The organism is Trinickia camelliae, assembly GCF_053525655.1.
The window spans coordinates 56,474-243,801 of sequence record NZ_JBCHAA010000013.1; the positions used below are offsets into that span (position 1 = coordinate 56,474).

The 187,328-nt window shown below is 64.2% G+C and carries 167 protein-coding genes, 1 tRNA gene, 1 pseudogene and 1 riboswitch (1 of these 170 cut by a window edge); of the genes and pseudogenes, 77 read left to right on the plus strand and 92 right to left on the minus strand.

Annotated elements, in window-relative coordinates; all coding sequences use genetic code 11:
* The 4 genes from AAHK20_RS21140 to AAHK20_RS21155 all read right to left on the minus strand — a co-directional run.
* Window positions 1–31, minus strand: partial view of an OsmC family protein gene (locus AAHK20_RS21140; protein WP_449183463.1) — the 5' end (the start) only. It extends 392 nt beyond the left edge of the window; 31 of the gene's 423 nt are visible here — the first part of the coding sequence; it begins with the start codon at window positions 29–31; its stop codon lies beyond the left edge, outside the window.
* A gap of 542 nt (window positions 32–573) precedes the next feature.
* Complete coding sequence (locus tag AAHK20_RS21145) at window positions 574–1,134, minus strand: DUF1090 domain-containing protein (RefSeq protein WP_449183464.1); 561 nt, start codon at window positions 1,132–1,134, stop codon at window positions 574–576.
* An 82-nt stretch (window positions 1,135–1,216) separates the two neighbouring features.
* Entirely contained in the window at window positions 1,217–1,648 is a 432-nt protein-coding gene (locus AAHK20_RS21150) for a DUF1090 domain-containing protein (protein WP_449183465.1), read from the minus strand.
* Window positions 1,649–1,827: 179 nt separating this feature from the next.
* Complete coding sequence (locus AAHK20_RS21155) at window positions 1,828–2,259, minus strand: DUF1090 family protein (RefSeq protein ID WP_449183466.1); 432 nt, start codon at window positions 2,257–2,259, stop codon at window positions 1,828–1,830.
* Window positions 2,260–2,688: 429 nt separating this feature from the next.
* Between AAHK20_RS21155 and rplM the strand changes: the two genes are divergently transcribed.
* From rplM to erpA, 3 genes are all read left to right on the plus strand, one after another.
* Window positions 2,689–3,117, plus strand: a complete 429-nt coding sequence (rplM, locus tag AAHK20_RS21160) for a 50S ribosomal protein L13 (RefSeq protein ID WP_137333817.1) — start codon at window positions 2,689–2,691, stop codon at window positions 3,115–3,117.
* A gap of 11 nt (window positions 3,118–3,128) precedes the next feature.
* Complete coding sequence (gene rpsI / locus AAHK20_RS21165) at window positions 3,129–3,521, plus strand: 30S ribosomal protein S9 (protein WP_449183467.1); 393 nt, start codon at window positions 3,129–3,131, stop codon at window positions 3,519–3,521.
* 189 nt (window positions 3,522–3,710) lie between these two features.
* Window positions 3,711–4,076, plus strand: coding sequence for an iron-sulfur cluster insertion protein ErpA (gene erpA / locus AAHK20_RS21170; protein WP_137333815.1), 366 nt, complete (start codon window positions 3,711–3,713; stop codon window positions 4,074–4,076).
* Between the two features lie 86 nt (window positions 4,077–4,162).
* On the opposite strand, the gene AAHK20_RS21175 is transcribed toward erpA, so the two are convergent.
* On the minus strand, window positions 4,163–5,323 hold the full coding sequence (locus tag AAHK20_RS21175) for an anhydro-N-acetylmuramic acid kinase (protein ID WP_449183468.1): 1,161 nt from the start codon (window positions 5,321–5,323) through the stop codon (window positions 4,163–4,165).
* Between the two features lie 190 nt (window positions 5,324–5,513).
* Between AAHK20_RS21175 and tyrS the strand changes: the two genes are divergently transcribed.
* Genes tyrS through AAHK20_RS21190 form a run of 3 tightly spaced genes read left to right on the plus strand, consistent with a single transcriptional unit; the run spans window position 5,514 to window position 7,982 of the window.
* Window positions 5,514–6,764: a tyrosine--tRNA ligase gene (gene tyrS / locus AAHK20_RS21180; protein WP_449183469.1), complete on the plus strand. Its 1,251-nt coding sequence runs from the start codon at window positions 5,514–5,516 to the stop codon at window positions 6,762–6,764.
* A gap of 58 nt (window positions 6,765–6,822) precedes the next feature.
* Window positions 6,823–7,281 (plus strand): D-aminoacyl-tRNA deacylase, encoded by a 459-nt coding sequence (gene dtd / locus AAHK20_RS21185; protein ID WP_449183470.1) that lies wholly within the window; start codon window positions 6,823–6,825, stop codon window positions 7,279–7,281.
* A gap of 29 nt (window positions 7,282–7,310) precedes the next feature.
* Window positions 7,311–7,982 (plus strand): histidine phosphatase family protein, encoded by a 672-nt coding sequence (locus tag AAHK20_RS21190; protein ID WP_449183471.1) that lies wholly within the window; start codon window positions 7,311–7,313, stop codon window positions 7,980–7,982.
* 55 nt (window positions 7,983–8,037) lie between these two features.
* On the opposite strand, the gene AAHK20_RS21195 is transcribed toward AAHK20_RS21190, so the two are convergent.
* The 9 genes from AAHK20_RS21195 to AAHK20_RS21235 all read right to left on the minus strand — a co-directional run bounded on the left by AAHK20_RS21195 (window position 8,038) and on the right by AAHK20_RS21235 (window position 17,489).
* On the minus strand, window positions 8,038–8,973 hold the full coding sequence (locus AAHK20_RS21195; RefSeq protein ID WP_449183472.1) for an oxygenase MpaB family protein: 936 nt from the start codon (window positions 8,971–8,973) through the stop codon (window positions 8,038–8,040).
* 28 nt (window positions 8,974–9,001) lie between these two features.
* Window positions 9,002–10,066 (minus strand): Holliday junction branch migration DNA helicase RuvB, encoded by a 1,065-nt coding sequence (ruvB, locus tag AAHK20_RS21200; protein WP_449183473.1) that lies wholly within the window; start codon window positions 10,064–10,066, stop codon window positions 9,002–9,004.
* 185 nt (window positions 10,067–10,251) lie between these two features.
* The gene (gene ruvA / locus AAHK20_RS21205; protein WP_449183474.1) at window positions 10,252–10,833 is read right to left on the minus strand and encodes a Holliday junction branch migration protein RuvA; all 582 of its coding nucleotides are present in this window, start codon (window positions 10,831–10,833) and stop codon (window positions 10,252–10,254) included.
* A gap of 63 nt (window positions 10,834–10,896) precedes the next feature.
* On the minus strand, window positions 10,897–11,439 hold the full coding sequence (gene ruvC / locus AAHK20_RS21210; RefSeq protein ID WP_449183475.1) for a crossover junction endodeoxyribonuclease RuvC: 543 nt from the start codon (window positions 11,437–11,439) through the stop codon (window positions 10,897–10,899).
* 177 nt (window positions 11,440–11,616) lie between these two features.
* Window positions 11,617–13,182 carry a bifunctional phosphoribosylaminoimidazolecarboxamide formyltransferase/IMP cyclohydrolase gene (gene purH / locus AAHK20_RS21215; RefSeq protein WP_449183476.1) on the minus strand — a complete coding sequence of 522 codons (1,566 nt, stop codon included), beginning with the start codon at window positions 13,180–13,182 and terminating at the stop codon, window positions 11,617–11,619.
* Window positions 13,183–13,221: 39 nt separating this feature from the next.
* The gene (locus tag AAHK20_RS21220; protein ID WP_137333806.1) at window positions 13,222–13,455 is read right to left on the minus strand and encodes a Fis family transcriptional regulator; all 234 of its coding nucleotides are present in this window, start codon (window positions 13,453–13,455) and stop codon (window positions 13,222–13,224) included.
* On the minus strand, window positions 13,452–14,507 hold the full coding sequence (dusB, locus tag AAHK20_RS21225; RefSeq protein ID WP_449183477.1) for a tRNA dihydrouridine synthase DusB: 1,056 nt from the start codon (window positions 14,505–14,507) through the stop codon (window positions 13,452–13,454). The genes AAHK20_RS21220 and dusB overlap by 4 nt, the downstream gene beginning before the upstream one ends.
* Before the next feature lie 255 nt (window positions 14,508–14,762).
* The gene (locus AAHK20_RS21230; protein WP_449183478.1) at window positions 14,763–16,025 is read right to left on the minus strand and encodes a UbiH/UbiF/VisC/COQ6 family ubiquinone biosynthesis hydroxylase; all 1,263 of its coding nucleotides are present in this window, start codon (window positions 16,023–16,025) and stop codon (window positions 14,763–14,765) included.
* Between the two features lie 33 nt (window positions 16,026–16,058).
* Window positions 16,059–17,489: an aminopeptidase P N-terminal domain-containing protein gene (locus AAHK20_RS21235; protein ID WP_449183479.1), complete on the minus strand. Its 1,431-nt coding sequence runs from the start codon at window positions 17,487–17,489 to the stop codon at window positions 16,059–16,061.
* A gap of 216 nt (window positions 17,490–17,705) precedes the next feature.
* Here AAHK20_RS21235 and AAHK20_RS21240 point away from each other — a divergent pair, with 216 nt between their 5' ends.
* Both AAHK20_RS21240 and AAHK20_RS21245 read left to right on the plus strand, forming a co-directional pair.
* On the plus strand, window positions 17,706–18,317 hold the full coding sequence (locus AAHK20_RS21240) for a glutathione S-transferase N-terminal domain-containing protein (protein WP_449183480.1): 612 nt from the start codon (window positions 17,706–17,708) through the stop codon (window positions 18,315–18,317).
* A 172-nt stretch (window positions 18,318–18,489) separates the two neighbouring features.
* On the plus strand, window positions 18,490–19,344 hold the full coding sequence (locus AAHK20_RS21245) for an ABC transporter permease (protein WP_449183481.1): 855 nt from the start codon (window positions 18,490–18,492) through the stop codon (window positions 19,342–19,344).
* Between the two features lie 22 nt (window positions 19,345–19,366).
* Here the strand turns inward: AAHK20_RS21245 and AAHK20_RS21250 are convergent, their stop codons facing one another.
* The 3 genes from AAHK20_RS21250 to AAHK20_RS21260 all read right to left on the minus strand — a co-directional run bounded on the left by AAHK20_RS21250 (window position 19,367) and on the right by AAHK20_RS21260 (window position 22,799).
* Window positions 19,367–20,980, minus strand: coding sequence for an FMN-binding glutamate synthase family protein (locus AAHK20_RS21250; protein ID WP_449183482.1), 1,614 nt, complete (start codon window positions 20,978–20,980; stop codon window positions 19,367–19,369).
* Window positions 20,981–21,142: 162 nt separating this feature from the next.
* Entirely contained in the window at window positions 21,143–22,306 is a 1,164-nt protein-coding gene (mnmA, locus tag AAHK20_RS21255; RefSeq protein ID WP_449183483.1) for a tRNA 2-thiouridine(34) synthase MnmA, read from the minus strand.
* A 7-nt stretch (window positions 22,307–22,313) separates the two neighbouring features.
* The gene (locus AAHK20_RS21260; RefSeq protein ID WP_449183484.1) at window positions 22,314–22,799 is read right to left on the minus strand and encodes an NUDIX hydrolase; all 486 of its coding nucleotides are present in this window, start codon (window positions 22,797–22,799) and stop codon (window positions 22,314–22,316) included.
* Window positions 22,800–23,009: 210 nt separating this feature from the next.
* On the opposite strand from AAHK20_RS21260, the gene AAHK20_RS21265 reads away from it, so the two are divergent.
* The 3 genes from AAHK20_RS21265 to AAHK20_RS21275 are packed head-to-tail and all read left to right on the plus strand — an operon-like array spanning window position 23,010 to window position 25,946.
* Window positions 23,010–24,152 carry a Re/Si-specific NAD(P)(+) transhydrogenase subunit alpha gene (locus tag AAHK20_RS21265; RefSeq protein WP_449183485.1) on the plus strand — a complete coding sequence of 381 codons (1,143 nt, stop codon included), beginning with the start codon at window positions 23,010–23,012 and terminating at the stop codon, window positions 24,150–24,152.
* Window positions 24,153–24,161: 9 nt separating this feature from the next.
* Entirely contained in the window at window positions 24,162–24,491 is a 330-nt protein-coding gene (locus AAHK20_RS21270) for an NAD(P) transhydrogenase subunit alpha part 2 (RefSeq protein ID WP_137333797.1), read from the plus strand.
* Window positions 24,492–25,946: an NAD(P)(+) transhydrogenase (Re/Si-specific) subunit beta gene (locus tag AAHK20_RS21275; protein WP_449183486.1), complete on the plus strand. Its 1,455-nt coding sequence runs from the start codon at window positions 24,492–24,494 to the stop codon at window positions 25,944–25,946.
* 36 nt (window positions 25,947–25,982) lie between these two features.
* Here AAHK20_RS21275 and AAHK20_RS21280 read toward each other — a convergent pair.
* From AAHK20_RS21280 to AAHK20_RS21315, 8 genes and pseudogenes are all read right to left on the minus strand, one after another.
* Window positions 25,983–26,684: pseudogene (locus AAHK20_RS21280) on the minus strand (helix-turn-helix transcriptional regulator); the annotation flags it as partial.
* A gap of 79 nt (window positions 26,685–26,763) precedes the next feature.
* Window positions 26,764–27,162 carry a VOC family protein gene (locus AAHK20_RS21285; protein ID WP_449183487.1) on the minus strand — a complete coding sequence of 133 codons (399 nt, stop codon included), beginning with the start codon at window positions 27,160–27,162 and terminating at the stop codon, window positions 26,764–26,766.
* A 150-nt stretch (window positions 27,163–27,312) separates the two neighbouring features.
* The gene (locus tag AAHK20_RS21290; RefSeq protein WP_449183488.1) at window positions 27,313–28,605 is read right to left on the minus strand and encodes a THUMP domain-containing class I SAM-dependent RNA methyltransferase; all 1,293 of its coding nucleotides are present in this window, start codon (window positions 28,603–28,605) and stop codon (window positions 27,313–27,315) included.
* Between the two features lie 52 nt (window positions 28,606–28,657).
* Window positions 28,658–30,796 (minus strand): site-specific recombinase, encoded by a 2,139-nt coding sequence (locus tag AAHK20_RS21295; RefSeq protein ID WP_449183489.1) that lies wholly within the window; start codon window positions 30,794–30,796, stop codon window positions 28,658–28,660.
* A 147-nt stretch (window positions 30,797–30,943) separates the two neighbouring features.
* Window positions 30,944–31,738 (minus strand): PqiC family protein, encoded by a 795-nt coding sequence (locus AAHK20_RS21300; protein WP_449183490.1) that lies wholly within the window; start codon window positions 31,736–31,738, stop codon window positions 30,944–30,946.
* Window positions 31,735–33,405, minus strand: coding sequence for a PqiB family protein (locus AAHK20_RS21305; RefSeq protein ID WP_449183491.1), 1,671 nt, complete (start codon window positions 33,403–33,405; stop codon window positions 31,735–31,737). The genes AAHK20_RS21300 and AAHK20_RS21305 overlap by 4 nt, the downstream gene beginning before the upstream one ends.
* Window positions 33,398–34,066 (minus strand): paraquat-inducible protein A, encoded by a 669-nt coding sequence (locus AAHK20_RS21310; RefSeq protein ID WP_449183492.1) that lies wholly within the window; start codon window positions 34,064–34,066, stop codon window positions 33,398–33,400. Before AAHK20_RS21310 ends, AAHK20_RS21305 begins: the two co-directional genes overlap by 8 nt.
* 8 nt (window positions 34,067–34,074) lie before the next feature.
* Entirely contained in the window at window positions 34,075–34,719 is a 645-nt protein-coding gene (locus tag AAHK20_RS21315) for a paraquat-inducible protein A (RefSeq protein WP_449183493.1), read from the minus strand.
* Window positions 34,720–35,038: 319 nt separating this feature from the next.
* On the opposite strand from AAHK20_RS21315, the gene AAHK20_RS21320 reads away from it, so the two are divergent.
* From AAHK20_RS21320 to AAHK20_RS21335, 4 genes are all read left to right on the plus strand, one after another.
* On the plus strand, window positions 35,039–35,596 hold the full coding sequence (locus tag AAHK20_RS21320; protein WP_449183494.1) for a cytochrome b: 558 nt from the start codon (window positions 35,039–35,041) through the stop codon (window positions 35,594–35,596).
* A gap of 8 nt (window positions 35,597–35,604) precedes the next feature.
* A complete protein-coding gene (locus tag AAHK20_RS21325; protein WP_449183495.1) occupies window positions 35,605–36,168 on the plus strand; it encodes a YceI family protein in 564 nt (187 codons plus the stop codon).
* Window positions 36,169–36,228: 60 nt separating this feature from the next.
* Complete coding sequence (locus AAHK20_RS21330) at window positions 36,229–36,807, plus strand: YceI family protein (protein WP_449183496.1); 579 nt, start codon at window positions 36,229–36,231, stop codon at window positions 36,805–36,807.
* Between the two features lie 128 nt (window positions 36,808–36,935).
* A complete protein-coding gene (locus AAHK20_RS21335; protein ID WP_449183497.1) occupies window positions 36,936–38,213 on the plus strand; it encodes an MFS transporter in 1,278 nt (425 codons plus the stop codon).
* A 126-nt stretch (window positions 38,214–38,339) separates the two neighbouring features.
* Here the strand turns inward: AAHK20_RS21335 and secF are convergent, their stop codons facing one another.
* The 5 genes from secF to queA all read right to left on the minus strand — a co-directional run bounded on the left by secF (window position 38,340) and on the right by queA (window position 44,422).
* Window positions 38,340–39,290: a protein translocase subunit SecF gene (gene secF / locus AAHK20_RS21340; protein WP_449183498.1), complete on the minus strand. Its 951-nt coding sequence runs from the start codon at window positions 39,288–39,290 to the stop codon at window positions 38,340–38,342.
* Between the two features lie 15 nt (window positions 39,291–39,305).
* A complete protein-coding gene (gene secD / locus AAHK20_RS21345; RefSeq protein WP_449183499.1) occupies window positions 39,306–41,351 on the minus strand; it encodes a protein translocase subunit SecD in 2,046 nt (681 codons plus the stop codon).
* A 108-nt stretch (window positions 41,352–41,459) separates the two neighbouring features.
* Window positions 41,460–41,786 carry a preprotein translocase subunit YajC gene (yajC, locus tag AAHK20_RS21350; RefSeq protein WP_137333783.1) on the minus strand — a complete coding sequence of 109 codons (327 nt, stop codon included), beginning with the start codon at window positions 41,784–41,786 and terminating at the stop codon, window positions 41,460–41,462.
* 250 nt (window positions 41,787–42,036) lie between these two features.
* A complete protein-coding gene (tgt, locus tag AAHK20_RS21355) occupies window positions 42,037–43,257 on the minus strand; it encodes a tRNA guanosine(34) transglycosylase Tgt (protein ID WP_449183500.1) in 1,221 nt (406 codons plus the stop codon).
* 109 nt (window positions 43,258–43,366) lie between these two features.
* A complete protein-coding gene (gene queA / locus AAHK20_RS21360) occupies window positions 43,367–44,422 on the minus strand; it encodes a tRNA preQ1(34) S-adenosylmethionine ribosyltransferase-isomerase QueA (RefSeq protein WP_449183501.1) in 1,056 nt (351 codons plus the stop codon).
* 197 nt (window positions 44,423–44,619) lie between these two features.
* Here queA and recG point away from each other — a divergent pair, with 197 nt between their 5' ends.
* The 7 genes from recG to ubiA all read left to right on the plus strand — a co-directional run bounded on the left by recG (window position 44,620) and on the right by ubiA (window position 51,574).
* Entirely contained in the window at window positions 44,620–46,809 is a 2,190-nt protein-coding gene (recG, locus tag AAHK20_RS21365) for an ATP-dependent DNA helicase RecG (protein WP_449183502.1), read from the plus strand.
* Window positions 46,810–46,940: 131 nt separating this feature from the next.
* On the plus strand, window positions 46,941–47,900 hold the full coding sequence (locus AAHK20_RS21370; protein WP_449183503.1) for a hydrogen peroxide-inducible genes activator: 960 nt from the start codon (window positions 46,941–46,943) through the stop codon (window positions 47,898–47,900).
* Window positions 47,901–48,042: 142 nt separating this feature from the next.
* On the plus strand, window positions 48,043–48,195 hold the full coding sequence (locus AAHK20_RS21375; protein WP_449183504.1) for a hypothetical protein: 153 nt from the start codon (window positions 48,043–48,045) through the stop codon (window positions 48,193–48,195).
* A gap of 61 nt (window positions 48,196–48,256) precedes the next feature.
* Window positions 48,257–49,711 (plus strand): catalase, encoded by a 1,455-nt coding sequence (locus tag AAHK20_RS21380; RefSeq protein WP_449183505.1) that lies wholly within the window; start codon window positions 48,257–48,259, stop codon window positions 49,709–49,711.
* Window positions 49,712–49,787: 76 nt separating this feature from the next.
* The gene (locus AAHK20_RS21385; protein ID WP_449183506.1) at window positions 49,788–49,949 is read left to right on the plus strand and encodes a hypothetical protein; all 162 of its coding nucleotides are present in this window, start codon (window positions 49,788–49,790) and stop codon (window positions 49,947–49,949) included.
* A 135-nt stretch (window positions 49,950–50,084) separates the two neighbouring features.
* A complete protein-coding gene (locus AAHK20_RS21390) occupies window positions 50,085–50,576 on the plus strand; it encodes a Dps family protein (protein WP_449183507.1) in 492 nt (163 codons plus the stop codon).
* Window positions 50,577–50,710: 134 nt separating this feature from the next.
* On the plus strand, window positions 50,711–51,574 hold the full coding sequence (gene ubiA / locus AAHK20_RS21395; protein WP_449183508.1) for a 4-hydroxybenzoate octaprenyltransferase: 864 nt from the start codon (window positions 50,711–50,713) through the stop codon (window positions 51,572–51,574).
* 5 nt (window positions 51,575–51,579) lie between these two features.
* Here ubiA and proC read toward each other — a convergent pair whose 3' ends face one another.
* From proC to AAHK20_RS21425, 6 genes are all read right to left on the minus strand, one after another.
* The gene (proC, locus tag AAHK20_RS21400) at window positions 51,580–52,392 is read right to left on the minus strand and encodes a pyrroline-5-carboxylate reductase (RefSeq protein WP_449183509.1); all 813 of its coding nucleotides are present in this window, start codon (window positions 52,390–52,392) and stop codon (window positions 51,580–51,582) included.
* A 65-nt stretch (window positions 52,393–52,457) separates the two neighbouring features.
* Window positions 52,458–53,156, minus strand: a complete 699-nt coding sequence (locus AAHK20_RS21405; protein WP_449183510.1) for a YggS family pyridoxal phosphate-dependent enzyme — start codon at window positions 53,154–53,156, stop codon at window positions 52,458–52,460.
* A gap of 26 nt (window positions 53,157–53,182) precedes the next feature.
* Window positions 53,183–54,409, minus strand: a complete 1,227-nt coding sequence (glcF, locus tag AAHK20_RS21410; RefSeq protein WP_449183511.1) for a glycolate oxidase subunit GlcF — start codon at window positions 54,407–54,409, stop codon at window positions 53,183–53,185.
* Window positions 54,410–54,417: 8 nt separating this feature from the next.
* The gene (gene glcE / locus AAHK20_RS21415; RefSeq protein ID WP_449183512.1) at window positions 54,418–55,506 is read right to left on the minus strand and encodes a glycolate oxidase subunit GlcE; all 1,089 of its coding nucleotides are present in this window, start codon (window positions 55,504–55,506) and stop codon (window positions 54,418–54,420) included.
* Window positions 55,507–55,721: 215 nt separating this feature from the next.
* A complete protein-coding gene (locus tag AAHK20_RS21420) occupies window positions 55,722–57,230 on the minus strand; it encodes an FAD-linked oxidase C-terminal domain-containing protein (RefSeq protein WP_449183513.1) in 1,509 nt (502 codons plus the stop codon).
* 85 nt (window positions 57,231–57,315) lie between these two features.
* The gene (locus AAHK20_RS21425) at window positions 57,316–58,731 is read right to left on the minus strand and encodes an FAD-binding oxidoreductase (protein ID WP_449183514.1); all 1,416 of its coding nucleotides are present in this window, start codon (window positions 58,729–58,731) and stop codon (window positions 57,316–57,318) included.
* Between the two features lie 196 nt (window positions 58,732–58,927).
* On the opposite strand from AAHK20_RS21425, the gene AAHK20_RS21430 reads away from it, so the two are divergent.
* Entirely contained in the window at window positions 58,928–59,479 is a 552-nt protein-coding gene (locus AAHK20_RS21430; protein WP_449183515.1) for a cob(I)yrinic acid a,c-diamide adenosyltransferase, read from the plus strand.
* Between the two features lie 19 nt (window positions 59,480–59,498).
* Here AAHK20_RS21430 and aroG read toward each other — a convergent pair whose 3' ends face one another.
* The 4 genes from aroG to AAHK20_RS21450 all read right to left on the minus strand — a co-directional run bounded on the left by aroG (window position 59,499) and on the right by AAHK20_RS21450 (window position 67,739).
* Window positions 59,499–60,572, minus strand: coding sequence for a 3-deoxy-7-phosphoheptulonate synthase AroG (gene aroG, locus AAHK20_RS21435; protein WP_449183516.1), 1,074 nt, complete (start codon window positions 60,570–60,572; stop codon window positions 59,499–59,501).
* A gap of 436 nt (window positions 60,573–61,008) precedes the next feature.
* Window positions 61,009–62,475 (minus strand): metalloprotease TldD, encoded by a 1,467-nt coding sequence (tldD, locus tag AAHK20_RS21440; protein ID WP_449183517.1) that lies wholly within the window; start codon window positions 62,473–62,475, stop codon window positions 61,009–61,011.
* 93 nt (window positions 62,476–62,568) lie between these two features.
* Window positions 62,569–63,396, minus strand: coding sequence for a carbon-nitrogen hydrolase family protein (locus tag AAHK20_RS21445; RefSeq protein WP_449183518.1), 828 nt, complete (start codon window positions 63,394–63,396; stop codon window positions 62,569–62,571).
* A 101-nt stretch (window positions 63,397–63,497) separates the two neighbouring features.
* Window positions 63,498–67,739 carry a YhdP family protein gene (locus AAHK20_RS21450; protein WP_449183519.1) on the minus strand — a complete coding sequence of 1,414 codons (4,242 nt, stop codon included), beginning with the start codon at window positions 67,737–67,739 and terminating at the stop codon, window positions 63,498–63,500.
* Window positions 67,740–67,958: 219 nt separating this feature from the next.
* Here AAHK20_RS21450 and glnE point away from each other — a divergent pair, with 219 nt between their 5' ends.
* Window positions 67,959–70,751 carry a bifunctional [glutamate--ammonia ligase]-adenylyl-L-tyrosine phosphorylase/[glutamate--ammonia-ligase] adenylyltransferase gene (gene glnE / locus AAHK20_RS21455; protein WP_449183520.1) on the plus strand — a complete coding sequence of 931 codons (2,793 nt, stop codon included), beginning with the start codon at window positions 67,959–67,961 and terminating at the stop codon, window positions 70,749–70,751.
* 46 nt (window positions 70,752–70,797) lie between these two features.
* Here glnE and recN read toward each other — a convergent pair whose 3' ends face one another.
* Both recN and AAHK20_RS21465 read right to left on the minus strand, forming a co-directional pair.
* Complete coding sequence (gene recN / locus AAHK20_RS21460; protein WP_449183521.1) at window positions 70,798–72,462, minus strand: DNA repair protein RecN; 1,665 nt, start codon at window positions 72,460–72,462, stop codon at window positions 70,798–70,800.
* A 14-nt stretch (window positions 72,463–72,476) separates the two neighbouring features.
* Window positions 72,477–73,379, minus strand: coding sequence for an NAD kinase (locus AAHK20_RS21465; protein ID WP_449183522.1), 903 nt, complete (start codon window positions 73,377–73,379; stop codon window positions 72,477–72,479).
* 204 nt (window positions 73,380–73,583) lie between these two features.
* On the opposite strand from AAHK20_RS21465, the gene hrcA reads away from it, so the two are divergent.
* From hrcA to AAHK20_RS21480, 3 genes are all read left to right on the plus strand, one after another.
* A complete protein-coding gene (gene hrcA / locus AAHK20_RS21470; RefSeq protein WP_449183523.1) occupies window positions 73,584–74,603 on the plus strand; it encodes a heat-inducible transcriptional repressor HrcA in 1,020 nt (339 codons plus the stop codon).
* Window positions 74,604–74,742: 139 nt separating this feature from the next.
* Window positions 74,743–75,810 (plus strand): ferrochelatase, encoded by a 1,068-nt coding sequence (hemH, locus tag AAHK20_RS21475; RefSeq protein WP_449183524.1) that lies wholly within the window; start codon window positions 74,743–74,745, stop codon window positions 75,808–75,810.
* Between the two features lie 116 nt (window positions 75,811–75,926).
* Window positions 75,927–76,334 carry an RNA-binding S4 domain-containing protein gene (locus AAHK20_RS21480; RefSeq protein ID WP_449183617.1) on the plus strand — a complete coding sequence of 136 codons (408 nt, stop codon included), beginning with the start codon at window positions 75,927–75,929 and terminating at the stop codon, window positions 76,332–76,334.
* On the opposite strand, the gene AAHK20_RS21485 is transcribed toward AAHK20_RS21480, so the two are convergent.
* Window positions 76,306–76,467, minus strand: coding sequence for a hypothetical protein (locus AAHK20_RS21485; protein WP_449183525.1), 162 nt, complete (start codon window positions 76,465–76,467; stop codon window positions 76,306–76,308). The genes AAHK20_RS21480 and AAHK20_RS21485 overlap by 29 nt on opposite strands.
* Window positions 76,468–76,829: 362 nt before the next feature.
* On the opposite strand from AAHK20_RS21485, the gene grpE reads away from it, so the two are divergent.
* From grpE to pabB, 4 genes are all read left to right on the plus strand, one after another.
* A complete protein-coding gene (grpE, locus tag AAHK20_RS21490) occupies window positions 76,830–77,405 on the plus strand; it encodes a nucleotide exchange factor GrpE (RefSeq protein ID WP_449183526.1) in 576 nt (191 codons plus the stop codon).
* Between the two features lie 250 nt (window positions 77,406–77,655).
* Window positions 77,656–79,617, plus strand: a complete 1,962-nt coding sequence (dnaK, locus tag AAHK20_RS21495) for a molecular chaperone DnaK (RefSeq protein WP_449183527.1) — start codon at window positions 77,656–77,658, stop codon at window positions 79,615–79,617.
* Window positions 79,618–79,839: 222 nt separating this feature from the next.
* Complete coding sequence (gene dnaJ, locus AAHK20_RS21500; RefSeq protein ID WP_449183528.1) at window positions 79,840–80,976, plus strand: molecular chaperone DnaJ; 1,137 nt, start codon at window positions 79,840–79,842, stop codon at window positions 80,974–80,976.
* Between the two features lie 53 nt (window positions 80,977–81,029).
* Window positions 81,030–82,940 (plus strand): aminodeoxychorismate synthase component I, encoded by a 1,911-nt coding sequence (gene pabB / locus AAHK20_RS21505; RefSeq protein WP_449183529.1) that lies wholly within the window; start codon window positions 81,030–81,032, stop codon window positions 82,938–82,940.
* Between the two features lie 379 nt (window positions 82,941–83,319).
* On the opposite strand, the gene panB is transcribed toward pabB, so the two are convergent.
* From panB to AAHK20_RS21540, 7 genes are read right to left on the minus strand one after another with little or no spacing between them, the layout of a single operon-like run.
* Window positions 83,320–84,135, minus strand: coding sequence for a 3-methyl-2-oxobutanoate hydroxymethyltransferase (gene panB / locus AAHK20_RS21510; protein ID WP_449183530.1), 816 nt, complete (start codon window positions 84,133–84,135; stop codon window positions 83,320–83,322).
* Between the two features lie 43 nt (window positions 84,136–84,178).
* Entirely contained in the window at window positions 84,179–84,862 is a 684-nt protein-coding gene (locus AAHK20_RS21515) for a deoxynucleoside kinase (RefSeq protein ID WP_449183531.1), read from the minus strand.
* Entirely contained in the window at window positions 84,859–85,416 is a 558-nt protein-coding gene (gene folK / locus AAHK20_RS21520) for a 2-amino-4-hydroxy-6-hydroxymethyldihydropteridine diphosphokinase (protein ID WP_449183532.1), read from the minus strand. Before folK ends, AAHK20_RS21515 begins: the two co-directional genes overlap by 4 nt.
* Window positions 85,417–85,464: 48 nt before the next feature.
* The gene (gene pcnB, locus AAHK20_RS21525; protein WP_449183533.1) at window positions 85,465–87,105 is read right to left on the minus strand and encodes a polynucleotide adenylyltransferase PcnB; all 1,641 of its coding nucleotides are present in this window, start codon (window positions 87,103–87,105) and stop codon (window positions 85,465–85,467) included.
* Window positions 87,102–87,788, minus strand: coding sequence for a histidinol-phosphatase (locus AAHK20_RS21530; RefSeq protein WP_449183534.1), 687 nt, complete (start codon window positions 87,786–87,788; stop codon window positions 87,102–87,104). The genes pcnB and AAHK20_RS21530 overlap by 4 nt, the downstream gene beginning before the upstream one ends.
* 25 nt (window positions 87,789–87,813) lie before the next feature.
* Window positions 87,814–88,581, minus strand: a complete 768-nt coding sequence (gene hda / locus AAHK20_RS21535) for a DnaA regulatory inactivator Hda (protein ID WP_449183535.1) — start codon at window positions 88,579–88,581, stop codon at window positions 87,814–87,816.
* A 12-nt stretch (window positions 88,582–88,593) separates the two neighbouring features.
* The gene (locus AAHK20_RS21540) at window positions 88,594–89,670 is read right to left on the minus strand and encodes an AI-2E family transporter (protein WP_449183536.1); all 1,077 of its coding nucleotides are present in this window, start codon (window positions 89,668–89,670) and stop codon (window positions 88,594–88,596) included.
* Between the two features lie 228 nt (window positions 89,671–89,898).
* On the opposite strand from AAHK20_RS21540, the gene purM reads away from it, so the two are divergent.
* Window positions 89,899–90,960 (plus strand): phosphoribosylformylglycinamidine cyclo-ligase, encoded by a 1,062-nt coding sequence (gene purM / locus AAHK20_RS21545; protein WP_449183537.1) that lies wholly within the window; start codon window positions 89,899–89,901, stop codon window positions 90,958–90,960.
* Between the two features lie 121 nt (window positions 90,961–91,081).
* On the opposite strand, the gene miaA is transcribed toward purM, so the two are convergent.
* Window positions 91,082–92,047 carry a tRNA (adenosine(37)-N6)-dimethylallyltransferase MiaA gene (gene miaA / locus AAHK20_RS21550; RefSeq protein ID WP_449183618.1) on the minus strand — a complete coding sequence of 322 codons (966 nt, stop codon included), beginning with the start codon at window positions 92,045–92,047 and terminating at the stop codon, window positions 91,082–91,084.
* Between the two features lie 25 nt (window positions 92,048–92,072).
* Window positions 92,073–94,184: a DNA mismatch repair endonuclease MutL gene (gene mutL / locus AAHK20_RS21555; protein WP_449183538.1), complete on the minus strand. Its 2,112-nt coding sequence runs from the start codon at window positions 94,182–94,184 to the stop codon at window positions 92,073–92,075.
* Between the two features lie 206 nt (window positions 94,185–94,390).
* On the opposite strand from mutL, the gene AAHK20_RS21560 reads away from it, so the two are divergent.
* The 3 genes from AAHK20_RS21560 (at window position 94,391) to AAHK20_RS21570 (ending at window position 96,360) form a co-directional block, all read left to right on the plus strand.
* Window positions 94,391–95,080 (plus strand): VTT domain-containing protein, encoded by a 690-nt coding sequence (locus tag AAHK20_RS21560; protein WP_449183539.1) that lies wholly within the window; start codon window positions 94,391–94,393, stop codon window positions 95,078–95,080.
* A 25-nt stretch (window positions 95,081–95,105) separates the two neighbouring features.
* On the plus strand, window positions 95,106–95,729 hold the full coding sequence (locus AAHK20_RS21565; RefSeq protein WP_449183540.1) for a ParB-like protein: 624 nt from the start codon (window positions 95,106–95,108) through the stop codon (window positions 95,727–95,729).
* Window positions 95,730–95,829: 100 nt separating this feature from the next.
* Window positions 95,830–96,360, plus strand: coding sequence for a cytochrome b (locus tag AAHK20_RS21570; protein WP_449183541.1), 531 nt, complete (start codon window positions 95,830–95,832; stop codon window positions 96,358–96,360).
* Here the strand turns inward: AAHK20_RS21570 and AAHK20_RS21575 are convergent, their stop codons facing one another.
* From AAHK20_RS21575 to xylA, 5 genes are all read right to left on the minus strand, one after another.
* On the minus strand, window positions 96,361–97,560 hold the full coding sequence (locus AAHK20_RS21575) for a sugar ABC transporter permease (RefSeq protein ID WP_449183542.1): 1,200 nt from the start codon (window positions 97,558–97,560) through the stop codon (window positions 96,361–96,363). It abuts the gene before it with no gap.
* A complete protein-coding gene (gene xylG / locus AAHK20_RS21580; RefSeq protein WP_449183543.1) occupies window positions 97,557–99,113 on the minus strand; it encodes a D-xylose ABC transporter ATP-binding protein in 1,557 nt (518 codons plus the stop codon). The genes AAHK20_RS21575 and xylG overlap by 4 nt, the downstream gene beginning before the upstream one ends.
* A gap of 87 nt (window positions 99,114–99,200) precedes the next feature.
* Complete coding sequence (gene xylF / locus AAHK20_RS21585) at window positions 99,201–100,229, minus strand: D-xylose ABC transporter substrate-binding protein (protein WP_449183619.1); 1,029 nt, start codon at window positions 100,227–100,229, stop codon at window positions 99,201–99,203.
* Window positions 100,230–100,385: 156 nt separating this feature from the next.
* Window positions 100,386–101,867, minus strand: coding sequence for a xylulokinase (gene xylB / locus AAHK20_RS21590; RefSeq protein WP_449183544.1), 1,482 nt, complete (start codon window positions 101,865–101,867; stop codon window positions 100,386–100,388).
* 83 nt (window positions 101,868–101,950) lie between these two features.
* Window positions 101,951–103,273 (minus strand): xylose isomerase, encoded by a 1,323-nt coding sequence (gene xylA / locus AAHK20_RS21595; RefSeq protein WP_449183545.1) that lies wholly within the window; start codon window positions 103,271–103,273, stop codon window positions 101,951–101,953.
* A 254-nt stretch (window positions 103,274–103,527) separates the two neighbouring features.
* Between xylA and AAHK20_RS21600 the strand changes: the two genes are divergently transcribed.
* Together AAHK20_RS21600 and AAHK20_RS21605 are read left to right on the plus strand one after the other, a co-directional pair.
* A complete protein-coding gene (locus AAHK20_RS21600) occupies window positions 103,528–104,733 on the plus strand; it encodes a XylR family transcriptional regulator (protein WP_449183546.1) in 1,206 nt (401 codons plus the stop codon).
* Between the two features lie 34 nt (window positions 104,734–104,767).
* Window positions 104,768–105,856, plus strand: coding sequence for an aldose epimerase family protein (locus AAHK20_RS21605; protein ID WP_449183547.1), 1,089 nt, complete (start codon window positions 104,768–104,770; stop codon window positions 105,854–105,856).
* Window positions 105,857–105,920: 64 nt separating this feature from the next.
* On the opposite strand, the gene AAHK20_RS21610 is transcribed toward AAHK20_RS21605, so the two are convergent.
* Window positions 105,921–106,235: a hypothetical protein gene (locus AAHK20_RS21610; protein WP_449183548.1), complete on the minus strand. Its 315-nt coding sequence runs from the start codon at window positions 106,233–106,235 to the stop codon at window positions 105,921–105,923.
* Window positions 106,236–106,587: 352 nt separating this feature from the next.
* Here AAHK20_RS21610 and cqsA point away from each other — a divergent pair, with 352 nt between their 5' ends.
* Window positions 106,588–108,147, plus strand: a complete 1,560-nt coding sequence (cqsA, locus tag AAHK20_RS21615; RefSeq protein WP_449183549.1) for an alpha-hydroxyketone-type quorum-sensing autoinducer synthase — start codon at window positions 106,588–106,590, stop codon at window positions 108,145–108,147.
* A 27-nt stretch (window positions 108,148–108,174) separates the two neighbouring features.
* Here cqsA and AAHK20_RS21620 read toward each other — a convergent pair whose 3' ends face one another.
* From AAHK20_RS21620 to ydfG, 11 genes are all read right to left on the minus strand, one after another.
* The gene (locus AAHK20_RS21620) at window positions 108,175–109,260 is read right to left on the minus strand and encodes a response regulator (RefSeq protein WP_449183550.1); all 1,086 of its coding nucleotides are present in this window, start codon (window positions 109,258–109,260) and stop codon (window positions 108,175–108,177) included.
* Window positions 109,203–110,657 (minus strand): sensor histidine kinase, encoded by a 1,455-nt coding sequence (locus AAHK20_RS21625; RefSeq protein WP_449183551.1) that lies wholly within the window; start codon window positions 110,655–110,657, stop codon window positions 109,203–109,205. Before AAHK20_RS21625 ends, AAHK20_RS21620 begins: the two co-directional genes overlap by 58 nt.
* A gap of 17 nt (window positions 110,658–110,674) precedes the next feature.
* Window positions 110,675–110,750 (minus strand) — tRNA-Lys (locus AAHK20_RS21630).
* Window positions 110,751–110,911: 161 nt separating this feature from the next.
* The gene (gene ybgF / locus AAHK20_RS21635) at window positions 110,912–111,661 is read right to left on the minus strand and encodes a tol-pal system protein YbgF (protein ID WP_449183552.1); all 750 of its coding nucleotides are present in this window, start codon (window positions 111,659–111,661) and stop codon (window positions 110,912–110,914) included.
* Window positions 111,662–111,676: 15 nt separating this feature from the next.
* Window positions 111,677–112,180, minus strand: coding sequence for a peptidoglycan-associated lipoprotein Pal (pal, locus tag AAHK20_RS21640; RefSeq protein WP_449183553.1), 504 nt, complete (start codon window positions 112,178–112,180; stop codon window positions 111,677–111,679).
* 19 nt (window positions 112,181–112,199) lie between these two features.
* Entirely contained in the window at window positions 112,200–113,492 is a 1,293-nt protein-coding gene (tolB, locus tag AAHK20_RS21645; RefSeq protein WP_449183554.1) for a Tol-Pal system beta propeller repeat protein TolB, read from the minus strand.
* 117 nt (window positions 113,493–113,609) lie between these two features.
* Entirely contained in the window at window positions 113,610–114,623 is a 1,014-nt protein-coding gene (gene tolA / locus AAHK20_RS21650) for a cell envelope integrity protein TolA (protein WP_449183555.1), read from the minus strand.
* Complete coding sequence (gene tolR / locus AAHK20_RS21655; protein WP_449183556.1) at window positions 114,620–115,069, minus strand: protein TolR; 450 nt, start codon at window positions 115,067–115,069, stop codon at window positions 114,620–114,622. The genes tolA and tolR overlap by 4 nt, the downstream gene beginning before the upstream one ends.
* A gap of 10 nt (window positions 115,070–115,079) precedes the next feature.
* The gene (gene tolQ / locus AAHK20_RS21660; RefSeq protein WP_449183557.1) at window positions 115,080–115,757 is read right to left on the minus strand and encodes a protein TolQ; all 678 of its coding nucleotides are present in this window, start codon (window positions 115,755–115,757) and stop codon (window positions 115,080–115,082) included.
* A gap of 153 nt (window positions 115,758–115,910) precedes the next feature.
* The gene (gene ybgC / locus AAHK20_RS21665) at window positions 115,911–116,381 is read right to left on the minus strand and encodes a tol-pal system-associated acyl-CoA thioesterase (protein ID WP_449183558.1); all 471 of its coding nucleotides are present in this window, start codon (window positions 116,379–116,381) and stop codon (window positions 115,911–115,913) included.
* Between the two features lie 68 nt (window positions 116,382–116,449).
* A complete protein-coding gene (gene ydfG, locus AAHK20_RS21670; RefSeq protein ID WP_449183559.1) occupies window positions 116,450–117,196 on the minus strand; it encodes a bifunctional NADP-dependent 3-hydroxy acid dehydrogenase/3-hydroxypropionate dehydrogenase YdfG in 747 nt (248 codons plus the stop codon).
* Between the two features lie 331 nt (window positions 117,197–117,527).
* A riboswitch (ZMP/ZTP riboswitch) is annotated at window positions 117,528–117,628 on the plus strand.
* A 167-nt stretch (window positions 117,629–117,795) separates the two neighbouring features.
* On the opposite strand from ydfG, the gene glyA reads away from it, so the two are divergent.
* The 7 genes from glyA (at window position 117,796) to AAHK20_RS21705 (ending at window position 122,456) form a co-directional block, all read left to right on the plus strand.
* Entirely contained in the window at window positions 117,796–119,043 is a 1,248-nt protein-coding gene (gene glyA / locus AAHK20_RS21675) for a serine hydroxymethyltransferase (RefSeq protein ID WP_449183560.1), read from the plus strand.
* Window positions 119,044–119,049: 6 nt separating this feature from the next.
* Entirely contained in the window at window positions 119,050–119,532 is a 483-nt protein-coding gene (gene nrdR, locus AAHK20_RS21680; protein ID WP_137333725.1) for a transcriptional regulator NrdR, read from the plus strand.
* A 160-nt stretch (window positions 119,533–119,692) separates the two neighbouring features.
* Window positions 119,693–120,268, plus strand: coding sequence for a GspH/FimT family pseudopilin (locus tag AAHK20_RS21685; protein WP_449183561.1), 576 nt, complete (start codon window positions 119,693–119,695; stop codon window positions 120,266–120,268).
* Window positions 120,265–120,690: a type IV pilus modification PilV family protein gene (locus AAHK20_RS21690; RefSeq protein ID WP_449183562.1), complete on the plus strand. Its 426-nt coding sequence runs from the start codon at window positions 120,265–120,267 to the stop codon at window positions 120,688–120,690. The genes AAHK20_RS21685 and AAHK20_RS21690 overlap by 4 nt, the downstream gene beginning before the upstream one ends.
* A 7-nt stretch (window positions 120,691–120,697) precedes the next feature.
* A complete protein-coding gene (locus tag AAHK20_RS21695) occupies window positions 120,698–121,540 on the plus strand; it encodes a PilW family protein (protein WP_449183563.1) in 843 nt (280 codons plus the stop codon).
* Window positions 121,537–122,016 (plus strand): pilus assembly PilX family protein, encoded by a 480-nt coding sequence (locus AAHK20_RS21700; protein WP_449183564.1) that lies wholly within the window; start codon window positions 121,537–121,539, stop codon window positions 122,014–122,016. Before AAHK20_RS21695 ends, AAHK20_RS21700 begins: the two co-directional genes overlap by 4 nt.
* A complete protein-coding gene (locus AAHK20_RS21705) occupies window positions 122,013–122,456 on the plus strand; it encodes a type IV pilin protein (protein ID WP_449183565.1) in 444 nt (147 codons plus the stop codon). The genes AAHK20_RS21700 and AAHK20_RS21705 overlap by 4 nt, the downstream gene beginning before the upstream one ends.
* A gap of 37 nt (window positions 122,457–122,493) precedes the next feature.
* Here AAHK20_RS21705 and AAHK20_RS21710 read toward each other — a convergent pair whose 3' ends face one another.
* The 3 genes from AAHK20_RS21710 to AAHK20_RS21720 form a co-directional block, all read right to left on the minus strand.
* On the minus strand, window positions 122,494–122,955 hold the full coding sequence (locus AAHK20_RS21710; RefSeq protein WP_449183566.1) for a DUF3318 domain-containing protein: 462 nt from the start codon (window positions 122,953–122,955) through the stop codon (window positions 122,494–122,496).
* Between the two features lie 40 nt (window positions 122,956–122,995).
* Window positions 122,996–123,385 carry a phage holin family protein gene (locus AAHK20_RS21715; RefSeq protein WP_449183567.1) on the minus strand — a complete coding sequence of 130 codons (390 nt, stop codon included), beginning with the start codon at window positions 123,383–123,385 and terminating at the stop codon, window positions 122,996–122,998.
* A gap of 140 nt (window positions 123,386–123,525) precedes the next feature.
* Window positions 123,526–123,828 (minus strand): ElaB/YgaM/YqjD family protein, encoded by a 303-nt coding sequence (locus AAHK20_RS21720; protein ID WP_091996233.1) that lies wholly within the window; start codon window positions 123,826–123,828, stop codon window positions 123,526–123,528.
* Window positions 123,829–124,147: 319 nt separating this feature from the next.
* Between AAHK20_RS21720 and AAHK20_RS21725 the strand changes: the two genes are divergently transcribed.
* Window positions 124,148–124,786, plus strand: a complete 639-nt coding sequence (locus AAHK20_RS21725) for a peroxiredoxin (protein ID WP_449183568.1) — start codon at window positions 124,148–124,150, stop codon at window positions 124,784–124,786.
* A gap of 67 nt (window positions 124,787–124,853) precedes the next feature.
* Here AAHK20_RS21725 and AAHK20_RS21730 read toward each other — a convergent pair whose 3' ends face one another.
* Window positions 124,854–126,044 (minus strand): acyl-CoA dehydrogenase, encoded by a 1,191-nt coding sequence (locus AAHK20_RS21730; RefSeq protein ID WP_449183569.1) that lies wholly within the window; start codon window positions 126,042–126,044, stop codon window positions 124,854–124,856.
* An 86-nt stretch (window positions 126,045–126,130) separates the two neighbouring features.
* On the opposite strand from AAHK20_RS21730, the gene AAHK20_RS21735 reads away from it, so the two are divergent.
* A complete protein-coding gene (locus tag AAHK20_RS21735; RefSeq protein ID WP_449183570.1) occupies window positions 126,131–126,931 on the plus strand; it encodes an IclR family transcriptional regulator in 801 nt (266 codons plus the stop codon).
* A gap of 41 nt (window positions 126,932–126,972) precedes the next feature.
* Here the strand turns inward: AAHK20_RS21735 and AAHK20_RS21740 are convergent, their stop codons facing one another.
* On the minus strand, window positions 126,973–127,791 hold the full coding sequence (locus AAHK20_RS21740) for an EAL domain-containing protein (RefSeq protein ID WP_449183571.1): 819 nt from the start codon (window positions 127,789–127,791) through the stop codon (window positions 126,973–126,975).
* A gap of 247 nt (window positions 127,792–128,038) precedes the next feature.
* Between AAHK20_RS21740 and hmgA the strand changes: the two genes are divergently transcribed.
* Complete coding sequence (gene hmgA, locus AAHK20_RS21745; protein WP_449183572.1) at window positions 128,039–129,361, plus strand: homogentisate 1,2-dioxygenase; 1,323 nt, start codon at window positions 128,039–128,041, stop codon at window positions 129,359–129,361.
* Window positions 129,358–130,674, plus strand: a complete 1,317-nt coding sequence (gene fahA / locus AAHK20_RS21750; RefSeq protein ID WP_449183573.1) for a fumarylacetoacetase — start codon at window positions 129,358–129,360, stop codon at window positions 130,672–130,674. Before hmgA ends, fahA begins: the two co-directional genes overlap by 4 nt.
* A 24-nt stretch (window positions 130,675–130,698) precedes the next feature.
* Here fahA and AAHK20_RS21755 read toward each other — a convergent pair whose 3' ends face one another.
* The 4 genes from AAHK20_RS21755 to AAHK20_RS21770 form a co-directional block, all read right to left on the minus strand.
* Window positions 130,699–132,396: a PQQ-binding-like beta-propeller repeat protein gene (locus AAHK20_RS21755; protein WP_449183574.1), complete on the minus strand. Its 1,698-nt coding sequence runs from the start codon at window positions 132,394–132,396 to the stop codon at window positions 130,699–130,701.
* A gap of 145 nt (window positions 132,397–132,541) precedes the next feature.
* Window positions 132,542–133,738, minus strand: coding sequence for an MFS transporter (locus AAHK20_RS21760; protein WP_449183575.1), 1,197 nt, complete (start codon window positions 133,736–133,738; stop codon window positions 132,542–132,544).
* A 76-nt stretch (window positions 133,739–133,814) separates the two neighbouring features.
* Entirely contained in the window at window positions 133,815–134,987 is a 1,173-nt protein-coding gene (locus tag AAHK20_RS21765) for an MFS transporter (RefSeq protein ID WP_449183576.1), read from the minus strand.
* Between the two features lie 130 nt (window positions 134,988–135,117).
* A complete protein-coding gene (locus AAHK20_RS21770; RefSeq protein WP_449183577.1) occupies window positions 135,118–135,927 on the minus strand; it encodes a crotonase/enoyl-CoA hydratase family protein in 810 nt (269 codons plus the stop codon).
* A gap of 133 nt (window positions 135,928–136,060) precedes the next feature.
* Between AAHK20_RS21770 and AAHK20_RS21775 the strand changes: the two genes are divergently transcribed.
* Window positions 136,061–136,537, plus strand: coding sequence for a plasmid fertility inhibition factor family protein (locus AAHK20_RS21775; RefSeq protein WP_449183578.1), 477 nt, complete (start codon window positions 136,061–136,063; stop codon window positions 136,535–136,537).
* Between the two features lie 4 nt (window positions 136,538–136,541).
* Here AAHK20_RS21775 and AAHK20_RS21780 read toward each other — a convergent pair whose 3' ends face one another.
* Window positions 136,542–137,537: a 2-hydroxyacid dehydrogenase gene (locus AAHK20_RS21780; RefSeq protein WP_449183579.1), complete on the minus strand. Its 996-nt coding sequence runs from the start codon at window positions 137,535–137,537 to the stop codon at window positions 136,542–136,544.
* A gap of 33 nt (window positions 137,538–137,570) precedes the next feature.
* The gene (locus AAHK20_RS21785) at window positions 137,571–138,545 is read right to left on the minus strand and encodes a LysR family transcriptional regulator (RefSeq protein ID WP_449183580.1); all 975 of its coding nucleotides are present in this window, start codon (window positions 138,543–138,545) and stop codon (window positions 137,571–137,573) included.
* Window positions 138,546–138,996: 451 nt separating this feature from the next.
* On the opposite strand from AAHK20_RS21785, the gene aspT (AAHK20_RS21790) reads away from it, so the two are divergent.
* The 3 genes from aspT (AAHK20_RS21790) (at window position 138,997) to AAHK20_RS21800 (ending at window position 144,190) form a co-directional block, all read left to right on the plus strand.
* Window positions 138,997–140,691, plus strand: a complete 1,695-nt coding sequence (gene aspT / locus AAHK20_RS21790) for an aspartate-alanine antiporter (protein WP_449183581.1) — start codon at window positions 138,997–138,999, stop codon at window positions 140,689–140,691.
* Between the two features lie 65 nt (window positions 140,692–140,756).
* Entirely contained in the window at window positions 140,757–142,439 is a 1,683-nt protein-coding gene (aspT, locus tag AAHK20_RS21795; protein WP_449183582.1) for an aspartate-alanine antiporter, read from the plus strand.
* Window positions 142,440–142,531: 92 nt separating this feature from the next.
* A complete protein-coding gene (locus AAHK20_RS21800; RefSeq protein ID WP_449183583.1) occupies window positions 142,532–144,190 on the plus strand; it encodes a bifunctional aspartate transaminase/aspartate 4-decarboxylase in 1,659 nt (552 codons plus the stop codon).
* Between the two features lie 52 nt (window positions 144,191–144,242).
* On the opposite strand, the gene AAHK20_RS21805 is transcribed toward AAHK20_RS21800, so the two are convergent.
* Window positions 144,243–144,467, minus strand: a complete 225-nt coding sequence (locus AAHK20_RS21805; RefSeq protein ID WP_449183584.1) for a hypothetical protein — start codon at window positions 144,465–144,467, stop codon at window positions 144,243–144,245.
* Here AAHK20_RS21805 and AAHK20_RS21810 point away from each other — a divergent pair.
* The 4 genes from AAHK20_RS21810 to AAHK20_RS21825 all read left to right on the plus strand — a co-directional run bounded on the left by AAHK20_RS21810 (window position 144,460) and on the right by AAHK20_RS21825 (window position 146,936).
* A complete protein-coding gene (locus tag AAHK20_RS21810; protein WP_449183585.1) occupies window positions 144,460–145,683 on the plus strand; it encodes a pyridoxal-phosphate-dependent aminotransferase family protein in 1,224 nt (407 codons plus the stop codon). The two genes, AAHK20_RS21805 and AAHK20_RS21810, sit on opposite strands and share 8 nt — an antisense overlap.
* 111 nt (window positions 145,684–145,794) lie before the next feature.
* Entirely contained in the window at window positions 145,795–146,265 is a 471-nt protein-coding gene (locus AAHK20_RS21815) for an antitoxin PaaA2 family protein (protein WP_449183586.1), read from the plus strand.
* Window positions 146,262–146,555 (plus strand): type II toxin-antitoxin system RelE/ParE family toxin, encoded by a 294-nt coding sequence (locus AAHK20_RS21820; protein ID WP_449183587.1) that lies wholly within the window; start codon window positions 146,262–146,264, stop codon window positions 146,553–146,555. The genes AAHK20_RS21815 and AAHK20_RS21820 overlap by 4 nt, the downstream gene beginning before the upstream one ends.
* 45 nt (window positions 146,556–146,600) lie before the next feature.
* Window positions 146,601–146,936: a cupin domain-containing protein gene (locus AAHK20_RS21825; RefSeq protein WP_449183588.1), complete on the plus strand. Its 336-nt coding sequence runs from the start codon at window positions 146,601–146,603 to the stop codon at window positions 146,934–146,936.
* Window positions 146,937–146,949: 13 nt separating this feature from the next.
* Here the strand turns inward: AAHK20_RS21825 and AAHK20_RS21830 are convergent, their stop codons facing one another.
* Entirely contained in the window at window positions 146,950–148,161 is a 1,212-nt protein-coding gene (locus tag AAHK20_RS21830; RefSeq protein WP_449183589.1) for an MFS transporter, read from the minus strand.
* A gap of 397 nt (window positions 148,162–148,558) precedes the next feature.
* On the opposite strand from AAHK20_RS21830, the gene xdhA reads away from it, so the two are divergent.
* Genes xdhA through xdhC form a run of 3 tightly spaced genes read left to right on the plus strand, consistent with a single transcriptional unit; the run spans window position 148,559 to window position 153,050 of the window.
* Window positions 148,559–150,082, plus strand: coding sequence for a xanthine dehydrogenase small subunit (gene xdhA, locus AAHK20_RS21835; protein WP_449183590.1), 1,524 nt, complete (start codon window positions 148,559–148,561; stop codon window positions 150,080–150,082).
* 26 nt (window positions 150,083–150,108) lie between these two features.
* Window positions 150,109–152,469, plus strand: a complete 2,361-nt coding sequence (xdhB, locus tag AAHK20_RS21840; RefSeq protein WP_449183591.1) for a xanthine dehydrogenase molybdopterin binding subunit — start codon at window positions 150,109–150,111, stop codon at window positions 152,467–152,469.
* Window positions 152,469–153,050 carry a xanthine dehydrogenase accessory protein XdhC gene (gene xdhC, locus AAHK20_RS21845; protein ID WP_449183620.1) on the plus strand — a complete coding sequence of 194 codons (582 nt, stop codon included), beginning with the start codon at window positions 152,469–152,471 and terminating at the stop codon, window positions 153,048–153,050. The genes xdhB and xdhC overlap by 1 nt, the downstream gene beginning before the upstream one ends.
* A 140-nt stretch (window positions 153,051–153,190) precedes the next feature.
* Here xdhC and AAHK20_RS21850 read toward each other — a convergent pair whose 3' ends face one another.
* Window positions 153,191–153,550 (minus strand): BON domain-containing protein, encoded by a 360-nt coding sequence (locus AAHK20_RS21850; protein WP_449183592.1) that lies wholly within the window; start codon window positions 153,548–153,550, stop codon window positions 153,191–153,193.
* 551 nt (window positions 153,551–154,101) lie between these two features.
* On the opposite strand from AAHK20_RS21850, the gene AAHK20_RS21855 reads away from it, so the two are divergent.
* From AAHK20_RS21855 to AAHK20_RS21865, 3 genes are all read left to right on the plus strand, one after another.
* Window positions 154,102–155,580 (plus strand): TAXI family TRAP transporter solute-binding subunit, encoded by a 1,479-nt coding sequence (locus AAHK20_RS21855; RefSeq protein ID WP_449183593.1) that lies wholly within the window; start codon window positions 154,102–154,104, stop codon window positions 155,578–155,580.
* A gap of 44 nt (window positions 155,581–155,624) precedes the next feature.
* A complete protein-coding gene (locus AAHK20_RS21860) occupies window positions 155,625–156,266 on the plus strand; it encodes a 2-hydroxychromene-2-carboxylate isomerase (protein WP_449183594.1) in 642 nt (213 codons plus the stop codon).
* 126 nt (window positions 156,267–156,392) lie between these two features.
* On the plus strand, window positions 156,393–157,352 hold the full coding sequence (locus AAHK20_RS21865; RefSeq protein ID WP_449183595.1) for a LysR substrate-binding domain-containing protein: 960 nt from the start codon (window positions 156,393–156,395) through the stop codon (window positions 157,350–157,352).
* Here the strand turns inward: AAHK20_RS21865 and AAHK20_RS21870 are convergent.
* Entirely contained in the window at window positions 157,338–158,327 is a 990-nt protein-coding gene (locus AAHK20_RS21870) for a GlxA family transcriptional regulator (RefSeq protein WP_449183596.1), read from the minus strand. The genes AAHK20_RS21865 and AAHK20_RS21870 overlap by 15 nt on opposite strands.
* Before the next feature lie 291 nt (window positions 158,328–158,618).
* On the opposite strand from AAHK20_RS21870, the gene galU reads away from it, so the two are divergent.
* On the plus strand, window positions 158,619–159,527 hold the full coding sequence (gene galU / locus AAHK20_RS21875) for a UTP--glucose-1-phosphate uridylyltransferase GalU (RefSeq protein ID WP_449183597.1): 909 nt from the start codon (window positions 158,619–158,621) through the stop codon (window positions 159,525–159,527).
* A 268-nt stretch (window positions 159,528–159,795) separates the two neighbouring features.
* Here the strand turns inward: galU and AAHK20_RS21880 are convergent, their stop codons facing one another.
* Together AAHK20_RS21880 and AAHK20_RS21885 are read right to left on the minus strand one after the other, a co-directional pair.
* The gene (locus AAHK20_RS21880) at window positions 159,796–160,251 is read right to left on the minus strand and encodes a GDP-mannose mannosyl hydrolase (RefSeq protein ID WP_449183598.1); all 456 of its coding nucleotides are present in this window, start codon (window positions 160,249–160,251) and stop codon (window positions 159,796–159,798) included.
* A 146-nt stretch (window positions 160,252–160,397) separates the two neighbouring features.
* Window positions 160,398–162,413: a hypothetical protein gene (locus tag AAHK20_RS21885; protein WP_449183599.1), complete on the minus strand. Its 2,016-nt coding sequence runs from the start codon at window positions 162,411–162,413 to the stop codon at window positions 160,398–160,400.
* A 217-nt stretch (window positions 162,414–162,630) separates the two neighbouring features.
* On the opposite strand from AAHK20_RS21885, the gene AAHK20_RS21890 reads away from it, so the two are divergent.
* Complete coding sequence (locus tag AAHK20_RS21890; protein WP_449183600.1) at window positions 162,631–163,833, plus strand: Fic family protein; 1,203 nt, start codon at window positions 162,631–162,633, stop codon at window positions 163,831–163,833.
* Between the two features lie 115 nt (window positions 163,834–163,948).
* Here AAHK20_RS21890 and AAHK20_RS21895 read toward each other — a convergent pair whose 3' ends face one another.
* Window positions 163,949–165,991: a hypothetical protein gene (locus AAHK20_RS21895; RefSeq protein WP_449183601.1), complete on the minus strand. Its 2,043-nt coding sequence runs from the start codon at window positions 165,989–165,991 to the stop codon at window positions 163,949–163,951.
* A gap of 1,562 nt (window positions 165,992–167,553) precedes the next feature.
* Between AAHK20_RS21895 and AAHK20_RS21900 the strand changes: the two genes are divergently transcribed.
* From AAHK20_RS21900 to AAHK20_RS21940, 9 genes are all read left to right on the plus strand, one after another.
* A complete protein-coding gene (locus tag AAHK20_RS21900) occupies window positions 167,554–168,552 on the plus strand; it encodes a GlxA family transcriptional regulator (RefSeq protein ID WP_449183602.1) in 999 nt (332 codons plus the stop codon).
* A 287-nt stretch (window positions 168,553–168,839) separates the two neighbouring features.
* Complete coding sequence (locus AAHK20_RS21905) at window positions 168,840–170,327, plus strand: mannose-1-phosphate guanylyltransferase/mannose-6-phosphate isomerase (RefSeq protein ID WP_449183621.1); 1,488 nt, start codon at window positions 168,840–168,842, stop codon at window positions 170,325–170,327.
* 140 nt (window positions 170,328–170,467) lie between these two features.
* Window positions 170,468–171,853 carry an undecaprenyl-phosphate glucose phosphotransferase gene (locus AAHK20_RS21910; protein ID WP_449183603.1) on the plus strand — a complete coding sequence of 462 codons (1,386 nt, stop codon included), beginning with the start codon at window positions 170,468–170,470 and terminating at the stop codon, window positions 171,851–171,853.
* A 56-nt stretch (window positions 171,854–171,909) separates the two neighbouring features.
* Complete coding sequence (locus tag AAHK20_RS21915) at window positions 171,910–173,052, plus strand: polysaccharide biosynthesis/export family protein (protein WP_449183604.1); 1,143 nt, start codon at window positions 171,910–171,912, stop codon at window positions 173,050–173,052.
* Window positions 173,053–173,124: 72 nt separating this feature from the next.
* Window positions 173,125–175,368: a polysaccharide biosynthesis tyrosine autokinase gene (locus tag AAHK20_RS21920; RefSeq protein ID WP_449183605.1), complete on the plus strand. Its 2,244-nt coding sequence runs from the start codon at window positions 173,125–173,127 to the stop codon at window positions 175,366–175,368.
* Window positions 175,369–175,459: 91 nt separating this feature from the next.
* On the plus strand, window positions 175,460–176,578 hold the full coding sequence (gene gmd, locus AAHK20_RS21925; RefSeq protein ID WP_449183606.1) for a GDP-mannose 4,6-dehydratase: 1,119 nt from the start codon (window positions 175,460–175,462) through the stop codon (window positions 176,576–176,578).
* Between the two features lie 5 nt (window positions 176,579–176,583).
* Window positions 176,584–177,552 (plus strand): GDP-L-fucose synthase family protein, encoded by a 969-nt coding sequence (locus AAHK20_RS21930; RefSeq protein WP_449183607.1) that lies wholly within the window; start codon window positions 176,584–176,586, stop codon window positions 177,550–177,552.
* 39 nt (window positions 177,553–177,591) lie between these two features.
* Window positions 177,592–178,734, plus strand: coding sequence for a glycosyltransferase family 4 protein (locus tag AAHK20_RS21935; RefSeq protein WP_449183608.1), 1,143 nt, complete (start codon window positions 177,592–177,594; stop codon window positions 178,732–178,734).
* A gap of 16 nt (window positions 178,735–178,750) precedes the next feature.
* On the plus strand, window positions 178,751–179,998 hold the full coding sequence (locus AAHK20_RS21940) for a glycosyltransferase WbuB (protein ID WP_449183609.1): 1,248 nt from the start codon (window positions 178,751–178,753) through the stop codon (window positions 179,996–179,998).
* Here AAHK20_RS21940 and AAHK20_RS21945 read toward each other — a convergent pair.
* Window positions 179,955–180,503 carry a hypothetical protein gene (locus tag AAHK20_RS21945; RefSeq protein ID WP_449183610.1) on the minus strand — a complete coding sequence of 183 codons (549 nt, stop codon included), beginning with the start codon at window positions 180,501–180,503 and terminating at the stop codon, window positions 179,955–179,957. The genes AAHK20_RS21940 and AAHK20_RS21945 overlap by 44 nt on opposite strands.
* 288 nt (window positions 180,504–180,791) lie before the next feature.
* Here AAHK20_RS21945 and AAHK20_RS21950 point away from each other — a divergent pair, with 288 nt between their 5' ends.
* The 3 genes from AAHK20_RS21950 to AAHK20_RS21960 all read left to right on the plus strand — a co-directional run bounded on the left by AAHK20_RS21950 (window position 180,792) and on the right by AAHK20_RS21960 (window position 184,142).
* The gene (locus AAHK20_RS21950; RefSeq protein ID WP_449183622.1) at window positions 180,792–181,352 is read left to right on the plus strand and encodes an LbetaH domain-containing protein; all 561 of its coding nucleotides are present in this window, start codon (window positions 180,792–180,794) and stop codon (window positions 181,350–181,352) included.
* A gap of 269 nt (window positions 181,353–181,621) precedes the next feature.
* Window positions 181,622–183,367 (plus strand): GMC oxidoreductase, encoded by a 1,746-nt coding sequence (locus tag AAHK20_RS21955; protein WP_449183611.1) that lies wholly within the window; start codon window positions 181,622–181,624, stop codon window positions 183,365–183,367.
* A gap of 550 nt (window positions 183,368–183,917) precedes the next feature.
* Window positions 183,918–184,142, plus strand: a complete 225-nt coding sequence (locus tag AAHK20_RS21960) for a SymE family type I addiction module toxin (RefSeq protein WP_449183612.1) — start codon at window positions 183,918–183,920, stop codon at window positions 184,140–184,142.
* A 63-nt stretch (window positions 184,143–184,205) separates the two neighbouring features.
* Here AAHK20_RS21960 and AAHK20_RS21965 read toward each other — a convergent pair.
* The 4 genes from AAHK20_RS21965 to AAHK20_RS21980 all read right to left on the minus strand — a co-directional run bounded on the left by AAHK20_RS21965 (window position 184,206) and on the right by AAHK20_RS21980 (window position 186,835).
* A protein-coding gene (locus AAHK20_RS21965; protein ID WP_449183613.1) for an IS3 family transposase occupies window positions 184,206–185,575 on the minus strand; the annotation gives its coding sequence in 2 pieces (ribosomal slippage) (window positions 184,206–185,107 and window positions 185,107–185,575; 1,371 coding nt in all).
* A gap of 113 nt (window positions 185,576–185,688) precedes the next feature.
* Window positions 185,689–186,069 (minus strand): hypothetical protein, encoded by a 381-nt coding sequence (locus AAHK20_RS21970; RefSeq protein ID WP_449183614.1) that lies wholly within the window; start codon window positions 186,067–186,069, stop codon window positions 185,689–185,691.
* 10 nt (window positions 186,070–186,079) lie between these two features.
* Entirely contained in the window at window positions 186,080–186,493 is a 414-nt protein-coding gene (locus AAHK20_RS21975) for a DsrE/DsrF/TusD sulfur relay family protein (protein ID WP_449183615.1), read from the minus strand.
* 15 nt (window positions 186,494–186,508) lie between these two features.
* Window positions 186,509–186,835, minus strand: coding sequence for a sulfur reduction protein DsrE (locus tag AAHK20_RS21980; RefSeq protein ID WP_449183616.1), 327 nt, complete (start codon window positions 186,833–186,835; stop codon window positions 186,509–186,511).
* Window positions 186,836–187,328: the final 493 nt, after the last annotated feature.

Here is a 187,328-nt window from a genome sequence, read left to right on the forward strand (position 1 = left end):
CCTGTCCCATCCAGCTAACTTTGCATTCCATGCTTGTGCTCCACAGCAAATCGCGAATTCGAGACGGGCATTGTAGCCCGCTGGCATGCGGTTCGCCGGGCGCGATCGAACTGGACGTCGCAGTCTTGACGGCGGATGCCGATGTTGCTCGGCAGCATGAGCCGATTCTTTAGGGATATCCCGCTGTTTTTAGGGGTTTTACTCTAGTGCGAGGGGTGCCGTGAAGTTCGAGTCTGGAGGCTTGTTATTGATTTATAAGGAAATTTCTAAGATGGCGTTCCGCTTCTTGTATTTCATAATGCGGTGTCATGTTTCGCAATATAAATCTTCTTGCCCTGCAAAAACTCCGTTCGTATAATGCGACTCATTGGTTGTCGCTGTTCGACAATCTCCGCATGTCTCCTCCACCCTCCTCCTTAGGTGGATTAAGCCCGAACTCAAGCGTTCGGGCTTTTTTTCGTCTGCTTGGCCCCGTTTCCCGTTCCGAAATGCAGCCGGAGAGGGAACGATGAGCGCGTCAGACCTTCAGCGCTTCCCACTCGCGGCTTGCGCGTCGGGCAGTCTTTGCTGTGCTTAGTGCACTTCCGTTTGCGCTGGGCTTGCGTCCGCTTGCTTATCGCCTGCTTTGGCGCCGACGGGCGCCGTGTCGTCGGTGCCCGTGCAGAGCGCTTTCGCTTGCGCGAGCAACTGCTCGAGCGTTTGCTGCATCCCCGTGAACTTGCCGATGCTGCCGCTGTGTTCCTTTATCGTTGCGATTTGCGCTTCGATGTCTTTGAGTTGGGCCGCGCAATTTGGCGTGGCTTGCGTGGCGGAGAAAGCCGGTGAGGTGCCGAGCAGTGCGAACGGAATAAGGGCTGCGATCAGAGTTTTGTTCATGGTTGAGACTTCCATTGCATCGGCCAACGAAGGCGGCCGTGAAGGGCTGCTCCGCGCGGACTGGCTGATGAACTTGCCACGCGGATTTTTCCATTGAAATGAGGGTGAAAGGTTGGAATCTACCCCAAAGCTTTTCGACCGCATCGCAAAAACAGGCGGGGCCTCTGCATCGGCCAGGGCCGCCGCAGGCGTAAAAGAAAGCGTGGTACAAACGTGAAAAAGCGATCGCCTGTGCACTGCTGAATTCTCGAGATGCAATTGCTGTTTCGAACGGACAAAGCAAAGCGGGGACATGCGCCCCCGCTTTGATATACAGCCGGAGAGAGAACGATGAAGAGTCTTAAGCCTTCAGCGCTTTCAAATCGGCTTGCGCTTCGTGCAGGTCTTCCATCTTCTCGCGCAGCTTGTCTTGCTTGTCGCGCAGCTTGTCCTGCGCCTTGGCGATCTTCTTGGCGTCACCTCGCGCTTGCGCTTCGCGCAGCGATTCTTCCGCTTGGCGGACTTCTTCCTGCACTTTGCCCACGTCCGCTTGCTTGTCGCGCACCTTGGCTTCGGCGCGCGTCAGCTGGTTGGCGTTCGTGCAGTTGGCCTTCGTTTGCGCGAGCGCTTGCTGCAGCCCCGCAACCCTGTTGGAGTTGCCGTACGCCTTCGCCGCCGAGAGCTGCGCCTCGAGAGCGCTGATCTTGGCCGCGCAACCCTGCGTGGAGGCGAATGCCGACGAGGTGCCAAGCAGTGCGAACGGAATGATGGCTGCGATCAGAGTCTTTTTCATGGTCGAGTTCCTTTGCTTCGAGGTTGATGAGATGCGGTGAATGCTGCTGACCCGTACTTTGCCAAGACCGGGTGGTCGTCTGCCAAGCCAATCAGGCGCAGGGTCATAGTTGAAATGCGGGTAAATGCGTCGACTTGATTCAGATCCGCCGGGTCGGGCCGCTGGTTGCGGTGCCGGCGTCAGCCCTTCAGCCGGTCCAGATCGGCCCGTGCCTTACTCAGATCCTCAGTCTTTTCGCGCAGTTTCTTCTGCTTCTCGGCTACCTTCTTCTGCGCTTGGCTGATGTGCTCGGCGTCGCTCGCGGCTTGCGCGGCGCGGAGTTCGTCGTCGGCTTTGTTGAGCTCGTCCTGCGCCTGGAGCACGTCCTTCTCGCTGTTGCGAACCTTGCGTCCAGCGCGCAAATGGCGGGCTTCAAGCGTGCATTTGGCCTTTGTTTTCGTCAGCGTGCTTTGCAGGCCGGCAAGCTTGCTGCTGTTGCCGGCCTGACTGGCCGCGTTGATTTGCGCTTGAAGCGCGCTGATCCGGGCGGTGCAGCTCGGCGAGTAGGCGTACGCGGTCTGGGCGGTCAACAGGACGAGCGAGACGAGGGCGGCGGCCGGGACTTTTTTCATGGTTGGGACTTTCCATGCATGGGCCAACAAGGGCGGCGCGAGTGATTGCGCCGCGCGTGGCCGCCCGGGAGCCGGCCGCGTCGTTTGCCGCTGAAATGAGGATGAAAGGTTGGACTCTACTCCAATGCCGGCTGGCCCCGTCTCAAAATCGGGGGGCAATTCCGTTCTCGGCGGTCCCGAACCGATGCGCCGGTTCCCGCGAGAGGCCTTCAGTCAGAGGCTCGGGTTGTGCGATTTCCCGCCCGCCGCGGGATGGCGCGGCGCAATGCAGGGAGTTTTTGACGAGCGAGCGGAATTTCGTTTATAATTCAAGGCTTTTCCGCATCAATGCCCGCGGAAGAAGAACAGGGAGAGCCTGCACGGACGCCTCGACGCGCCAACTCAAGCAGGAAAAAACACAGGGCACAGCATTTTTTTCTTGGATCGATCATGAAGACGTTTTCCGCAAAAGCCCATGAGGTGACGCGCGAATGGTACGTGATTGACGCGACGGATAAGGTTCTCGGCCGTGTCGCCAGCGAAGTGGCACGCCGTCTTCGCGGCAAGCATAAGCCTGAGTTCACCCCGCACGTCGACACCGGTGATTTCATCATCGTTATCAACGCCGGCAAGCTGAAGGTCACGGGCAACAAGACCTTGGATAAGAAGTACTACCGTCACTCGGGCTACCCGGGCGGTATCTATGAAACGACGTTCGGCAAGATGCAAGAACGCTTCCCGGGCCGCGCGCTCGAGAAGGCGGTCAAGGGCATGCTGCCGAAGGGCCCTCTCGGCTACGCAATGATCAAGAAGCTGAAGGTCTACGCAGAAGCCACGCATCCGCACTCGGCTCAACAGCCGAAGGCGCTCGAGATCTAAGGGGAGCCCACATGATCGGTAATTGGAACTACGGTACGGGCCGCCGCAAAAGCGCAGTCGCTCGTGTCTTCATCAAGGCAGGCAAGGGCGACATCGTCGTCAACGGCAAGCCCATCGCTGATTATTTCTCGCGCGAAACGTCGCTGATGATCGTGCGCCAGCCGCTGGAACTCACGAACCACGCTACGACGTTCGACATCAAAGTCAACGTGACGGGCGGCGGTGAAACGGGTCAGGCCGGTGCGGTTCGCCACGGCATCACCCGCGCGCTGATGGACTACGACGCCACGCTCAAGCCGACGCTGTCGAACGCCGGCTTCGTGACGCGCGATGCACGTGAAGTCGAGCGTAAGAAGGTCGGCTTCCACAAGGCACGCCGCAGGAAGCAGTTCTCGAAGCGTTAATCGCTTTGGCGTTGCGCCGGCTCGACTGGTGCAACGGCAGGTCAAAAAGCCGCCAGCGCGTATGCGCATGGCGGCTTTTTTCATTCTCGGGTGCATGCTGGCGCGAAGAACCTATTGATTTTATGGACTTCGGCACGATATCGAGATCAGCCCTACAATAGCGGGAAGATGCTTTTTTGGAGAGTTCGAATGAACGCTGTCACCGACACCCCCGTGACCGAGATGCCGAGTCCCTTCGTCTTTACCGACGCTGCGGCCGATAAGGTGAAGCAACTGATCGACGAGGAAGGCAATCCCGACCTGAAACTGCGCGTGTTCGTGCAGGGTGGCGGCTGCTCCGGCTTTCAATATGGCTTCACCTTCGACGAGGCGATCAACGAAGACGACACCGTGATGAACAAGGGCGGCGTCCAGTTGCTGATCGATTCGATGAGCTATCAGTACCTGGTTGGCGCCGAGATCGACTATAAGGACGACATCAACGGCGCGCAGTTCGTCATCAAGAATCCGAACGCGACCACCACTTGCGGTTGCGGTTCGTCGTTCTCGGTCTGATAGACCGGAAAGTCTGCTTGCCGGCTTGAGCCGGAAGTCGATCAAGAAAACGGGGCGGCAAGCCCCGTTTTTCTTTGCCGGCGCGTCTAGCGCGGGTAGATCGCGCCGAGCACGCGGTCGCCGGAGGCGCCCGTGACCGTCGGCAGATTGCCCGGCGCACGGTCCACGCAGCGCATCGCCAGCCACGCGAACGCGAGCGATTCCACACGATGCGGCGGCACGCCGAGCGCATCCGTCGTTTTGACCGGCACGCCGCAGACACCGGTTTGCGTGAGGGCCGTTTCGAGCGCCTTCATCAGTTCGGGATTGCGCGCGCCACCTCCACACACGTAGACCGCCCGACAGTCCGACACATGGCGTTCGATTTCGCGTGCGACCGTCGTCGCGGTGAGCGCCGCGAGCGTGGCCTGGACGTCGGCCGTGCTGACTGACTGAAAGCCGCTTAGCTTGGCGTCTAGCCACTGCGCGTTGAACAGGTCGCGGCCGGTGCTTTTCGGCGGTGCGGCTTCAAAGAAAGGTTCGTCCAGAAGCGCGTTCAAGAGCGGTTGATTCACCTGCCCGCTTGCCGCCAGCCGCCCGCCTTCGTCGAAGGACGTGCCTAGATGCCGATGCGCCCATTCGTCGAGCAGCACGTTGGCCGGACCGCAGTCGAATCCCCGCACGTTGACTTCGGCGCCCTGGCCGCTGCCGGCCGGGAGGATCGTGATGTTGCTGATGCCGCCGAGATTGCAGACGACCCGCGTTTCGTCCGCTGCTCCGAAGATGGTCGCGTGGAACGCCGGCACGAGCGGTGCGCCCTGGCCACCGGCGGCGACGTCGCGGCTGCGGAAGTCGGCGACGACATCGACATGCGTCATCTCCGCAAGCAGCGATGGGTTGTTGATCTGGCGCGTGTAGCCTTTTTCCGGCCGATGGCGAACTGTCTGCCCATGTGCGCCGATCGCGCGCACCTGCTGTGGCGAGAGATGCGCCGTGCGCAGCAACTCGTGACAGCAGACCGCGTAGCGCGTAGCCAGCGCCGATGCGGCAAGCGCCTCGCGTTCGATCTCGTTCTCGCCCGGTTGCTGGAGCGCGAAGAGCGCGTCGCGCAGCCCCGCGGCGAAGCCAACGAACGCTTCCGCCAGCACGACTGGCGGCTTGCCTGCCTCGAATTGGACCGCGACGCCGTCCACGCCATCCATGCTGGTGCCGGACATCAGCCCGAAATACACGCCGTCCGCGGGGTTCTTGACCGTGCTGTGCGCCACGTTTCGCTCCTGTCTGTCGTTGTCGGGGCGGCCGAAGCAGACAGCGCGTAACCGTCCGCTGCCACCGTCCGCCGTTGGCTTGCGTCAGATTATCCTTGTTAGCGCGGCAATCGTTAAGCGTAGACAAAGGGGCTAGCCGCGAGATATGGGACAATCTTGGTTTTTGCAACGCCCCATTACCTGTTCAAAGATGAGCACCGAGTCCACCTCCGCCAAGCCTGCCTCGCCATTTCCGATCACCGACGAGGTCCGTCACGCGCTGGCCGTCACCAAGCGCGGCGTCGATGAACTGCTGATCGAAGAAGAGTTTGCGCAGAAGCTCGCGAAGAGCGCCGCGACCGGCACGCCGCTGCGTATCAAGCTCGGGCTCGATCCGACTGCGCCCGATATCCACATCGGCCACACCGTTGTGCTGAACAAGATGCGTCAACTGCAGGACCTCGGGCACACGGTGATCTTCCTGATCGGCGATTTCACGTCGCTGATCGGCGATCCGTCGGGCCGCAACGCGACGCGTCCGCCGCTCACGCGCGAGCAGATCGAGTCGAATGCGAAGACCTACTTCGAGCAGGCGGCTCTCGTGCTCGATCGCGAGAAGACCGAGATCCGCTACAACAGCGAGTGGTCGATGCCGCTCGGCGCCGACGGCATGATCAAGCTCGCGTCGCGCTACACCGTTGCGCGGATTCTCGAGCGAGAGGATTTCACGAAGCGTTTCCAGGGCGGCGTGCCGATCTCGATCCACGAATTCCTCTACCCGCTGATGCAGGGCTACGATTCGGTCGCGCTCAATGCCGACCTCGAACTCGGCGGCACCGACCAGAAGTTCAACCTGCTCGTTGGCCGCGAACTCCAGAAGCAGTACGGGCAGGAGCAGCAGTGCATCTTGACGATGCCGCTGCTCGAAGGGCTCGACGGCGTCGAGAAGATGTCGAAGTCGAAGAACAACTACGTCGGCATCAGCGAGAAGCCTACCGATATGTTCGGCAAGCTCATGAGCATTTCGGACGTGCTGATGTGGCGCTACTTCGAGCTGCTGTCCTTCCGTCCGATGGACGAGATCGCGCAATTCAAGCGTGAAACTGACGAAGGGCGCAATCCGCGCGACTTCAAGGTGCTGCTCGCGCAGGAGATCGTCGCGCGCTTCCATTCGCAAGCCGATGCCGAGCGCGCGCTCGAAGACTTCAACCACCGCGCGAAGGGCGGCGTGCCGGACGATATCCCGTCGGTGACGCTTACCGGCGCGCCGCTCGCCATTGGGCAGTTGCTCAAGCAAGCGGGGCTTGTGCCGTCGACGAGCGAAGCGCTGCGCAACATCGAGCAGGGCGGCGTGAAGATCGATGGCGCGACCATCTCCGACAAGGGGATCAAGGTTGAAGCCGGCGAATACGTCGTCCAGGTCGGCAAGCGCCGGTTTGCGCGCGTGACGTTGTCGGCGTGACGATGATCGCGCACGTCTTGCCCGTTGCGCTGTCACGCCGCCGCAGCCGGAGTCGCGCATGATCGCGCTGATTCAGCGCGTGAAGCGCGCCGAAGTGCGTGTCGGCCAACGCGTGACGGGTGCGATCGACGCGGGCTTGCTCGCGCTCGTCTGCGCCGAGCGCGGCGACACCGACGCAAGCGCGGAGAAGCTCCTCGCCAAAGTGCTCGGCTATCGCGTCTTCAGCGATGCAGCGGGAAAGATGAACTTGCCGGTGACGAACATCGACGGCGAAGGCCGCGCTGGCGGCCTGCTGCTCGTCTCGCAGTTCACGCTTGCCGCCGACACCAACAGCGGCTTGCGACCCAGTTTCACGCCCGCCGCGCCGCCCGACGAAGGTAAGCGCTTGTTCGACTATTTCGTCGCGGCGGCGAAAGCCAAACATCCGGTCGTCGAGACTGGCGAATTCGGCGCCGACATGCAGGTCTCGCTCGTCAACGACGGCCCCGTTACGTTCTGGTTGCAAACGCGCGGCTAGGGCCTGTTACTCACTCTCACCCTAGCCCCATGCCTACCCAAGTCCTCTTCATCCGACACGGCGAGACCGACTGGAATCGCATCAAGCGCATCCAAGGCCATATCGACATTCCGCTTGCGCAAAGCGGCCTCGCCCAAGCGCAGCAACTCGCGGCACGCCTTGCGCGCGAGGCGCAATCGGGCGCCAAGCTCGATGCGATTTATTCGAGCGATCTGCAGCGCGCGCAGCAAACCGCGCAACCTGCCGCCGCTGTGCTTGGCTTGCCGCTGCAATTGAAGCCCGGCTTGCGCGAGCGTGCATACGGTGTCTTTCAAGGTCACGATAGCGGCGAGATCGAGGCGCGCTTTCCGGATGCGTACGCGGTCTGGCAGACGCGCGATCCGGGTTTCGCCCCGGAGGGCGGCGAGTCGTCCCGCGTGTTCTATCACCGCGTCGTGCACGCCGTGGAGTCGATCATCGCCGAACATCCGGAAGGGCGTATCGCTTGCGTTGCGCACGGTGGCGTGCTCGATTGCGTCTATCGCTTCGTCAACGGTCTTCCGCTCGATGCGCCGCGTAATTACGCGCTGCTCAACACGAGCATCAATACGGTGGAGTTCGAAGGCGGTCGAGCGCGAGTGCTGGCCTGGGCCGATATCGACCACCTCGCCAGCGGTAGCGACGACGACGGGTTCGTCAAAGATCCGGAGTTGTTTCGCTGATTACCCGCTGCTCTGTGTTTGACTTGGCGGGTTTGCGGCGCAGAGGGCTCGAATGCTAGGACGAGCGAGCCGCGGCGCGGCGCCGTGCGCGCTTCGAAACGCCGTTCACGAGCGCCCACCGCATCACCGGGGCGATCGCGTGCACGCCGGGCCGCACCAATAGGCGACGCGCGCCGGCAAATTGCTCGAACCCGAGCATCCGTTGGGCCCAGTCCGGCAGAAGGTCCACGCCGGCGTTCAGCATGAGCCTGCCTGCAGGCCGCATTGCCGCGCTAGGCGGAGATGCATTCATTAGAATTTTCACAACCTCATGCGTGCGCGGTCCCGCTTCGAGTTCGGATTGCATCGAGCTGAAGTACGCGTCGATTTCGACCTTTGAGCTTGGCACTTGCGTCGCGCCGAGCATCCGCGCGATGCGCGCTGTTTCCGCGTAATACTGATCCTGCGCCGCGACCGAAAGCGCCGGATTCACGTAGCGCAGATGGGCAGCGAGAAAACTCGATACCTCGGCGACATGCACCCAGGTCAACAGCGCCGGGTCGCTTGCTTGATACGGCCTATCGTCCGGTGCCGTGCCGGTGACCCCGAGGTGAATCTGCTTCACGCGCTCGATCAGCGCCAGCGCATCGCTGCGGCTGCCGTAGGTGGTGCCGGAGATGAAGGTCGCGGTGCGGCGCAGGCGCCCGAGGATATCGGTGCGAAACGACGAGTGATCCCAGACCCCTGCGAGGGCGAGCGGATGTAGCGCTTGGAGCATCAAGGCGCTGATGCCGCCGACCATCATCGACGTGAAATCGGCATGAACTCTCCAGCAGACGGCGTCCGGCCCGAAGAGGCCGGGGTCTCCTGGCGGCGAAGCATAGTCGAGCTTCGGGCCGCTGCCGGTCGTCAGATGCGTGATGCCTTGTGCGAGTTTCGAGCGCAGCCGCTGGAGGAGCCGAGGGCCGCCACTCGCGTGTTCGTCGTGGGGACTGCCCGCGTGATCGGACATTGTTGAAGGTCTCCGCGCCGTGGGCCGATCAGGTGTTTCCCGCGTCCCAGACATTGCGTACCGGGCTCGACGAATCCGGCGCGGCGAGACCGAAGTGCCGGTAGGTCAAGAGCGTCGCCACGCGGCCGCGCGGCGTGCGCTGCAGGAAGCCTTGCTGAATCAGGTATGGCTCCAGCACGTCTTCGATGGTGTCACGCTCTTCGCCGATGGCGGCCGCCAGGTTGTCGACGCCGACCGGGCCGCCGTCGAACTTATGCAGGATCGCTTCGAGCAGCTTACGGTCCATCAGATCGAAGCCGACCGGGTCGACATCGAGCATCGCGAGCGCGGCGTCGGCGACTTTGGCAGTAATGTTGCCGTCGGCCTTGACCTCGGCAAAATCGCGCACGCGACGCAGCAGGCGGTTTGCAATCCGCGGCGTGCCGCGTGAGCGTTTCGCGATTTCGAGCGCGCCGTCGGGATGGATCTGCGCGCCCATTAGCGTTGCCGAGCGGCGCACGATGCGCGACAGCTGCTCGGCGTCGTAGAACTCAAGACGCGCAACGATGCCGAAGCGGTCGCGCAGGGGATTGGTCAGCATGCCGGCGCGCGTCGTCGCACCGACCAGCGTGAACGGCTGCAGGTCGAGCTTGACGCTGCGCGCCGCCGGACCCTCGCCGATCATGATGTCGATTTGATAATCCTCGAGCGCGGGATACAGAATTTCCTCGACGACCGGCGAGAGCCGATGGATTTCGTCGATGAAGAGGACGTCGTTCGCTTCGAGGTTCGTCAGAAGCGCGGCGAGGTCGCCGGCGCGCTCCAGCACGGGCCCCGAAGTTTGCCGCAAATTCACGCCCATTTCACGCGCGATGATGTGCGCGAGCGTGGTCTTTCCGAGCCCTGGCGGGCCGAACAGCAGCACGTGATCGAGCGCTTCGGAACGGCGTTTGGCCGCCTCGATGAAAATTTCCAGTTGACCGCGCACCTTTTCCTGCCCGACGTATTCGTCGAGCTGACGGGGGCGCAACGCGCGCTCGAACGCCTCTTCGTGCGACGACGCGGGCGTGGCGGCAATGATGCGTTCGGCGGCGAGTTTGTCGGTTTCGATCATGCAGGCATTGTACCGCGCAGGGCGTGTTCCGAAAGCCGGCCGAACGGCCTAGGACGATCGGTGTGAAAACGCCCTAGGCCGAATGGCCGAGTCGCGGGGCAAGTCGTGGCGTGCGAAGCTCGGTTCGTTGGCGCAGATGCCGTGCGCTGCGGTTCAAGCGAATACCGCAGCGCAGTCGATGCGCTTTACGCCTTCGACAGCGCCTTCAGCGACAGCTTGATGCCTTCGGACACACCCGTGCCCGCGGGCACGTTCTTGATGGCCGCCAGCGCCTCTTTTTCGGAGTAACCCAATGCGAGCAGTGCGTTCAGGATATCGGTCGCGTGGTCGGATGCCGACGCCGCAGCGGCCATCGGGCCGAGGTCGGCGCCCAGTTTGCCCTTCAGTTCGAGGAGCAGCCGTTCCGCCGTTTTCTTGCCGATGCCGGGCACGCGTGTCAGGCGAGCCGCATCCTGCAGCGTGACCGCCTGGGACAGTTCATGCACGCTCATGCCCGACAGTACCGCGAGCGCCATTCGTGCGCCGATGCCCGTGATTTTCAGCAGCTCGCGGAACGTCGAGCGCTCCTGCGCGGAGCCGAAGCCGTACAGGAGGTGCGCGTCCTCGCGCACGATCAACTGCGTGAGCAGCACTACTTTTTCGCCGGTCGAGGGCAGGTTGTAGAACGTGCTCATCGGCACATCGACTTCGTAGCCGACGCCGTTGCAATCGACGAGCAGATGAGGCGGATTTTTTTCCAGCAGGACGCCGGCAATGCGACCGATCATGGCGAGTTCAATCGTGAGGGAAGCGGTGAGGGAATGCGCGAGTGTAGCGCAGCGCTAGCGCGATTAACCGATGAGCCGTCCGCGCCGCACTCGCAAGCCTTTTTTCGCGAGCGCGGGCGCGATGCCGCCCAGCGTGTTGAGCGTATCGCCGCCGTGGGCGTGGCAGATCGCCATGCCGAGGGCGTCGGCGGCGTCGGTGCTGGGCACGCCGGAGAGTTTCAGCAAGCGCACGACCATCTGCTGCATTTGCTCTTTCGTTGCGCGGCCATAGCCGACCACCGCTTGCTTCAATTGCAGCGCGGTGTATTCGGCGACCGGCACGCCGCCCGCGACGAGCCCGCAAATCGCGGCGCCCCGCGCCTGGCCAAGCAACAAGGTGGACTGTGGGTTGACGTTGACGAACACCTTTTCGATGGCCGACTGATCGGGCCGGTGCTCGCGGATCAGCGTCGAGATCCCCTCGAAAATCGTGCCCAGGCGCTCGGGCAGCGCGGCATCCGCGGTCTTGATCACGCCGCTTGTCACGTAGGTGAGCTGATGGCCGCTTTGGTCGATTACGCCGAAGCCGGTCACACGCAAGCCGGGGTCGATGCCGAGGATTCTCATGTAAAGCGAGGGGAGGAAAGTGCTTGCGATACTACAACGAATAGGGCGGCCGCTGACAGGCATTGGAGAGCGACGGCGAGCGCGGCGCCGGAAAAGACACTGAAAATCGCGGCAACAAAAAACCCGGCTGCCGCAAAGCCGCCGGGTTTCTCAGTGGGCGCCAGGAGCGCGCTGGGCTTAGTGGCGGAAGTGCCGCACGCCCGTTACCACCATCGCGATGTTGTGCTCATCGGCGGCGGCGATCACTTCGTCGTCGCGCATCGAGCCGCCCGGCTGGATCACGCAGGTCGCGCCTGCCGCCACGACGACGTCGAGGCCGTCGCGGAACGGGAAGAACGCATCCGACGCCACCGCCGAGCTGTTCAGCGAGAGACCCGCGTTCTGCGCCTTGATGCTCGCGATGCGCGCCGAATCAACACGGCTCATCTGGCCTGCGCCGACGCCGAGCGTCATGCCCTTGCCGCAGAACACAATCGCATTCGACTTCACGAACTTTGCGACGCGCCATGCGAACAGCAGGTCGTCCATTTCTTGCGGCGTCGGGTGACGCTTCGTGACGACACGCAGTTCGTGCGGCTGGACATTCTTCGCATCAAGCGATTGCACCAGCAGACCGCCGCCGACGCGTTTCAAGTCGAACGCGTTATGGCCTTCGCCCAAGGCGATTTCGAGCAGACGCACGTTCAGCTTCGCGGCGAACACTTGCTTGGCAGCATCCGAGAACGACGGCGCGATCAGCACCTCGACGAACTGTTTCGCGACGGCCTGCGCCGTTGCTTCATCGACTTCGCGGTTGAACGCGATGATGCCGCCGAACGCCGAGGTCGGATCCGTCTGGAACGCCTTCGCATAAGCTTCGCCAGCGTTTGCGCCGATCGCCACACCGCACGGATTGGCGTGCTTGATGATTACGCAAGCCGGTGCGTCGAAGGTCTTCACGCATTCCCACGCGGCGTCGGAGTCGGCGATGTTGTTGTACGAGAGTTCCTTGCCTTGCAGCTGGCGGTAGTTCGCGAGCGCGCCCGCCGGCACTTCGATGTCGCGGTAGAACGCCGCGCTTTGGTGCGGGTTCTCGCCGTAACGCAGGTCCTGCACCTTCTCGAATGCGAGGTTGAACGTGGCCGGATACGTGTTGCGCTCTTTGTGCGACAGCTCTTCGGTCAGGCTCGTCAGGTAGTTCGTGATCGCGCCGTCGTATTGCGCCGTGTGCGCATACACCTTCGTCGCGAGGCGGAAGTTCGTCTTGTAGCCGACCTTATTGCCGTTGGCGCGCATTTCATCGAGCACGATAGCGTAGTCGGCTGGGTCGACGACCACGGTTACGTCGCGATGATTTTTTGCGGCGGAGCGCAGCATCGTCGGGCCGCCGATGTCGATGTTCTCGATCGCGTCTTCCAGCGTGCACTCGTCTTTCGACACCGTCGCGACGAACGGATACAGGTTCACGACGAGCAGATCGATCGTCGGGATGTTGTGCTTTTCAAGCGCCGCCATGTGCTCGGGCAGGTCGCGGCGCGCGAGGATGCCGCCGTGCACCTTCGGATGCAGGGTTTTCACGCGCCCGTCCAGCATTTCCGGAAAGCCGGTGTAGTCGGCGACTTCGGTGACGGAAAGGCCCGCGTCCGCGAGCAGTTTCGCGGTGCCGCCGGTCGACAGGATCTTGACGCCGAGCTCCGACAGCGATTTGGCGAAGTCGACGATGCCGGACTTGTCGGAAACGGAGATGAGCGCTTGCTTGATCATGATGAAAAGGCCGAGGAGGGACAGGAGCGGCGCGCGAAGTTACAGCAAGCCGTGCTGCTGCAGCTTCTTGCGCAACGTGTTGCGGTTGATGCCGAGATACTCGGCCGCGAGCGACTGATTGCCGCCCGCTTGCTCGAGCACCACCTCGAGCATCGGTTTTTCGACGCACGACATCACCATTTCATAGACGTCGTGCGGATTCGAGCCGTCGAGGTCCTGGAAGTACATGCCCAGGCTGTCGCGGACGCATTGTTCGATATTGTGCTTGCTCATGCTGCTAATCGGTCGGTTTTGTCCGGCTCGCCGGTTTCGTCGTCGACGTACACGAGACGATCGGAGAGCGTTTTCTGCTCGTCGAAGAATGCATTGACGGCGAGCAGTTGTTCGCGTGTCGTATCGAGCGTGTTCATCCGGTGACGGAATGCGTTGGCGCCCGAAAGGCCGCGAGTGTACCAGCCGATGTGTTTGCGCGCAGTACGCACGCCGGTAAATTCACCATAGAACGCGTAGTGATCTTCCAGATGCTCGTTCATGACCTGCTGGATTTCGTCGATGCGCGGCGGCGGCAGCAGTTCGCCGGTTTGCAGGAAATGCTCGATTTCACGGAACAGCCACGGCCGTCCCTGGGCCGCGCGGCCGATCATGATCGCGTCGGCCCCAGTGGCGGCCAGCACGGCCTTGGCTTTTTGCGGCGACGTGATGTCGCCGTTCGCGACGACCGGGATGCGCACCGCGGCCTTCACTGCGGCGATCGTTTCGTACTCGGCTTCGCCGTGATAGAGATCGGCGCGCGTGCGGCCGTGCACGGTCAGCATCGAAATGCCAGCGTTTTCGGCGAGCTGCGCCACCTTGATGGCGTTCTTGTTGTCGCGGTTCCAGCCGGTGCGGATCTTCAGTGTGACGGGCACGGCGTCCGGCCCGACGCCGACCGCCGCGACCACCGCCTCAACGATCTGCACGACGAGCGGCTCGTTTTGCAACAGCGCCGAGCCGGCTGCGACGTTGCAGACCTTCTTGGCCGGGCAGCCCATGTTGATGTCGATGATCTGCGCGCCGTTCGCCACGTTGTAGCGCGCGGCTTCGGCCATCATCGCCGGGTCCGCTCCCGCTATTTGAACCGCGATGGGTTCGACCTCACCGGCGTGGTTCGCGCGGCGCATCGTCTTTTCGCTCTTCCAGAGCTGCGCGTTCGACGCGACCATCTCGGACACCGCGTACCCCGCCCCGAGCCGCTTGCACAATTGGCGGAACGGCCGATCCGTCACGCCGGCCATCGGGGCGACGAACAGGTTGTTGCGCAGATTGTGGGAACCGAGCGTAGGCATGGCTGAATGGGCTTGCGCGCCTTTGGGGCGCGAGTGCGAGGTGCGACGGGAAACGCGTATTTTAGCGTTAACACGCGTTCGCAACGACCGTTGCGAACCCTGCGGGCTGGCGAGTGGCGCGAAATGGCGGATTCGGCTGGTATCGATTTCGCCCGCGCTGGGCAGTTGCGCCGCGTGGATCAGCTAAGCCGTCGCGCGCTAAGCACGTGTGCGCGGCAAAACCGCGCGTACCACCCATTGCCTCATTGCCGTGTATCAGCGCCGCTGGCCGAACATCATCTGCCGCGCGAGCGCCGTTTTCGCCGCGGGCATCAGTTCGAGCCCCGCCAGCGCCAGCCCGCGCAGCGTCGCGAGCGGGGCGAAGTCGATCGTGAAGAGGCGGGCGAGCGTATCGGTGGCGCCGATCGTCAGGCGCCGATCAAGCGAGCGGCGCTCGGCGAACGACGCGAGCGCAAGCGGCGTCGCGCCGAATTCGGAAAGCGCGTCGGCGAGCGCGTGCGCATCGCGCAAACCGAGGTTCAATCCCTGGCCGGCGACGGGGTGCAGCGTTTGCGCCGCATTGCCGATCGCGACGACGCGCCCTTTGACGAGCGTATCGACCGCGTTCAGGCCGAGCGGGAACGACGCCCGGCCGGCGATCGCTTCGAAGCGCCCCATACGTGAGCCGAACACCGTGCCGAGCTCGGCGAGGAACTCGGCGTCCGATAGCTGCGCGCGGCGCGCGGCTTCGTCGGGCGCCGAGCACCAGACGAGCGAGTAGTCCGCGTTGCGCGCGCCGCCCATCGGCAACAGCGCGATTGGCCCTTCGGACGTGAAGCGCTCCCACGCGACATGCGGCTGGGGCGCTGACACGGTGACGGTGCCGACGAGCGCGGTCTGCTTGTAGTCGCGCGAGCTGCCTGCCGTGCGGTCGCCGTCGCCGGCGCACTCGAGGCTCGACCCGGTGCGGCGCTGGTCCTGATACAGACCGCCTTCGGCGTTCACGAGAAGCCGCGTGCGCAGGCTGCGGGCGCCCTGCGCGTTTTCGATCGGCAGCGTGACGCCGTCGTGTTCGCGAAGCGGGGGCAGGGCCGAGGTCGACGTGAACCAGTGGACTTGCGTGCCGCGCACGGCCCGCGCAAGTGTCGTGACGATCGATCCATAGCGCGCGACGTAGCCGAGCGCAGGCAGTTCATGCTCGTCGTGCTCGATCAGCGTGCGTCCGAAGTGGCCGCGCTGCGATACGTGAATGCGTTCGATCGCGGTCGCGTCCGCGGGCCATGCCGCAAGCGGTTCGAGCAGCATGCGGCTGCCTTGCGAGACCGCGATCGCGCGCGGGTCGCTGGTCGCGCTTTCGGGCTCGCGCGCGTCGATGAGCGCGATCGACAGCGCTTGCGTCGCGCTGCGCCGGGCCAGCCAGGCGGCGAGCGCGAGGCCGACCGGCCCGGCGCCAACGATCGTCACGTCGAAATCGAATGGCCGCTCTGAAGCGGCGGTGGAAGCCGGTTGCGCGTGGGCAGCGGCGGGGGCGTCTTTCATCGTACGGAAACGGTTTCGATGTTCATTCGCGCTTCATTGGCGAGGCGCGGCAGCTTGCGTTTCGCGCATCAGCGCTTCGATTTCGTCGGCCTTCACCGGCACGTCGCGCGTCATCAGCTCGCAGCCGTCGGCGGTGACGATCGCGTCGTCTTCGATGCGAATGCCGATGTTCCAATAGCGCTCCGGCACGCTTTCGCTCGCGCGCACGTAGAGGCCGGGCTCGATCGTGAGCGTCATCGACGGCTTCAGGATGCGCGACGGCGGTGCGCCCGTTTCGTCGGGCGCGGCATTGCGCTCCCGGTAGTCGCCGCAGTCGTGCACGTCCATGCCGATCCAGTGGCCCGTGCGGTGCATGTAGAACGGCGCGTAGGCGCGCTCGGCGATGACGTCGTCGACCGACGCGAAGTGCTGGCGGTCGATGATGCCGGTATCGAGAAGCCCTTGCGACAGCACGCGCACGGCGGCTTGGTGCGGCGTGTCGAAGTGCGCGCCGGCACGGGTCGCGTCGATGGCGGCTTGCTGGGCGGCGAGCACGATGTCGTACAGCTCCCGCTGCGCCGGCGAGAAACGGCCGTTGGCCGGGAAGGTGCGGGTGATGTCGGATGCGTAGCCGTCGAGTTCGCAGGCGGCGTCGATCAGGATCAGGTCCCCGTCTTTCGCGACCGCGTTGCCGGCCGGGTAGTGCAGCACGCACGCGTTGGCGCCGGCGGCGACGATCGAGCCGTAGGCCGGCGCCTGGGCGCCGCGGCGGCGGAACGTGTACAGCAGTTCCGCCTCGAGTTCGTATTCGCGTACGCCGGGGCGGCACGCCTGCATCGCGCGGCGGTGGGCCTCGGCGGAAATGCGGGCGGCGCGGCGCATGATCGCGAGCTCGTGCTCGTCTTTGATGAGCCGCATCTCGTCGAGCACCGGCAGCAGGTCGTGCAGCACGGCGGGCGCCGTCACGCCGCTGCGGCTCTTGGCGCGCACCGCGTCGAGCCAGCGGCGCACCTGTTCGTCCAGCTCCGCCGACATCCCGAACCCGTAGTGCAGCGCGGGGGCATCGGCGATCAGGCGCGGCAGCTCGGTATCGAGTGCGTCGATCGGAAACGCGGCGTCGACGCCGAACGCTTCGCGCGCACCTTCCGGACCAAAACGGAAGCCTTCCCAGGTCTCCCGCGCCGGATCTTTCTCGCGGCAGAAGAGGATCGACGCCGGCTCGCCCGGTTCCGCACCGGTGTCGAGCACGAGCACGGCCTCCGGTTCGGTGAAGCCGGTCAGGTAGTAAAAGTAGCTGTCGTGGCGGTAGGGGTAGTCGGCGTCGCGGTTGCGCAGCGCTTCGCGCGCAGTCGGGACGATGGCGAGTCCGCCGCCCGCGGCGCGCAGCGCGGCGAGCACGCGTTCGCGGCGGCCAAGGTAGACGTCCCCGAGGGGGATTCCCTGCGCGGCGCCGGCGGCGCTGGAGAGTTCGGTCGACTTATTCATCGTGCGATTGTAGCGCTCAATTCATAAACACTTTTAAGTCGGGCAGCGCCGGTCATCCGGAGGGCGCTGTGCCGCGTTGTCGTTTGAGGGGCGCCCCTCCAGCCGCGCTGTTGCATTCCATCCACATGCCCGAAACGGCCGATATGATGGCGTCTGACGACCGCCGGTATGATCGTCGGCAACGTATACTCTTCCTCTCAATTTTGAGAAAAGCAGATGATGAAATTAATCGGTTCGCTCGCGAGCCCATTTACCCGCAAGGCGCGGGTTGTGCTCGCTGAAAAGAAAATCGACTACCAACTGGTGCTCGAGGATGTCTGGGCGCCCGACACGGGTATTCACCAGTTCAATCCGCTCGGGAAGGTGCCGTGCCTGGTGATGGAAGACGGGGAAGCGGTGTTCGATTCGCGCGTGATCTGTGAGTACGTCGATACGCTGTCGCCGGTCGGCAAGCTGATTCCGCAGGCGGGGCGCGAGCGCATCGAAGTGCGCTGCTGGGAGGCGCTCGCCGACGGCATTCTCGACGCGGGCGTGCTGATTCGCGTGGAGGGCACGCAGCGTCCGGAGGAGCATCGCGTCGAATCGTGGATCGCGCGCCAGCAGCGCAAGATCGACGAAGGGCTCGTTGCGACGTCGCAGGGGCTCGGCGGCAACGCCTGGTGTACCGGCAATCACTACTCGCTCGCCGATATCGCGCTTGGGTGCGCACTCGGTTACCTTGATTTCCGCTTCCCGGAATTGAACTGGCGCGACAAGCATCCGAATCTCGACAAGCACTACGCGAAGCTGTCGCAACGGCAGTCGTTCATCGATACCGTTCCCGCTTGAGCCGGGACGCTGCGCGGCGCCGGAAAATATTGCCGCGCAGCCGCTGAAGGTCTGATCGTACGGTCGTCCGCTAGTCATTTGCCGCGCCGGCAAGCCACTGTTCGTGCCCGCACGGTACACGTGCAGGCTGACGTGTACGGTGTTTCCACCAGCTCAGTCAAGGCGGACGGCGATGAACCAACCGATGTCTCACGGCGCGCCGTCTCGCATCGCGGATGCGGGACCCGGTCGGGCCGAACTCACTTCAAGTAAGCCGCAACGCTCGCGGCGCAAGCTCGTGATCGGCTTGCGCATCGTGCTCGCGCTGCTGGTGGCGATCGGTTGGGAATTGGCCGCGCGACGCAATTGGATCGATCCGTTCTTCTATTCGATGCCTTCGTCGATCGCGCGGCAGCTCTTCTATTGGTTTCGCGAGGGGACTGCGCAAGGGCCGCTCATCGCGCAGCTGCAGATCACATTCGAAGAGGCTTTGCTGGGACTTGTCGTGGGAGCGATCGCGGGCGCGGGGTGCGCGGTCGTGCTCGTTCGCAACACGCTATTGGCCGACGTGTTCGGCTTTTACATCAAGATCGCCAACGCGTTGCCGCTGATCGTGCTCGGCGCGATCTTCGTGTTTGCGCTGGGGTCGGGGATGACGTCGAAGATTGCGCTTGCTGTCGTGATGGCGTTCTTCATCGTGTTCGGGAATGCGTATCAGCGCGCGTCCGCGGTTGATGGCAATACGCGTGGCGATGGTTCGACATCCGAAGCGCGGCACTCGACCGTCACTGAGACGGTTTCCGCAGCGCTGCGCGGGACGCTCGAAAACCTGCGCCTGGCCTTCGCGTTGGCGCTCGCAGGAACGCTCGCCGCTGAGTTTCTCGGCGCGACGCAGGGGATCGGGTGCGTGATCGCGGCCTCGTTGCGCGAGTTCAATGCGAGCGGCGTGTGGGCTGCGATGCTCGCGTTGGGCGTCGTGGCGTGGATCGCCGATTATTTGCTGACGACGCTGCAACGTTGGTTGCTGCCGCGCTGGGTGCAAACCTGAGCGCACGCGTCGTCGGCTGAGCTCAAGCAGCTATCGCGCCTTCATTCTTCAAAGCAAACGAATCGCTGCGCGCGAGCGGCCACCATTTCTCATACAGCCAGAAGCGGTAGTTGCCGTTCAAGAGATCGTTCGGTTCGAGATAGCACAGCAACTGCGACATCAACTTCACCTCATGCGACGACACGCGCCGCACGATGTGATGCGCGCGCAAGTCGCCGGGATGCTCGAGACCCGCCGCCTGAATAATCTCCTGCAGCGCATGCAGCGTGTTGTGGTGGAAGTTGAAGACGCGATCGGCCTTGTCCGGCACGACGATCGCGCGTTGGCGCACCGGGTCTTGCGTCGCCACGCCGGTCGGGCAGCGGCCGGTGTGGCAGGTCTGCGCCTGGATGCAGCCGACCGCGAACATGAAGCCGCGCGCGGCGTTCACCCAGTCGGCGCCGATCGCGAGCGTCCTCGCGATATCGAACGCGGTGATCATCTTGCCGCTCGCGCCGATGCGAATCTTGTCGCGCAAGCCGATGCCGACGAGCGTGTTGTGCACGAGGAGCAAGCCTTCTTGCAGCGGCACGCCCACGTGGTCGGTGAATTCGAGCGGCGCCGCGCCCGTGCCGCCTTCCGCGCCGTCGACGACGATGAAGTCCGGCGTGATCCCCGTCTCGAGCATCGCCTTCGCAATGCCGAAGAACTCCCACGGATGGCCGACGCAGAGCTTGAAGCCGGTCGGCTTTCCGCCCGAGAGGTTGCGCAGACGGTCGACGAATTCGAGCAGCCCGCGCGGCGTCGAGAATTCGGAGTGCGTCGCGGGCGAGATGCAGTCTCGGCCCATCGGCACGCCGCGCGTCTCGGCGATCTCCGGCGTGATCTTCGCGGCCGGCAGCACGCCGCCGTGGCCGGGCTTCGCGCCTTGCGAGAGCTTCACTTCGATCATCTTCACCTGCGGCTCTTGCGCCTGCTTCGCGAACTTGTCGGGGTTGAACGTGCCGTCGTCGTTGCGGCAGCCGAAATAGCCCGAGGCGACCTCCCAGATGATGTCGCCGCCGTGCTCGCGGTGATATTTCGACATCGAGCCTTCGCCGGTGTCGTGTGCGAAGTTGCCTTTCTTGGCGCCGAGGTTCAGCGCGCGGATCGCGTTCGCCGACAGCGAGCCGAAGCTCATCGCCGAGACGTTGAAGATCGACATCGAATACGGCTGCGCGCGATCGGCGCCGACCGTGATGCGGAAGTCGTGGCTCGCGAGCTTGGTCGGCGCGAGCGAGTGGCTGATCCATTCGTGCGCGACCGCTTTGACGTCGAGCTCGGTGCCGTACGGGCGGCTGTCGACTTCGTTTTTCGAGCGCTGGTAGACGATGCTGCGCTGGGCGCGCGAGAACGGCTTCTCGTCGGTATCGTCCTCGACGAAGTACTGACGGATCTCCGGCCGGATGAACTCGAACATGAAGCGCAAGTGACCCCACAGCGGGTAGTTGCGCAGGATGCTGTGACGTTCCTGATTGAGGTCGAACAGACCGAGCGCGACGAGCGCAAGCGGGATCACGACCCACAGCCACGCGATCGAATGCCGCGCGGCGAGGATGGCGACGGCCACGAGAAGCAGCACGGCGCACCACATCGCAAGATAGCGTCGAGAGAACATGAGGGCTCCAAAGCGATAACGGATCACCGCAACGGACGGACCGCCGCACCGGGCCGTCTTCATGCGGGGCGCGGGCAGCCTCGGTTGCGGGTGGGGGATCTCGCCGGTGCGGCTCTCGTGCCGCCGTCACCGGGCGAGCGCCAAGTCTACCCGCAATAGGTTTCAGCGTGCTGCGAGAAGCGCCGCGTCGGGGCGGCGCGCGGCCGGCTGGGCCGTGGCGGCGTGCTCGATGATGCCGCCGCCGAGGCAGATATCGCCGTCGTAGAGCACCGCGGACTGGCCGGGCGTGACGGCCCACTGCGCGTGCTCGAACGCCAGTTCGAAATGCTCGCCAACGGCCGCGTTGGAGCCGTCAAAGGCACTGGCTTGCGCGAATGTGCAGGCCGCATCGGCCTGCCGGTAGCGGGTCTTCGCGCCGCAACGCTTGCCCGGCTCGGGCGCCTGGCCCGCGACCCAGCTCGTGTTGCCCGCGACGAGCGTTTCCGACAGCAGCCACGGATGGTCGTGCCCCTGTACGACGTAGAGCGTGTTGGAAGGAATGTCCTTGCCCGCGACGAACCACGGCTCGCCGCTGCCCGTCTTGCTGCCGCCGAGCCCGATCCCCTTCCTCTGGCCGAACGTGTAGAACGCGAGCCCGATGTGCTCGCCGACGGTCTTGCCGTCCGGCGTCTTCATCGGCCCCGGCTTGGTCGGCAGGTAGCGGTTCAGGAAATCGCGGAACGGTCGTTCGCCGATGAAGCAGATGCCAGTCGAATCCTTCTTCTTCGCGTTCGGCAGGCCGATTTGCGCGGCGATCTCGCGGACTTTCGTCTTCGGGATTTCGCCGAGCGGGAAGAGCGTCTTCGAGAGCTGCGCCTGGTTGAGACGGTGCAGGAAATACGACTGGTCCTTGGTATGGTCGAGCGCCTTCAAGAGCTCGAAGCGACCGTCGACTTCGCGCACGCGCGCGTAGTGGCCGGTGGCGATGGTCTCGCCACCCAGCGACATCGCATGATCGAGAAACGCCTTGAACTTGATCTCGGCGTTGCAGAGCACGTCCGGATTCGGCGTGCGGCCGGCGGAGTACTCGCGCAGGAACTCCGCGAACACGCGGTCCTTGTATTCGGCGGCGAAATTGACCGCTTCGACGTCTATGCCGATCAGATCGGCGACCGAGACGACGTCGATCCAGTCCTGCCGCGTCGAGCAGTACTCGCTGTCGTCGTCGTCTTCCCAGTTCTTCATGAAGAGGCCGACGACTTCGTAGCCCTGTTCTTTGAGGAGCCATGCCGTCACCGACGAATCGACGCCGCCCGACATGCCCACTACCACCCGTTGCTTGCTCATGGATTCACTAAATGTCTAGCTTGGGCCCGACTGAATGCGTATGCACGAAGTCGAGCGGGAAACGCCGGCCCGCGAGGTAATCGTCGACGCATTGCATGACGAGCGGCGTGCGGTGGCGCTGGCTCGCGGCGCGCAGCTCGTCGGCGGTGAGCCACAGCGTGCGAACGATGTCGGCATCGAGCGCGCGATCCGTCAGCACCTCGCCCGTCGTTCCGCAGAACGTGAAGCGCAAATACGTGGTGCCGTAGCTGTCTGGCCTTCCGAAGTGCGTCATGTACATGCCGACCAGCGCTTCTGGTGCGAACGGATGCGCCGTTTCCTCCAGCGTTTCGCGCACGACTGCCTCGACAAGCGTTTCACCGGCCTCCAGATGACCGGCCGGTTGGTTAATGCGCAAGCCGTCGGCGGTGTGCTCCTCGACCACGAGAAAACGCCCGTCGCGCTCGACGATCGCCGCCACCGTCACGTGCGGGACCCAGGTTTCCGGTTTCATAGACGCGCATTTTACCGTTTGCCCGCCCGGGCTGCCGGAGCGGCGCAGATCTGCCACCTATCGGGGTTGGACCAAATTTCGGCGCTCGCGCACTTTCGGGTTAAAGTGACGCGGTGAATCCGTCGCAATAATTAGCCGTAGCTATGAGGGCCGGCGTGCTTCGCTGGCTCATCTTCGCTTGACAACAAGAAGGCAGAGGAGGAATCCACGATGCACATCGGAGTGCCAGCCGAGACGCGTGCCAACGAAACGCGCGTCGCCGCGACGCCCGAGACGGTCAAGAAGTACGTCGCTCAAGGTCATCGCGTCACGATCCAGAAAGGCGCCGGCACCGCGGCGAGCTTCACCGACGAAGCGTTTGCCGACGCGGGCGCGGAGCTTGTCGATGCGGCGGCCGCGTTCAATGCCGATCTCGTTCTCAAAGTCCAATCCCCAACCGCTGATGAGCTGCCGCTGATGAAACGCGGCGCCGTGCTCGTCGGCATGCTCGATCCGTTCAACGCCGATAACGCCGCACAGTTGGCGAGCGCCGGGGTGACCGCGTTCTCGCTCGAAGCCGCGCCGCGCACGACGCGTGCGCAAAGCCTCGACGTGCTCTCGTCGCAGGCCAACATCGCCGGCTACAAGGCGGTGCTCGTCGCCGCCGAACGCTATCCGCGCTTTCTGCCGATGTTGATGACCGCTGCAGGCACCGTAAAGGCGGCGCGCGTGCTGGTGTTGGGCGCGGGCGTCGCGGGCCTGCAGGCGATCGCGACGGCCAAGCGCCTGGGCGCGGTGATCGAAGCGTCCGACGTGCGTCCCGCGGTGAAAGAGCAGATCGAATCGCTCGGCGGGAAGTTCATCGACGTGCCTTACGAAACGCAAGAAGAGCGCGAAGCGGCGGAAGGCGTCGGCGGCTATGCGCGGCCGATGCCGCCGAGCTGGCTCGCGCGGCAGGCCGTGGCGGTGCACGAGCGCGCGAAGCAGGCCGACATCATCATCTCGACCGCGCTGATTCCGGGGCGCCCCGCGCCGACGCTGATCTCCGTCGACACCGTGAGGGCGATGAAACCCGGCTCGGTGATCGTCGATCTCGCGGCGGGTCGCGGCCCCGAGTTCGAAGGCCGGCACGGCGGTAATTGTCCGCTCACCGAAGCGGATCAGGTGGTGGTGAAGCACGGCGTGACGATCGTCGGCTTCACGAACCTCGCGGCGATGGTCGCGGCCGACGCGTCCTCGCTCTACGCGCGCAACCTGCTCGACTTCCTGAAGCTGATCGTCACGAAGGAAGGCACGCTCAACATCGATCTCGCGGACGACATCGTCGCGGCCACGCTTTTGGCCCGCGACGGCGAAGTCACGCGCAAGGCTTAGGGGACGGCAATGGAAGTCATCAATCATACGGTCATTAATCTGATCATCTTCGTGCTGGCGGTGTACGTCGGCTACCACGTCGTCTGGAACGTGACGCCCGCGCTGCACACGCCGCTGATGGCGGTCACCAACGCGATCTCGGCGATCGTGATCGTCGGCGCGATGCTCGCGGCGGGCTTGACGGTCGGTCCCGGCAAGTTCTTCGGCACGGTCGCGGTCGCGCTCGCTGCGGTCAACGTGTTCGGCGGGTTCCTCGTCACCAGGCGAATGCTCGAGATGTTCAAGAAGAAAGAGCCCAAGAAGATCGCGGGTCCCGCTGGTTCGAAGGAGGGCGCGTAAATGAGCATCAACGTCGTTACGCTGTTGTACCTCGTGGCGTCGGTGTGCTTCATCCAGGCGCTCAAGGGGCTGTCGAATCCGAAGAGCGCGCGCGCCGGCAATGTGTTCGGGATGGTCGGGATGGCGATCGCGATTGGCACCACGGTCACGCTGATCATGAAGCAGGCGTACGTGCTGGGCTCGAATCTGGGGCTCGGGCTCGGTCTGGTGTTTGCCGCGCTGGTGGTGGGCGGCGCGGTCGGCGCGTATGTCGCCGCGCGCGTCGAGATGACGAAGATGCCGGAGCTCGTCGCGGCGATGCACTCGCTGATCGGTCTGGCGGCGGTGTGCATCGCGTATGCGGTGGTGTCGGAGCCGGCGGCCTTCGGTCTTGTCGATCCGAACAATCCGGTGCCGGGCTTCCTGCCGTACGGCAACCGCATCGAGCTCTTCATCGGCACGTTCGTCGGCGCGATCACGTTCTCCGGTTCGGTGATCGCGTTCGGCAAGCTCTCGGGCAAGTACAAGTTCCGCTTGTTCCAGGGCGCGCCCGTGGTCTACCCCGGACAGCACTTGATCAACCTGATGCTCGCGCTCGGCATGATCGGCTTTGGCGTGATCTTCTTTCTCACGCAATCTTGGCTGCCGTTCATCATCATGACGCTGATCGCGTTCGCACTCGGCGTGCTGATCATCATCCCGATCGGCGGGGCGGACATGCCGGTCGTCGTGTCGATGCTCAACTCGTACTCGGGATGGGCGGCGGCGGGCATCGGCTTCTCGCTGAACAACGCGATGCTGATCATTGCCGGGTCGCTCGTGGGGTCGTCGGGTGCGATTCTGTCGTACATCATGTGCAAGGCCATGAACCGCTCGTTCTTCAACGTGATTCTCGGTGGCTTCGGCGCGGAAGCGGGGGCGGCGACAGCAGGCGGCTCCGCGGAGCAGCGGCCGGTGAAGTCGGGCTCGGCCGAGGATGCGTCGTTCATGCTCGGCAACGCGGAGACGGTCGTGATCGTGCCGGGCTACGGGCTCGCCGTGGCGCGCGCGCAGCATGCGTTGAAGGAGCTGACCGACAAGCTCGTCGAGAAGGGCGTCGACGTGAAGTACGCGATTCACCCGGTCGCGGGACGGATGCCGGGCCATATGAACGTGCTGCTCGCGGAAGCGGAAGTGCCGTACGAGATCGTCCATGAAATGGAGGACATCAACGGCGAGTTCGGCCAAGTCGACGTGGTGCTCGTGCTCGGCGCGAACGATGTGGTGAACCCAGCGGCGAAGAACGATCCGAAGTCGCCGATCGCGGGCATGCCGATCATCGAGGCGTACAAGGCGCGCACGGTGATCGTCAATAAACGCTCGATGGCGGCGGGGTATGCCGGGCTCGACAACGATCTCTTCTACATGGACAAGACGATGATGGTCTTTGGCGATGCGAAGAAGGTCATCGAGGATATGGTGAAGTCGGTCGATTGAAGCAACGCGCCCGAACACCGGGCGCGTTCGCTTGCATCAGTTGGAAGGCGCATTGACGCGCCGCAGATAATCCGCGAGCCGTCTTCCCTCCATGTCGGGAAACGGCTCGTGCGGCTCGACGCTCGTCATCCGCGCGATGTCGAAGTTGCGGAAATCCGAGCGCAGTTCGCACCACGCGCCGATCGTCCAGCGTCCGCCCCAGTAGATCAGACTGAGCGGCCACACGCGCCGCTCGGTTTCCTGTCCGACCCGGTCGCGGTACGCGAAGCTCACCACGTGTTTCGTATCGACGGCCCGGTGCAGCGCATCCACCTTCACCGAAAACTCCCGATCGATATGAAACGACGGCGCGAATACCGCGAGGCGTTCGAGCGTCGCGCGCTTGTCGGCGGGCATCGCGGAGGCGATCTTCGCGAGCGCGCTGCGCGCACCGCCCGCGAGCCCAGCGCCGCCCCACGTCTCGATCATCCGCGCTCCTGCGGCGAGCGCGGCCAACTCGTCGGCGGTGAACGTGAGCGGCGGCAGGCTCGCGGAACGGGAGAGCCGGTAGCCGATCCCCGCTTCGCCTTCGATCGGCACGCCTGACAGCTGTAGATCGCGCACGTCGCGATACACGGTGCGCGGCGACACGGACAGCCATTCCGCGAGCTGTTGCGCGGTCGTGAGACGCCGGCCGCGCAACAGCTCGGCGATCTGGAACAGGCGGTCGGCGCGGCGAGTCATGGCAGACGTAGATGACGTGGAGGACGGCAGTCAGCCGGACAGCGGCAATCCAATGATGATAGCGCCGCGCTCCAACCACCGCCGACCACGCGCATCACGCGAGCTTCAGCGAATGCAGGCCGACGCGGTTGCCTTCGCTATCGGTGAAGAACGCGATGTAACCGATGTTGTTGGGTAGCTCGATCGCCGGGCCGTGCTTCTTGCCGCCGGCGCGTTCGACACGCGCGAGTGCGTCGGTGACGGTCGGCGACGCGTCGAGATACACGAGCACGCCGTCGGCGGCCGGCTTCGTCTGCTGCGGGTTGAAGACGATCGCGCCGCCCGTGGCGCCTTCCTCATGTGCGAAGACGGCGATCGGCACGCCGCCGAAGACTTCGCGTTGGAGCGGCACGTCGAGCGCGGCTTCGTAGAAGCGCACGGCGCGGTCGAAATCCATCGCCGGAATTTCGAACCAGGACAGCACGCGGGTGGATGCGAGAGTGGCAGCAGTCATGACAGTCTCCGAGAAGAGTGGCGGTAAGCCGGACAAAGCGCCGGATGGCGCATGAGTGGAGTCTGCGACTGCCCTGCTGACAGCGTTCTGTCAGCAGCTTGGCAAGAGTTGAAGCGCGGGCTCGAGAAGGAGTCCGCGCCGACGGACGGATCAGTCCGGCGTATCGCCCGCCGGACGCTGCTTGACGCTGCCCGTCACCAGATCGAAGCGGAACAGGCGGCATTCGAGCGCGCCGTTGAAAAGCGGCGTCTTCGTCGATTCGCGCAGGCGCAATTGGCCCGGCAGCTTGCGGTCGGACGTGAGGATGAACGCGCGCCAGCCCGAGAAGCGCTGCTTGAGTGCGTCGCCGAGCGATTGGAAAAACTCGCTGTCGGGCGCATCGGTATGCACGCGGCGGAAGCCTTCGTTGTCGTCGCCGCGCCGGGTTTCGCGGACTTCGCCGCGCGGACCGCGGCCGCGCACTTCGATCCGCTCGCCGTACGGGGGATTCGCGACCAGGATGCCCGGCGCCGCGACCGGCGGCGTCATGCCGCGCGCGTCGACCTGCTTGAGCACGATCGATCCCAAGCCGGCGCGTTCGAAGTTCGCGCGCGCCTTCTCGAGCATGTCGCCGGAGATATCGCTGCCGAAGATCCCCAGATCCGCACGCGACGCGCGGGCGGCGCGCTTGGCATCCAGCGCTTCGACCTTGAGCGCTTGCCACGCGCTGACGTCGTACTGCTTGAGCTTTTCGAAGCCGAAGCGGCGCTCGACGCCCGGCGCGATGTTCAGCGCGACCTGCGCCGCTTCTGCGAGGAACGTGCCGCTGCCGCACATCGGGTCATAGAGGGGCGTGCCCGCAGTCCAGCCGGTGAGGCGCAGGATGCCTGCCGCGAGGTTCTCGCGCAGCGGCGCCGCGCCCTTGTCGAGCCGCCAGCCGCGCTTGAAGAGCGGCTCGCCCGAGGTGTCGAGGTAGAGCGTGCAATCGGTCGCCGTCAGGAACGCGAAGATGCGCACGTCGGGTTGTGCGGTATCGATGCTCGGGCGCGCGCCGCTGACTTCACGCAGGCGGTCGCAGACAGCGTCCTTCACGCGCAACGTCGCGAATTCGAGGCTGCGCAGCGGCGATTTGATCGCGGTGATGTCGACGCGCAGCGTTTCGTTCGCCGAGAACCACTGCTCCCAGCGCTGCTCGGCGGCGAGTGCATAGATGTCCTGCTCGTTGCGATACGGACGATGCGCGATTTTCAGAAGCACGCGGCTCGCGATCCGCGAATGCAGGTTCGCTGCCATGCCGGCTTTCCAGCCGCCGCGAAAATGCACGCCGCCCGGCACTTGCGCGCCTGCTTCGAACTGCGCCGCGCCGGCGTGGCGCGCGGCGATCTCCGCGAGCTCGGCGGCAAGCGCGGCTTCGAGGCCGCGCGGGCAGGGAAGGAAAAAATCGAAGAGAGCAGGGGAGGACATGGGGCGGCGCCGATCAATGCAAAGTACGCCATTGTACGCGGCGCCGCCGGCCTCAATCCGTCTTGAGCCCGCCGACCGGTTCGCCCTTGGCCTTCATCGGCCACACGAGTTGCAGCGGATTGCGCAACACCGCGTTGCGCACCGCGCCGATCAGCGTGCGCACGGCCGTGGACCGCAGGCTGCGCGAGCGCACGGCCATGTAGAACGCGAACGCGAAGCTGACCGCGACGTTCAGGATCGCCATGCTGCCCGTGCCGGCCACGGCCCACCAGAACTCGCCGGTGTGCAGGATGCCCGTGCCGAGCACGCCCGCCGCGATGGCGATTGAGCCCGAGGAGAGCGTCACGTGGCGCACTTCGAAGGTGAACGCGAACGCGGTCAGGATGGCGGGCACGAGGCCGAGCATCAGGCCGAGCCCGACATTGCCCATCACACCCGAGATGTTCGAGCGGCAGAACTTCGCGAGCTTAGCGGCGCCGGCCGCGCCGAGCGTCATCCGGATGCGGCGGTTGTAGGCGAGCGCATCGCCGACGCGATGCAGTACGAACCAATTGTCCGCCCATCCCGCGAGGAGACTCGACGACCACAGCAGCACGCCCGTCAGCGCGGCGTAGAACGGCGTCGGCCCGAGCAGCGAGAACGATTGCAGCGTGTGGTGCGCTTTCTCGTGCGAGATCAGGTCGGTGTGCAGCACTGTGCGGAACAGGACCTGGACGAGCAGGCAGAACGGCACCACGAGCATGAGGTTGCCGAAGATCGCCGCCGACTGCGTGCGGATCAGCGCGATCACCGATGAGACGAACGCATCGACGCCTTGCGGCGTGCCCGTGCCGTCGAGCTCGCGCGCGATGGTGGGGGCCGTCATCGCGGGCTGCTTGGTCGCCAGCGTGAAATGCAGGAAGTGCATCAGCGTGAAGCTCGCCGCGTAGTTGATGCCGGCGAACAGGCCTTCGATCATCGATTGCAGATGCGCGCCCGTGATCCAGAACTTGACGCAGACCGTCACGACCGTCACGAGGCCACCGCCCGCGGCCATGCGCAGCATCGTCAGGTACTCGCGGCGGTCGCGGGCGATGTAGTGCTCGCCGACGTCCGCGCTCGTCTCGACCACCTTGCGCGCGAGCAGCGCGAAGTTGCTGCGGAAAAGGTGCGCCACGCTCTGACTCGCCTGGTTGGCTTCCACCAGCTCGCCGGCGAGGCGCGCGCCTTCGTGCAGGTCGTCGTCGGCCATCCAGGCGTCGAGCAGGTGCTCGGCGCGCAGGATGCGCATGCGCATCCGCTCAACCTGGAACACGATGTCGACGCTCACGCCGTTGCGATACAGATGCGCGAACACGCGGTCGACGGCTGAGCGGCATTCGTCGAGCAGCACGCGCAGGTAGTTCACTTCGTGCAGCAGTTGCTGCTCATCGTCGCGGCCTTCGTCGACGGCGGTGTTGGCGGCCTCCACCGCGAGCATCGCGCGCGTGAGGCGGTAGAACGGCTGCTTGTCGAGCGGCATGCGCGAGTCTTCGTCGTCGAGACGGCTGCGCACGGTCTGCGAGAGCCCTGTCGAGCTGATCTGGCAGATCAGGCTGTGCAGCGAGGTCAGCAGGTCGCCCGACAGCGCCACCGGCTTGTGCTTGCCGCTGCCCGCGACGTCGAACTCGAGCAGTGCGCGCAGTTGCGCCAGCACGTCGAGCGGCAGCGACTCGATCCATCGGGCGTCGGTTTCTTCGGGGAACATCAGCGTGACGAGCGCGCTCAGGTCGCGCTGGTTCGGCGCGGGTGGAATCAGCGATGCCTGCAGGCGCTCGAAGATCGCCCCGAAAAACCCCGACTGGACCGGCATGCCCGCGTCGCACAGCAGCGAAATGCTGTCGCTCTCGTGCAGCGTTGCCTGCAGGATGCCCGCGACGTTCGCTTTCCACTCCGGATTGCGATCGAGCACACGGAACAGGTAGCGCAACCGCGTGTGCTCGGATTTGGGGCGCGTCTCATCGCGCGGCGCGGCGTTCGGGTCGCCGCCCTCGCTCGCGGCGGGCTGCACGGTGCCTTTGCGGCGAATCCAGTGCGCGAGCTCGATGAGCCATTCATTGCGTTCGGCATAGGGCGCGTTCGCATTGGCCGTGGCCAGCAGCGCATCGAGCTGATGGCCGGCGTTACGCGAGGCTCGCCATTTCTTGACGAGCGTGGTGAGGGAACGAAACATAAACTGGTTTTGAGATCGCGCTGGGAAAGAGACCAAACGATCTCATTTCAATGGTTAGGAAAACGAAGACCTGATGGCCCTCGGAAAGTTGCATGAGTTGGCTTGCGGCTCGATGGGCGCCGGCTGAGCGGCGCCCCCTCGGTCGTTTCAGCCTGCGGCCGGTGCGGTATTGCTGGCCGCGGGCGCCGGGCCCGCGCTGGGGCATGGCACGGGCGCCGGCAGCTTGGCCGCCGTCCCCGACGCCGCGCCGTGCGCCGGGCCGCTTGCCGCGAGCGAGCGCACGCCTGCGGCGATGTCGGCCGACATCTGATCGACCGCGCGCCGGTGGCCCTCGACGAGCGCATCGATGCCGGGACCGACCTGTTCGGTGGCGCTCGTGCGGCACGTGAGCACCGCGCCCGTGCCGACCGCGCGCACGCTCCAGACTGCTTCGAGCACGGCTTGCGACCCTGGCCACGATTCGAAGCGCTGCACGTTGACGCTGATCCGGTAGACCGGCACGCCGCCCGGGTAGGGCGAGCCGAACACGTCGATGGTGTCGAGCCGCTGCGCGAGGTCGCCCGACAGTGCGCGGCGGATCTCGTCGCCCGGCAGCGACGACCAGCGCTCCTGTTCGAGCACATCGACTTGCGATGCGTTCGTGCGCACCACCAATTGATTCCTCGCGACTTGCGACGGCACGTCGACTGGCGGGACTTCGATCAGCAGCGCGGGATTGGCCGGCGCCGGAACCGCAGCAGCCTGCGGCGCCGACGCAGCGGCAGTCGCCGTTGCGCCCGTGGACGCGCCGCCTGCACCGAGCGTGTAGAAGCGGCTGGGCGGCGACGAGCACGCCGCGAGCGCGGCCGCGCCCGCGACGCAAGCGGCGAGGCGCAGCGCCGCCGTCAGCGTGGAGTGAGGGCCGCAAGCCCGCGCGGCAGAAGTAAGCCGGTCGACGATCATGGTTTATCTCCTGGTTTGCCGCGCAGCAGCGACTCGGGGTGCCGTTCCAGATAATCCGACAGCGCATTGAGCGACTGCAGCGTGCGGGTGAGCTCGGTGAGCGCCTGATGAACATCCGACTGCAGCGGCGAATCCTGCTGCAGCGTTTGCTCGGCGGCGCCGAACGTCTGCTTGGCGGCCGCCAGCGTGTCGCGAGCTTGGGGCACGACTTGCGCGTCGAGCTGCTTGAAGAGGTTGTCGGCGTTCTTCAGCGCGCTGTTCAGGTTCGAGCCGATTTGATCGAACGGCACCTGGTCGAGTTTCTTCGCGATGTCCGCGACTTGCAGCTGCAGCTCGTCGAGCGTGTTCGGCACGGTCGGCAGTTCAAGCGGGGTTTGGTTCACGTCCACCGTCGCGGTCGGCGCCTTCGGGAACATGTCGAGCGCGACATAAAGCTGGCTCGTCAGCAAGTTGCCGGTGCGCAATTGACCGCGCAGGCCGTGCGCGACGAGCGCCTTGAGCAACTCCTTGCCAGCCGCCGTGCCGCCGCTTTCGACCGATTCGCGGAAGCGTCGGCCCAGGCGATCGGGGTACAGGTTCATCGTCACGGGCATCGTGAAGTTGCGGGCCTTCGGGTCGTAGTCGACGCCGATGTTCGTCACTTCGCCAAGGACGATGCCCCGGAAATCGACTGTGGCGCCCGGCGAGAGGCCGCGCAGCGACTGGTTGAACTTCATCACGACCGTGAGCGCCGGACCGTCCGGCTCGCGCATCGCGGCGCTTTCATCGGCTGACAGCCGGAACACGGTGTTGGCAGGCGCCGGCTCGCCGACCGCCTGCCCTGGTGGCGACTGGAACGCGAGCCCGCCGACGATGACCGTCGCGAGCGATTGCGTGTTGAGCTTCAGGCCGCTCGAATCGAGGCGCAGATCGACGCCGCTCGCATGCCACCAGCGCGAGTTGGTGCCGACGTACTGATCGTAGGGGGCGTTGATGAAGACGCCGATGGCGACGCCGGTGCCGTCCTTGTCGAGCGAGAAACTCACCACCTGGCCGACTTGCACGCGCCGGTAGAACACCGGCGAGCCGATGTCGATCGAGCCGAGCGATTCGCCGCGCAGCGTGTACTGATGGCCCTTCTGATCGCCGGTCACCGCGGGCGGCGTTTCGAGTCCGGTGAAATCGGTTTGACCCTCGGTCGACTTGCCCGCGTCGACGCCGATATACGCGCCCGAGAGCAGCGTGTTGAGACCCGACACGCCGCTCGTGCCGATGCGCGGACGCACGACCCAGAAGCGCGTGTCCTTGACCGCGAAGTTCTCGGCCTCCTTGGTCAACTGCACTTCGACGTAGACGCGCGAGCGGTCCTTCGACAGCGTGATCGTCCTCACCGAGCCGATGTCGACGTCCTTGTATTTGACTTTCGTCTTGCCGCCCGGCTCGAGTCCTTCGGCGCTCGAGAAGCTGATCGTGATCGTCGGGCCGCGGTCCACCACCGCCTTGACGACGAGCGCCACGCCGATCAGCGCGGCAATGAGCGGAATCAGCCAGACGAGCGAGGGCAGCCACTTGCTTCTTGGGACTTGGACGGGATCGGGAATATCGGGCGGCAGGCCGGAGCCGCCGCCGGAATGGCCGGATTCGGGCCCGGCATGAGGGTCGCGAGTCGGTCCTTGCGGGCTATTCATCGTATTGTCCTGAGTGTTCTACGTTGTCCCAGATAAGCCGAGGGTCGAATTGCATCGAGGCGATCATCGTCAGCACGACTACCGACGCGAAGGCGAGCGCCCCCCAACCGGCGGTGATGACGGCGAGCGAGTTGAAACGCACGAGCGCGACAGTGAGCGTGATCACAAATACGTCGAGCATCGACCAGCGGCCGATGTTCTCGACGATCCGATAGAGCTTCGTGCGCTGCAGCGGCCGCCACGGCGAACGGCGCTGCGCCGTGAAGGTGAGCAGCGTCAGCACGGCGAGCTTGAGCATCGGCACGAGGATGCTCGCGATGAAGATGATGATCGCGAGCGGCCAGTCGCCCGAGGTCCAGAAGTAGACGACGCCGCTCATGATCGTGTCGTCCTGGCTGCCGACGAGCGACGACGTGTGCATGATCGGCAGCAGGTTCGCCGGGATATAGAGCAGCGCCGCGGCGATCAGCAGCGCCCAGGTGCGCGGGATGCTGTCGAAGTTGCGCTGGTGGAGCGGCGCGCCGCAGCGCGAGCAGCGCTGCGGCGGCGCGTGCTCGTGCGCGCTGCCGCCGGGATTGGCGGCAGGCAGGGCGCGCTCGTCGACGTTGCCGCACGCATGGCAGGCAAGGTAGCCGGCTTGAGCCGCGGTGATATAGGTCATTGTCGGTTTCAGCGAGTGTGGCGGGCACTCTGTTCGAGCGCGCGGCGACGGGGGAGCGTATCGGCGATGTCCCACAGCGTGCGCGGGTCGAACATCACGACGACGGCGAACATCAACGTGAGCGCGCCGAATGCGAAGAGCGAGGCTTCGGGAATGACGCGCGCGAGGCTCAGCATTTTGACGACGGTAATCAGGATGCCGAGCATGAACACTTCGATCATTCCCCAGGGCCGGACGAATTGAATCGCCCGCAAGACCCGGTTGAAGCCGGGCGGCACGAATCCCGCGCGAATCGGGATCAACACATAGAGCAGCGCGAGCAGCTCAGTCAGCGGGAAGAGGATGGTCGAGCAGAACACGACGATCGCGATGATCTCCATGTTCTCGTTCCATAGCGCGACCAGCGCGCCGATCAACGTGGTCTGCGACGTGATGCCGTTGATCTCGAGTTCGACGATGGGAAACGCCTGGGCGATAAGGAATGTAATCAGCGCGCCGAGAGTGACGGCGCAGATGCGCTCGAGATGGACCGAGCTGCTTCGGTAAAGCGTCGCGCCGCACCGCGGACAGCGTGCGCTCATCTTTTTGCTTAGACGCGGTTTGTGCAACAGTGCGTCGCATTCATGGCATGCAATCAGATCGGTTCGTTTCATAGGCACAAGTGTTCGCTTATTGAGCCGCGCGGCGGGCGACGCACATGCTATCTGGCTGGAACCCGCGCCAATGTTACCAAATGGTGTGGCGCGGGAACGTTTAGATGCGGTGGGTCAGACTTCTTTTGGGAAATTTCCTAGGGATTTCGTTCGCCATTCCTAATAGCCTGGGCGGTCCATCGAGGCGGAAATTCTTGCCGCTTGCATCTGTCGATTTTTCTTGCTTGAGTTAGGATGGCGCCCGTAGAGCCTGTCACGCACGTACGGAACAATTGCGCTGGCCGATCCGTTTACCGCTTGAGTACCTGTTGCTCCTTTCATGACACAGCCCACCTTCACCGAGTCGGATTCCTACACGCGCACCGCCATCGCGATGCACTGGCTGATCGCGCTCTTGATCGTCTGCGGCTTTGCGCTCGGCTGGGTAATGACCGACATTCCCGGCTTTACGCCCGCCAAGCTCAAATACTTCTCGTGGCACAAGTGGATCGGCTGCACGGTGTTCGCGCTTGCCGTGCTGCGCATCCTCTGGCGCGCGACCCATGTCGCGCCGCCGATGCCGCGCCGCATGCCGAACTGGCAGAAAGCGGCCGCGAACCTCGTTCATGTGCTGCTCTACGTGCTGATGATCGCGATTCCGGCGTCGGGCTATCTGTACAGCTCGGCGGCCAATATACCGGTCGTCTATCTCGGCATCGTGCCGCTGCCGCGCATCATCGCACCGAATCCGGAGCTCAAGGTCATCTTCAAGGCGATGCACATTGCGCTCAATTACAGCCTGCTCGGGCTCGTCGCGCTGCACGTCGTGGCGGCTGTCAAGCATCAGTGGGTCGACCGCGACGGGCTGCTCGCCCGCATGATCCCTTTCCTCAAATAAGGATAACCATGAAAGCCTCGTTTTTCCGCTACATGCTGGCTGTCTTCGCCGCGACGTCGCTGGCCGCCGCGGGCAGCGCCTTTGCCCAGGTCGACTTGGCCAAGAGCACGATCACCGCGACTTCGAAGCAGATGAACGTGCCCGTCGAAGGCACCTTCAAGAAGTTCTCGGCGCAGGTGAACTTCGATCCGACTAAGCCGGCGGCGGGCAGCGCGCAGATCACCGTCGACACCGGCAGCTACGATCTCGGCGACCCGAGCTACAACGACCAGGTGGCCGGCAAGGATTGGTTCGATGCGAAGACCTATCCGACCGCTACGTTCGTCTCGAGCGCGATTGCGCCGGCGGGCGGCAACAAGTTCAACGTGACCGGCAAGCTGACGATCAAGGGCAAATCGCAGACGCTCACCGTACCGGTCACGGTCACCCAGCAGGGCGCGACGCAGGCCTTCGACGGCACGCTGCCGATCAAGCGCCTGCAATTCGATATCGGCACGGGCGAGTGGAAGGATACGTCGACCGTGGCCGACGAGGTCGCGATCAAATTTCACCTCGTAACCGCCAAACGTTGATTTGGCTTATTTCGCTTTGATACTGCCGCCCGTGCGGGCGGCGCGCTTTTGGAGACTGACATGAGAAAGAACCTGTTGATCGTCGTTGGAGTGCTGGCTTCGTCGATGTCGGTCGGTGCGTTTGCCGCCGACACCTACCAGCTCGATCCGAACCATACTTACCCGAGCTTCGAGGCCGACCACATGGGCGGCGTCTCGAACTGGCGCGGGAAGTTCACGAAGTCGAGCGGCACCGTGACGCTCGATCGCCAAGCGAAGACGGGCACCGTCGACGTCACCGTCGATCCGGCGTCGGTCGATATCGGCAATACGAAGCTCGACGATCACCTGAAGAGCGATGCGTTCTTCGACGTCGCGAAGTACCCGACGGTGACCTACAAGGGCACGTCGATCAAGTTCGACGGCGACACGCCGTCCGAAGTGATCGGCTCGCTGACGATGCACGGCGTGACCAAGCCGCTGAATCTGAAGATCGAATCGTTCAAGTGCATCATGCACCCGGTGTTCAAGAAAGAAGACTGCGGCGTCGAAGCGAGCGGCGAGTTCAACCGTGCCGACTGGGGCATGGACTTCGGCAGCAAGTACGGTTTCAGCATGGTGACCAAGCTGAACATTCAGGCCGAAGGCATCAAGCAGTAAGTCTGACTGCGTGATTTTCGGCGTCCTCGCCGGGAATTCGCTGCAAAACCGCTTCGTCCGCTTTGCGACGAAGCGGTTTTTTTGTGCGTTGTACGATGGGCGCGGAGCCATCCTTCCAGGAGACCTGCATGAGTGAAACGTTGTCGGCAGCGCCCGCGGCGGCTCGCGGTGATGCGTGGCGTACGGTGGTCGCCGCGTCGATCGGCAATGCCCTGGAGTGGTTCGATCTCGTCGTGTACGGTTTTTTCGCCGTCGTCATCGCGAAGCTGTTCTTTCCGGCGGGCAACGACACGATTTCGCTGCTCCTGACCCTTGGCACGTTCGGCGTGTCGTTCTTCATGCGGCCGCTCGGCGCCGTGGTGATCGGCGCGTATGCGGACCGGGCAGGGCGCAAGGCGGCGCTCACGCTATCAATCTTCCTGATGATGCTGGGCACGCTGCTCATCGCGCTGTTGCCGACTTACGAGTCGATCGGCATCGCGGCGCCCTTGATTCTCGTGCTGGCCAGGCTGATGCAAGGCTTCTCGGCAGGCGGGGAGTTCGGCAGCGCGACCGCGTTTCTCGCCGAGCACGTTCCGGCCCGGCGCGGCTTCTTTGCGAGCTGGCAGATCGCGAGCCAAGGGCTCACGACGGTGCTCGCCGCCGTGTTCGGCGCCGTGCTGACGGGCACGCTATCGCCCGAACAGCTCTATTCCTGGGGCTGGCGCGTGCCGTTTATCTTCGGGCTGTCGCTCGGGCCCATCGCGTACTACATCCGCACGAGGCTCGACGAGACGCCCGAATTTCTCGCATCGGAAACCACGACGACGCCGCTGCGCGACACGTTCGCGAGCCAGAAAACGCGCCTCGTGATCGCAATGGGCATCGTGGTGTTGGGCACGGTGTCGACCTATCTCGTGCTATTCATGCCGACATACGGCATCAAACAGCTGGGGCTCGCGCCCTCGGTAGCCTTCGAGGCGATTGTGTTGACCGGTGTGATCCAGATGGTGGGCTCGCCGATTGTCGGGCACCTGTCGGATATCCATGGGCGTACGGGCATCATGCTCGCGTCGGCGACGCTGATCCTCGTGCTGATCTACCCGGCGTTCGTGTTTCTCGTCGCGCATCCGACCTTCGGTGCGCTGATCGCCGTGCAGATCGTGTTGGGCCTCTTGATGACCGGGTACTTCGGTGCGCTGCCGGGTTTGCTGTCGGAGATCTTCCCGGTGCAGACGCGCACGACCGGCATGTCGCTCGCCTATAACATCGCCGTGACGATCTTCGGCGGCTTCGGGCCGTTCATTATCGCGTGGCTGATTCGCGCGGCCGATACGAAGACCGCGCCGAGCTTCTACATGATCTTTGCCGCGTTGGTGAGCTTGGGCGCGTTGGTCGCGGCACGCCGCAAGCTGGGCTTCAAATAGGAGAGGGCGCATTAACGGCAGCGGCAGTCCCTATCGGGGCGACGATAAACAAAAAGGCCGGTTCATTCGAACCGGCCTTTTTTGTCGAGAACCCTTGGCGTCGCGTTCAACGCCCGGGATCAGGCATCAAACCTGCGCACCCGCGTTGGGATCGTTCGGATCGTGCTGGGTCTTCTTGTCCTTGAGCAGATCTTCGCGCTTCACGCCGAGCCACATTGCCAGCGCCGCCGCCACGAACACCGACGAGTAGATGCCGAAGCAGATGCCGACCGTCAGCGCCAGTGCGAAGTAGTGCAGCGTCGGGCCGCCGAACAGGAACATCGACAGCACCATCATCTGCGTGCAGCCGTGCGTGATGATGGTCCGCGAGATCGTGCTCGTGATCGCGTGGTTGATGACTTCCATCACCGTCATCTTGCGTTCGCGCCGGAAGGTTTCGCGAATCCGGTCGAAGATAACGACCGATTCGTTCACCGAATAGCCGAGCACCGCGAGCACGGCCGCGAGCACCGACAGCGAGAACTCCCACTGGAAGAACGCGAAGAAGCCGAGAATGATCACGACGTCGTGCAAGTTCGCGATCACGCCGGCCACCGCGTACTTCCATTCGAAGCGGAACGACAGATAGATGATGATGCCGGCCACCACGCACGCGAGCGCCATCAGGCCATCGGTGGCGAGTTCCTTGCCGACCTGCGGACCGACGAACTCGACGCGCTGCAACTGCACATCCGCGTTCTGCGCCTTCAGCCCCGTCATGACCTGATCGCTCTGCTGAGCGGACGTGAGGCCTGCCTTGAGCGGCAGGCGGATCAGCACGTCGCGCGAGGTGCCGAAGTTCTGCACGAGCGCGTCGGGGTAGCCGAGCTTGCCGAGCGTATTGCGCACCGGCTCGAGTTGAGCGGCTTGCGGATACTGCACTTCGACGACGGTGCCGCCCGTGAACTCCACCGAGAGATGCAGCCCGCGATGCAGCAGGAAAAACACAGCGGCAATGAACGTCAGAAACGAGATCGCGTTGAAGATCAACGCCCGTTTCATGAACGGGATGTCTTTGTGGATGCGGAAAAATTCCATGTTCTTCTCCGGGACTCAGCGGGACGAATCCGGCTTCTTGGGCGAAACGGTGGGTTGGCCCGGTTGCGAACGGCGGCGCAACGCCGGCTTGCCCGCGCGTGCGGGGGCCGCCGACGGCTTGCTCGCGGCCTTCACGGCGCGGCTGGTGTCGGTGGCGCTGTCGACTGCGCTGTCGGCACCGAGATAGGCGCCGGTTTCGACGGTGGCCGGCTTCCACACCTGGCCGATCGCGAGCGTCTTCAGCTTCTTCTTGCCGCCGTACCAGAGGTTCACGAGACCGCGCGAGAAGAACACGGCCGAGAACATCGACGTCAGAATGCCGATGCAGTGCACGATCGCAAAGCCGCGCACCGGGCCGGAGCCGAAGGCAAGCAGTGCGAGACCGGCGATCAGCGTCGTCACGTTCGAGTCGAGAATCGTCGCCCAGGCGTGCGCGTAGCCGTTCTGGATCGCGAGCTGCGGCGACGCGCCGTTGCGCAATTCTTCACGCACGCGCTCGTTGATCAGCACGTTCGCGTCGATCGCCATACCGAGCGCGAGCGCGATAGCGGCGATACCCGGCAGCGTCAGCGTGGCCTGCATCAGCGAGAGGATCGCGACCAGCAAGAGCAGGTTCACCGACAGGCCGATCATCGACACCAGGCCGAACAGCATGTAGTACGCGATCATGAAAACGGCGATCGCGGCAAAGCCGTAGACGACCGAATCGAAGCCCTTGTGGATGTTGTCGGCGCCGAGGCTCGGGCCGATCGTGCGTTCCTCGATGATGTCCATCGGCGCGGCGAGCGAACCGGCGCGCAGCAGCAGCGCGAGGTCGGCCGCGGCTTGCGGACTCGGCTGGCCGGTGATCTGGAAGCGGTCGCCGAGCTCGCTCTGGATCGTCGCGATGCTCACCACTTGGCCCTTGCCCTTTTCGAACAGCACCATCGCCATCGGCTTGCCGATGTTGTCGCGCGAGACCAGGCGCACCGCGCGGCCGCCCGCCGAGTTGAGGCGGATGTTGACCGACGGACGGTTGTGCTCGTCGAAGCCGGCCGACGCGTCGATGATGCTGTCGCCGGTGAAGATCACCTGCTTGCGCAGCAGCACGGTCAGGCCGTTGGCTTCCTTGAACGCCTCGTCGCCCGGGGGCACCGGATCGGTCGGGTTCGAGAGGTAGGTATTGACCGGGTCGGCGAGGCGCGATTCGAGCGTTGCCGTGCGGCCGATGATGTCCTTCGCCTTCGCGGTGTCTTGCACGCCCGGCAGCTCGACGACGATGCGGTCGGCGCCTTGCTGCTGGATCACCGGCTCCGACACGCCGAGTTCGTTGACCCGGTTGTGCAGCGTGGTGATGTTCTGCTTGACCGCCGCGTCCTGCACGGCCTTTTGCTCGGCCGGCGTGAACGTGCCGACGACCTGGAAGCCGCCGCCCGGCGCGGGCTGGGTGGCCCACTGGAGTTCGCTGATGTTCGTGGAGAGCTGCTGGCGGGCGGAATCGGCGACGTTCTGGTCGGCGAAATTGACGACCACCGTCTGGCCGACGCGGTTCACGCCGCCGTCGCGGATGTTCTTGTCGCGCAGGAAGCTGCGCGCATCCGACGCGTCGGAGTCGAGGCGCTTGTTCAGCGCGCCCGCCATGTCGACTTGCATCAGGAAGTGAACGCCGCCGCGCAAATCGAGGCCGAGGTACATCGGCAGCGCGTGGATCGCGGTCAGCCAGCGCGGCGACGCGCTTTGCAGATTCAGTGCGACGATGAACTGGGGATCGCTCGGATCGGGGTTCAGCGTCTTTTGCAGCAGGTCCTTCACGCGCAATTGCGTGTCGGGGTCCTTCACGCGCACGCGGATGTTCGCGTTGGTCTGCGAGTTGTCGAACGTGATGTCGTCAGGCTTGATGTTGTCGGCGGCAAGCGCCGATTCGACTTCGGTGAGCGTCGACGCATCGAGGCGAATGGTCGCCTTGCCGCTCAGCACCTGCACAGCCGGCGCTTCGCCGTAGAAATTGGGCAATGTGTAGAGAAGACCGATGGCAAGCGCCACGGCCATCACGACATATTTCCAGAGGGGGTAACGATTCATGGGATAGGCCGAACGGGAAAGTTGGCTCGAAAGCGTTGCGTCCGGCGCTGTGCGCGGGTTGAGGGTGATTCGACCCGGCCAGGCCGGGCCGGACGCAAGAGAGAGGCCTTACAGCGACTTGATCGTGCCTTTCGGGAGAATCGTCGTGACCGAAGCTTTCTGCACGGTGATTTCCGTGCCTTCCGCGATCTCGACGCCAACGTACGCTTCGCCGACCTTCGTCACCTTGCCGACGATGCCGCCGTTGGTCACGACTTCATCGCCCTTCGCCATTGCCGCGAGCATGTTGCGATGGTCCTTCTGGCGCTTCATTTGCGGGCGGATCATGATGAAGTACAGCACCGCGAACATCAGAATCAGCGGCAGGAAGCTCATCAAGCTCGATTCGGCACCGCCGCCTGCGCCCTGCGCGAACGCACTGGAAATGAACGACACGTTGGTCTCTCCGTTATGACGATCAAAAAGGTTAGCCGGGTATTCTACCACTGCCGGTCCCGGCCCCGGCTCGCGACGGTAGGGCAAATCGGCTTTGAGATCAAGCTTTTATCTTGTAAACCGGGGCGGCGAAATCAGATAGCGACCGTATCTCACAACGACTTAAAAACCGGCGCCCGGCCATCGATTCGACTTACGCGATACAGGTCGTTCCGGATGCGCGGCCAATCAACCCGTTGCGTCGACTGGTCTAGTCGATGCCTCTTGCCCGCTCCTCGGCGAACCGCTTCTTGAACGCGTCGAAGGTATGGGTCTCGATCGCCACGCGGATTTCCCCCATCAACTCCAAGTAATAGTGCAAGTTGTGGATGGTGTTCAACTGCGCCCCGAGAATTTCGCCGACGCGGTGCAGGTGATGCAAATATCCGCGCGTGAAGTTGCGGCACGTGTAGCAGCCGCAGGTTTCGTCGAGCGGACGCAGCGAGTTCTTGTGCGTCGCGTTGCGGATCTTGACGTCGCCGAAGCGCGTGAAGAGCCAGCCGTTGCGTGCGTTGCGAGTGGGCATCACGCAGTCGAACATGTCGATGCCGGCCGAGACGCCGGCCACCAGATCTTCCGGCGTGCCGACGCCCATCAGGTAGTGCGGCTTGTCGGCGGGGAGCTTCGGGCCGATGTGGTTCAAGACCCGCATCATGTCTTCTTTCGGTTCGCCGACCGAAAGACCGCCCACCGCGAGGCCGTGAAAGCCGATTTCAGAGAGTCCGGCGAGCGATTCGTCGCGCAGGTCTTCGAACATCCCGCCCTGGACGATGCCGAACAGCGCGTTAGGGTTGCCGAGGCGATTGAATTCGTCGATCGATCGTTTTGCCCAGCGCATCGACATGCGCATCGAATCGCCCGCTTCGTCGCGCGTGGTCGGCACGCCATTCACCGCGTACGGCGTGCATTCGTCGAACTGCATCACGATGTCCGAGTTCAGCACCTTCTGGATCTGCATCGACACTTCCGGCGACAGGAACAGCTTGTCGCCGTTGATCGGCGACGCGAACGTCACGCCGTCTTCGGTGATCTTGCGCAGGTCGCCGAGCGAGAAGACCTGGAAGCCGCCCGAATCGGTGAGGATCGGCCGCTTCCAGCCCATGAAGCCGTGTAGGCCGCCGTGCGCGGCGATCGTGTCGAGGCCGGGGCGCAGCCAGAGGTGGAACGTGTTGCCGAGGATGATCTGCGCGCGGATTTCTTCGAGCTCGCGCGGCTGGATCGCTTTCACCGTGCCGTAGGTGCCGACCGGCATGAAGATCGGCGTTTCGACGACGCCGTGGTTCAGCGTGAGGCGGCCGCGGCGCGCTTGGCCGTCGGTCGTGAGAAGGTCGAATTTGAGGCCGTTTTCGGGGGCTTCGTGCGGGATTTGCGTGCTTGTCGACGCGTGAGCGTCGCAGCACGCGTTGGTATCGTGGGTATGACCGTCGGTCATCTTTGAGGCTCCTGTGCCACCGGAAAACAGTCCGGCGCAAACAATAAGCGCCGCGAGGCAGGGCCCGGCGGCGGACGAAACTGGCAGAAACGGTGACTAAGCGCGGATGTTACGCGCCATCTTCGCGCCGCGTGAGCAGCATCGCGTCGCCATAGCTGAAGAAGCGGTAGCGCTCCTCGATCGCGTGCCGGTACGCGCTGCGGATCGTCTCGATACCCGCGAACGCGGAAACGAGCATCAGCAAGGTCGACTTCGGCAAATGGAAATTCGTCACGAGCCGGTCGACCACGCGGAAACGATAGCCCGGCGTGATGAAGATATCGGTCTCGGCGGACGTGGCGGCGAGCGGGCGGCCTTGCGCTTCGGCGTCGCGCGCCGCGGCTTCGAGCGCGCGCATCGACGTCGTGCCGACCGCGATCACGCGGCCGCCGCGGGCGCGCGTGGCGGCGATCTTGTCGACGAGCGTCTGCGGCAGCTGGTACCACTCGCTGTGCATCTTGTGTTCGGCGAGGTTCTCGACGCGCACGGGCTGGAACGTGCCCGCACCGACATGCAGCGTGAGCGTCGCGCGCTCGACGCCGCGTGCGTCGAGCCGGGCGAGCAGCGCGTCGTCGAAATGCAGGCCCGCGGTCGGTGCGGCGACCGCGCCGGGGTTCTGCGCGAAGACGGTCTGGTAGCGCGTTTCGTCGGTTGCGTCGGGGTCGTGCTCGATATAGGGCGGCAGCGGCAGCCGGCCGTATTGCTCGATCAGCGTGAGGCAGTCGTCGGGGAAGTGCAGCGTGTAGAACGGATCGACGCGCTCGCCGACCGTGACGTCGAACGCGTCGGCCAAGCGCAGCGTCGTGCCCGCGGCCGGACTCTTGCTCGCGCGGATTTGCGCGAGCGCGGTGCGCTCGCCGGTCAGGCGCTCGATCAGCACCTCGATGCGGCCGCCGCTCGCCTTTTGGCCGAGGAAGCGCGCCTTCAACACCTTGGTATCGTTGAAGATGAGCAGGTCGCCCGGTGCCACGCATTCGGGCAATTCGGAAAACTGGCGGTCGACGAGGCGCGCGGGCTCGTCCGTGCTGTCCACTTCGAGCAGGCGGCTCGCGCTGCGCTCCTTGAGCGCCGTCTGCGCGATCAGCTCGGGTGGCAGATTAAAATCGAAATCGGAAAGGGTGAACATGCTGCTGCACTGGTTTGCTGCGGGAAGGCGCCATACGGTGGTCAGGCGGCCGATGCGGCCGCTATGATGGCGTGGTTTGTCAGGCGGCGCGCCTGAACGTTGGTCAAATCGGGTATCCGCCTCGATGATGCACAAGCCGACTGGCCCGCTGATCCGCCAACCCTGTTAAAGCCGCTATTGTACTTGCGAAGAGACTCATGCCCTTGTCCGAACGCCGATTGCCCGACTCCGACGACGATGCGCCCGTGAAGCCGAAGCGGCGCGCGGCGCGGGCAGGGGCGGCGGGACAGGAGAAGCAAGAAAAAGACGACGCCCCCGCCAAGCTCCCCAAAACCGCCGACAAGCTCGCCAAACTCGGCCTGAAACACGACATCGACCTCGTGCTGCATCTGCCGATGCGCTACGAAGACGAGACGTCGCTCACGCCGATCGGCGAGCTGCTCCCGGGCGAGACGGCTCAGACCGAAGGCGTCGTCTTCGACAACGAGATCGCCTTCCGTCCGCGCCGCCAACTCGTCGTCAAGCTGCGCGACGAAGCGGGCGAAGAACTCGCGCTGCGCTTTCTGAATTTCTACGGCTCGCAGGTCAAGCAGATGGCGGTCGGCACGCGTCTGCGTGTGCGCGGCGACGTGCGCGGCGGTTTTTTCGGCATCGAGATGGTTCATCCGGCCGTGCGTCCCGTCGACGAGGACACGCCGTTGCCGCAGGCGCTCACGCCCGTGTACCCGAGCACGGCGGGGGTCTCGCAGGCGTACTTGCGCAAGGCGATCGACAACGCGCTCGCGCGCACGACGCTGCCTGAGCTCGTGCCGCCGCCGATCGCCGACGCTTACTTCCGGCCGCTGAACCTGCCGCCGCTGATGCAGGCGGTCCGCACGCTGCACCACCCGAGCGCCGACGCGGATGAAACAGCACTGATCGACGGCACGCATCCGGCGTGGTCGCGGATCAAGTTCGAGGAGCTGCTCGCACAGCAGCTTTCGCTCAAGCGCGCGCACGAAGAGCGCCGCACGCGCTCGGCGCCCGTGATGCCGCAGCGCGCGGCGCACGACCCCGAATCGCTGACGGCGCGTCTCTCTCGCGCGCTGCCGTTCGCCTTGACGCGTGCGCAACAGCGCGTCGGCGCCGAGATCGCGGCCGATTTGACCCAGCCGCACCCGATGCAGCGCCTCTTGCAGGGCGACGTCGGCGCCGGCAAGACGGTCGTCGCCGCGCTCGCGGCCGCCCAGGCCATCGATGCGGGCTACCAAGCGGCGTTGATGGCGCCGACCGAAATCCTCGCCGAGCAGCACGCGCGCAAGCTGCGGGGCTGGCTCGAACCGCTCGGCGTCACGGTCGCGTGGCTCGCGGGCAGCTTGAAGGCGAAGGAGAAACGCGCGGCCATCGAAGCGGCGGCATCTGGCGCGGCGCAGCTCGTGATCGGCACGCACGCGATCATCCAGGATGCGGTCGAGTTCGCGCGGCTTGGCTTTGTGATCGTCGACGAACAGCACCGCTTCGGCGTCGCACAACGTCTCGCGCTGCGCGCGAAGGCGCAAAACGCCGCCGATGGCGCGGCCAGCTTCCAGCCGCATCAGCTGATGATGTCCGCGACGCCGATCCCGCGCACGCTCGCGATGACCTACTACGCGGACCTCGATGTCTCGACGATCGACGAACTCCCGCCCGGCCGCACGCCGATCGTGACGAAGTTGGTCACCGATGCGCGCCGCGAAGAGGTGATCGGCCGCGTGCGCGAGGCGGCGCTGACCGGGCGGCAGGTCTATTGGGTCTGTCCCCTGATCGAAGAAAGCGAGACGCTGCAGCTCCAGACCGCCGTGGAGACTTACGAGACGCTCGCCGCCGCGCTCCCGGAGCTGCGCGTCGGCCTCGTGCACGGACGGCTCGCGCCGGCAGAGAAGGCCGCTGTGATGGACGCGTTCTCGCGCAACGAGGTGCAGCTGCTCGTCGCGACGACGGTGATCGAAGTCGGCGTCGACGTGCCGAACGCCTCGCTGATGGTGATCGAGCACGCGGAACGCTTCGGTCTCGCGCAATTGCACCAGTTGCGCGGCCGGGTGGGGCGCGGAAGTACGGCGTCGGCGTGCGTGCTGCTCTATAGCGGACCGCTCTCGCTGGCGGGGCGCGCGCGCCTGCAGACCATGCGCGAAACCACCGACGGCTTCGAAATCGCGCGCCGCGACCTCGAAATCCGTGGTCCGGGCGAATTCCTGGGTTCGCGGCAGTCGGGTGAGGCGATGCTGCGCTTCGCCGATCTGCAGCAGGACGGCTGGCTGATCGAACCCGCGCGCGAGGCGGCCACACGGCTCCTCGCCGAGTATCCCGAGGTCGTCACTCAGCATCTCGCCCGCTGGCTTGGCGCGCGCGAGCAGTACCTGAAGGCGTAGCACGGGCGGCGATCGCTTCCGTCGGCCGGATGGCATAGGGCGACGTGATAGGGACCTTTGAAGGTTGGCGAATCGCCCGCATCGGTGTATAACTTAAACCTATCGACTCCAATGTCTTGATTGGTCCCCCAATGACGCTCACAGAACTGAAATATATCGTCGCAGTGGCCCGGGAGCGCCACTTCGGGCGCGCGGCCGAGGCGTGCTTCGTCAGCCAGCCGACGCTGTCGGTTGCGATCAAGAAGCTCGAAGACGAGCTCAACGTGCAAATTTTCGAGCGCGGCACGAGCGAAGTCAGCGTGACCCCGATCGGCGAACAGATCGTCACGCAGGCGCAGCGCGTGCTTGAGCAGACGCTCGCGATCAAGGAAATCGCCAAGCAGGGCAAGGACCCGCTCGTTGGCCCGTTGCGGCTCGGCGTGATCTACACGATCGGGCCCTATCTGCTGCCCACGCTGGTCAAGCAGATGATCAAGAACGTCCCGCAGATGCCGCTGATGCTGCAGGAGAACTACACGCTCAAGCTGATCGAGCTGCTCAAGCAGGGCGAGATCGACGTCGCGATCATGGCGCTACCGTTTCCGGAGACCGGCTTGATGGTGCGTCCGCTGTACGACGAGCCGTTTGTCGTCGCGCTGCCGTCGGGGCACGCGTGGGAGTCGCGCAAGTCGATCGACGCCGGCGATCTGAAGCAGGAGACGATGCTGCTGCTCGGCAGCGGGCATTGCTTCCGCGATCATGTGCTGGGCGTTTGCCCAGAGCTGATGCGCTTTTCGCAGAACGCCGACGGGATTCAGAAGACCTTCGAAGGGTCGTCGCTCGAGACGATTCGGCACATGGTGGCGAGCGGCGTCGGCATTACTGTGCTGCCGCGCATGTCGGTGCTGGAGGTGAAGGCGCATGCGCCGGGCGTCGACGCGGGGCTTTTGAGCTATGTGCCGTTCGAGGAGCCGGTGCCGGACCGCCGGGTCGTGCTCGCGTGGCGCAAGAGCTTTACGCGGATGCCGGCCATCGAGGCGATCAGTGAGGCGATCAACTCGTGCGAACTGCCGGGGGTCAGCAAGCTCGACATGCCGGTCGTCCTCAACTGAGGCCGTAGCCTCAAAAGGGCGGCGACGAGCCGCCCTTAGCCGCCGCCTATTGAATAGATATAATTAATCAAATTTCATAATTCAATAGGCATCGGTAGACTTTGCTCCATGGATCTCGCATCCCAATCCCATGGAGGAAGTCATGAATCAGCCCTTTGTCCCGCTCACGACGAGCCCGGCTCAGTCTGCAGCCGCGCCTCAGCAATCCAGCACCGGTAGCCAGGCTCTCTCGATGTTCAGTGGAGCGCGCACTGTGGCCTTCTCGCTCCTGGTCGATCGCGCGCTGTCGGCGTAAGCCGCGCATTCCGACCCACTGCTTTCCCACTCCCCATAAAACCGCCCATTAGGAGCTCCGGATGTCCGACCGTACTCTCACCACTGCAGCAGGCGCGCCCGTCGCCGACAACCAGAACTCGATCACCGCCGGTCCGCGCGGCCCGATCGCCCTGCAAGACGTGTGGCTGCTCGAGAAGCTCGCGCATTTCGACCGTGAAGTGATTCCCGAGCGTCGTGTCCATGCGAAGGGCTCGGGCGCATTCGGCACGCTCAAGGTCACGCACGACGTCTCTCGCTACACGAAAGCGAAGCTGTTCTCGCAGGTCGGCAAGGAAACGCCGCTCTTCATCCGCTTCTCGACGGTTGCGGGCGAGCGCGGCGCCGCCGACGCCGAGCGCGACGTGCGCGGTTTCTCGATCAAGTTCTATACGGAAGAAGGCAACTGGGATGTTGTCGGCAACAACACGCCCGTGTTCTTCATCCGCGATCCGCTCAAGTTTCCGGACTTCATCCACACGCAGAAGCGCGATCCGTACACGAACATGCGCAGCAACGTCGCCGCGTGGGACTTCTGGGAGCGTCATCCGGAGTCGCTGCACCAGGTTACGATCCTGATGAGCGATCGCGGGATTCCGAAGAACTATCGCCAGCAGCACGGTTTCGGCTCGCACACGTACTCGTTCATCAACGCGAACAACGAGCGCTTCTACGTGAAGTTCCACTTCAAGTCGCTGAACGGCATCGAGAACTACAGCGACGCCGAAGCCGCGCAAGTGATCGCGGGCGACCGTGAAAGCGCGCAGCGCGACCTGATCGAGAACATCGACAAGCAGAACTTCCCGAAGTGGGCGTTCCGCATCCAGGTGATGCCGGAAGCCGAGGCGGCGAAGGTGCCGTACAACCCGTTCGACATCACGAAAGTCTGGCCGCACAAGGATTTCCCGCTGATCGACGTCGGTGTGATCGAGCTGAACCGCAATGCGCAGAACTACTTCGCGGACGTCGAACAGGCGGCATTCACGCCGGCCAACGTCGTGCCCGGCATCGGCTTCTCGCCGGACCGTCTGCTGCAAGGGCGTCTGTTCTCGTACGGCGACGCGCATCGCTATCGCTTGGGCGTGAACCATCACCAGATTCCGGTGAATGCGCCGAAGTGCCCGTTCCATCACTCGTTCCACCGCGACGGTGCGATGCGCACGGACGGCAACCTGGGCGGCAACGTGAACTACGAGCCGAACCGGTTCGGCGACTTCGCGCAGGATCGCAACGCAGCGGAGCCGCCGCTCGCGGCGGGCGTGGTCGACCGCTACGACCATCGCGAGGATGCCGACTACTACAGCCAGCCGGGCGCGCTCTTCCGGCTGTTCGATGCGGGCCAGCGCGAGCGTCTGTTCGCGAACATCGCGCGTCACATCGACGGTGTGCCGGAAGACATCGTCGCGCGTCAGATCGAGCATTTCCGCCAGGCCGATCCGGCGTACGCGGAAGGCGTGATCGCTGCGATCGCGAAGCAAAAGGCGGCGAAGGCGAAGTAAGCACGAAGGAAGAAGGGAACGCGCGTCACGTCGCGTGTTCCCTTCAGGAACCGTTGACGTTCAAGGAGAAACGATCATGACCCAGGTGATGTTGAATATCGGCGATGCGTTGTTTGCGCAACCCGCAGCGCGCAAGAACGGCATCGCACTCGCTCAAAAGGCGATCGGGCTCGCGATCGTCAGCAGCGGTTTCGCAGTGATCGTCGCGCAGGGCTTGCAGTTTGCGTTTGGCCAATGAGCCTGCGCTCGGCGTGGCACGCTGCATGCGTCGCTTCATCGTTCTACGCTACACTGTCGAGCGTTTGAGCGATCGCCTTATTGGTTGTTGGCGCATCGTTCCAGCCGGTAGAACCACACTGCTCACGGAGTCGTCATGGCGAAGAAAAGCACTGCAGCACCGCAAATCAACATCGGCATCAGCGACAAAGATCGCAAGAAAATCGCGGACGGCCTCTCGCGTCTGCTCGCCGATACGTACACGCTGTACCTGAAGACCCACAACTTCCATTGGAACGTGACGGGTCCGATGTTCAACACGCTGCATCTGATGTTCGAGACGCAATACAACGAACTGGCGCTCGCCGTCGACGCGATCGCAGAGCGCATCCGCGCGCTGGGCGTCATGGCGCCGGGCAGCTACAAGGAGTTCGCGAAGCTGTCGTCGATTCCCGAGGCAGATGGCGTGCCGGCTGCGGAAGAGATGATCCGCCAGCTCGTGGAAGGCCAGGAAGCGGTGGCGCGCACGGCGCGCGAAATCTTCCCGGCAACGGAAGCGGCCAACGACGAGCCCACCGCCGACTTGCTCACGCAACGCATGCAGACGCATGAAAAGACCGCGTGGATGCTGCGCGCGATGCTGGCTTAAGTGTTGTCGTTGGCAAGCGCGCTCCTCGCCGCTCGCCTGTAGTCCAGTAGTACGAGAAGAGCCTTCCGGACGGATTCGGAAGGCTCTTTTCATTTCGGCTCTAAAATATCGGGATTGTTTTCACTCGCCCGCCCATGTTCGCCCGACTCCCTCTCTATCTGCGCCTTGTCCGCATGGACAAGCCGATCGGCAGCCTGCTTCTGCTCTGGCCCACGCTCAACGCGCTGTGGATTGCGTCGAATGGCCGTCCGTCAGTCTCGCTGCTCGTGATTTTCGCGCTGGGTACCGTGCTGATGCGCTCGGCGGGCTGCGCGATCAACGATTACGCCGATCGCGACTTCGATAAGCACGTGAAGCGCACCGAGAATCGGCCGATTACCTCGGGCAAGATCCGGGCGTGGGAGGCGGTGGCGATCGCGGTGGGGTTGGCGATCGTCTCGTTCCTCTTGATTCTTCCCCTCAACACACTGACGAAGGAGCTGTCGGTGGCGGCGCTGTTCGTCGCGGGCTCGTATCCGTTCACGAAGCGGTTCTTCGCGATCCCGCAGGCGTACCTCGGCATCGCGTTCGGTTTCGGCATTCCGATGGCGTTCGCCGCCGTGCAGGATCATGTGCCGATGCTCGCGTGGGTGATGCTGCTCGCGAATGTGTTCTGGTCGGTGGCGTATGACACCGAATACGCGATGGTCGATCGCGACGACGACATCAAGATCGGCATCCGCACGTCGGCGCTGACGTTCGGCCGCTTCGACGTGCTCGCGATCATGATCTGCTACGCGGTGACGCTCGGCATCTATGTGTGGATCGGCATCGCGCTCGGCTTCGACGCGCTGTATTGGCTGGGCTGGGCGGCGGCGGTCGGCTGCGCGATCTACCACTACACGTTGATTCGCGGCCGCGAGCGGATGCCTTGCTTCGCGGCGTTCCGGCACAACAACTGGCTGGGCGGGGCGTTGTTCGTCGGGATTGCCGCGCATTACGCCGTGGCGGGGCTCTGACGCATTCACTGCTTGCCGAGCTCGTTTCCCATTTCCTTCGCACGCGCATCGGCGGCCAGCACGCCGCGCACGATCGCATCCTTGACGCCCTGCGCGTCGAATGATGCCAGCGCCGCGGCCGTCGTGCCGCCTTTCGACGTCACGCGCTCGCGCAGCACGCTTGCCGGTTCGCCCGACTGCGCGGCCAATTGCGCCGCGCCGGTGAATGTCGCGACTGCGAGCGCACGGCCTTGCGCTTCGTCCATGCCAAGCTGACGCGCAGCTTCCTGCATCGCCTCGATGAAATAGAACACGTAGGCCGGGCCGCTGCCGGAGATCGCGGTGACAGCATCGATCTTCGATTCATCGTCGAACCAGACCGTTTCGCCGACCGCGCCAAGCACTTGCGAGGCGAGCGAGCGGCCCGCTTCGTCGACACCGGCCAACGCCGCGAGCCCCGTCACGCCCATGCCGACGAGCGCCGGCGTGTTCGGCATGGTCCGCACGATGCGCGCATAGCCGCCGAGCCAGCGCGACAAGTCGTCCGCGCGAATGCCGGCGGCGATGCTGATGACGAGCTGTGTCGACAGATGCGGCGCAAGCGCCTCGCTCACGCTTTTCAGCACTTGCGGCTTGACCGCCAGCACGATCGCGTCGTAGCCGGCGAGGGCGGCGTCCGCTGCGGCGCCGGTCTTGATGCCGAACTGCTGGGCAGTCCGTGCGCGCGCTTCTTCACTGACGTCGATCGCGTACAGGTCGAGCGGTGCAACGCCGCGCTTGATAAGACCGCCGATCAAGGCCGCGGCCATGTTGCCGCCGCCGATGAATGCAATTTTCATGATGTGCGAGGTAAGGGAGTTAGGAGAGGAGCGCGGGCGATACGCCTGCCGCGCTCAGTACGTGTTTATTGTGCGTACTGCCGCGCGCCGAAGATGGCGGTGCCGACGCGCACGATCGTCGCGCCTTCGAGCACCGCCGCTTCGAGATCGCTGGACATGCCCATCGACAGCGTGTCGAGCTCGAGCCCCTCAGCACGCAGACGCTCGAACAATTCGCGCAGCGCCCGATGCGGCGCGCGTTGCGCTTCGACGTCGCCGGCGGGTTCCGGAATCGACATCAGGCCGCGCAGACGCAGCTTCGGCAGCGCGGTAATTTCGCGCGCGACCGACGGCACCTCGGCGAGCGCGACGCCGCTCTTCGTATCCTCGCCGCTGATGTTCACCTGCAAGCACACGTTGAGCGGCGGCAGGCCGTCGGGGCGCTGCTCGGACAGCCGCTGCGCGATCTTCAGACGGTCCACCGAATGCACCCAGTCGAAATGCTGCGCGACGGGCTTGGTCTTGTTCGATTGCAGCGGGCCGATGAAATGCCATTCGAGTTCGGCGCGCAAATCGGCGAGCGTTTCGATCTTCGCGATCGACTCTTGCACGTAGTTTTCGCCGAACGCGCGCTGGCCTGCGGCATGCGCTACGCGAACAGCGTCAGCGGGAAACGTCTTCGAGACGGCGAGCAGCGCAATCGTTGCGGGGTCGCGCCCCGCGGACTGCGCGGCGCGCTCGATGCGTTGATGCACCGAGTCGAGATTGTGAGCGAGATCGGACATGGGAAAACGGATCAAAGAGTGTGGTTTCAGCCGAACAACAAATGCTCGACGAGCTGAATCCAATGCGCGACCGGCACCGACGTACCGCTTTGCAGATGCGATATGCAGCCGACGTTCGCCGAGACGATCATCTGCGGTTCGAGCGCGTGCAGGCTATCGAGTTTCTGGTCGCGCAGCTTGTAGGACAGCGCCGGCTGCGTGAGCGAATACGTGCCTGCCGAGCCGCAGCAGAGGTGGCTGTCGGCCGGCAGCCGCACTTCGATGCCGAGCGAATTCAGCAAGTGCTCGACCTTGCCGCGAATCTGCTGTCCGTGCTGCAGCGTGCACGGCGGATGAAACGCGACCGTGTGCACGCCGCGGCGGCGCGTGAGCGCGGCGAGTTCGGTTTCGAAGTTCGGAAGGATCTCAGCGACGTCGAGCGTCAGCTCGGAAATGCGCGCCGCTTTTTCCGCGTAGGTCGGGTCGTGCCGCAGCAGGTGCCCATACTCCTTCACCGTCGCGCCGCAGCCCGAGGCGTTCATTACGATCGCTTCGGCGCCGCCTTCGACGTAAGGCCACCACGCGTCGATATTGCGGCGGATGTCGTCGAGCGCTTCGTCGTTGTAGCCGAGGTGCAGGCGGATCGCGCCGCAGCAGCCGGCCTCGGGCGCGATGACGAGTTCGATGCCGAGCGCGTCGAACACGCGCGCCGTCGCGATGTTGATATTGGGCAGCATCGACGGCTGCACGCAGCCGGCCAACAGCAGCATCTTGCGATCGTGCGTCGCGGTCGGCCATTCGAGCTGGCGCTGGCGGGCCGGTACCTTGTCGCGCAGCTTGCGCGGCAGAAGCGGCCGCACGTGCTGACCGATCCGCATCAACGGCGAAAAGAGCGCGCTGTTCGGCACGAAGCTCGCGAGGAGCCGGCGCAGAATCCGCTGCCTGGCGGGGCGCGGCACCTGTGCTTCGACATGCTTGCGGCCGATCTCGACGAGCCGCCCGTATTGCACGCCCGACGGGCACGTCGTCTCGCAGTTCCGGCACGTGAGGCAGCGGTCCAGATGCAGCTGCGTGCTGCGCGTGACGGGCGCGCCTTCGACCATCTGCTTGATCAGATAGATGCGCCCGCGCGGGCCGTCGAGTTCGTCGCCGAGCAGTTGATAGGTCGGGCAGGTGGCCGTGCAGAAGCCGCAATGCACGCACTTGCGCAGGATCGCGTCGGCCTCTTCGCCGTCGGGCGTGTTACGGATGAAGTCCGCGAGATTGGTCTGCATCGCGTCGCTCAGAAATCGGAGTAGAGGCGGCCGCGATTGAACACGCGGGCCGTATCGAATGCAGCCTTCAGGCCACGATGGATTTTCATCAGCGGTGCGGGCAGCGGTGTGAAGACGCCCGCGCTGCGGTCGTAGCCGTGGCCGGTACGGAAGATCGTCGCGTGGCCGCCGGCTTGTTTGGCGCTCATGCGCACCGTCTGCGCGTCGGTATCGGTGATCCACCAGCGCTGCGCGCCGCCCCATTCGACGAGCTGCGCACCCGGCAATTGCAGCGGCTCGGTGATCGAAGGCAGCCCGAGCCGCCACAGCGCCGCCTTGGGCGGAATCGCCGAGAAGAACGGATCAGTTTGCTCGCGCAAGCCTTCCCAGAAGCGCTCGGCCTCGACCGCGTCGACCACTTCGCCGCCGAGCGACGTGCGTGCGGCCTTCACCGCGCTTTCCGCACCGGCGAGCCGCACGACGAGCGTGCCGTTGCGCCAGGCGCTCGCGGTGATCGGGAGCGGTCTGCCGCCCCATTCGTTGAGCTTGCGCACGGCGTCGGTGCCGTTCATGTCGAATTTGACCGTGGTTTCGGAGGCGGGACGCGGCAGCACTTTCACCGACAGCTCCAGAATCAGCCCGAGCGTGCCGAGCGACCCTGCCATGAGACGCGAGACGTCATAGCCGGCGACGTTCTTCACCACTTGCCCGCCGAAATGCAACGGCTCGCCTCGGCCGTTCATCAGCACGACGCCGAGCACGAAGTCGCGCGCCGCTCCAGCGGCCACGCGCCGCGGCCCGGCGATGCCCGCTGCGATGCAGCCGCCGAAGGTGGCGCCGCGGCCGAAGTGGGGCGGCTCGAACGCGAGCATCTGGTTGTGTTCGGCGAGCGCCGCTTCGATTTCCGCAAGCGGTGTTCCGCAGCGCGCCGTAATCACGAGCTCGGCGGGATCGTACGAGAGGATGCCCCGATACGCGCGGGTGTCGAGGATCTCGCCCTCGAGCGCCTGACCGTACCAGTCTTTCGTGCCGCCGCCGCGAATGCGCAGCGGCCGTCCGTCGGCCGAGGCCGAGCGGATGCGTTCCGACCAGCCGGCGACGATGTCGTCCTCTTCCATGGCACTCCGCTTGTTTTTTGATCAGTCAGGTCAGATATGGGGTCGATTGTACCGGGCGACTCGGGGCAAGCAAGCCGGAGGCGCCCCGGGCGGGTAAATCCTTGTTGTGGCGCGGCCGTTTATTGGGGGCGTAAGCCTTGGGATAGCCGCAAGCGGATCGGCCGCTGGTGCATCGATGGCGCCGGCGGACTTGCCGTCCGCCGGCGCCGCCCCGCTCAAAAGCGCGGCAGCTCCGCATGCGGCAGCAGCCCGCCGCGCACGTGCATCTTCCCGTACTCGGCGCAACGCGAGCGCGTCGGAATGCCCTTGTCGGGATTGAGGAGCCCGAGCGGATCGAACGCGTGCTTGACGGCAAAGAACGCATCGCGCTCTTGCGGCGAAAACTGCACGCACATCGAATTGATCTTTTCTATGCCGACGCCGTGCTCGCCTGTCACCGTCCCCCCCAGCTCGACGCAGGTCTCGAGGATGTCGGAGCCGAACTCTTCGGCGCGGTGCCATTCGTCGAGATCGTTGCCGTTGAAGAGGATGAGCGGGTGCATGTTGCCGTCGCCCGCATGGAACACGTTCATGCAGCGCAGGCGGTACTTGCGCTCCATCTCCTCGATGCGCGCGAGGAGTGGCCCGATCGCACGGCGAGGCACGGTGCCGTCCATGCAGTAGTAGTCGGGCGAGATGCGCCCGGCGGCCGGAAACGCGTTCTTGCGGCCCGACCAGAACTTGAGCCGCTCGGCTTCGGAGCGCGAGATCTGGATGCGCGTCGCGCCGTGTTCGCGCAGCACGGCCGTCATGCGGACGATTTCCTCCGCGACTTCCTCGGGCGTGCCGTCCGATTCGCAGAGCAGGATCGCCGCGGCGTCGAGATCGTAGCCGGCGCCGACGAACTCCTCGACGGCGCGCGTCGCGGGCTTGTCCATCATTTCGAGGCCGGCCGGGATGATGCCCGACGCGATGATGCCGGCGACCGCATCGCCGCCTTTCACGACGTCGTCGAAGCTCGCCATGACGACTTGCGCGGTCTGCGGCTTCGGAATCAGCTTGACGGTGACTTCGGTGACGATCGCGAACATGCCTTCGCTGCCGATCATGACGGCGAGCAGGTCGAGCCCCGGCGAATCGGGCGCGAGCGAACCGAATTCGACGATGTCGCCCTCCATCGTGACAGCGCGCACGCGCAGCACGTTGTGCACGGTCAGGCCGTACTTCAGGCAGTGCACGCCGCCGGAGTTTTCGGCGACATTGCCGCCGATCGTGCAAGCGATCTGCGACGACGGATCGGGCGCGTAGTAGAGGCCGTAGGGCGCGGCGGCTTCGGAGATCGCGAGATTGCGCACGCCCGGCTGGACGATCGCGGTGCGCGCGTAGGAATCGACTTCGATGATCTTCTTGAAGCGGGCGAGCGACAGGACGATGCCGTTCTTGATCGGCATCGCGCCGCCCGAGAGCCCGGTGCCCGCGCCGCGCGGCACGATCGGCACGCCGAGGCGCCGGCAGATCTGCACGATGCGCTGCACCTGCGCTTCGGTTTCCGGCAGCGTCACCGCGAGCGGCAGCCGCCGGTACGCAGCCAGGCCGTCGCATTCATAGGGTGTGGTGTCTTCTTCGCGATACAGCAGGCAATGTGCGGGCAGCACGGCCATCAGCGCTTGCACGACTTCGCGCTGGCGCTCGGCGAGCGCTTCGGCTGAGAGCTCAGTGGCCGCCAGCTCGGTGGGGTGGTTCATGTCTCCTCCTGCATGGTCTCGGCCCGCTAGGTCGCAGGGTGTGGTTGGCCGGCGCCTTTCTCAGATGCGTCCGCCGGCCCCGACACTATGCCGTATAAGAAAAAATCTTACCCGGGTTCATCAGGTTGCGCGGATCGAGCGCGTGCTTGACGGCGCGCATCGCGTCGATCGCGTCGGCGCCGTGCTCGTCGAGCAGAAAGCCCATCTTGTGCAACCCGACGCCATGCTCGCCCGTGCAGGTGCCGTCCATGCGCAGCGCGCGTTCGACGATGCGGCGGTTCAGCCGCTCGGCTTCCTCGAATTCCTCGGGCTTGGCCGGGTCGATCAGCATCGCGACGTGGAAGTTGCCGTCGCCGACGTGGCCGACGATCGGGCACGGCAGCGGCGAGCCCTTCAAGTCCTGCTCGGTTTCGACGACGCATTCGGCGAGCCGCGAGATCGGCACGCAGACGTCGGTCGTGACCGCGCGGCAGCCCGGCTTCAACTGCAGCATCGCGAAGTAGGCGCTGTGCCGCGCGTTCCACAGGCGGCTGCGGTCTTCCGGCCGGGTGGCCCACTCGAAGCCGCTGCCGGCGTTGTCGGCGGTGATCTGCTGGACCGTTTCCGCCTGCTCCTTGACGCCGGCCTCGGTGCCGTGGAATTCGAAGAAGAGCGTGGGCGACTCGGGCAGCGTGAGGTTCGAATGACGATTGATCGCGCGGATCGCGAGCGAATCGACGAACTCGACGCGCGCGATCGGCACGCCGAGCTGAATCGTTTCGATGACGCTTTTGACCGCGTCGCCCATCGACGGGAACGTGCAGATTGCCGCCGATACCGCCTCCGGCTGCGGATAGATGCGCACGGTGATTTCGGTGATGACGCCGAGCGTGCCTTCCGAGCCGACGAACAGCCGAGTGAGGTCGTAGCCCGCCGACGATTTGCGCGCGCGTGTGCCGGTCTTGACGATGCGGCCGTCGGCGAGCACGACGGTCAGGCCGAGCACGTTCTCGCGCATCGTGCCGTAGCGAACGGCGTTGGTGCCGGAAGCGCGCGTTGCCGACATCCCGCCGATGCTCGCATCCGCACCCGGGTCGATCGGGAAGAAGAGACCGGTATCGCGCAGTGCCTCGTTGAGCGCCTTGCGCGAAACGCCTGCCTGGACGGTGACGGTGAGGTCCTCGGCGGCGATCGACAGCACTTGGTTCATCTCGGACAAGTCGATCGACACGCCCCCTTCGACCGCGAGCAGATGCCCTTCGAGCGACGAGCCGTTGCCGTAGGGAATGATCGGCACGTTGTACTGGCCGCAGAGTTTCACGGCGGCCTGCACGTCTTCGGTGGAGTGAGCGAAGACGACCGCGTCGGGCAACTGCGGATCGAACGGCGATTCGTCGCGCCCGTGATGCGCGCGCACGGCATCGGAGGTCGAGACGCGCTCGCCGAAGGCGGCTTTCAGCGCGTCGAGCAATTCAGCAGGAACGGGGCGGCGAACGGAGGCCGGCGGCACGGGATGATTCACGGATGTCTCCTGGCGGCGGGGTGCAGCGTGTTATGGCGAAGAGGCGTTTATAGCGCGCTTTTGAGACGGTCCATTCTACGCTGAACGTCTTCGCCGGACCCCCGAGATATCCCAAAATCCTATAATGGTGGCCGCTGTGCGGCGGCTTTGCCGGCGCCGTTAATCAAGGACACCCCGCCATCGATAAGGAGCCGAAATGGGTCACCGTTTGAGCAAAATCGCCACTCGCACCGGCGACGACGGCACCACCGGTCTCGGCGACGGCAGCCGCGTCCGCAAGGACGACGCCCGCATTGCCGCGATGGGCGACGCCGATGAATTGAACTCGCACATCGGCGTGCTGCTGTGCGAGCCGCTCCCCGCCGACGTGCGCGAGATGCTGACGGCGATTCAACACGATTTGTTCGATTTGGGCGGCGAGCTGTGCATTCCCGGCCACACGATGATCACGGATGCGCATCTGGCGCAGCTCGACGGATGGCTCGCGCGGTGCAACGCGGATCTGCCGCCGCTCAAGGAATTCATTCTGCCGGGCGGCTCGCGCTCGGCGGCGCTTGCGCATGTCTGCCGGACGGTGTGCCGCCGTGCCGAGCGCTCGATCGTGGCGCTGGGTGAGACGCAGGCGGTCAACGAGGCGCCGCGGCGCTATGTGAATCGGTTGTCCGACCTGCTGTTCGTGCTGGCGCGCGTGCTCAATCGCGCCGATGGCGGCAGCGACGTGCTGTGGCAGCACGATCGCGGCCGCTAATCTCGATCAATTCGCTACATCAATTCCCGCTGCCGCGCGCGACGCGCCGCTGCCGGACACTTTGCGCGAGCCCTTCGAGCACGCCAATGCTGGCATCCCAATCGATACACGCATCGGTGATGCTCTGGCCATAGGTCAGCTCGCAGCCTTCCTTGAGGTCTTGCCGGCCCGCCACGAGATGCGACTCGATCATCACGCCGACGATCCGCTCGTCGCCCGAAGCGATCTGGCGGCCGATATCGGCGCACACCGGGATCTGGTTCTCGTGCTTCTTCGAGCTGTTGGCGTGGCTCGCGTCGATCATCAGACGGGCGGCGAGGCCGGCTTTGCTGATGTCGGTGCAGGCCGCATCGACGCTCGCCGCGTCGTAGTTCGGCACCTTGCCGCCGCGCAGGATGATGTGGCAGTCCTCGTTGCCGGCCGTCGACACGATCGCCGAGTGCCCGCCCTTCGTCACCGACAGGAAATGGTGCGGCTGCGACGCGGCCTTGATCGCATCGACCGCGATCTTCACGTTGCCGTCGGTGCCGTTTTTGAAGCCGACCGGGCAGGAGAGGCCCGAGGCCAGCTCGCGGTGCACTTGCGATTCGGTGGTCCGCGCGCCGATCGCGCCCCACGAGATCAGGTCGGCGATGTACTGCGGGCTGATCATGTCGAGGTATTCGGTGCCGGCCGGCAGCCCCAGCTCGTTGATGTTGACGAGCAGCTCGCGGGCGGTGCGCAGGCCTTCGTTGATCTTGAAGCTGTTGTCGAGGTACGGGTCGTTGATGAGGCCCTTCCAGCCCACCGTCGTGCGCGGCTTTTCGAAGTACACGCGCATCACGATTTCGAGTTCGCTGGCCAAGCGCTTGCGCTCTTCGACGAGCCGTCCGGCGTATTCCATCGCCGCTTTCGTGTCATGGATCGAGCAGGGCCCGATGATGACGATCAGACGGTCTTCCATGCCATGCAAGATGCGGTGCATCGACCGGCGGGCATTGAAGATCAGGTCGGACATCGGTTCCGTGCACGGGAACTCGCGGATCAGGTGCGCGGGCGGCGTGAGTTCTTTCAGTTCTCGAATTCGGACGTCATCGGTATTGTGCGGGGGCATTCTGGTTCTCCATTGCGGTGTGGCTCGCTCGAAGCACGCGTTTCCGGGAAAGCGATGTCGAAGCGGACGGTATTCAAAAAGCGTTCAAAAATTCGTAGCGGTTAAACAAGCTGTTGATCGAGGCCAAGTCACGGGGCGAAAAAAAACCGCCAGACTTGCTGGCGGTTTTTTCGGGAATTCTGGGTGCCTTTAGCGCACTGTTACTCCTCTCGATCCGCCAGCGGTCTGAGATACCAAAAGAAGTAAAAGTAAAACTTGGCGGACAACATGGCTTGGAAAGGAAGCGGCTCGTCTAAAAAGGTACTCGGCTTTATAACCCGGTCGGGCGCGGCTGACAACCCATGAACCCGAAAAATGCGGATTTTCCGCATCGTTTGGTGTCGGCGCGCAAAAAATCTGCGCGCCTGCCTGCGGCAATATGTGCGTCAGTCGCGCGTCAAACCGTGCCGCCGACCGTCATCTTGTCGATGCGCAGCGTCGGCTGGCCTACGCCGACCGGCACGCTCTGGCCTTCCTTGCCGCACACGCCGACGCCCGTATCGAGCGACATGTCGTTGCCGATCATGCTCACGTACTTGAGCGATTCCGGCCCGCTGCCGATCAGCGTTGCGCCCTTGACCGGATAGGTGATCTTGCCGTCCTCGATCATGTACGCCTCGGACGCCGAGAACACGAACTTGCCGTTCGTGATGTCGACCTGGCCGCCGCCGAAGTTCACCGCATAGAGGCCGTTCTTCACGGACGCGATGATCTCCTGCGGATCCTTGTCGCCGTTGAGCATGTAAGTGTTGGTCATACGCGGCATCGGCAGCGCGGCGTACGATTCGCGGCGCGCGTTGCCCGTCACCGGCATCTTCATCAGGCGCGCGTTCAGCGTGTCCTGGATGTAGCCCTTCAAGATGCCGTCTTCGATCAGCGTCGTGCACTGCGTCGGGTTGCCTTCGTCGTCGATGTTGAGCGAGCCGCGGCGGTTCGGCAGCGTGCCGTCGTCGACGACCGTCACGCCCTTGGCGGCGACCTGCTCGCCGATGCGGCCGGCAAAGGCCGACGAGCCCTTGCGGTTGAAGTCGCCCTCGAGGCCGTGGCCGATCGCTTCGTGCAGCAGCACGCCGGGCCAGCCCGGGCCGAGCACGACGGTCATCGCGCCGGCCGGAGCGGGACGCGCTTCGAGGTTCACGAGCGCTGCCTTCACGGCATCGTCGACGTAGCTCTCGAGCACGGCATCGGTGAAGTAGCCGTAGTCGAAGCGGCCGCCGCCGCCGCCCGAGCCGATCTCGCGCCGGCCGTTCTGCTCGGCGATCACCGTCACCGAAACGCGCACGAGCGGGCGGATGTCCGCCGCGAGCGCGCCGTCGCTGCGTGCGACGAGCACGACGTCGTATTCGCCGGCAAGACCCGCCATCACCTGCGTGACGCGCGGATCGCGGCTGCGCGCCATCTTTTCGACGCGCTCGAGAAGCTTCACTTTGGCGGTGGCGTCGAGCGAGGCCAGCGGGTCGGCCGGCAGATACAGATCGCGCCCGGCCACGCCAGTCAGCGACGACGCCACTTTCACCTTCTGCTTGCCGCCGCCTGCCTTGGCGATCGCGCGCGTCGCCTCGGCGGCCTGCGCGAGTGCTTGCGGCGAGAGGTCGTCGGAGTACGCGAACGCCGTGCGGTCGCCGGACACGGCGCGCACGCCGACGCCCTGGTCGATGCTGAAGCTGCCCGATTTCACGATGCCTTCCTCGAGGCTCCACGCTTCGCTGCGCGTCGCCTGGAAGTACAGGTCGGCGTAGTCGACGCGATGCGTGAAGATGTCGGCGAGCGTGCGGGTGAGCTGCGCCTCGTCGAGCCCGTAGGGCGTGAGGAGGACGTCTTTCGCGGTCGCGAGGTTGCGGATGCCGGGTTCGATGATGTTCATGCGTGTGTGGGTGGATTCCAAAAACGGTTGGGTCGCGGCGCTGATACGTTAGGGAGATAAGGGTTTAACGGCGGCTTCGCAAGGGTAGTTGAGTCACGCTAGAACGCGATGCCGCCACGCTGGCAGGCTCTGGCGCACTTCGGCGACGCGCGCGAGGTCGATATCGCCCGCGACGACGCCTGGGCCTTCGTCGCGCACCGCGACGATTTCGCCCCACGGATCGACTAGCATGCTGTGCCCCCAGGTACGGCGGCCATTCTCATGCGTGCCGCCTTGGGCCGCGGCGAGCACATAGCACTGGTTTTCCACCGCCCGGGCGCGCAGCAGCATCTCCCAATGCGCGCGGCCAGTCGTGTAAGTGAACGCTGACGGTACGACGATCAACGCGCAGTCGCCCATTTGGCGATACAGCTCCGGAAAGCGCAGATCGTAGCAGACCGACAGGCCGACCCGCCCGAACGGCGCATCGAACGTGCGGACCGTGTCACCGGGCCGGATCGTGCGCGCTTCGTCGAACGACTCGCTGCCTTTCTCGAAGTTGAAGAGGTGGATCTTGTCGTAGCGCGCCGCTTCCTCGCCTTCGGGCGAGAACACGAGCGTCGTGTTCAGCACCCGCGACGCTTCCGGCGCCACGAGCGGCAGCGTCCCGCCGATCACCCAGACGCCGTGCCGGCGCGCCGCGTCGGCCAGAAAGCGCTGAATCGGGCCGTCGCCATGGGGTTCGCGCACCGTGAGCTTGTCGGTGTCCTTGAAGCCCATGAAGCAGAAGTACTCGGGAAGCAGCACGAGCTTCGCGCCGCTGGCTGCCGCCTCGGCGATCAACTGTCCGGCGGCGTCTAGATTGCGTTCACGATCGGGCGTGCTGACCATTTGCAGCGCGGCGACGCGGTACGGCGTGGAACTGGGGTGTGACTCGTTCATGTCGTGAACTGTGGCATTCGCCCGAATCTCAGAAGCATCGAAGACACGGCGCCGTGGCGGCGACTGATCCGGCCCTATCAGGACGGCCGTCCCGCGGCGCGTCACTCCCCCGTCGTCTCGGCAGGGGCCGAGGCCGGAGCCGGCTCGACCGGAGCGACCATCTTACCGCGATCCCCGTGGACCCGCTCGATGTGCGGATGCGCCCACGATCCGCTGATCGCGTAGTGCATCGCGAGCGCGTGCGCGAGCGATTCCGACAGCGCGAAGTTCGCGGCGAGCGCGCCCAGCCCCAAAATCGGATTGATGATCGTCGCGGCGATCACCGCCGAGCCGGCGCTCACGGTGGGCGTCACGTCGACGTTCAAGTTCTGTGTCTCGTGCGCGAGATCGACGGTGCCCGTCATGCTGGCGCGGGCGGGCGCGGTCACGATCCGGAAATCGTCGGTGCGGCCGATGCCATTCTTGATCTGGCCGGTGCCGGTCACGCTCTCGAACGGGAGACCCTCGCCGATCACGTCCCTGAAATTGAGCGTCAGCACGCGCGTGAGGCTTTGCAGGCTCAGCACGCCGAGCAGCTTGGCGACGCCGGGATCGACCTTCAGGATCTGCCCATGATGCAAATCGACGGCGACCTTGCCGGTGAGCGTCGGGTAGTCGATCGCGGTCGGGCCGCCGCGCCAGCCGATCTTGCCCGAGAGCGATCCGCTGCCCTTTTTCACCGTGCGCGGCAGGCCGAAACGTTCGAGCAGCGCGCCGGCGTCCGCGATGTCGAGCTTGAAGTCGATCACGGTGCGCCGCGGCGGATCGTCCGGCGCGTCGGCGCCGAGGCGGCGCGAGGTGCGCCAGTTGGCGGTGGCCGAGAGCTTTGCGGCCGGATTGCTCACTTCGAATTTGTCGAGTTGCCAGACCGGCACGCCGTTGTCGTCGAGATTGTGGGCGTCGACTTCGAGCCTGCCGATGTCGCGGTTGCGTACGGTGAGATCGTCGACGACGAGATCGATCGCCGGCATTTTCGTCGTGGGCGCGTGGGCGACCTGGCTGACCAACTCCTTTTCCGCCGCGGCCGGGATCACGACTTTGGCGAGCCGCGCTTGCAGCAGTCCTTCGCTGTTGCGGCCGCCGCCAGGCTGCCACGACAGATAGCCCGAGACTTGATCGGACGCGATGTTCGCCTGCCAGTTGGGACCGGCGCGCGACGCGCCGACGACCACGTTTTCCCAATTGCGATGCAGGAGCTTCAGCGTGTCGACGTGCAGCGCGAAGCGGCTCGGCAGGTATTGAGCGGCGGAGCTGGTGCCGCCGCTTGCGCTTGAACTTGCCGGGCTCGCCGAGTTCACGCTCGCGGCTTCCGTCGATGGCGTTTCCTTGGTGGAACGCAGCCCGCTATAGAACGTGCGCCAGGCATCGGCATCGAACTCCTGGATGTCGATATTGGCGATCACGCCCTCGTCGGGCAGGTCGGCCGGCCGGTTGAAGCCGATCGCGCCGCGCACGACCGTCGGCTCCTCATGCGGCGGGCGGCGCAGCACGTAGGCGGCCGCGAGCGGGCCGAAGATCAGGTCGGCGCGCTGCAGGTTTTCGCCTTCGCCCGCGTCGAGCGGCTTGAAGGTGAACGAGAGCGGCATCGGCGTCCCGAGCGGCTTGTTGTACGGCGCCGGCAGATCGAGCGCGAGGCCCGTCAGGTCGGAGTTCGCCGTGACTTCCGGCAGGCGGCCTTTCGCGCCTCGCACGTTGATCGAGTAGGGCGCGCTGCCGGAGACATGGGTCAGCAGTTCCGCGGCCGTTCCGTGCAGATTGAGGTCGCGCGCCGCGTCGACGGCGACACGTCCCGCGACGTTGAACGCATAGGTGCCGCTCGGAGTGAGCGCGCCGTCGGCGCGCACGTCGCCGCCGAGCCAGCGTCCGTTGATGCCGTTCAGCGTGACTGAGTGCTCGGTGAAGCTGACCTTGCCGGTGAGCCGCGAGAGCGGCGGCACTTTGTCGGCTGAGAGTTCGTTGCCGAGAAATCCGATCGACCCCGCCACGGCCACATGCGGCTTCGGATGGCGCGGAATCGTGAGCGTGAGCGCGAGCGTCGCCGGGCCGCTGCCGCGCACTTTGTCGGCGGCGTGGTTGGTCATGCCGGCGAGCGCGCTGTTGTCGGCGTAGTCGAGGAGGTCGGCGAGCGGGCCGTGCGCGAGGCCTTCGATGATGAGCGGCGAGCTTTCCTTGTGGCCGAGATCGTCGATATGTCCGGCCACCTTGGTGACGCGCACGCCCTTATAGCGCCCCTTGTCGATGTCGAAGCGCAGCACGTTTTCCTTGAGCGTGAAGACGCCGTCGATATCGTCGAAGGCTGGCCAGATGTCGGGCGTGCCGTTCTTCAGTTTCTTCGGAGGAAACGGCGACGGGTCGAACTTGCCGCCCGAGAACGGCGCGGTGATGCGGAAGATGCCGGCCTTCGGATCGATCGAGTAGGGGAATTTGTCGAGATTGCCGTGCACTTCGATCACGCCGTGGCGAGCCATGCCGGCTTGCAGCCCGTGGCCGAGGTAGTCGCGCAGGTGTTCGCTGATGCTCGTCGGGAGGTAGCGCGTGATACGCGTGACGAGCGCGTGGTCGATGTTGGCCGTCAGGTCCAGCGAGCCGCGCCCATGGCCGGGATTCGAGTAGTTCGCGACGATGCGGCCCGCAGTGTCGGCGTTGGCGACGTTGAAGTCGGATACCGTGATCACGAACGGTTTGTGCTTTTCGCCGGGCTGAGCCGGCAGGACCGACCAGTTGCCATGCCCGCTCAGGCGATCGAACGTGAGGCGCGGGTTGTCGAATGCGCCGGGGATCGTGACCGCTGCATGGACGGTGTCGAGCGCCACGGTGCCGTGCGTTTCGTCCGCGTCGATCGTGCCCCACAGATTCTCGAAGCCCGGGATGCCGGCGCGCGGGTGGCCCTTCGGCGTCAGGCCCGGCGGCGGCTCCTGCGCGGCGACGCTGATGCCTTGCAGGTCGGCCTTGAAGCGGTAGTGAATGATCGGCGCCGCGCCGCTCACGCGCTGTTCGCTCGCGGCCTCGTCGTTCTCGGGCTTCGCGCGCTCGAACGACATTTCGTAGTTGGCGACGAGCCCGCGCGGATCGAAGCGCACGAGCTCGTTCAGGAAGCGTCGCGGGAACGGCAGCGCGCGGCTGAATTCGGCGAGGATGCCGAGGTCCACACGGTCGCCGGTGACGCTCATGAATTGCCCGCGCTCGATACTCGGCGCACGGTAGTGACCGACGAGCGTGTCGAACGCGAGCGTGCGCGAGATCGGCGTGCCGTCCGGCAACGGCGGCTGGCCCAGCTCGGCGCGCATATTCGACAGCTGCAGCGTGTAGTCGCGCTGCGGATCGATATCGACGGACCACGAGAAGTGCGCGACCGGCACGTTGAGCTTCGGCTGCGTCGGGTGCACCTGGAGCGCGACGTCGTAGCCTTGCAGGTCGCCGCTCGCCGAGCGGATATGGCCGCCCGAGAAGTTCAGCCAGATCGAGTTCGCGACGCGCCCGGCGTAGGTCTGAATCGGGAAGTTCATGTAACGCGCGAGCGCCGGCAGATCGACGAGCCCCGTCGAGATATACGCCTGCCCGGTCCAGTTCACCGGCTTGCCGATCGCGTGAAGGTGCGCATGGCGGAACTGCGCCCGGAAGTCGAGCGGGCCGTGCAGCACCGTGCCGTCGGCGGGCGCTTGCAGGGCGATGCGGTGATCGGCGCCGCGGTTCAGGATCGCAAGGCGGATGTCGTGCAACGCTAGTTCCGGCGCGTCGTGCTCGGCGTCCCGCCAGCGCAGCGAGCCGCCGCGCAGCACGATCGCCTGCTGCTCGAGGAGCCAGGTCGAGAACGTGTCGTTGCCCTTATGGGCGGTCGGCACCTGCACGCCGGCGACCGATAACGACCCGTCTGCCGAGCGCTCGATGAGCACGTCCGGCTGGTCGACGACGAGGCTCGACAGCGTCGGCTTGAAGTGGACCAGCGAGCGCCACGAGACGGTCGCCGTCGCATGCGGGATGTTGAGCGCGAGCTTGCCGTCGCGGCCGCGGATCGTGAGATCGGTCACGTCGATGCCCGGCTGGAGGCCGGACCAGTGTGGCGCGAGCTTGCCGATCCGCAACTGCGCGTGGAGCTTTTCGGAGACCAGGGTTTCGATGCGCGGACGGAAGTCGTCGATGCGCGGCAGGAGCCCGAAGCGCAGCCCGACGAGCAAGCCGATCGCGATGAAGTAGAGGGTCAGCGCGACAGTCAAAAACGTCCGCAACGCATGCCTGAGCAATGCGTGGTCGTGCCGCTGAGGGGCGGTTTCGGCCGGATCGACGGCTTCCTTGCGGGCGGACATGCTGCGGTGAGTCGTCAGTATGGTAGTTTTGCGGTCTTAACGACGAAATGTAACACACGGGCAAGCTGCTCAAACCACCGGCTACGCCTTGTTACACGGGCATTGCGAACCTGATTGCTTACCCAGTTTCACCACGATCTCAAAATCGTCGCAAGAGGCGGACACAACGCTGAACCACTCCGTCTTATGCGTGAATCAACAAGCGCTTCCGAGTAATTCATGACTGATGTCTCCCTCCTGAGTTCCAGCTATTCGAACTATGCGGCGCGGGCGATTGCGGCCCGTCCGGAACTGGCCGCACGCATTGCCGAGTGGGCCAAGGAGCCGCTTACCCGGGAGCGCATCGACGCGCGGCTCGATGCGCTCATCGCCGAGCAAGGAGGCACGGCCGATGCTCCGCTGGCCGAGGACGCGTTGCGCCGCGTGCTGCGCCAGTTGCGCACGGAGGTGTTCTGCGCGGTGATGGAGCGCGATCTCGCGGGGCATGGGGATGTCGCCGAAGTCACCGGCGCGATGACGGACCTTGCCGAAGCGACCATCCAACGCGCGCTCGCGGTGCTGTCGGCGGAGCTCGAAGCGCTCTATGGCGAGCCGCGCGGGCCCGGCGGCGAGCGGCTCTCGCTGGGCGTCGTGGGCATGGGCAAGCTCGGCGGGCGCGAGCTGAACGTCTCGTCCGACATCGATCTGATCTTCGTCTACGAGGACGACGGCGAGACCGCGGGCGGGACGCGCCCGGCCATCGCGACGCAGGAATTCTTCACGCGGCTCGGGCGGCGGCTCATTGGTGCGCTCGCTGAAGTGACGGCCGACGGCTACGTATTCCGTGTCGATATGCGGCTGCGTCCGAACGGCGATTCGGGCCCGCTCGTGTGCAGCCTGGGAATGCTCGAAGAGTATTTCTACGTACAGGGCCGCGAATGGGAGCGCTATGCGTGGATCAAGGGGCGGCTCGTTTCCGAGCACGAGAGCGACGCCGCCAAACGGCTCGCGGCGCAGCTCGACGCACTCGTCAAGCCGTTCGTCTACCGGCGCTATCTGGACTTCGGCGTGATCGGCGCGATCCGCGCGCTGCATTTGCAGATCCGCCAGGAAGCGCAGCGGCGCGCCACGATGCGCCCCGACAAGGCCGACGACATCAAGCTCGGCCGCGGCGGCATTCGCGAGATCGAGTTCAGCGCGCAAGTATTCCAGCTGATCCGCGGCGGACAGGACGCCGGCTTCCGGATTCGTCCGACGCTTGCGGTGCTGCGCCATGCGGCGGCGCGTGGCCTGATCGCGCCGAAGGTTTGCGCGGATCTCACGCATGCCTATAAGTTCTTGCGCGTGCTCGAACACCGGCTCCAGTACCGCAACGACGCACAGACTCACGCGATGCCCGTCGACTCCGACGAGCGCGCGCGCCTCGCCGCGTCGCTCGGTTTCGCCGACTACACAGCGCTGATGGCGCAGCTCGACGGCTACCGGGAAATGGTCGAAGCGCAGTTCGACCAGATCTTCGCCGACAAGGTGCGCGGCGAGGGCGGCTGCGGCGTGGCGGAGGACGGCACAGCCGCCTGGGTCTGGAGCAGCGCGCTCGACGACGACAGCGCCGACGAAACCCTTCTCGAACGCCTCACCGAACTCGGCTTCACCGATCCCGCCGATTTGCTCACGCGCATGCGTGCGGTCTGGCAATCGTCGCGCTATGCGGGGCTGCCGGAGAAGAGCCGCCAGCGCTTCGACACGATCGCGAAGCGCGCGCTCGAAGCGGCTTCGTCGCTCGAGCCCGCCGACAAGCGCGGCCAGACGATCGCGCGCCTGTTCGATTTGCTCGAAACGATCAGCCGGCGCGGGGCCTATCTGGCGCTGCTCAACGAATATCCGGCGGCGCTCGATCGCGTGCTCGCGGTGCTCGGCGCGTCGCGTTGGGGGGCGGGCTATCTGATCCGCCATCCGCAGTTGCTCGACGAATTGCTCGACGACGAAGCGATCGCGAGCCCGTTCGACTGGGCGGAGTTCAAGACGTCGCTGCGTGCGCGGCTCGCGGCGGCGGCCGATGTCGAGCAGCAGATGGACCTGCTGCGCCACGCGCACCAGGCCGAGGTGTTCCGCATCCTGCTGATCGATTTGGCCGGGAAGCTGTCGGTCGAGCATGTCAGCGATCGCTTGTCGGAGCTCGCCGATTCGGTGCTCGACGTGACGATCGAAGCGGTCTGGAAGCACTTGGCGAAACGCCATCGCGAGGTGCCGCGCTTCGCGGTGATCGCCTACGGCAAGCTCGGCGGCAAGGAACTGGGCTATGCGTCCGATCTCGATCTGATCTTCCTCTACGACGACCCGGACGACTCAGCCGCCGACGTTTACGCCACCTTCACGCGACGCCTCATCACCTGGCTCACGACGGCGACCGGCGCCGGCACGCTGTTCGACGTCGACCTGCGCTTGCGGCCGAACGGCGAATCGGGCCTCCTGATCACCGACCTCGACGCGTTCCGGCGCTATCAGTTGCGCGAGGGCGACGCGGCGAACACCGCGTGGGTCTGGGAGCATCAAGCGCTGACGCGTGCGCGCTTTTGCGCGGGCGATGCCGAGATCGGCGCGCAATTCGAGTCGATCCGCGAGCAGGTGCTGACGACGCAGCGCGAAGCCGCGCCGCTCGCCGAAGAGATCGTCGCGATGCGCGAGCGCGTGTTCACCGGCCACCCGAACCGCACCGAATTGTTCGACCTGAAGCACGATCGCGGCGGGATGGTCGATATCGAGTTCATCGTCCAGTTCTGGGTGCTGCTGCACGCACAACGGCATCCGGAGATGATCCGCAACACCGGCAATATCGCGCTGTTGCGCGAGGTGTCGCGCTTCGGGTTGATGAGCCCGGAGGAGGCGGAGACCGTCGGCGGCGCGTACCGGACGTATCGGAAGATGCAGCACAAGCTGCGTCTGGATGGGATGGAGACTGCGCGGGTGGTGCCGGAGCGCGTCGCCGACGAGAAGGCGGCGGTGTTGCGGCTCTGGCAGCGGGTGTTTGGGTGAGCGGGGCGGCGCGCTGCCTTGGCGAGCGCGACGTCCCGAGGTCGCGCTAAGCCGTCAGCATTTCCTTCGCGTGCTTGCGCGTCGTGGCGGTGATTTCGAGGCCGCCGAGCATCCGCGCGACTTCCTCGATGCGGCTGGCTTTGTCGAGCGGCGAGACGGTGCTGACCGTGCCGCCGTTGTTATCAGCGGCCTTGGCCACCTGATAGTGATGGTCGCCGCGCGCCGCGACTTGCGGCAAGTGCGTGACGCACAGCACCTGCCGGTCGTGGCCAAGCTGATGCAACAGGCGTCCGACCACTTCGGCGACGCCGCCGCCGATGCCGGTATCGACTTCGTCGAAAATCAGCGTCGGCGTGGGGCTCGCGGTGCTCGCGATCACCGCGAGCGCGAGACTGATACGCGCCAGCTCGCCGCCGGACGCGACTTTCGCAAGCGGACGCAGCGGCACGCCCGCGTGGCCGGCGACGCGAAACTCGATTTGCTCCAGGCCGTGGGCGCCGCCTTCGGTCAGCGTCACGAGCGCGACTTCGAAGCTGCCGCCCGCCATCGACAATTCCTGCATCCCTGTGGTCACCGCCGCGCCGAGCGCCTTCGCGGCCTTCCCGCGCGCTTTCGACAACGCCTTCGCTTCGACGAGATAGGCTTCCTTCGCCTTGGCAACGGCTGCGCGCAGTCCGTCGAGATCGGCGGCGGCATCGAGCGCCGCCAACTGCGCGCGTCGTGCTTCGTGTTCTTCAGGCAGCGTCTCGGGCTGCAGGCGGAATTTACGCGCGATCGAATGCAGCGCGTCGAGCCGCTTATCGACTTGCGCGAGGCGGTCCGGATCGAGCTCCAGCCTTTGCGCGTAGTGCGTGAGCGAGTAGGCCGCCTCCCGCAATTGGATTTCGGCCGGTTCGAGCGACGCCAGGGCGTCGTTGAGCGCCGGATCGATCTCGGCGAGATCGCGCAGCTTCGACACGATCGAGCCGAGCTGGGCGACCATCGCATCGTCCGATTCGGACAGCGCGTTGAGCGCGCCCTGAACGCCTTCGATCAGGTTCGCCGAATGCGACAGGCGCCGGTGCTCGGCGCCGATCTCTTCCCATTCGCCCGGCTGCGGCGCGAGCTTGTCGAGTTCGGCGAGCTGCCAGGCGAGCCGTTCACGTTCCAGCTGCAGCTCGCGGTCGCGCGTTTGCGCCAATTCGACCGCGTGCGCGGCGTCGCGCCATGTCCGGTGCGCGCGCATGACGCCTGCTGCCGCGCCCGTGAGCCCGGCGTGGGTATCGAACAAGTCGCGCTGCGCGTCCGGACGCATCAGCAACTGATGCGCGTGCTGGCCATGAATATCGACGAGCATTTCGCCGACTTCGCGCAACTGCGTCAGCGTTGCCGGCGTGCCATTGATGAACGCGCGCGAGCGTCCGTTCGTATCGACGACCCGGCGCAGCAACACGCAGTCCTCGCTGTCGCCGCCGCTATCGCCGAGCGCCTGCTCTTCGAGCCAGCGCTCGACCTGCTCGTGGGTGGCGAATTCGGCGGTGATGTCGGCGCGGCTCTGGCCGGTGCGCACGACGCTCGCGTCGGCGCGGGCGCCGAGCGTCAATGCGAGCGCGTCGATCAGGATCGACTTGCCGGCGCCCGTTTCACCCGAGAAAACAGTAAAACCGCGATCGAATTCGAGATCGAGCGCGGCGACGATGACGAAGTCGCGTATCGAGAGGTGGCGGAGCATGGAGGGTCGTGGGGTTACACGAGCGGATCGTTGTCGAGCGACGGATGCTCGTTCCAGTGCAGCTTCTTTCTGAGCGTCGCGTAGTAGCTGTAGCCGACCGGGTGCAGGAATGGCACGGTATGGCGCGAGCGGCGCACGTCGATCGTATCGTTGAGCTCGAGCGCGGTGAACGATTGCATGTCGAAGTTCACGTTGACGTCGCGGCCCGCGATGATCTGGATGCTGACCTTGCTGTCGTCGGGCAGCACAATCGGCCGGTTGGACAGCGCGTGCGGCGCGATCGGCACGAGCACGATGCCGCCCAGCTGCGGATGCAGGATCGGCCCTTGCGAGGACAGCGCGTAGGCGGTCGAACCGGTCGGCGTCGCGACGATCAGCCCGTCCGAGCGCTGGTTGTACATGAAGCGGCCGTCCACCGACACATGCAACTCCGCCATGCCTGAAAAGCCGCTGCGGTTTACGACCACGTCGTTGAACGCGAGCGCGTGGTAGATCGGCTCGCCGTTGCGCATGATCCGCGACTCGAGCAGCGAGCGCTCTTCGCGCTCGAAGCTGCCGGCGAGCATCTGCGGGACGACTTGCTGCATCTCGGTCGCGGCGATGTCGGTGATGAAGCCGAGCCGCCCGTGGTTGACGCCGATCAGCGGCGTCTTATACGGCGCAAGCTGCCGGCCGATGCCGAGCATCGTGCCGTCGCCGCCGAGCACGACGGCCACGTCTGCGCGCGCGCCGATCTCCGCGGGGGTGAGCGCCGGATAGCCTGACACGCCGATATCGCGCGCCGTCTCCGCTTCGAAGACGACCTCCAGGCCGCGCTTTGCGACGCACGCGGCGAGCGACATCAGCGGTTCGCTGATGCCCGGTGTATTGCTGCGCCCGACGAGCGCAACGGTCTTGAACTGGCTGCCAATTTCCATGCCGGCATTACACCATAGGTGCGGATTGAAAAGAACCGTCGTCGCGCGTCTCCCGGCGGGCCGGCTATTCGTTTCGCGTATGCGATCGGCTTCGATTTGTCGCTAGAATGGTGACGGCTTGATGTCATTCTAGGCGTCCGAGCGCTTGCTGCGCGGCGGCTAGGCGCTCGCGGGGCAGCCGCCGTTAAGTTAAAATTTGGCTTCATGTTAGATCCACGCGCACAAACCCTCCTCAAGACGCTGATCGAGCGATACATCGCCGAAGGTCAGCCGGTCGGCTCGCGCACGTTGTCGCGCTATTCCGGGCTCGAACTGAGCCCGGCGACGATCCGCAACGTGATGTCGGACCTCGAGGAGCTGGGTCTCGTGATCAGCCCGCACACTTCGGCGGGCCGGATTCCGACGCCGCGCGGCTACCGCCTGTTCGTCGACACAATGCTGACCATCGAGTCGGCAGCCGAGGAAGAGGCAGTTACCCAGACGGTCAAGACCACGCTGCAGGTGGGCGAGCCGCAAAAGGTGGTCGCCGCCGCCGCGAGCGTGTTGTCGAACCTCTCGCAGTTCGCGGGCGTCGTGCTGACGCCGCGGCGCAGCCACGTGTTCAAGCAGATCGAGTTCATGCGGTTGTCCGACAAGCGCATCTTGCTCATCATCGTGACGCCCGAAGGCGACGTGCAGAACCGCATCATGGCGACGCAGCGCGACTACTCGCCGTCGCAGCTCACGGAAGCTTCCAACTATATCAACGCCCATTTCGCAGGCCTCTCGTTTGACGACGTGCGCCGGCGCCTGCGCGAAGAGATCGACCAACTGCGCGGCGACATGACGACGCTGATGCACGCCGCCGTTACCGCGAGCACGGACGAAACGGACACTGGCGAGACGGTGCTGATTTCCGGCGAGCGCAACCTGCTCGAAGTGGCGGACCTTTCGTCCGACATGGCGCGGCTGCGCAAGTTGTTCGACGTTTTCGATCAAAAGACGAGCCTCCTTCAGTTGCTCGACGTGTCGAGCCACGCGCAAGGCGTGCAGATTTTCATCGGCGGCGAATCGAATCTCGTGCCGATCGAGCAAATGAGCGTCGTGACGGCTCCGTACGAGGTGAACGGCAAGATTGTCGGCACGCTCGGCGTGATCGGGCCGACGCGGATGGCCTATAACCGCGTGATTCCGATCGTCGACATCACCGCGCGCCTGCTTTCGATGGCGCTCAGCCAGCAGTAGTGTCCGTGCGCCGATGCGCGCTGCCAATCGGCCGAATGGCCGAGTATGCGTGGCAAACCGCGCCGCTATAATGGTCCAGATCTGAACCGATGCTTTGCCGCCAGCCTCATGGGGCCGAGCGCGCCTTTGCTTGTTGCCTATGCGTTTTGACCTCGAGCTGCCGTCGCAGCCTGCCGCGTCGCACCGTGTCGCCGTGCTGCTGATCAATCTCGGCACGCCCGATGCGCCGACGCCGTCCGCGGTACGCCGTTATCTCGCGCAGTTTCTGTCCGACCCGCGCGTCGTCGAAATACCGTCGCTCGTCTGGCAAGCCATTCTGCGTCTGGCCATCTTGCCGTCGCGGGGGCGCACGTCCGCGAAGAAATACGCGGCAGTCTGGATGCCAGAGGGTTCACCGCTGCGGGTTTATACCGAAAAGCAGGTGGAAGCGCTGCGCCAGTTGCTGAACGCGAACGAGTATCACGTGATCGTCGAATACGCGATGCGCTACGGTACGCCGGGTATTCCTGCCATGCTCAACCAGCTCAAGCTCGCGGGCGCCGAACGCGTGCTCTTGATGCCGATGTACCCGCAGTACTCGTCGTCCACGACGGCAACTGCCTTCGACGACGCCTTCGCCGCGCTAAGGCGCATGCGCAACCAGCCGGAAATTCGCACGGTGCGCCACTACGCCGATCATCCCGCGTACATCCGCGCGCTTGCCGAGCAGGTGCGCCAGTATTGGGCGGCGCACGGCCGGCCGGATTTCTCGGCCGGCGACAAGTTGGTGCTGAGCTTTCATGGGGTGCCGAAGCGCACGCTCGATCTCGGCGACCCGTACCACGAGCAATGCCAGCAAACCGCGGCGCTGCTGACGGCCGAACTCGGACTAACCCAGGTGGAATGCCGGGTGACGTTTCAATCGCGTTTCGGCCGCGCCGAATGGCTGCAGCCCTACACGGCGCCGACGCTCAAGGAATTGGGCGCCGCAGGCGTGCGGCGCGCGGACGTCTTTTGTCCGGGCTTCACCGCCGATTGCCTCGAGACGATCGAGGAGATCGGCCTCGAGGTGCGTGACGAATTCCTGCACGCGGGCGGGAAGGAGTTTCACCGAATTCCGTGCCTGAACGCGTCCCCGGCGTGGATCGCCGCACTTGGCGAGATTGTTGCTCAGAACCTCCAAGGGTGGCCTGTCTACGCGGGGTCGCCGTTGAGCGCGGTGACGTAGCGCGCCGTGGCGAAAAGCGGCGGAACGGACAGTCCGTTCACACCGATCGATCATTCTTGCCGGCGCGGATTGCCGCACAGGCTTGCTTTGGGCGCGGCGGCGCCCACATGAATCCTATGAACTACAAGATATCGACCGAACCCGGCGCACGTTTGCGCATTGACAAGTGGCTTTGGGCCGCGCGTTTCTTCAAGACGCGTTCGCTCGCCGCGGACGCCGTCGAAAAGGGACGGGTCCGTATCGGCGGCGCGCTTGTCAAGCCGGCCAAAGATGTGCGGGTGGGCGATCTCGTCGAAATCGACATCGAACGGATCGTATGGCAAGTTCAGGTGTTGGGGATCTGCGAAGTGCGCGGACCGGCTAGCGTCGCGCAGACGCTTTATGCGGAGACGGCGGATAGCCAGGAAAAGCGCGCAGCCGAACTCGAGCGGCGCAAGACGTTCCGCGAGCCGGCAGCCGCGTTGCACGGCAGGCCGACGAAGCGCGACCGCCGTGTCATCGACAAATTTTCAGGTGGGGATTGAACAACTGTTCGAACGTGGCGTGCACGCTGCCATATTCGGTCGTGTTGTCGTTGACGGCCCCGGACATACAAATGGTGGTGGTTCCCGCGATGAGTACCAACGCGACCACCGCTATTGCAAAGGTCAGTTTCACGGTACTCCCCCTGGGAAAGCGATTCGGAAACGGGCGATTCAGCGGTTTAACGGCTTGGGGCAGGTTAGGGTTAACGTGCCTTTTTCTCGGTGCTTGTACGAAGTTTAGGGCAAACCCGAATAGTGCTCAATGTGGATGTGATAGCGAACCAGTAATCAATGTAACGGCCCATTTCTTGCGCCCGGCGCTGGTGCAGAAAGTTGCTGGGAAGGCCTTGAAAACGCCCTCTAAGCCCTTATTTGCAGCCGCGACACGCAATGATCATGTTGCGCCCTTACAACACTCTATGGCGGCGAAACGGTGCCGAGCAGATCCGGCACCGTCGCGCCTCGGATTCACTCTTCTAGACGACTTTCAGCGACATGGAAAACACGCAAGACAATCCATCGACTCAGAACTCCAAGACGGCCGAGGAAGCCGTGCGCGAGGCAGCCGAAAACGTGACGCCTGAAACCGCCGCTGCCGAGCAGGCCGCGTCGCAGGCGAGCCCCGAGGTTGCACTGGCAGAAGCTCAGGCCAAGATCACCGAACTGCAGGAGAGCTTCCTGCGCGCCAAGGCGGAAACCGAAAACGTGCGCCGCCGTGCGCACGAGGAAGTGCAGAAGGCTCACAAGTTCGCCATCGAGAGCTTCGCCGAGCGCCTGTTGCCGGTGATGGACAGTCTCGAAGCCGCGCTCGCCGATTCGACCGGCGATTTGACGAAGGTCCGAGAAGGCGTCGATCTCACGCTGCGCCAGCTGGCGAGCGCGATGGAAAAGGGCCGCGTCGTGGTGGTGAACCCGGTCGGCGAGAAGTTCGATCCGCATCGCCATCAGGCCATTTCGATGGTGCCGGCCGAGCAGGAGCCGAACACCGTCGTCACCGTGCTGCAGAAAGGTTACGTGATCGCCGACCGTGTCCTGCGTCCGGCGCTTGTGACGGTTGCACAGCCGAAATAAGCGGTGCTCGGGCATCCGCCCCCGTTTGCTGCGAATGGGTTCCGCATGGGCCTGATCCTTGTCCGTGCCCGGCGTGAGAAAATGCGCGCCCTTGCCGTCAGCGATTGAAAAAATTAAAGACCGCATCGTATTCAGGGTCTTGAAAATGATGCGGTCGCACTTATGTTGAGTGCAGGTTTGAATTTCGGGCGGTGAGCCTTGCCAGACAAGGCTTGCCCCACAGCGATCAAAAGTTAGGAGATTAGGAAAAATGGGCAAAATTATCGGTATCGACCTCGGCACCACGAACTCGTGCGTGGCGCTGATGGAAGGCAATCAGGTCAAAGTGATCGAAAACTCGGAAGGCGCTCGCACGACGCCGTCGATCATCGCCTACATGGACGACAACGAAATCCTCGTCGGCGCGCCCGCCAAGCGCCAGTCGGTCACCAACCCGCGCAATACGCTGTTCGCAGTGAAGCGCCTGATCGGCCGCCGTTTCGAAGAGAAGGAAGTCCAGAAGGACATCGGCCTGATGCCCTACAAGATCATGAAGGCCGACAACGGCGACGCCTGGATCGAAGCGCATGACCAGAAGCTCGCGCCGCCGCAGATCTCGGCGGAAGTGTTGCGCAAGATGAAGAAGACCGCTGAAGACTACCTTGGCGAGCCGGTCACCGAAGCCGTGATCACGGTTCCCGCGTACTTCAACGACAGCCAGCGCCAAGCCACCAAGGATGCGGGCCGTATCGCCGGTCTCGAAGTGAAGCGGATCATCAACGAGCCGACGGCCGCAGCGCTCGCGTTCGGTCTCGACAAGGCCGAAAAGGGCGACCGCAAGATCGCGGTGTACGACTTGGGCGGCGGCACGTTCGACATCTCGATCATCGAAATCGCGGACGTGGACGGCGAAATGCAGTTCGAAGTGCTGTCGACGAACGGCGACACGTTCCTCGGCGGTGAAGACTTCGACCAGCGCATCATCGATTACATCATCGGCGAGTTCAAGAAAGAGCAGGGCGTCGATCTCTCGAAGGACGTGCTCGCGCTGCAGCGCCTAAAGGAAGCGGCGGAAAAGGCGAAGATCGAGCTGTCGTCGAGCCAGCAGACCGAAATCAACCTGCCGTACATCACCGCTGACGCGTCGGGTCCGAAGCACTTGAACCTGAAGATCACGCGCGCCAAGCTCGAAGCGCTCGTCGAAGAGCTGATCACGCGCACGGTCGAGCCGTGCAAGATCGCGATCAAGGATGCGGGCGTGAAGGTCGGAGAGATCGACGACGTCATCCTGGTCGGCGGCATGACGCGTATGCCGAAGGTTCAGGAAACGGTGAAGGAGTTCTTCGGCAAAGAGCCGCGCCGCGACGTGAACCCGGACGAAGCCGTGGCCGTGGGCGCCGCGATTCAGGGCCAGGTGCTGTCGGGCGACCGCAAGGACGTGCTGCTGCTCGACGTGACCCCGCTGTCGCTCGGCATCGAAACGCTCGGCGGCGTGATGACGAAGATGATCAACAAGAACACGACGATCCCGACGAAGCACTCGCAAGTGTATTCGACGGCCGACGACAACCAAGGCGCGGTGACGATCAAGGTGTTCCAGGGTGAGCGCGAGATGGCGGCCGGCAACAAGTTGCTCGGCGAGTTCAATCTCGAAGGCATTCCGCCCGCACCGCGCGGCGTACCGCAGATCGAAGTGACCTTCGACATCGACGCGAACGGCATTCTGCACGTCGGCGCGAAGGACAAGGCGACCGGCAAGGAAAACCGCATCACCATCAAGGCGAACTCGGGCCTGTCGGAAGCCGAGATCGAGAAGATGGTGAAGGACGCCGAAGCGAACGCGGAAGAAGATCACAAGCTGCGTGAGCTGGCTGATGCCCGCAACCAGGGCGATGCGCTCGTGCACAGCACGAAGAAGGCGCTGACCGAGTACGGCGACAAGATCGACGCGTCGGACAAGGAAAAGATCGAAGCTGCATTGAAGGAGCTCGAAGAGACGCTCAAGAGCAACACGAGCGACAAGGCGGCAATCGACGCCAAAATCGAAGCGGTGGCGACGGCTTCGCAGAAACTCGGCGAGAAGATGTACGCCGACATGCAGGCGGCTCAAGGCGCGGCAGCAGGCGCGGCGGGTGCGGCAGGCGCGTCGGCCGGGGCGAGCAATGGCGGCGCTTCGGCCCAGCCGGAAGATGACGTGGTCGATGCCGAGTTCAAGGAAGTGAAGAAGGACTGAGGCATCAGTCACATCAAGATGGCGGCCGGCGCTCGAACGAGTTTCCGGTCGCGATGATCGCGCCTGGCGAACCTTTTGGGTTCGCCGGGCACATTTGTTTTATGGAGGGCGGCGCTTTTTGCCGGATAAGCCGGTAACGAGACAGCCGTCAGACGAGTCGCGAGACTCCACAGCATGCGAAAGGAGCGGCCGCGCGAGGTGTGCGGCCGGCGTTGAACCGACATGGCGAAACGGGATTACTACGAGGTTCTGGGCGTCGCGAAGAACGCGAGCGACGACGAGATCAAGAAGGCTTATCGCAAGCTCGCGATGAAGTATCACCCCGACCGCAATCCGGACAACAAGGATGCGGAAGAGCGTTTCAAAGAGGCGAAGGAAGCCTATGAAATGCTGTCGGACTCGCAAAAGCGCGGGGCTTACGACCAGTACGGCCATGCCGGGGTCGACCCGAATATGGGCGCAGCGGGTGCGCAGGGCTTCGGCGGATTTGCCGACGCGTTCGGCGATATCTTCGGCGACATCTTCGGCCAGGCCGCCGGCGGCGCTGCGCGCGGTGGACGCGGCGGCCCGCAGGTGTATCGCGGCGCCGACCTGCGCTACAGCATGGAAATCACGCTCGAGCAGGCCGCGCACGGCTACGACACGCAGATTCGCGTGCCGAGCTGGGTGTCGTGCGAAATCTGTCACGGCTCCGGCGCGAAGCCGGGTACGAAGCCGGAAACCTGTCCGACCTGTCACGGTTCCGGCGCAGTTCGGATGTCGCAGGGTTTCTTCAGCATCCAGCAGACCTGCCCGAAGTGTCACGGCAGCGGCTCCTACATCCCTGAACCGTGCGCGCATTGCCACGGTGCGGGCAAGGTGAAGGAAACCAAGACGCTCGAAGTGAAGATCCCCGCAGGCATCGACGACGGCATGCGCATCCGCTCGGCAGGTAACGGCGAGCCGGGTATCAACGGCGGGCCGTCGGGCGATTTGTACGTCGAGATTCACATCAAGCCGCATTCCGTGTTCGAGCGCGACGGCGACGACCTCCATTGCCAAATGCCGATTCCGTTCACCACGGCGGCGCTCGGCGGCGAGATCGAAGTGCCGACGCTGGCGGGCCGCGCTAGCTTCTCGGTGCCGGAAGGCACGCAGTCGGCCAAGACGTTCCGTCTGCGCGGCAAGGGCATCAAGGGACTGCGGTCGAGTATCGCGGGCGATCTCTACGTGCACGTGCAGGTCGAGACGCCGGTGAAGCTGACCGAACAGCAGCGCGATCTGCTCAAGCAGTTCGAGAAATCGCTCGTCGAAGGCGGCCCGCGTCACAGCCCGCAGAGCAAGAGCTGGTTCGACCGTGTGAAGAGCTTCTTCGATTGATCGGCATGGCGGAGCAGGAAGCTCGGCGCGTGAGGCTGGTGAGCAGGTCCTAAATGACAGCTGATGAAGTGAGTGCGGGCGGCGCGGTGTTTGCGTTGCTCGACGATTGCGACTCGACCGCCGCCGTGCGGTCGAGTCGTTTGTACACCGGCTTTGTGCGCGAGCACGTGTGCGGTGACGGCGCCCGCCTTGACGAGATCTGCGCTGCCGCAGCCGGCGATTCTCGCCGCGGTCTACATGCCGTGGTGCTGGCCGACTATGAATTCGGCCGCAATCTTGTCCTATCGAACGATCAGCGCAGCCTCAAGACGCAAACGACGCAGCCAGGCCCAGCCTCGCTGCGTTTTTTAATGTTCTCGCGTTGCGAAAGGCTTTCGCGCGACGAGACCGACGCGTGGCTCACCGGTCTGGACGGCGGTGCGCAGGAGCCGTCGGTGGCGGGTGCGATGAACGTCGCCGAGAGCGTGACCGAGGACGAGTTCAACGCAGCGATCGCGGCCGTCCACGACGCGTTGCGCGAGGGCGAGTCGTACCAGATCAACTACACCTATCGGCTCGGCTTCGATGTTTTCGGCTCGCCGCTCGCGCTGTATCGGCGGCTGCGCCAGCGACAGCCAGTGCGATATGGCGCGCTCGTCGCTCTCCCGGACGGTGCCTGGGTCGTGTCTTGCTCGCCGGAGCTTTTCGTCGAGAAGGCGGGCGAGCGTTTGCGCGCGCGGCCGATGAAGGGGACGGCCGCTCGCGTGACGGACCCCGCCGACGATGCGCGCGCCGCGGCTTTCCTCGCCAACGACCCGAAGAACCGCGCCGAAAACGTCATGATCGTCGACTTGCTGCGCAACGATCTTTCGCGCATCGCCGCGACCGGTTCGGTCAAGGTGCCGGCGCTGTTTTCGGTCGAGCCCTATCCGTCGGTGTGGCAGATGACATCGACAGTCGAAGCCATCGTGCGCGCCGGTGTGACGTTTGCCGACGTGCTTCGTGCGCTCTTTCCGTGCGGCTCGATTACCGGCGCGCCGAAGTATCGGACCATGCAATTGATCGACGAAATCGAGACGTCGCCTCGTGGACTCTACACGGGCGCTATCGGTTGGTTGGATGCGCCACCGCAGACCGGCCCTGCCAGCGAGGCACCTGTTTGCGGCGACTTTTGTCTGTCTGTTGCGATTCGAACACTGGAACTCGCTGCTTCGTCCGCGTCAGGAGAGCGTCGCGGGAGGATGGGCGTTGGCGGCGGCATCGTGCTCGACAGCGTCGCCGCCGATGAATATGCGGAGTGTCGCTTGAAAGCGCGATTCCTGACGGGAGCCGATCCCGGCTTTCAGTTGTTCGAAACGATGCACGCCACCCGCGAAGCGGGTGTGCGCTACCTCGACCTCCATCTGGAGCGGCTTGGTGCGAGCGCCCGGCAACTCGGCTTTGCGTTTGATGAGGCCAGCGTGCGTGCTCGGATTGCCGAACGTTGCGCGGCGTTGCCCGCCGGCGTCGAACACCGGTTTCGGGTGGCGCTCGCCAAGGCCGGGGACGTCGAGATCATCGCGGCGCCGCTCGCGCCGCTTCCAAGCGACGTGGTCGGCGTGATGCTCGCGCCGGATCACGGCTTTGCGCCAACGCAGGCGGCCGATCCGTTGCTTGCCCACAAGACCACGCGTCGAGCGGAATACGACCGCGGCTGGCGTGAGGCGGAGGCGCACGGCGGCTTCGACATGCTGTTTTTCAACGAGCGTGGGGAGCTTACCGAAGGTGGCCGATCGAATGTCTTCGTCAAGCGGGACGGGCGCTGGTGGACGCCGCCGTTATCGTCGGGCGTGCTGCCCGGTGTGATGCGCCGTGTTCTGCTGGCCGATGCCAGCTTTCAGGCGGCCGAGCGGGTGCTCGTTCGGGCGGATCTGCTGAATGCGGAAGCGTTGATCGTTTGCAACGCGCTTCGCGGTGCGTTGCACGCGCGGGTCATACGGAATTAGCTGTGGAACATGAGCCGTGGCGCGGAGGCGCCCGGCATGCGATCAGGCGAGGTGCTTGGCGAGAGGACGCAGCATCCAGCCGACAATGCGGATGCACAATGCGTGGAGACGATTCGGGGTCGGTGCAGTGGCGTCTTTGCGAAGTTGCGCCACGTCAATCAGGCAAAAAGGGCTCATGACGGTCTGTCCTAAAAGTTAAGCGGCGTTGCCGCAGGTGGACAGACCAGAATAGGCGACCGAGCTTCCGTAGGCTATCGGATTAGTCTGAAAAAACTATGAAATAGTCTGAATTTCTGGCTATCAGTGTTTATCTGTCGATAAGTTGCCATATTTCGCATCATGAAGCGGCCGAAACTTCCGATTCCGGCCGCATCCTCACTCAGAACGTGTGTTCCGGCCCGGGGAACGAACCCTCCTTCACCGCGCGGACGTACGCTTCGACAGCGGCCAAGATGCTCGGCTGTCCATTCATGAAATCTTTGACGAAGCGCGGCCGCTTGCCGGGGAAGATGCCGAGCATGTCGTGCAGCACCAGCACTTGCCCCGAGCAATCGACGCCCGCGCCGATTCCAATCGTAGGAATGTGCAATTGCTTCGTCACTGCGGCGGCGACGAGCGTGGGGACTGCCTCCAGCACGATCAACTGCGCGCCGGCGTGCTGCATGGCGAGCGCATCGCGGATGAGCTGGTTCGCACCGGCTTCCGTCTTGCCCTGCACCTTGAAGCCGCCGAACGCATGCACCGATTGCGGCGTGAGTCCGACGTGCGCGCACACCGGCACCGAGCGTTCCACGAGAAAGCGCACGGTCTCGGCGAGCCATTCGCCGCCTTCGAGCTTGACCATCTGCGCGCCAGCGCGCATCAGCTTCACGGCGCTCGCGAACGCATCAGTGGGCGTGCCGTAGGTGCCGAACGGCATGTCGGCAACGATGAGCGCGCCCGGCTGCACGCGTGCGACGCACGCGGTGTGATACGCAATTTCGTCGAGCGTGACGGGCAGGGTCGTCGTCTGGCCTTGCAGCACGTTGCCGAGAGAATCGCCGATCAAGAGCACGTCGACGCCCGCGCGATCGAGCAGCGACGCAAAGCTCGCGTCGTAGCAGGTGAGCATCGCGATCTTTTCGCCGGCATCGCGCATCGTTTGCAGTTTCGGCACCGTAATGGCTTGCCGGCTCGTTTCCTGCAAATAAGTCATGGGGAGTTCCGTGGGTGAAGAAAGAGGAGGGCCGCGCCGCCGATTACAGCGACGTGCCTTTGACGAAGAATTCCTTGCGTCCGCGCATCGTCTCGATGCGTTCGACCAGCAGCGCAAGATCGTCCGCCGATTCGAGCGGATTCAGGTGTTCGGCGTTGACGGTCAGCACGGGTGCGCCGTCATAGTGATAAAAGAACTCGTTGTACGCGTCGCAGAGCGAGCGCAGGTAGGCGTCCGAGATTTGCAGCTCCGACGGCCGCGCGCGCTTCTGAATGCGCGCGAACAGCACCTCGGGGCTGGCCTGCAGGTACACGACGAGATTGGGCTGCGGCGCCGCGGTCGTGTCGATATGGGCGGCGAGCGTGCGATAGAGCTGATACTCGTCGTCGGGCAGCGTGAGGCGCGCGAAGATGTCGTTCTTCTGCGCGATGAAATCGGCGATCAGCGACGTGCCGGCCGCGCGCGCCGCGATCACTTCGCGGGCTTCCTGCGCGCGTTGCAGCGCGAACTGCAACTGCGTCGCGAGCGCGTAGCGGGCGGAGTCGCGATAGAAGCGTTCGAGGAACGGGTTGTCGTCCGGGCGTTCGAAGAGCGGCTGCATCGACCAGCGTTCGCCGATGAGCCGCGCGAGCGAGGTCTTGCCGACGCCGATCGGCCCTTCGATGGCGATGTACGGATAAGGCGGGCGCAAATGCGGCGCAGTGACGGTGAGCGGGTTGGTCGTCATCGGCAGCTACCGCCCTTGGCCGGCTTGGCGGCAGCGTCGCTGCCGCCGCGGAGCGCTTCGAGCAGGCACTGGCAGGGCGACTTCACTTTCTCGATGCGCTGGCCCTCGACCGCTGAAAGAAACGCATCAGCCCGTCCGAGCCGCGGAATTTCAAGCGCCGGGTCGATTTCGACGAGCGGCACCAGCACGAATGCGCGCTCAGTGAGGCGGGGGTGCGGCACGATCAGCTCGGGTTCGTCGATGCACTGGTCGCCGAAGATCAGAACGTCGATGTCGAGCGTGCGGGGCGCATTGCGAAAGGGACGCTCGCGGCCGAAGTGCTGCTCGATCTTGTGACACAGCGCGAGCAGATGGTGCGCGCCGAGCGTCGTCTCGAGCTTCACGGCGAGGTTGAAATAGTCATCGCCGCCCGCGTCGATCGGGGCAGTGCGATACAGGCTCGACTTTTCGAGCACGGTGATGGTGTGCTGCTGTGCTAGGCACACCACCGCGTCTTTCAGGGTCTGGCGCGCGTCCCCGAGATTCGCGCCGAGGCCGAGATAAGCAACCGTCATGGCATAACTTCCTGCGAAATTCGTACGACTGCGAGTTCGGCGACCGTATCAGTCTTCGTGTGCGCCGTCGCGGCTCGCGTCGTTCGACTGCCTGGCGTCGGCCGAGCTGCTTGCCGAATCGCCCCCCTCCATCCGCTCGCCCGTCCTGCGGCTTTTCGCGCCACTGCTGCGCCGCCGTCGTTTTTTGGGTGCCCGGTCCTTGCCGCCTTGCGAGAGAAGTGCTTCACGCCCGGCGGGGTCTGCGTCGATGAATTCTGTCCACCACTGCCCGATCGACGAGTCCAACTCGCCGGATTCGCAGCGCAACAGGAGGAAATCATACCCCGCTCTAAATCTTTGGTGTTCCAGCAGCTTCAGCGCGCTGCGGCCCGAGCGTTTTTCGAGGCGCAGCTGCAAGCCCCAGATCTCGCGCATGTCGGCCGAGAAGCGCTTGTGGATCGCGAGCTTTTCGGTCTGCATGTCGAGCACGTCGTCCATCGCGCGATGCAGCGCGGGCACCGGGTATTCGCCGTTGGCCTCGTACTGCTGCCAGCGCTGCTGCATGTCGTGCCACAGCAGCGTCGCGAAGAGGAAGCCCGGCGATACGGGTTTGCCCGCGCGCACGCGGTCGTCGGTGCTGTTCAGCGCGAGCGTGATGAACTTCTCGCCATGCGGCTGTTCGAGCACGACGTCGAGCAGCGGCAGCAGACCGTGGTGCAGTCCTTCCTTGCGAAGCTGCTTCAGGCAGGCGAGCGCATGGCCCGAGAGCATCAGCTTCAGCATCTCGTCGAAGAGCCGCGCGGCGGGCACGTTGTTGATGAGATCGGCGAGTTTCTTGATCGGCACGCGGGTGGCATCTTCGATCTCGAAGCCGAGCTTCGCGGCGAAGCGCACGACGCGCAGCATCCGCACGGGGTCTTCACGGTAGCGCGTCGCCGGGTCGCCGATCATCCGCAACAGGCGCGCGCGCATGTCGGCCATCCCGTTGTGGTAGTCGAGCACCGTTTGCGTGGCCGGGTCGTAGTACATCGCGTTGATCGTGAAGTCGCGCCGCGTGGCGTCTTCGTGCTGCTCGCCCCAGACGTTGTCGCGCAGCACGCGGCCGCTCGCGTCGACGGCGTGCGTGCGGCGGTCGAGTTCGTCGCGCTTCAAGCGCTTCGGCGGCGGCGTGCCCCCCAAGGGGACTTCCTTCGGGGCGTCCGCGGGCGGCGGATCGACGAGCGCGCGGAACGTCGACACTTCGATGATTTCCTGCCCGAACTGCACGTGCACGATCGTGAAACGCCGGCCGATCAGGCGCGCGCGCCGGAAGAGGCGCTGCACTTCGTCAGGCGTCGCGTCGGTCGCGACGTCGAAATCTTTCGGCGCGACGCCGAGCAGCAGGTCGCGCACCGCGCCGCCGACGATGAACGCCCGATGCCCCGCCTGCTGCAGCGCATCGGTGACGCGCACCGCGTTGCGCGAGATCAGATCGGGGTCGATGCCGTGAACGTCGGCCGACAGGATGACGGGTGCGTCCGGATCGCGCGCGCCGGCGCGCGCGGTTTTGGCCACGCTCTTGGTCGTCTTGCGGCGCTGTTTCGCGACCTCTTCGGTGCGCGTTTCGGGCGCGTAGTCGCTGTCGGCGGCGGCATAGGCCGTTTCGCCGTCAGTGTCGCTTTTCTCTGCCGGTTCTTGTCCGAACAGCTTGCGGATGAGTTTTTTGATCACGACGGTTCAAAGAGATCGAGGATGCGCCAGCCCTTAGATTGCGCGTGGGCTCGCAGCGTGGCGTCGGGATTGGTCGCGATCGGGTCGGTGACTTTTTCGAGCAGCGGAATGTCGTTGTGCGAATCGCTGTAGAAATAGCTGCGCTCAAAATCGCCCCACGTTTTGCCGAGCGACGCGAGCCAGGCCTCGGTGCGCACGATCTTGCCTTCGCGGTAACTCGGCGTGCCAGTGCCGCGGCCCGTGAACGCAGAGTGCGGCTGGCCGTCGACGGTTTCCACTTCGCAGGCGATCAGCGCGTCGACGCCGAAGGCGCTCGCGATCGGCCGCGTGATGAATTCGTTGGTCGCGGTGACGATGCAGCAGAGATCGCCGCTCTCCTGATGCCCGCGCACGAGCTCGACCGCCGCCGGGATCAGCGCAGGCTTGATGACTTCGTGCATGAACTGCTCGTGCCATTGCGCCAGTTGCGCGCGCGAGTATTTCGCGAGCGGCGTGAGCATCGCGGTCAGGTACGCGTGGATGTCGAGCTTGCCGGCCTTGTAGTCGGCGAAGAATTTGTCGTTCTCCCGCGCGAAGCTCTCGGCATCGACGATGCCGAGCTTCACCATGAAGCGACCCCATTCGTGGTCGCTGTCAGTGGGGATGAGCGTGTGATCTAGGTCAAAAAGGGCGAGATTCGTCATGAGGGCGCATTTTACTTGAAGCGGACTATTTGAACCGGACGTTCGGCCGGGCGGCGGCCGCGCCGGGTTCGGGCGCTGCGGGGCTCGCGCCCGCCGCAGCGTCGGGCGACGCGAGCATCGTGCGCAACAGCGGCAACGTGACCGCGCGTTTTTGTTCGAGCGAAAAGCGGTCGAGCGCGTCGAGCAGCGCCATCAGGCTCGGCATGTCGCGTCGGAAATGCGTGAGCAGGTAGGCGGGAACACCGTCGGCGAGCGCGATGCCGCGTTCCTTCGCCGCGTGCTTGAGCACGGCGGCTTTGCCTTCGTCGGGCAAGGGCGCCAAGTGGAAGACGAGGCCCCAGCCGAGGCGCGTGCGCAAGTCTTCGCGCACGGAGAGCCCGATCGGCGCAGCGTTGCCGGTGGCGACGAGCGCGCTCGTCGGATGGGCGCGCACCTCGTTGAAGAGATTGAAGAGCGCGATCTGCTGCGCGCCCGAGAGCCGGTCGCAATCGTCGACCGCATAGAGCGAGACGCGCGGATCGAACGAGAACGCGGCGAGCGCGCTTTGCGGGCTCAGAAAGCGCGCCTGGCCCGCGGCGGCCTCGTGCACGACGGCTTGCAGCAAGTGGCTGCGTCCGCAGCCGGGCTCGCCCCAGACGTAGAACGTGCGGTCCGCGAGGGGCCCGGCGGCGAGCGCGCCGTCAAGCTCGCGCAGGCGCGTCACCAGTTCGGCGTTCGCGCCGGCGAAGAAGTTGTCGAAAGTCGAAGGCGGCGGGGTGCCGAGATCGAGCGTCAGTTGACGTTGGACGGTCACAATAAAAACGAATCAGTTCTTGTAGAGCGTGCTTGCCAGATAGCCGCGCTTCAACTCGCGCAGCGCTGTCGAAATGATGGCGCTGACCGGGAGCGCCATCAACACGCCGAAAAAGCCGAACAGCTGGCCGAACGCGAGCAACGCGAAGATCACCGCGAGCGGATGCAGGCCGATGCGCTCGCCGACGAGCCGCGGCGTCAAAAAGAATCCCTCGAGGATCTGGCCGACGCCGTACACCACGGCGACCGCGCCGAAGCCATACCAGTCGCCGAATTGGAGCAGCGCGGCGATGAGCGCGAGCGCGAGGCCGGTCGCGTAGCCGATGTACGGGATGAACACGGCAAGACCCGTGAAGATGCCCACGGGCAGTGCGATCTCGAAACCGGCGATCATCAGCGCGATCGCGTAGAACGCGGCGAGCACGCCCATCACGAGCAACTGGCCGCGCAGGTATTGCGACAGCACCTGATCCATTTCCTTGACGAGATAGAGCGTCTTGTCGAGCCAGCGGCGCGGAATGAAGCTCTGCAGGCGCGCGAGCATGCTGTGCCAGTCGTACAGCAGGTAGAACAGCACGAGCGGCACCATCACGACGTTGCCGATCAAGGTGATCATCACGTTGCCGCTCGTGCGGATCGACTTCCATGCCGTGAGCGCGATCTGTTGCGCGCTGCCTTCGAGCTGGCTCGTGAGCATGTCGCGGAGGCTGCCGAAATCGAACGAATCGCCGAGGCCGAGGAGCGCGAGCTTCGGCTGCAGCCAGACGTTCAGCTTGGCGATGAAGACGGGGATCTGCTGCTTGAGCTGCGGGCCTTCCTTTTGGATCACGGCGAGCACGAGCAGCACGAGCACCGTGATCATGCACGCGAAGACCAGCATCATGAGCAGCGCCGCAAGGCCGCGCGGCACGCGGTGCCGCACGAGCCAATCGACGCCTGGCTGCAGCATATAGGCGAGAATCGCGCCGAGCAGGAACGGGGTGAGAACGGGGCTCAGCACCCACAGCAGAATGCCGATGCCGAGCGCGAAGGAAAACCAGAAGACGGCCTGGCGCTGGTACGGCGTGAGTAGGGGGGAGTTCGGCGACAAGTGGTTTTCCCTGTGTGTATGAGACCAAAGTCGCGCACAAAGGCGCGAACTTCGATCGACAGCTAAATCGCTAACTCGGGACCAGTGAATTGGTATGGGATCAGAGTACGAGCTCTGCATGGGGCCGGGGTAAGTGCTAAAGCACTAACCCCGGCCGACAGCTAAAGCGCTAACCCTTGATCGACATCGGGTAAAATCGCATTTTACCGACCTTCTCGCCCTTCCCCCATGAATCAACCGAAATCCGCCCCGAATAGCGAATCCCAAGGCCTGTCGTATCGCGACGCGGGCGTGGACATCGACGCGGGCGACGCGCTCGTCGACGCGATCAAGCCCTTTGCCAAGAAAACCCTGCGCGACGGCGTGCTCGGCGGCATCGGCGGGTTCGGCGCGCTGTTCGAGGTGCCGAAGAAGTACAAGGAGCCGGTGCTCGTGTCGGGCACCGACGGCGTGGGCACCAAGCTCAAGCTCGCGTTTCATCTGAACAAGCACGATACGGTCGGCCAGGATCTCGTCGCGATGAGCGTCAACGACATCCTCGTGCAAGGCGCCGAGCCGCTGTTCTTCCTCGACTACTTCGCCTGCGGCAAGCTCGACGTCGGCACGGCGTCCACCGTCGTGAAGGGCATCGCGCAAGGCTGTGAGCTGGCGGGCTGCGCGCTGATCGGCGGCGAAACGGCCGAAATGCCGGGCATGTACCCGGACGGCGAGTACGACCTCGCGGGCTTTGCGGTCGGCGCGGTCGAGAAGAGCAAGATCATCGACGGCAGCACGATCGGCGCGGGCGACGTCGTGCTCGGCCTCGCGTCGAGCGGTATCCATTCGAACGGTTTTTCGCTCGTGCGCAAGATCATCGAGCGCGCGAACCCGGATCTGTCGGCCGATTTCCACGGCCGCTCGCTCGCCGACACGCTGATGGCGCCGACGCGCATCTACGTGAAGCCGCTCCTCGCGCTGATGCAGAGCATCGCCGTGAAGGGCATGGCGCACATCACGGGCGGCGGCCTCGTAGAGAACATTCCGCGCGTGCTGCGCGAAGGTTTGACCGCCGAACTCGACAAGAACGCCTGGCCGCTGCCGCCGCTGTTCGCGTGGCTGCAGCAGCACGGCGGCGTCGCCGATGCCGAAATGCATCGCGTGTTCAACTGCGGGATCGGCATGGCGGTGATCGTCTCGGCAGCGGATGCCGACGAAGCGGTGCGTCAACTGACGGCTGCCGGCGAGCAAGTTTGGAAGATCGGCACGGTGCGCGCCAGCCGCGAGGGCGAGGCGCAGACGGTGGTGGTGTGAGGTCGATGAGCGCGCACTATGTAGTCCCCGTGCGCGCGATCTAGCCATCCAAGAGCGCATAAAACGGCGCCTGGAAGCTCTGCAAGGAGCGACCAGGCGCCGTTTCTTTTGCGCTACCGAATCACTCCGCCGCTTGCAGCACGCGCTCGATCGCGCTGACTGCCTGCGTCGTTGCATCCGCCGCGCAACAATCCACCACGATCCGCTCCGGCATCGCCCGCAGCCATGTCAGCTGCCGCTTGCAGAGCTGGCGCGTCGCGAACACGCCTTTGTCGCGCATCGTCGCGTAGTCGGTTGCGCCGTCGAGGTATTCCCACGCCTGCCGGTAGCCGACGCAACGCATCGACGCCAGGCCGAGATGCAGGTCGCCGCGCGCTCGCAGGCGCTTCACCTCGTCGATGAAGCCGCCTGCCAGCATCGCGTCGAAGCGTTGCGCGATGCGTTCGTGCAGCACGCTGCGCTCCGACGGCTCGAGCGCGATCGGCACGAAGCGATAGGGGGTTGGCGTCTCGCGCGGAGGCGCCGCGTGCAGCGCCGACATCGGCACGCCCGTCAGCATGAACACTTCGAGCGCGCGCTGGATGCGCTGCGAATCGTTCGGCGCAAGACGCGCGGCTGTCGCCGGATCGACTTGCGCGAGGCGCGCGTGCAGGGCGGGCCAGCCATCGCGGATGGCGTCGGCGTCGAGCTCGGCGCGCACCTCGGCGTTCGCGGGCGGCAGGTCGTTCAAGCCTTGCGTGAGCGCTTTGTAATAGAGCATCGTGCCGCCCACCAGCAGCGGCTCGTTGCCGCGCGCGAGGATTTCGCCGACGAGGCGCAGCGCGTCGGCGCGGAAATTGGCGGCGGAGTAGTTCGCGGCGGGATCGATGATGTCGATCAGATGATGCGGCGCAATCGCGCGCTCGGCGAGCGTCGGCTTCGCGGTGCCGATGTCCATCTCGCGGTAGACGAGCGCCGAATCGACGCTCACGATTTCCACCGGCCGCCGCGCCGCGAAAGCGAGCGCGGCGGCGGTCTTGCCCGAGGCCGTCGGCCCGAGCAGGCAGGCAATCGGCCGCGCGCCGGCGGGCGTCGAACTGGCGTGAATCACGTTGTCTGCGTCGCCCACGTGGCTATTGACCGCGCATGAAGAGGCGGTCGAGGTCCGCGAGCGTCAGCTGATACCAGGTCGGCCGCCCGTGGTTGCATTGGTCCGCGCGCTCGGTCGCTTCCATTTGGCGCAGGAGCGCGTTCATCTCGTCGAGCGTGAGTCGCCGGTTCGCGCGCACCGCATGGTGGCACGCGAGTGTGCCGAGCAGCTCGTGCTGGCGCTCGGTCAACACGCGCGAGCCGCCGAACGCGTGCAGGTCAGCGAGCACCGCGCGCGCGAGCGCTTGCAGGTCGGCGTCCTTCAGCAGCGCGGGCACCGCGCGGATCGCGAGCGTGGTCGGCGACAGCACCGCGAGATCGAAGCCGAGTGCGTCGAGCGTCTCGCGCTCTTCTTCGACCACGCCGATCTCGACGGCGTCGGCCTGCATCGAGATCGGAATCAGAAGCGGCTGGACCGCGATCGAACGGTCGGCGAGCGCGTTCTTGAATTGTTCGTAGAGGATGCGCTCGTGCGCCGCATGCATGTCGACGATCACGAGGCCGCGCGCGTTTTGCGCGAGCACGTAGATGCCGTGGATCTGGCCCAGGGCGAAGCCGAGCGGGTGGTCGTCGCCGGCGGCGAACGCTGGGGCGCTGGGGTAGGGCAGGCCGGTTGCCGGCGATGCGTTGTTCGCACCGTCTGCGAAAGCAGGAGCTGCCGGCGGCGCTGCGAGATCCGCCGCCGAATCGCGCGCTTCGTAAGCGGTCGTCGTGCCGAGCGAGGTGCCCGCGCCCGCGTCTTTGCGGCCGAAGAGCGCGTCATACAGCGCGAGCGGCTGCGCGACGGGCAGCGTGCCTTGCGTCATGCGCGCCTGCCGCAGCCAGGTGCTGCCTGGCTCGCCGCTGCGGCTTGCACCGCCGCCGAATGCGCCGCCCGCGCTCGGCAAGCCGCCGAGCGGCGTCGACCCGAACGAAGCAGGCATCACCGGCTCGATATGCGCCGCGTGGCCGCCCGCCGTCGTTTCCGGCGATGCGCCCGCGTGCCGCGCGAGCGCGCGCTGCACAGCATGGAACACGAACTGGTGAATCGAGCGCGAATCGCGAAATCGGACTTCGATCTTCGACGGGTGCACGTTCACGTCGACGGCTTCCGGCGGCAGATCGAGAAACAGCACATACGATGGGAATCGCTCGCCGTGCAGCACGTCCTCGTAGGCGGCGCGCACCGCGTGTGTGAGCAGCTTGTCGCGCACGAAGCGGCCGTTGACGAAGAAATACTGCTGATCGGCGCGGCCGCGGCTGGCTGTCGGCAGACCGGCGCAGCCGTAGACCGCGAGCGGTCCCGCCGCTTCTTCGAGCGGCAGGTGCGCGGTCGCGAACGTCTCGCCGAGAATCTTCGCCACGCGGGTCGCGGGATCGCTCGCGTTCCAGTGCTCGACCGCGCGTCCGTTGTGAAGCACCGAGATCGCCACGTCCGGCCGCGCGAGCGCCGAGCGCCGGATCATCTCGAGGCAATGGCCGAGTTCGGTCTGCTCACTCTTCAGGAATTTGCGGCGCGCGGGCGTGTTGAAGTACAGCTCGCGCACTTCGATCGTCGTGCCGGTGGTGCCGGCGGCCGGGGTCAATGCGCCGGTTTGCGCGTCGATGCGTGTGGCGTGCGGGGCTTCGGCGGTGCGGCTCGTGATGAACATCTCCGCCACCGAGGCAATCGACGCCAGCGCTTCGCCGCGAAACCCGAGCGTCGCGACCGATTCGAGCTCGGCGAGCGAGCGGATCTTGCTGGTCGCATGCCGCATCAGCGCGAGCGGCAGTTCGGCTTCGGGAATGCCGCAGCCGTCGTCGGTGATCGAGATGCGTTTGACGCCGCCCTCGTCGAGCACGATGCGCAGCGTCTTCGCGCCCGCATCGAGGGCGTTTTCGAGCAATTCCTTGACGACCGACGCCGGCCGCTCGACCACTTCGCCGGCCGCGATCTGGCTGATCAACTGGTCGGGCAAGGGCTGAATCGAGCGCAACGGGCGCGGGAAGGGGGCCGCCTGGAGAGGCGACGTTGCGGGCGTATTCGGTGCGGCGTCCCCCAATCCCTCAAGGGGACTTGCTGCGGGGCGGGGGATTTCCTGCGAAGCGCCAGCCGGCTGATCGGAGAATTCGGACATGGCGGAATTATAGCGACGCCACCATGCCGCTCCGGGTTTTGTCCGCGCGTTGCGCGCCTATTTTGAGAAAACCGACGGGCACTTTCGGTATCATGGCGCGGTCAGTTAGCAGGCGCCGTCCGACGCCCTAGATTTGCGGGCTGAACCGCGCGAATTCGACGCTAACAGCACGACCCCGACAACGCACTACTTCGAAAGGGACGCATTTGAACACCTTGCTCCAGTTTGCCGAGCTGATCTTGCACATCGACAAGTTTCTCGGCGTCTTCATTCATCAATACGGCGCGTGGGTGTATGCGGTGCTGTTCTTGATCGTTTTCTGCGAAACCGGGCTCGTGGTCCTGCCGTTCCTGCCGGGCGATTCGCTGCTGTTCATCGGCGGCGCGTTCTGCGCGACCGGCGAGATGAATCTGGGGCTGCTGATCCTGCTGCTGCTGGTGGCATCGGTCACCGGTAACACCCTGAACTACGCGATCGGCTCGGCGATCGGGCCGAAAGTTTTCAACTCGCGCATTCCGATCCTCGAACGCTTCCTCGATCGCACCGCGCTGCAGAAAACTCACGATTTCTATGAAAAGCACGGCGGCAAAACGCTCGTGCTCGCGCGCTTCATCCCGGTCGTGCGGACGTTCGCGCCGTTCGTCGCAGGGGTGTCGTCGATGCGCTTTGCGCGCTTTCAATTCTTCAATATCGCGGGTGCGCTGCTCTGGGTGCTGCTGCTGGTGCTGCTGGGCTACTTCTTCGGCAACATCCCGTTCATCCGCCAGTATCTGAACGTGATCGTGCTGGTCGGCATCGGCGCGGCTATCGTGCCGGTCCTGCTCGGCGCGCTCTGGAAGCTGCTGCGCGGCAAGGGCTCGGCGAGCACGGTGCAAAAGCCGGGCAACAACCGTTAACCAAAAGTTAACCAAAGGGGCAACGATGGTTCCGAACTCAGACATTCACTTGATCTCGGCCGAACTCGAACACCTGCGGCCCACGCAGATGACCGTGGGTTACCACGAGGTCACCGCGAAGCGCGAGCATTGGAAGACGCTCGACAAGAAAGGCCGCGCCAACGCGATCGCGACACACTGGTTTCCCGCCGTGCTCGGTCCGCAGAAGGACTACTTCGTGGTCGACCATCATCACCTTGGCCTCGCGCTGATCGAAGAGAAGGTCAAGGAAGTGAAGGTGATGGTGCTGCGGGACTTGTCGTGGCTCGATCCGGTGATTTTCTGGCGGATGATGGAGCACAACCAATGGGTGCATCCGTTCGGCGCCGATGGCTCGCGATACGAGTACGAACATCTGCCCAAGACGCTCAACGACTTGGCCGACGACCCGTATCGCAGTCTCGCGGGCGAGCTGCGTCGCGCGGGCGGCTACGCGAAAGATGCCACGCCTTTCAGCGAATTCCTCTGGGCCGACTACCTGCGCCCGAAGATTCCGGCGAAGCTCATCAACAAGGACTTCGCCAAGGCGCTGAAAAACGCGCTTGCATACGCGCACGAGCAGGACGCGCGCTATTTGCCGGGTTGGTCCGGAACAATCGAAATGCGCTGAAAATGGCCGTTTTTGCGATGCGTTAATGCTTGCATCAGGGACGGTCGTTTATCATCTGGGGCTTACAAAAACCATTAAAACCTGATCACGGGAGTCCCTTATGCTTTCCAGCACGCGTACTGAACGGTATTCCAAACCGGCCATCTTTTTTCATTGGGCGATTTTCATTCTCGTTGCGCTCGCCTATCTGGCGATCGAAGTTCGCGGCCCGAAAGGCACCGATAGCCGCGTGTTCTGGAGCAACGTGCATTTCTGGGCCGGCACGCTGGTGCTGACGCTGGCGGTGCTGCGTCTGCTGTGGCGTCTGTGGAGCGGCGCGCCCGCCGAATACGAAGCGAACCCGCTGCTGGCGTTCCTCTCGCGCCTCGTCCATCTCGCGCTGTATCTGTTTATTTTCGTGCAGCCGCTGCTCGGCATTCTGTTGATCAACCTGGCCGGACATCCGGTGACGCTGTCTGGCCTGAATCTCGGTATCACGCTGGTGGGCGCCGATCCGCTGGCGCGTCCCGTCATCAAGGACGCGCACGAACTGATCGGGAACCTGTTTTATTGGGTGATTGGTTTGCATGCGCTCGCCGCGATCGGGCACCACGTCGTCTTCAAGGACAACACGCTGCGCCGGATGATTTGATCAGCGCCGGTTCGATCCCGATACCACATCGATCCACACGGCCAGCACGAGAATCCCGCCTTTCACGATCATCTGCCAGTACGCGTCGACATCGAGCATCGACATGCCGTTGTCGAGGCTCGCCATGACGAGCGCGCCGATCAGCGCGCCGTAGACCGTCCCCGACCCGCCGCGCATCGACGTGCCGCCGATGAAGCAGGCGGCGATCGCATCGAGTTCGCCCATCGTGCCCGCCGACGGCGACCCGGCCGCGAGCCGGGCGGTGTTGACGATGCCGGCGAACGCGCACATCAGCCCCATCAGCGCGAAGATCGCGAGCTTGACGCGGTTCGTATTGACGCCCGACAGACGCGTGGCTTCCAGGTTCGAGCCGACGGCATAAATGCGGCGCCCGAACACCGTTTGCGTCGCGATCCACGTGAACACGCCGAGCAGCGCGAGCAGCAGCAGGACGGGCACGGGGATGCCGCCGTAGCGGTCGAGCGTCGCGACGAACGCCAGCAGAATGACGCCGGCGCCGACGATCTTCACGACGTCCTGCCACACCGGCACCACAGGGAGCCGGTAGTGCAGACGGTTCTTGCGCTGGCGCACGGTGAGCAACGCCAAGAGCGCGAAGAGCACGACCGCGAGCGTATCGCCCGCGACGCGCGGCAGATAGCCCTGGCCGATGAACACGAAGCTGTCGGAGACGGGGGCGATCGTCGAGCCGCCCGTGACGCCGAGCAGAATGCCGCGATAGGCAAGCATCCCGCCGAGCCCGACGATGAACGACGGCACGCCGCGATAGGCCGAGAGCCACCCGTTGGCCATCCCGGCCAGCACGCCGAGCAACATCACGACAGGGACCGTGGCGGCGATCGGCCAATGCAAGGTGACGTTGAGAATCGCGGCCACGCCGCCGAGCAGGCCCAGCAGCGAGCCCACCGACAAATCGATCTCGCCCGCGATGATCACGAACACCATGCCGCACGCGAGCATGCCGGTGATCGCCATCTGCCGCAGCAGGTTCGACAGGTTGCGCGGCGTGATGAACGCGCCGTCAGTGAGCACGGAGAAGAGGATCCAGATCGCGGCGACGGCGATCAAGAGCGCGAGGATCTTGTAGCGCGCGAACAGTTGCCGAAAACGCTCGGCCGCGGCGACCGAGCCGCGCGATGCGGCGTCCTGCGCGCTGGAAGAGGTGACATCGGGAGTCATGCATACGCTCCATTTGGAATCGCGGGACGCTCTACGGTGCTGATCGCGGCGGTGAGAATGTGCTCTTGCGTGAGACCGTCGTTGACGAAGTCGCCGCGCACTTCGCCCTCGCCGATCACGAGCACGCGGTCGCTGATGCCGAGCACTTCCGGCAACTCCGACGACACCATCACGATCGCGACGCCGCGCTGCGCGAGCTGATTGATGAGCTTGTAGATTTCGTACTTCGCGCCGACATCGACGCCGCGAGTCGGCTCGTCGAGGATCAGCACCTGCGGGTCGGTCAGAAGCATGCGCGTCAGCACGGCCTTTTGCTGATTGCCGCCGGACAGGCTCGCAATCGACAGCATGGGATGCGCCGCGCGCACCGAGAGGCGCGTCATCTCGGTGCGGATCGTGTCGAGTTCGGCGGCGGTATCGATGCGGCCAGCCTTGGCGAAACGTTGCAGCACCGCGAGCGTGATGTTGTGGCCGACACCCAAGTGCGGCACGATGCCGTGGCGCTTGCGGTCCTCGGGCACCATCGCGATGCCGGCGCGGATGGCGTCGATGGGCGCGCGGATCTTGAGAGGTTTGCCGTTGAGCAGCACAGTCGCCTCGCTCGCGCCGGGGTAAGCGCCGAAGATCGCCTGCATGAGCTCCGTGCGGCCGGCGCCGACGAGCCCCGCCACGCCGAGAATCTCGCCTCGCCTCAGCGCGAACGACACGTTGTCCACGCGCTTGCGGCGCGGATTGGCGACGTCGTGGCACGTCACGTTGCGCGCTTCGAATACGACCTCGCCGATGTCGTGCGGCTCGCGCGGAAACAGGTTCTTGATCTCGCGGCCGACCATCATCGCGATGATCTTGTCGGTGGTGAGCGCGCGCATCGGCTCGGTTGCGACATGACGGCCGTCGCGAATGACGGTGATCGTGTCGCACACCGCCTCGACTTCGTCGAGCTTGTGCGAGACATACACGCACGCCACGCCGCGCCGTTTCAAATCGCGCACGATATCGAGCAGGATGCGCGTTTCGCTTTCCGTCAGCGAGGACGACGGCTCGTCGAGCAGCAGCAGCTTCGCGCGCTTGTTGAGCGCCTTGGCGATTTCGATCAGCTGCTGATGCCCGCCGCCGTAGTTCATCACTGGCTGCGCGACGTTGATGCCGGTGATGTTGAGTTCGCGCAGGAGTTCGTCGGCGCGCTGATACATCGCCGCGTAGTTCATGCGTCCGCCGGGCAGCGTTATTTCGTTGCCGAGAAAGATGTTCTCGGCCACCGACAGTTCCGGCACCAGCATCAGCTCCTGATGGATGATGACGATGCCGGCGCGTTCGGTGTCGCGTACGCTCGACGCTTTCAGCGGCGCGCCGTCCCACAGGATTTCGCCGTCCCAGGTGCCGTGCGGGTACACGCCGGAGAGCACCTTCATCAGCGTCGACTTGCCCGCGCCGTTTTCGCCGCAGAGGCCGACGCACTCGCCGGGCGCGACCGAGAGGTCGATGCCGTCGAGCGCCTTCACGCCGGAAAATGCCTTGACGATGCCGCGCATCGCCAGCAAAGGTTGCGTCATTCGCTCATGCCTCGTTGCAAAGGCGCGGCGGGGCGCTTCGTGCGCTGTGCAGCGTTGCGTGCGAAGTGCCTCGCCGCGCGTTGTCGCTTATTGGCTCGCGAGCTGCGCCTGCGTGTAGAAGCCATCCTTGACGACGATATCGACGTTGCTCTTCGTCAAGAGCGTCGGCTGCAGCAGCACCGTGTCGACCTTCTTCTTACCGTTGTCGTACTGCGCGTTGTAGCCGGGCTTCTCGCCCTTCGCGAGCTGCACGGAAAGTTTCGCGGCTTCGCTCGCGATCAGCTTGAGCGGCTTGTAGACGGTCATCGTCTGCGTGCCGGCCACGACGCGCTTCACGGCCGCGAGGTCCGCGTCCTGGCCCGACACCGGCACCTTGCCCGCCAGATGCTGCGCGGCGAGCGCCTGGATGGCGCCGCCGGCGGTGCCGTCGTTCGAGGCGACGATCGCGTCGATCTTGTTGTTGTTCGCCGTCAGCGCGTCTTCGACGATGCGCAGCGCGGTCGACGCGCTCCATTCCGGCACCCACTGCTGGCCGACGATCTTGATGTCGCCGCGGTCGATCGCGGGCTTGAGCACTTCCATCTGGCCTTCACGCAGCATCTTCGCGTTGTTGTCGGTCGGCGCGCCGCCTAGCAGGAAGTAGTTGCCCTTCGGTTGCGCGTCATAGACGCCTTTCGCTTGCAGCTCGCCGACCTTCTTGTTGTCGAACGAGATATAGGCGTCGACGTCGGCATCGAGAATCAGGCGGTCGTACGAGACCACCTTGATGCCGGCCTTCTTCGCCTCGGCGACGACGTTCGTCAGCGCCTTCGAGTTGAACGGCACGATCACGATGACGTCGACGCCGCGCGAGATCAGGTTCTCGATCTGCGAAATCTGCCGCTCTTCGCTCGCATCCGCCGATTGCACCGAGACTTTCGCGCCGAGTTTTTCCGCTGCGGCGACGAAGTAGTCGCGGTCGCGCGACCAGCGTTCGACGCGCAGGTCGTCGATGCAGAAGCCGATTTCGGGGCGATCCTTGCTCGCATGCGCGAGCGGCGCGGCAAGCGTCAGCGTGGCGAGCATCGCCCCGCAAACGAGCGAACTCAGGACCGAACGGCGCGTTGTGAATTTCATCATGTCTCACTCCTCTTGTATGGTTGGACAGCCGAATTGGCGAAAGGCGGCATGGCGAGACACGCCGGCCTCCAAGCTGACTGCAAAGGACTACTGATATACCGTGCGGATCTTATGGCCGCTGTGTCGTTATTGTCTTCAGGCAGATTGCCGCGTCTAGACGCTTGCGGCGAATACCGGCTCGAGCGCGCGGTACAGCGCCTGGAACGTCGGGCGCCGCGCTTCGCGATACCACGTATGGCGTGCGGGGTCGGGCTCGCGCACGGCGACGATCGCGGGCGTCGGGCAGATCGCATCGAGCGAGGCCGCGGGCTCGAGCGCGAGATGCGCAAGCCGCGCCGCGCCCAGCGCCGGGCCGACTTCACCGCCCGCGCGCAGCGTCAGCGGCCGGCCGAAGATATCGGCGAGCATCTGCGTCCAGTACGCGCTGCGGGAGCCGCCGCCGATCAGCGAGATATCGTCGGGCACGAGGCCGGCCGCGTGCAGCGCGTCCATGCCGTCGGCGAGCGCGAAGCCGACGCCTTCGAGCGTCGCATTCGCCAGATCGGGACGGATCGTATCGGGTGCGAGGCCGTGGAAGACGCCCTTCGCGTTCACGTTGTTGTGTGGCGTGCGCTCGCCCGAGAGATAGGGCAGGAACCACGGGCGATCAGTGCGGGCCGAGTGGGCTTCGGCATCGGCGAGCAGCGAGGGGACATCCGCGTAACCGGTCAGCTGCGCCGTGAAGTCGATGCAGCCCGCCGCGTTGAGCATCACCGACATCAGGTGCCACGTCTGCGGCAACGCATGGCAGAAGCTGTGCACGGCGGACGCCGGATTCGCGAGGAAGCCATCCGAGACCGCGAAATAAACGCCGGACGTGCCGAGCGACAGCATGGCCTGCTTCGGGCGCACGATGCCGACGCCGACCGCTCCCGCCGCGTTGTCGCCGCCGCCCGCCACGACCGGTATCTCGCGCAATCCCCATTCGCGCGCGAGTTCCGGCTTGAGCGTGCCGGTCACGCGATTGCCTTCGAAGACGGCGGGCATTTGCTCGCGCGACAATCCACATGCAGCGAGCAGGGCGTCGCTGTAGTCGCGCTTGGCGACATCGAGCCAGAGCGTGCCGGCTGCATCCGATGGATCGGTCGCGAAGCCGCCGGTCAACCGGTAGCGCAGGTAGTCCTTCGGCAATAGCACCTTAGCAACGCGCGCGAAGATGTCCGGCTCGTGCTTGCGGACCCATAGCAGCTTCGGCGCGGTGAAACCCGGCATCGCGAGATTGCCGGCCACCTCGCGCAATTGCGGAACGGCGCTTTCGAGCTCGCGGCATTCGATATCGCTACGTCCGTCGTTCCAGAGAATGGCGGGGCGCAAAATGTCGCCCTGTGCGTCGAGGAGCGTCGCCCCATGCATCTGGCCGGTGAGTCCGATCGCTTCGATCTGCGCGGCGGCGATGCCTTCCTTGCGGGCTTCGGCGAGCAACGCGGCGAGCGCGCTCGTGGTTGCTATCCACCAGTCTTCGGGCGACTGCTCGGACCAGCGCGGCTGCGGCCGGCTCACCGAGAGCGCGCGCGACGCGCTGCCGCGCACGCGGCCGTCGCGATCGAGCAGCACGGCTTTCACGCCCGACGTGCCGAGGTCGATACCGATGAACATGTCTCCGTCCTGTTGTTCGCGTTAATTCGCGTTTTCGACAGTCAGCGGCGGCGTGGCTTGGCGCGCGCCGCCGGATGCGTTTTTTAGCGCGCGCCGTAGATCGCCTGGTTCACGACGTTTTCAAGCCGCTCCTGCTGGCCGCTGACATGCTGCGGATTCACGGCGCGCGTGGCGGCGTCGGTGGCGAGCGTTTCGAGCGTGTAGCCCCCCGACAGGACCTTGCGCCCGAACTCCGAATCCCAGCCCGAATAGCGCTGCTTCTTGAACTGCTCGAGCCGGCCGTTCTCGACCAGCGCGGCGGCGCGCTCGAGCGCGAGCGCGAGATTGTCGATCGCGCCGACATGCCCGTAAAACAGATCTTCGGGATCGATGCTCTGCCGCCGCAGCTTCGCGTCGAAGTTCATGCCGCCGGTCGTGAAGCCACCGTGACGCAGGATTTCGTAGAACGCCAGCGTCAATTCCTCGACGCTGTTCGGGAACTGATCGGTATCCCAGCCGTTTTGCGGATCGCCGCGGTTCGCGTCGACGCTGCCGAAGATGCCGAGCGCGAACGCAGTCGCGATTTCGTGATGGAAGGAGTGCCCGGCGAGCGTCGCGTGATTCGCTTCGATGTTGACGCGGAATTCGTTCTGCAGACCGTATTGCGTGAGAAAGCCGTGCACGGTCGCGACGTCGTAGTCGTATTGATGCTTGGTCGGCTCCTGCGGCTTCGGCTCGATCAAGAGCGTGCCCTTGAAACCGATCTTGTGCTTGTGCTCGGCCACCATGTGCAAGAAGCGCGCGAGCTGCTCGCGTTCGCGGGCGAGATCGGTGTTGAGCAGTGTCTCGTAGCCTTCGCGGCCGCCCCACAGCACGTAGTTTTCGCCGCCGAGCCGCTGCGTCGCGTCGAGCGCGTGACGCACCTGCGTGGCCGCGTAGGCGAACACCTCAGGATTCGGATTGGTCGCGGCGCCGGCCGCATAGCGCGGATTCGAGAACAGGTTCGCCGTGCCCCACAGCAGCTTGACGCCCGTATCCTGTTGCTTCTTCGCGAGATAGTCGGTCATGCGCGCGAAGTTTTCGCTGTAGTGCTTGAGGCTCGTGCCTTCCGGTGCGACGTCGGTGTCGTGGAACGTGTAGTAGGGCGTGCCGAGCTTCGAGAAGAATTCGAACGCGGCGTCCGCTTTCATGTGCGCGCGCTCCATCGCGTCGCCGGGCTGATGCCACGGACGGTGGAACGTGCCTTGACCGAAGACGTCGCTGCCCGTCCAGCACAGCGTGTGCCAATAGCAGACCGCGATGCGCAGATGTTCTTCGAGTGTCTTGCCGAGCACGCGCCGGGTCTTGTCGTAGTGGCGGAACGCAAGCGCGTTGTCCGATTGCGGGCCCTCGTAGCGGATCGCGGGGATGTGTTCGAAGTAGGACATAGGTGTCTCCATGTATTTATGCTGCGATGCAACCCGCTCGGCTTCTTTCGCGCAGGTCCGCAAGGTGAAGCCATGCTGCCAGCGCCAGGCGGACACCGGCAATTGCGAAATTGCGCAGTCGCCGTGATGTTTCTCACCGCCTGCCTGAAAGCATAGACACGCCGGGGGGATTCGCGGCCTAAAATAATCGGACGCTTAAGAAATGCGCGGCGTTGTTCTGCCGCGTCCCCACCGTTGCGATGACCTGCGCCCCCATGCCGCCTACGCCCGCCATGCCGTTCACGCCGCATCGAATCGCGCTCTTGTTCAACGCGAACAAGGTGTATGACCGCGAAATCATTACCGGCATCGGCAACTATCTGCTGTCGACGCGCGTCGCGTGGGATCTGTTTCTCGAAGAGGATTTCCGCTGCCGCCTCGCCGGCATCGAACGCTTCGCCGGCGACGGCATCATTGCCGACTTCGACGATCCGGCCGTCTGCGAAGCGCTCTCCGATTGTCCGCTGCCGGTGGTCGCGGTGGGCTCGTCCTATGAGGACGTGGCCGGCTATCCGCCGGATCTGCCTTACATCGCCACCGACAACGCGAAGCTCGTCTCGCTCGCCTATACGCACCTGATCGGCGCGGGCTTGGAGAACTTTGCGCTCTACAGCCTGCCCGAAGCGCCGGAAAATCGCTGGGCCCAGCAGCGCGAACTCGCGTTCACGCGCCTGCGCGCCGCGGACGGCCATGAAGCCGAAATCTATCGTGGCCTGCCGACGAGCGCGCCCGCCTGGAACGAAGCGATCGAAAAACTCACCGCGTGGCTCGCGACGCTGCCCAAGCCCGTCGGCATCATCGCGGTCACCGACGCCCGTGCGCGGCAACTGCTGCAGGCGTGCCTGACCTCGGGCACGCCGGTGCCGGAGCAGGTGGCGATCATCGGCATCGACAACGACCCGCTGACGCGCACGTTGACGCGCATCCCGCTGTCGTCGGTGATTCAGGGAACCGAGGAGATGGGGCGCACAGCGGCGCATTTATTGCATCAGATGTTGCGCGGGGCGCGCTTTCCAGGGCGGCGCATTCTCGTGCCGCCGGTCGGCATCAACGTGCTCGAATCGACCAAGCACGAGCCGCTCGCGAGCCCGTATGTGATGCGCGCGCGCCACTTCATTCGCCAGTACGCGTGCCAGGGGATCAAGACCGAGCAGGTCGCCGATTATGTCGGCGTGTCCCGTTCTTCGCTCGAAGAGTATTTTCGCCGCGAGCTGCAGTGCACCGTGCACCAGGAGATACTGCGCCACAAGCTCGATGCGGCGAAGACGCTGCTCGCGAAGCGCGACGCGGCGAGTGCGGAGGTTGCGATCCGCTGCGGCTTCACATCGCTGCAGTACATGTACGCGGTGTTCAAGCGGGAGCTTGGCTGCACGCCGCGCGAATATCAGGAGCGCGTGAGCCCTTCGACGTCACGACCATAATCGCCACTTCCCTATTTCTTTGCTTTCAGACGACATGATCACCATCGCACGACTGTCTTCCGAACCCTGGGGCGCGTTGCCGGGCGGCGACGCGGTCCGCCTTTTCACGCTGCGCAACGCGCAAGGAATGAAGGTCGCGATCAGCGACCTCGGCGCGACGCTAGTCTCGTGGCATGCGCCCGATCGCGCCGGCCGTCTCGGCGACATTCTGCTCGGCCACGACACGCCCGCCGACTACCTCGCGGCGACGGCATACATGGGCGCGATAGTCGGCCGCTGGGCGAATCGCATCGCTAAGGCGCGCTTTGTGCTCGACGGCATCGAGTACACGCTCGATCGCAACGAGGGCGCGAACCTGCTGCACGGCGGCGCGAGCGGCTTTCATCGCGCGATCTGGAACGCGGCCGAGGACAACGGCGCGCTGGTACTGACGCTCGAATCACCCGAGGGCGACGCGGGGTTTCCGGGCAACGTTTCGGTGCAAGTGCGCTACACGCTCGATGACGATGGCACGCTGTCGATCGATTACGAGGCGCTGGCCGATGCGCCGACGCCGCTCAACCTCACGAACCACGCGTACTTCAACCTGACGGGCGACGCGGGTACCGACATTCGCGGCCACGTGATGGAGATTGCTGCCGACGCGTTCCTCGAAGTCGACGCGTCGCTGATTCCGACCCGGCTCGCCGAAGTGGCAGGCAACGCGTTCGATTTCCGCCAAAGCGCGCCGATTGGCGCACGGCTCGATTGGCCTCACGCGCAGCTCGTGCAGGCAAGGGGCTTCGATCATTGCTACGTGCTGAACTCAACGACTGCTGCGGCGGGCGAAACTTCCCCGCAACCGGACGTAAGGCAGGTGGCCTGTGCCTACGATCCGGCAAGCGGACGGCAACTGACGGTTTTTACCGATCAGCGCGGTCTGCAGTTCTACACGGGCAACTATTTAGAGGGAGTCGTCGGCCGCAACGGCATGAAATACCAGCGTCACGCTGGGATGTGTCTCGAAGCGGGCGCGTTTCCGAACGAAGTCAACATGGACGATCAGGAGCGCGTGATCCTGCGTCCCGGTATGCGATATCGGCAAGTGACGCGCTATCGCGTGGATGTGCGGCGCGGTGCCTGAGCGCAGGCGCGCGGGTGTGAAGCGCCGCCGTCGAACGGCTGACGGTGCGCGGGGCGGGACGTGCTCAGCACGATGTGAACGGCAAGCGTGACTCGACGGCGTCCGGGTTGAGCGCTTGAGGCGGCTCGACGGCCGTCCAGCGCGTCCAATGCGGCGCGAGATCGGGCGCTTTGACGCGCAACGTGCGCGAGCCGTCGACGAACACCAGCGACTCGACATTGAACGTGCCGCCATCCACCGCGTCGACTACGCGGCCCGATTGGCGAAAGAATTCGAGGTTGCCCTCGCGCAACAACTCAAGGTAGGTCTCGAGCTCGGTCGTCGATGATTGGCCCATCCAACGGTTGAGAAGTGTGGCTGCGATTTCAGCGTCGAACATTGGATCTCTCCTTGTCTGGGCGCCGCTTGGCGCGCGGGCAGCAGACCCCATGAACACGCCTCTTGAGGTGCCCGTTGCGATCTGGAGGATTGAAGTCCTGTTTCGCATATTAGCGGAAAACGGCCTGTATGGTGCGACGCACAATGCAAGCATTTGTTAGCTTGCAAAGGCATTTCAAACGCGTGGCTGACGGGTGTGTTCGTCATGAGTGGAGGGCCGAACCGCAGGCGGATCGTGGATACGAACGGTCGCTGGATCACATGCGTGATACTCGATTCGCGTATTTCTATTAAGTGATCGTCGAAAACGGCGGTATCCGTTGCTGACCGGATAATCCGGTGATTTTTAAGATGTGTTAAGTGCCCGATTTATAGGCATTAATCGCCGGCATGTAATCGATTTTGTCCGATTTTGCCGAATTCCGAATTTCTTAGTCGGCCGTTTTTTGAACGCGAACACCGAGCGGCGTCGCGGTGTGGTGCGGTTGAGCGGCTTTCTGTCGCGCCTTACAGCGAGATTAATCGTCTTTGCGGGACCCTTGCCTAAAGGCAAAACCACGATTTTGTTTGTGCCAAATGGGTGGCTCATTATCGAAGTGCTGCGGGGAGTCGCAGCAATTCATAAGGAGCCAATAATGTACGAAAACATCGATCTGAAAAACGATCGTAGGATGCCTGACGCCCATTTGCCGGGCTTTCTGACCGCGCGCGTCGACCGCTATTATCGCGAGCGCGTTCAGGAAACGTGGAGCGGCGGGCACATCATGAAAGGGCGAGCGCCCGGGCCGGACGCGCTGCACCTGTCGAGTAACGATTACCTCTCGATTGCGCGGCATCCGGAGATTCTGGAGGCGATGAGCACGAGCATTCGGTCGGACGGAAACGGCATGCTGATGTCCGGCATCTTTCTGCACGGCCAGTGCCCGCAGCTCGAACTCGAAGAGCGTTTCGCGCGCTACATGCGCTCGGAAGCGAGCGTGCTGTGTCAGTCCGGCTACGCCGCCAATACGGGCCTGATTCAATCGATCGCCTCTTCGGAAACGCCCGTGTACTCGGACATGATGGCGCATATGTCGCTTTGGGAGGGGATTCGCAGTGCCGGTGCAAAGGCGATCGCTTTCTCCCATAACGACGTCGACCATCTCGAGCGGCAGATTCGGCGTCATGGGCCAGGCGTCATCGTCGTGGATTCAATCTACAGCACCAACGGTAGCCTATGTCCGCTGACAGACGTGGTGGACATCGGAACGGCCACGGGTTGCGTGCTGGTCGTCGATGAGTCTCACTCTTTAGGAACGCATGGCCCGGGAGGCGCGGGCCTGGTTGTCGAGCTCGGACTGACCGACCGGGTGCACTTCCGGACGGCGAGCCTCGCGAAAGCATTTGCGGGCCGCGCCGGTTTGATTAGTTGCTCCAGGCGATTCCAGGAGTATTTCAAGTTCGAGTCGCTGCCTGCGATTTTCAGTTCGACTTTGCTGCCATATGAAGTGGCGGCGCTCGATTCCACCGTTCGTGTGATCGAAAAGGAGGACTGGCGTCGCATCCGGGTCGCCGCGAATGCGCGCTTCCTGCGTACCCGGTTGACCAGTCTCGGCTACAACCTGAACGGCAGCGACAGCCAGATCATCGCGCTGGAATCCGGAACGGAACAACGCACGATCGAGTTGCGAGATGCGCTCGAATCACACGGCATCTTCGGTTCGGTCTTTTGTGCGCCGGCTACCGCCAAGAACCGCGCGTTGATTCGAATGTCCATCAACGCGTCGCTGACTGACGACCAGATCGAGAGAATCGCCGACGTTTGCGATGCGATTCGCGAGCGTGTCGATCTCAGGAACTGGCCGTCGACGCGGCGAGTGCAGCGCGGTCCGCAGGCGGCCGATGAGCTGAGTGTCGTGAAGCGGGCGGCGTGACCGGGTAGCTTCCGGTCACCGTGGGGTTCACGGTTGTGAACCCCACGTCGCGTGCAAGTCCTGGTCGAGACGCTCGAGATAGTCGTCATAGGAGACGAGGGGATCGAGCTTGAGACCAGGCGGGTTCTTGATGACGGAATAAAGATAGGTGTCCTTGCCGTGTATCGCCATTGCCGGATGCATGTAACGCTGCCACGACACGCACCCGGACGGGTAATAGCCCTCCGAATCCCAAAAATAGGGAACGCTGCTGAGGCTGTCGAGCTCGGCGAGAAAGCCAGCGGGCGCGTCTTGCAGAACGGCGATCTCGCGCGTGGCGCGCAGCGCTTCCTCGGAGAAAACGAGCAGCAGGTAGGGCGTGCCGGCGCTGTCGAGCATGAGCAGGCCACCTGGGCGAGGCCACAGATAGTGCTCGACGATGCCGAGCGTACGGAAGATCACAGTGGCTTTTTCCGCGAACGCCGGATCGGCAAGGAACCGGTATGCGGAAAGCGTGAGCGTATCGACGACACTGTGTTGAGTCTGCTTGAAGTACGCGTGCTGCATTTCGCCGATCGCCTGATTGAGCGCCGGTATGGCGCCCGTATCCTGCTTGCGGATGAAGCGGTCGATGATGCCTTCGTTGAAGCCCTTGACCGCGAGGTGTTCATCCGCCTTTCCTGTTAGAACGATTTTTTTGATCGCCGGGTTCGCAATGCGCCGGCACATCTCTAGACCGTTCAGTCCGGGCATGTCGTAGTCGACGACAACGACCGACGTGTGTTCGAAACGCCGTTCGTTGTGGACCTGCCGCCAGATGATGTCGAGACTCATCGCGATGACTTCCTGGGCATCGCTTTCTTCTCCGCGGTCGCGATAGCGGCAGAAGAAGCGTTCAGTCATCGACGTGTGGCTCTCTTCCTCGTTGATCGTGCTGAGCGCGCGTTCGGCGGAGCTGAAGAAGCGGAAGGCGAGCTGGGAGTCGAGCTGCAGGCTGAGATTAGCCAGAAAGGCTGCGCTGTCGTCGACGAAGGCAACGGTGGTGGGATAGGCGAATGGCTGGATCATGGCACTTGTCATGGCAACGGGAGAGTCAATATGAACTCGGTGTGTGAGTTCTTCGTTGATGTGCATTCGATCGTACCGCCCATCTCTCGCAAGACGTCGCGGCAAAACGCCAGCCCGATTCCGGCACCGAGCGAGATGTCGTCAGTGATCGCCGAGGAAGTATAGAAGCGAGTGAAGATATGGGGAAGGGCGTCAGGTTCGATGCCGGCGCCATTGTCCCGGAAGAACAAGCGGTTGGCTTTGGCGGAACGCGCGAGGCGAATGGAAATCTGCGCGTCGTCGATGCTGCGCACGAAGCGCAACGCATTCTTGATCAAGTTGAACAGGACGTGGACCATAAGCGTATCCGAACCCCGAAACGCGAAGTCGTCGGCGAGATCGCATTGAACGTGGAGTCTTTCTTGTTCTCGGAACGGGTACCGCTGAAGCGCCACGTTGACGCAGTGTGCCATCGAGCATTGTTCGGGGTGCTGGGTATATCCACCCGTAAAGCGTGCGTTCACGAGCAGCATGTCGATCACCGAATTCGAAAGCAACGCTTCGTGCTCGATGCGCTCGAGAGCGCCGTGCATGGAGTACAGATGCGCAAGACGGATCTTCGGAACGTCGAGACCGTTGCGCTTCGCGAGATCGTAACTTTCCAGCAGCACAGGGAGGAAGCGACCCAGTCCCGCTGCGCCCGCGCGGATCGCAAGCATCGGTGTGCGAAGCTCATGCGCGACGCTGCCCGCCGTGGCCAGCATGGCGCGCTCCTGCTCGACCTGGATTCGTGCTGTGTCGTAGTTGGCGATTGCGCCGATGGCGATCGCGAACGAAAAAATCGCGAGATGCGCGAGGTAGGGCGTTCCGAGGTTGACGGGGTCGGCGGTGAAGCAATAGGCGAGCACGGCAATGCCGACGCCCACCATGAAGCTAAGTACGAGCATGAGCCAATCGAGCAGCAGCACCATCACGAAGGCTGCAATCAAAGCGCTTTCCACCCACACTTCGCAACCGTCGTTCTTCAACAGCATGAAGGTGAAAAAGAAAGGCAGCCCGTACGAGACGACGGCGTACCAATAGTGAGGCAGATAGCGTTTTGCCGCGGCCGGCCAATGGCGGTGGAGCAGGATCGGCATGAAAAGCGCCGACCCGACGAGCCTCAGCGTCAAATTCTCGTACTGCTGAGGAAAAACGTTATGCCAGACGTAGTAGTAAAGCGGGAAGCCGACAATCGCCAGAATTGCGAATGGGCGCAAACGGTTCTCCGCATACTGCATGTTTCTCAGCGCAGGTGCGAATGCGCGACGGACGAAGCGCTGAATCGAATCGCGTAGGCCCAGTTTGCGCATAATCCCTTTCGACGAATTCATGTGTTCTCGGTTTAAGCGGCGGCCGAGATATTGTGCACGAAGGGATGCAGGCGAGGTGCTGCGAGCGTCTGACGTCGCCGGAAACGAAAAAGGGTTACATGCAGTTCGCATGTAACCCTTTATGTCTTTGGTAGGCCGTACGGGATTCGAACCTGTGACCAACGGATTAAAAGTCCGCTGCTCTACCAGCTGAGCTAACGACCCAAAGAGGCAAAATTATAGCGGCGGATCATTGCGCTTGTCAACGTTTCGTCAGCGAGACTATCATCCGGCCAAAAAAGAAAGCCCGGAGTGTTGATGCTCCGGGCTTTCCAGCGAGAGGCGCGCCTTGTGTTACTGGATCCACATGCGCGTGATGGCTTCGTTTATTTGATCTGCGAGAGCTTGTTTTGCGCCGTCTGTGCGACTTCTGACGAGCCGTATTGGTCGACGATTTGCTGCAAGGTCTTGCGGGCAGCGGCCTTTTGACCTTGTTCCAGTTGATTGTTCGCAATCGCCAGCAGCGCTTCCGGTGCGCGCGGATGCTGCGGATAGTTCTTCACGACACTCTGCCAGGTGGCCGTCGAGCCCTTGTAATCGCGCAGCGCATACAGCGCGTTGCCGAGCCAGTACTGCGCGGTCGGCTGATAGGGGCTCTGCGGATACTTCTGGATGAAATCGCGGAACGAAGCCGCCGCGTTCTTGAAGTCGCCGTTGCGGAACTGCTGCGACGCGGCGTTGAACGCTTCCGTCTCACCCGGCTGCACCGTGCCCTGGACCCCATCCACCGTCTGCTGCTGCGGCTCGAACTTCTTGAGCCGCGTATCGAGGTCGGTGTAGTAGTCCTTTTGCTGCTTTTGCAGGGTGGAGACCTGGTTCGTCAGGTCTTCGTTCTGTCCGCGCAGCGTGGCGACCTGCTGGTTGAGCTGGTCGAGCCGGTTGGATTGATCGAGGATCGTGCGCTGGGCGGCCGCGAGCTGGGTAGTGAGACTGTCCGTCTTACTGCGCAGATCGAGGATCGCCTGGCGCGCCTGATCATCGTCGAACAGGCCGGCGTGCGCCGGCGCCGCGACGAGCGCCGATCCGGCCACGCAGGCGGCTGCGGCAAACCGCAGCCAGGGGAAACGGTACGTCATACGCCTATTCATCCATTATTGATAGACGAGGTCGGCGCGGCGGTTTTGCGCCCACGACGCTTCGTCATGACCGGTTGCCAGCGGCTTTTCTTTACCGAGGCTCACGGCTTCCATTTGCGAATCCGGCACGCCGAGCAGCGACAGCGCGCGACGGACGGCTTCAGCACGCTTCTGGCCGAGCGCCAGGTTGTACTCGCTCGTGCCGCGCTCGTCGGTGTTGCCTTGGATCAGGACGTGACGTTCCGGATGGCTCTTCAGGTAATTCGCGTGGACTTGCAGCAGCGATTGGTACTCGTCCTTGACCGAATAGCTGTCGAAGTCGAAGTACACGCTGCGCTTGGCGAGCGGGCTGTTCGGGTTGTTCAGCTCGTCGACCACCACCGGCGCCACCGCATTCGGGTTCGGTTGGGTGCTGACCGCGCCTTGATTCGCGTTTTCGGTCTTCTTCACGCCCGAGCTGCAAGCAGCCAAAGCACCAACCAGCAACACGGCAAACGCCATACGAAGTTTGGACATCATTCGTTACTCTCCTTGTGTGTCATTGCATAAACGGGCCCCAGGTCGGCTCGCGCACGCTGCCTCCCTGAACGGACAGGACCTGCCGCGTCCGACCATCGGTCGATACAGCGGCCAACACGCCACGGCCGTTCACCTGTGTGGCGTAAAGAATGTACTGACCATTCGCCGCGAAGCTCGGCGATTCGTCATGTGTCGTGTCGGTGAGCGCCGTGGCTACGCCGCTCGATAGATCCTGAACATACAGCTTGAAGGCGCCGCCCACACGGGAGATATAGGCAAGCGTCTTGCCGTCGGGGCTGATGCGCGGGCTCGTATTGTAGTTGCCGTTGAACGTCACGCGCTGCGCCGCGCCGGCGCTTTCGCCCTGGGCCGGCATCTTATAGATCTGAGGCTGGCCGCCGCGGTCGCTGGTGAAGTAAATCGACTGCCCGTCGGGGGAGTAACAAGGTTCGGTATCGATGGAGCTGCCTTGCGTGAGGCGGCGCAAGCCGGTTCCATCGGCGTTGACTGCGAAAATCTGCGTATTGCCGGTCTTCGAGAGGGCGACCGCCACCGTGCGGCCGTCAGGCGACCAGGCCGGCGCGCTGTTGTTGCCCTTCTGGTCGGAGACGATCACGCGGCGGCCGGTCGGCAGGTCGTGAATGTAGACGATCGGTTTCTTCTTTTCGAACGACACGTACGCGACTTTCGTGCCGTCGGGCGACCAGGCCGGCGAAATGATCGGCTCCGGGCTCGTCAGCGCGGATTGTGCGTTCTGGCCGTCGGAGTCGGAAATCTGCAGCAGATACTTGTTGCCGCTCTTGATCACGTACGACAGGCGCGTCGCGAACACACCGCGTGTGCCGAGCAGCTGCTGATAGATGTAGTCGGCGATCTTGTGCGCGCTCATCCGCAGCCCGCTTTCCGGGCTCACGAGCGACAGGCCGCCGAGGCTTTGCTGCTTGACCGTGTCATAGAGCTTGAAGCGCACTTCGTATTGGCCGTTCGCAAGGCGCGTGACGCTGCCCGAGACGAACGCATCCGCGCCCTTGGCCTTCCAGGCGCCGAGGTCGACCGAATCGGTTTCGGAGACCGGCGCGCTGCCGGCGTCGATATTCGTGAACTTGCCGCTGCGGGCCAGATCCTGGCGCACGATCGTGCTGATCTGCTGAGGAGAATTCACTTCGTTGGCGAAATTCGCCGTAGCAATCGGAAACTGGGTAGAACCGACGCCCGTCACGAGGACGTTGAGTTGGGCATGGGCGGCAGCGCCTGCCGTAATCAGGCATGACGCCACGAGTGTTCTAAGGCCTAGCTTCGTCATCAAACTCATGCTGTATAAATTCCCGAATAACGATATGTAACAACCACTGCACAACAGCAAAGAGACCAGCAAACCGTCGATTCGTTCCCGTATTTCCCCCTGCCGGAGCGGGGCAGGGGACTTGGTTCACGCCGCCGGACGCATCGTGATCAAGAACGTTGCGGGCGCGCGGCCGTCGGTGTCGAGCGGCATCGGGTCCGAGCGCTGGACGGCGCGCAATGCCGCGTCGTCCCACTGCGCGTTGCCGCTGGAGCGCTGGACCGTGGCGGACAGCAGCGTGCCGGTCGGCGCGCAGCGCACCGAAATCACAGTTTCCAATCCCTGTGTGTCACCCGCCCACACGATGTTCGGACGCACTCGACGCTGCACCTTCTCCGCGTAGCCCGGTGACGTTGCCGTCCCGCCCGCGCCGCTGCCGGTGCCGCTCTTGGCCAGGCCGTTGCCGGTCGAACTTTCGCCGCCGGCCATGCCTTGCATTTGCGCTAGGCGCGCACGCCGTTCCTGATCGAGCTGTTTCTTGGCCGCTTGCTGCTGAGCCAACTGCTTAGCCTTCGCGGCCTTGTCCGCGTCGGCCTTCTGCTGCGCTTCGAGCTGCGCTTGCTGCTGGGCTTTTTGCTGCTCGAGCTGCTGCTGTTTCAGCTTTTCCTGTTCGGCCAGTTGCTGCTGCTTGAGCTTTTCGGCCTGCGCCTGCTGTTGCTTCAGTTTGTCCGCAGTCGCTTTCTGCGCAGCCAGTTGCGCTGCCTGCTGCTCAGCGAGCTGCTGCTGGCGCTTGGCTTCCGCTTCCTGCTGGGCCTGGAGCTTCAGGCGCTGCTGCTCGGCGAGGAGGGCGGCCTTGGCTGCGGCTTCCTCTTGTTGCTTGCGTTTCTTCTCCTGCAGCGCGATGTCGGCTTCTTCGTCCTTGACGGGCGGAGTAGGCGCGACCTGCACCGGCGGCGTCACAACCGGCGCGGGCGTCGGCTGATTCGGGATGTCGGTCCAAAGCTCGGCCTCGGCGCCGGCCGGCGTGCTGTTCTGCCAATGGATGCCGTGATACAGGAACAGCCCGAGCAGGACATGCATCAGCGCGGCGAGCGCGAACGCTCGCCAAGTGCCCCGCTCCTTAGGCGGGTGAAACGGATAAACGGACTTCTTCCGGTTCATTGCGATTTGACCAGCAAGCCTACGCGCTTGACGCCCCGCGCCTTCAGGTCGGACATCACGTTCATGACGACTTCATACTGGACGGTCTTGTCGGCGGCAATCACGACCGGTTGATCGGGATGCGATGCCTGACGATCGACGACGAAGCTGTTCAGATCCGCGCGAGTCATGTCTTCCTGCTGCGTGGCGCCCGAATCGTCCTTGTATTTGACGTTCATCTTGCCGTCCGCGCGAATGTTGACCACGACGGGCGGCGTTTGCTGTTGCGGCGCCGCGCCGCCGACGGTCGGCAGATTGACGATGGAAGGCGCGACGAGCGGGGCCGTCACCATGAAGATGACGAGCAGCACCAGCATGACGTCGATGTACGGCACGACGTTGATGTCGGCCATCGCACGGCGCGAGCGGCCGCCGCGCATGCTGGAACGGTTGGTGGAGCCGGCCATCGAGTACTCCTTAATGCGCCTGGCGCTGCAGAATGTTCGAAAACTCTTCGATGAAGGTCTCGAAGCGGATCGCGAGGCGATCGATGTCGTGTGCGTAGCGATTGTAGGCGACCACGGCCGGGATGGCGGCGAACAGGCCGATGGCGGTCGCCGTCAGCGCTTCGGCAATGCCGGGCGCGACGTTGGCGAGCGTCGCCTGCTGCACGTTGGCGAGGCCGCGGAAGGCGTTCATGATCCCCCACACCGTACCGAACAGACCAATATACGGGCTGACGGAGCCGACGGACGCGAGGAACGCGAGGTTGGCTTCGAGCACGTCCATTTCCCGCTGGAACGCGGCGCGCATCGCACGGCGGGCGCCGTCGAGGATCGCGCCCGGATCGTTCAGACGCTTTTCCTTACCCTTCAGAAACTCGCGCATGCCGGACTCGAAAATACGCTCGAGCGCGCCGATCGTGTGACGGTTGTTGGCGGCGCTTTGGTAGAGCGCCTGCAGGTCGCCGCCCGACCAGAAATCGCGTTCGAAGCGTTCAGTTTGCGCGCGTGCGCGGCGAATCGCAAACCACTTGCGGAAGATGAAAGTCCACGACATCAGCGACAGCAACAGCAGGAGCGCCATCACCGCCTGCGCGAGCACGCTCGCGTTGAGAACCAGAGTAATGATCGAAAGATCTTGTGCGTTGTTCATATAGGTTTGCTTTAACGTCCCGGATGGGGCGTCCGGCTGCAAGGCTTATTCAGGCTTTCAGTCGGGGACTCGAAAGCGTTCGCGGCCTCCCGCCGAACCATGCTTAGTATCGTTGCGGGCGATACAAGTTCATTGGCAGAGTCTCAACGGTGTTTATGCACTTGCCGTTGACACGTTGGATGGATTTACACCCGGTCCGCGCCGCAGCGCGGCGAGCACCGGCGCCGGAATCGCCGCGGGTTTCAGCGCGCCGCGATCGACACACCCGACGCGAATCTGGCCCGTCGCCAGCAGCACGTCGTCGCGCCAGGCTTCTTGCGTGAAGTCGACGGATGCCCGCCCGATCCGCTCGATGCGGCTCTCGATGGTCACGACATCGTCGAGGCGAGCCGGCGAGTGATAGTCGAGCGCGGTGCCCCGGACGACGAAAACCACGCCGTCCTCGTCAGCGAGCCGCCTTTGGTCGACGCCGCACGCGCGCAGCCACTCGGTGCGCGCGCGCTCGAAATACTTCAGGTAGTTCGCGTAGAAGACGATGCCGCCTGCGTCGGTATCTTCGTAATACACGCGGATCGGCCACGTGAAGCCGATTTCCGCCTCAGAACGGCTGGTGGTCAGTTTCATGGACCGGCATTTTACCGGAACGCGCGAGCACGTCTCAAAACACTGGGCATCCTTCCTCGCAATGCCCGTCAGCCCCGGTGCACAGAGAGTCCCGCAAACGATTGAGCAACCGGCATCAGCTCGATCGTGTTGACGTTGACGTGCTTGGGGAGAGTCGCGATCCAGTAGATCGAGTTGGCGATGTCCTCGGGGGTCAGCGGCTCCACGTTGTCATACATTTTCGCGGCTTTCTCGTCGTCTCCCTTGAAGCGCACGTTCGAGAACTCGGTGCCGCCGCACAGGCCGGGCTCGATATCGGTCACGCGCAGCGCCGTGCCAGCGAGGTCCGCGCGCAGGTTCAGGCTGAACTGCCGGACGAATGCCTTGGTCGCGCCGTAGACGTTGCCGCCTGCGTACGGGTAGTTCCCGGCCGTCGAGCTCAAATTGACGATATGCCCACGATTGCGCTCGACCATGCCCGGCAGGAGTGCGCGGGTGACGGTGACGAGACCGGTGCAGTTGGTCTCGATCATCGTGTGCCAGTCGTCGAGATTGGCGCGCTGGGCCGGTTCGATCCCAAGCGCGAGGCCGGCGTTGTTGACGAGCACGTCGACGGCGGCGAAGTCTTTCGGCAGCGTTGCCGGCACGGCTTCGACGGCGGCGCGATCGCGCACGTCGAGTTCGAACGGCAGAAGGGCGTCGCCGAGTTCGGCGGCGAGCGCGTCGAGACGGTCTTTGCGGCGCGCGGTGGCGACGACGCGATGGCCCCCGCTGACGAATGCGCGGGCGATGGCGGCGCCGAAGCCGGCAGAGGCGCCTGTGACGAACACGATCATTGCTGCTCCCTGGTCGGGTCGATGGATGGGAAAAACGGAAGCGAGAGAGCCTACTTCGATTGCGATTTCGCGGCAAGAATGGCCTTTGGCCGATGGTATGGCCAAGCCGCAGTCTGGCGATCGTATGCGTTCGCAAGGAATCGCGCTTGGCGCAGACGCGCGACGTCCTCGGCGAAGCCCTGCCGGAAGGCGCCGTTCTGGTCTTTCGCGACACCTGCCGCAGGACCCGAAATCGGCTGTGAAGCTCGCCCGGCGGGCGCCTCGTGCAGTGGTTCGAACCGGAAGCGTCATGCGGTTGCCTATTCAATGAGGTTCCAATAAACTAACGCGCTCATCCCTGCGTGACTGGCGATAGCACCCCATCGGGGTCAAGGTGGAGCCACCCACCGTGAAGCGCAGGGTGCCGTTTTGCCGTTCGCCTGGGCAGCCGAGAGTCGCGCGTCGTCGATTGCGCTGCTGCTGGCTGCCGCGCCCGCGTAACGGATCCTCATGACTTCATCCGCCACGTCAGGGCTGGCCCAGTCGCCAGCAGCGCAGCGTACGATCGGTACGTATCCGCGCACGCCCCGGTCAACCTGCACACACTTTACGGAACCCGTATGTTTGACAGAGCCCAAAGCACCATCGCCAACGTCGATCCAGAAATCTGGAAAGCGATCCAACAGGAAAACCACCGTCAGGAAGAGCACATCGAACTGATCGCGTCGGAAAACTACACGAGCCCCGCCGTGATGGCCGCTCAGGGCTCGCAGCTCACGAACAAGTACGCCGAAGGCTACCCGGGCAAGCGTTATTACGGCGGTTGCGAATACGTCGACGTCGTCGAGCAGCTCGCGATCGACCGCGTGAAGGAGCTCTTCGGCGCGGAAGCCGCGAATGTGCAGCCGAATTCGGGCTCGCAGGCCAACCAGGGCGTGTTCTTCGCGATGCTCAAGCCGGGTGACACTATCATGGGCATGAGCCTCGCCCACGGCGGCCACCTGACGCACGGCTCGCCCGTGAACATGTCGGGCAAGTGGTTCAACGTCGTCAGCTACGGTCTGAACGAAGCCGAAGACATCGATTACGACGCCGCTGAAAAGCTCGCGCAGGAACACAAGCCGAAGCTGATCGTCGCGGGCGCATCGGCATTCGCGCTGCGCATCGATTTCGAACGCCTCGCGAAAATCGCGAAGTCGGTCGGCGCATACCTGATGGTCGACATGGCGCATTACGCCGGCCTGATCGCCGCGGGCGTCTATCCGAACCCGGTACCGCACGCCGATTTCGTCACGACGACCACGCACAAGAGCCTGCGCGGTCCGCGCGGCGGCGTGATCCTGATGAAAGCCGAGTACGAGAAGCCGATCAATTCGGCGATCTTCCCTGGCATCCAGGGCGGCCCGCTCATGCACGTGATCGCCGCGAAGGCCGTCGCGTTCAAGGAAGCACTGTCGCCGGAATTCAAGGCGTATCAGCAGCAAGTCGTCGACAACGCCCGTGTGCTGGCGGAAACGCTCGTGAAGCGTGGCCTGCGCATCGTGTCGGGCCGCACCGAAAGCCACGTGATGCTGGTTGACCTGCGCGCGAAGCACATCACGGGCAAGGCGGCGGAAGCGGCGCTCGGCGCGGCGCACATCACCGTCAACAAGAACGCGATTCCTAACGATCCGGAAAAGCCGTTCGTCACGAGCGGCGTTCGCCTCGGTTCGCCGGCGATGACGACACGCGGCTTCGGCGTGAAGGAAGCCGAGCAAGTGGGCAACCTGATCGCCGATGTGCTCGACAACCCGGAAGACGCCGCCACGATCGAACGCGTGCGCGGGCAAGTCGCCGAGCTGACGAAGCGCTTCCCGGTCTACCGCTGATCGCCTATGCGCTGCCCCTTCTGCCGGCATGACGATACGCAAGTGGTGGATTCGCGCGTGTCCGAGGACGGCGCCGCGATTCGGCGGCGCCGCCGTTGTTCGGCCTGCGACAAACGTTTTACGACGTACGAACGGGTCGAGCTGGCGTTGCCGGCAGTCGTGAAGAAGGACGGCAGCCGCACTGAATTCGACCGCCGCAAGATCGCCGCGAGCATGCAACTGGCGCTGAGAAAGCGCCCGGTGGCAGCCGATGCGATCGACGCGGCGGTTGCACGTATCGAATACCAGCTGCTTGGCAGCGGCGAGCGCGAGGTCAAGAGTGACCGCCTCGGTGAACTCGTGATGAGCGAGTTGCGCCAGCTCGATACCATCGCCTACGTGCGTTTTGCTTCTGTCTACCGGCAATTCGAAGATGTCTCCGAGTTCGCCGACATCATCGAAGAGGCCCGCCGCGCCGCGGCGCCTGCCAAATCGTCGCGCAAGCGCTGATTCTTCATATCGCTTCATCGCATTCCCTGCCTGCTTTTTCGGTGTGACACACGATTCTTGCTTGTGATCGCGCTCGCGCGCCACTAGGCCGAATGGCCGATTGTGGCGTCTCGGCGTCGCCGCTAGATTCGTCGTGTGCGGACAGCCGGGAAACTTTGGAATGCAAAGCAAATTAGTGTTGGGAGCAGGGTCGCGTTGGAGCGGCTGCAGGGGTTTCACGCTCGTGGAATTGTTGGTCGTGGCCGTGCTCGTTGCGCTTTTCGGCGTGATGGCGATGCCGTCTTTCATCGCGTGGCGAATGCGGGATCAAGTCGATGCGCGGGCAAGGGTGCTCGTGTCCAGTTTGACGTACGCGCGCAGCGAAGCGATCCGGCGCGGCGTGCGCGTCACGCTTTGCCGGATCGATGCGGCGCGCCGTTGCTTGGCGGCGCGAGCTCCCTGTGACGATGGTGCGCTCGATTGGTCGTGTGGATGGGCGGTGTTGGCCGACGCGCGAGTCGCGCCTTCCGTTTTGCGGATGCAGCCGCGCATGGCAGCGGTTGCCATCAAGGGAAACGCGGCGGAGATCGCTTTTACCCCGCCTGCAGGACAGGTAATTGGCGGCTTCCGGAGTCTCGAGGTGGCGCCGCGCGATGTCGGGGCCGGCACGCGCCGCGACGGCTGGCGACGCTGTATCCGCATTGCCGCGGGCGGGCGCGCCCGGCTCACCGAAGGCCGTTGCAGGAGCGCGGCATGACAGCACGGTCGTGGCGCAAAGGGCAGGGCGGAACGCTGCTCGAAGTGCTGGTCGCGATCGCGTTGATGGCAGTGAGCGCGCTTGGCGTGATATCCGTGCAGTTGTCGCTGGCGCGTGGTGAAACCGAGGTGGCGATGCGCGAGCGCGCCTCGGTGATCGCGGACTCGCTGGCCGAAGCGGCGCGAGGCACGACGTCGGAGGCTATCGCGTTGGAGCAATGGCGGGCGCAAGCCGTGAGCGCGTTGCCGAGCGCTGATGTGAGCGTCCGTGAGCAGAATGGCCGCCTAGCTCTGTCGATGGTGGTCTGGGCGGCCTGGCGGCGCGATGCTCGAGTGCCCGTCCATCGGCCAGTGGGGTGCGGTGAAGTGACTGCGGGCACTTCCGCGAACATGTCGTGCGCGTCGATCGCGTTCGTCCGGTGAGACGCCTATGCGCGACGTGAACGGCATTCAAGAGCGCGTGAATCGGCAACTCGGTCATACGCTGGTCGAATTGATGATCGCGATGACGCTGGGGCTGGTCGTGACGGGTGGCGCCGTGTCGCTCTACCGGTCGCAGCGTCAGGCGTTTACGCAGGCGGTTGATGCGGCGTCGATGCGCGATGCCGGCATGACGGCGTTGATGCTGATCAGCCAGCAAGTGCAAATGGCCGGCTTCGTGCCGATCGATGCGTTTCCGAGCGGCCTGCTGGCATCGCCGGGCAGTCCGGCAAGCGTGCCGGCGCTCTTCGGCTGCTCCGGTGCGCGGCCGGTGGGCGCGGGCAGCACGCCGAACTGCGAGCCGCTCGCAAGCCGGTCCGACGGGATCGTTGTGCGCTATATCGGTGACGCAGTGTCGACGTGGCCGACCACGGCGGGGCACGCCACTGACTGTCTTGGGCAAGGCGTGGGATCTGCCGGCGCCGCCGAGCCGATCGTCAATCGCTACTACGCCCGACTCAGCGGTTCCACCGGTGAGCCAGAACTCTATTGCGAGGGCAGCGGCAGGGGCGGGGTCGGGCAACCGCTCGTCGAGGGTATCGAGCGGTTGCGGTTCAGGTATTGGCTACAAGGGGCTTCCACGCCGGTCGCCGCAAACCTCATCGCGGCTGGCCAATGGAGCAACGTCGTCGCGGTGGACGTCTGCGTGCTCGCACGCGGCGCGCTGACTCAGCGGCGCGTGCGGTATATCAATTGCGACGGAGCGTCGGTGCTCGCCGCCGACAAGCATGCGCGGCAAGCGTTCTGGCGCCGGGTCGCGGTGCGCAATAACGAGCCGGTTCCATCGTCATGAGCGCCACGCTACCGATCGTCCTGACGATATCTTCGATGCTGCTCGCGACCTCGGCGGCATGGCTCGAAACGTCGACCGCAAACGTTCGTCGCGCCGCCAACATGCACGACTATCTGCAAGCGTTTCACGCAGCGGACGGCGCGCTCAAGCTCTGCACCCGAGCACTGCGCGCAGGCGTAGCGCCGACACTGCCTGCCGTCGACCGCGAACCCGTCGAGTGGAAGCACGCGAGCGCCTTCGACGGGCCGTTCGCGCTCACGCCGCATCCGCAATGGCCGGGCTCGGCGAGAGCGCCGCAGTGTCTGATCGAAGCATGGAAGCTCGTTAGCCGCCCGCAAGCAGAGGCTTATCTACTGACCGCGCGTGGCTTCGGCGCGAGCGCGGCAACGCAGGTCTGGCTGCAACTCGAGGTCGTTTTCCAAGAGGGGGCGATGATCGAAGCGCGCTGGCGGCGCGTCGTTGAGAGTTCATCATGAGGGCCACTCCGAACCGGTGGCGCGGCCACGGCTTCACGATGCTCGAACTGGTCATTGCGCTGGCGATTGCCGCGATTCTGGCCGCGTATGCGGTGCCTTCGTATCGGAGCCACGTGGCGCGCGGATATCGAATCGATGCTGCCGCCGCCGTGTATCGCGCGGCGCAATACGTCGAAGCGAATGCCTTTGCCGGCTTGACGACGTTGCCAAGCGGGCTCGACCAGTCACCGCAATACGGCACGGCCATTTACCGGCTGCGGCTCTTGCCCGGAGACGAAAGCAACGGAGGCTATGCGGTGGAAGCGAGGGCGGTCGATACCGGGCCCATGAGTGACGACGCTTGCGGCGCATATATGCTTGATGCAACCGGCGCCCGATCGAATCGGTCCGTCTCCAAAGACGGTGCGCTGAGCACAGACGATTGTTGGCATACGAGATAAAAACAGGCGCATGCCTAAGGCGAGACTACGGCGGCTATTACGAAGACGACGCGGCCCCATCGTCGTCTTGATCTACCTTGGTTTGCTTGATTTGCCGCCAGATTCGATACGCTTCCCAAACCGCGAGGCCGAGGCCGCCCCACTTCAGCGCGGGCTTCACGCCGGCCTTGAGAGCGCCGCGAAGAGGCTTCGCAAGCACCATCGAAGCGATCGAGCTGACGAGCGGATATCGCGCGACCAGCTCGCTGAGGCTCGCGTTGATGCCTTTGCCGGAGCCGCCTCGTTGTGTGAAGCCGAAGCCCGGCACAAGCATCTTGAGCCAACTGAAATTCGAAACATTTCGCCGCAGGTCGGCTGTAGCCTGCCGGAGCTCGGCGCGTTCGACGTCCGCGCGCAACAGCAATATCTCTTTGCGTACCGCGCGCAGTTGCGGCGCGCTCAGGTCTTTCGAGAAGGTGCGTTTGCGGCGAACTGCGGATTCCGGCGGGTTCTGGCTCATGGTCGGGTGCGTGACGATTCGGGGGAGGCGGAGCCTGCTCTCACGGCTTGCGGAATGCTTCGCGGTCTTTCTCGAATTCTTCGAGCAAGCCTTCGAAGACGAGCGGCGCTTCGCGCAACCCGGAACGCGCCCGCAGCATGCAAACCAGCGCGGCTACGGCATAGACGATCGTGATGCCGGCCAGCGCCTGCCAGCGATAGGTGTCCCAGAACGCGATCGCGATCAGCACGGTCAGGCTGACGAGCGCCATCATGCCGAGCATCATCGCAGCCAGGCCGAGGAAGAGCACCACGAGCAGGCGTTCCTTTTCCTCTGCGAGTTCGATACCGAGCAACTCGAGCCGTGTCTGCAACAGCGCAAATACAGAGCTCAGCATTCGCCGCAACGGCCGATGTTGCGCGTGTTGCGATTGTGATTCTTCGTTTGACATGGCTTATGCGCGAGACGTGCTGCAGATGCACCAAGAGAAGGCGACCGGCAGCCGTTGCGCCGGTTCGCCTGTGGTTTCAGGCAAGCCATTCGATGGTCAGACTTGCCTGGCAGGCGTGTACCCGCTTGGCCTTGATTGCTTTACTTGCGATTGATCAAGAGACCGACCAGCACACCGACGCCGGCAGCGATGCCGATGGACGCCCACGGATGCTCGTGCACGTAGTCGTCGGTGGCGCGGACTGCTTTTTTGCCCTTTTCGACGACGACGACTTGTACGTCCGCTGCCTTTTCCTTGGCCTGCTTGAGGCGGCTAAGCGCCGTTTCACGCAGTTCTGAGGCACGTTCGCCCGTAGCGCTCGCGGCTTGCTTCAACAGATCCTCGGCGTCCGCGAGAACGGTTTTGATATCGGACATCAATCTCTCCTTGTTGACTTCTGACATTACAGCTCCCTTTTTGTCGTGCCACGCGAGCATCGTAACCAAAGACGCGGCGGCTGGCGAGCCTGGCACGCCCGATGTGTACCGTTCACGCACGGTCTATTCCCGGGACGATGGCCCACGTCGGCGAGTCGAGCCCGGTTGGAGTTGAGTTGATCTGGAGCGAAAAGTTTCTCTCAGAAATGCGGAAATTACAAAAAATAATGTCGATGTGACGGAATGTTCGTTCGTCCAGTACGTCGATTTCCGTATATTCGTGGTTTCGACGAACCGTCGTTCGTTTTGCGCGAGCACGGTTACCCCGGACCTTCAAGGAGCCCCTATGAGTCTACGTCTTGGCGACATCGCGCCCGATTTCGAGCAGGCATCGAGCATTGGCCACATCAAGTTTCACGAATGGCTTGGCGACAGTTGGGGCGTGCTCTTTTCGCATCCGGCGGATTTCACGCCCGTCTGCACGACGGAACTCGGCCTGACGGCGAAGCTCGCGAGCGAATTCGAGAAACGCGATGTCAAGACGATCGCGCTGTCGGTCGATTCCGCCGAATCGCACGTCGAGTGGATCAAGGACATCAACGAGACGCAGGCCGCGAGCGTCGGTTTTCCGATCCTTGCCGACGGCGACCGCAAGGTCTCGCAGCTCTACGACATGATTCATCCGAACGCGAATGAGACGCTAACCGTGCGTTCGCTTTTCGTGATCGACCCGAAGAAGAAGGTGCGACTCATCATCACGTATCCGGCGAGCACCGGCCGCAATTTCGATGAGGTGCTGCGTGTGATCGATTCGCTGCAGTTGACTGACAGCCATCAGGTCGCGACGCCCGGCAACTGGAAGCAGGGCGACGATGTGGTGATCGTCCCGTCGCTGAAGGACGAGGAGGTGATCAAGCAGAAATTCCCGAAGGGCTATAAGGCATTGCGTCCGTATCTGCGGCTTACGCCTCAGCCGAACAAGTAAAACGGCATGTAGTCAGTTCAGCGGATGCCCGCATTGCGCGCGCATCCGCCGGAAACAAGCGAATCAATCAGAAGAACGCCTGAATTCCCGTCTGAGCCCGGCCGAGAATCAACGCGTGAATATCGTGCGTGCCCTCGTAGGTGTTCACGACCTCGAGATTGACGAGATGGCGCGCAACGTTGAATTCGTCCGAGATGCCGTTGCCGCCGAGCATGTCGCGCGCGAGCCGCGCGATGTCGAGCGCCTTGCCGCACGAATTGCGCTTCATGATCGACGTGATTTCGGTGGCCGCCGTCCCTTCGTCTTTCATCCGCCCCAAGCGCAGCACGCCTTGCAGCCCGAGCGTGATTTCGGTCTGCATGTCGGCGAGCTTCTTCTGGATCAGCTGGTTGGCGGCGAGCGGGCGGCCGAACTGCTTGCGGTCGAGCACGTATTGACGCGCCTGGTGCCAGCAGGCTTCCGCCGCGCCGAGCGCGCCCCACGCGATGCCGTAGCGCGCCGAGTTCAGGCAGGTGAACGGGCCGCGCAAGCCGGTCACGCTCGGCATCAGGTTCTCTTCGGGCACGAACACTTCGTCGAGCACGATCTCGCCGGTGATCGAAGCGCGCAGGCCGACCTTGCCATGAATCGCCGGGGCGGAGAGACCTTTCCAGCCTTTCTCGAGAATGAAGCCGCGGATCGCGTCCTTGCCGTTTTCCTCGAGCTTCGCCCAGACGACGAACACGTCGGCGATCGGCGAGTTCGTGATCCACATCTTCGAGCCTGACAGCGAGTAGCCTCCATCAACCTTTTTTGCGCGCGTCACCATGCTGCCCGGATCGGAGCCGTGATTCGGCTCGGTGAGGCCGAAACAGCCGATCCATTCGCCGGTCGCGAGTTTCGGCAGGTACTTGGCCTTCTGCGCGTCGGAGCCGAATTCGAAGATCGGCACCATCACGAGCGACGACTGCACCGACATCATCGACCGATAGCCCGAATCCACGCGCTCCACTTCACGCGCGATCAGTCCGTAGCTCACGTAGTTCAGGCCCGGGCCGCCGTACTGCTCGGGGATCGTCGGTCCCAGCAGTCCCAGTTCGCCCATCTCGCGGAAGATTTCGATGTCCGTGCGCTCGTGGCGGAAGGCTTCGGTGACGCGCGGCAAGAGCTTGTCCTGCGCGTACGCTTGGGCGGCGTCGCGCACCATGCGTTCTTCTTCGGTGAGTTGCTGGTTCAAAAGCAGCGGGTCGTCCCATTGGAACTGAGCGGCGTCGGACATCGCGATATCTCCTAAGCAGGTCTTGACTGTAGTTCCGCTGTGCGGAACAATGTTTTGCAAATCACGACCGAGTGTATCACCCTGCCATGTCCGCTTCTACTCCGTCCGATTTCGACGATTCCCCCGATTCCATCGACGAGCGCAAGTTCGTCGTCGCGCTCGCGCGCGGCCTCGATCTGCTGCGCGCGTTCCGGCCCGGCGAGACGTTGCTCGGCAACCGGGATTTCGTCGCGCGCACGGGACTGCCGAAGGCGACGGTCAATCGGCTCGCCTACACGCTGACCGTGCTCGGCTACCTGCGTTTCGACGAAGGGCTCGGCAAGTACGCACTCGATGCGGGCGTGCTGTCGCTCGGCTACGCGCTGCTCGCGGGCACCGATACGCTCGAACTCGCGCGGCCGCACATGCGTGTGCTTGCGCGCGAGGTCGGCGCCGCGGTGTCGCTCGGATGCCGCGACGGGCTCGACATGATCTACCTGGAGACGATCCGCAGCGAAACCGCACTGACGCTCGGGCTGGCGTCGGGCTCGCGCCTGTCGATGCTCACGAGTTCGATGGGGCGCGCCTATCTGGCGGTGCAGCCTCTGGAAGTTCGCGCGGCGCTCCTCACGGAGCTCAAGCGTGCGGCCGGCGACGACGCTGCCGCGCTCGTCAGTGCGACACAGCGCGCGATTGAAGGATTCGAAGGCGAGCGCTGCTGCTATTCGTTTCGCGATTGGCACGAAGACGTGAACGCGGTCGCCGTTCCGTTTCGCGAGCCGCGCGATGGTCGCTGGCTCGTCCTGAGCTGCAGCGGACCGGCGTCGTCGATGGGAGAGGACGTGTTTCGCGAGCGCGTCGCGCCGAAGCTCAAGGCGTTGGCGCGGCGCCTCGGACAGGCGGAATAAGGCGGAGTAGCGGGCTTAGACCCGGAGGCTTGGATCCGGGCTTAGACAGCCCGGTCGTGCGTCGCGAACAACGGCCCTTGCACGAAGCGCACGTCGTATTGCTGAAGCGCGTCGAACTGGGCTTCGTCGGCGACGCGGCTGAAGATGAGCGGAATCTTGAGCCGATTCGCGTAGCCCACGAGCGGCTTCACCATCGAATCGCGCAGCGCCGCGCCCGCATCCATCTTGATGAAATCGAGCCGCGCCATATCGGACACCGAAAGGATGTGCCCTGCGTTCGGCAGATTCCCCGCCACCTTGAAGCCATAGAGCTGGTAGCTCTTCGTCAGATAGCCAAGAAACGTCCGGTGCCCGACCGCCGCGCTCGGCAGCTCGATTACGACTCGCGCCGGGTTCAGCCCGAACGAAACCAACACCGACGAAAAGTGCCGGCCGTGGTCGTACTTCACGCTCTTGAGCAGCCGCTCGTGCACGCGCAGAAACAAGAGGCCGTGCCGCCGCGCACCGAAGAAATTGATCGCGTGCAGCGCGCGGGAAAGACGATCCAGCGCGACGAGTTCCTGATCGTCCACAGCGGTGTCGAACGGGTCGAAGGCGGTGCCGTCGAGCCGCTGCGTGACCGCCTGGAAGCCCAGTTCGTCACCGAAGCGGTCGACGCTTTCAGGCGACGACGTCAGCGTCTGCGGAATGCCGTGCATGCTGACGTCGAAGATCGGTTCGTAGGCGCTGCCGATCTCGACGTTGCGAAACCGTGCGCAGGCCACGCCGCTGTGTTCGCCTTCGCCCATGACCAGATGCTGGCCGAGGAACGGGTGGCCGGCGGCATGAGCGACGAGCGCGGGAATGGTCGACGGGATCATTGAGGGGCAAAAATGGCGCAAAAGTGCGGCAACTCGCCGCATCAGCTGATGTTAGCAGTCTGTGCGGCGCTGTCTTGAAAAAAATACTGATATCGATCTTGAGCGTTTCCTCGGTTACTCAGGGTTTACGTTAATTTAACTATCCGTAATTGGTTTTACTATGCGTAAATTCTCGGCCGACGGCGGCAGGCTTGCGATTGATCGGCGCAAGCGCCTCGTTGCCGCTCGGAATCCACGGAGACAACACATGCAGACTTCCTCTCGCCACGAAATCGAACCGGGCTACCAGTCCGGATTCGCGAACGAGTTCGCGACCGAGGCGCTACCCGGCGCCTTGCCGAGCGGCCGTAATTCGCCGCAGCGCGCGCCCTATGGCCTCTACGCTGAGCAGATATCCGGCACGGCTTTCACAGCGCCGCGTGGACACAACCGGCGCTCGTGGCTGTACCGCATCCGTCCGGCGGCGGTGCATCAGCCGTTCACGCCGCTCGAATCGCACAAGCTCGTCGCGAACTTCCACGACGTGCCGCCGACCCCGCCCAACCAACTGCGCTGGGACCCGCTGCCGATGCCGTCCGAGCCGACCGACTTCGTCGACGGCTGGGTGACGATGGCGGGCAATGGCTCGGCCGACGCGATGAGCGGTTGCGCGATTCACCTCTATGCCGCGAACCGGTCGATGCAAGACCGCTTCTTCTACAGCGCCGACGGCGAGCTTCTGATCGTCCCGCAAGAAGGGCGTCTGCAGATTTCGACCGAGATGGGCCACATCGACCTCGAACCGTTCGAGATCGCCGTGATTCCTCGCGGCGTGCGCTTCGCCGTCGCGCTGCCGGACGGCCGCGCGCGCGGCTACATCTGCGAGAACTTCGGCGCGCTGTTGCGCCTGCCGGATCTCGGGCCGATCGGCTCGAACGGCCTCGCAAACCCGCGCGATTTCCTGACTCCGCATGCCGCCTACGAAGACCGCGAAGGCGCGTTCGAACTGGTCGCGAAACTCAATGGCCTCCTGTGGCGTGCCGACATCGGCCACTCGCCGCTCGACGTCGTCGCGTGGCACGGCAACTACGCGCCGTACAAGTACGATCTGCGCCACTTCAACACGATCGGCTCGATCAGCTATGACCACCCGGACCCGTCGATCTTCCTCGTGCTGCAGTCGCAAAGCGATACGCCGGGTGTCGATACGATCGACTTCGTGATCTTCCCGCCGCGCTGGCTCGCGGCCGAGGACACGTTCCGCCCGCCCTGGTATCACCGCAACGTCGCGAGCGAGTTCATGGGGCTCGTGCACGGCGTCTACGACGCGAAGGCCGAGGGCTTCGTGCCGGGCGGCGCGAGCCTGCACAACTGCATGTCGGGGCACGGGCCGGATGCCGAGACCTTCGAAAAGGCGTCGGCGGGCGATACGACCAAGCCGCACAAGGTCGGCGACACGATGGCATTCATGTTCGAGACCCGCACGCTGATCCGCCCGACGCGCTTCGCGCTCGAAACCGCGCAGCTGCAGGCGAATTACTACGAGTGCTGGCAAGGCCTCAAGAAGCATTTCAATCCGGAGCAGCGATGAGCACCACTTCCATCGATCAAGCCGATCTCCAGGCAACCCGCGACGCGTCACGAAAGAGCTGGCTCGCGTCGGCCAATGACGCGCAGTGCGATTTCCCGATTCAGAACCTGCCGTTCGGCATCTTCAGCGACAAGAGCAACCCCGCGCCGCGCGCGGGCGTGGCGATCGGCGATTCGATCGTCGATCTCGCCGCGCTCGCCGACGCGGGCAAGCTCACGCTTCGCGCAGACGGCAACGTGTTCGCGAAGCCGGCGCTCAACGACTTCATCGCGCTCGGCCGCGATGCGTGGCGCAGCGTGCGAATTCAACTGAGCACGCTGTTGGAAGCGAACTGCCCGACGCTGCGCGACGACGCCGCGCTGCGCGCACGCGTGCTCGTGGAGCAAGCCGACGTCACGCTGCATCTTCCCGTCGACATTCCCGGCTACACGGATTTCTATTCGTCGAAGGAACACGCGACGAACGTCGGTTCGATGTTTCGTGATCCGAAGAACGCGCTTTTGCCGAACTGGTCGGAGATGCCGATCGGCTATAACGGGCGCGCGTCGTCGGTGGTGGTGAGCGGCACGCCGGTGCGGCGGCCAAATGGTCAGTTGAAGCTGCCCGATCAGGAGCGCCCGGTCTTCGGCGCGTGCCGCAAGCTCGATATCGAATTGGAGACGGGCTTCATCGTCGGGCGCGGCAATGCGCTCGGCGAGCCGATCGCTTGCGCCGACGCGGAGGATCACATCTTCGGCATGGTGCTCTTGAACGACTGGAGCGCGCGTGACATCCAGCAATGGGAATACGTGCCGCTCGGCCCGTTCAACTCGAAGGGCTTCGCGACGACCATCTCGCCCTGGATCGTCACGCTCGATGCGCTCGAGCCGTTTCGCGTCGCGCAGCCTCAGCAAGAACCGCAGCCGCTCGCGTACTTGCAGCACGACGGCCAGCACGCGTTCGATATCGAACTCGAGGTGCGCTTGCGTCCGGACGATGCCGGCGAAGCGACCACGATCTCGCGGACCAATTTCAAGCACATGTACTGGACGATGGCGCAGCAGCTCGCGCATCACACGGTGGCCGGCTGCAACACGCGCGTCGGCGACCTGTTGGGCTCGGGCACGATCAGCGGGCCCACGGCCGATTCGTTCGGCAGTCTGCTGGAGTTGACCTGGAACGGTCAGCGGCCGCTCGAGTTGGCGAGCGGCGGCACGCGTGCGTTCATCGTCGACGGCGATGAGCTGACGCTCGCCGGATGGTGTAAGGGCGATGGTTATCGCATCGGGTTCGGCTTGTGCGAAGGGACGATCCTGCCTGCACGCTCGTCGTAAAGCGGCCCAGGGTGTTTCGGGCGGCTAGCCGCCCAGCAGCCCGAACACCCCCACGCCCGTTGCGGTCCCCACATAGACCTTTCCGTTCGCGATCATCGGCGTAATGAATTTATTGCCCTGTCCGAATTGATCGCGCGCATTCGCCGCCTGCGTGCTGTTGTAAAGCTCGTGCGAGAGGTTGCTTGCGTCATACGCGTAGAGTCCCGCGATGTCGCCGTTCATCGCCACCCATACGATCCCGTTTGAAGTCCCGTTCGCCGAGATGCTCGGCGTCGCGCCCGGCGTGCCGAACGATTCGGCCGACTGGCTGGTCGGCGCTGTCGCCACCTGCGCGTTGCTGATCGGGAACGCCTTGATTTTGTCGCCGATCGAGCCGAAGTAGATCCTGCCGTTGAAGTACGCGGGCATGCCGAATTCCGCTCCGACGAGCTGTCCGTTGATCTGCTGATAGATGTTGTTCGCGCTCGCGTTGAATTTACCCATCGAGTCGCGGTTGACGACGTAGATGCTCGAATCCTTGCCCGCGCCGACCGCGAGATGGTGGACGGCGCCGCTCGAATCGGTCTGATCCGGCAGTACCAGCGCGCCGCCCGAGCCGAGGTCCTCGTCAGCCTGTGATTCGGCGAGTGTGTTCGACATGTTGAAGTAGTCGGAGACAGTCAGGCCGTTCGTTGTGCCGAGCTTCAGGAACGCGTTGCCGTAGTCGCCCTGCGAGGGGAAGCCGTTGGCCGTGAGCGTCGTGTCGAAGGTGCCGTTCGCGTCGAGGAAGTAAATCGACTGGCCGTCCGAGGCCATGCCCGCGCCGCTCATCCAGATCGAGCCCTCCGTGCCGTTCGGCGTGAGGCTCAGCACGCTCGTCTGCATGAGCGTATCGGCGCTATAGGCGATCACCCAGCCATTGTAGGGCTCGACGTCGCAGTGCGAGGTCCAGCCCGTGTAGATGATGCCGTTCAGCTCCAGCAGCGACTGGCGCTCCGCGTATTGCTTCGGATTGAACGTGAGCGTGCCACCCGAGCCGTTGGTGCTGTTGCCGGGATAGGACGCCGCGATGGTCGTCGGGCCGCCGAAGAGCTCCGCACCCGTCGTGATGTCGAGCGCGTGGATGCGCTGGTGATAGTTGCTCGAACTGTCTTTCGACATGGCGACCACATAGATCGCGCCGTTCGGTCCTTTCGTCCGGTCGATGACGGGCGTCGACGTAATGCCGATCTCAGGCGAGATCTGCGTGCACCCTAGGTCGTCGCTTGGCGTCTCGTGCGCGCCGAGCGTCGAGACCTGCCAGAGCACGGCGCCGTTGTCGGCGTCGAACGCGTAGACGCTCGCATTTTCGGTCGCCACGTAGAGCACGTTGTGCTTGCTGCCGCCGATCGTCACCTGCGAGAGATAGAGCGGCTCGGCGTCGACTTTGCCGTCGGTCGTGTCGAAGCCGATCTTGCCGAACGTCGCCGAATTCACGTTGGCGAGCGTGAGCGTCGTCTCGGCGAGTTGCTGGCCCGTGCGACCGATGTCGTTGTGATAGGTCACGACATCGGCGGCCATCGCGGTGCCTCCGCCTGATGAGCCGCTGCCGGAACCCGATCCCGAACCGCCGCTTCCGGCCGACGAGCCCGAACCCGTGCTGGAGCTTGAGCTGGAACCACCGCCTCCGCCGCCGCTGCAGTTGGCGAAAATGGCGACGATCAGCAACGCGAGCACGCGCTGCACGTAACTCGGGCGTTTCATGTGTGCTCCCCCAACGCTAGAGCCTGTTCACGCTAGTAACAGGCTTGCGAACATACCTTGCGGGTGAACAAGCGGGGCCGGTGGAACCGATAGCCGTGCGCCGATTATCCCGCCGCGGTGCGAGACGGATCGCGCACGGCTGAAGCTATTGGCGGGAAAGAGGGAAGGTTTGGCGGGAAGTGCGGCGCCGCTCCCAAACGGCGGCTGCGAGAAATGCGAGCGCGCTGGCCAGGAGCACGCCGATCAGCGCATTCGCGCCGATGCCGCGCATGAGCGGCCCGGCAATCAGCGGGCCGCCGAAGCTTGCGACGCTCCATGAGGCCCCCACCAGCGAACTCGCCGAGACGAGCGCGGCGCCGCGGAAGCGCTCGCCGCACGCGACGATCGACAGCGTGTAGATGCTGCCGGCCGCCGCGCCGAGCACATAGAGGATCGGCCAGCACAGCCACGGATGCTCGACCGCCCACGGCAAGGTGGGCAACAGCGCCACGACGACGATCGCTGCGCCGGCATGCACTCGCTCACGTCCGAGCCGGTCGGCGAGCCAGCCGATCGGGAATTGCAACGTCGTGTCGCCGAGCAGCAGCGCCGAGGCGAACAGCACGGCGACTTCGCTCGACACGCCGTGCGCCATCGCGAAGAGCGGCAACAACGACAGCGCGAGCGTATCGAGAAGCGCGAAGAATGCGGTGCCGACGATGATCGCGGGCATCTGCGGCAGCACGTGACGCCAGTCGCTCGATGACCCCGATGCGCCGGATTCGTCTGCGCTGCCGTGATCATCGTGCGCGATCGGCGCGGTGCGGATCGCGGCGAGTACGGGCAGCGCGAGCAGAAAGATCGCGCCGCACAGCAGGAAACGCCACGCGGTGAAATCCGCGATTTGGCTGACGAGCACGGGTCCGGCCATCTGGAACAGCGTGAAGTTCGTCGCATAGATCGCGACGACGCGGCCGCGCGTGGCGTCGTCGGCGAGCTGATTGACCCAGGCTTCGCCGATCGTGAAGAGCAGCATCAGCGATGCGCCGCACAGCACGCGCAGCACGGCCCAGACGGCCAGGTTCGAGGTGAGCTGCATCAGCGCGGTCGCGCAGGCGACGGTGAGCACCGAAGCGACGATCACCTGCCGCCCGCCGAAGCGCCCGGCGATCCGGCTCGCGAGCGGCACCACCAGCAGACCGCCGCCGGCCTGCGCGGCGGTCAGCAGGCCGACGACGTCGGTGCCGTAGCCCGCTTGCGTGAGCGCGAGCGCGGTGAGCGGAAGCGTCGCGCCGGTGCCAAGGCCAACGACGGCGACGGAGAGGATCAAAGCGAGGAAGTCGCGGGTCAGGACGGTTTTCATCGGACGGGATGCTACTACGCCGCGACTGGACTAATGGTCCAACTCAGGCCCAACCTAGACGCACCTCACGCGCAACTTAGCCCGGCGCGCCGACCGGCATGCGTCGCGTGCGGCGCTCGAGCTGCACCGACCACAGCGTCAACGCCAGCGCCGCAATGGCCATCGCCACGCCGACCCACGGCAGCGACGTGAGCGGCGCGCCCGCGGCGATCGCCGTTCCGCCGAGCCACGCGCCCGTCGCATTGCCGAGGTTGAACGCGCCTTGATTGAGCGTCGATGCGAGGTTCGGCGCATGGCTCGCCCGATGGACGATCAGCATCTGCAGCGGCGGCACGATCGCGAACGCGAGCACGCCCCAGAAGAAGATCGTCGCCATCGCCGGGTAGGCCGAGTGCATGGTCCCCGCGAAGATCGTCAGCACGACGACGATCGCGAGCAGGAACGCGAGCAGCGACGGCATCAGACGCCAATCGGCGAGCTTGCCGCCAAGCGTGCTGCCGACGGTGAGGCCGAGCCCGAAGAGCAGCAGCACGAACGTGACCGCGTGCGGTGTGAAGCCGGTCACGTCTTCAAGAATCGGCGTGATGTACGTGAACACCGCAAAGAGACTCGCCGACGCGAGCGCGCTGATGCCGAGCACCATCACCACCTGCGGGTCCTTGAGCACGCTGAATTCGCGCACGAGGCTCGTCTCCTGCATGTCGATTTGCGCCGGAAGGCAGACGGCGAGCGCGCCGGCGGCGAGGATGCCGATGACCGTCACGGCCCAGAACGTCGCGCGCCAGCCGAACTCCTGGCCGAGCGCCGTGCCGAGCGGCACGCCGAGCACGTTGGCGAGCGTGAGGCCCGTGAACATCAGCGCGATGGCCTGCGCGCGGCGGTTCGGCGCGACGAGGCCGGCCGCGACTACCGAGCCGATGCCGAAGAACGCGCCGTGGCAGAACGCGGTGACGACGCGCGCGGCCATCAGCACCGCGTAGTGCGGTGCCACCGCACACAGCAGGTTGCCGACGATGAACACGCCGATCAAGTTCATCAGCGCTTTCTTGCGCGGCATGCGGGCGGTGGCGATCGCGAGGATCGGGGCGCCGATCGTGACGCCGAGCGCGTAGCCCGAGACGAGCATGCCGGCAGCGGGGATCGTCACGCCGAGATCGCGCGCGACGTTGGGCAGCAGCCCCATGATGACGAACTCGGTGGTACCGATTCCAAAGGCGGCAACGGCGAGGGCGAGCAGGGGCAACGGCATGGCGGGGGAACTCAGGCAGAACTTGCCGGCGCGCGTTTCGGAACGAGAGCGCGAGCGCCGGCTAGGGAAAACAGCTAGGGGATTCTACCTAAACCGAAATTGTCGCGCTGAGGCTCGAAGGGGAGTGTTGCTAGGATGCCGAATCCCCATGCCGTCCCGCGCCCGCGGCGAAGCGCGTGGCACCCGCGAGGCCTTCGTCGAGGACCGCCCGGTAGCCGCCGGCGCCTTCGCGCTGCAACGCTTCGGCGAGATCGCCGAGCATGCTGTTTTCGAGCGCCGAACGCCGGTCGGCCAGCAACGCCGCCTGCGGAAACGCGGCAAGTTGCGCGGCGAGCGCTTCGGCCGCGGCGCGCGCCGTGCCCGGCGGCACCACGCGATTGGCGAGGCCGATCGCGAGCGCTTCGGCGGCATCGACCGCGCGTCCGGTCAGGATCAGATCGAGTGCGCGCGACAAGCCGATCAGCCGCGGCAACCGGATCGTGCCGCCGTCGATCAGCGGCACGCCGAAGCGGCGGCAAAACACGCCGAGCACGGCGTCTTCCTCGACGACCCGCAGATCGCACATCGCCGCCAACTCGAGCCCGCCCGCCACCGCATGTCCCGCGATCGCCGCGATCACGGGCTTCGTGAACGCCATGCGCGTCGGTCCCATCGGCCCGGGGCCGCTGCCGTCCGCATGCAGTTCGTTGCGGCGCGCGTCGTCGCCAAGCGCAGTGAGATCGGCGCCGGCGCAGAACGTGCCGCCCGCGCCGAACAGTACGGCGGCGAGCCAGCGAGGCTCGCTTTCGAAACGCTCGAAGGCGGCGCGCAGCGCGTCGGCGGTAGGCCGGTCGACGGCATTGCGTCGAGCAGGCCGATCCAGCACGATCGTGGCGACTGCACCCTGCGTTTCGAGGCGTAGGGACTCGCTGAAATGTTCGACCGCGTACGGTGTGCTCACGTGAGTCTCCTGGTCGGCAATTGCTCACCTACACTGTCATGCAGGCGTCACGATGGCTTGCTAGGCTGCAACCCCATTTTTAAGCGAACGCTTCTTTTTGGTGCGTTGCGCACGGTTTTTTGAGTGCCCGTCCATGTTATCCCCCGAGCCCAATCGCGAAGTCGCCACCGATGCCGATCCCATCTGGATCGTTCAGCTGCCTGGTCATTCGCACTATGACCATGTCCGCTTGAAGCGTGTCTTCGTGGACGACGGCACGCGCCATCAGGTCGTGATGGTCGACGCCTTCAAGCTGCTGCAATGCGCGAACCGCGACGAGACGGACTACGTCCTGAAATCGGTCGACGATTGGCATGCCGGCAAGATCAGGGGCATCCGCGAGTTTCTCGACCCGGACAACGCGCGGATCCCCGAGATGCCCTATGTCACGATCACTCAGCGCAAGCGGCGCGGCCTCATGGGCTGGCTCGGCATCGAGCACGAAGGCGTGGTCGCGTTTCGCAACGGACAGCACCGCGCGCGCTACCTGGCGTATGCCGGCGCTGCGAACTTTCCGGTCGAAGTGGCTGAACGCGAAGCCGAGCTGTTGATCAGCTTGTGCGGCGCGTGAGTTCCTAGCCTTCGCGCACCACGTTGCTCGGCGATCCGGCGTGCCAGTCGCGCGCGTTGCCGAGTGTCGTGCCTGCGATTTCCATCATCGCTTCGCGCGTGAAGAACGCCTGGTGCGCGGTGATCATCACGTTCGGAAAGTTCAAGAGGCGAGCGAGCACATCGTCTTGCAACGGGCTGTCCGAATGGTCCTCGAAGAACAGCCCGCCTTCTTCCTCGTACACGTCGAGCCCGAGATGCCCGAGGTGGCCGCTCTTTAGCGCGCCGATCAGCGCGTTGCTTTCCACCAGGCCGCCGCGTCCCGTATTGATCAGCATCGCGCCGCGCTTCATGCGCGCGAGCGCGCCTTCGTCGATCATGTGGTAGGTCTCAGGCAGCAGAGGGCAATGCAGGCTCACGATGTCCGACTCGGCGAGCAACTCGTCGAGCGGCACGTAGCGCGCGCCGAGCGCGAGCATTTCGTCGGCGGGCTTGGGCGGGCTGTACGCCAGCAGCTTCGTGCCGAAGCCCGCCATGATCTTGCCGAACGTGCAGCCGATCACACCCGTGCCGATCACGCCGACCGTCTTGCCGTACAGATCGAAACCGAGCAGGCCGTTGAGCGAAAAGTCCCCTTCGCGCGTGCGTGCGACCGCGCGCGGCAAGCGCCGGTTCAGCGCGAGGATCATGCCGACGGCGTGCTCGGCGACTGCGTGGGGCGAGTAGGCCGGCACGCGCGCGACCGTTATGCCGAGCCTCGCGGCCGCGGCCAGATCGACGTGATTGAAGCCCGCCGAGCGCAGCGCGATGAGGCGGGTGCCGCCGTCCGCGAGCTTTTCGAGGACAGCCGCATCGACCGTATCGTTGACGAACGGGCAGACGACTTCATAGCCGTGCGCGAGGATGGCTGTTTCGGCATCCAGCCGGCTTTCCTGGAAATGCAGGCGAAATCCGTAGGCGGCGTTGGCTTCGTTAAAGGTATCGCGATCGTATTGGCGGCTGCTGAACAAAATCACACGCACGGTGTGCCTCCCTTCATCGAAGGCGCGCCGCTGTTACGACGGCACGCTGGGCATTTCATGGAGCGTCACGGGAATACGTCTTGCATTCACGTGGCTTCGCTCGATTGTCTCATCGTTGCTGTAATGCTCGAGCGTGTAGTCGATGAAGCTGCGCGTTTTCGCGGGCTGGAATTGGCGCTCGGGATAGACGATCGACACCTTGGCTTCGGGGGCGTCGATCACGTAGTCCTTCATGATGTGCTTCAGCTCGCCGAGCGCGAAGTCGTCCGCCACGAAAGGCAGCGGCAGGATTGCGATGCCCATGCCGGCAAGCGTCGCGAGGCGCACCATCGGCGCGCTGTTGACGGTGTAGACGGGCGAAAGGCCGACTTCGTGCACGCGCGAGTTGCGGTCCATCAAACGCCAGGTCGGCTCGTGCTGGTCGGCGGGGAGCGAGACGAACGCGTGCCCCGACAGCTCGCAGGGCGTATGCGGTTCGCCATGCTCCGCGAGGTAGTCCGGCGACGCGCATGCAACGAGGGCGTGAAAGCCGAGCGCGTGCTCGACCAGCGGGGCGTTCTGCGCCCGGAAGGCCGTCACGATGGCGACGTCGTAGTTGTCGTTCGCGAGGTCGGCCGGCTGCTCTGCGAGCGTCAGGCGGATCTTGACCGACGGATAGCGGCGGCGAAAACCGTCGACGAGCGGTGTCACCCACAACGGCGACAGCGCCGCGGATACGGTGACGCGCAACGTGCCGCTCGGACCGTGCTCGGTACTTGCCACGGTGGCGTCGAGCTGGTCGAGTTCCTCCAGCATCGAACGGCAGCCCTCGAGATAACGGTTTCCCGCTTCGGTCAGCGAGAGATTTCGCGTCGTTCTATTGATAAGCCGCGTATTTAAGTGCGATTCGAGCATTGCGATACAGCGCGTAACAAAGGCATTCGAGACTTCGAATTGACGCGCGGCACGGCGAAAACTCCTCGTTTCGGCTACGTGGACAAAGACTCGCATGGCTTGGATTTGATTCATGATTTTTACAAAATAGTCTGGCTATTTGATTGACTGGGTCGCGTCACCGATCTGGAGATGCAGTATTCCTGCAGCAATTCGGCATTTCGTCAATGGTCAATCAATGTAAAAAAATAACGTTGACACTATCTTAAAACCAGAATAAAAATTACGCCCTACCTTATATAAAAGTAAGAGGAATACGAGCGCTGGCGTTTAATTCGACTGAAATCTAGAAGACGAGATGATTAAGTAGTGTACTGATGTGTACGTCTAGCCGCCTTGCGCGGCGGGCGGTTGCGCAGTGCTGCTTTGCGGTCTCTCTTTGCCGCGATAGCCATACCGCATTCAATGGCGAATTTGCTTTTGTTGATCGTACGTCCGCTTTCAAACTAGTCAGTCCCAATATGTGACTGTCTAGTTAATCTGCCGGACGCCTGATCCATTTAATTGTGTCGCGGAGAACGCCTGAATGATCGGCGAATTGTTACGGAATCAGCCCGAATTTGCGTTGTTTGCCAGTCTCGCGCTGGGTTATCTAATCGGTTCGTTCAAGATTGGACCGATTCAGCTCGGCGGCGTTTGCGGCACCTTGATTGTCGCGCTGGTGCTCGGGCAAACGGGTGCCCGCATTAGCCCCGATCTGAAAAATATCGCATTTGCTCTATTCATTTTCGCGCTCGGATTTACTGGCGGTCCCCAATTTTTTGCCAATGTCGGCAGGGGCTGGCGTTACGGACTGCTTTCGCTGATTGAGATCTCATCCGTTCTGGCATTGGTATTCACTGCCATTGTGCTGCTCGATCTGGACCAGGGCACGGCGGCCGGGCTCCTCGCCGGCGCGGCGACGGAATCGGCGGTGATCGGCACGGCTTCCGAAGCGATCGGGCGGCTTGGCTTGCCCGCCGCCGAGACGGCGCGCCTGCAGGCGAATATCGTCACGGCCTATAGCGTCAGCTACCTGTTCGGGCTGATTTCGATCGTGCTGTTCACCAGCCAGATCGCGCCGCTCCTCATGCGTATCGATCTGCGCGCGGAAGCCGAGCGCCTCTGGCGCAAGCTCGGCGGCGACGGCGCGCTCGAAGAGGGGCAGCGCGTCGCGGCGCCGTCGCTCGTCGGGCGCGAATTCAGCGTCGGTCCGGCTGCCGGCTCGACCATCGCCGCGCTCGAAGCGCGCTACGGCTACAACCTCGCGGTCGAAGGCGTCTTGCGAGAGTCGGCGACGCTCGCCGTCGAGCCCGAACTCGTGCTCGAGGCGGGCGATCACGTGGTGTTGGTCGGCCGGCGCGAGGCGCTGGTCGAGGCCGCGCATGCGATCGGCGACGAGCTGATCGGCCACGACGCGTCGGACGTTCATACGCAGCGGCTCGACGTGGTGCTCACGCGCCGCGAAGCGCATGGTCTGACCATCGCGGAAGTCCGCGAGCGCGCGGCGCCCGAACAAGGGCGCGGCGTGTTCATCTCGGCGGTCACGCGTCTCGAAAGCACCGTGCCCGCGCTGCCCGGCACCGAACTGAACCGCGGCGACGTGCTGACGCTCGTCGGCGCGCCCGCCGACGTCGAGCGCGGCGCCGCTCAGCTCGGCTATGTCCTGCCGGCGACGAATAAGACCGATTTCGTGCTGCTGGGCGTCGGCGTGCTCGTCGGCATGGCCCTCGGTCACTTGAGCGCGCGCATCGGCAGCGTCGCGCTCACCCTCGGCACCGGCGGCGGCTGTTTGCTGTCGGGGCTCCTCTTTGGCTGGATCCGCTCTCATCACCCGCTCGTCGGCTCGTTGCCGTCGGCCGCCGCACAAATTCTGAAGGACTTCGGACTCGGGGCATTCATCGCCGCCGTCGGCCTCTCGGCCGGCTCGGACGCGCTCGCGCTCGTACGCCAGTACGGCTTCGCGCTGCCCCTCGTCGGCGTCCTGATGGTGCTCGTGCCCGGGCTCCTGTCGCTTTGCATCGGCCGCGCGCTCTTGAAGCTCGACGCGCCGATGCTGCTCGGCGCGATCGCCGGGCAGCAGTGCAGTACGCCGGCGATCAGCGCGCTCGTGGGGGTCGCCGGCAATTCGACGCCAGTCATCGGCTACACGATCACGTACGCGCTTTCGAACGTTCTGCTTCCGCTCGCGGGGCCGATCGTCGTCGGTTTTGGAGGCGGCTTGCGTGCGTTGCATCTGTAGCGGATGCCGGTCGGCACGGCGGCGCGTGGGCAGCCGCAGGTTTTTTCAACAACAAAGAGGACACGATGACTTGGCTACATGACATCTTTCACAGGTCGCCTGAGATCGCCCTGTTTTTATCGCTGGCGATCGGCTATTACATCGGGCAGATCAATTTCGGCAAATTCCAGTTGGGCGGGGTGGGCGGATCGCTCCTTGCCGCCGTGGTTGTGAGTCAGGTCGGAGTGCAGGTCGACAACGGCGTGAAGTCCGTGATGTTCGCCGTGTTCATCTACGCGGTGGGTTACGAGTCGGGGCCGCAGTTCTTCAACTCGATCAACCGCAAGACGCTGCGCGAAATCGCGATGGCCGTGTTTCTCGCGGTGTCGGCGCTCGTCACGGTGGTTGTGTGCGCACGCATCTTCCATCTCGACAAGGGCCTCGCCGCCGGTCTCGCGGGCGGCGCACTGACGCAGTCGGCGATCATCGGCACGGCCGGCGACGCCATCGCGCGCCTCGGCTTGCCGCCCGATCAGGTCAAGTTCATGCAGTCTGAAGTGGCGATCGCCTATGCGGTGACCTACGTGTTCGGCACGCTCGGCGCGCTCATCGTCTGCGTGAACATCCTGCCGAAGTTCATGGGCCAGGGCTTGCGCGAAGCGTCGATCGAAGCCGAGAAGCTGCTCGCGGGCGGCGGGGCGAAAGGGCCGGGGCAGCGTCCCGCGATGCCGGTGCTGGTCGGCCGCGCGTATCGCGTTGGGCCGGCGGCGGGGCGCTCGATCGCCGAGATCGAGCAAGGGCACGATGACCTCCTCACGATCGAAAAGGTCCGCCGCCACGGCAAGGCCGTCGAGCCGACGCCCGAGCTCAAGCTGCAGGCCGACGACGTGATTCTGGTGGTCGGCCGCCGCGAGGGCGTCGTCGAAGCGGCGCCGCTGATCGGCGAGGAAGTGGCCGACACCGACGGCGTCTCCACCGTGATGCAGACGCGCCAGGCCGTGTTCACGCGCAAGGGCATGAACAACGTGTCGATCGCCCAAGTGCGCGAGCAGGTCGATCGCGAGCTGCGCCACGGCGTCTACGTGGAAAGCGCGACGCGCGCAGGCCAGCCGCTGCCGATTTTGCCCGACACGAAAATGCAGCACGGCGACGTCATCACGTTCTACGGCACTCCGAAAGATACGAAGCGCGCGGTCGAGCTCGCCGGCTACGAAATGCCGTATTCGAATAAGACTGACTTTATCTACATGGGCGTCGGTCTCGTGCTCGGTCTCTTGATCGGGCTCGTCGTCGAACGGATCGACGGGATTCCGCTCACGCTCGGCTCGGGCGGCGGCTGTCTGCTGGCAGGCCTGCTGTTCGGCTGGATGCGCGGCAAGCATCCGATGTACGGCGTGATGCCGTCGCAAGCGTCGCAGCTCCTGAAGGATTTCGGCCTGGCGGCGTTCGTCGCGGTGGTCGGCCTCAATGCGGGTCTGCAGGCCGTGGTGACCGTCAAGCAAAGCGGCATGACGATTTTCCTGCTTGGCCTCGTCGTCACGATCCTCCCGCTGATTCTGACGATGCTCTTCGGCCGCTACGTGCTGCGCTACAACAACTCGGCCATCCTGGCCGGCGCGCTGTCAGGCTCGCGCAGCGCGAACCCGGCATTCGGCGGCGTGCTCGACAAAGCCGAAAGCGCGGTGCCGACGGTGCCGTTCGCGATCACCTACGCGATCGCCAACGTGCTGTTGACGCTGCTCGGGCCGCTGGTCGTCGGCCTGGTTTGATCTCGGGGCGATCTCGATAGGTTGTTGCATTTCATACGCCTCGCGCCAGCTGATGCGCGAGGCACCAAACTGGTTTTATCTGGAGAACACACATGGCAAAGCTGAGCAAGGAACAGATCGACAAACTGGTCGGATCGTTGGGGACGTTGAGCCCGTTCGAGCAAAAGGACGTGCTGATCAAGGTCGCTCGCGGTGAAGAAGCTGCACGCCCGGCCGATCGCCAAATGCTCAACGCGGGCCGCGGCAACCCCAACTTCCTCGCGACCGAACCTCGCCACGCTTTCTGGCAGCTCGGTCAATTCGCGACGCGTGAATCGGAGCGCTCGTTCGGCCATCTCGAAGGCGGCGTGGGCGGCTTCGCGCTGCGCGGCGGCTTGCGTGAGTCGTTCAGCCGCTTCCTCGACGAAAACGAGGGCAAGCCGGGCATTGCTTTCCTGAAGAACACGTCGCACTACGTGCGCGATCAACTGGGTCTCGACGTCGAAGAGTTTCTCTATGAAATGGTCGACGGCATTCTCGCGTGCAACTACCCGGTGCCGGACCGGATGCTGAAGATGTCGGAAGTCATCGTCGGCGAATATCTGCGCCGCGAGATGGTCGGCAAGCACCCGTTCGCTGGCAAGTTCGACACCTATGCGGTCGAAGGCGGCACGGCCGCGATGACCTACATCTTCAACACGATGCGCGAGAACCACCTGATCAAGGCAGGTGACACGATTGCGCTCGGCATGCCGATCTTCACGCCGTACATCGAGATTCCGGAGCTGAACGACTACAAGCTCAACGTCGTGCATCTCGATGCGAAGGTCGAGGACGGCTGGCAATATTCGAAGAAGGAACTCGACAAGCTGCGCGATCCGAAGGTCAAGGCGTTCTTCCTCGTGAACCCGAGCAACCCGCCGTCGGTGAAGATCAGCGACGAAAGCCTCCACTACATCGCGGAGATCGTCAAAGAGCGTCCGGACCTGATCCTCCTGACCGACGACGTGTACGGCACGTTCGCCGACAACTTCACGTCGCTGTTCGCGATCGCGCCGCACAACACGATCCTCGTGTACTCGTACTCGAAGTACTTCGGCGCGACCGGCTGGCGTCTGGGCACGGTCAGCGTGCACGAAGACAACGTTCTCGACCGCCTGATCCGCGAGCTGCCGGCGGATAAGAAGAAAGAACTCCACCACCGTTACGAGTCGATCACGACGACGCCGGACCAGCTGAAGTTCATCGACCGTCTGGTCGCCGACAGCCGCACCGTTGCGCTCAACCACACGGCGGGTCTTTCGACGCCGCAGCAAGTGCAGATGGTGCTGTTCTCGCTGTTCTCGCTGATGGACACGAAGGACGTCTACAAGAACTCGCTGAAGCAGCTGATCCGCAGCCGCAAGGCGGCGCTGTATCAGGAAGCCGGCATCAAGAACACGGAGAGCGAAGAGAACCAGGTCGACTACTACACGGTGCTCGACGTCGAGTATCTGGGCGAGCGCGCTTACGGCCGCAAGTTCGTCGACTGGCTGCTCAAGCAGGTCAAGCCGTCGGAGTTGCTGTTCCGTCTGGCGAGCGAAGCGCAGGTCGTGCTGCTGCCGGGCCGCGGCTTCGGCACGCCGCACCCGTCGGGCCGCGTGTCGCTCGCGAACTTGAACGAAGCCGACTACCGGAAGATCGGCCGCGCGCTGCGCGGGATGATCGAGGAGTACGCCGAGCGGTACAACAAGGAAACCGGCGAATCGCTCGACAAGCACAAGATTCTGTAACGAACCGGCGAACGCACGCGGCTTGCCGCGTGCGCGATCTCTAGGTTGCCCCTCAGTCACGGCATCGCGCCCGTGGCTTACGACGCTCGTGGCGCAAGCCACGGGCGTTTTTTTTGCCGGTCCCATGCAGCGCGGTGAGCTCGCGCTGCGAATCAAGACCCGAGCGGGCAAATGACTTGCGCAATCGCGCGGAAGGAGGAATGATCGAAGACCCGCTGCGCTCGTCTTGAGCCGCGAGCCCCGAATCCGTACAACCCACGTCATCGATCATGTCCACGCCGTTCACTCCCATCGTTTGCCCCGACGTCGTCTCGCTCGACGAGATCCTCCCCGAAGAACCGTTGTTGATGATGGGCGCCGGCCCCGTGCCGATTCCAGCCGCCGTCGCCAAGGCGAACGCGATCGTCATCAACCATCTCGGCGCGACGATGGTCAAGGTGATCGGCCAGGTGAAGGAGATGGCGCGCTACGTGTTCCAGACTCGCTCGAAGTGGGTGCTGGGCGTAGCGGGCCCCGGATCGGCCGCGATGGAGATGGCGATCTCGAATCTCGCGTGGCCCGGCACGCGCGTGCTGTCGATCAAGAACGGCTTCTTCAGCGAACGGATGGCGGAGATGGCCCGCCGTACCGGCGCGCACGTCGTGACGCTCGATGTGGCGGACCGCTCGGTCGCGCGGCTGGAAGACGTCGAGGCGGCCTTGCGCCAGGAGCGGCCCGATATCGTGACGATCGTGCAGGGCGAAACGTCGAATACCGTTTGGAATCACCAGTTGAAGGAGATTGCCGCGCTCGCGAAGGCGGCGGGCGCACTGGTGGTCGTCGATGCGGTGTGCACGCTGTCGACGATGCCGCTCGAGATGGACGCTTGGGGCATCGATGCTGTGATTACGGGAGGGCAGAAGGGCTTGTCGTCGATTCCGGGCGTGTCGCTGATCGCGTTTTCGGACGCCGCGTGGGAACGCGTGAAGGGCCGCGAGCATGCGAACGCGCACTGGTGTCTCGATGCGTCGCTCGCCGAGAACTTCTGGCACAACGCGGGCTATCACTACACGGCGCCGGTGTCGGGGGTGCTGGCGCTGCATGAGGCATTGCGGCTCGTCTGCGCCGAGACGCTCGAAAAGCGCTTCGCGCGGCACTTGAAATGCTCGCTCGCGCTGCAGGCCGGGATTTCGGCGCTCGGCCTCGAGCTATACACCCCCGAGCCGTGCCGGCTGAATTCGGTGGTCGGCATCGAGGTGCCGAAGGGCTTGAGCCCTGCCGATATCTGCGGACACATCTCGCGGGAGCATCAGGTCGAGATCTCGGGCTCGTTCGGCTTGCCGATCGTGCGCATCGGGCAGATGGGCGAGCAGTGCCGCGAGCACAACCTGTTCAGGACGCTGCACGCGTTCGGCCGCACGATGGTGGATCTCGGCGTGCGCGTGGACTTGCCCGCGGGCGTGGCGGCGCTGGAGCGGTCGCTGGCGGGGAATGGGCGCGGGGCGGGGGCTTAGCGGTCCTTGCCGGTGCAGTTTGTACGCCGGCCCTCTGCCATTCGGTGCATTGACAAAAAATCACTTTAGTAGGTAAAGTGATTTTTTGTTTAGATGCTGTGAGGGCCGATCGTGCCTGAATTCATTACCCCGAACACACTGAAAGAGCTGATTGAGGCCAACGCCACCATCGGTGCAGTGGTTCACGGCGAAAAAGGTGGCTACGTCGTCATCGTCAAATACGGGTCCGTCGAACGGACGGTCGCCGCGCGCAGTAATAAGGGCGAGCTCAGTATTCGCGTGTTTGCCACCCTGGATTCGGCCGACAATTTCTTGCGCACGCGGGTGCATCTCACGCACTACGAAGTCGAGAGCAGCGGTTTCGAGCCCGCGGAGCGCAAGACGCGCTACGAACCGGTGTCCGCACGAATGAAGCGTGCGCACGAAGCGGCGGAGCACGACAAGTGGTTTCGTGAGGAGGTGCAACGCGGACTCGACGATCCGCATCCCGGCATCCCGACTGAGGAAGTTAGTGCGGATTTCGCAGAACGCCGCGCGGCGCTGCGCAAGCTGATCGACGATGAGCTGGAGAAAAAAGCTTGAGGCTCGTTTGGAAGCCCCAGGCGATTGCCGACCGGTCGGAGATCATGGAGTACATCGCGCAAGACAGTCCGTCGGCTGCGATCGATATCGATGAAGCGATCGAAGAGCAGGTCGAGAGCCTGATCCGTTTTCCGGAGCTAGGCCGGCATGGGCGGGTGCCGGGTACCTGCGAACTGGTGATTGCGCGTACGCCGTATATCGCCGTCTATGCGCTCGATCTCGAGAGGTCGGTTATCAGCGTCATCCGGGTTCTGCACGGCGCGCGGCTGTGGCCGCCGGAACGCGACTGACACGTATCCATCTCACCTCGCTTCTTACCGGAGGGCGCTTCAACCATGCTCACCAACCTACTCACCGGGCTTCCGTCGGCCATCGATCTGGCGGCCGAAGAAACGTTCGAGGAATTGCTGAGCCGGCCGGGCGTGCGCATCGAGCGCATCGTGTCGGGCGGCCAGTGCAGTCCGCCGGGATTCTGGTATTGCCAGCCGCAGGGCGAGTGGGTGCTCGTGCTCGCAGGCTCGGCTGGCTTGTTGCTGGAGGGTGAGCCTAAGGAACGCGTACTGCATACGGGCGATTTCGTCGATATTCCCGCCAATTGCCGCCATCGAGTCGAATGGACCGACGAATACATACCGACCATCTGGCTCGCCGTGCACTACGGCGCGGCGTAATGATCACAGCGGCTCACAGCGCCGCAGGCGCATTCGGCACGCGCGCATTGCGCAGATAGAGGCTCGTCGATAGCGCCACTGCTGCCGCGGCTGCAATGGCCGCGAACAGGAACACCGACTCATACCCGAACTCGCCCGCGACATACCCCGCGAGCGGCCCCGTAATCCCGAGCGACAGATCGAGAAACACCGAGTACGCCGACAGCGCCGCACCGCGGCTTGCCGGCGGCACGAGGCCGACCGCCTCGACGCCGAGCGCCGGGAACACCAGCGCGAAGCCGAAGCCGGTCAGCGCGGCGCCCGCGAGCGCAACGTGCGGCACCGGCGCGAGCCACAGCATCAAAAGGCCCGCGCATTCGAAGCAGAACGACACGATTGCCACACGGAAACCGCCGTACGTCTTGATCGTATTCGCGAACAAGAGGCGCGCGCCGACGAACATCGTGCCGAACACCGTCAGCGACAGCGCGGCGTTCGGCCAATGCCGCGCCGCATAGAAAAGCGTGATGAACGTCGCGATCGAACCGAATCCGGCCGAGCCGAGCGCGAGCCCGATGCCGTGCGGAAGCACGCGCGTGAACACGCTTGCATACGACATGCGCTCGCCGTGCACGAGCGGCACCGGGGCGATTCGTTGCGCCAGCGCGTAGCCGATGGCGGCAAGCCCGATGATGAAGATGCCGAGCGTCGCGGGCCCGAACGAGTGCGAGAGAGCGACGCCGAGCGGCGCGCCGATCGCGAGCGCGCCGTAGGTGGCGATGCCGTTCCACGAAATCACTTTGGCGTTGTGCGAGGTGCCGACGCGCCCGATTCCCCACAGGATCGCCCCGGTTCCGCACAGGCTTTCGCCGAAGCCGAGCACGAGGCGGCTCAGCACCAGGATCGCGAGGCTCACGAACGGCCAGTCCTTGCACAGCACCGCGATGAGCAGCAGCACGCCGCTCGCGCCGCAGCCCATCAGACCGATCGACACCGTCCGCTTCGGCCCGAGCGTATCGGCTGAGCGGCCCGCGAGAGGCCGCGAGGCGAGCGTCGCGAAGTACTGCGCGCTGATCGCCGCGCCCGCGAGGATCGCGCTGAAGCCGAGGTCCGTGTGGACGAAGCCGGGCAGCACGGCGAGCGGCACGCCGATCGTCAAATAGCAAAGAAACGTGAAGAAAACGACCGGAATGATCTTCAGGGTCGTCGCAAAGTCGCTGCGAGACGAAGCGGAATCGGCGGGCATGAGGGAAAACCAGACTTGAAAACGGCAAGAAGTCGCAATTCTCCCATGGAACCGGTTTCTGCGTGAATCGAAAAATTATCCTTTTAGTACATAAAAAACGGTGTCGGAAGCGATGAGACGGGGACGGATGCTGAGATCGTCACTAGCGATCGCTACGATCAGGTGATAGCTATAGAGGCGTGTCGATATTTCAACAAAACCGTCGAAATAGTCGTGATTCAGCCGATTTTTGGTCTGACAAAATGTTCCCGAAGACGACCGACATATGGATTCAAGAATATGTCCTGCATGTGTCGGTGCCTATGGGTTATGGGATTTGTCGGTGATAGCGTTCGAACCGTTACTGCAACGCCGTGTGTCAGCCCCCAACTGAGCACGTCAAAACGAGATACGAGACATGAGCCAGCCAATCCGCTTCTACCATCGCAACGCGATCCGCGAAGTCAGCGACGCACCCGTCACCCGCACCGTCCTGCAATACCTGCGCGAAGACGCGCACTGCACCGGCACCAAGGAAGGCTGCGCGGAAGGCGACTGCGGCGCGTGCACGGTGGTCGTCGGCGAGCGCAACGAAACGGGCGGCATGAGCTTCAAGGCGGTCAACGCGTGCATCCAGTTCCTGCCGACGCTCGACGGCAAGGCGCTTTTCACGGTCGAAGACCTGCGCCAGCCGGATGGCTCGCTGCACCCGGTGCAGGAAGCGATGGTGGAATGCCACGGCTCGCAGTGCGGCTTCTGCACGCCGGGCTTCGTGATGTCGATGTGGTCGCTCTACGAAAAGCACGGCCATGAGACGTGCGAGACGAGCTGCGCGGGTAAAACCGTTCCGTCGCGCCAGGAAATCAACGACGCCCTGACCGGCAATCTGTGCCGCTGCACCGGCTACCGTCCGATCGTCGACGCGGCGGTGCGCATGTTCGACGCTCGCCCGAAAGCGCCCGTCGACGTCGACGCACTCGCGCAAAAGCTCGTGGGCCTGCAGCGCGGCGAGACGTTCCACTACGAGCACGCGGGCCAAGCCTTCGACGCCCCGCGCACCGTCGCCGAACTCGCGCGCATCAAGGAAGCGAAGCCCGCCACGCGGATTCTCGCGGGCAGCACCGATATCGGCCTGTGGGTGACGAAGCAGATGCGCCAGCTCGGCGACATCGTCTATGTCGGCCAAGTCGAGGCGCTGCAAAAGATGGAAACGTCGGCGGATTGGATCGAGATCGGCGCGGGCGTGACCGTCGAGCGCGCGTATGCCGAGCTGGCCAAGCACTACCCCGAGCTGACCGAGATGTGGAAGCGCTTCGCGTCGCTGCCGATCCGCAACGCGGGCACGCTGGGCGGCAACGTCGCGAACGGCTCGCCGATCGGCGACTCGATGCCGGGCCTGATCGCACTCGGCGCGCGCGTGATCGTGCGCGGCGGCGAGATCGAGCGCGAGATGCCGCTCGAAGACCTCTACCTCGCGTATCAGAAGAAGGACATGGCCGAGCACGAGTTCGTCGTGGGCCTGAAGGTGCCGACGCGCACCGGCGCACGCAAGAACTTGCAGTTCCGCACGTACAAGCTCTCCAAGCGCTTCGACTCCGACATCTCGGCCGTGTGCGCGGCGTTCTCGTTCATCGCCGACGGCGAGGTGATCCGCGAGCCGCGCATCGCGTTCGGCGGGATGGCCGCAACGCCTAAGCGCGCGACGACCGCCGAAGGCGTGCTGAACGGCGCCGACTGGCACGAGGCCACCGCCCAAGCGGCAATGCAGGCGCTCGCGCAGGACTACGCGCCGCTCACCGACATGCGCGCGACCAACGTCTATCGCCTGGAGACCGCGCAGAACCTGCTGTACCGCTTCTGGCTCGAAACGCGCCCGAACGATCCTCTGACGGCGGAAGCCCTCAACGTCCGCTTCGTAGAAGCCGAAGCCGCGAGCGTCTAAAGAACCAAGGAACCGGAGACACCCCAATGAACCAGCAAGCCGAACCGTTCCTGAAAGAACTGCGCGAACTCGACGACTTCAAGCAAGTCCACGTCTCGCGTCCGCACGAATCCGCGCATCTGCACGTAAGCGGCCGCGCCACCTACACCGACGACATCCCGATCGTCGCCGGCACGCTGCATGCCGCGCTCGGCCTGTCGACGAAGGCGCACGCGAAGATCGTGTCGATGTCGTTCGACGCGGTGCGCGCGACGCCAGGCGTCGTCGCCGTCTTCACCGCCGACGACATCCCCGGTCACAACCAGTGCGGCCCGATCATCCACGACGATCCGATTCTCGCGGAAGGCGTCGTGCAGTTCGTCGGCCAGCCGATGTTCATCGTCGTCGCGACCTCGCACGACATCGCGCGCTTGGCCGCGCGTCGCGCGACGATCGAATACGAAGAGCTGCCCGCGGTCCTGACCGCGCAGCAGGCGCGCGCAGCCGAGCAATACGTGCTGCCGCCGATGAAGCTCGCACGCGGCGCGGCCGCGGCGAAGATCGCGCATGCCTCGCATCGCGAAGCGGGCGAGATGCTGCTCGGCGGCCAGGAGCAGTTCTACCTCGAAGGCCAGATCTCGTACGCGGTGCCGAAGGACGACGAAGGCATGCACGTCTACTGCTCGACGCAGCACCCGAGCGAAATGCAGCACCACGTCGCGCATGCGCTCGGTGTCGCGTCGCACAACGTGCTGATCGAATGCCGCCGCATGGGCGGCGGCTTCGGCGGCAAGGAATCGCAGTCGGCGCTGTTCGCGTGCTGCGCGGCCGTGGCCGCGTGGAAGCTGCTGTGCCCGGTGAAGCTGCGTCCGGACCGCGACGACGACATGATGATCACCGGCAAGCGCCACGATTTCCACTACACGTACGAAGTGGGCTACAGCAACGACGGCGTGATCGAAGGCGTCTCGGTCGACATGACTTCGCGCTGCGGCTTCTCGGCGGACCTCTCGGGCCCCGTGATGACGCGCGCCGTCTGCCACTTCGACAACGCGTACTACTTCCCGGACATCTCGATCGAAGGCTATTGCGGCAAGACCAATACGCAGTCGAACACCGCGTTCCGCGGCTTCGGCGGTCCGCAAGGCGCGTTCGCGATCGAATACATCATCGACGACGTCGCGCGCTCGTTGAAGCTCGATCCGCTCGACGTGCGCCGCAAGAACCTCTACGGCAAGGCCGAGCGCAATCTGACGCCGTACGGCCAGACTGTCGAAGACAACGTGATCCACGAGCTGCTCGACGAGCTCGAAGCGACGAGCGGCTACCGCAGCCGCCGCGCGGCCGTGCGCGAGTTCAACGCGAAGAACACGGTGCTCAAGAAGGGCATCGCGATCACGCCGGTCAAGTTCGGCATTGCGTTCAACGTGACGCACTTCAACCAGGCCGGCGCGCTGGTTCACATCTACACGGACGGCTCGGTGCTCGTGAACCACGGCGGCACGGAGATGGGCCAGGGGCTGAACACGAAGGTCGCGCAGGTCGTCGCGCATGAGCTCGGCATCAGCTTCTCGCGCGTGCGCGTGACGGCGACCGACACGAGCAAGGTCGCGAACACGTCGGCGACGGCGGCTTCCACCGGTTCGGACTTGAACGGCAAGGCCGCGCAGGATGCGGCAGGTCAACTGCGCCAGCGTTTGGCGGCGTTCGCGGCGATCAAGTACGGCGCGGGCGCGGTGAGCGCGAATGACGTGCGCTTCGCCGACGATTGCGTGGTGGTCGGCGAAGTCGTGGTGCCGTTCGAGGAGATCATCAAGAACGCCTACGTCGCGCGCGTGCAGCTGTGGTCGGATGGCTTCTACGCGACGCCGAAGCTCTACTGGGATCAGAAGACGCTGCAAGGCCGGCCGTTCTTCTATTACTCGTATGGCGCGGCGGTGTCGGAAGTCGTGATCGATACGCTGACCGGCGAGATGCGCGTGCTGCGCGCCGATGCGCTTCACGACGTGGGCGCGTCGCTGAATCCGCAGCTCGACATCGGCCAGGTGGAAGGCGGCTTCATCCAGGGCATGGGCTGGCTCACGACCGAGGAGCTGTGGTGGAAACCGGACGGCAAGCTGATGACGCACGCGCCGTCCACCTACAAGATCCCGACGGTAAACGACACGCCGCCCGACTTCCGCGTGAACCTGTTCAAGAACCGCAATGCCGAGGACAGCATCCACCGCTCGAAGGCGGTTGGCGAGCCGCCGCTGTTGCTGCCGTTCTCGGTGTTCTTCGCGATCCGCGATGCGGTCGCGGCCGTCGGCGACTACGAAGTGAATCCGCCGATGAACGCGCCGGCGACCGCCGAAGAAATTTTGAAGGCGGTGAAGGCGGTGCGCGCAGCGCGTGGAGAGCAATCGTGATGACCGTGCTGCCCTGTGTGTCGGACGTGCGTATCGGACGACGCGGCGCCGACGAGCCGAAGCGTCCGCCGATGCACGTGGTGCTGTTCGGCGCGGGGCATGTCGGTCATGCGTTGATCGCGCTGCTGGGACGGCTGCCGTGTGTCGTGCAGTGGGTCGACGAGCGCGACGAACTATTCCCGGACGAAGTGCCCGCGAACGTGCAGATCGAGGCCACCGACACGCCCGACGCGATCGTCGATACGGCGCCGCCGGGCGCGTACTTCCTGGTGATGACGCACAACCACGCGCTCGACTTCTCGCTGGCGGCGCGCATCATGCGGCGGCGCGACTTCACGTACTTCGGGATGATCGGCTCGAAGACCAAGCGCGTGAAGTTCGAGCGGCGTCTGATGGAGCGCGGCGTCGAGCCGGAACGGCTCGTGGAGATGACGTGCCCGATCGGCGTGAGCGGTATCGTCGACAAGGCGCCGGCTTCGATTGCGGTAGCGGTCAGCGCGCAGTTGTTGCAGGTGAGGGCGGGGCAGGGGGTGAGCGGCGGCGGCTTGCCGTTGTCGTCTGTCCAAGAGTCGCTCGCATAGGCCAGTACACCAAAGCTCAGGCAGGATGGCATTACTTGCAGAGAGGCAATAAAAACGGGTCCCGGCAACACCGGGACCCGTTTTGCATTTCGCGCCAAGCAGCGGGAACGGCAGCGTGCCGCTTCCCGCGAATGCCCAGCTTACTGCTGCATCACCGACAGCTTGTTCGTCACCGACGTGACACCCTTCACGCCCTTGGCCGTTTCGCCGGCCGTGTCGATCTGGCCTTGGTCCGGCACCGTGCCGGTCAGCGTCACTGCACCGCCGCGCGAGCGCACCGAGATGTTCGACACGTCGAGACCTTGCGCCTTGGCGAGCGCCTTGCGCACGGTGTAGCCGAGCTGGCGGTTGGCCTTCTTGACTGCCTTGGCCGCCGGGGCCGAAGCGGTCGCGGGCGCCGTCGCCGCCGCGCTCGTATCGCTCGCTTGCGCGTACGCGCTGCAAGCCAGAACCACGCATGCCACACCACCCAACGCCTTCAGATAGTTCACTGCTTTCATGTTTTCTCCTAGTTCACTTCATTCACATCGATGAGAACCGCCTAAGCGAGGCGGATCGGTACCACACCTGCGGCACGGCGCAACGCGCGAGGCATCGCTGCCTGGTGCGCCGGCGTTGGGTCTGACACGGTGAAGCGAGAGAGGCGAGAGAAGGCCGCGGCGCGGATAGAACAGCTTGCGCCCGCCGGCTCGCCGCGCGCCTCTCGTCGCGCCCGGTTCTTTTGAGTCGTGCCGGGTCGCGTGTCGCGAGGCTTCAATGCGCGGCAGCGACGCACAATTTAGTGCAGGTTGCCGACAGGCGAAAGGGTTTACCAGTGGCAGCGCAGGGGGTGCGGGCTTCTTGCAACACTTCATGCAAATTTTTGTTGCAAGTTTGCGCGCCTTGCAAGTATGCCGCGCGCCGTGATCGCGCGAATCTCATGTACCATCGGCGCCAAGCGCGCGCGGATTTGCCGCCCTCCGCCAGCCGATGTTCGCGGGCGGTCGCGGTCCCACGCAGCCTCTTGCCACGGCACGCCTTTCCCTCGTACGCACCGCCTCAAGAATTGCCGATGAAGCCTTCCAACGGCCGCCGCCGACCCGCACCCCGTCTCGTCGCCCGTTTCGTCGCGATCTCCTGGCGCGATCTAGCGGTTTCGTTCGGCCCGATACTCCTCATCAGCGCGCTCGCCATCTGGCTTGCGATCCGCCTGATCCAGCCCGCGCCGCCCAACACGATGACCATTACCGCCGGACCGGTCGGCAGCTCGTTCTGGAACGCGGCGCAGAAGTACAAGACCATCCTCGCGCGCAACGGCGTCACGCTCGTCGTGCTCCCGTCCGAAGGCTCGATGCAGAACCTGCAGCGCTTGGCCGATCCCAAGGCGAACGTCGACGTGGGCTTCGTGCAGAGCGGGCTCACGACGGTCGACGCAAAGAGCCTCGTCGCCGGCAATACCGAAGACCTGATGTCGCTCGGCAGCGTGTCGTACGTGCCGCTCGTGATCTTCTACACGGGGACGCCTGAAGCGCGCCTTTCGGAGTTTCATGGCAAGCGCATCGCGATCGGCCCCGAAGGCAGCGGCACGCGCCAGCTCGCGCTGACGCTCCTCAAGGCGAACGGCATCGTTCCCGGCGGGCCGACGGAGCTCTTGCCGCTGACCGGCGACGCCGCCGCGAAGGCGCTGACCTCGGGCGAAATCGACGTCGCGTTCCTCGCCGGCGATTCGGCGCAGCCGCCTGTGATGGCGGCGCTCTCGCGCACGCCCGGCATCCGCCAATACAGCTTCACGCAGGCCGAGGCCTACGCGCGGCGCTTTCCGTACCTCACGCAGATCGATCTGCCGATGGGCGCGTTCGATCTCGGCAAGAATCTGCCGCCGGCGACGATCCATACGATCGCGCCGACCGCCGATCTGATCGCGCGCGATTCGCTCCATCCGGCGCTTTCCGATCTCCTGATCGAAGCGGCGCGCGAAGTGCATGGCCGCGCGAACCTGCTGCAGCACGCAGGCGAATTCCCGGCGCCGCTCGTGCACGACTTCCCGTTGAGCGACGACGCCGCGCGCTACTACAAGTCGGGCAAGAGCTTCCTGTACCGTTCGCTGCCGTTCTGGCTCGCGAGCCTCGCGGACCGGATGATCGTGCTGCTGGTGCCGATCATCGTCGTGCTGATTCCGGGCCTGCGGGTCGTGCCGTCGCTGTACGCATGGCGCGTGAAGTCGCGGATCTACCGCTGGTACGGCGCGCTGATCGCGATCGAGCGCGGCGCGCTCGCCGAGACCTCGGAGGCCGAGCGCTCGGTGCTGATCGAAAAGCTCGATGCGATCGAGGAGTCGGTCAACAAGCTCAAGATGCCGCTCGCCTATGCCGACCAGTTCTACGTGCTGCGCGAACATATCGGTTTCGTGCGCGGACGGCTCACGTCGGGCTATGGGCAGGCGGCGGATGATCGCGGTCAAAGCAGCGGGCAGACCGGTGCGCAGGCGGACGAGGAACCCGAAGCTCCAGCTGATGGCGAGCCGCCGGCGCCCGAACGCCACGACGCATGAGCCGGCCGGCTCCTACACATCCAACATCGCACAGGGAGACACTCATGCCAAAAGCCAAAGACACCGCGCCACCGCTGTGGTTCTACGACTTCATCTCGCCGTTTTCGTACTTGCTCCTGGAACAGCACGACCATTGGCCCGAGGTGCCGTTCGAGCTGACGCCGATCTCGCTCTACGGTCTCTATCGCCACTGGGGGCAGCGTCCCGGCTATGAAGTGCCGCAGCGGCGCATCTTCACGTTCCGGTATGCGCTGTTTCGCGCGGAGCAATTAGGCATTCCGTTCAAGATGCCGCCCGCGCATCCGTTCGATTCGACCAAGGCGCTGCTGCTGGCAACCGCCGCGAAGGCCGACCTCGCATGCACGCGTGCGATCTTCCGCTTCATTTGGCGCGAGGGGCGCGACCCGTCGACGGACGAGGGTTTCGCCGACCTGTGCCATTACGCCGGTATCCCGGATGGCGAACGCCTGATCGCGCTCGAGGAGACCAAGGCGCAATTGCAACGCAACGGGGACGAAGCGATTCGCCTCGGCATCTTCGGCGTGCCGACCTTCCGCTTCAACGACCAATTGTTCTGGGGCGAGGACGCGTTGCCGATGGTGCTCTACTGTGCGCGCACGCCGAACTGGCTCGACTCGAAAGAGGTGAAGCGCATCAGCACGCTGCCGTTCGGCGACATGCCTTAAGACATCAAGACAGCCAGTGTGATCGGCGGGATCAGGCCGCAGGCCCTGATCCCGGCCATACCGGCGTCGCTATGCCGGGCACGCGCGATTGGGCCTAACGTTACGCGTTTGGTAATTCGATATCGCATGGACGACTACGACGACAGCCCCGCCACACTCGATATCTGGCTCGTGCGCGTGTTGCGCACGCTCCTGATCGAGCGCAGCGTGACGCAGACGGCGTTGCGCCTGAATCAGACGCAGCCCGCGATCAGCACGGCGCTGAGGAAGCTGCGCGAGACGCTGAACGACCCGATCCTCGTGCGCGGCAAATCCGGCATGGTGCCGACCGAGTACGGCGCATCGCTGCTCGGCGCGGCGCAGCGCGCGCTGCGCGAGGTCGATTTCGTCGCGACCCCGCATGGCGATTTCGATCCGTCGCGCTCGCGCCGCACGTTTCGCATCGCCGCGCCTGATTATCTGAACGACTTCTTCATGCCGACGCTGATCGCGCAGTTCAGAACGGCCGCGCCGAACGCGCATCTCGAGATCGACTCGCTGAATCCCACGCTAGACCACGAAGCGGCGCTCGATGCGGGCGAGCTCGATCTGGTCGTCGGCAACTGGCCGAAGCCTGATCCGCGCTTTGAGAGAAGCGATTTGTTCTCCGACACGATCGTCTGCATGATGCGCGCCGACCACCCGCTCGCGCGCGAGCCGCTCACGCGCGACGCCTATGTTGCCGCCGCGCACCTCGCGCCGACGCCCTATAGCGGCGCGCGCCGCAACGCGATCGAAATCGGCTTGGCGCGCGCGGGCGTCGCGCGTCGCGTCGTGATCACGCTGCCTTACTTCGGCCTCGTGCCGCAGGTGCTGTTGCAATCGGACCTCATCTTCACGACGACGCGGCGCTTCGCCACGCACTACGCGGCCATGCTGCCGCTCGCGGTCGTGAACGCGCCGATCCCGTTTCCGCGCATCAAGTGCTATCAGATGTGGCATCCGCAGCCGGATCGGCCGAGCGATGTCGAGTGGATGCGCGATTTGATGGCGTCGGTATCGACGATGCTGACGTCGCGCGCGAAGAAGGACTCAGTTGTCGTCTGAGCGGCGCCGTCCGGCGATCCGATATTCCGTCGGCGAAATCGACAAACGCTTCCTGAAGATTTTCGCGAGACCATCTCCGCTGCCCACGCCGCAGCGCCGCGCGATCTTGTCGACCGGCAGATCGGTCGCGACGAGCAGCAGGCAGCTCGCATCGAGCCGCGCGCGCAGCAGGTACTCGGATGGCGTGAGCCCGATCTGCGATTTGAAGCGGCGCAGAAAGCTGCGCTCGCTCATCGAGGCGACCTGTGCCGCCTCCGCCACCGAGATTTGCCGTCCGTAGTTCTCGCGAATCCAGCGCGCGGCCGCGTTGATCTTCTCGCGCGCGCCGCCTTCGTCGAGATCGCCGAGCACGGCGCCCAAGCGCCGCCATGCGCCGGGCATCGAGCGTTCCGAGATTTCGCGGGCCGCGGACGAGCCGTAGTCGCGCTTGATCACCGACAGCGCGGCGGCGATCGGCCCGAGCGGATCGTCGAGGGCGGCGGGCTGTTCGACGGCGACGAGCGCATGCGCCTGACCATGCAGCGGCGCGTGCGAAGAAGCGTGAGATTCGCGCGCGGCAAACGCCGCACCGGACGGAAACTCGACGCCGCTTCGTTCATGCACGAGATTGGCCACGGCGAGAATCGCCGCGCCTTCGCCGATTGCTTTGACGACGCGTGTCTTCTGCAGCATCGTGCGCAAGCGCCGCACCAGGTGCTCGTCGTCCTTCGCGTGCTGCGCGCCGGGACCGCCTGCGATGAAGAGCGCGTCGAAACCGGTCAAGAGCGGCGCATCGAGATTCTCCGACCAGACCCGCATCGAGCAGCTGCTCGCGACGCTGCCGCCCGCGCTCGAGAACACGACAAGCGTATACGGTTCGGCTTCGCTCGCCCGCTCGATCTCCATTTCGTTGGCGAGGCGGAACACTTCGGCGATCGAGCTGACTTCGACGAGCGAGAACCCATCGAAGATCAGGATAGCGATGCGTTTGGCCATGTGAGCGGCTCTGACGATGTCGTTGAGCGGACGAACATCTGCGCGCCGGTCGAATCGCGAAACCGTCGTTCGCCCATGAGGCATCGACGCTTCGTGGTCCGCGAAAGCGCTTCGGCGTACAGCCAGGCGACAGGAGTGGAACGGCATGCCTGATGCGTCGCATCATACGCGGCGGCCCAAGCGCCATGCGGCTATCGTCTGAAAAGGGCGAGATGTTGGCAGATGCCATCGGTACCTGGGGAATACGCTGAGCCAACACGTTTTTAATCGTTCGATAGGCAAGGGGGGCCCATGCTCAGCGTCAACAAGGCGGTGTTTCCGGTCGCGGGTCTCGGCACGCGTTTTTTACCTGCAACGAAGGCGAGCCCGAAGGAAATGCTGCCCGTCGTCGACAAGCCGCTGATCCAATACGCGGTCGAAGAGGCGATGGCCGCGGGCATCACGCAGATGATCTTCGTCACGGGGCGCAGCAAGCGCGCCATCGAGGATCACTTCGACAAGTCCTATGAGATCGAAGCGGAGTTGCAGGCGCGCGGCAAGCTCGACTTGCTCGAACTCGTGCGCAGCATCAAGCCGAGCCACGTCGACTGCTTCTATGTGCGGCAGCCCGAACCGCTCGGGCTCGGGCATGCCGTGCTGTGCGCGGAGAAGCTCGTGGGCGACGACCCGTTCGCCGTGATGCTCGCCGACGACTTGCTCGATGGCGAGCCGCCCGTGCTCACGCAGATGGTGCAGGTGTTCAATCATTACCACTGCTCGGTGGTCGGCGTGGAGCAGATCCAGCGCGAGGCATCGCGCTCGTATGGCGTGATCGACGGCCGCGCGTGGGACGATCGCGTGATCAAGATGCACGGCGTCGTCGAAAAGCCGGCGCCGGAGGAGGCGCCGTCGAATTTCGGCGTGGTGGGGCGCTACGTGCTGATGCCGGGCATCTTCGGGCATTTGCGGCGCGTGAAGCCGGGCTTGGGCGGCGAGATCCAGCTCACCGACGCGATTCAATCGCTGCTTTCCGACGAGCAGGTGCTCGCGTTTCGCTATAAGGGCCAGCGGTTCGACTGCGGCAGCAAGCTCGGCTACTTGAAGGCGACGATCGAGTTTGCCTTGCGGCATCCCGAGTTGAAGGCGTCGTTCGAAGCGTATTTGCGCGAGCAGTTCGGGCCGGTCGATGCGCCGGTGGTGCTTTCGTCGCTGGCTGCGTGAGAGGGGGCGGGCGATGCCGGTGGCTTGGCTCATTCAAAACAAAACTCGCGCCAGCGATCGGTTTGCCGCCAATTCCGACAATATCCCTTCCGCATCCGGCAGTTCGGCACACGCATATTGAATCGACACGAACCGTCGCCTTCAATGGAATCGGCGCTACCCCTGTGGCGCTCAAAATGGTCCTTTCGCCCGCCAAGAAGCGGGCGTTTTTTTGCGACCCAAGTTAGCGCTTTAGCGCTTACTCCAGGCCCACAGCGCGCCCGCCCCACTACCTGCAATACGCCTTCGTATTCTCATGCACGTCCCGGCGCGCGAGCAGTTCATCCGGCCTGAGCCACTCATACCGGCTGTGCTGGTCGAAACGGCCAATCGGTGCGCTGCCCGTCAGCGTGATCGCGTAGGCGAGCACCACGTAGTGCGTCGAGATGCCGGGCTCGCCCGCGAAGTTGTCGTCCGGGTAGTTATGCTCGAAGACGCCGTAAAAGCGCGCGGCCGAGCGCTCCATACCCGAGATGCCGAGCTCGCTCTCGACGGTGCGCGTGAAGGCCGCGTCGAGCGTTTCGTCTTTTTGCACGCGGCCGCCCGGCACGAACCAGGTGCCGCGCGCTGGACGGTTGCGGCGCTGTCCGACCAGAACGCGCCCGTGCGCATCGGTGACGATCAGGTCGATCGATACGAGCGGCGTCAGGCGAACCACGTCGAGAAAATCGAGTTCGGTAAGCATCGGGTCTCAGCCAAAGTTGTCGTTGTGCCATGCCGCGCGTTTCGCACGGCGTAGAGGCAAGAATCGCTCAGCGGCTTTGGCATAAAACGCCGAAATATCGCTTTGTACAGTCAAATGCACGCGGGCCGCTTTCCAATGTCGCGCATTCAATGTGCCACGTAGCCCGCGGGCGCTGTGACGTGGGCCCGCATCGCCGCAGCGTTCGCCGAGACGACGTAGATCGGCGATTCGCTCAGCGTCAGCGTGACTTGACCGTCGGTGTAGGGCTGGGTCCAGGCGTTGCCCATGGCGTCGAGCACAGTGACTTGCCCTTGAGTTTGCGGCGCGTCGACGCGCAAGCGATAGGTCACGTTGTAGCCCGCGCTGAAGCCGTCTTTTGCGTTCCAGTGCGCGTTGTCGTGCGTCCATAGCGCAGTCACGATCTTGCCGCCGTTCAAGCGCTGGAACGCGTAGGCGTACACGCCGCTCGGCACGTCGTTCAAAAACCCAAGCGTGACCGTGCCGTCGATGATGCGCGTCATCGCGGCCACTTCCATCGCGGCGGGTTTCGGGCTGATGAGGCTCGGGCCGTACGCGCCTTGCGCATCGGCAAGATCGAAGAAGATGCCGTAGCCGGGCGGCTTGTCGGGCGTATCGGCCATGTAGAACACGTAGGTCATATCCGCGCCTTCGCCGAGCAGAATCAGATGCGTGCGCGCCACGACCGCGCCGTGGGCGTAGAGCACGTTCTGCGTCGGATAGTTCGGGCCGTACGCGGTGTCGATGTCGTAGCTGACGCCGGTCTCGGTCGCGAACAGCTTGGCGCCCGGCTTCAAGTCCTTGACCATGCGCTGCCTCAATGCGCGCATCGATGCGGGCAGCGCTTGCGCGGCCTTGCCGGAGTCGCTGTCGCCGACGAACCGTTCGGGCGGATGCGACGGCGAGCAGCCGATATCGTAGTAACCGTGGATCGCGACGCCGTCGAGGTAGCGCCCGATGCCGAGCGGCGCGAGCCGGTCGAGCCACTCGATGTTGTTTCGCACCGAGTTGTTGGCGATGCCCATCACGACGGCGTTGGGGTCGGTCGCGTGGATGCCTTGATACGTGGCGCGGTACAGATCGACGAAGTGCGCATCCGTGTCTTTCCACGGCAGGCCGCCGCCGTAGTCGGGCTCCCAGGTCACCTGATAGTAGTTGCTCGACTGGTTCGGGAAGGTCGCCGCGCGGATCTGCGCGGAGTCAGCGCCGACGCGGCTCATGTAGTCCTGATAGGCCGCGAGCGAGGCCGGAGCATAGCTATGCGTCTCCTTGCCATCCGGGCTCGCCCAGCCCGGGATGCCGTCGAGCTGGATCAGCCGCATGATGTCGCCCTTCCTGAAGTACGGGGCGAGCGTGTCGCGCGAAGGCTTGAACGTGTTCTGCTCTTTGGGCTCCTCCATATACCAATTGCGATTGTCGTTCGCCCATGAGAGGCCGAGGCCGGGGTAGAGCGGACGGTAGCCGTCGCCGTCGCAACAGTGCTGGCCCGGCGCGAGATAGGCGGTGCCCTGGCCGCCGAAGCGGTGCTGATCCTGATGCGCGTAGCTCGCCGCGGGCAGCGTTGCGCTGACGTCAGGTAACACGCCGAAGGTTGCGATGCCGCCGGGACGCGTGCCGCGCGACGGCAGCTGACCGCCAGCTTTGGCGAGCGTCGCTTGAATCGCGAAGTAGCCTGCGCGTGACGAGGTGCAACTGAGCGTCACCGTCTGCGCGCCGGTTGCGACGGGGAATTGCCCGCTCGCGCGCACGATGTTCCAGTTGTCGAGCACTTGCCAGCGAACGGTGTCCGCGTCTTTCAAGCGAGTCGTGAACGCGATGTTGAAGTTGCTGCCGCTGGCGAACATGCGCGTGCCGTCGCTGCCGGGCGTATCGGCTTCGATTGGGTCACCTTTGGCCGAAGCGGCCGGTGATGGCGCGGAGGGCACGCCGCATTTCATCGCGAGCGAGGCCGATTCGGGCGCCGTGGCCGCGGCGGCGTTGGGTGCGGCAGCGGGCGCATCGTTGCCGTTGCTGCGGCTGCAGGTGACGAGCAGCAGGCACGTCACGCAGAGCGTGAAGACGGCAAAGCGGGAGGCAAAGCGCGTGCGCCGCGCGCGAGCGGAGCGGGCAGCCTCCGCGCAGGTTTCCTTGTGGGTAGCGTGCATGGACAGCGTTGCCGGCGGATTTCAGACCTTTAACTGAAGCACGGCGACACGCAGGTTGACTGTGTTTTAGCGAACACTGCGAACGAATGCGGGGCGGCGCTGGCCTACATGAAACCCTACATCAAACTCTACTGAGATTCATAAAAAATAATATAAATCAATGTGTTGAGGCATATAATCTCGGACTTGGAACTCTACATTAAACCACCGGCCCGCCATGACGACAGTCGTTTCGTTCGAACCATTGTTTCCTGAAGATCGCATGCTCGATCCGCTGCTCGAGCGCACCACCGAACTCGTCACTTCGTCGCAAAAACTGCTCCCCGTGCGAGGGACTCCGCTTGCCGAGGCAACGGTGCCGCAGTTGCGCGCCATGAATTCGTACTACACGAACAAGATCGAAGGCCAGCACACCACGCCCGCCAAAATCGAGGCTGCCCTGAAGCGGGATTACTCAGCCGACGACGTTGAGCGCAAGAAACAACAGCTCGCTATGGCGCACATCGCAACGGAATCCGCGCTGGAGGATGAGTGGAGCGCGCTCCCGGTGGCAGCGCTCTTCGAGCCTGCGCGTGTTTCGACGATTCACGAACGATTTTTTTCTTACCTGCCTGCCGGCGAGCGAGCCTTCGATGAAGGCGATCCGATTGTGCCGGGCGAGCTTCGTAAGGTGGACGTCACAGTCGGGAACCATCTGGCGCCGGAGCCCGAAATGATCGAGCCCCTGCTGAATGCTTGGGCCGCACGGTACGCCCGCATCCGAGTCAAGGAATACCAATTGATCGGCATCGCCTGCTCGCACCATCGTCTGACTTGGGTGCACCCGTTCGTGGACGGCAACGGCCGAGCTGCGCGCTTGCATTCACACCTCGCGTTGCGCGCCGCCGATTTGACCCACGGGTTGTGGTCACCGCTGCGCGGCTTGGCGCGCGAGCACGAGCAATACTACGCAAGACTGAGCGGGGCGGACCAGACGCGCCGCAACGATCTGGACGGCCGAGGCAATCTCTCCCAGGAGGGACTGGTGCAGTTTGCCCAGTTTTTCCTCGACTGTTGTCTGGATCAGGTGAGCTTCATGGTCCGTATGACTGAGTTCGATGGCGTTGCAAACCGCTTGTTGGATCTTTTGCGGTACCTCGACTCCAATCCGTGGACGATCGGCTCGGAGAAATCGGTCATCAAGCCGGAGGCTTCGGCGCTGGCCATGGAATTTGTGGCGCTTCGGCGTGCCGTCTCGCGCGCTGAATTCACCCAGATGCTAGGCGTTAGCGACGTTCTGGCCCGCCGAATCTTGCGCTCGCTACTCGATTTTGGCTTGCTGACGTCGCCCTCGCATCGCGGCGAACTTTCTTTCGCACTACCGCTGCGGAGCCTTCGATTCTTGTTTCCGAGGCTCTGGCCTGAGGTTGATCAGGAGTGAACCCATCGACCGTCTTCCGCGATGAACGTAAAAACGGCCATGAGGTCATCAAAACCCTCATGGCCGCTCAAACCCCGGGCGGTGCGTAAATCGCCCGTTACTTCACTTCCCGCACTCAGTTCGCCACGTACCCCGTCGGCGTCGTCACATTGGCTTGCATCACCGACGCATTCGTCGATACGACATAGATCGGCGACTCAGTCAGCGTAAGCGCTACCTGCCCGTTGCTGTACGGCACCGTCGAGGCGTTGCCCATCACATCGAGCACGGTCACGTTACCCGACGTGCCCGGCGAATCCACCGTCAGCGAGTACGGCGCGCTATACGTCGCGCTGTAGCCGCCGGTCTGGCTCCAGTTGGCGTTGTTATGCGTCCACAGCGCGGTGACGATCTTGCCGCCGCCCAGGCGCTGGAACGCGTACGCGTAGACGCCCGTGGGCACGTTGTTGACATAGCCGAGCGTGTTCGTGCCGTCGATGATGCGCGTCATCGCCGCGACTTCCATCGCGGCCGGCTTCGGGCTGATGTTGCCCGCGCCATAGCCGCCCTGCGCATCCGCGAGGTCGAAGAAGATGCCGTAGCCGGGGGGCGAGACGGGCGGATCGGCCATGTAGAACACGTAACTGACGTCCGCGCCTTCGCCGAGCAGGATCAGGTGCGTGCGCGCAACCACCGCGCCGTGCGCGAAGAGCTCGTTCTGCGTCGGATAGCTCGCGCCATACGACGTGCCCGAGTCGTAGCTGATGCCGGTTTCCGTCACGAAGAGCTTCGAAGCCGGCTTGAGGTACGTGTTCATCGCACCGCGCAGCTCGCGCATCGAAGCGGGCAGCGCGTTGGCGGCGTTGGCCGCGCTCGGATCGGTCGCGAGGCGCTCGGGCGGATGCGACGGGTAGGTGCCCGCGTCGTAGTAGCCGTGGATCGACAGGCCGTCCAGGTATTGCGCGAGGCCGAGCGATGCGTAGTTCTTCAGCCACTGCGTGTTGTTGCGCACGAGCGAGGCGGTCACGCCCATCACGACGGCGTTCGGGTCAGTCGAATGAAGGCCGTTGTAGGCCGCCTGATACATCGCGACGAAGTTCGCCTGCGTGTCGAGCCATTGCGTCGGGCCGCCGCCATCCGGCTCCCAGGTCACCTGGTAGTAGTTCTTCGACTGGTGCGGGAAATAGGCCGCGCGGATCTGTGCGGAATCCGTGCCGACGAGACCCATATAGCTCTGCAGCGCGGATTCGGAGCTCGGCGCATAGCTTTGCGTAGCGGCGCCCGTCGGGCTCGCCCAGGCGGGGATGCCGTTGAGCGTGATCAGCCGCATGACGTCGCCCTTCTGGAAGTACGGCTCCGACGCGAGCGAACTGGTGCCCGGCGTGAAGGTGTTCGGGCCGTTCGGTTCTTCCGTGCCCATGCTGCGGTCGTCGTTCCCCCACGAGAGGCCGAGATCCGTATAGACCGGGTGGTAGCCGTCGTTGCCGCCGGCCGTGATGAAGTCCGTGCCCTGGCCGCCGAAGCGGTGCTGGTCCTGGCGCGCGTAGCTCACGGCGGGCAGCGTCGCGGACACGTCCGGCAGGATGCCGAAGGTCGCGATGCCTTGCGGGCGCGTGCCGGCGTTCGGAAGCTGGCCGCCTTCGTTGGAGAGCGTCGCCGAGACCGCGAAGTAGCCCGCCAGCGACGACGAGCACGACAGCGTCACCGTCTGCGCGCCGCTTTGCACCGGGAACGAGCCGCTCGCGCGGACGACGTTCCAGTTGTCGAGCACTTGCCAGTTGAGCGTGTCGCTTTGCGCGGCTTGCGTCGTGAGCGCGATGTTGAAGGTGCTGTTGACCGCGAACAGGCGGGTGCCGTCGCTGCCCGGGGTGTCGGCTTGAATCAGATTGCTCGAGGAGGCCGCGCTCGAGGCGGCGGACGGCGTGCCGCAGGTCATCGACTTGCCGGCGGAAGCGACCGCTTGCGTGCCCGCCACGCCCGCCGAGGAGCTGGACGAGGCCGATTGTCCGGCCGCGTTGCTGGCAGAGCCGCCGGAGCCGCCACCGCCGCCGCCGCATGCGGCAAGCGTGGCCGCCGAGGCGATCAGCAAGACGCCGGTGCTGCGCGCGCGAGCTGCGCGCGCCAGTTTGCTTGCGTTGAAGTCCTTGAGGTCCTTTAGGAACGGAAACGTTGTGTTCATCGCATGTTGTGTTGGAGCGCCAGGCAATAGCTAGCGCTGCGCATCGAGACAACGACGATGCGCGCGTCGCCCTACGGCGACGGTGAAAAGGATTGGCGCGTGCCTGGACCGGGCAGCTGGGTCGCCCAGGGCCGGTGTGCATCGCGGCGGACACTAATGTGAAAAGACCCTAGGTCCCAAAGCGATGCCAAGCGGTCGAGCCAAGCGAGATTTCCGGCGCGGCGGGCAGCGGCCACGGCGCACCGGATCAGCAGAAGAGACGAGCGAAGGATAGGGCGTGCGACTGTAAACATCGGACGACACCCTGATTCCGGTCGAATCGCAGGCGAGAGACTACAGGGCTTCGGAAAAATCCGGGAGCGTTCAATCTAGTTCTTTTGCGCAAGTTTTTTGGCGGATTCGAACGGGGCCTCCGCAAAGCCTGTGCCTGCTTGGGTTTGCGAGGGTCGCACCAATGCGGATCGCTTTTTTCCGCCAGCCGATTCTCGCCATTTTTTTCGGTAAGACCTGCGAACTATCGCCGTCTGGACCGCGATGCCTGCCACGAAAGCCTTACAGAGCCGACCCTCTTTGCTTCGCGGCGCGGACGTTTCCACGCTGAAACGTTTCCGCGCAGATTCGAATGAAGAAATTCGGCATTTCCCGGCATTACGAATTTACCATTTCGGTGCGGTGCACAATTACCGATCGAAAAAGGGACCGCACGATCTTGCCTATTAGCGCCTATTCATTAGACGATTCCGTGAAATTAGGGAATTCATGATATAAAACGCTCGGTCTCAAATATTAGAAAATCTGGATTAAGAAAAATGAATCAGATTAGAAACATCGTGGTGTGATTTACTGGTGTCTCTCGTAATACGAAAGACAAATATCGGAATTCGATTCATTTGGGGTCGGCTCAGATAGGCGTTCAACCTGCAATTCAATGTGGGCCGGGCAACACTGGAATTTTCGGTTCGGGTTTACCTTGCATTCAGCAACTGCTGTGTTTGGAACCGAGCAAAAGCAGTTGGCGGGCAATGCCCGGCCGTAAGCAGGCGATATCGCCGCAGGCGCATGGGTTCACACAAGCGCTTCGGGGTGGATCCTTTCGGTATGCGGCTCGCGAGGTGACGGATGTGGTATCGGGGACTCCCCTCGCGCTCTGAATATTTCGCGTCTTCAATCGTTTTTGGTTGAGTGCGCGTTATCGACAAACGAGCCGGCTCGAGTGAGCAGCTGGTTCTCGTATGAATAATAGGCGGTAATCAAAAAGGGGGTCGGCTGCCGTATGGGCCGATCGGTCTTGGCATCTTTTTTGCCAAGTTTGATTGGCGATTTTTAGCTAATTAATGCACGGATTTTGCGTCATTGGACTGAATTTGTCCGATTTGTCTGGCTTATGCGTCGGGCGAATTAAGTGTTTGTCAAAATCGGCGCGGAATGTGCGGATTAATTCCGCCAAGATCTCGTTGATATCCGTCAGCGGGTCCGCAAACGGTTTTGTAAATAACTATGATGCACTGCAAATAGATTGCTAGATCGGCCAATTGCGTTTCCAACAATTCGAGGGGAAGGCCATGCCTTATGCGAGTATCGAGCCCGCACTAATGGGGTGGTTACATGCTTCGAACAAAAGCACGAAGTGTGTGACGCGCCGGATCGCAATCCTGCTCTTTGACGGTTTCTCTCTTTTGGGAGCGGGGCTCGTCGCCGAGGTGTTCCATGTCGCCAATGAACTCGCGTCAGCGGGCGCGAACGACGACTGGGTCTATGACGTCTGCTTTCTCTCCGCCGACGGCGGCAATGTCACGTGCTCGTCGTCGGTGCGCGTATGGACCGACGGTCTCGACGCACGTCATTACATGGGGTTCGATGCGCTATTCGTCGCCGGCGGCAAGGGCGCGCGCGCCGCGGCCAACGACGAGCGGCTGATCGGCTGGCTGCGCCGCGTGCATACGAAGACGACCACCGTGCGCTCGATCGCCGAAGGCTGCGTGCTGCTCGACGCGGCTGGCATCGGCAGCCACGAAATGCAGCGCCACTTCAGTTCCTACATGATCCATGCGGGCCACGAAGAGCATGCGGCCGATACGGGCGATCGTCTCGAATCGATGAAAAGCGCCCTCACGATGGTCAAGCGCGACCTCGGCCTCGATGTCGCGCGCGGGGTGGCCGAACGGTTGATGCCGGGCTCGAGCGCAAGACTCGTGCCGTTGCTCGGCGACGCCGGGGCGGCCAGCGCGGGCGACAAGATTCGCGCCGCGGCACGCTGGTTGCAGGACAACTGCGAACGGCCGATTTCGATTGCCGATGCGGCACAGGTCGCGGCGATGAGCGAGCGCAACTTCTTGCGCCGTTTCAAGCTCGAGCTGGGCATCACGCCCTCGGACTATCTGTTGCAGGCGCGACTTGCGATCACCTGCAGTCTCCTGACCGACTCCGAATTGCCCGTCGACAAGATCGCCCGACGCAGCGGCATGGGCAACGGCGACCGGCTCGCGAAGATCTTTCGCAAGCGAATGATGATTTCGCCGACGGAGTTCCGCATTCAAAGCCGCCGCGAAGCCGGCGGTTAGCGATTCGTCCCGCCTTTTTCGACGCGTTCGGTAAGAGCGCGCGACAGCGGTCCCGAACGAGGACCGCGCTACGTTAATTCGTTGATTGACGCTCGGCGCGAGGCCGGGCGCCGGCTCAGATCTACGAGATGCACATATAGGGGAGTAACGATATGGCGTTTCACGAACAACAGAACGATGGGGGTCATGGACATGGTGCGGCCGCCGCGACGAAGGCGGCCCCTGCTGTGTCGCCGATGGAAGCGGCGGCACGCGGTGGTTCGGGCCATTCGTCTGACCTACCCGACATGGCCGCGCTGGCGGCCACGCCCTGCTCGCGGCTTCTGCCCGTCGTGCTCGCCGGCGGCTCCGGCACGCGGCTGTGGCCGATGTCGCGCGAGCACTATCCGAAGCAATTGATCGGCGTGGTCGGCGACGATTCGCTCCTGCAAGCCACCGTGCGCCGCATGGAGGGTTTCCCGGCCGGTTGGCAAGTCGCAACATCGCCGATGATCGTCTGCGGCGACGAGCACCGGTTCGTCATCGTCGAGCAATTGCGCGCGAGCGGCGTGGAAGCGCGCCTGATCGTCGAACCCGCGCGGCGCGATACCGCGCCGGCGCTGACGCTCGCCGCCGCGCTCGCGTGCGCCTCTGGTGACGACGCGATTCTCGTCGCGATGCCTTCAGACCATTCAATTGCCGACGTGCCCGCGCTGCAGCGCGCGATCGAAGTCGCGGCGCGCCACGCGGAACGCGGCGCCATCGCGACACTCGGCGTGCCGCCGACGCGCCCCGACACGGGCTTCGGCTATATCCGCATCGGCAACGCGCTGGAAGACGGCGCGCATCTGATCGACCGCTTCGTCGAGAAGCCCGCCGCCGAACTCGCGGCGCAATACGTCGCCGCGGGCACCTACTGGTGGAACAGCGGGATCTTCATCGTGCGCGCGTCGGTATGGCTCGACGCGTTGCAGCGCCTGCAGCCCGACATGCACGCCGCTTGCCTTGCCGCCATCGTGCAAGGCGACGCCGACGGCAAGATTTTCAAACCCGATTCCGAAGCGTTTACGCATGCACCGTCCGACTCGATCGACTACGCCGTGATGGAACGCCTGGGCGGCGCCGACGCGCCGTGCGAAGGCGTCGTGGTGCCGCTGGTGGCGGGCTGGTCCGATCTCGGCTCGTGGGATGCCGTGTGGGACGCGCTCGATAAGGACGATTGCGGCAACGTCGCACGCGGACGCGTCGTGTTCGAAGGCGCGACGTCGACGTACGCGCACTCCGACGGCCGGCTCGTCGCCTGTGTTGGTACGACGAATGTCGTGGTCGTCGAGACGGCCGACGCCGTGCTCGTCGCGGACCGCTCGCATGTGCAGGACGTGAAGGGGCTCGTTGCGCGCATCAAGGCGGAGCACGCGCCCGAAGCGGATACGCATCGCAAGGTGCGCCGTCCGTGGGGTTTCTACGATTCGATCGATCACGGCGAGCGCTTCCAGGTGAAACGCATCGTCGTCACGCCCGGTGCGCGCCTCTCGCTGCAACTGCATCACCACCGCGCCGAGCATTGGGTCGTCGTGCGGGGCACGGCGCTCGTCACGCGCGGCGAGGAGCAGTTCTTGCTGAGTGAAAACGAGTCGACCTTCATTCCGCTCGGCACGCGTCACCGCCTCGAAAACCCGGGGAAGGTGCCGCTCGAAATCATCGAAGTGCAATCGGGAGCTTATCTGGGTGAAGACGACATCGTGCGTTTCGACGACACGTATGGACGTTGCGGAAAGGACGCAGCCAAGCAGTAATTTGTAGGCCTAAAAGTCTGCGGAATTCTCCACCGGCTGAGAAGAACTGTGCCGGTGGGGGCGGCTCGCGGCATCGCATCGATAACGTCGTGGCGGTCGTACCGATCAAGCAGTGAAAGACGGAAGTGCGGGGTAAGAAAATGCGTGACTTGCAAAGCTTTTTGGCGAGGATTGTGGACGTGGCGCTCATCATCACGGGCGCAGCCGTCGCGTCCCAAATTCGCTTCGAGGATTGGGAAAGGAGTGGTTTTTACGCGGCATTCGTGATTTTCTCGGCGGCGTTCGCGCTGGTGCTGTTTCCGGTGTTCGGCGTCTACGAGTCTTGGCGCGGCCGCTCGAAGCTCGTGTTGGCGGGACAGGTGTCGCTCGCCTTCTTGGTCGTGCAGGCGGCCGCGATGATGGCGATGTTCTCGGTGCGGCAGATCGATATGGTGTCGCGCCTGTGGTTCGCGTATTGGACCGCGATGGCGGGCGGTCTCTTGATCACGTACCGGCTCGTCATCCATGCCGTGCTCGCGCGTTTGCGCAACGCCGGCTTGAACCTGCATCAGGTTGCGATCGTCGGCTGCGGCGCGCATTGCGACGCGATCCTGCGCCGCATCGAACGCGCGCCGGCCACCGGTTTTCGCGCGACAGCGGTCTACAACACGCATCCGGAACAGCACCTGCCGCCCATTCCGCGTGTGAACACATTCGACGACCTCGAGGGGTTTGCTAGCTACATCCGCGGCAACGACGTGCACGAACTGTGGCTCGCGCTGCCGCTGTCCGAAGAACGCATCATCTTCACGCTCGTCAGCGAGTTCCGTAACGACCTCGTCAACATCCGCTTCATGCCCGACGTGCGCAGCATTGCGCTCTTCGACAACAGCGGCGTCATCGATTTGCTCGGCGTGCCGGCGATCAACCTCATCGCCTCGCCGCTGTCGCCGTCCGCGCTCTTCAAGAAGGACTTGTTCGATCGCGTGTTCGCACTGGCCGCGTTGATCGGCTTGGCGCCGTTGCTGATTGCGATCGCGCTCGCCGTGAAGCTCACCTCGCCGGGTCCGGTGTTCTTCAAGCAGAAGCGCAAGGGCGCCGACGGCCGCGTCTTCACGATCTACAAGTTCCGTTCGATGCGCCTGCACACGGAGGAAAAGGGCGTCGTGAAGCAGGCGACGCGCAATGATCCGCGCATCACGAAGCTCGGCGCGTTCCTGCGCCGCACGAGCCTCGACGAGCTGCCGCAGTTCTTCAACGTGCTGCGCGGCGATATGTCGGTGGTGGGGCCGCGGCCTCACGCGCTCGAACACGACGATCTCTATCAAAAGGTGGTTGCAGGGTACATCCACCGCTATCGCATCAAACCCGGCATTACCGGCTGGGCACAAATCAACGGGTATCGGGGCGAAACCGATCGCATCGAAAAGATGGAGCGGCGTGTCGCCCACGATTTGTACTACCTGGGGAACTGGTCGTTTGGACTCGACATGCGGATCATCGCGGCGACCATCGTCAAGGGTTTGGTGCACAGCAACGCGTATTGACGCGAGGCAGTGAGCCAAATGAAGCATCTAACAAGAGCGGTACGGAGGGACGGACCATGAACCTATTGAATATGAATATGCGAAATCGCTTGTGGATGTTGATGGTGATCACCGCTGTCCTGTCGGCATGCTCGATGGTGCCGGGCCAGCGCATGGTTACGCCGCCGACCGTCGCGCAAAGCGGCGGGGAATACAGCGCCGAGAAGGCGGAGGGCGTGCCCGTGCCGATCACCGACATCAACCTCAACCTGATCCATCAGATGAAGGCATCCTCGGCGCAGCAGGTCTCGACGGAAACGCAGAGCCTGTTCGGCAAGCCCGGCCCGTATCAGATCGGCCCTGGCGACGTGCTGCAAATCACCGTCTGGGATCACCCGGAACTGGCGGCCGCGCTTGGGCAGCCGAACGCATCGACGGCCACGAGCGACGCGATACCGGGCTTTCTCGTCGACGAGCAAGGCAACGTGCAGTTCCCGTACGCGGGCACCGTGCACGTGGCCGGGATGAACGTCGAGCAGATCCGGCGCACCGTCGTTTCGCGCATCAGCAAGGTCTATAAGAGCCCGGAAGTGACGGTGCGCGTGGCGTCGTTCCGCTCTGGCACGGTGTATGTGGACGGCGAAGTGCGTCTGCCCGGCGCGTTCACGATGAACGACATTCCGATGACGCTCACGGAGGCGGTGGGCCGCGCGGGAGGCTATACGGGGAATGCCGACCAGAGCCAGGTGGAACTCGTGCGCGGCGACAAGACGTATCCGATCAACGTCGGCGAGATGATCCGCACCGGCCACAGTCCGAATGAAATCGTCCTGAAGAGCGGCGACCTCGTGCGCGTGAGTTCGCGTGACGAGCACGGCGTCTACCTGATGGGCGAAGTGAACAAGCCGGCCACCATCATGCCGATGCGCAACGGCACGCTGACGCTCGCCGAAGCGCTCTCGCAGGCCGGCAGCCTGAACCCGAACACGGCGGAGGCGCAGCAGTTGTTCGTGATTCGCGATTCGACCGGCGACAACCCGCAGATCTATCACCTGGATGCGACGTCACCGGTGTCGATGGTGCTCGCGAACCAGTTCTATCTGCAGCCTAAGGATGTCGTCTACGTCGATAACGGCGCGCTCGTGAAATTCAACCGCGTGCTGAATCTGTTCCTGCCTGCGATCAACGCGGGGTTGACCGCAGCCATCGTGACGAAATGAGTGCGACGCCGCCCATGGTTTGAGTGTGGGCGGCCCCTCGTGACGTGACGAGATTGGAGTGAGTGAACTGACATGGCTATGAACTTCGACAACCGCTACACCGACGTGGCGGCCGGCGACGAGCTACGACTTGCCGATTATTTAGCGGCGATCGCAGCGAGCTGGCGCACGATCCTATTCATCACGCTCGCCGTGCTGACGCTGGGACTCGCCTATGCGTTCCTTGCGCCGGCGGTCTATAAGGCCGACGTGATGATCCAGGTCGAGGATGCGGGCAACGACAACAACAATAACAACAACAACCGTCAGCAGATCGAGCCGCTGGCCGGCATGTTCGCGACGAAGGCGACGACCGCGGCGGAGATCGAGCTGCTGAAGTCGCGGCTCGTCACCGAGGAAACGGTCAAGCGCCTCCATCTCGACATCTCGGCGTCGCCGAAGGCGCTGCCGATCGTGGGCGGCTTCGTCGGCGATCTCGTGAACGGCCGGTGGGGCTTCACGCTGCCGCCGTTCATGAACCTCGCGGGCTATGCGTGGGGCAACGAGACGATCAACGTGTCGCGCTTCGACACGCCGAGCGACCTGTACGGCAAGAAGTTCACGGTGACGGCGGGGCCGAACGGCGCCTTTACGCTGAACAACTCCGACGGCATCGCGATCGCGAGCGGCAAGGTCGGCCAGGACGTGACCGGCATGACTTCGGCCGGAGCGGTGACGGTGCATATCGACCAGATCTCGGGCCGCCCTGGCACGCAGTTCGAATTGCAGCGCTTCTCGACGCTCGATACGGTCCAGCGGCTGCAAAAGGCGATGCTCGTGCAAGAGATGACGTTGCAGTCCGGCATCATCAGCGTGAGCCTCGAAGGCAGCGATCCGAAGCTCACGGCCAACATCGTCAACAACGTCGCGCGCCAGTTCATCCAGCAGGACGTCGACCGGCGCTCGGCCGAAGCCGAGCACACGCTCGCGTTCCTCGATCAGCAACTGCCGCAACTGCGCAAGGAGCTCGATAACGCTGAGCAGCGCTACAACACGTTCCGTAACAACCACGGCACGGTCGATCTCTCCGAAGAAAGCCGTCTGCTGTTGCAACAGATCGTCGCGAACAAGACCAAGCTTGCCGACCTCCAGCAGCAACGCGCGGATCTCTCGCAGCGCTTCACGCCGAGCCACCCGGCCGTCGCCGCGCTCGATGCGCAGATCGCCCAGCTGCAAAGCCAGCAAGGCGATATGACGAAGAACGTTTCGACGCTGCCCGATACCGAGCAAACCGCACTGCGTCTGTTGCGCGACGTGCGTGTCGATACCGAGCTCTATACGAACCTGCTCAACAGCGCGCAGCAGTTGCGCATCGTGAAGGCAGGGCAGGTCGGCAACGTGCGCGTCGTCGACTTCGCCGAAGCGCCCGATCAGCCGGTGTGGCCGAAGCGCTTCCTGGTCGTGATCTTCAGTCTCGGCGGCGGCCTGTTCGTCGGCGTCGTGGTGGCGTTCGTCCGCAAGTCGCTCTATGGCGGCGTCGAGCGTCCGGACGAGATCGAGAACGCGATCGGCGTGCCGGTGTTCGCGGTCGTGCCGCGCTCCGGCCAGCAGTTGCGTCTGCAACAGAACGTGATGATGCGCCGTCAGGGCCTGCACGTGCTCGCCGCGCAAGCGCCGCAGGACGTCGCGGTGGAAGGCGTGCGCAGCCTGCGCACCTCGCTGCAGCTCTCGCTCGACCATGCGCGCAACAACATCGTGATGGTGACGGGCTCGCGCCCCGACGCCGGCAAGTCGTTCCTGTCGGTCAATCTCGCCGCGCTCGTCGCGTCGGCGGGCAAGCGCGTGCTCGTGATCGACGGCGACATGCGGCGCGGCGAAGTGCACTCGCACTTCGGCGTGCGCCATCAGCCGGGTCTCTCCGATGTCCTGCGCGGCGGCGATGCCGAGCCGGTGATCCAGCACGACGTGCTGCCGGGTCTCGACGTGCTCGCCAAGGGTTCGCTGCCGACGCATCCGTCCGAACTCCTGATGAGCGACCGCTTCCGCGAGATGCTCGACGACCTCAAGAGCAAGTACGACCTCGTGATCATCGATACGCCGCCGGTGCTCGCGGTCACGGACTCGACCGTGATCGGCAAGCACGCGGGCACGACGCTGCTGGTCGTGCGCTACGGCCGCCATCCGATCGGCGAGATCAGCGAGACGGTGAAGCGCCTGCAGACGGGCGGCGTGAACCTGAAGGGCGTGCTGCTCACGGACGTGCCGCAAGCGACGCCGCTGATCGGCGGCGCGTATCGCGGCGGCTACTACGGCTACGACAGCATCGCCGAGCAATGAACGCAACGGACTCAATGACGTAACTGACGACGCCGCGGCTGCGGGGGCGCAACCTGCACGCGGCCTTAAACATACTTTGGGGGAATGGAAGATGAATCGAAAGGTCGCTTTGATTACCGGCATCACGGGGCAGGACGGCTCGTATCTGGCCGAATTGCTGCTCGACAAAGGCTACGAAGTGCACGGCATCAAACGCCGCACGTCGCTGTTCAACACCGACCGGATCGATCACCTGTATCACGATCCGCATGAGCCGGATCAACGGCTCTTTTTGCATCATGGCGACCTGACCGACTCGACGAGCATGCTGCGCATCATTCAGCGCGTCGAGCCCGACGAGATCTACAACCTCGCTGCGCAAAGCCATGTGGCGGTGTCGTTCGAGGAGCCCGAGTACACGGCGAACGCCGACGGTCTCGGCGCGCTGCGCATTCTCGAGGCGATCCGCATTCTCGGCATGGAGAAGAAGACGCGCTTCTATCAAGCGTCGACCTCCGAACTCTATGGTCTCGTGCAGGAAGTGCCGCAGCGCGAGACGACGCCGTTCTATCCGCGCAGCCCGTATGCGGTCGCGAAGCTCTTCGCCTATTGGACGACGGTCAACTATCGCGAAGCGTATGGCATCTACGCGTGCAACGGCATCTTGTTCAATCACGAATCGCCGGTGCGCGGGGAGACCTTCGTCACGCGCAAGATCACGCGCGCGATCGCCCGCATGGCGGTGGGCCTTCAAGACGAGCTGTACCTCGGCAATCTGTCCGCGCTGCGCGACTGGGGCCATGCGCGCGACTACGTCGAGATGCAGTGGCTCATGCTCCAGCAGCAGACGCCCGAAGACTACGTGATCGCCACGGGCGTGCAGTACAGCGTGCGCGAATTCGTGCAATACGCGGCGGCTGAATTGGGCGTGACGATCCGCTTCGAAGGCAGCGGCGTCGACGAAGTCGGCATCGTCGAGAAGGTGGAAAGCCGCGAGACGCGACTCATGCCGGGGCAGGTGATCATCCGTGTCGATCCGCGCTACTTCCGGCCGACCGAGGTCGAGACGCTGCTCGGCGACCCGTCGAAAGCGCATGCGAAGCTCGGCTGGCAGCCGCGCACGCCGTTCATCTCGCTCGTCAAGGAGATGGTGCGCTCCGACTATCAGATCGCGCGGCGCGATGCGCTCGTGACCCTCGCCGGCTTCACGGCGCTGGAACACCACGAGTGAGCGCCATGGACAAGAACGCACGCATCTATGTGGCGGGCCACCGCGGCATGGTCGGCTCCGCGCTCGTGCGCGAGCTCCAGGCGCACGGCTACGGCAACCTCGTGACGCGCACGCATGCGGAACTCGATCTCACGAATCAGTCCGCCGTGGAGCACTTTTTCGACGAAGCGAAAGTCGACGTGGTGCTGCTTGCGGCGGCGCGCGTCGGCGGCATCTTCGCGAATGCCTCGCAGCCGGCTTCGTTCATCTACGAGAACCTCGCGATCGAGACCAACGTGATCCACGCCGCGTATCAAGCGGGCGTGCAACGGCTCGTGTTCTTCGGCTCGTCGTGCATCTATCCGAAGGCCTGCCCGCAGCCGATTCGCGAGGAGTACCTGCTGACCTCCGCGCTCGAGCCGACCAACGACGCGTATGCGATCGCGAAGATCGCGGGCTTGAAGCTTTGCGAGTCGTACAACCGTCAGTACGGGACACAGTACGTCGCGGTGATGCCGACCAACCTCTACGGCCCGAACGACAACTACGACTTGAAGAGCAGCCACGTGCTGCCTGCGCTGATCCGCAAAGCCCACGAGGCGAAGCTGAACGGCGACGCGGCACTGACGGTGTGGGGCACCGGCACGCCGCGCCGCGAGTTCCTGCACGTGGACGATCTCGCGGCGGCGACGCGCTTCATTCTCGAGCGCGACGTGACAGAGGGGCTCTACAACGTCGGCGTGGGCGTGGATCTGTCGATTCGCGAACTCGCCGAATGCATTGCCCGCATAGTCGGCTATCGCGGCCAGCTCGTCTTCGATACGTCGAAGCCGGACGGCACGCCGCAAAAGCTGCTCGACGTGTCGCGGCTAAGAGAGATGGGATGGCAAGCGCAGATTGGTCTCGAGGACGGGATCCAGCACACGTATCAGGAATTCGCAGCGGGCGGTGCACAAGCGGGCGCGCAAGCGGCTCGCCAGCCCGCGCATGCATAAGCACAAGGCTCCAACGAGACAAATAAAGGACGAACGGACATGACAGCTTCGGTCACGATTTTTCATAACGTCGTGTGGTCGCGGCACAAGGGGGTGGTGTTTTCGGCTTTGCACAACATCTCCGCAGCGGGTGCGATCACGTACTCGGTGGTACAGATCGCCGATACCGAGGTTTACCGGATCGGCTTCTCCGACGTGGACTATTCGTACCATCGCTATCCGATGCAAAAGCTCTTCGACGGCTGCTACGAAGACGTGCCGACGTGGAAGATGATCACGCGCCTCACGTGGGAGGTGCTCAGGGCGAAGTCCGATCTGATCGTGCTGCCGGGCTACCACCGTCCGGAGTATTGGGCGATGCTCGCCGCCTGCATCGTGACCGGCAAGCGCCGCGCGGTGTTCTGCGATTCGACCGGGCGGGACCGGCCGCGCAAGCTCATCACCTCGATTCCCAAGCGCGTGTTCTTCTCGCTGTGCGACGGCTACTTCGGTTTTGGCGAGCGCAGCCGCGACTACCTGATGTCGCTCGGCGCGAAGAAGGAAAAGATCTTCATTCCTTGCCAAGCCGCCGCGATGCCGCACACGTTCTCGCCGGAGCGCGCGCTCGAAGAGCGCGTGCACTATCGCAGCGACCACAAGCCCGTGTTTCTGTACGTTGGCCGGCTGTCGGAGGAGAAGGGCATCGGCACGCTGCTCGATGCGTTCGCCGGCATTCGCGCGCGACTGCCGGGCGCGACGCTGCGCATCGTCGGCACCGGCCCGATGGGCGACGCGCTGCGTGAGAAGGTGACCGACCTCGGCCTCGACGACGTCGTCTATTTTGCCGGCAGCCTGCAGGACGACCCGCTCTCGCGCGAATACTACGGCGCGACGTGCATGGTGCTGCCGAGCTACAGCGAGCCGTGGGGCCTCGTCGTGAACGAAGCGTTGAGCCATGGCTGCCCGGCGGTGGTCAGCGAAAGCTGCGGCTGCGTGCCCGAGCTGATCGTCGAAGGCGAGAGCGGCTATGCGTTCACGGCGGGCGACGTCGCCGGCTTGCAGCGCACGCTGTTGAAGGCGACCGAGGCGTTCGTCGATACCAGCGGCACGGCCAAGCGCTGCATGGAGGTCATCCAGCGTTTCGACCCGCCCTCGGCCGCGGCGAACATCGCACGCGGCTGCGCGATGATGCTCGTGGATTGATGCTGGCGCCGCGGCGATGAAGATCTTGATCTACGGGCTGAACTACGCGCCTGAACTCACCGGCATCGGCAAGTACACCGCGGAGATGGCCGAGTCGCTGGTGCTGCTCGGCCACGACGTGCGCGTCGTCTGCGCACCGCCTTACTACCCCGAGTGGCGCGTCGCAGCGGGCTATTCGCCGCGGCGTTACCGCTGCGAAGTCGTGCGCGGCGTGCATATCTGGCGCGCGCCGCTGTGGGTGCCGGCCAAGCCGAGCGGCGTGACGCGGATGGTGCATCTGGCGTCGTTCGCGATCTCGTCGTTGCCGTTGCTGTTGCGCCAAATGATCTGGTGCCCGGACGTCGTGATGTCGATCGCGCCGGCGCTGATGTGCGCGCCTGCCGCCGCGCTGCTCGCGCGCGTGACCGGTGCGAAGAGCTGGCTGCACATTCAGGATTTCGAAGTCGACGCGGCGTTCAATCTCGGCTTGCTCAAGGGCGCGAAGTCAGCGCGCTTCGCACGTGCGGTCGAGCGTTCGCTGATGCGCAAATTCGATGTGGTGTCGTCGATCTCGGCGCGCATGGTCGAGCGCGCGCGACGTCTGGGCGTCGACGCGGACAAGGTGTTCTCGATGCCGAACTGGGTCGATACGAAGGTGATCTATCCGCTCGGCCGCACAAGCGACTACCGGCGCGAGCTGGCGATTCCGGACGGCAACAAGGTCGTGCTGTACTCCGGCAACATGGGTGCGAAGCAGGGCATCGAGCTTCTGGCCGAGGCCGCCGCGCGTCTTGCCGACCGGACCGACATCAACTTCGTGTTCTGCGGCAACGGCGCGACGAAGGGTGAATTGGTGAAGCGATGCAACGGGCTGTCGAACTGCCGCTTCATTCCGCTGCAGCCGGCCGAACGCCTCAACGAATTGCTCAATCTCGCGGACATTCATGTCTTGCCGCAGCGCGGCGACGCGGCGGATCTCGTGATGCCGTCGAAGCTGACCGGCATGCTCGCGAGCGGCGGCGCAATCGTCGCGATGGCGCGGCCGGAAACCGAGCTCCATGCCGTCGTGGCCCCGCGCGGGGTGGTGGTGGAGCCGGACAACGTCGAAGCGCTTGAGCAGGCGATCAGGGTCCTCGCCGACGATCCGCTGCGGCGCGCCATGCTGGGCGAAGCCGCGCGCCGCTACGCGGAAGAGACGCTCGCGCCGGCCGCCGTGCTGGGGCGGCTCGACGCGCGCCTCGTTACCACGGCGAGCGATAAATCGGCTGCTGTTTTTCGGGGTTGACCGGATCCGACGAGCCTTTGTACACCGACTTCGCCGCGTTGGCCGGCGTGCGGGGCTGGCCCTGCTGCGCTTCCTTCGCCATGGGCTTGGCGAGCGCCGCGCCTTCGAGCGCGGCGCCTGCGCCCTGTTTGCGGTTGCCGGCGGTGCCGTTCATCGGCACGTTTTCGGAGTTGATCAGGTTGCTTTGCGCGGTTCCGTTTGAACCGTTTTCGAATTGCTTGCGGTAGGGGTCGCCGTAGGCCTCCGGCGCGCCGAGTAAGTCGCTTTCGCGCGCTGCGCCGCGCATGCGGGCGGCGTCGGTGTCCATCGCGGCGCCGTGGTCGTGTTCGGTCGGGCCAAGCGCTTCGTTATCGTCGGGGCGCGCGGCTGCGGTATTGCCGGCGTTGCCCGCGTTGCCATATCCCGCCGCGTTCTGCTGCGCGAGCGCCGGCGGGCTGACCGCCAGCACGAGCGGCGTCAGCGCGAGCAGTAGCGCGATGCGCGTGTGCCGGAAATCAATCGTCATCTTTACAGCCTCCCATGCAACGTACTCAAGCATGCTCCCGCAATCGAGCCGCCCATAGCCGCCAAAAGTCCGGCACATGCGGCCATCGAGGGCTAGGCCGCAGACGGTGCGAGGGGTGCCGAACCATAATCGACGCGTGGTCCAATCATTGCGCTCTGCCATTGCGAGGACAGGCGAATGTCCTCTTTTGAGCGAGCCAGAAACGTTCCTGGGGGTGTGCTGATGGAGCGAATCATCGAACACGGCGGGATCGATGCGGAGCATGTTGGGGCGGGACGCGAGCGCTCCATGCCGGAGGCCGGGAAGGTCATCGATCTGAGCCTGGCGGGCAAGGGCAACTATGTCGCCAAGCGCAGCTTTCTGATCGAGACGATCTGGTTTTTCGTCGAAGCCTGCATCATCAACAACAAGCTCGTGCCGAGCTCCGCGCTGCGCGTCGCGCTGTTGCGGCTGTTCGGCGCGAAGATCGGCACGGGGTGCCGTTTCCCGCATCCGCTGCGCGTGAAGGCGCCGTGGAATCTCGAAGTCGGCGACCACTGCTGGTTCGGCGTCGACGTCTGGATTTACAACCAGACGCTGATCCGCATCGGCTCCGACGTTTGCATTTCGCAAGGTACGTTTCTCACCGCCGGCTCGCACGATATGGCGACGACGATGGATCTGCGCGTCGAACCGATCGTGATCGAAGACGGGGTCTGGATCACGTCGAAATGCGTCGTGCAGATGGGCGTGACGATCGGGCGCTCGGCGGTGGTGACGCCGCTGTCGGTCGTGCACCGGTCGTTGGCGCCGGAGGGCGTGTATGGCGGAAATCCGTGCCGGTTCATTCGCAAGCGGTTCGATCGTTGAGCGCGCTTCGCGCCCCATTAAGACATCCTTAAGAAACTCGTCGTGCGTTTTCGTTTTATTTGACGCAACGAATCGTAACGAACGCGTATTCCGTCGCCTTGCATGCGGCGCTATTTCCGGATGTGCGCTGCCGCACGGGAACCCCCCTTGCTTGGCTGGCTTCGCAGCGATGTTGGCGGGTGGCGACGAGACCGGCGTTCGAAGATTGCATACAAGTGTTTGCAGGAAATACGGAAAGAACGCCGCAAAGAAGACGGGAGCCTGGGGATATGTTCATTGATACACGAGGTGTCGAGGAAGGCGTGGAAGTCGAAACCACGGTCTGCATCATTGGAGCAGGCGTGGCCGGCATTACGCTCGCGCTGGAGATGAATCGCCTCGGCATCGACACGTGCCTGCTCGAGAGCGGCGGCTACAAGGCGGACGACGAAACCCGCGATCTCTATCGCGGCGAAAACATCGGCTTGCCGTACTCGTTCGCGGACGGCAGCCGCAGCCGCTATCTGGGCGGCAGCAGCAACTGCTGGGGCGGCTGGTGCCGGCCGCTCGACCCGTGGGACTTCGACAAGCGCGATTGGGTCGCGCATAGCGGCTGGCCGTTCGGTCTCGAGGAACTCGCGCCGTACTACGTGCGCACGCACGACTTCCTGAAACTCGGCCCGAACAATTTCGACCCGGCGTATTGGGAAAACGCGATCGGCCGCGCCGACGTGCGGCGCGTGCCGCTCGTCACGGGCGACGTGCGCGACACCATCTCGCAGTTCAGCCCTCCCGCGCGTTTCGGCAAGCTCTACCGGGTGGATCTGGAACGCTCGACCCACGTGCGCGTGTTCCTGAACGCGAACGCGGTGCATATCGATACCGACAGCGATGCGAAGACGGTCACGCGCATCCAGGTCGCGACGCTATCGGGCCGGCAAATGAGCGTGAGCGCGAAGCACTTCGTGCTCGCCACGGGCGGCATCGAGAACGCGCGACTGCTGCTGGCATCGAACCAGGTTCAGGCGGCGGGGCTCGGCAACGGCAACGATGTCGTCGGCCGCTTCTTCATGGACCATCCGCGCCTCATGACGGGCAGCGTGAGGTTTACCAAAGCGTGGGCGCGCAACAAGCTTTACGACATCAAGTATCACTATCAGAACGCGGCGGTATCCGCGAACGGCACGTTCATCTCGTCGCAGTTCGCGCTGACGCACGAGGTGCTGCAGCGTGAGCGTCTGCTCAATTCGCGCGTCTGGTTCTACTCGCTCTTTTATGGCGAAGGCAGCGCCGGTGCCGAAGCGCTGATTCGCTGCAAGCAGGCGCTGTTGCGCAAGGATCAGCCGGGCTGGAAGCTGCGGGACGATCTGGCGACGATGGCTGCGCATCCGGTCGATACGGTCGGTTTCGGCTTGACGCGATTGTTGCAGCCGCGCTCGCTCATCACCGACGTCAAGATGCAGGCGATCGTTGAGGCCGCGCCGAACCGCGACAGTCGCGTGACGTTATCGGATCTGCGCGATCGGCTCGGCATGCCGCGGGTGAGGGTCGAATGGCGTCTTGGCGAACTCGTGCAGCGCACCTTTGATCGCACTTTCGCGCTGGTGGCTGAGGCGCTGCGCGCGGGCGGTGTCGCAGAGGTGACGCTCGATGCGCCGCTGCAAGGGCGCGCGTGGCCTGAGGCGCTTGAAGGCACTTGGCATCATATGGGGACGACGCGGATGCACGATTCGCCGAGGGAAGGTGTCGTTGATCGCAACTGCAAGGTGCATGGCATGAGCAACTTGCATATCGCCGGTAGTTCGGTGTTTCCGACGGTCGGGGCGAACTTTCCGACGATTACGATTACGGCGCTGGCGTTGCGGCTGGCGGGGCATCTTGCGCAGACGCTCGGCAATCCGGAGGCGGTCATCACGACCTCCGACGCGCTCGGCGGCGAGCGTCACGCGACGGAATCGAAAGCCGTGGAGACGATGTCGTTTGCGGCTTCGTCGCTTGCGCATGCGGCTGCTGCTGCGCGTGCTGCTAAGGATTGAGGCTTTCGTCGCGGGAATTTTGAATTTGTGGCGGGTGCTGGGGTTGTTGTCGTTCGCTTGTGCTTTCGCGATAACTTTGATTTCGCGCCGTTCCGTATAGTCCGTCCCTCCCCGGGACCGGGGTCACTTTGGTCCTTGCCCAAAGTAACCAAAAGCGCGTCCTGGGCGGACGGCCTAGCCCGGAGGCACTCAACCCTGTTAGTACCGGTGTCCCGAGCGCAAGCGTGGGAAACCGTTACTACTCGCCGTGCGTCCCGGTAGCACGCGGCACAGAATTGCGCAGAGTCGCAACAAATCGAAGCTATCGATTTGGCCGTGCTCCAATCATTTCTTCTCCTTCTCGCCACACGGCCGTATCGCCTCCCTCTGTCTAACGGATAGGTTGTTCGGATGACTGATTACCCATACAGTGGTCCGGCGACTTTCACCCAACTCAACCGCTCACACAGGAGGCGCACGCGCATTTGACGCCGTAAACGCAGCGCGGGCCGCAAGTGCTACCAACACTCACGACCCGCTGACCACTATCAACTCTGTACAGGAGTCGACTATGGCTGACGCCAATGTTACCTCACGTCCCGCTCTCCCCGAGCGCCGCGTCACGATTCAGCAATCCCGTCGCTGGCGGCCCTACTCGCCTCGGCCCCGTAACGGCCCGCCCCTCATACTCTGGTTCAAGCTCTCCGGGCGATGGCTCGAGCACGCCGGTTTCAAACCCCGTCAGCAACTCAAGATCGAAGTCCAACAAGAACGGCTTGTGATCACGCCCGCGTAAGTGATCGCATAGGCAGCGAACCCGGCGCGATGAACTGACCCCGCAAAGTTGGACGGATAAAGACTAAGCGATCGAGGGCTGGGTCCTGAATTGAACAGGACTTAGCCCTTTCAGTTTGAGCCTGATGCGCTCGTGGTTGTAGTAGTGAATGTAGTGCTTGAGTCCAGTCTGCAATTGCTCAATGCTCGTGAAGCGATTCAGCCGGAAGTACTCGGACTTTAGCGTAGCGAAGAAGCTCTCCATGGCCGCGTTGTCCAGACAGTTGCCCCTGCGGGACATACTTTGCTGCACGCCATGCAGGGCCAGGGTGTGTCGGTAAGCAGCCATCTGATACTGCCAGCCCTGATCTGAGTGCAACAACGGCCTGTCCTGGCTGCCCAGCCGGTTCAGCGCCTTTCTGAGCATGCCGCTGACCAGTTCGAAACTCGGGCGGCGAGCCATCTGATACGCCACGATTTCGCCGTTGTAGAGGTCCATGACCGGCGACAGATAGAGCTTTTGACCGTTGACGTTGAACTCCGTCACATCGGTCGCCCACTTCTGGTTGGGCCTATGTGCTTCGAACTTGCGGCTGAGCAGGTTCGGCGCAATCCGTCCGAGCTCGCCACGCCATGACCGGTAGCGCTTGGATCGCACCAGTGACTTCAACTGCAGTGCGCCCATGAGCCGCTGCACCGTCTTGTGATTGATAGTCTGACCAGTATTGCGGATGGCAGCCGTGATGCGCCGGTAACCATACCGACCCTTGTGGCGCTCGTAGAGTGCCCGGATTTGCGCCTTGAGCTCGACCTGGGGCTCGCCCGCCTCTTGCGCTCGAAGCTGATAGTAGAACGTACTGCGCGCCAATCCCGCGACCTTTAGCAGCGCTGCGAGCGGATGCCGCGCCCGGAGCTCGCTCACGATTTGCGTTTTTTCTTTTGCGCTGCCTGCCGCTTGGCCTTGAGCAGCGCATCGAGCTTTTTTAGGTAGGCCACCTCCGCACGCAGGTATTCGTTCTCCTTGAGCAATTCTTCTCGCGTGCGCGCGTCAGGCGCCTTGTCTTCAGTGGGTTTGTCGGGTTGCTGGGCGTCGGTCATCTTGCGGGGGCGCTCGCGGGGACGGGGCGCCAAAGCGGCTATACCGCCCTCATCATACAGACGCGCCCAGCGCGATACGCTGCCCACATCGCGAATGTCGTACAGCGCCGTGACCTCACGCGCGGACAATCCATCGCGCCACATGCGCTCAAGCACCCGCTTCTTGAACTGTGCATCGTAATGGCCGCGGGTCTTGCGGCGCAGCCCCGCGCTGCCGTGCCGCTGGTAGGCAGCAACCCAACGACGCAGCATCGAATAATCGATTCCATGACGCGCCGCCAACGCCTCCAAACCGACGTCACCACCCAGATACGTCTTGACTACCTTCTGCTTGAACTGCTCGTCGTACTTCGCCATGAAAAACACCCCAAAGGTTGGATCGGTGTCCAACTTTTGGGGTGCAGTTCACGAGGTCGGGTTCGTCTCCCTGCTGCTCTCCGGTCAGCAGAATGCGGTGCAGCCTTGAGCCGTTACCAGTGCCAGACCTGATCGAAGCGGTCAAACAGGGCGGGGATCTCGGCACGCGCTAGCAGCGTCAGGCCGCCGATGACATCTTCCTGTGTCAAGCCACAGTCGCGCACGTCCTCGGTGACCGCATAAACGGCAACGCCGACGCCGATCATTTTGTCCAGATCCTTATCGAGTGCCGGCGGATGGACCTGCCGGCGCGCGCCGAAGGCGAGGCCGGTAGCATCCTGCCCGCGCGCTGCATAGTTCACGGCGCTCCCGCACAGCAGCAGGCCGATGTCCGCGCCGGCGTTTTTCAGTACATGGTTCAGCCACAGGATGGTGTCATCCTGTTCTTCCAGGGTAGCCCGGTACGCTGTCTCAACAATGCTCAGGATTTTCATGGCGCGGCTCCTATTTCGTCGGGATTACCAGCACAGCGTTGCTCTGGATCGCGGAGTCGAGAAAATCCTTCGGGCTGCCTCGGCGGGGACCTTCAATCCAGTCGCCCGCGCCGCGTTCGTCCACACACAGGCCGCAGTTGATCCAATCGAGCTTGACACCCTGCTGGGCAGCGAGTTGAAACAAGGCTGCCACCCAGTCCCTGGTGGTCGGGTGATCCTCCTCCTCCACGGATGTGCCCTTGACTGGATTGGCATGTGGGGCTTGCGCCTTCATGGTCAGATTGACTGCACCTTCGTAGGCGAACACCGTTACGCCGTGCCCTCGTCGCAGTGCCGCATCCACAATGCGCAGCGCCGTCGTGCTCGCTGCCTTCTCATACGGGGGATCCATCAGTGCCAGGGTCAATTTCATACCAGTAGCCATCACGTTCTCCTTGACTCAATGCCAAATGGCCTTGGTCCCAGCCACAAACAGAAGATCCACGAGTTGTCCGATGTCCGCCTTCTGGACACCTTCCGCCAGCCGTTTGATCGCCCGTTCGCGCAGGGAGAATTCATCGGCAAGGACGGTGATGCCGCTGCGCGTCAGATCCGCATATCGCCCGCTGAATTTTGCCCCTGGGCGAGTGGAAAGCACGCCGTTCTGAACCAGGAACAGCGTGACCGTGTTGCCCCTCTGGCGTACGCCCCTGATCAGTTCCTCCACGTGCTGGGTATCCCCGGCACCATATGGGTCGCGCGATTCTACGAACAGGTAATTTGCCATGTCAGCCTCCTGCCAGCCTTCAGCCCGAAGAAGCGGTTCCCACCGATGTGTTGCCCCTGTGTCGCCCCCGTTGCAACGGGCACTCGACTCGCCGTGCGGCACGTGGGCCGCGCACAGCTCATGAACTGGGTATAGCAGAACGGACAGATAGTCCAAGTAACTCTACGTGTCATAGCTCGGGAAGGCTTATGCGTGTGGTCACGCCGTTGTTGAAGCACGGCACGAGCAGGCAGCTTCTCCGGAGTGTTACGGCAGGTACGGGCCGAGGAGCGGACATTCCCGGCGGGCGCGAACGTCTCTGCCTGGCCGCGTGCCACCGGACCCGTCGGGTGCATTTCGACCCCTACCGGTCGTCGCCGGAACCGATGGCAATGGCAGATGTTGGCGGGAAGACGGTCAACTGGATACTCCACCAGGAAAGACCTCCATCTTCCCTCCGATGGATACACGCTGAATTGTCGATAAATCGGGTATTCCCAAATCCGCGCAAATC

Coding starts and splice junctions, on each gene's coding strand:
- AAHK20_RS21150 (WP_449183465.1), bottom strand. CDS start 1,648: ATGAAAAAGACTCTGATCGCAGCCATCATTCCGTTCGCACTGCTTGGC.
- AAHK20_RS21155 (WP_449183466.1), bottom strand. CDS start 2,259: ATGAAAAAAGTCCCGGCCGCCGCCCTCGTCTCGCTCGTCCTGTTGACC.
- rplM (WP_137333817.1), top strand. CDS start 2,689: ATGAAGACGTTTTCCGCAAAAGCCCATGAGGTGACGCGCGAATGGTAC.
- rpsI (WP_449183467.1), top strand. CDS start 3,129: ATGATCGGTAATTGGAACTACGGTACGGGCCGCCGCAAAAGCGCAGTC.
- erpA (WP_137333815.1), top strand. CDS start 3,711: ATGAACGCTGTCACCGACACCCCCGTGACCGAGATGCCGAGTCCCTTC.
- tyrS (WP_449183469.1), top strand. CDS start 5,514: ATGAGCACCGAGTCCACCTCCGCCAAGCCTGCCTCGCCATTTCCGATC.
- dtd (WP_449183470.1), top strand. CDS start 6,823: ATGATCGCGCTGATTCAGCGCGTGAAGCGCGCCGAAGTGCGTGTCGGC.
- AAHK20_RS21190 (WP_449183471.1), top strand. CDS start 7,311: ATGCCTACCCAAGTCCTCTTCATCCGACACGGCGAGACCGACTGGAAT.
- AAHK20_RS21195 (WP_449183472.1), bottom strand. CDS start 8,973: ATGTCCGATCACGCGGGCAGTCCCCACGACGAACACGCGAGTGGCGGC.
- ruvB (WP_449183473.1), bottom strand. CDS start 10,066: ATGATCGAAACCGACAAACTCGCCGCCGAACGCATCATTGCCGCCACG.
- ruvA (WP_449183474.1), bottom strand. CDS start 10,833: ATGATCGGTCGCATTGCCGGCGTCCTGCTGGAAAAAAATCCGCCTCAT.
- ruvC (WP_449183475.1), bottom strand. CDS start 11,439: ATGAGAATCCTCGGCATCGACCCCGGCTTGCGTGTGACCGGCTTCGGC.
- purH (WP_449183476.1), bottom strand. CDS start 13,182: ATGATCAAGCAAGCGCTCATCTCCGTTTCCGACAAGTCCGGCATCGTC.
- AAHK20_RS21220 (WP_137333806.1), bottom strand. CDS start 13,455: ATGAGCAAGCACAATATCGAACAATGCGTCCGCGACAGCCTGGGCATG.
- dusB (WP_449183477.1), bottom strand. CDS start 14,507: ATGCCTACGCTCGGTTCCCACAATCTGCGCAACAACCTGTTCGTCGCC.
- AAHK20_RS21230 (WP_449183478.1), bottom strand. CDS start 16,025: ATGAAAGACGCCCCCGCCGCTGCCCACGCGCAACCGGCTTCCACCGCC.
- AAHK20_RS21235 (WP_449183479.1), bottom strand. CDS start 17,489: ATGAATAAGTCGACCGAACTCTCCAGCGCCGCCGGCGCCGCGCAGGGA.
- AAHK20_RS21240 (WP_449183480.1), top strand. CDS start 17,706: ATGATGAAATTAATCGGTTCGCTCGCGAGCCCATTTACCCGCAAGGCG.
- AAHK20_RS21245 (WP_449183481.1), top strand. CDS start 18,490: ATGAACCAACCGATGTCTCACGGCGCGCCGTCTCGCATCGCGGATGCG.
- AAHK20_RS21250 (WP_449183482.1), bottom strand. CDS start 20,980: ATGTTCTCTCGACGCTATCTTGCGATGTGGTGCGCCGTGCTGCTTCTC.
- mnmA (WP_449183483.1), bottom strand. CDS start 22,306: ATGAGCAAGCAACGGGTGGTAGTGGGCATGTCGGGCGGCGTCGATTCG.
- AAHK20_RS21260 (WP_449183484.1), bottom strand. CDS start 22,799: ATGAAACCGGAAACCTGGGTCCCGCACGTGACGGTGGCGGCGATCGTC.
- AAHK20_RS21265 (WP_449183485.1), top strand. CDS start 23,010: ATGCACATCGGAGTGCCAGCCGAGACGCGTGCCAACGAAACGCGCGTC.
- AAHK20_RS21270 (WP_137333797.1), top strand. CDS start 24,162: ATGGAAGTCATCAATCATACGGTCATTAATCTGATCATCTTCGTGCTG.
- AAHK20_RS21275 (WP_449183486.1), top strand. CDS start 24,492: ATGAGCATCAACGTCGTTACGCTGTTGTACCTCGTGGCGTCGGTGTGC.
- AAHK20_RS21285 (WP_449183487.1), bottom strand. CDS start 27,162: ATGACTGCTGCCACTCTCGCATCCACCCGCGTGCTGTCCTGGTTCGAA.
- AAHK20_RS21290 (WP_449183488.1), bottom strand. CDS start 28,605: ATGTCCTCCCCTGCTCTCTTCGATTTTTTCCTTCCCTGCCCGCGCGGC.
- AAHK20_RS21295 (WP_449183489.1), bottom strand. CDS start 30,796: ATGTTTCGTTCCCTCACCACGCTCGTCAAGAAATGGCGAGCCTCGCGT.
- AAHK20_RS21300 (WP_449183490.1), bottom strand. CDS start 31,738: ATGATCGTCGACCGGCTTACTTCTGCCGCGCGGGCTTGCGGCCCTCAC.
- AAHK20_RS21305 (WP_449183491.1), bottom strand. CDS start 33,405: ATGAATAGCCCGCAAGGACCGACTCGCGACCCTCATGCCGGGCCCGAA.
- AAHK20_RS21310 (WP_449183492.1), bottom strand. CDS start 34,066: ATGACCTATATCACCGCGGCTCAAGCCGGCTACCTTGCCTGCCATGCG.
- AAHK20_RS21315 (WP_449183493.1), bottom strand. CDS start 34,719: ATGAAACGAACCGATCTGATTGCATGCCATGAATGCGACGCACTGTTG.
- AAHK20_RS21320 (WP_449183494.1), top strand. CDS start 35,039: ATGACACAGCCCACCTTCACCGAGTCGGATTCCTACACGCGCACCGCC.
- AAHK20_RS21325 (WP_449183495.1), top strand. CDS start 35,605: ATGAAAGCCTCGTTTTTCCGCTACATGCTGGCTGTCTTCGCCGCGACG.
- AAHK20_RS21330 (WP_449183496.1), top strand. CDS start 36,229: ATGAGAAAGAACCTGTTGATCGTCGTTGGAGTGCTGGCTTCGTCGATG.
- AAHK20_RS21335 (WP_449183497.1), top strand. CDS start 36,936: ATGAGTGAAACGTTGTCGGCAGCGCCCGCGGCGGCTCGCGGTGATGCG.
- secF (WP_449183498.1), bottom strand. CDS start 39,290: ATGGAATTTTTCCGCATCCACAAAGACATCCCGTTCATGAAACGGGCG.
- secD (WP_449183499.1), bottom strand. CDS start 41,351: ATGAATCGTTACCCCCTCTGGAAATATGTCGTGATGGCCGTGGCGCTT.
- tgt (WP_449183500.1), bottom strand. CDS start 43,257: ATGACCGACGGTCATACCCACGATACCAACGCGTGCTGCGACGCTCAC.
- queA (WP_449183501.1), bottom strand. CDS start 44,422: ATGTTCACCCTTTCCGATTTCGATTTTAATCTGCCACCCGAGCTGATC.
- recG (WP_449183502.1), top strand. CDS start 44,620: ATGCCCTTGTCCGAACGCCGATTGCCCGACTCCGACGACGATGCGCCC.
- AAHK20_RS21370 (WP_449183503.1), top strand. CDS start 46,941: ATGACGCTCACAGAACTGAAATATATCGTCGCAGTGGCCCGGGAGCGC.
- AAHK20_RS21375 (WP_449183504.1), top strand. CDS start 48,043: ATGAATCAGCCCTTTGTCCCGCTCACGACGAGCCCGGCTCAGTCTGCA.
- AAHK20_RS21380 (WP_449183505.1), top strand. CDS start 48,257: ATGTCCGACCGTACTCTCACCACTGCAGCAGGCGCGCCCGTCGCCGAC.
- AAHK20_RS21385 (WP_449183506.1), top strand. CDS start 49,788: ATGACCCAGGTGATGTTGAATATCGGCGATGCGTTGTTTGCGCAACCC.
- AAHK20_RS21390 (WP_449183507.1), top strand. CDS start 50,085: ATGGCGAAGAAAAGCACTGCAGCACCGCAAATCAACATCGGCATCAGC.
- ubiA (WP_449183508.1), top strand. CDS start 50,711: ATGTTCGCCCGACTCCCTCTCTATCTGCGCCTTGTCCGCATGGACAAG.
- proC (WP_449183509.1), bottom strand. CDS start 52,392: ATGAAAATTGCATTCATCGGCGGCGGCAACATGGCCGCGGCCTTGATC.
- AAHK20_RS21405 (WP_449183510.1), bottom strand. CDS start 53,156: ATGTCCGATCTCGCTCACAATCTCGACTCGGTGCATCAACGCATCGAG.
- glcF (WP_449183511.1), bottom strand. CDS start 54,409: ATGCAGACCAATCTCGCGGACTTCATCCGTAACACGCCCGACGGCGAA.
- glcE (WP_449183512.1), bottom strand. CDS start 55,506: ATGGAAGAGGACGACATCGTCGCCGGCTGGTCGGAACGCATCCGCTCG.
- AAHK20_RS21420 (WP_449183513.1), bottom strand. CDS start 57,230: ATGAACCACCCCACCGAGCTGGCGGCCACTGAGCTCTCAGCCGAAGCG.
- AAHK20_RS21430 (WP_449183515.1), top strand. CDS start 58,928: ATGGGTCACCGTTTGAGCAAAATCGCCACTCGCACCGGCGACGACGGC.
- aroG (WP_449183516.1), bottom strand. CDS start 60,572: ATGCCCCCGCACAATACCGATGACGTCCGAATTCGAGAACTGAAAGAA.
- tldD (WP_449183517.1), bottom strand. CDS start 62,475: ATGAACATCATCGAACCCGGCATCCGCAACCTCGCGACCGCGAAAGAC.
- AAHK20_RS21445 (WP_449183518.1), bottom strand. CDS start 63,396: ATGAACGAGTCACACCCCAGTTCCACGCCGTACCGCGTCGCCGCGCTG.
- AAHK20_RS21450 (WP_449183519.1), bottom strand. CDS start 67,739: ATGTCCGCCCGCAAGGAAGCCGTCGATCCGGCCGAAACCGCCCCTCAG.
- glnE (WP_449183520.1), top strand. CDS start 67,959: ATGACTGATGTCTCCCTCCTGAGTTCCAGCTATTCGAACTATGCGGCG.
- recN (WP_449183521.1), bottom strand. CDS start 72,462: ATGCTCCGCCACCTCTCGATACGCGACTTCGTCATCGTCGCCGCGCTC.
- AAHK20_RS21465 (WP_449183522.1), bottom strand. CDS start 73,379: ATGGAAATTGGCAGCCAGTTCAAGACCGTTGCGCTCGTCGGGCGCAGC.
- hrcA (WP_449183523.1), top strand. CDS start 73,584: ATGTTAGATCCACGCGCACAAACCCTCCTCAAGACGCTGATCGAGCGA.
- hemH (WP_449183524.1), top strand. CDS start 74,743: ATGCGTTTTGACCTCGAGCTGCCGTCGCAGCCTGCCGCGTCGCACCGT.
- AAHK20_RS21480 (WP_449183617.1), top strand. CDS start 75,927: ATGAACTACAAGATATCGACCGAACCCGGCGCACGTTTGCGCATTGAC.
- grpE (WP_449183526.1), top strand. CDS start 76,830: ATGGAAAACACGCAAGACAATCCATCGACTCAGAACTCCAAGACGGCC.
- dnaK (WP_449183527.1), top strand. CDS start 77,656: ATGGGCAAAATTATCGGTATCGACCTCGGCACCACGAACTCGTGCGTG.
- dnaJ (WP_449183528.1), top strand. CDS start 79,840: ATGGCGAAACGGGATTACTACGAGGTTCTGGGCGTCGCGAAGAACGCG.
- pabB (WP_449183529.1), top strand. CDS start 81,030: ATGACAGCTGATGAAGTGAGTGCGGGCGGCGCGGTGTTTGCGTTGCTC.
- panB (WP_449183530.1), bottom strand. CDS start 84,135: ATGACTTATTTGCAGGAAACGAGCCGGCAAGCCATTACGGTGCCGAAA.
- AAHK20_RS21515 (WP_449183531.1), bottom strand. CDS start 84,862: ATGACGACCAACCCGCTCACCGTCACTGCGCCGCATTTGCGCCCGCCT.
- folK (WP_449183532.1), bottom strand. CDS start 85,416: ATGACGGTTGCTTATCTCGGCCTCGGCGCGAATCTCGGGGACGCGCGC.
- AAHK20_RS21530 (WP_449183534.1), bottom strand. CDS start 87,788: ATGACGAATCTCGCCCTTTTTGACCTAGATCACACGCTCATCCCCACT.
- purM (WP_449183537.1), top strand. CDS start 89,899: ATGAATCAACCGAAATCCGCCCCGAATAGCGAATCCCAAGGCCTGTCG.
- mutL (WP_449183538.1), bottom strand. CDS start 94,184: ATGTCCGAATTCTCCGATCAGCCGGCTGGCGCTTCGCAGGAAATCCCC.
- AAHK20_RS21565 (WP_449183540.1), top strand. CDS start 95,106: ATGGTTCCGAACTCAGACATTCACTTGATCTCGGCCGAACTCGAACAC.
- AAHK20_RS21570 (WP_449183541.1), top strand. CDS start 95,830: ATGCTTTCCAGCACGCGTACTGAACGGTATTCCAAACCGGCCATCTTT.
- AAHK20_RS21575 (WP_449183542.1), bottom strand. CDS start 97,560: ATGACTCCCGATGTCACCTCTTCCAGCGCGCAGGACGCCGCATCGCGC.
- xylG (WP_449183543.1), bottom strand. CDS start 99,113: ATGACGCAACCTTTGCTGGCGATGCGCGGCATCGTCAAGGCATTTTCC.
- xylF (WP_449183619.1), bottom strand. CDS start 100,229: ATGAAATTCACAACGCGCCGTTCGGTCCTGAGTTCGCTCGTTTGCGGG.
- xylB (WP_449183544.1), bottom strand. CDS start 101,867: ATGTTCATCGGTATCGACCTCGGCACGTCGGGCGTGAAAGCCGTGCTG.
- xylA (WP_449183545.1), bottom strand. CDS start 103,273: ATGTCCTACTTCGAACACATCCCCGCGATCCGCTACGAGGGCCCGCAA.
- AAHK20_RS21600 (WP_449183546.1), top strand. CDS start 103,528: ATGCCGCCTACGCCCGCCATGCCGTTCACGCCGCATCGAATCGCGCTC.
- AAHK20_RS21605 (WP_449183547.1), top strand. CDS start 104,768: ATGATCACCATCGCACGACTGTCTTCCGAACCCTGGGGCGCGTTGCCG.
- AAHK20_RS21610 (WP_449183548.1), bottom strand. CDS start 106,235: ATGTTCGACGCTGAAATCGCAGCCACACTTCTCAACCGTTGGATGGGC.
- AAHK20_RS21620 (WP_449183550.1), bottom strand. CDS start 109,260: ATGCACATCAACGAAGAACTCACACACCGAGTTCATATTGACTCTCCC.
- AAHK20_RS21625 (WP_449183551.1), bottom strand. CDS start 110,657: ATGCGAACTGCATGTAACCCTTTTTCGTTTCCGGCGACGTCAGACGCT.
- ybgF (WP_449183552.1), bottom strand. CDS start 111,661: ATGACGTACCGTTTCCCCTGGCTGCGGTTTGCCGCAGCCGCCTGCGTG.
- pal (WP_449183553.1), bottom strand. CDS start 112,180: ATGATGTCCAAACTTCGTATGGCGTTTGCCGTGTTGCTGGTTGGTGCT.
- tolB (WP_449183554.1), bottom strand. CDS start 113,492: ATGAGTTTGATGACGAAGCTAGGCCTTAGAACACTCGTGGCGTCATGC.
- tolA (WP_449183555.1), bottom strand. CDS start 114,623: ATGAACCGGAAGAAGTCCGTTTATCCGTTTCACCCGCCTAAGGAGCGG.
- tolR (WP_449183556.1), bottom strand. CDS start 115,069: ATGGCCGGCTCCACCAACCGTTCCAGCATGCGCGGCGGCCGCTCGCGC.
- tolQ (WP_449183557.1), bottom strand. CDS start 115,757: ATGAACAACGCACAAGATCTTTCGATCATTACTCTGGTTCTCAACGCG.
- ybgC (WP_449183558.1), bottom strand. CDS start 116,381: ATGAAACTGACCACCAGCCGTTCTGAGGCGGAAATCGGCTTCACGTGG.
- ydfG (WP_449183559.1), bottom strand. CDS start 117,196: ATGATCGTGTTCGTCACAGGCGCCTCTGCCGGCTTCGGCGCCGCCATC.
- glyA (WP_449183560.1), top strand. CDS start 117,796: ATGTTTGACAGAGCCCAAAGCACCATCGCCAACGTCGATCCAGAAATC.
- nrdR (WP_137333725.1), top strand. CDS start 119,050: ATGCGCTGCCCCTTCTGCCGGCATGACGATACGCAAGTGGTGGATTCG.
- AAHK20_RS21685 (WP_449183561.1), top strand. CDS start 119,693: ATGCAAAGCAAATTAGTGTTGGGAGCAGGGTCGCGTTGGAGCGGCTGC.
- AAHK20_RS21690 (WP_449183562.1), top strand. CDS start 120,265: ATGACAGCACGGTCGTGGCGCAAAGGGCAGGGCGGAACGCTGCTCGAA.
- AAHK20_RS21695 (WP_449183563.1), top strand. CDS start 120,698: ATGCGCGACGTGAACGGCATTCAAGAGCGCGTGAATCGGCAACTCGGT.
- AAHK20_RS21700 (WP_449183564.1), top strand. CDS start 121,537: ATGAGCGCCACGCTACCGATCGTCCTGACGATATCTTCGATGCTGCTC.
- AAHK20_RS21705 (WP_449183565.1), top strand. CDS start 122,013: ATGAGGGCCACTCCGAACCGGTGGCGCGGCCACGGCTTCACGATGCTC.
- AAHK20_RS21710 (WP_449183566.1), bottom strand. CDS start 122,955: ATGAGCCAGAACCCGCCGGAATCCGCAGTTCGCCGCAAACGCACCTTC.
- AAHK20_RS21715 (WP_449183567.1), bottom strand. CDS start 123,385: ATGTCAAACGAAGAATCACAATCGCAACACGCGCAACATCGGCCGTTG.
- AAHK20_RS21720 (WP_091996233.1), bottom strand. CDS start 123,828: ATGTCAGAAGTCAACAAGGAGAGATTGATGTCCGATATCAAAACCGTT.
- AAHK20_RS21725 (WP_449183568.1), top strand. CDS start 124,148: ATGAGTCTACGTCTTGGCGACATCGCGCCCGATTTCGAGCAGGCATCG.
- AAHK20_RS21730 (WP_449183569.1), bottom strand. CDS start 126,044: ATGTCCGACGCCGCTCAGTTCCAATGGGACGACCCGCTGCTTTTGAAC.
- AAHK20_RS21735 (WP_449183570.1), top strand. CDS start 126,131: ATGTCCGCTTCTACTCCGTCCGATTTCGACGATTCCCCCGATTCCATC.
- AAHK20_RS21740 (WP_449183571.1), bottom strand. CDS start 127,791: ATGATCCCGTCGACCATTCCCGCGCTCGTCGCTCATGCCGCCGGCCAC.
- hmgA (WP_449183572.1), top strand. CDS start 128,039: ATGCAGACTTCCTCTCGCCACGAAATCGAACCGGGCTACCAGTCCGGA.
- fahA (WP_449183573.1), top strand. CDS start 129,358: ATGAGCACCACTTCCATCGATCAAGCCGATCTCCAGGCAACCCGCGAC.
- AAHK20_RS21755 (WP_449183574.1), bottom strand. CDS start 132,396: ATGAAACGCCCGAGTTACGTGCAGCGCGTGCTCGCGTTGCTGATCGTC.
- AAHK20_RS21760 (WP_449183575.1), bottom strand. CDS start 133,738: ATGAAAACCGTCCTGACCCGCGACTTCCTCGCTTTGATCCTCTCCGTC.
- AAHK20_RS21765 (WP_449183576.1), bottom strand. CDS start 134,987: ATGCCGTTGCCCCTGCTCGCCCTCGCCGTTGCCGCCTTTGGAATCGGT.
- AAHK20_RS21775 (WP_449183578.1), top strand. CDS start 136,061: ATGTTATCCCCCGAGCCCAATCGCGAAGTCGCCACCGATGCCGATCCC.
- AAHK20_RS21785 (WP_449183580.1), bottom strand. CDS start 138,545: ATGAATCAAATCCAAGCCATGCGAGTCTTTGTCCACGTAGCCGAAACG.
- aspT (WP_449183581.1), top strand. CDS start 138,997: ATGATCGGCGAATTGTTACGGAATCAGCCCGAATTTGCGTTGTTTGCC.
- aspT (WP_449183582.1), top strand. CDS start 140,757: ATGACTTGGCTACATGACATCTTTCACAGGTCGCCTGAGATCGCCCTG.
- AAHK20_RS21800 (WP_449183583.1), top strand. CDS start 142,532: ATGGCAAAGCTGAGCAAGGAACAGATCGACAAACTGGTCGGATCGTTG.
- AAHK20_RS21810 (WP_449183585.1), top strand. CDS start 144,460: ATGTCCACGCCGTTCACTCCCATCGTTTGCCCCGACGTCGTCTCGCTC.
- AAHK20_RS21825 (WP_449183588.1), top strand. CDS start 146,601: ATGCTCACCAACCTACTCACCGGGCTTCCGTCGGCCATCGATCTGGCG.
- AAHK20_RS21830 (WP_449183589.1), bottom strand. CDS start 148,161: ATGCCCGCCGATTCCGCTTCGTCTCGCAGCGACTTTGCGACGACCCTG.
- xdhA (WP_449183590.1), top strand. CDS start 148,559: ATGAGCCAGCCAATCCGCTTCTACCATCGCAACGCGATCCGCGAAGTC.
- xdhB (WP_449183591.1), top strand. CDS start 150,109: ATGAACCAGCAAGCCGAACCGTTCCTGAAAGAACTGCGCGAACTCGAC.
- xdhC (WP_449183620.1), top strand. CDS start 152,469: ATGACCGTGCTGCCCTGTGTGTCGGACGTGCGTATCGGACGACGCGGC.
- AAHK20_RS21850 (WP_449183592.1), bottom strand. CDS start 153,550: ATGAAAGCAGTGAACTATCTGAAGGCGTTGGGTGGTGTGGCATGCGTG.
- AAHK20_RS21855 (WP_449183593.1), top strand. CDS start 154,102: ATGAAGCCTTCCAACGGCCGCCGCCGACCCGCACCCCGTCTCGTCGCC.
- AAHK20_RS21860 (WP_449183594.1), top strand. CDS start 155,625: ATGCCAAAAGCCAAAGACACCGCGCCACCGCTGTGGTTCTACGACTTC.
- AAHK20_RS21865 (WP_449183595.1), top strand. CDS start 156,393: ATGGACGACTACGACGACAGCCCCGCCACACTCGATATCTGGCTCGTG.
- AAHK20_RS21870 (WP_449183596.1), bottom strand. CDS start 158,327: ATGGCCAAACGCATCGCTATCCTGATCTTCGATGGGTTCTCGCTCGTC.
- galU (WP_449183597.1), top strand. CDS start 158,619: ATGCTCAGCGTCAACAAGGCGGTGTTTCCGGTCGCGGGTCTCGGCACG.
- AAHK20_RS21880 (WP_449183598.1), bottom strand. CDS start 160,251: ATGCTTACCGAACTCGATTTTCTCGACGTGGTTCGCCTGACGCCGCTC.
- AAHK20_RS21885 (WP_449183599.1), bottom strand. CDS start 162,413: ATGCACGCTACCCACAAGGAAACCTGCGCGGAGGCTGCCCGCTCCGCT.
- AAHK20_RS21890 (WP_449183600.1), top strand. CDS start 162,631: ATGACGACAGTCGTTTCGTTCGAACCATTGTTTCCTGAAGATCGCATG.
- AAHK20_RS21895 (WP_449183601.1), bottom strand. CDS start 165,991: ATGAACACAACGTTTCCGTTCCTAAAGGACCTCAAGGACTTCAACGCA.
- AAHK20_RS21900 (WP_449183602.1), top strand. CDS start 167,554: ATGCCTTATGCGAGTATCGAGCCCGCACTAATGGGGTGGTTACATGCT.
- AAHK20_RS21905 (WP_449183621.1), top strand. CDS start 168,840: ATGGCCGCGCTGGCGGCCACGCCCTGCTCGCGGCTTCTGCCCGTCGTG.
- AAHK20_RS21910 (WP_449183603.1), top strand. CDS start 170,468: ATGCGTGACTTGCAAAGCTTTTTGGCGAGGATTGTGGACGTGGCGCTC.
- AAHK20_RS21915 (WP_449183604.1), top strand. CDS start 171,910: ATGAACCTATTGAATATGAATATGCGAAATCGCTTGTGGATGTTGATG.
- AAHK20_RS21920 (WP_449183605.1), top strand. CDS start 173,125: ATGGCTATGAACTTCGACAACCGCTACACCGACGTGGCGGCCGGCGAC.
- gmd (WP_449183606.1), top strand. CDS start 175,460: ATGAATCGAAAGGTCGCTTTGATTACCGGCATCACGGGGCAGGACGGC.
- AAHK20_RS21930 (WP_449183607.1), top strand. CDS start 176,584: ATGGACAAGAACGCACGCATCTATGTGGCGGGCCACCGCGGCATGGTC.
- AAHK20_RS21935 (WP_449183608.1), top strand. CDS start 177,592: ATGACAGCTTCGGTCACGATTTTTCATAACGTCGTGTGGTCGCGGCAC.
- AAHK20_RS21940 (WP_449183609.1), top strand. CDS start 178,751: ATGAAGATCTTGATCTACGGGCTGAACTACGCGCCTGAACTCACCGGC.
- AAHK20_RS21945 (WP_449183610.1), bottom strand. CDS start 180,503: ATGACGATTGATTTCCGGCACACGCGCATCGCGCTACTGCTCGCGCTG.
- AAHK20_RS21950 (WP_449183622.1), top strand. CDS start 180,792: ATGCCGGAGGCCGGGAAGGTCATCGATCTGAGCCTGGCGGGCAAGGGC.
- AAHK20_RS21955 (WP_449183611.1), top strand. CDS start 181,622: ATGTTCATTGATACACGAGGTGTCGAGGAAGGCGTGGAAGTCGAAACC.
- AAHK20_RS21960 (WP_449183612.1), top strand. CDS start 183,918: ATGGCTGACGCCAATGTTACCTCACGTCCCGCTCTCCCCGAGCGCCGC.
- AAHK20_RS21970 (WP_449183614.1), bottom strand. CDS start 186,069: ATGAAAATCCTGAGCATTGTTGAGACAGCGTACCGGGCTACCCTGGAA.
- AAHK20_RS21975 (WP_449183615.1), bottom strand. CDS start 186,493: ATGGCTACTGGTATGAAATTGACCCTGGCACTGATGGATCCCCCGTAT.
- AAHK20_RS21980 (WP_449183616.1), bottom strand. CDS start 186,835: ATGGCAAATTACCTGTTCGTAGAATCGCGCGACCCATATGGTGCCGGG.